This is a genomic window from Georgenia halophila, from assembly GCF_039541595.1.
Genome location: NZ_BAABGN010000008.1, coordinates 1 through 228,665, shown reverse-complemented (window position 1 = coordinate 228,665; position 228,665 = coordinate 1). Strand labels below are relative to the sequence as shown.

The 228,665-nt window shown below is 72.3% G+C and carries 213 protein-coding genes, 2 tRNA genes and 1 riboswitch (1 of these 216 running past the window's edge); of the genes, 66 read left to right on the top strand and 149 right to left on the bottom strand.

The genetic code is table 11. The features are described from left to right. On the bottom strand, positions 1–1,195 hold the 5' portion of the coding sequence (locus ABD907_RS10075; RefSeq protein WP_345216117.1) for an HNH endonuclease. It extends 179 nt beyond the left edge of the window; the window shows 1,195 of its 1,374 coding nt (coding positions 1–1,195); it begins with the start codon at positions 1,193–1,195; its stop codon lies off the left edge, out of view. A gap of 165 nt (positions 1,196–1,360) precedes the next feature. Between ABD907_RS10075 and ABD907_RS10070 the strand changes: the two genes are divergently transcribed. Together ABD907_RS10070 and ABD907_RS10065 are read left to right on the top strand one after the other, a co-directional pair. Further along, a complete protein-coding gene (locus ABD907_RS10070) occupies positions 1,361–1,588 on the top strand; it encodes an RNA-binding S4 domain-containing protein (RefSeq protein ID WP_345216116.1) in 228 nt (75 codons plus the stop codon). Positions 1,589–1,605: 17 nt separating this feature from the next. Continuing rightward, on the top strand, positions 1,606–2,322 hold the full coding sequence (locus ABD907_RS10065) for an MBL fold metallo-hydrolase (RefSeq protein WP_345216115.1): 717 nt from the start codon (positions 1,606–1,608) through the stop codon (positions 2,320–2,322). Between the two features lie 21 nt (positions 2,323–2,343). Here ABD907_RS10065 and dnaE read toward each other — a convergent pair whose 3' ends face one another. The 23 genes from dnaE to dinB all read right to left on the bottom strand — a co-directional run bounded on the left by dnaE (position 2,344) and on the right by dinB (position 28,531). Then, on the bottom strand, positions 2,344–5,892 hold the full coding sequence (gene dnaE / locus ABD907_RS10060; protein ID WP_345216114.1) for a DNA polymerase III subunit alpha: 3,549 nt from the start codon (positions 5,890–5,892) through the stop codon (positions 2,344–2,346). A 99-nt stretch (positions 5,893–5,991) separates the two neighbouring features. After that, a complete protein-coding gene (locus ABD907_RS10055; RefSeq protein ID WP_345216113.1) occupies positions 5,992–6,522 on the bottom strand; it encodes a GNAT family N-acetyltransferase in 531 nt (176 codons plus the stop codon). Then, the gene (locus ABD907_RS10050) at positions 6,519–7,433 is read right to left on the bottom strand and encodes an RluA family pseudouridine synthase (protein WP_345216112.1); all 915 of its coding nucleotides are present in this window, start codon (positions 7,431–7,433) and stop codon (positions 6,519–6,521) included. The genes ABD907_RS10055 and ABD907_RS10050 overlap by 4 nt, the downstream gene beginning before the upstream one ends. Before the next feature lie 10 nt (positions 7,434–7,443). Then, positions 7,444–8,217, bottom strand: a complete 774-nt coding sequence (locus ABD907_RS10045) for a signal peptidase II (protein ID WP_345216111.1) — start codon at positions 8,215–8,217, stop codon at positions 7,444–7,446. 73 nt (positions 8,218–8,290) lie between these two features. Further along, on the bottom strand, positions 8,291–8,956 hold the full coding sequence (locus tag ABD907_RS10040) for a DivIVA domain-containing protein (protein WP_345216110.1): 666 nt from the start codon (positions 8,954–8,956) through the stop codon (positions 8,291–8,293). Between the two features lie 153 nt (positions 8,957–9,109). Further along, positions 9,110–9,415, bottom strand: coding sequence for a YggT family protein (locus tag ABD907_RS10035; RefSeq protein WP_345216109.1), 306 nt, complete (start codon positions 9,413–9,415; stop codon positions 9,110–9,112). A 5-nt stretch (positions 9,416–9,420) separates the two neighbouring features. Continuing rightward, a complete protein-coding gene (locus ABD907_RS10030) occupies positions 9,421–9,903 on the bottom strand; it encodes a cell division protein SepF (RefSeq protein WP_345216108.1) in 483 nt (160 codons plus the stop codon). Positions 9,904–10,018: 115 nt separating this feature from the next. Next, entirely contained in the window at positions 10,019–10,798 is a 780-nt protein-coding gene (locus tag ABD907_RS10025; protein ID WP_345216107.1) for a purine nucleoside phosphorylase YfiH/LACC1 family protein, read from the bottom strand. A gap of 33 nt (positions 10,799–10,831) precedes the next feature. Further along, positions 10,832–12,100: a cell division protein FtsZ gene (gene ftsZ / locus ABD907_RS10020; RefSeq protein WP_345216106.1), complete on the bottom strand. Its 1,269-nt coding sequence runs from the start codon at positions 12,098–12,100 to the stop codon at positions 10,832–10,834. A 170-nt stretch (positions 12,101–12,270) separates the two neighbouring features. Beyond that, positions 12,271–13,140, bottom strand: a complete 870-nt coding sequence (locus tag ABD907_RS10015; RefSeq protein WP_345216105.1) for a cell division protein FtsQ/DivIB — start codon at positions 13,138–13,140, stop codon at positions 12,271–12,273. Beyond that, a complete protein-coding gene (gene murC / locus ABD907_RS10010; RefSeq protein ID WP_486334073.1) occupies positions 13,137–14,495 on the bottom strand; it encodes a UDP-N-acetylmuramate--L-alanine ligase in 1,359 nt (452 codons plus the stop codon). The genes ABD907_RS10015 and murC overlap by 4 nt, the downstream gene beginning before the upstream one ends. Positions 14,496–14,529: 34 nt before the next feature. Further along, positions 14,530–15,717 carry an undecaprenyldiphospho-muramoylpentapeptide beta-N-acetylglucosaminyltransferase gene (gene murG / locus ABD907_RS10005; protein ID WP_345216103.1) on the bottom strand — a complete coding sequence of 396 codons (1,188 nt, stop codon included), beginning with the start codon at positions 15,715–15,717 and terminating at the stop codon, positions 14,530–14,532. Beyond that, entirely contained in the window at positions 15,710–17,047 is a 1,338-nt protein-coding gene (locus ABD907_RS10000) for an FtsW/RodA/SpoVE family cell cycle protein (protein ID WP_345216102.1), read from the bottom strand. Before ABD907_RS10000 ends, murG begins: the two co-directional genes overlap by 8 nt. After that, entirely contained in the window at positions 17,044–18,537 is a 1,494-nt protein-coding gene (gene murD / locus ABD907_RS09995) for a UDP-N-acetylmuramoyl-L-alanine--D-glutamate ligase (protein ID WP_345216101.1), read from the bottom strand. The genes ABD907_RS10000 and murD overlap by 4 nt, the downstream gene beginning before the upstream one ends. Next, on the bottom strand, positions 18,534–19,625 hold the full coding sequence (mraY, locus tag ABD907_RS09990) for a phospho-N-acetylmuramoyl-pentapeptide-transferase (RefSeq protein WP_345216100.1): 1,092 nt from the start codon (positions 19,623–19,625) through the stop codon (positions 18,534–18,536). Before mraY ends, murD begins: the two co-directional genes overlap by 4 nt. Then, on the bottom strand, positions 19,622–21,043 hold the full coding sequence (locus ABD907_RS09985; protein ID WP_345216099.1) for a UDP-N-acetylmuramoyl-tripeptide--D-alanyl-D-alanine ligase: 1,422 nt from the start codon (positions 21,041–21,043) through the stop codon (positions 19,622–19,624). Before ABD907_RS09985 ends, mraY begins: the two co-directional genes overlap by 4 nt. Beyond that, positions 21,040–22,593, bottom strand: coding sequence for a UDP-N-acetylmuramoyl-L-alanyl-D-glutamate--2,6-diaminopimelate ligase (locus ABD907_RS09980; protein ID WP_345216098.1), 1,554 nt, complete (start codon positions 22,591–22,593; stop codon positions 21,040–21,042). Before ABD907_RS09980 ends, ABD907_RS09985 begins: the two co-directional genes overlap by 4 nt. A gap of 44 nt (positions 22,594–22,637) precedes the next feature. After that, complete coding sequence (locus ABD907_RS09975; RefSeq protein ID WP_345216097.1) at positions 22,638–24,410, bottom strand: peptidoglycan D,D-transpeptidase FtsI family protein; 1,773 nt, start codon at positions 24,408–24,410, stop codon at positions 22,638–22,640. Next, entirely contained in the window at positions 24,407–24,802 is a 396-nt protein-coding gene (ftsL, locus tag ABD907_RS09970; protein WP_345216096.1) for a cell division protein FtsL, read from the bottom strand. The genes ABD907_RS09975 and ftsL overlap by 4 nt, the downstream gene beginning before the upstream one ends. Beyond that, positions 24,799–25,803 (bottom strand): 16S rRNA (cytosine(1402)-N(4))-methyltransferase RsmH, encoded by a 1,005-nt coding sequence (rsmH, locus tag ABD907_RS09965; protein ID WP_345216095.1) that lies wholly within the window; start codon positions 25,801–25,803, stop codon positions 24,799–24,801. Before rsmH ends, ftsL begins: the two co-directional genes overlap by 4 nt. Before the next feature lie 173 nt (positions 25,804–25,976). After that, positions 25,977–26,408: a division/cell wall cluster transcriptional repressor MraZ gene (gene mraZ / locus ABD907_RS09960; RefSeq protein ID WP_345216094.1), complete on the bottom strand. Its 432-nt coding sequence runs from the start codon at positions 26,406–26,408 to the stop codon at positions 25,977–25,979. Between the two features lie 451 nt (positions 26,409–26,859). Next, a complete protein-coding gene (locus tag ABD907_RS09955; protein ID WP_345216093.1) occupies positions 26,860–27,231 on the bottom strand; it encodes a DUF3040 domain-containing protein in 372 nt (123 codons plus the stop codon). A 49-nt stretch (positions 27,232–27,280) separates the two neighbouring features. Then, positions 27,281–28,531 carry a DNA polymerase IV gene (dinB, locus tag ABD907_RS09950; RefSeq protein ID WP_345216092.1) on the bottom strand — a complete coding sequence of 417 codons (1,251 nt, stop codon included), beginning with the start codon at positions 28,529–28,531 and terminating at the stop codon, positions 27,281–27,283. A gap of 82 nt (positions 28,532–28,613) precedes the next feature. Here dinB and ABD907_RS09945 point away from each other — a divergent pair, with 82 nt between their 5' ends. Continuing rightward, entirely contained in the window at positions 28,614–29,468 is an 855-nt protein-coding gene (locus tag ABD907_RS09945; RefSeq protein WP_345216091.1) for a spermidine synthase, read from the top strand. Positions 29,469–29,563: 95 nt separating this feature from the next. Here ABD907_RS09945 and ABD907_RS09940 read toward each other — a convergent pair whose 3' ends face one another. From ABD907_RS09940 to ABD907_RS09930, 3 genes are all read right to left on the bottom strand, one after another. Then, a complete protein-coding gene (locus tag ABD907_RS09940) occupies positions 29,564–29,770 on the bottom strand; it encodes a cold-shock protein (RefSeq protein ID WP_345216090.1) in 207 nt (68 codons plus the stop codon). Between the two features lie 211 nt (positions 29,771–29,981). Continuing rightward, positions 29,982–31,301: an MFS transporter gene (locus ABD907_RS09935; protein WP_345216089.1), complete on the bottom strand. Its 1,320-nt coding sequence runs from the start codon at positions 31,299–31,301 to the stop codon at positions 29,982–29,984. Between the two features lie 46 nt (positions 31,302–31,347). Further along, on the bottom strand, positions 31,348–32,280 hold the full coding sequence (locus ABD907_RS09930) for a proteasome assembly chaperone family protein (RefSeq protein ID WP_345216088.1): 933 nt from the start codon (positions 32,278–32,280) through the stop codon (positions 31,348–31,350). A 248-nt stretch (positions 32,281–32,528) separates the two neighbouring features. On the opposite strand from ABD907_RS09930, the gene ABD907_RS09925 reads away from it, so the two are divergent. The 3 genes from ABD907_RS09925 (at position 32,529) to mgrA (ending at position 37,179) form a co-directional block, all read left to right on the top strand. Beyond that, positions 32,529–34,829, top strand: coding sequence for a HelD family protein (locus tag ABD907_RS09925; RefSeq protein WP_345216087.1), 2,301 nt, complete (start codon positions 32,529–32,531; stop codon positions 34,827–34,829). A gap of 76 nt (positions 34,830–34,905) precedes the next feature. Beyond that, a complete protein-coding gene (gene serA / locus ABD907_RS09920) occupies positions 34,906–36,141 on the top strand; it encodes a phosphoglycerate dehydrogenase (protein ID WP_345216086.1) in 1,236 nt (411 codons plus the stop codon). 3 nt (positions 36,142–36,144) lie between these two features. Next, positions 36,145–37,179, top strand: coding sequence for an L-glyceraldehyde 3-phosphate reductase (mgrA, locus tag ABD907_RS09915; RefSeq protein WP_345216085.1), 1,035 nt, complete (start codon positions 36,145–36,147; stop codon positions 37,177–37,179). Positions 37,180–37,236: 57 nt separating this feature from the next. On the opposite strand, the gene nrdR is transcribed toward mgrA, so the two are convergent. Both nrdR and ABD907_RS09905 read right to left on the bottom strand, forming a co-directional pair. Continuing rightward, positions 37,237–37,791, bottom strand: coding sequence for a transcriptional regulator NrdR (nrdR, locus tag ABD907_RS09910; protein WP_345216084.1), 555 nt, complete (start codon positions 37,789–37,791; stop codon positions 37,237–37,239). Between the two features lie 119 nt (positions 37,792–37,910). Beyond that, on the bottom strand, positions 37,911–38,378 hold the full coding sequence (locus ABD907_RS09905) for a LysM peptidoglycan-binding domain-containing protein (RefSeq protein WP_345216083.1): 468 nt from the start codon (positions 38,376–38,378) through the stop codon (positions 37,911–37,913). A gap of 233 nt (positions 38,379–38,611) precedes the next feature. Here ABD907_RS09905 and lexA point away from each other — a divergent pair, with 233 nt between their 5' ends. After that, positions 38,612–39,310 (top strand): transcriptional repressor LexA, encoded by a 699-nt coding sequence (lexA, locus tag ABD907_RS09900; protein WP_345216082.1) that lies wholly within the window; start codon positions 38,612–38,614, stop codon positions 39,308–39,310. 12 nt (positions 39,311–39,322) lie between these two features. On the opposite strand, the gene ABD907_RS09895 is transcribed toward lexA, so the two are convergent. Genes ABD907_RS09895 through hflX form a run of 3 tightly spaced genes read right to left on the bottom strand, consistent with a single transcriptional unit; the run spans position 39,323 to position 43,997 of the window. Next, entirely contained in the window at positions 39,323–40,330 is a 1,008-nt protein-coding gene (locus ABD907_RS09895) for an L-lactate dehydrogenase (RefSeq protein WP_345216081.1), read from the bottom strand. 48 nt (positions 40,331–40,378) lie between these two features. Then, positions 40,379–42,436, bottom strand: coding sequence for an ATP-dependent DNA helicase (locus ABD907_RS09890; protein WP_345216080.1), 2,058 nt, complete (start codon positions 42,434–42,436; stop codon positions 40,379–40,381). A gap of 4 nt (positions 42,437–42,440) precedes the next feature. Further along, positions 42,441–43,997, bottom strand: coding sequence for a GTPase HflX (gene hflX / locus ABD907_RS09885; RefSeq protein ID WP_345216079.1), 1,557 nt, complete (start codon positions 43,995–43,997; stop codon positions 42,441–42,443). A gap of 144 nt (positions 43,998–44,141) precedes the next feature. Here hflX and ABD907_RS09880 point away from each other — a divergent pair, with 144 nt between their 5' ends. Continuing rightward, positions 44,142–44,768, top strand: coding sequence for a class I SAM-dependent methyltransferase (locus ABD907_RS09880; RefSeq protein WP_345216078.1), 627 nt, complete (start codon positions 44,142–44,144; stop codon positions 44,766–44,768). Between the two features lie 11 nt (positions 44,769–44,779). Here ABD907_RS09880 and dapF read toward each other — a convergent pair whose 3' ends face one another. Next, a complete protein-coding gene (gene dapF / locus ABD907_RS09875) occupies positions 44,780–45,703 on the bottom strand; it encodes a diaminopimelate epimerase (protein ID WP_345216077.1) in 924 nt (307 codons plus the stop codon). Beyond that, a complete protein-coding gene (miaA, locus tag ABD907_RS09870; RefSeq protein ID WP_345216076.1) occupies positions 45,700–46,635 on the bottom strand; it encodes a tRNA (adenosine(37)-N6)-dimethylallyltransferase MiaA in 936 nt (311 codons plus the stop codon). Before miaA ends, dapF begins: the two co-directional genes overlap by 4 nt. A 70-nt stretch (positions 46,636–46,705) precedes the next feature. Here miaA and ABD907_RS09865 point away from each other — a divergent pair, with 70 nt between their 5' ends. Together ABD907_RS09865 and ABD907_RS09860 are read left to right on the top strand one after the other, a co-directional pair. After that, complete coding sequence (locus ABD907_RS09865) at positions 46,706–47,230, top strand: type III secretion system chaperone family protein (RefSeq protein WP_345216075.1); 525 nt, start codon at positions 46,706–46,708, stop codon at positions 47,228–47,230. Next, the gene (locus tag ABD907_RS09860; protein WP_345216074.1) at positions 47,227–47,820 is read left to right on the top strand and encodes a type III secretion system chaperone family protein; all 594 of its coding nucleotides are present in this window, start codon (positions 47,227–47,229) and stop codon (positions 47,818–47,820) included. Before ABD907_RS09865 ends, ABD907_RS09860 begins: the two co-directional genes overlap by 4 nt. 104 nt (positions 47,821–47,924) lie before the next feature. Here the strand turns inward: ABD907_RS09860 and miaB are convergent, their stop codons facing one another. Continuing rightward, on the bottom strand, positions 47,925–49,502 hold the full coding sequence (gene miaB / locus ABD907_RS09855; RefSeq protein ID WP_345216073.1) for a tRNA (N6-isopentenyl adenosine(37)-C2)-methylthiotransferase MiaB: 1,578 nt from the start codon (positions 49,500–49,502) through the stop codon (positions 47,925–47,927). Positions 49,503–49,665: 163 nt separating this feature from the next. Between miaB and ABD907_RS09850 the strand changes: the two genes are divergently transcribed. The 4 genes from ABD907_RS09850 (at position 49,666) to ABD907_RS09835 (ending at position 53,078) form a co-directional block, all read left to right on the top strand. Next, on the top strand, positions 49,666–50,472 hold the full coding sequence (locus tag ABD907_RS09850) for an amino acid ABC transporter ATP-binding protein (protein WP_345216072.1): 807 nt from the start codon (positions 49,666–49,668) through the stop codon (positions 50,470–50,472). A 46-nt stretch (positions 50,473–50,518) separates the two neighbouring features. Next, entirely contained in the window at positions 50,519–51,391 is an 873-nt protein-coding gene (locus tag ABD907_RS09845) for a glutamate ABC transporter substrate-binding protein (protein WP_345216071.1), read from the top strand. 140 nt (positions 51,392–51,531) lie between these two features. Further along, positions 51,532–52,215 (top strand): amino acid ABC transporter permease, encoded by a 684-nt coding sequence (locus tag ABD907_RS09840; protein WP_345216184.1) that lies wholly within the window; start codon positions 51,532–51,534, stop codon positions 52,213–52,215. Beyond that, positions 52,212–53,078, top strand: coding sequence for an amino acid ABC transporter permease (locus ABD907_RS09835; protein ID WP_345216070.1), 867 nt, complete (start codon positions 52,212–52,214; stop codon positions 53,076–53,078). The genes ABD907_RS09840 and ABD907_RS09835 overlap by 4 nt, the downstream gene beginning before the upstream one ends. Positions 53,079–53,099: 21 nt before the next feature. On the opposite strand, the gene ABD907_RS09830 is transcribed toward ABD907_RS09835, so the two are convergent. From ABD907_RS09830 to ABD907_RS09820, 3 genes are all read right to left on the bottom strand, one after another. Then, the gene (locus ABD907_RS09830; RefSeq protein ID WP_345216069.1) at positions 53,100–53,702 is read right to left on the bottom strand and encodes a regulatory protein RecX; all 603 of its coding nucleotides are present in this window, start codon (positions 53,700–53,702) and stop codon (positions 53,100–53,102) included. 1 nt (position 53,703) lies between these two features. Continuing rightward, positions 53,704–54,765: a recombinase RecA gene (gene recA / locus ABD907_RS09825; RefSeq protein ID WP_345216068.1), complete on the bottom strand. Its 1,062-nt coding sequence runs from the start codon at positions 54,763–54,765 to the stop codon at positions 53,704–53,706. Positions 54,766–55,021: 256 nt separating this feature from the next. Further along, positions 55,022–55,264, bottom strand: a complete 243-nt coding sequence (locus ABD907_RS09820) for a DUF3046 domain-containing protein (RefSeq protein WP_345216067.1) — start codon at positions 55,262–55,264, stop codon at positions 55,022–55,024. Between the two features lie 96 nt (positions 55,265–55,360). Between ABD907_RS09820 and ABD907_RS09815 the strand changes: the two genes are divergently transcribed. Next, complete coding sequence (locus ABD907_RS09815) at positions 55,361–60,208, top strand: ATP-dependent helicase (RefSeq protein WP_345216183.1); 4,848 nt, start codon at positions 55,361–55,363, stop codon at positions 60,206–60,208. After that, the gene (locus ABD907_RS09810; protein WP_345216066.1) at positions 60,205–60,864 is read left to right on the top strand and encodes a cyclase family protein; all 660 of its coding nucleotides are present in this window, start codon (positions 60,205–60,207) and stop codon (positions 60,862–60,864) included. The genes ABD907_RS09815 and ABD907_RS09810 overlap by 4 nt, the downstream gene beginning before the upstream one ends. A 3-nt stretch (positions 60,865–60,867) precedes the next feature. Here the strand turns inward: ABD907_RS09810 and ABD907_RS09805 are convergent, their stop codons facing one another. After that, positions 60,868–61,272: a VOC family protein gene (locus ABD907_RS09805; protein WP_345216065.1), complete on the bottom strand. Its 405-nt coding sequence runs from the start codon at positions 61,270–61,272 to the stop codon at positions 60,868–60,870. 126 nt (positions 61,273–61,398) lie between these two features. Between ABD907_RS09805 and aroD the strand changes: the two genes are divergently transcribed. Next, complete coding sequence (gene aroD, locus ABD907_RS09800; RefSeq protein ID WP_345216064.1) at positions 61,399–62,199, top strand: type I 3-dehydroquinate dehydratase; 801 nt, start codon at positions 61,399–61,401, stop codon at positions 62,197–62,199. A 1-nt stretch (position 62,200) separates the two neighbouring features. Continuing rightward, entirely contained in the window at positions 62,201–62,995 is a 795-nt protein-coding gene (locus ABD907_RS09795; RefSeq protein ID WP_345216063.1) for a DNA-formamidopyrimidine glycosylase family protein, read from the top strand. A 57-nt stretch (positions 62,996–63,052) separates the two neighbouring features. On the opposite strand, the gene ABD907_RS09790 is transcribed toward ABD907_RS09795, so the two are convergent. The 3 genes from ABD907_RS09790 to pgsA all read right to left on the bottom strand — a co-directional run bounded on the left by ABD907_RS09790 (position 63,053) and on the right by pgsA (position 64,679). Then, positions 63,053–63,361 (bottom strand): helix-turn-helix domain-containing protein, encoded by a 309-nt coding sequence (locus ABD907_RS09790; RefSeq protein ID WP_345216062.1) that lies wholly within the window; start codon positions 63,359–63,361, stop codon positions 63,053–63,055. 161 nt (positions 63,362–63,522) lie between these two features. After that, complete coding sequence (locus tag ABD907_RS09785; protein WP_345216061.1) at positions 63,523–64,032, bottom strand: CinA family protein; 510 nt, start codon at positions 64,030–64,032, stop codon at positions 63,523–63,525. Continuing rightward, positions 64,029–64,679, bottom strand: coding sequence for a CDP-diacylglycerol--glycerol-3-phosphate 3-phosphatidyltransferase (gene pgsA / locus ABD907_RS09780; RefSeq protein ID WP_345216060.1), 651 nt, complete (start codon positions 64,677–64,679; stop codon positions 64,029–64,031). Before pgsA ends, ABD907_RS09785 begins: the two co-directional genes overlap by 4 nt. Positions 64,680–64,792: 113 nt before the next feature. Between pgsA and ABD907_RS09775 the strand changes: the two genes are divergently transcribed. Further along, positions 64,793–66,115: a CapA family protein gene (locus ABD907_RS09775; protein ID WP_345216059.1), complete on the top strand. Its 1,323-nt coding sequence runs from the start codon at positions 64,793–64,795 to the stop codon at positions 66,113–66,115. 37 nt (positions 66,116–66,152) lie between these two features. Here the strand turns inward: ABD907_RS09775 and ABD907_RS09770 are convergent, their stop codons facing one another. Further along, on the bottom strand, positions 66,153–68,708 hold the full coding sequence (locus ABD907_RS09770) for a DNA translocase FtsK (protein ID WP_345216058.1): 2,556 nt from the start codon (positions 68,706–68,708) through the stop codon (positions 66,153–66,155). Between the two features lie 297 nt (positions 68,709–69,005). Continuing rightward, a complete protein-coding gene (locus tag ABD907_RS09765; protein ID WP_345216057.1) occupies positions 69,006–69,416 on the bottom strand; it encodes a hypothetical protein in 411 nt (136 codons plus the stop codon). A 105-nt stretch (positions 69,417–69,521) separates the two neighbouring features. Between ABD907_RS09765 and ABD907_RS09760 the strand changes: the two genes are divergently transcribed. Beyond that, complete coding sequence (locus tag ABD907_RS09760; RefSeq protein ID WP_345216056.1) at positions 69,522–70,100, top strand: TetR/AcrR family transcriptional regulator; 579 nt, start codon at positions 69,522–69,524, stop codon at positions 70,098–70,100. Between the two features lie 3 nt (positions 70,101–70,103). On the opposite strand, the gene ABD907_RS09755 is transcribed toward ABD907_RS09760, so the two are convergent. Together ABD907_RS09755 and dapA are read right to left on the bottom strand one after the other, a co-directional pair. Next, the gene (locus ABD907_RS09755) at positions 70,104–71,789 is read right to left on the bottom strand and encodes a ribonuclease J (RefSeq protein ID WP_345216055.1); all 1,686 of its coding nucleotides are present in this window, start codon (positions 71,787–71,789) and stop codon (positions 70,104–70,106) included. 63 nt (positions 71,790–71,852) lie between these two features. Further along, positions 71,853–72,791 carry a 4-hydroxy-tetrahydrodipicolinate synthase gene (dapA, locus tag ABD907_RS09750; protein ID WP_345216054.1) on the bottom strand — a complete coding sequence of 313 codons (939 nt, stop codon included), beginning with the start codon at positions 72,789–72,791 and terminating at the stop codon, positions 71,853–71,855. Between the two features lie 84 nt (positions 72,792–72,875). Here dapA and ABD907_RS09745 point away from each other — a divergent pair, with 84 nt between their 5' ends. Next, positions 72,876–73,520, top strand: a complete 645-nt coding sequence (locus ABD907_RS09745) for a GNAT family N-acetyltransferase (protein WP_345216053.1) — start codon at positions 72,876–72,878, stop codon at positions 73,518–73,520. A gap of 27 nt (positions 73,521–73,547) precedes the next feature. Here ABD907_RS09745 and ABD907_RS09740 read toward each other — a convergent pair whose 3' ends face one another. From ABD907_RS09740 to dapB, 3 genes are all read right to left on the bottom strand, one after another. Further along, positions 73,548–73,952, bottom strand: coding sequence for an HNH endonuclease (locus ABD907_RS09740; protein WP_345216052.1), 405 nt, complete (start codon positions 73,950–73,952; stop codon positions 73,548–73,550). Next, positions 73,895–74,203: a hypothetical protein gene (locus ABD907_RS09735; protein WP_345216051.1), complete on the bottom strand. Its 309-nt coding sequence runs from the start codon at positions 74,201–74,203 to the stop codon at positions 73,895–73,897. Before ABD907_RS09735 ends, ABD907_RS09740 begins: the two co-directional genes overlap by 58 nt. Positions 74,204–74,427: 224 nt before the next feature. Then, positions 74,428–75,204: a 4-hydroxy-tetrahydrodipicolinate reductase gene (dapB, locus tag ABD907_RS09730; RefSeq protein WP_345216050.1), complete on the bottom strand. Its 777-nt coding sequence runs from the start codon at positions 75,202–75,204 to the stop codon at positions 74,428–74,430. Between the two features lie 40 nt (positions 75,205–75,244). Here dapB and ABD907_RS09725 point away from each other — a divergent pair, with 40 nt between their 5' ends. Together ABD907_RS09725 and ABD907_RS09720 are read left to right on the top strand one after the other, a co-directional pair. Then, positions 75,245–75,874, top strand: coding sequence for an alpha/beta hydrolase family protein (locus ABD907_RS09725; RefSeq protein ID WP_345216049.1), 630 nt, complete (start codon positions 75,245–75,247; stop codon positions 75,872–75,874). A gap of 133 nt (positions 75,875–76,007) precedes the next feature. Beyond that, positions 76,008–77,423: a GntP family permease gene (locus ABD907_RS09720; protein ID WP_345216048.1), complete on the top strand. Its 1,416-nt coding sequence runs from the start codon at positions 76,008–76,010 to the stop codon at positions 77,421–77,423. A gap of 31 nt (positions 77,424–77,454) precedes the next feature. Here the strand turns inward: ABD907_RS09720 and ABD907_RS09715 are convergent, their stop codons facing one another. The 10 genes from ABD907_RS09715 to ABD907_RS09670 form a co-directional block, all read right to left on the bottom strand. Continuing rightward, positions 77,455–78,867, bottom strand: coding sequence for a M16 family metallopeptidase (locus ABD907_RS09715; protein WP_345216047.1), 1,413 nt, complete (start codon positions 78,865–78,867; stop codon positions 77,455–77,457). Positions 78,868–78,869: 2 nt separating this feature from the next. After that, positions 78,870–81,209, bottom strand: a complete 2,340-nt coding sequence (locus ABD907_RS09710; protein ID WP_345216046.1) for a polyribonucleotide nucleotidyltransferase — start codon at positions 81,207–81,209, stop codon at positions 78,870–78,872. Positions 81,210–81,428: 219 nt separating this feature from the next. Continuing rightward, the gene (gene rpsO, locus ABD907_RS09705; RefSeq protein WP_345216045.1) at positions 81,429–81,698 is read right to left on the bottom strand and encodes a 30S ribosomal protein S15; all 270 of its coding nucleotides are present in this window, start codon (positions 81,696–81,698) and stop codon (positions 81,429–81,431) included. A gap of 156 nt (positions 81,699–81,854) precedes the next feature. After that, positions 81,855–82,859, bottom strand: a complete 1,005-nt coding sequence (locus ABD907_RS09700) for a bifunctional riboflavin kinase/FAD synthetase (RefSeq protein ID WP_345216044.1) — start codon at positions 82,857–82,859, stop codon at positions 81,855–81,857. A gap of 43 nt (positions 82,860–82,902) precedes the next feature. Continuing rightward, positions 82,903–83,877 (bottom strand): tRNA pseudouridine(55) synthase TruB, encoded by a 975-nt coding sequence (gene truB, locus ABD907_RS09695; protein WP_345216043.1) that lies wholly within the window; start codon positions 83,875–83,877, stop codon positions 82,903–82,905. Further along, the gene (rbfA, locus tag ABD907_RS09690) at positions 83,874–84,329 is read right to left on the bottom strand and encodes a 30S ribosome-binding factor RbfA (RefSeq protein ID WP_345216042.1); all 456 of its coding nucleotides are present in this window, start codon (positions 84,327–84,329) and stop codon (positions 83,874–83,876) included. The genes truB and rbfA overlap by 4 nt, the downstream gene beginning before the upstream one ends. A gap of 129 nt (positions 84,330–84,458) precedes the next feature. Beyond that, positions 84,459–87,275, bottom strand: coding sequence for a translation initiation factor IF-2 (infB, locus tag ABD907_RS09685; RefSeq protein ID WP_345216041.1), 2,817 nt, complete (start codon positions 87,273–87,275; stop codon positions 84,459–84,461). A 70-nt stretch (positions 87,276–87,345) separates the two neighbouring features. Beyond that, the gene (locus tag ABD907_RS09680) at positions 87,346–87,666 is read right to left on the bottom strand and encodes a YlxR family protein (protein ID WP_345216040.1); all 321 of its coding nucleotides are present in this window, start codon (positions 87,664–87,666) and stop codon (positions 87,346–87,348) included. Between the two features lie 68 nt (positions 87,667–87,734). Further along, positions 87,735–88,802: a transcription termination factor NusA gene (nusA, locus tag ABD907_RS09675; protein WP_345216039.1), complete on the bottom strand. Its 1,068-nt coding sequence runs from the start codon at positions 88,800–88,802 to the stop codon at positions 87,735–87,737. Positions 88,803–88,808: 6 nt separating this feature from the next. Continuing rightward, a complete protein-coding gene (locus ABD907_RS09670; RefSeq protein ID WP_345216038.1) occupies positions 88,809–89,294 on the bottom strand; it encodes a ribosome maturation factor RimP in 486 nt (161 codons plus the stop codon). Between the two features lie 104 nt (positions 89,295–89,398). Here ABD907_RS09670 and ABD907_RS09665 point away from each other — a divergent pair, with 104 nt between their 5' ends. Further along, a complete protein-coding gene (locus ABD907_RS09665) occupies positions 89,399–90,382 on the top strand; it encodes a DUF4439 domain-containing protein (RefSeq protein ID WP_345216037.1) in 984 nt (327 codons plus the stop codon). 44 nt (positions 90,383–90,426) lie between these two features. On the opposite strand, the gene ABD907_RS09660 is transcribed toward ABD907_RS09665, so the two are convergent. The 3 genes from ABD907_RS09660 to ABD907_RS09650 are packed head-to-tail and all read right to left on the bottom strand — an operon-like array spanning position 90,427 to position 93,648. Then, on the bottom strand, positions 90,427–92,202 hold the full coding sequence (locus tag ABD907_RS09660; protein ID WP_345216036.1) for a proline--tRNA ligase: 1,776 nt from the start codon (positions 92,200–92,202) through the stop codon (positions 90,427–90,429). A 43-nt stretch (positions 92,203–92,245) separates the two neighbouring features. Next, positions 92,246–93,493, bottom strand: coding sequence for an OmpA family protein (locus ABD907_RS09655; protein ID WP_345216035.1), 1,248 nt, complete (start codon positions 93,491–93,493; stop codon positions 92,246–92,248). Continuing rightward, positions 93,493–93,648, bottom strand: coding sequence for a hypothetical protein (locus ABD907_RS09650; RefSeq protein WP_345216034.1), 156 nt, complete (start codon positions 93,646–93,648; stop codon positions 93,493–93,495). The genes ABD907_RS09655 and ABD907_RS09650 overlap by 1 nt, the downstream gene beginning before the upstream one ends. A 262-nt stretch (positions 93,649–93,910) precedes the next feature. Here ABD907_RS09650 and ABD907_RS09645 point away from each other — a divergent pair, with 262 nt between their 5' ends. The 6 genes from ABD907_RS09645 to ABD907_RS09620 all read left to right on the top strand — a co-directional run bounded on the left by ABD907_RS09645 (position 93,911) and on the right by ABD907_RS09620 (position 101,584). Next, a complete protein-coding gene (locus ABD907_RS09645) occupies positions 93,911–95,569 on the top strand; it encodes an ABC transporter substrate-binding protein (RefSeq protein WP_345216033.1) in 1,659 nt (552 codons plus the stop codon). Then, positions 95,547–96,545, top strand: a complete 999-nt coding sequence (locus tag ABD907_RS09640; RefSeq protein ID WP_345216032.1) for an ABC transporter permease — start codon at positions 95,547–95,549, stop codon at positions 96,543–96,545. The genes ABD907_RS09645 and ABD907_RS09640 overlap by 23 nt, the downstream gene beginning before the upstream one ends. After that, positions 96,542–97,420 carry an ABC transporter permease gene (locus ABD907_RS09635; protein ID WP_345216031.1) on the top strand — a complete coding sequence of 293 codons (879 nt, stop codon included), beginning with the start codon at positions 96,542–96,544 and terminating at the stop codon, positions 97,418–97,420. Before ABD907_RS09640 ends, ABD907_RS09635 begins: the two co-directional genes overlap by 4 nt. Next, the gene (locus tag ABD907_RS09630) at positions 97,417–99,165 is read left to right on the top strand and encodes a dipeptide ABC transporter ATP-binding protein (protein ID WP_345216030.1); all 1,749 of its coding nucleotides are present in this window, start codon (positions 97,417–97,419) and stop codon (positions 99,163–99,165) included. Before ABD907_RS09635 ends, ABD907_RS09630 begins: the two co-directional genes overlap by 4 nt. Next, on the top strand, positions 99,162–100,586 hold the full coding sequence (locus tag ABD907_RS09625; RefSeq protein WP_345216029.1) for an NtaA/DmoA family FMN-dependent monooxygenase: 1,425 nt from the start codon (positions 99,162–99,164) through the stop codon (positions 100,584–100,586). The genes ABD907_RS09630 and ABD907_RS09625 overlap by 4 nt, the downstream gene beginning before the upstream one ends. 128 nt (positions 100,587–100,714) lie before the next feature. After that, the gene (locus ABD907_RS09620) at positions 100,715–101,584 is read left to right on the top strand and encodes an Fpg/Nei family DNA glycosylase (RefSeq protein WP_345216028.1); all 870 of its coding nucleotides are present in this window, start codon (positions 100,715–100,717) and stop codon (positions 101,582–101,584) included. Positions 101,585–101,600: 16 nt separating this feature from the next. On the opposite strand, the gene ABD907_RS09615 is transcribed toward ABD907_RS09620, so the two are convergent. The 10 genes from ABD907_RS09615 to rpsB form a co-directional block, all read right to left on the bottom strand. After that, the gene (locus ABD907_RS09615; RefSeq protein ID WP_345216027.1) at positions 101,601–102,464 is read right to left on the bottom strand and encodes a GNAT family N-acetyltransferase; all 864 of its coding nucleotides are present in this window, start codon (positions 102,462–102,464) and stop codon (positions 101,601–101,603) included. 9 nt (positions 102,465–102,473) lie between these two features. Further along, on the bottom strand, positions 102,474–103,631 hold the full coding sequence (ispG, locus tag ABD907_RS09610) for a flavodoxin-dependent (E)-4-hydroxy-3-methylbut-2-enyl-diphosphate synthase (protein WP_345216182.1): 1,158 nt from the start codon (positions 103,629–103,631) through the stop codon (positions 102,474–102,476). Positions 103,632–103,784: 153 nt separating this feature from the next. After that, the gene (locus tag ABD907_RS09605; protein WP_345216026.1) at positions 103,785–105,101 is read right to left on the bottom strand and encodes a M50 family metallopeptidase; all 1,317 of its coding nucleotides are present in this window, start codon (positions 105,099–105,101) and stop codon (positions 103,785–103,787) included. Positions 105,102–105,213: 112 nt separating this feature from the next. Then, on the bottom strand, positions 105,214–106,431 hold the full coding sequence (dxr, locus tag ABD907_RS09600; RefSeq protein WP_345216025.1) for a 1-deoxy-D-xylulose-5-phosphate reductoisomerase: 1,218 nt from the start codon (positions 106,429–106,431) through the stop codon (positions 105,214–105,216). Then, positions 106,428–107,000 (bottom strand): DivIVA domain-containing protein, encoded by a 573-nt coding sequence (locus tag ABD907_RS09595; protein WP_345216024.1) that lies wholly within the window; start codon positions 106,998–107,000, stop codon positions 106,428–106,430. The genes dxr and ABD907_RS09595 overlap by 4 nt, the downstream gene beginning before the upstream one ends. Positions 107,001–107,095: 95 nt before the next feature. Then, positions 107,096–108,022 carry a phosphatidate cytidylyltransferase gene (locus ABD907_RS09590; RefSeq protein ID WP_345216023.1) on the bottom strand — a complete coding sequence of 309 codons (927 nt, stop codon included), beginning with the start codon at positions 108,020–108,022 and terminating at the stop codon, positions 107,096–107,098. Positions 108,023–108,035: 13 nt separating this feature from the next. Continuing rightward, positions 108,036–108,593, bottom strand: a complete 558-nt coding sequence (gene frr, locus ABD907_RS09585; protein WP_345216022.1) for a ribosome recycling factor — start codon at positions 108,591–108,593, stop codon at positions 108,036–108,038. Positions 108,594–108,597: 4 nt separating this feature from the next. Then, positions 108,598–109,341 carry a UMP kinase gene (gene pyrH / locus ABD907_RS09580; protein WP_345216021.1) on the bottom strand — a complete coding sequence of 248 codons (744 nt, stop codon included), beginning with the start codon at positions 109,339–109,341 and terminating at the stop codon, positions 108,598–108,600. A gap of 110 nt (positions 109,342–109,451) precedes the next feature. Beyond that, the gene (tsf, locus tag ABD907_RS09575) at positions 109,452–110,291 is read right to left on the bottom strand and encodes a translation elongation factor Ts (protein WP_345216020.1); all 840 of its coding nucleotides are present in this window, start codon (positions 110,289–110,291) and stop codon (positions 109,452–109,454) included. 31 nt (positions 110,292–110,322) lie between these two features. After that, the gene (gene rpsB, locus ABD907_RS09570; protein ID WP_345216019.1) at positions 110,323–111,366 is read right to left on the bottom strand and encodes a 30S ribosomal protein S2; all 1,044 of its coding nucleotides are present in this window, start codon (positions 111,364–111,366) and stop codon (positions 110,323–110,325) included. Between the two features lie 438 nt (positions 111,367–111,804). On the opposite strand from rpsB, the gene ABD907_RS09565 reads away from it, so the two are divergent. Both ABD907_RS09565 and ABD907_RS09560 read left to right on the top strand, forming a co-directional pair. After that, positions 111,805–112,419, top strand: coding sequence for a M23 family metallopeptidase (locus ABD907_RS09565; protein WP_345216018.1), 615 nt, complete (start codon positions 111,805–111,807; stop codon positions 112,417–112,419). Between the two features lie 38 nt (positions 112,420–112,457). Further along, positions 112,458–113,120: a YdeI/OmpD-associated family protein gene (locus ABD907_RS09560; RefSeq protein WP_345216017.1), complete on the top strand. Its 663-nt coding sequence runs from the start codon at positions 112,458–112,460 to the stop codon at positions 113,118–113,120. A 3-nt stretch (positions 113,121–113,123) separates the two neighbouring features. On the opposite strand, the gene ABD907_RS09555 is transcribed toward ABD907_RS09560, so the two are convergent. The 34 genes from ABD907_RS09555 to ileS all read right to left on the bottom strand — a co-directional run bounded on the left by ABD907_RS09555 (position 113,124) and on the right by ileS (position 147,221). Further along, complete coding sequence (locus tag ABD907_RS09555; RefSeq protein WP_486334071.1) at positions 113,124–114,071, bottom strand: tyrosine recombinase XerC; 948 nt, start codon at positions 114,069–114,071, stop codon at positions 113,124–113,126. Next, positions 114,068–115,225, bottom strand: coding sequence for a DNA-processing protein DprA (gene dprA / locus ABD907_RS09550; protein WP_345216015.1), 1,158 nt, complete (start codon positions 115,223–115,225; stop codon positions 114,068–114,070). Before dprA ends, ABD907_RS09555 begins: the two co-directional genes overlap by 4 nt. After that, positions 115,218–116,759: a YifB family Mg chelatase-like AAA ATPase gene (locus ABD907_RS09545; protein WP_345216014.1), complete on the bottom strand. Its 1,542-nt coding sequence runs from the start codon at positions 116,757–116,759 to the stop codon at positions 115,218–115,220. The genes dprA and ABD907_RS09545 overlap by 8 nt, the downstream gene beginning before the upstream one ends. Further along, the gene (locus ABD907_RS09540) at positions 116,759–117,121 is read right to left on the bottom strand and encodes a YraN family protein (protein WP_345216013.1); all 363 of its coding nucleotides are present in this window, start codon (positions 117,119–117,121) and stop codon (positions 116,759–116,761) included. The genes ABD907_RS09545 and ABD907_RS09540 overlap by 1 nt, the downstream gene beginning before the upstream one ends. Before the next feature lie 102 nt (positions 117,122–117,223). After that, positions 117,224–117,526 carry a DUF2469 domain-containing protein gene (locus ABD907_RS09535; protein ID WP_345216012.1) on the bottom strand — a complete coding sequence of 101 codons (303 nt, stop codon included), beginning with the start codon at positions 117,524–117,526 and terminating at the stop codon, positions 117,224–117,226. Between the two features lie 62 nt (positions 117,527–117,588). Continuing rightward, positions 117,589–117,933: a hypothetical protein gene (locus tag ABD907_RS09530; RefSeq protein WP_345216011.1), complete on the bottom strand. Its 345-nt coding sequence runs from the start codon at positions 117,931–117,933 to the stop codon at positions 117,589–117,591. Between the two features lie 6 nt (positions 117,934–117,939). Further along, complete coding sequence (locus tag ABD907_RS09525) at positions 117,940–118,239, bottom strand: hypothetical protein (protein ID WP_345216010.1); 300 nt, start codon at positions 118,237–118,239, stop codon at positions 117,940–117,942. 120 nt (positions 118,240–118,359) lie between these two features. Then, the gene (locus ABD907_RS09520) at positions 118,360–119,259 is read right to left on the bottom strand and encodes a ribonuclease HII (RefSeq protein ID WP_345216009.1); all 900 of its coding nucleotides are present in this window, start codon (positions 119,257–119,259) and stop codon (positions 118,360–118,362) included. Beyond that, positions 119,256–120,053, bottom strand: a complete 798-nt coding sequence (gene lepB / locus ABD907_RS09515) for a signal peptidase I (protein ID WP_345216008.1) — start codon at positions 120,051–120,053, stop codon at positions 119,256–119,258. The genes ABD907_RS09520 and lepB overlap by 4 nt, the downstream gene beginning before the upstream one ends. A gap of 177 nt (positions 120,054–120,230) precedes the next feature. Continuing rightward, the gene (gene rplS / locus ABD907_RS09510; protein ID WP_345216007.1) at positions 120,231–120,587 is read right to left on the bottom strand and encodes a 50S ribosomal protein L19; all 357 of its coding nucleotides are present in this window, start codon (positions 120,585–120,587) and stop codon (positions 120,231–120,233) included. 215 nt (positions 120,588–120,802) lie between these two features. Then, on the bottom strand, positions 120,803–122,179 hold the full coding sequence (gene trmD, locus ABD907_RS21245) for a tRNA (guanosine(37)-N1)-methyltransferase TrmD (protein WP_486334070.1): 1,377 nt from the start codon (positions 122,177–122,179) through the stop codon (positions 120,803–120,805). Then, the gene (gene rimM, locus ABD907_RS09495; protein WP_345216006.1) at positions 122,179–122,736 is read right to left on the bottom strand and encodes a ribosome maturation factor RimM; all 558 of its coding nucleotides are present in this window, start codon (positions 122,734–122,736) and stop codon (positions 122,179–122,181) included. The genes trmD and rimM overlap by 1 nt, the downstream gene beginning before the upstream one ends. Before the next feature lies 1 nt (position 122,737). Continuing rightward, on the bottom strand, positions 122,738–122,977 hold the full coding sequence (locus ABD907_RS09490; protein WP_345216005.1) for an RNA-binding protein: 240 nt from the start codon (positions 122,975–122,977) through the stop codon (positions 122,738–122,740). Between the two features lies 1 nt (position 122,978). Continuing rightward, positions 122,979–123,440: a 30S ribosomal protein S16 gene (gene rpsP, locus ABD907_RS09485; RefSeq protein ID WP_345216004.1), complete on the bottom strand. Its 462-nt coding sequence runs from the start codon at positions 123,438–123,440 to the stop codon at positions 122,979–122,981. Positions 123,441–123,652: 212 nt separating this feature from the next. Then, the gene (locus ABD907_RS09480) at positions 123,653–124,465 is read right to left on the bottom strand and encodes an ABC transporter permease (protein ID WP_345216003.1); all 813 of its coding nucleotides are present in this window, start codon (positions 124,463–124,465) and stop codon (positions 123,653–123,655) included. Next, on the bottom strand, positions 124,462–125,406 hold the full coding sequence (locus ABD907_RS09475; RefSeq protein WP_345216002.1) for an ABC transporter ATP-binding protein: 945 nt from the start codon (positions 125,404–125,406) through the stop codon (positions 124,462–124,464). Before ABD907_RS09475 ends, ABD907_RS09480 begins: the two co-directional genes overlap by 4 nt. A 2-nt stretch (positions 125,407–125,408) precedes the next feature. Beyond that, on the bottom strand, positions 125,409–126,212 hold the full coding sequence (locus ABD907_RS09470; protein ID WP_345216001.1) for a hypothetical protein: 804 nt from the start codon (positions 126,210–126,212) through the stop codon (positions 125,409–125,411). Continuing rightward, on the bottom strand, positions 126,209–127,126 hold the full coding sequence (locus tag ABD907_RS09465) for an ABC transporter ATP-binding protein (RefSeq protein ID WP_345216000.1): 918 nt from the start codon (positions 127,124–127,126) through the stop codon (positions 126,209–126,211). The genes ABD907_RS09470 and ABD907_RS09465 overlap by 4 nt, the downstream gene beginning before the upstream one ends. Beyond that, positions 127,123–127,482: a GntR family transcriptional regulator gene (locus ABD907_RS09460; protein ID WP_345215999.1), complete on the bottom strand. Its 360-nt coding sequence runs from the start codon at positions 127,480–127,482 to the stop codon at positions 127,123–127,125. Before ABD907_RS09460 ends, ABD907_RS09465 begins: the two co-directional genes overlap by 4 nt. Before the next feature lie 93 nt (positions 127,483–127,575). Beyond that, the gene (locus ABD907_RS09455) at positions 127,576–128,673 is read right to left on the bottom strand and encodes an amidohydrolase family protein (protein ID WP_486334069.1); all 1,098 of its coding nucleotides are present in this window, start codon (positions 128,671–128,673) and stop codon (positions 127,576–127,578) included. Between the two features lie 126 nt (positions 128,674–128,799). Then, the gene (ffh, locus tag ABD907_RS09450) at positions 128,800–130,368 is read right to left on the bottom strand and encodes a signal recognition particle protein (protein ID WP_345215998.1); all 1,569 of its coding nucleotides are present in this window, start codon (positions 130,366–130,368) and stop codon (positions 128,800–128,802) included. Between the two features lie 43 nt (positions 130,369–130,411). Further along, a complete protein-coding gene (locus ABD907_RS09445) occupies positions 130,412–132,166 on the bottom strand; it encodes a [protein-PII] uridylyltransferase family protein (protein ID WP_345215997.1) in 1,755 nt (584 codons plus the stop codon). A gap of 2 nt (positions 132,167–132,168) precedes the next feature. Beyond that, a complete protein-coding gene (locus tag ABD907_RS09440; protein ID WP_345215996.1) occupies positions 132,169–132,507 on the bottom strand; it encodes a P-II family nitrogen regulator in 339 nt (112 codons plus the stop codon). Beyond that, a complete protein-coding gene (locus tag ABD907_RS09435; RefSeq protein ID WP_345215995.1) occupies positions 132,504–133,814 on the bottom strand; it encodes an ammonium transporter in 1,311 nt (436 codons plus the stop codon). Before ABD907_RS09435 ends, ABD907_RS09440 begins: the two co-directional genes overlap by 4 nt. A 170-nt stretch (positions 133,815–133,984) precedes the next feature. Further along, complete coding sequence (gene ftsY, locus ABD907_RS09430; protein ID WP_425555748.1) at positions 133,985–135,118, bottom strand: signal recognition particle-docking protein FtsY; 1,134 nt, start codon at positions 135,116–135,118, stop codon at positions 133,985–133,987. Positions 135,119–135,173: 55 nt separating this feature from the next. Then, complete coding sequence (locus ABD907_RS09425) at positions 135,174–135,479, bottom strand: hypothetical protein (RefSeq protein WP_345215993.1); 306 nt, start codon at positions 135,477–135,479, stop codon at positions 135,174–135,176. A gap of 115 nt (positions 135,480–135,594) precedes the next feature. Then, complete coding sequence (smc, locus tag ABD907_RS09420) at positions 135,595–139,155, bottom strand: chromosome segregation protein SMC (protein ID WP_345215992.1); 3,561 nt, start codon at positions 139,153–139,155, stop codon at positions 135,595–135,597. A gap of 70 nt (positions 139,156–139,225) precedes the next feature. Beyond that, positions 139,226–139,657, bottom strand: coding sequence for a nucleoside-diphosphate kinase (gene ndk, locus ABD907_RS09415; RefSeq protein ID WP_345215991.1), 432 nt, complete (start codon positions 139,655–139,657; stop codon positions 139,226–139,228). Positions 139,658–139,668: 11 nt separating this feature from the next. Further along, positions 139,669–140,085: a DUF4233 domain-containing protein gene (locus tag ABD907_RS09410; protein WP_345215990.1), complete on the bottom strand. Its 417-nt coding sequence runs from the start codon at positions 140,083–140,085 to the stop codon at positions 139,669–139,671. After that, positions 140,082–140,786, bottom strand: a complete 705-nt coding sequence (gene dhaM, locus ABD907_RS09405) for a dihydroxyacetone kinase phosphoryl donor subunit DhaM (RefSeq protein ID WP_345215989.1) — start codon at positions 140,784–140,786, stop codon at positions 140,082–140,084. Before dhaM ends, ABD907_RS09410 begins: the two co-directional genes overlap by 4 nt. After that, positions 140,783–141,433 carry a dihydroxyacetone kinase subunit DhaL gene (gene dhaL / locus ABD907_RS09400; RefSeq protein WP_345215988.1) on the bottom strand — a complete coding sequence of 217 codons (651 nt, stop codon included), beginning with the start codon at positions 141,431–141,433 and terminating at the stop codon, positions 140,783–140,785. The genes dhaM and dhaL overlap by 4 nt, the downstream gene beginning before the upstream one ends. A gap of 42 nt (positions 141,434–141,475) precedes the next feature. Further along, positions 141,476–142,477, bottom strand: a complete 1,002-nt coding sequence (gene dhaK / locus ABD907_RS09395) for a dihydroxyacetone kinase subunit DhaK (protein WP_345215987.1) — start codon at positions 142,475–142,477, stop codon at positions 141,476–141,478. A gap of 56 nt (positions 142,478–142,533) precedes the next feature. Then, positions 142,534–143,913, bottom strand: a complete 1,380-nt coding sequence (locus tag ABD907_RS09390; RefSeq protein ID WP_345215986.1) for a bifunctional folylpolyglutamate synthase/dihydrofolate synthase — start codon at positions 143,911–143,913, stop codon at positions 142,534–142,536. Beyond that, positions 143,910–147,221, bottom strand: coding sequence for an isoleucine--tRNA ligase (gene ileS / locus ABD907_RS09385; protein WP_345215985.1), 3,312 nt, complete (start codon positions 147,219–147,221; stop codon positions 143,910–143,912). The genes ABD907_RS09390 and ileS overlap by 4 nt, the downstream gene beginning before the upstream one ends. Positions 147,222–147,576: 355 nt before the next feature. Here ileS and ABD907_RS09380 point away from each other — a divergent pair, with 355 nt between their 5' ends. Together ABD907_RS09380 and ABD907_RS09375 are read left to right on the top strand one after the other, a co-directional pair. Further along, positions 147,577–147,720, top strand: coding sequence for a hypothetical protein (locus tag ABD907_RS09380; protein WP_345215984.1), 144 nt, complete (start codon positions 147,577–147,579; stop codon positions 147,718–147,720). Further along, positions 147,717–148,685 carry an AEC family transporter gene (locus ABD907_RS09375; RefSeq protein WP_345215983.1) on the top strand — a complete coding sequence of 323 codons (969 nt, stop codon included), beginning with the start codon at positions 147,717–147,719 and terminating at the stop codon, positions 148,683–148,685. The genes ABD907_RS09380 and ABD907_RS09375 overlap by 4 nt, the downstream gene beginning before the upstream one ends. A 3-nt stretch (positions 148,686–148,688) precedes the next feature. Here the strand turns inward: ABD907_RS09375 and ABD907_RS09370 are convergent, their stop codons facing one another. Continuing rightward, positions 148,689–149,444 (bottom strand): SDR family oxidoreductase, encoded by a 756-nt coding sequence (locus tag ABD907_RS09370; RefSeq protein ID WP_345215982.1) that lies wholly within the window; start codon positions 149,442–149,444, stop codon positions 148,689–148,691. Positions 149,445–149,492: 48 nt separating this feature from the next. Between ABD907_RS09370 and proC the strand changes: the two genes are divergently transcribed. From proC to ABD907_RS09345, 5 genes are all read left to right on the top strand, one after another. Then, on the top strand, positions 149,493–150,302 hold the full coding sequence (gene proC / locus ABD907_RS09365) for a pyrroline-5-carboxylate reductase (RefSeq protein WP_345215981.1): 810 nt from the start codon (positions 149,493–149,495) through the stop codon (positions 150,300–150,302). Between the two features lie 66 nt (positions 150,303–150,368). Then, entirely contained in the window at positions 150,369–151,622 is a 1,254-nt protein-coding gene (locus tag ABD907_RS09360) for an endonuclease/exonuclease/phosphatase family protein (protein WP_345215980.1), read from the top strand. Positions 151,623–151,754: 132 nt separating this feature from the next. Further along, positions 151,755–152,798: a putative F420-0 ABC transporter substrate-binding protein gene (locus tag ABD907_RS09355; protein WP_345215979.1), complete on the top strand. Its 1,044-nt coding sequence runs from the start codon at positions 151,755–151,757 to the stop codon at positions 152,796–152,798. A 29-nt stretch (positions 152,799–152,827) separates the two neighbouring features. Next, entirely contained in the window at positions 152,828–153,835 is a 1,008-nt protein-coding gene (locus ABD907_RS09350) for a putative F420-0 ABC transporter permease subunit (protein ID WP_345215978.1), read from the top strand. Then, the gene (locus tag ABD907_RS09345) at positions 153,832–154,698 is read left to right on the top strand and encodes an ABC transporter ATP-binding protein (RefSeq protein WP_345215977.1); all 867 of its coding nucleotides are present in this window, start codon (positions 153,832–153,834) and stop codon (positions 154,696–154,698) included. Before ABD907_RS09350 ends, ABD907_RS09345 begins: the two co-directional genes overlap by 4 nt. On the opposite strand, the gene ABD907_RS09340 is transcribed toward ABD907_RS09345, so the two are convergent. After that, positions 154,659–155,522, bottom strand: coding sequence for an SDR family NAD(P)-dependent oxidoreductase (locus ABD907_RS09340; RefSeq protein ID WP_345215976.1), 864 nt, complete (start codon positions 155,520–155,522; stop codon positions 154,659–154,661). The two genes, ABD907_RS09345 and ABD907_RS09340, sit on opposite strands and share 40 nt — an antisense overlap. 445 nt (positions 155,523–155,967) lie before the next feature. Between ABD907_RS09340 and ABD907_RS09335 the strand changes: the two genes are divergently transcribed. Beyond that, positions 155,968–158,709, top strand: coding sequence for an HNH endonuclease signature motif containing protein (locus ABD907_RS09335; RefSeq protein ID WP_345215975.1), 2,742 nt, complete (start codon positions 155,968–155,970; stop codon positions 158,707–158,709). Here the strand turns inward: ABD907_RS09335 and ABD907_RS09330 are convergent. Beyond that, positions 158,622–159,722 (bottom strand): DUF418 domain-containing protein, encoded by a 1,101-nt coding sequence (locus tag ABD907_RS09330; RefSeq protein WP_345215974.1) that lies wholly within the window; start codon positions 159,720–159,722, stop codon positions 158,622–158,624. The genes ABD907_RS09335 and ABD907_RS09330 overlap by 88 nt on opposite strands. Before the next feature lie 128 nt (positions 159,723–159,850). On the opposite strand from ABD907_RS09330, the gene ABD907_RS09325 reads away from it, so the two are divergent. Next, on the top strand, positions 159,851–161,020 hold the full coding sequence (locus ABD907_RS09325; protein WP_345215973.1) for a sensor histidine kinase: 1,170 nt from the start codon (positions 159,851–159,853) through the stop codon (positions 161,018–161,020). Next, the gene (locus ABD907_RS09320; RefSeq protein WP_345215972.1) at positions 161,017–161,673 is read left to right on the top strand and encodes a response regulator; all 657 of its coding nucleotides are present in this window, start codon (positions 161,017–161,019) and stop codon (positions 161,671–161,673) included. The genes ABD907_RS09325 and ABD907_RS09320 overlap by 4 nt, the downstream gene beginning before the upstream one ends. Positions 161,674–161,677: 4 nt before the next feature. Here ABD907_RS09320 and cofE read toward each other — a convergent pair whose 3' ends face one another. The 4 genes from cofE to ABD907_RS09300 form a co-directional block, all read right to left on the bottom strand. Beyond that, positions 161,678–162,457 carry a coenzyme F420-0:L-glutamate ligase gene (cofE, locus tag ABD907_RS09315; protein WP_486334068.1) on the bottom strand — a complete coding sequence of 260 codons (780 nt, stop codon included), beginning with the start codon at positions 162,455–162,457 and terminating at the stop codon, positions 161,678–161,680. Then, entirely contained in the window at positions 162,454–163,452 is a 999-nt protein-coding gene (locus tag ABD907_RS09310; RefSeq protein ID WP_345215971.1) for a TIGR03557 family F420-dependent LLM class oxidoreductase, read from the bottom strand. The genes cofE and ABD907_RS09310 overlap by 4 nt, the downstream gene beginning before the upstream one ends. A 78-nt stretch (positions 163,453–163,530) precedes the next feature. Then, on the bottom strand, positions 163,531–163,923 hold the full coding sequence (locus tag ABD907_RS09305; RefSeq protein WP_345215970.1) for a cupin domain-containing protein: 393 nt from the start codon (positions 163,921–163,923) through the stop codon (positions 163,531–163,533). An 80-nt stretch (positions 163,924–164,003) separates the two neighbouring features. Continuing rightward, complete coding sequence (locus tag ABD907_RS09300; protein WP_486334067.1) at positions 164,004–165,338, bottom strand: family 4 glycosyl hydrolase; 1,335 nt, start codon at positions 165,336–165,338, stop codon at positions 164,004–164,006. 40 nt (positions 165,339–165,378) lie between these two features. Here ABD907_RS09300 and ABD907_RS09295 point away from each other — a divergent pair, with 40 nt between their 5' ends. Both ABD907_RS09295 and valS read left to right on the top strand, forming a co-directional pair. After that, positions 165,379–166,497 (top strand): carbohydrate kinase family protein, encoded by a 1,119-nt coding sequence (locus ABD907_RS09295; RefSeq protein ID WP_345215969.1) that lies wholly within the window; start codon positions 165,379–165,381, stop codon positions 166,495–166,497. A gap of 48 nt (positions 166,498–166,545) precedes the next feature. After that, the gene (gene valS, locus ABD907_RS09290) at positions 166,546–169,245 is read left to right on the top strand and encodes a valine--tRNA ligase (RefSeq protein WP_345215968.1); all 2,700 of its coding nucleotides are present in this window, start codon (positions 166,546–166,548) and stop codon (positions 169,243–169,245) included. Between the two features lie 11 nt (positions 169,246–169,256). Here valS and ABD907_RS09285 read toward each other — a convergent pair whose 3' ends face one another. Both ABD907_RS09285 and nirD read right to left on the bottom strand, forming a co-directional pair. Further along, the gene (locus ABD907_RS09285; RefSeq protein WP_345215967.1) at positions 169,257–169,586 is read right to left on the bottom strand and encodes a chorismate mutase; all 330 of its coding nucleotides are present in this window, start codon (positions 169,584–169,586) and stop codon (positions 169,257–169,259) included. Between the two features lie 25 nt (positions 169,587–169,611). Next, positions 169,612–170,670: a nitrite reductase small subunit NirD gene (gene nirD, locus ABD907_RS21240; RefSeq protein ID WP_486334066.1), complete on the bottom strand. Its 1,059-nt coding sequence runs from the start codon at positions 170,668–170,670 to the stop codon at positions 169,612–169,614. A gap of 162 nt (positions 170,671–170,832) precedes the next feature. Between nirD and nirB the strand changes: the two genes are divergently transcribed. Genes nirB through ABD907_RS09245 form a run of 6 tightly spaced genes read left to right on the top strand, consistent with a single transcriptional unit; the run spans position 170,833 to position 180,606 of the window. After that, positions 170,833–173,499 (top strand): nitrite reductase large subunit NirB, encoded by a 2,667-nt coding sequence (nirB, locus tag ABD907_RS09270; RefSeq protein ID WP_345215966.1) that lies wholly within the window; start codon positions 170,833–170,835, stop codon positions 173,497–173,499. Between the two features lie 2 nt (positions 173,500–173,501). Further along, positions 173,502–174,521, top strand: coding sequence for a uroporphyrinogen-III C-methyltransferase (gene cobA, locus ABD907_RS09265; RefSeq protein ID WP_345215965.1), 1,020 nt, complete (start codon positions 173,502–173,504; stop codon positions 174,519–174,521). Then, a complete protein-coding gene (locus ABD907_RS09260) occupies positions 174,518–175,639 on the top strand; it encodes a uroporphyrinogen-III synthase (RefSeq protein WP_345215964.1) in 1,122 nt (373 codons plus the stop codon). Before cobA ends, ABD907_RS09260 begins: the two co-directional genes overlap by 4 nt. A 1-nt stretch (position 175,640) precedes the next feature. Beyond that, positions 175,641–176,990: an MFS transporter gene (locus tag ABD907_RS09255; protein ID WP_345215963.1), complete on the top strand. Its 1,350-nt coding sequence runs from the start codon at positions 175,641–175,643 to the stop codon at positions 176,988–176,990. Next, on the top strand, positions 176,990–179,065 hold the full coding sequence (locus ABD907_RS09250) for a molybdopterin oxidoreductase family protein (RefSeq protein WP_345215962.1): 2,076 nt from the start codon (positions 176,990–176,992) through the stop codon (positions 179,063–179,065). Before ABD907_RS09255 ends, ABD907_RS09250 begins: the two co-directional genes overlap by 1 nt. After that, complete coding sequence (locus tag ABD907_RS09245) at positions 179,062–180,606, top strand: FAD-dependent oxidoreductase (RefSeq protein WP_345215961.1); 1,545 nt, start codon at positions 179,062–179,064, stop codon at positions 180,604–180,606. The genes ABD907_RS09250 and ABD907_RS09245 overlap by 4 nt, the downstream gene beginning before the upstream one ends. A gap of 8 nt (positions 180,607–180,614) precedes the next feature. Here ABD907_RS09245 and ABD907_RS09240 read toward each other — a convergent pair whose 3' ends face one another. The 14 genes from ABD907_RS09240 to rpmF all read right to left on the bottom strand — a co-directional run bounded on the left by ABD907_RS09240 (position 180,615) and on the right by rpmF (position 193,741). Next, on the bottom strand, positions 180,615–181,838 hold the full coding sequence (locus tag ABD907_RS09240) for a baeRF2 domain-containing protein (protein WP_345215960.1): 1,224 nt from the start codon (positions 181,836–181,838) through the stop codon (positions 180,615–180,617). A gap of 91 nt (positions 181,839–181,929) precedes the next feature. Beyond that, positions 181,930–183,204 carry an ATP-dependent Clp protease ATP-binding subunit ClpX gene (gene clpX, locus ABD907_RS09235; RefSeq protein WP_345215959.1) on the bottom strand — a complete coding sequence of 425 codons (1,275 nt, stop codon included), beginning with the start codon at positions 183,202–183,204 and terminating at the stop codon, positions 181,930–181,932. 111 nt (positions 183,205–183,315) lie between these two features. Then, positions 183,316–184,005, bottom strand: coding sequence for an ATP-dependent Clp protease proteolytic subunit (locus tag ABD907_RS09230; protein WP_425555745.1), 690 nt, complete (start codon positions 184,003–184,005; stop codon positions 183,316–183,318). A 41-nt stretch (positions 184,006–184,046) separates the two neighbouring features. After that, complete coding sequence (locus ABD907_RS09225) at positions 184,047–184,679, bottom strand: ATP-dependent Clp protease proteolytic subunit (protein WP_345215958.1); 633 nt, start codon at positions 184,677–184,679, stop codon at positions 184,047–184,049. Between the two features lie 502 nt (positions 184,680–185,181). After that, a complete protein-coding gene (gene tig, locus ABD907_RS09220) occupies positions 185,182–186,672 on the bottom strand; it encodes a trigger factor (protein ID WP_345215957.1) in 1,491 nt (496 codons plus the stop codon). 152 nt (positions 186,673–186,824) lie between these two features. Further along, on the bottom strand, positions 186,825–187,829 hold the full coding sequence (locus ABD907_RS09215; protein WP_345215956.1) for a LacI family DNA-binding transcriptional regulator: 1,005 nt from the start codon (positions 187,827–187,829) through the stop codon (positions 186,825–186,827). Positions 187,830–187,907: 78 nt separating this feature from the next. Beyond that, entirely contained in the window at positions 187,908–189,416 is a 1,509-nt protein-coding gene (gene arfA, locus ABD907_RS09210; RefSeq protein ID WP_345215955.1) for an arabinosylfuranosidase ArfA, read from the bottom strand. Positions 189,417–189,458: 42 nt separating this feature from the next. Further along, a complete protein-coding gene (locus ABD907_RS09205) occupies positions 189,459–190,361 on the bottom strand; it encodes a carbohydrate ABC transporter permease (protein WP_345215954.1) in 903 nt (300 codons plus the stop codon). Then, positions 190,358–191,299 carry a carbohydrate ABC transporter permease gene (locus tag ABD907_RS09200; protein WP_345215953.1) on the bottom strand — a complete coding sequence of 314 codons (942 nt, stop codon included), beginning with the start codon at positions 191,297–191,299 and terminating at the stop codon, positions 190,358–190,360. The genes ABD907_RS09205 and ABD907_RS09200 overlap by 4 nt, the downstream gene beginning before the upstream one ends. 16 nt (positions 191,300–191,315) lie before the next feature. Beyond that, complete coding sequence (locus tag ABD907_RS09195; RefSeq protein WP_345215952.1) at positions 191,316–192,671, bottom strand: extracellular solute-binding protein; 1,356 nt, start codon at positions 192,669–192,671, stop codon at positions 191,316–191,318. A 158-nt stretch (positions 192,672–192,829) separates the two neighbouring features. Next, entirely contained in the window at positions 192,830–193,180 is a 351-nt protein-coding gene (locus ABD907_RS09190; RefSeq protein WP_345215951.1) for a protein-tyrosine phosphatase family protein, read from the bottom strand. A gap of 46 nt (positions 193,181–193,226) precedes the next feature. Beyond that, a tRNA-Pro gene (locus tag ABD907_RS09185) sits at positions 193,227–193,300 on the bottom strand. Between the two features lie 98 nt (positions 193,301–193,398). Then, a tRNA-Gly gene (locus tag ABD907_RS09180) sits at positions 193,399–193,469 on the bottom strand. Positions 193,470–193,573: 104 nt separating this feature from the next. Next, entirely contained in the window at positions 193,574–193,741 is a 168-nt protein-coding gene (gene rpmF / locus ABD907_RS09175) for a 50S ribosomal protein L32 (protein WP_345215950.1), read from the bottom strand. A gap of 123 nt (positions 193,742–193,864) precedes the next feature. Between rpmF and ABD907_RS09170 the strand changes: the two genes are divergently transcribed. Next, complete coding sequence (locus ABD907_RS09170) at positions 193,865–194,518, top strand: IMPACT family protein (RefSeq protein ID WP_345215949.1); 654 nt, start codon at positions 193,865–193,867, stop codon at positions 194,516–194,518. Here the strand turns inward: ABD907_RS09170 and ABD907_RS09165 are convergent. Then, complete coding sequence (locus tag ABD907_RS09165) at positions 194,496–194,816, bottom strand: DMT family transporter (protein WP_345215948.1); 321 nt, start codon at positions 194,814–194,816, stop codon at positions 194,496–194,498. The genes ABD907_RS09170 and ABD907_RS09165 overlap by 23 nt on opposite strands. Positions 194,817–194,827: 11 nt before the next feature. After that, positions 194,828–194,892: riboswitch (guanidine-III (ykkC-III) riboswitch) on the bottom strand. A gap of 138 nt (positions 194,893–195,030) precedes the next feature. Between ABD907_RS09165 and ABD907_RS09160 the strand changes: the two genes are divergently transcribed. The 4 genes from ABD907_RS09160 to epsC all read left to right on the top strand — a co-directional run bounded on the left by ABD907_RS09160 (position 195,031) and on the right by epsC (position 198,034). Continuing rightward, on the top strand, positions 195,031–195,396 hold the full coding sequence (locus ABD907_RS09160; protein ID WP_345215947.1) for a GntR family transcriptional regulator: 366 nt from the start codon (positions 195,031–195,033) through the stop codon (positions 195,394–195,396). Next, entirely contained in the window at positions 195,393–196,412 is a 1,020-nt protein-coding gene (locus tag ABD907_RS09155; protein ID WP_345215946.1) for an SdpI family protein, read from the top strand. Before ABD907_RS09160 ends, ABD907_RS09155 begins: the two co-directional genes overlap by 4 nt. Positions 196,413–196,532: 120 nt before the next feature. Continuing rightward, positions 196,533–197,465 (top strand): cysteine synthase A, encoded by a 933-nt coding sequence (gene cysK / locus ABD907_RS09150; RefSeq protein WP_345215945.1) that lies wholly within the window; start codon positions 196,533–196,535, stop codon positions 197,463–197,465. Further along, complete coding sequence (gene epsC / locus ABD907_RS09145) at positions 197,465–198,034, top strand: serine O-acetyltransferase EpsC (protein ID WP_345215944.1); 570 nt, start codon at positions 197,465–197,467, stop codon at positions 198,032–198,034. The genes cysK and epsC overlap by 1 nt, the downstream gene beginning before the upstream one ends. Here the strand turns inward: epsC and ABD907_RS09140 are convergent. Together ABD907_RS09140 and ABD907_RS09135 are read right to left on the bottom strand one after the other, a co-directional pair. Then, positions 198,031–198,969 (bottom strand): Fpg/Nei family DNA glycosylase, encoded by a 939-nt coding sequence (locus ABD907_RS09140; RefSeq protein WP_345215943.1) that lies wholly within the window; start codon positions 198,967–198,969, stop codon positions 198,031–198,033. The two genes, epsC and ABD907_RS09140, sit on opposite strands and share 4 nt — an antisense overlap. Further along, positions 198,962–199,318 carry an MGMT family protein gene (locus ABD907_RS09135; protein WP_345215942.1) on the bottom strand — a complete coding sequence of 119 codons (357 nt, stop codon included), beginning with the start codon at positions 199,316–199,318 and terminating at the stop codon, positions 198,962–198,964. Before ABD907_RS09135 ends, ABD907_RS09140 begins: the two co-directional genes overlap by 8 nt. A 54-nt stretch (positions 199,319–199,372) precedes the next feature. Here ABD907_RS09135 and ABD907_RS09130 point away from each other — a divergent pair, with 54 nt between their 5' ends. Then, the gene (locus ABD907_RS09130) at positions 199,373–200,083 is read left to right on the top strand and encodes a hypothetical protein (RefSeq protein WP_345215941.1); all 711 of its coding nucleotides are present in this window, start codon (positions 199,373–199,375) and stop codon (positions 200,081–200,083) included. A gap of 45 nt (positions 200,084–200,128) precedes the next feature. Beyond that, on the top strand, positions 200,129–201,493 hold the full coding sequence (locus ABD907_RS09125) for a GNAT family N-acetyltransferase (RefSeq protein WP_345215940.1): 1,365 nt from the start codon (positions 200,129–200,131) through the stop codon (positions 201,491–201,493). Between the two features lie 22 nt (positions 201,494–201,515). Here the strand turns inward: ABD907_RS09125 and ABD907_RS09120 are convergent, their stop codons facing one another. Beyond that, positions 201,516–201,962 (bottom strand): ribose-5-phosphate isomerase, encoded by a 447-nt coding sequence (locus tag ABD907_RS09120; protein WP_345215939.1) that lies wholly within the window; start codon positions 201,960–201,962, stop codon positions 201,516–201,518. A gap of 49 nt (positions 201,963–202,011) precedes the next feature. Here ABD907_RS09120 and ABD907_RS09115 point away from each other — a divergent pair, with 49 nt between their 5' ends. After that, entirely contained in the window at positions 202,012–204,048 is a 2,037-nt protein-coding gene (locus tag ABD907_RS09115; protein ID WP_345215938.1) for a M13 family metallopeptidase, read from the top strand. A 19-nt stretch (positions 204,049–204,067) separates the two neighbouring features. Here the strand turns inward: ABD907_RS09115 and ABD907_RS09110 are convergent, their stop codons facing one another. From ABD907_RS09110 to ABD907_RS09100, 3 genes are all read right to left on the bottom strand, one after another. Then, positions 204,068–204,634 (bottom strand): hypothetical protein, encoded by a 567-nt coding sequence (locus tag ABD907_RS09110; RefSeq protein WP_345215937.1) that lies wholly within the window; start codon positions 204,632–204,634, stop codon positions 204,068–204,070. A 108-nt stretch (positions 204,635–204,742) separates the two neighbouring features. Then, positions 204,743–205,369: a mycothiol-dependent nitroreductase Rv2466c family protein gene (locus tag ABD907_RS09105; protein ID WP_345215936.1), complete on the bottom strand. Its 627-nt coding sequence runs from the start codon at positions 205,367–205,369 to the stop codon at positions 204,743–204,745. Between the two features lie 57 nt (positions 205,370–205,426). Beyond that, positions 205,427–205,657, bottom strand: coding sequence for a hypothetical protein (locus tag ABD907_RS09100; RefSeq protein WP_345215935.1), 231 nt, complete (start codon positions 205,655–205,657; stop codon positions 205,427–205,429). A gap of 165 nt (positions 205,658–205,822) precedes the next feature. Here ABD907_RS09100 and pepN point away from each other — a divergent pair, with 165 nt between their 5' ends. Both pepN and ABD907_RS09090 read left to right on the top strand, forming a co-directional pair. Next, a complete protein-coding gene (pepN, locus tag ABD907_RS09095; RefSeq protein ID WP_345215934.1) occupies positions 205,823–208,429 on the top strand; it encodes an aminopeptidase N in 2,607 nt (868 codons plus the stop codon). Positions 208,430–208,530: 101 nt separating this feature from the next. Beyond that, positions 208,531–209,070 (top strand): GNAT family N-acetyltransferase, encoded by a 540-nt coding sequence (locus ABD907_RS09090; RefSeq protein WP_345215933.1) that lies wholly within the window; start codon positions 208,531–208,533, stop codon positions 209,068–209,070. A 424-nt stretch (positions 209,071–209,494) separates the two neighbouring features. Here the strand turns inward: ABD907_RS09090 and ABD907_RS09085 are convergent, their stop codons facing one another. Both ABD907_RS09085 and rlmN read right to left on the bottom strand, forming a co-directional pair. Beyond that, positions 209,495–209,665 (bottom strand): transposase, encoded by a 171-nt coding sequence (locus ABD907_RS09085; protein ID WP_345215932.1) that lies wholly within the window; start codon positions 209,663–209,665, stop codon positions 209,495–209,497. Positions 209,666–209,792: 127 nt separating this feature from the next. Further along, positions 209,793–211,004, bottom strand: coding sequence for a dual-specificity RNA methyltransferase RlmN (gene rlmN, locus ABD907_RS09080; protein ID WP_345215931.1), 1,212 nt, complete (start codon positions 211,002–211,004; stop codon positions 209,793–209,795). Positions 211,005–211,129: 125 nt separating this feature from the next. Here rlmN and ABD907_RS09075 point away from each other — a divergent pair, with 125 nt between their 5' ends. After that, positions 211,130–211,471, top strand: coding sequence for a PadR family transcriptional regulator (locus ABD907_RS09075; RefSeq protein WP_345215930.1), 342 nt, complete (start codon positions 211,130–211,132; stop codon positions 211,469–211,471). Then, positions 211,468–212,103 carry a DUF1700 domain-containing protein gene (locus ABD907_RS09070; RefSeq protein ID WP_345215929.1) on the top strand — a complete coding sequence of 212 codons (636 nt, stop codon included), beginning with the start codon at positions 211,468–211,470 and terminating at the stop codon, positions 212,101–212,103. The genes ABD907_RS09075 and ABD907_RS09070 overlap by 4 nt, the downstream gene beginning before the upstream one ends. Before the next feature lie 12 nt (positions 212,104–212,115). On the opposite strand, the gene ABD907_RS09065 is transcribed toward ABD907_RS09070, so the two are convergent. The 5 genes from ABD907_RS09065 to ABD907_RS09045 form a co-directional block, all read right to left on the bottom strand. Beyond that, the gene (locus tag ABD907_RS09065; RefSeq protein WP_345215928.1) at positions 212,116–212,808 is read right to left on the bottom strand and encodes an HAD family hydrolase; all 693 of its coding nucleotides are present in this window, start codon (positions 212,806–212,808) and stop codon (positions 212,116–212,118) included. Further along, complete coding sequence (locus ABD907_RS09060; protein WP_345215927.1) at positions 212,805–213,263, bottom strand: PTS sugar transporter subunit IIA; 459 nt, start codon at positions 213,261–213,263, stop codon at positions 212,805–212,807. Before ABD907_RS09060 ends, ABD907_RS09065 begins: the two co-directional genes overlap by 4 nt. Further along, positions 213,260–213,490, bottom strand: coding sequence for a PTS sugar transporter subunit IIB (locus ABD907_RS09055; RefSeq protein WP_345215926.1), 231 nt, complete (start codon positions 213,488–213,490; stop codon positions 213,260–213,262). The genes ABD907_RS09060 and ABD907_RS09055 overlap by 4 nt, the downstream gene beginning before the upstream one ends. Positions 213,491–213,675: 185 nt before the next feature. Further along, on the bottom strand, positions 213,676–215,850 hold the full coding sequence (gene malQ, locus ABD907_RS09050) for a 4-alpha-glucanotransferase (protein ID WP_345215925.1): 2,175 nt from the start codon (positions 215,848–215,850) through the stop codon (positions 213,676–213,678). Between the two features lie 13 nt (positions 215,851–215,863). Further along, positions 215,864–216,094 carry a PTS sugar transporter subunit IIB gene (locus ABD907_RS09045; protein ID WP_345215924.1) on the bottom strand — a complete coding sequence of 77 codons (231 nt, stop codon included), beginning with the start codon at positions 216,092–216,094 and terminating at the stop codon, positions 215,864–215,866. A gap of 199 nt (positions 216,095–216,293) precedes the next feature. On the opposite strand from ABD907_RS09045, the gene ptsP reads away from it, so the two are divergent. From ptsP to ABD907_RS09030, 3 genes are read left to right on the top strand one after another with little or no spacing between them, the layout of a single operon-like run. Further along, positions 216,294–217,991 carry a phosphoenolpyruvate--protein phosphotransferase gene (gene ptsP, locus ABD907_RS09040; RefSeq protein WP_345215923.1) on the top strand — a complete coding sequence of 566 codons (1,698 nt, stop codon included), beginning with the start codon at positions 216,294–216,296 and terminating at the stop codon, positions 217,989–217,991. A 14-nt stretch (positions 217,992–218,005) separates the two neighbouring features. After that, the gene (locus tag ABD907_RS09035; protein WP_345215922.1) at positions 218,006–218,446 is read left to right on the top strand and encodes a globin; all 441 of its coding nucleotides are present in this window, start codon (positions 218,006–218,008) and stop codon (positions 218,444–218,446) included. 56 nt (positions 218,447–218,502) lie between these two features. Then, positions 218,503–219,486 carry an acyl-CoA thioesterase gene (locus ABD907_RS09030; protein ID WP_345215921.1) on the top strand — a complete coding sequence of 328 codons (984 nt, stop codon included), beginning with the start codon at positions 218,503–218,505 and terminating at the stop codon, positions 219,484–219,486. A gap of 110 nt (positions 219,487–219,596) precedes the next feature. On the opposite strand, the gene ABD907_RS09025 is transcribed toward ABD907_RS09030, so the two are convergent. The 5 genes from ABD907_RS09025 to ABD907_RS09005 all read right to left on the bottom strand — a co-directional run bounded on the left by ABD907_RS09025 (position 219,597) and on the right by ABD907_RS09005 (position 225,463). Continuing rightward, positions 219,597–220,298, bottom strand: a complete 702-nt coding sequence (locus ABD907_RS09025) for a DUF4282 domain-containing protein (protein WP_345215920.1) — start codon at positions 220,296–220,298, stop codon at positions 219,597–219,599. Positions 220,299–220,370: 72 nt separating this feature from the next. Beyond that, the gene (locus ABD907_RS09020) at positions 220,371–221,978 is read right to left on the bottom strand and encodes a family 10 glycosylhydrolase (RefSeq protein ID WP_345215919.1); all 1,608 of its coding nucleotides are present in this window, start codon (positions 221,976–221,978) and stop codon (positions 220,371–220,373) included. Further along, positions 221,975–222,895: a MurR/RpiR family transcriptional regulator gene (locus tag ABD907_RS09015; RefSeq protein ID WP_345215918.1), complete on the bottom strand. Its 921-nt coding sequence runs from the start codon at positions 222,893–222,895 to the stop codon at positions 221,975–221,977. The genes ABD907_RS09020 and ABD907_RS09015 overlap by 4 nt, the downstream gene beginning before the upstream one ends. Then, positions 222,892–223,848, bottom strand: a complete 957-nt coding sequence (locus ABD907_RS09010) for an N-acetylmuramic acid 6-phosphate etherase (protein ID WP_345215917.1) — start codon at positions 223,846–223,848, stop codon at positions 222,892–222,894. Before ABD907_RS09010 ends, ABD907_RS09015 begins: the two co-directional genes overlap by 4 nt. Positions 223,849–223,921: 73 nt before the next feature. Continuing rightward, positions 223,922–225,463, bottom strand: coding sequence for a glycoside hydrolase family 3 N-terminal domain-containing protein (locus ABD907_RS09005; protein ID WP_345215916.1), 1,542 nt, complete (start codon positions 225,461–225,463; stop codon positions 223,922–223,924). A 275-nt stretch (positions 225,464–225,738) separates the two neighbouring features. On the opposite strand from ABD907_RS09005, the gene ABD907_RS09000 reads away from it, so the two are divergent. Further along, positions 225,739–227,472, top strand: coding sequence for a GNAT family N-acetyltransferase (locus tag ABD907_RS09000; protein ID WP_345215915.1), 1,734 nt, complete (start codon positions 225,739–225,741; stop codon positions 227,470–227,472). Positions 227,473–227,694: 222 nt separating this feature from the next. On the opposite strand, the gene ABD907_RS08995 is transcribed toward ABD907_RS09000, so the two are convergent. Further along, positions 227,695–228,665, bottom strand: a 971-nt coding sequence (locus ABD907_RS08995) for an HNH endonuclease signature motif containing protein (RefSeq protein WP_345215914.1), incomplete at its 5' end; no start/stop codon positions are given.

Below are 228,665 nucleotides of genomic sequence, written 5' to 3'. Positions count from 1 at the left end.
ACAGACCCTGGCCGCTGTCCGCCTGGGTCCGGCCGCCGTCCGCGGCCGCAGTGACGTGATCGATGTGCCGGACAGGGGCGTCGCAGTAGGGCGTGCGGCAGATTCCCTGGTCCCGCAGGGCGAGGAAGTCGGCCAGCCCGGCCGGAAAGTAGCGACTCTTGGAGGTCATGGCGACCAGCCGGCCGGCGGGGTCCGCGTACAGGAGCCGGATCCATGCTTTCGTCTCGGCGGAGAGAGTCCCGGCGTTCAGGGTCTCGGAGACGAGACGGCGGGCGATCTCCGCCGGGATGATCTGTGCCGGCACACCTCTCGCCGTGATCGTGGCGGCCTCCCTCCCGCCGCCGAGCAGTGCGACGTCGGAGATGGTCATGTTGACGGTGAGCGGCACCGCGGGCGGCGAGACCGAGATCTCACCGCTCGCCTCGACCTCGGCAGCGGGTAGCTCGGTCCCGGTGAGCCGGGCGTGCAGCAGGTCGGCCATCAGCTGACCCTTCCCGCGCGGATCGCCCTCGATGTTGTGCAGGTGCTCGGCGTCCTTGGTCAGGCTCGCGTACGCCGCGACGCCCTGAACAGTGGGCACCAGCGCGGTGAGGTAGCACATGGCGTCGGGCGCCGGACGAACACTCACCCGACGTTCGGACTCCGCCCGGCGCGCACGCTCGACAACAGCGCCCGGATCGCGCTGCGCGGCAGCCTTCCTCAGCATCGCGACCAGCGCCTGGGTACCCAGCCCGTCCAGTCTCGCGGCGTCCCCGCAGACCTCCTCATCGATGGCACGCCGGTCACCGACATCGAGGCAGGCGGTCTCGCGCGCCACGAGGATCGCCCGCCACTCGGACAGCTCACCGTCGTGGAAGCGGGCCGCCGTGTGCGCCAGCTCGGACCTCAACGTCTTGGCGAACGCCAGCAGCTGCTGGCCACGGTGCGGGGACTCACGGCGAGCCAGGGCGATCTCGGAGGCCACACCCTGGCCGCGGCGGGCGGCGGGTACGCCCCGCTCCGCCCGTTCGGCCCGACGCGCCCGGTCGACCTCGACGGCAGCCTCGGCCTGTCGTGCGCACGCACTCGCCTTCAACGCCTCGAGCTCAGCGATCAACTCCACCAGGTCGGCCGGCTCGGCCGGCAACGGCTGCTCCGCGACACGGGCGCGGAAGGCCCGCACCTGCATCACCGTCACCACCGCCGTCTCCGCCATGAATCGAACACTAGTACGAGCCACCGACATCACTCGAAGCGGCCACGCCGGACGTGGACCGGCCGGCATCCGCGCACCACTTGTGGATACCACGGCGGCACGCAAGCCGACCTCGAGCAGTCCTGGTGCAAGCCGACCTCGGCCAGTTCCTGGGAGGATCGGTCCATGAGCGACCACGTGCCCACCATCCCGACCGAGGGCACCATCCGCCTCGGCCAGTTCCTCAAGCTCGCCGACCTGGCCGAGTCCGGTGCGCAGGCACGTGAGCTGATCGCCGACGGCGAGGTCACCGTGGACGGTGAGGTGGAGACCCGGCGCGGGCGCCAGCTCGGCACGGGGATGCTGGTGGAGGTCGAGACGCCCGCCGGCCGGCGATCGGCGCGCGTCGGCTAGCGCCCTAGGGTCGCTGCATGGACACCCGAACGGGCCGCTGGGTCGAGCTCGCCGCGGGTGTGCTCGCGCGCCGGTACGAGGAGCTCGACCAGACCCTTGGCGTGGTGGTGGGCTCCCGCTCCTGCCTGGTGGTCGACACGGGAGGCGACGAGCTCATCGGCGCGGAGCTCGCAGCCGCGGTCCGGGAGGTCACCGCGCTGCCGTGGAGCGTCGTGCTCACGCACGCGCACTTCGACCACCACTTCGGCACGGCGGCGTTCGCACCGTGCCCGGTCTGGGCCCACGAGCGGTGCCGGGAGGCACTCGTCCGCGACGCGGAGCGTGATCGTGCGGCATGGGTGGCGCACTACCGGGAGGCGGGCGACACCGCGACGGCCGAAGCGCTCCAGGCGGCCCGGGGCGTCCTTCCCGATCGCCTGCTCAGCTCGTCCGTCGAGATGGATCTCGGCGATCGCATGGCGGTGCTGTCGCACCCCGGTCCCGGGCACACGGACCACGACGTCGTGGTCCACGTCCCGGACGCCGGCGTGCTGTTCGTCGGCGACCTGGTCGAGCAGGGGGCGCCGCCGTCGATCGGGCCCGACTCCGACCCGGCCCGCTGGCCGCACGCGCTCGACACCCTGCTAGCCATGCGGCCACGCACCGTCGTTCCCGGCCACGGGGACCCGGTTGACGCGGCGTTCGTGGCGGCCCAGCGCGACGAGCTGGCCGCCCGCGCCCCGGACCGCGGCTGAGCGGGTCGGCCGGCGCGGCACTCAGCTCACGAGGCAGTTCGGCCCGAGCAGGGCCTTGAGGTCGCCGTACAGCGCCGACGTCGGCTGAACACGGAGCGTGTCGGCGAGCCGCATCACCGTGGCGCGACCGGGTTTGGTCAGCTGCAGGCGCACCTCGGCCGGACCGGGGTGGTTGGCGAGGATGCCGCGCAGCTGCTCCACCACCGGGCCCGTACAACGGTTCTCTGGCAGCGTCACACTGACCGGGCCGTTCTCGGCCTCCGAGACGTCCGGCAGGGTCATCTCCTGCGCGTAGATCGTCGGCACGTCGTCACGGCGGTTGAGCCGGCCGCGCACAGTGACGATCGTGTCCTCGGCCAGCGCCGTGGAGACCGTGGTGTACGTCTGCGGGAAGAACAGCACCTCGAGGGAGCCCGTCAGGTCCTCCACCGTGGCGATGGCCCACGGGTTGCCGTTCTTCGTCATCTTGCGTTGCAGGGAGGTGATCAGTCCCGCCACGTGCACGTTGGCGCCGTCGGGCGTGGTGCTGTCCTCGAGCAGGGTCGCGATCTGGGTGTCGGCGACGCGGTCGAGGACGTGCTCGATGCCCGCGAGGGGGTGGTCCGAGACGTATAGGCCGAGCATCTGCCGCTCGAACGCGAGCTTCTGCTTCTTGTCCCACTCGGGGATGTCCGGGATCTCGACGGCGAACCCGCCCGGCGCGCCGTCCTCACCGTCGAGGCCCGCGAAGAGGTCGAACTGCCCCACGGCCTCGTTGCGCTTGACGTCCACGACGGCGTCGATCGCCTCCTCGTGGCGGGACACCAGCGCCCTGCGGTTGTGCCCGAGCGAGTCGAAGGCACCCGCCTTGATCAGGGACTCGATCGTCCGCTTGTTGCACACGACCGCCGGCACCTTGTCGAGGAAGTCCGTGAACGAGGTGAACTCGCCCTTGTCCTCGCGGGCCTGGATGATCGCCTGGACCACGTGGGCGCCGACGTTGCGGATGGCGGCAAGACCGAACCGGATGTCCGTGCCCACGGGGGTGAAATCCGCCGCCGAGGTGTTGACGTCCGGCGGCAGGACCGTGATGTCCATGTGCCGGCACTCGCCGAGGTAGAGCCCGAGCCGGTCCTTGTTGTCCTGGGTGGAGGTGAGCAGGGCGGCCATGTACTCGGTCGGGTGGTTCGCCTTGAGGTAGGCCGTCCAGTACGCGACGAGGCCGTAGGCCGCCGAGTGCGCCTTGTTGAAGGCGTAGTCGGAGAACGGCAGCAGGATGTCCCAGAGGGTCTTCACGGCGTCCTTGGAGTAGCCGTTCTCCAGCATGCCCGCCTCGAAGCCGACGTACTGCTTGTCCAACTCCGCCTTCTTCTTCTTGCCCATGGCGCGGCGCAGCAAGTCGGCCTGTCCGAGCGTGAACCCGGCGACCCGTTGCGCGATGGCCATGACCTGCTCCTGATAGATGATCAGGCCGTAGGTCGTGCCGAGAATCTCCTCGAGCGGCTCGGCGAGCTCGGGATGGATCGGCGTGATCTCCTGCCGACCGATCTTGCGCAGCGCGTAGTTCGTGTGCGAGTCCGCACCCATCGGCCCCGGTCGGTACAGCGCGATGAGCGCCGAGATGTCCTCGAAGTTGTCCGGCCGCATGAGACGCATGAGCGTCCGCATGCCGCTCCCGTCCAGCTGGAACACGCCGAGGCTGTCACCGCGGGCGAGCAGCTCGTAGGACGGGCGGTCCTCCAGGTCGAGCTTCTCGAGGTCGACCTGCTCCTTGCCGTTGCGCTCCATGTTGCGCAGCGCGTCCCCGATGACGGTGAGGTTGCGCAGGCCGAGGAAGTCCATCTTCAGCAGCCCGAGGCCCTCGGCGGTCGGGTAGTCGAACTGCGTGATGACGGCACCGTCCTGCGGGCGGCGCATGATCGGGATGATGTCGATCAGCGGGGCGGAGGACATGATGACCGCGCAGGCGTGGACCCCCCACTGCCGCTTCAGCCCTTCGAGGCCCTGGGCCAGGTCCACGACCTTCTGTGCGTCGGGGTCCGTGCCGTGCAGCTGCCGGAACTCCTCCGCCTCGGCGTAGCGGCCGTCCTTCGGGTCGAACATCCCCTTGACGGTGACGTCCTTGCCCATCACCGTCGGCGGCATCGCCTTGGACAGCTTCTCGCCCATCGCGAAGGGATAGCCGAGCACGCGCGAGGAATCCTTCAGCGCCTGCTTCGCCTTGATCGTGCCGTAGGTGACGACCTGGGCGACGCGGTCGTCGCCGTACTTCTTCGTCACGTAGTCGAGGACCTCGCCGCGCCGGCGCTCGTCGAAGTCGACGTCGAAGTCCGGCATCGAGACACGGTCCGGGTTGAGGAACCGCTCGAAGATCAGCCCGTGCTGGAGGGGGTTGAGGTCGGTGATGCGCATGGCGTAGGCGACCATCGAGCCCGGGCCCGAGCCGCGCCCGGGCCCCACCCGGATGCCCTGCTCCTTGGCCCAGGTGATGAAGTCGGCGACCACGAGGAAGTAGCCGGGGAAACCCATCTGGGTGATGACGCCGACCTCGTACTCGGCCTGCTGGCGGACCTCGTCCGGGACGCCCTCCGGGAACCGGTAGTGCAGCCCCCTCTCGACCTCCTTGACGAACCAGGAGTGCTCGTCCTCGCCCTGCGGCACGCTGAACTGCGGCATGTAGTTCGCGCCGTCGGCGGCGGTGTGGAACTGGACGTCGCACTGCTCGGCCACCAGCAGCGTGTTGTCGCAGGCCTCGGGGTGGTCGCGCCACAGGTCGCGCATCTCGGCCGCGGAGCGCACGTAGTAGGTGTCACCGGTGAGCTTGAACCGGTTCGGGTCGGCCAGCGTGGAGCCGGAGTTGATGCACAGCAGCGCGTCGTGGGTGTGCCGGTCCTCGGCGGTGACGTAGTGCGAGTCGTTCGTGGCGAGCAGCGGCGCCCCGATGTGCTCCGCGAGCTTGATCAGCTGCGGGACGGTGCGCTGCTCCAGATCGAGCCCGTGGTTCATCAGCTCGACGTAGAAGTTCTCCTTGCCGAAGATGTCCTGGAACTCTCCGGCGGCGCGCACGGCCTCGTCCCACTGGCCTAGCCGCAGCCGTGTCTGGACCTCGCCGGAGGGGCAGCCCGTGGTGGCGATGAGCCCCTTGCCGTAGGTGTTGAGCAGCTCGCGGTCCATCCGCGGAGCCTTGCCCATCTGTCCGTCGAGGGAGGCGAGCGAGGCCATCCGGAACAGGTTGTGCATGCCCTCGGTGGACTTCGCCAGCAGGGTCATGTGGGTGTAGCTGCCGCGGGCCGAGACGTCGTCGTTCGCCTGCGACTCGTCGCCCCAGCGCACGCGGGTCTTGTCGGCGCGCGCGGTGCCCGGCGTGAGGTAGGCCTCGACACCGATGATCGGCTTGACGCCCGCGCTGCGCGCGGTGCTCCAGAAGTCGTAGGCGCCGAACATGTACCCGTGGTCGGTCATGGCGATGGCCTTCTGGCCGAGCCGGTTCACCTCGTCGAACAACGGGTCGAGCTTCGCGGCACCGTCGAGCATCGAGTACTCGGTGTGGACGTGAAGATGGACGAAGTCGTCAGATCCACCGGCAGCCATGCGGGCGATTCTAGGCGTCGGCTCCGACGTCTCCGGGCACCGCTCGAGGCGTGGCGCGAGGGCTCGGCGTGTCGCCGGCGGACACGCCGTCGCGGAGCGTCAGGCGGTGACCGTGCGGGCCATCTCCTGGTGCCAGATGCCGGCGTCGAGGTAGCGCTCGCCGGAGACGACCTCGTAGCCGAGGCGCCGGTAGAACGCCAGGGCGTACTCCTGCGCGGAGAGCACCACCCGGACCTGCAGCGGGCCCTCGGCGACGCCGGCACCGTGCTGGGCGAGCGCCAAGGCCTCGATGGCGACGACGAGACGTGCCCCGGTCCCGCGGCCCCGCTCCGCCGCACGCACCGCGAGGCGGCCGAGGTGCACCTCGCCGGGGTGCTCCGGGTCGTTGAGCAGCCGACCCGTGCCGACGGCCCGACCCGCAGCGTCCAGGGCGAGGACGTGCGTCGTCGTGGGAGCGGTGTCGAGCTCGTCGACCTCCTCCTCGACGGGCACGCCCTGCTCGGCGACGAAGACCTCGGTGCGGACCGCCCAGGCCTGCTCGAGCTGCTCGCGGTCCTCCACGCGGACGACGGTGACGGCCCCCGCGGACACCTCGCCTGCCGACGCGTCGCCACCGGCCCGGGCCGTCATCGTGCCCCCTCGCGCATGATGTCGAGCGCGTGGGCCAGGTCGTCCGGGTACTCGCTGCTCAGCAGCAGCCACCTGCCCGTCACCGGGTGCTCGAACCCGAGGCGCACGGCGTGCAGCCACTGGCGGGCCAGCCCGAGCCGTTCCGCCAGCCGCGGGTCACCGCCGTAGGTGAGGTCGCCGACACAGCTGTGCCGGACGGCGGCCATGTGCACGCGGATCTGGTGCGTCCGGCCGGTCTCGAGCTGGATCTCCAGCAGGGAAGCACCGGCCATCGCCTCCAGGGTCTCGTAGTGGGTGACCGAGTCCTTGCCGCCGGCGACGACGGCCATCTTGTACGACGCCGTCGGATGGCGTCCGATCGGTGCGTCGACGGTCCCGGCCGACGGGTCGGGGTGGCCCTGGACCAGCGCGTGGTACGTCTTCTCGACGGTCCGGCCCTTGAAGGCGCGCTTGAGCACCGAGTAGGCCACCTCGGACTTGGCGACGACCATGAGCCCGGACGTGCCGACGTCCAGGCGGTGCACGATTCCCTGACGTTCCGCCGGGCCGGAGGTGGCGACCTGGTGCCCGACCGCGGCGAGCGCCCCGACGACGGTCGGACCGTCCCAGCCCGGCGACGGGTGGGCGGCCACGCCCACCGGCTTGTCGACCACGACGACGTCGTCGTCGGCGTAGACGACGCTCATGCCCGCCACGGCGACGGGTTCGGCGGCCGCCGGGGTCGCCGACTCGGGCAGGCTGACCTCGAGCCAACCGTCGGCGCTGAGCCGGTCGGACTTGCCCACGGTGCGCCCGTCGACGGCGACGCCTCCGGACTCGGCGAGCTCGGCGGCGCGGGTGCGGGAGAAGCCCAGCAGCCGCGCGAGCGCGGCGTCCACCCGCTCGCCGACCAGGCCGTCCGGAACGGGCATGGCCCGAACATCAGCCACGGTCGTCGGGCTCCTCCCCGGGCTCGTCCCGGGCCTCGGCCCGGTCCCGCGGCTCGGGGCGCTCGATGGAGCCGTCGATCTCGCGGCCCCGCAGGGCGAGGACGATGATGAGACCCGCCGCACCGACGATGGCGATGTCGGCGACGTTGCCGACGAACCAGCCGTTGTAGTTGATGAAGTCGACGACGTGGCCGCGTGCGAAGTCGGGCTCGCGGAAGAGCCGGTCGTAGAGGTTGCCCAGGCAGCCACCGAGCAGCATCCCGAGCGCCACGGCCCAGCCGACCGAGCCGAGCTTCCGGGAGACACGGAGCACGGCGACCGCGACGACGACCATCACGATCGTGAACACCCAGGTCATGCCCGTGGCGATGGAGAAGGCGGCACCGGCGTTGTGCACGAGCTGGAGACCGAGCAGGTCCCCGATCAGCGGGACGACCTCGCCGTCCTCGAGCCGGGCCTCGGCGATGTACTTCGTGAGCTGGTCCGTCCCGGCCAGGACCACGGTCAGGCTCAGCAGCAGGGCCAGCAGACGCCGCCGGCGGGCGGGATCGACCGGCACGGGGGAGTCGGCGGCGTCCTCCGTGTCCTCGGCCGCCGTCACCTCGGTCGGCGTCACGCTCGCCGTCCCGGAGGACGAGTACTGCCCGTTCGGCTCCCCCGGCTCACCGGCGGCCGGCACGTCGGTCCGCGGCGCGTCATCCGGCGGCGCGCCGCGACGCCGGAGGTCGCGCCGTCGCAGCGGCGGCGGGGAGGGCTGACTGTCCATCGCGGTAGATTCTCGCACGACGACGGACGGCGACCGCCCTCGTGGGGCCGCCGCCGTCCGCCGGGGTACGGGCTCAGATGCCCTCGGCCTTGGGGGCTCCGGACTCGACGTTGGCGAGCAGAGACTCGAGGTAGCTCTTCAGGCGAGTGCGGTAGTCGCGCTCGAAGGTCCGCAGCTCGTCGATCTTGCGCTCGAGGAGCGAACGCTCCTGCTCGAGCTGCGTGAGCGTCCGGTTGTGCTGGTCCTCGGCCTCCTTGACGATCCGCGCGCCCTCGGCCTCGGCCTCCGCGACGAGACGCTCGCTCTCGGCCTTGCCGTTGCTGACGTACTCGTCATGCAGCCGCTGCGCCAGGGCAAGCATCCCGGCCGCGGACTCGGGACCGGGACCGCCGGCGTCCTCATCCTCGGCCTGCGGCATGGCCGGTGCCGGCGCAGAGGTGACCATGGACGCCTCCGGCTGCTCGACCGGCTGCGGCGTGGGTTCCTCGGCGACGCGCTCCTGGACGGGCTCGGCGGCCACGTCCGGCGAGGCCGGGGCGGCGCCGCCGTTGAGGGCAGCGATGCGCTCCTCGGCAGCGGCGAGCTTGGCCTTGAGCTCCTCGTTCTCACCGGTCACCACACGGAGGGTGTTGACGACCTCGTCAAGAAAGTCGTCGACCTCGTCCTGGTCGTAACCCTCACGGAACTTGGTCGGCTGGAACTTCTTGTTGAGAACGTCGTCTGCAGTGAGCAGCGCCATCTCGTTCACCTCTGGAGTCGTTCGGTCAAAAGTCCATGAGCCGCGTCGGCCGCTGCTCACCCGGGTGCAACCGTAGCGGACAGCCACCTTGGTGCCTGACAGTAGCCCGCCGTGCGCGGCGGTGGAAACGCGGCGCGCACAAGTCGTGGCGGCTCAGGCGACCAACGCGCTGAAGATCAGCGGCAGCACGAGTCCCCGCAGCAGGCTGACCGCGAGGAACAGCACCAGGAAGCTCAGGTCGAGCTGGATCTGACCGAGCGAAAGCGGCTTGATGTAGCGGCGCAGGAACCGCAGCGGGGGGTCCGTGAGTCCGTATATGCCGTTGGCGATGACGAGCAGGAACCCGCGGGGCCGCCAGTCGCGCGCGAAGACCTGGATCCAGTCGAAGACCAGGCGGGCGAGCAGGACGAAGATGTACAGCAGCAGCAGCAGCTGGAGCAGCTGGTAGACGAGCAACAACGACGTCAGCTCGGTGAGAAGAACCGGCCGGGCACTGCGTCGCCGGCGGAGCCACCGTTGACCTCGACCGTGGCGGGCGAGAGCAGGAAGACGCGGTTGGTGACCCGCTCCATGCTCCCGTGGAGCCCGAACACGAGACCGGCGGAGAAGTCCACCATGCGCTTGGCGTCCGGTTCGCTCATCCCGGTGAGGTTCATGATCACGGGCGTGCCGTCACGGAACGCCTCGCCGATCACGCGGGCCTCGTTGTAGCTCGAGGGGTGGACGGTGACGATGCGGCGCAGGTCCTCGGCGGAGGCGGACTCCTCCACGTGCATGGCGGCGGCGCGTGAGATCGGCGTCACCTCGGCCCGATGCTCGGGGTCGTCCCGGTCGCGACGCTCAGGGGCTCGGTCCTCGTACGCATCAGGAGCCACCTCCTCGTAGTACTCGTCCTCAGGCTCGGCGAGCGAGAGGTACTCCATCATCTTGCGCATCGTGCTGGCCATACCTGCTCCTGTTCCTCACGGCCTGGCAGCCACGGTCCGCGTCCGGCCGGGGCTGCTGCGACCTGCCTGCTGCCTTGACCGACGCTAGACCAGCAGCGGGGTGCGCGGCGGGTTCTCAGTCGGCGTGTCGGCCGGCGGGTCGTACGACACCGGCGAAGCGGCCGGTCACCGGTCCGCCGCCGGACCTGCCCGAGCGTCGGTAGGAGTAGTAGCGCTCGTCCTCGAGCGTGCACACCCCGGTGTCGTGGACACCGTCGACGCCGAGGGCGACGAGTCGGGCCCGCACCCCGGCCGGGAGGTCGAGCGCGGCCGTCCCCCAGGACGTCGCCGAGGCGGTCCCCGGCACCCGGGCGGCGACGTCGGCCTGCATCTCGGCCGGCACCTCGTAGCAGCGGCCACAGATGCTCGGGCCGACGACGGCCCGCATCCGGCCGGGCTCCGCGCCCAGGTCGGCCATGGCGGCGAGGGCGGACTCCAGGACGCCGGCGACCAGGCCGCTCCGGCCGACGTGCGCGACCCCGACGACGCCGATGGGGTCGGCGATCAGGACCGGCACACAATCGGCGACCAGGACGCCGAGCGCCACCCCGGAGCCGGCGGGCGCCACGAGCGCGTCACACTCCCTGGCCCGGGTCGCGCCGTCGGGGCCGTCGATCACCTCGACGGCGGCCCCGTGGACCTGACTCATCCACGCCACCGGCGAGCCCAGCGCTTGCTCGAGCCGTGCGCGGTTGGCCCGCACGGCCTCGTCGTCGTCGCCGACGTGCGGGCCGAGGTTGAGGCCGCCGGTGCCGCCCGGACCGCCGTAGGGCCCCGTGGAGACCCCGCCGGCACGCGCGGTGAAACCACCGCGCGCGCCGGGGCCGAGGTCGGCAGTCAGGAAGCCGGGGATCACCGCAGCGTCACCCGGTCCGCGTGCCGGGCCCGATCACTTGAGGAAGTCGGGGATGTCCAGGTCCTCGTCGCGACGCGACCGTGGAGTCTCTTCCTCGAAGACGTGCGGGACCTCGTAGGACCGGCGGTTCTGCCCGTCCTCGGACAGGTGCGCGGGCGACCCGTTGCGGCTGCCCACGGGCACCGGCTCCGGCCTGGGGGCCGCCGGCGCGGGCGCCTCGGGGGCGGGCGCGGGGTCGACCGACTCGGGCGAGGGTGCCGAGACGACGGCCGGGGTCGCACCCTGGGCCGGACGGGCCTGGGCGGCCTGGGCGGCGGCACGGCTACGGAGGGTGCTCTCGGCCCCGCCGGGACCTTCGCCTTCGTCGAAACCGGCCGCGATGACGGTGACCCGGACCTCGTCGCCGAGCGCGTCGTCGATGACCGCACCGAAGATGATGTTCGCCTCCGGGTGGGCGGCCTCCTGGACCAGCCGGGCGGCCTCGTGGATCTCGAAGAGCCCGAGGTCGGAGCCGCCCTGGATGGACAGCAGCACACCGTGGGCGCCGTCGATGCTGGCCTCCAGCAGCGGCGAGGAGATCGCCAGCTCCGAGGCCTGGACCGCGCGGTCCTCACCGCGAGCCGACCCGATGCCCATCAGGGCGCTGCCGGCGCCCTGCATGACGGACTTGACGTCCGCGAAGTCGAGGTTGATCAACCCTGGGGTGGTGATGAGGTCGGTGATGCCCTGGACACCGGAGAGCAGGACCTGGTCGGCCGACTTGAACGCGTCGAGGACCGACACGGCACGGTCGGAGATCGACAAGAGCCGGTCGTTCGGGATGACGATGAGGGTGTCGACCTCATTGCGCAGCGACTCGATGCCGGACTCCGCCTGCACGCCGCGCCGGCGCCCCTCGAACGTGAAGGGCCGGGTCACGACGCCGATGGTCAGGGCGCCGAGCGACCGGGCGATGCGCGCGACGACGGGCGCGCCGCCGGTACCGGTGCCGCCGCCCTCACCGGCGGTCACGAAGACCATGTCGGCGCCGCGGATGACCTCCTCGATCTCTTCCGCGTGGTCCTCGGCGGCCTTCTTGCCGACCTCCGGGTCCGCGCCCGCGCCGAGCCCGCGCGTTAGGTCCCGCCCGACGTCGAGCTTGACGTCGGCGTCGCTCATGAGCAGGGCCTGTGCGTCGGTGTTGATGGCGATGAACTCCACGCCCTTCAACCCGACCTCGATCATCCGGTTGACGGCGTTCACGCCGCCGCCACCGATCCCGACCACCTTGATGACCGCCAGGTAGTTCTGCGGTGCCGCCACGTCGGTCCCTCTCGTCGTCCTGCGGAGCCAACCCTCAACCTCTACTTCAGGGTTAGACTTATGTCATTTTCTGCCACCTGTGACGCTAGGTCGACAGGGGTACCGGGGCAACGACCTGTCAGGGTGTGTCGCGTCGCTGGGAGAGATCCGTGTCGCCGACGACCCCGCCGCTACTCCGACGTGGTCGGCGCCCGCGGCACGCTGACGTCGTAGACGCTCGCCGGCTGCTGTCGCAGCACCATGAGCACCTCGGCCTTGAGCTCGCTCTCCTCGGCACTCCCCCACTCGACGGTCGCGCCGTCGGCGAGCTCCAGGGTGACCCGCTCGCCGGAGGTGGCTCCCGCGCTGTCGATCTGCTCGAGGAGCTGCTCGGGTACGGCACCCAGCACCGTGAGCACCGCCTCGAGCGCGGGGGCAGTCTTGCCGCTGTCGTCCAGCGGCACGGTCACCTGCGGCAGCTCCGCCGGCGCCTCGGACCTGGTGCCCAGCTGCACGCCGTCGCGGTCGAGCAGCATCCAGCCCTCGTCGTCCGCGGGAGCTGCGGCGACGGGCACGCGAGGGACGACGGAGACGCTGAGCCCGTCCGGCCACGTCCGCGAGACCTGGACGTCGTCGACGCCCTTCAGCACCCGGACGCGGTCCGCCGCGGCGGCCGTGTCGACCCGCAGCAGCGGCGTGCCGACCTCGGGCTCGACCGCGGCACGCACGGCGCCGGCATCGACGACATCCGTGACACCGGTGACCTCGATGCCGTCCTCCTCGACCGCGAGCAGCGGAGAGACCAGCAGGACCCAGGCGACGGCTGCGAGCACCGCCAGCGTGGCGACAGCGATCCCGGTGCGTCGGACCAGCAGACGGCGGGCCGCGGCGCTGCGCTCGTCCAGCCGGGCGGCGAGTCCCGTGGTGACCGTCGGCGGGACGGCCGGTGCGACCACCACCTCGTCGTGCTGCTCGACCAATTCCCGATCGGGTCGGCGCCGGACCGTCGCGACACGGCTCTCGTCGCGCGGGCGGCGGCGGGGCGCGGCCGGCGGCCTCACTGCGCCTCCCTCGCCCGGAGCCGGTCGAGGATCACCTGGCCGAGCTCGGTGACGTCGCCGGCTCCGACGGTCACGAGGACGTCGCCGTCCCGGGCGAGGTCGGCCACCGCGCCCGCGGCCGCGGCTTTGTCTGCCACGTACCGGGCGCGGCCGCCCGAGGCGAGGCCGGGCATCGCGGTGGTGATGAGGGAGCCGTCCACCCCGGGCACCGGCTCCTCGCGTGCGGGGTAGACGTCGGTGACGACGACCTCGTCGGCCGCGGCGAGGGCCTCGCCGAACTTCTCGGCGAACGCCTGCGTGCGTGAGTACAGGTGCGGCTGGAACAGCACGAGCACGCGCCCGTCCCCGGCCTGCTCGCGGGCGGTGGCGACGGCGGCGGCCACCTTGGTGGGGTTGTGCGCGTAGTCGTCGACCACGCGGACCCCGGCCGCGCTGCCGCGGTCCTCGAAGCGGCGGCCCGTGCCCGTGAACGTCCCGAGCCCGTCGGCCATGTCCTGCGGTCCGACGCCGAGCTCGAGACCGGCCGCCCAGGCGGCGGCCGCGTTGAGGAGCATGTGGGCGCCCGGGACGCGCAGCACCAGCTCGGCCTCGTCACGACCGTCCGCGCGCACCCGTCGCAGGTGTGCGCCCCGCTCTCGGGTCGCGACCTCGACGTGCGCCTCGGCCCCGTCCGGCCCGGCGGGGGCGCGGCCGTAGGTGACGACCCGGGTGCCGGCGGCGAGGACATGGCCCGCCAGGTCGAGGGAGCCGGCGTCGTCGGCGCAGGCGACGAGCAGGCCGCCCGGCCGGATCCGCGCGGCGAACTCCTCGAAGGCGCGCCGGTACGCCTCCGCGGAGCCGTACTGGTCGAGGTGGTCCGGCTCGACGTTGGTGACGACGGCGATCCGGGGCGTGTAGTTGAGGAAGGACCGGTCCGACTCGTCGGCCTCGGCGACGAAGGCACGGCCGGAACCGAGGTGTGCACCGGTTCCGTAGGCCAGGACGGTGCCGCCGATGGCGTAGGACGGGTCTCGACCGGCCGCTGCCAGGGCGACGGCGAGCGCCGCCGAGGTGGAGGTCTTGCCGTGCGCCCCGGCGACCGCGACGAGGTCCAGACCGGTGGCCGCCCGGGCCAGGGCCTCCGACCTGTGCAGGACGGGCAGGCCGCGTTCGCGCGCCGCCGCCAGCTCGGGGTTCGACTCGCGCACCGCGGTGGAGATCACGACGGACGCGCCGTCCGGGACGTGGCCGGGGTCGTGGCCGATCCAGGTGCGCACACCGACGCTGCGCAGGTGTGCCAGGAGCGCCGAGTCCTTCTGGTCGGAGCCGGAGACCTCGTGCCCCCGGGCGGCCAGCAGCTCGGCGACGGCGGACATGCCTGCCCCGCCCACGCCGACGAGGTGGAACCGCTCAGCCACGCCCGCCCTCCTCGCTGCGGTCCCCCGGCGCGCTCGTGCCGGCGGCCTCGCGCACGAGGGCGACCAGATGTGCCGCGGCGTCCGTGGAGCCGGCGTTCGCGGCGGCGGCGCCGCGGCGTCGCAGCTCGTCGGGGTCGGCGAGCAGTGCGGCGACCTCGCGGGAGACGTAGGCGGCGTCCAGGTCCGCGTCGTCGACGAGGACGCCCCCGCCGGCGTCGAGGACGTCGGCGGCGTTGAGCCGCTGCTCGCCGTTGCCGATGGGCAGCGGGACGTAGACCGCCGGCAGGCCCAGGGCCGTGAGCTCGGCGACCGTGCCGGCGCCGGAGCGGCAGAGGACGAGATCGGTGCACGCGTAGGCGTGCTCCATGGCGCCGAGATACTCGCGGACGTGGTAGTGCTCGCCGACCGCGGGGAGCTCGCGTGCGGCGGCCTCGACCATGGCGCGGACGGGTCCGTCCTTGCCGCGGCCCGTCAGGTGCAGCACCTGCGCCCCGGCGCGCACGAGGTCGGCGGCTGCCGCCGAGGTGGCGTCGTTGAGTCGCTGGGCGCCGAGGGAGCCACCGGTGACGAGCAGGGTCGTCCGGTGGGGCTCGAGCCCCAGCTCGGCGGCGCCCGCGGCGCGGCGGGCGGCGGCACCTTCCGCCGTCGCCCGGTCCGCGGCCAGCTCGGCGACGGAGGCGCGCAGCGGCAGGCCGGTGACCTCGGTGCGGCCCCTCCCGGCCCGCAGGGGCGTGGAGGCGAATGTGAGCGCCACGACGGCGGCCCGCCGGGCTCCGACGCGGTTGGCCAGGCCGGGACGGGCGTTCTGCTCGTGGACGACCACGGGGACGTTGCGCCGTCGGGCGGCCAGGTACGCGGGGGTGGCGACGTAGCCGCCGAACCCGACGACGACCTGGGCACCGGTCTCGGCGATCGCGCGGTCGGCGGCGGACACGGCGCCGCGCAGCCGGCCGGGCAGGCGCAGGAGGTCCAGGGACGGCCGGCGCGGCAGCGGCACGCGGTCGATGAGCTCCAGCGGGAAGCCGGCCTCGGGGACAAGGGTGTGCTCGAGGCCCTCGGCGGTGCCCAGGACGCTCACCTCGGCACCGGAGTCCCGCAGGGCGGCGGCGGTCGCCAGCAGCGGGTTGACGTGGCCGGCGGTGCCGCCGCCGGCGAGCAGGGCGCGCAGCGGCTCAGCCACGGCGGGAAGCAGCTCGGCGAGACTGGCGGCCGACGACGGCCAAAGACTTGCTCACCACGGCCCTGCGGGTGGCGAGCGCCTTCGCGGCCCCGGGTTCGGTGCGCGCGAAGGCGAGCACGACCCCGAGCGCGATCAGCGTGGAGATCATCGCGGAGCCTCCCGCGGAGACGAGCGGCAGCGGGACACCGATGACGGGCAGCAGGCCGATGACGACGCCGATGTTGATGAGCGCCTGCGCCAGGAGCCACGTCGCGATGGTGGCGGTGGCGATCTGCACGAACGGGTCGCGGTGGCGGCGCACGATCCGGAACATCCCGACTGCGAGCCCGCCGAAGAGGGCCAGGACGAGGAGCGTGCCGAGCAGGCCCAGCTCCTCGCCGATGATCGCGAAGATGAAGTCGTTGTGCGCCGCCGGCAGGTAGGACCACTTCTCGCGGGAGGCGCCGAGACCGACGCCGCTGACGCCGCCGGTGCCCAGCGCCCACTGGCCGTGCTGGGACTGGAAGCCCGTGCCGGAGGGATCGGCCTCGGCGAGTCCGAGGAAGGACTGCACGCGGGTCATGCGGGACTCGGACTGGACGACGAAGAACGCGGCGGCGCCGGCACCGAGGACCCCGGTGGCGGCGAACCAGCGCATCGGCAGCCCGGCGATGAAGTACGCCCCGCAGACGAGGGCGACCATGACCAGCACGGTGCCCATGTCGTGCCCGGCGAGCACGAGCGCGATCGCCACGACGGACCCGATACCGCCGGGGATCAGCACATGCTTCCAGTCGTTGAGCAGCCTGCCCTTGCGCGACAGGACGGCACCGAGCCAGAGCGCGAGGCCGAGCTTGAGGAACTCCGACGGCTGCAGGGTCTGCCCCAGCCCGGGGATGTAGATCCAGTTCGTGTTGCCGCCCTCGCCACGCGCCAGCGGGGAGAAGATCAGGAGCTGCATGGCCAGGCCGCCGAAGAACGCCGGCCAGGCGAGCCGCCGGTACCACTCCGCCTTGATGCGGCTGGCGAGGAAGGCGAGCGGGAGGCCGATGATCACGTACCGGGCCTGGACCAGGAAGGCCGCGTACGGATTGCCGTCGCTCGTCTCGATGGACTCGATCATCGACGCGGAGAAGACCATGACGACGCCGAGCACGAGCAGCAGCGCCGCGGAGCCGGCCACCAGGTAGTAGCTCAGCGCGGCGTTCTCGCCGTCCGCCGAGCCGGCGCGCGAAGACGTCTTGCGTGCGCCTCGGGTCTGCCGCGTCGTGTTGCGCGGCACCGCGGGCGTCGTGGTGGCCGCGGAACGCCGGGTCGCCGGCCGGCGCCGGATGGTGTCGAGGGTGCTCATCGGGTCCCTCCCGGCAGGGCGCGTGCGGCACGGGCGAAGGCTTCGCCGCGCTCGGCGTAGTCGCGGAACTGGTCCATCGAGGCGCTGGCGGGCGCCATGAGCACGGTGTCGCCCGGCCGGGCGAGCCGCGCCGCCTCGGCGACCGCCCGCGTCATCACGGGCCCATCCTCGCCAGGGACGACCTCGAGGACCGGGACGTCGGCCGCGTGTCGCGCCAGCGCGCCGCGCAGCGGCTCCCGGTCGACCCCGATGAGCACCACGGCGCGGAGCCTGTCCCGGTGGGCCTCGACGAGGTCGTCGAAGTCGGCTCCCTTGGCCAGACCGCCCGCGATCCACACGACCGTGCCCGGCGCCAGCGCGCCGAGGGAGGCGGCGGCCGCGTGCGCGTTCGTGGCCTTGGAGTCGTTCACGTAGGCGACGCCGTCGATCTCGGCGACGACCTCGATGCGATGGGTACCCGACCGGTAGTCGCGCAGGCCCTGGCGGACGTGCCGCGGGTCGACGCCGTGCGCCCGGGCGAGCGCCGCGGCGGCGAGGGCGTTCGCGAGCACGTGCCCGGGCACCTGGCCGCCCGGCGCGAGGTGGGTGAGGTCGGCGGTGGTGGCGAGCTCGACCGCCGTCGTGCGCCGCTGCGCGAGGCTCTGCCCGAACGCACGGTCGACCAGGTACTCCTCGACGATGCCGAGCTGGCCGACCGCCGGGGTGCCCGTGGTCGTGCCGACGGCGCGGCAGCCCTCGACGACGTCGGCCTGCTCGACCATGGCGCGCGTGAGCGGGGCGTCCTCGTTGTAGACGCAGGCCGTCCGGGTTCGGTCGTAGACGCGAGCCTTGTCGGCCCGGTAGGCCTCGAACGACCCGTGCCAGTCGAGGTGGTCGGGGGCGATGTTGAGGCACGCGCTGGCCTCGGGGCTCACCGACAAGGTGGCATGCAGCTGGAAGCTGGAGAGCTCGACGGCGAGCACGTCCGCCTCACCTCCGGCGGCCACCCGCACGATCGGCGTGCCGACGTTACCGACCGCCGGGGCGTGCTCGCCGGCGGCCGTCAGCATGGCGGAGAGCATCGCGACGGTGGTGGTCTTGCCGTTGGTGCCGGTGAGGGTGAGCCAGGGCGCGCGGGTGCCGTCCGGGCGGCGCGCCTGGACCTGCCACGCGAGCTCCACCTCGCTCCACAGGGTCACGCCGGCCGCGGCTGCGCGGGCGTGCAGGGGGGAGGTGGCCGGCACCCCGGGAGAGACGACGACGACGTCCGGCGAGCCGCCGAGGACCCGGTCCGCCAGCTCGCCGGGGTCGGCGACGGCGGCCAGCGCCGTCCCGGACGGCACCTCGCCGCCCTCTCGGGCGGCGTCGACGGCTGCCTCGGCGGCGTCGTAGCCCGCAAGTGCGGTCGCGCCCGTGGTGCCGAGGACCTCCAGGGCCGCACGTCCCGAGGTGCCCAGCCCGACGACGGCGACCCGGGCGCCGTCGAGCGTCTCGCCGGATCCCTGCCTCACGCCGGTGCCACCGAGACCCACTCGCCGTAGAACAGGCCGATCCCGACGGCCACGCACAGGGCGGCGATGATCCAGAACCGGACCACGATCGTGACCTCGTTCCACCCCTTGAGCTCGAAGTGGTGGTGCAGGGGCGCCATGCGGAACACCCGTTTCCCGGTCATCTTGAAGAACCCGATCTGGATGACGTCGCTCATCACGATGACGACGAAGAGCCCGCCCAGGATCACGGCGAGGAACTCCGTGCGGGTCAGGATCGACAGCCCGGCGATGGCGCCGCCCAGCGCGAGGGAGCCGGTGTCTCCCATGAAGATCTGCGCCGGCGAGGTGTTCCACCACAGGAAGCCGAAGCAGGCCCCGACGATCGCCGCGGTGATGATCGCGAGGTCGCGGGGGTCGCGGACCTCGTAGCATCCCGGCCCGGGCTCGGCGAGGTACTGGCACGACTGGTTGGACTGCCAGATGGTGATGACCGTGTAGGCACCGAAGGCGAGCATCGAGGCCCCGGTCGCGAGCCCGTCGAGACCGTCGGTGAGGTTGACCGCGTTGGACCAGGCGGTGATGAGGAAGTTGGCCCACAGCACGAACAGCACCAGGCCGAGGGCCGCACCGGCGAAGGCCAGGTCGATACCGGTGTCCCGGATGAACGAGATGCGGGTGGAGGCCGGCGTGCGGTAGTTCTCGTTCGAGAACTGCAGGGCCAGCACCGCGAAGGTGACGCCCACGAACGCCTGGCCGACGATCTTGCTGCGCTCGTCGAGGCCGAGCGAGCGCTGCCGGGAGATCTTGATGTAGTCGTCGAGGAACCCGATGAACCCCATGCCGACCATCAGGAAGAGCAGCAGCAGGCCGGAGACGTTGGGCAGCCGGGCGCTGGAGATGTTCGCGACCGTGTAGCCGATCAGGGTGGCGCCGATGATGACGACGCCGCCCATGGTCGGCGTGCCGCGCTTGGTGTAGTGCGCCGTCGGGCCGTCCTGGCGGATGAACTGGCCGTAGTTCTTCGCGACGAGGAGACGGATGAACAGCGGCGTGCCGGCCATGGCGACCACGAGGGCGACCGCGCCGGAGATCAGGACGGACATCATGAGGGGGCGTCCCCCTCGCCGGCCGGTCGCAACAGATGGTCGGCGACGCGCCAGATCCCCGCCCCGTTGGACCCCTTGAGCAGCACCACGTCGCCGGGACGCAGCTGGGCGTCCAGCAGCTCGCGGGCGGTGGCGGCGTCGGTCGCGTCGAGCACCTCGACGCCGGCCTCGCGTGCGGCGCGTCCCAGCGGCGCCGTCCCTGGACCGACGGCGACGAGGAGGTCGATACCGGCGGTCTCCGCGCCGACGGAGGCGTGCTCGGCGGCGCTGTCCTCGCCCAGCTCGAGCATCTCGCCGAGGACGGCGACGCGGCGGCGCCCGGCCGAGAGTCCGGCGAGGGTCCGCAGGGCGGCCCGCACGGAGTCCGGGTTGGCGTTGTAGGAGTCGTCGACGATCCGGATGCCGTCGCCGCGGTCCCGGACGTCCATGCGGTGCGGGCTGGCGGCACCGGCCGTGGCCAGGGCCTCCGCGATCGCGTCGAGGCCGACGCCGAGGTGAAGAGCGACGGCGGCGGCCGCGAGGGCATTGGTGACATGGTGCTCGCCGACCAGGGCGAGGCGCACGTCGGCCGCCCCGGTCGGGGCGAGGAGGCGGAATCCGGCGTGACCCGCGCCGTCGAGCCGGACGTCCTCGGCCCGCAGGTCGGCGTCGGCGGAGCGCCCGAAGGTCAGCACCTGTGCTTCCGCGGCGGCGGCCGCACCCTCGGCCATGGCGGCCACCCGCGGGTCGTCGGCGTTGAGCACGGCCGTGCCTCCGGGTACCAGCCCCGCGACGAGCTCGGCCTTGGCGCGCGCGACGTTCTCGATCCCGCCGAACTCCCCGAGGTGCGCCCGGCCGACGGCGAGGACGACGGCGACGTCCGGGGGGGCGATCGAGGTGAGGTAGGCGAGGTTCCCGACGCGGTCGGCGCCCATCTCGAGCACCAGGGTCGAGGTGGTGTCGGTGGTGCGCAGGACGGTGAGGGGAAGCCCGATCTCGTTGTTGAACGAACCGGGTGGCGCGATGGTCTCCCCCAGCGGCGCGAGCAGCCGGGCGAGCAGATCCTTGGTCGTGGTCTTGCCGTAGGAGCCGGTGACCGCCACGACGCGCACGGGATCGGCGTCCGTGCGGCGGGCGCGCACCACGGCGAGGACGTGCCGGGCGAGACGCCCCAGGGCGGCGGCGACGTCGTCCACGAGGACCGTGGGTCCGGTTCCCGGCACGGTGCGGGTGACGAAGGCGGCGGCGGCGCCGGCGTCGAGCGCGGCGCCGACGAAGTCGTGACCGTCGACGTGGGCGCCCTCGAAGGCGGCGAACAGTGTGCCCGGGCCGGCGGCGCGGGAGTCGGCCACCACGTCACCGGTGACGAGGGTCTCGCCCCCGGACGTGAGCGTGCCTCCGGTCACCGAGGCGACCTCGGTCAGGGTCATGTCGATCATCGCGCTGATCCTCCGGCACGGCCGGGGCGCAGCGCGAGTGCGGCTCGCACCTCCTCCCGGTCGTCGAGGTGGTGGTCGACGCCGGCGACCTCCTGGATCTTCTCGTGTCCCCGGCCTGCGACCAGCACGGTGTCCTCCTCGGCGGCCTCGAGGACGGCGGTGCGGATGGCCTCGGCCCTGTTACCGATCTCACGTACCTGCGACCCGGGCCGGTGCGCGTCTGCGGCGGCGAGCAGCTCGGCGCGTATCTGGTCCGGGGACTCGTCGTGCGGGTCGTCGTCGGCGATGACGACGGCGTCCGCGCCGTCGACGGCGACCTGTGCCATCTGGGGCCGCTTGCCCCGGTCCCGCGAGCCCGTGGCACCGAAGACCAGGACGAGACGGCCCGCGGTGGTCGCGCGGAGCGCGTCGACGGCCTGCTGGAGGGCGCCCGGGTTGTGCGCGAAGTCGACGATCACGCGCGGGAAGTCCGCGAGCTGCTCCATGCGGCCCGGGATCACCGGAGTCAGGCCACCGGCGGCGGCGAGCGACGCCTCGAGCCGGTCCGGCTCGACGCCGGACGTCAGCACCATGGCGGCCGCGAGGGCGGCGTTCGTCACGTTGAAGCCGCCGGGCAGGCCGGTCCCCGTGCGCAGGCGGCGCCCGTCACGGTGGATGAGGGTGAAGGTGTGCCCCTGACCCTCGCCGGTGATCTCGGTGACCCGCCAGTCGGCGTCGTGGCCCTGGACGGACAGCGACGCCACCGCGCCGGGGCGCTCGGCGGCGGCCGTCTCGGCGAGGCGTCGGCCCCAGGAATCGTCGACGACGACGACGCCACGCCGAGACCGTGCTGGTGCGAAGAGGGACGCCTTGGCGGCGAAGTACTGCTCGAGCGTGCCGTGGTAGTCCAGGTGGTCCTGGCTGAGGTTGGTGAATCCGGCGACGTCGAAGACCACGGGGTCGACGCGGCGCAGCCCGAGAGCGTGCGAGGAGACCTCCATGGACATGTCGGTCACGCCGGTGGCGACCATGTCGGCCAGGAGCGCCTGGAGGTCGGCGGGCTGCGGCGTCGTCAGGACCGCCGGCTCGGAGCGGCCGGCGACGCGCACCTCGACGGTCCCGATGAGGCCGGTGGTGCGGCCGAGGGAGCGCAGTGCGTGGTCGAGCATGTACACGGTGCTGGTCTTGCCGTTGGTACCCGTGACGGCGAAGGTGCCGAGCGCCTCGGCCGGCCGGCCGTACACCGCGGCGGCGAGCTCGCCGAGCAGGGCGGGCACGTCCTCGGCCACGAGGACGGGAACGCCGAGCGAGCCTTCTCGCGCCAGCAGCTCGGCGCCGGCGGGATCGGTGAGCACGGCGGTGGCTCCGGCACCGACGGCGTCGCGGGCGTAGCGGGCCCCGTGCACGTGCGCGCCACCGTGTCCCGCGAACAGCTCTCCGCCGCCGACCCGCCGGTTGTCGGACCGGACCCCGTGGACGGTGAGGTCTTCCCAGCCGGGCGGGTTGTCCGGCACGGGCGTGAGCGGAAGGGCGGCGACGAGGTCACCGAGACGGCTGGAGGCTGCGGTCACCGGCCTATTGTGGCTGCTCGCCGTAGGGACGCCATCCAGCACGCTCACCCCTGGGTCTCGAGCGGCAGGTCGGGCACCGGTTCCGTCGAGGGCGGGACGCCCATGTCGCGCAGCGCGAAGCCCATGACCTCGCTGAAGGTGGGCGCGGCGACGGTCCCGCCGTAGGACGGTCCGGAGCCGCGGTAGACGACGACGCCGACCGCGACCTTGGGGTCCTCCGCCGGCGCGACGCCCACATAGGAGCCGAGGCGCCCGCTGAGCCCGCCGGCGGCGTCGGGGATCTCCGCGGTGCCGGTCTTGGCGGCGACCCGGTAGCCGGGGACGGCGCCCTGGGGGCCGGTGCCGCCCTCCTGAACCACCGTCTCCATCATCTGCAGGAGCGTGTCGGCGGCGTCCTCGTCGAGCACCTGCTTCCCGCTCTGCGGCTCCGTGGGTGTGTAGGCGCCCTCGCCGTCGGTCGTGCCGTCGATGATGCGCGGGTCGATGCGCACGCCCTGGTTGCCGATGGTGGCCACCATGTTGGTGTTCTGCAGCAGGCTCACGGACAGGCCCTGGCCGAACATCGTCGCGTAACGGGTGCGGCCGTCCCAGTCCTTGTAGGGGTGCACGACGCCGGGGGTCTCGCCGGGCAGCCGGATGCCGGTGCGCTCTCCGAACCCGAACTCTCGCAGCAGGTGATAGCGGTCGGAGTCCTCGACCATGTCCCCGATCTGGACCGTGGCGGTGTTGGACGACATCTGCAGCGCGCCGGCGACGGTGAGGTCGAGCGTCTCGTGCGGGCTGTTGTCGTGGAAGACCTGCCCGTTGGGCATCTCGATGGTGTCCGGAGCCGTGATGGGCGTGGCCGGCTCGACGACCCCCTGCTCCAGCGCGATCGCGAAGGTCGGGAGCTTGCCCGTCGAGCCCGGCTCGTACGGGCTGGACACGGCGCGGGAGCCGCGGTCCTCGGGGGCCCAGGCCTGGTAGTTGCCGGGGTCTACCGAGTTCGAGTCGGCGAGGGCCAGCACGCGACCGGTGTCGATCTCCTGGACGACGACGGCACCCCACGGCGCGCTGAACTGCTCGACCGCGGCGTCGATGCTCTCCTGGGCGACGTACTGCAGGTCGCGGTCGATCGAGGTGTGCACGGTGTGCCCCGGCCGGGCCGGCACCTCCTCGCGATGACCGGTGGGGATCACCTCGCCGGTGCCGCCGATCTCGACGGTGATCGACCCGTCCTCGCCGGTGAGGACCTCGTCCATGCTCAGCTCGAGCCCGCCGAGACCATGCCGGTCCCGGCCGACGTATCCGACGATGTTTCCGGCCGTCGTGCCGTTCGGGTAGATCCGCTCGGTGGTCCGCTCCGGTTCGACGCCCGGGATGCCGAGCTCGTTGATCTCGCGCCACTCCTCGGGGGTGAGGCCGGTGGCGATGTAGACGAAGGTGGAGTCCCCCACCATCTTGGCGCCGAGCTCGGCCTTGTCCCGGCCGAGCAGCGGGGCCAGCACCTCCGCCGCCGCGGCGGCACCGGTGGCGAGGACCTGCCCGGTGTCCGGGTCGGTGCGCTCGTAGGTCCGCACGAGCTGCTGGTTGACGCCCACGTTGTACCGCTCGACGGACGTGGCCAGGATCTCGCCGTCGGCGTCCACGATGTCGCCGCGGGGCGCATCGACGGTCACGGTGCGGGTGCGGTCCTCCCGCGCCTCTCGCGCCAGGGTCGCTCCCTGGACCGCCTGCACCCACACGAGGCGCCCGCCGAAGACGAAGAGCATGGTCAGCACGAGGATCAGGACGATGCGGCGGCGGACCTGGTGGGCGAGGGCGCCGGCGACGCTCATCCCTGGCCCTCCGCGGGCGGTTCGCCGAGGATGGTGCCTTCCTCGATGTGGACGAACCGCACGTCCTCGGCCGGCACCATGCCGAGTCGCTTCGCCTCCCGCTCGAGGACGGCAGGGGCACCGGCATGCTCGACGCGGGCCACGAGCGAGGCCTGCTTCTCGTCGAGCAGGTTGAGGGCGATCTGCTGGTCGTGGATGCGGTAGGACGTCGCCGCCATCTGGGTGTTGAGGAGCAGGACGGCCAGCAGCGCGCCGCCGAGGATCGAGGCGCACAGCGCGAGGAACGGCACCACGCTTCGCGCCGGCGTCGGGCTCGCCACCACCTCCAGGCGGGGGCGCCACGACGGGCGTGGTGCCCCGGGTGCTGCACGGGCGGTTGCTGCGCTGCTCATGCGGCATTCCTCCTGCGGTGGGTCGACAGGTGGTCGGGAGTGGGGCGGACGCGACGCGCGGCGCGCAGGCGGACCGAGACGGCGCGCGGGTTGCGGGCCCGTTCCTCGTCGTCGGCCACCTCGGCGCCACGGGTGAGGAGCTCGAGGTACGGACGGTGGCTCTCCGGCTCGACCGGGAGGCCCTGCGGAGCGGAGCTCTGGGCGCCGCGGGCGAGCACGTTCTTCACGGCTCGGTCCTCGAGCGAGTGGTAGGCCTCGACGACGATCCGGCCGTCGACGGCGAGGGCCTCCACGGCCTTGGGCAGGGCGCTCTCGACGAGGTCCAGCTCGCCGTTGACCGCGATCCGGAGGGCCTGGAAGGTCCGCTTGGCCGGGTTGCCACCCGTGCGGCGCGCGGCCTGCGGGATCGAGTCGCGGATGATGTCGACGAGCTCGGACGTGCGGCGCAGGGGTGCCGTGGCCCGCCGGCGCACGACGGCCTTCGCGATGCGACCGGCGAAGCGTTCCTCGCCGTACACGCGCAGGATGCGGCGCAGCTCCGCCTCGTCCGCCGTCTCGAGGAGCTCCGCGGCGGTGGCCCCGGAGGTCTGGTCCATGCGCATGTCCAGCGGCGCGTCCTGGGCGTACGCGAATCCGCGAGTGACGTCGTCGAGCTGCAACGAGGAGACCCCGAGATCCATCAGGACGCCCTGGACCTTGCCGCCGCCGCCGTGCTCCCGGGCTACCTCGTCGATGTGGTCGTAGGTGGTTCGTACGGCCGTGAAGCGCTCGGAGAAGGCCGAGAGCCGGTCGCCCGCCATGGCGAGGGCCTGGGGGTCGCGATCGATGCCCACCACTCGCAGCTGCGGGAACCGGCGCAGCGCGGCCTCGCTGTGTCCACCCATGCCGAGCGTGGCGTCGATGAGTACGGCGCCGGCGCCGTCGACGGCCGGGGCGAGCAGGTCGAGGCAACGCTCGACGAGCACGGGGACGTGCACCGCGTCCTCGTCCGCCTCGTTCATCTGTGCTCCTGGTCCGGCTGTCTCGGCGTGCTGGTAGGTGGTCGGGTGGCCCTCCACCGCCCGACCAGGACTCCCTCCGCCTGTCCTCTGGCACCGGGGAAGTGCGCCAGAGTCGCGGTGGGAGACCTCGTCGTACGGGGGTCGGGATGCGGGAGCGGGGTGCGGGAGCGGCGTCAGAAGAGTCCGGGGACCACCTCTTCCGCCGTCTCCGCGAAGGCCTGCTCCTGCTCGGCCAGGTAGGACTCCCAGGCACCGGCGTCCCAGATCTCGATGCGTGTGCCGGCTCCGATGACCGCGAGCTCGCGCTCGAGGCCGGCGTACTGCCGCAGCTGCAGGGGGATCGTGATGCGGCCCTGCTTGTCGGGCAGGTCGTCCGCGGCACCGGAGAGAAAGACGCGGAGGTAGTCGCGGGCCTGCTTGCTCGTGACGGGGGCCTGGCGCAGCCGGGCGTGCATCTCCTCGAACTCCCGCATGGGGAAGGCGTAGAGGCAACGCTCCTGGCCGCGGGTGAGGACGATCCCGGCCGCCAGCTGCTCACGAAACTTGGCAGGGAGGATCAGCCGGCCCTTGTCGTCCAGCCGGGGTGCGTGGGTTCCCAGGAACACGGCGCCACCTCCCCTCATGTGCACACGGCTCCGACGCGCCCCACATTACTCCACATCTCTCCCCTGCGCACGGGTCGAGCCGAAATCGTGCGCCAGATACCGGCGAAGGCGCAGGTCAGGGCCGCTGGAGCACGGTGGAGGGATTTTGGCGGACGGCGGCGTGGCGGGGCGGGTGGCGTCGCCGGCACGGACCGCTGTCGACGGGTCTGCCGCTGTTCCGGCTGAGCAAGAGCCGCGGAATCCTGCGGATGCTCGTGGCCGCCCCGGCCGGTGTGGCGGACACCCGCTCTGCGCGCGTCGGTCGAGGGACCTCACGTGGAGCGAAGTGGGGAGACGCTCCCCCGGTCCGAAGGGAGGAGCGACGTGGGGAGCGAGCTGGGAGACCGCAGGCAGCACGAAGCCCGTGACCGCTCAGCGGCCACGGGCTCCGTGTGGTGGTTCGATCAGACGGTCAGCGCCCGCGTTCCTCGTTGCGCCGCTGCCACTTGTCCTCCTGGCGCTGCATGAAGCCGCCGGAGGAGGGGGACGCGCCGCCGCCCGGACGGCGGACGCCGTCAGGACGAGCCTTGCGCGGCCCGGTGATGGCGAGCATGACGCCGCCCAGCATCGCGAGGAACCCGAGCACCCCCAGCCAGACGAACTCGGTGGCCACCCCACCGACCAGGGCGCCGAGGCCCACGAGGAACAGCAGAACCCCGATGCTCAGCCGCCGGACGGAAGGACGAGGCTTGTCGGCCAACGTGTTCGCGAGCTTTGGGTCGTCTGAGCTCAGCTGCTGCTCCATCTGCTGGAGCATGCGCTGCTCGTACTCGGAGAGAGGCATCGGACCTCCAGTCTCGCGCCAGGTCCGCCGATCGTCGGCGGTGTAAGGATCAGGATATGTCCCCCGCCCGAGTCGCGGTAGTCGAGCGACGATCTCGATCGAGCAGCGAAGCCGGTTGTAGCACTGTCGGACCAAATCTAGCGCGTACTCCGTCCATCGCTCGCTCTGCGAGCGCCTGGTGCGGGTCCTCGTCCAGAGCCATCTGGACGCCCTCGCCGCCGCCGATGAGACGTTCCGCACGAAGGCCGAGGAGCCTGATGCCCGCGGCGGGGATCGCCACGCCGGCGAGGAGGTCGCGCGAGGCGGTGTAGACCTCGTGGGCGAGGTCGGTCGGTGCGGCGAGGGTGTGCGACCGGGACAGGGTCGTGAAGTCGGCGTGGCGGACCTTGATCGCCACGCGTGCGGTGAGCACCTGGCCGGCACGTAGACGCGCGGCGCACTCGTGCGCCTGGCGGAGCAGGATCCGTTCGAGGGTGCCCCGGTCGGTGATGTCCTGCGCGAAGGTCGACTCGGTTCCCACCGACTTCTCGGCCCGGCGGGTCTGGACCTGGCGCGGGTCCTGGCCCCACGCGAGCTCGTGCAGCCGCTGACCGGCGGCGGTGCCGAGCATGCGGTGCAGGGTCGCCAGCGGCGTCGCGGCGAGCTCGGCGACGGTGTCGATGCCGCGGCGCTCGAGCACCTCGCGCGACTTCTCCCCCACGCCCCACAGCGCACCCACCGGGAGGGAGTGCAGGAACGCGACCGTGGCATCCAGCGGCACGAGGAGCATGCCGTCCGGCTTCGCGTGCGTGGAGGCGAGCTTCGCGACGTGCTTGCTGCCGGCCACCCCGACAGAGGCGGGCACACCGGTGCGGGCCTGGACCTCGCGCCGGATCCAGCGGCCGATCTCTGTCGGGCTGCCCATGCGCCGCACCGCGCCGGCCACGTCGAGGAACGCCTCGTCGATGCTCACCTGCTCGAGCTCGGGCGTGACCTCGCTCAGGATCGCCATGACCTCGCGCGAGACCTCCGTGTAGCGCTCGTGGCGGCCGCGCAGGACGACGGCCTGCGGGCACAGCGCACGTGCTCGACCGGCCGGCATGGCGCTGTGGACCCCGTAGGCGCGGGCTTCGTAGCTGGCGGCCGCGACGACGCCACGCAGCTCACCACCGACGATCACCGGCCGGCCGCGCAGCTCCGGGTGGTCGAGGAGCTCGACCGACACGAAGAAGGCATCCATGTCGACGTGCAGGATGGTGCAACCCGTGTCGTCCTGGCCCCAGGAGCGGCGGGCAGCCGCACTTCGTGGGGACCTGCTCATGCCTGCTCCCCTCCTGCCGGTCGTTGCGCTGACGGCCGCCGGACCCCGGCTGGTCGAGCTGTGGCCAGGCTAACGTGGACCGGTGAGCCGTCGCCGTCGACCGTCCCAGGACGCACCCACATCCGACCTGCCGACCGAGCCCGTCCCGACGTCGCTCGGCATGGCAGAGCTCGTACGCGAGCCGGGCGCGCCGCACCGGGTGACACTCTTCCTCGACGGCTTCGAGAGCTCCCACGTCGACCTGGCGGACCCGACGCAGCTCGAGTTCGAGTACATGCAGCAGATGTGCGTCCTGTTGGACGCCACCCGTCCGGCCGGCCCGGTCCGTGCCCTGCACCTGGGTGGGGCGGCGTGCGCGCTGGCCAGAGCCGTGGAGGCCGAGCGGCCGGGTTCGTCCCAGCTGGCGGTCGAGATCGACGAGGCGCTGGCGGCCCTGGTGCGGAGATGGTTCAAGCTCCCCCGCTCGCCGCGCCTGCGCATCCGGACCGGGGATGCGAGGGAGGTCACCGAGGCTCTACGGCCGCAGTCGTGGGAGGTCGCGGTGCGGGACGTCTTCGCGGATGCGCGGGTCCCCCGGCACGTCCGCACGCTGGAGGCGACTGCCGCGGTGCACCGCGCCCTCGTCCCGGGCGGGCTCTACCTGGTGAACCTCACCGACCGACCGCCGCTGCACCAGACACGTGTGGAGGTCGCCACGCTGCAGCAGACCTTTGCACACGTGATCCTCGTGACCGACCCGGCCATCCTGCGCGGCCGGCGCTACGGCAACGTCGTGCTGGCGGCCTCCGACCAACCCTTCCCGCTGACAGAGGTCGAACGCGGTCTGCGGCGGCTGCCGCTGCCCGTCCGGCTCCTGGCCGGGCCCGAGCTGGACCGCTTCCGCGGGACGAACGTCCCGGTCCGCGACGTCGTCCCGGCCTCTGGTGAGAGCACCTGAGCGGGGCTCTGAGACGCCCGGGGTAGACGAAAGGCCCGCACCCCCGAAGGGGTGCGGGCCTCTCTACGGCCGTCAGTCAATCACGACCTGAGGTCTCAGAGCGGGCGAACGTTCTCCGCCTGCGGGCCCTTGGGGCCCTGGGTGATCTCGAACTCGACGCGCTGGGCGTCCTCGAGCGAACGGTAGCCGTCCGCCTGGATCGCGCTGTAGTGCACGAACACGTCGGGGGCGTTGCCACCGTCCTGCTCGATGAAGCCGTAGCCCTTTTCAGAGTTGAACCACTTAACGGTTCCCTGTGCCATTGTGCTGTGTCCTTCCGGGACGTCGGTCGGACAGACCGAATGCCTGTCCTATCTCGCCGCACTACCTCGTCCCACTTCCTTGCCCGGGCACCGGCCACCGAGGTGGTCGGCATCCGTGGGGCCGACGAAGCCCCGTACAGCACGTCAGGGAAACGCAGATGCAACACCCTTAGCATGGCAGACATCTCCCGAAAGTTGCTAGAGAGTTCGCTCACTGCGGAGCGTCGCGCCTGCGAGACCGCCGCCGCGCAAGCGCCTGACGCACCGGTGGGACGACCACACCGGTCCGTTCGGCCATCCGACGGCGGGCCGCGCGGCGGAACACCAGCACCCCGGTCAGCCCCATCACCCACAGCAGAACCTGCGACGACAGCGCCAACCGATAGTCGGCCAGCGTGTGCGGCCCCCCGACGAGGTCGAGGATCGCTCCCACGAGGAAAATCGAGATCAGCGAGGCACTGAAGCCGCCGACGTTGACCAGCCCGGTGGCGGTGCCGAAGCGTGCCGGCGGCACGAAGGTGCGCGCGAAGTCGAAGCCGATCCCGGCCGCGGACATCATTGCGCCGAGGGTGACGGCGAGGAGGGCGAGCTGCCAGAGCGGCCGGGGCGTGGCCGGCAGGAGAACGCTCGCCCAGGCGACCAGGCACGCCGCCACGGAACCGAGAACCAGCCACGAGCGCCGCAACGGGTGACGTCCGGTCAGCACGCCGGTGACCGGGCCTGTGACGACGCCGGTGAGGGCCGTGAGACTCAGCAGCAGGCTCGCCGCCTCCGCGCTGACGCCCTGCCCGGCGGTCAGGAACGGCACGCCCCACAAAAGCAGGAAGGTGTTGGCCGGGAACAGGCAGACGAAGTGGGTGGACAGACCGAGCCACGCGCCCGGCTCGTGGAGCACCGCACGCAGGGGCACGTCCCGCTGCTGGTTCCGCGCCGGTGCGGGGGCGTCCCTGGGGCGGTTGCGCACCAGCAGCAGCGTCGTGACGATCGTCACGACGCCGAGGCACGACAGCGCGGCGAACGCCGTCGTCCATCCCCGTGCGACGACGAGGCCGAGGAACGGGACGGCGGAGATGATCTGCCCGGCCTGTCCGACCAGGCTGGTGACCTGCGTCAGGACCGGGACGCGTCCAGCGGGGAACCAGGCGGGCAGCAGCCGGATCACCGGTACGAACGTGGCGGCGTCCCCGAGTCCGACGAGGACCCGTGCCGCCAGAGCGGCCGGGAAGGTCTCGGCGAACGCGAGCAGGAGGTGCGCGAGGGCGAGCACGACGCCGCCGCCGAGCAGCATGGTCCGGCTGCCGACCCGGTCCAGCAGGGCACCGACCGGCACCTGGGCGCCGGCGTACACCGCCAGCTGGAGGACCGAGAACAGCGACAGGGCCGTGGCGGAGACGTCGAACCGCTCCGCCGCTTGCAGGCCGACCACGCCGAAGGAGGTGCGACCGGCGACGGCGGCCACGTAGGCCGCGAGCGCCGCTCCCCAGACGGTCAGGGCCGCCCGGCGCGGGGCGGGGGCCTTGAACGGGGACACGGCGCGCAGTGTCTCAGGTCAGCGGCGCGGTCGACGTCCCGGACGCTCAGCCCTCCTGCGGCGGGGGGTCCTCCTCGTCCAGCCCGGCGAGGAACTGCTCGAGCTCGGCACCGATCTCGTCGGCGCTGGGCAGCGCCGGCTCCGCGAGGAGGGTGGTGTGGTTCGGCTGGGCAGCGGCCTCCATGAAGGCGTCGTACTGCTTCTCCAGCGCGTGGACCACTGCCCCGACCTCCTCCGAGGCGGAGACCTGCTCGTCGATCTCGCGCGCGGTCGCGGCCGCGGCCGACTCGAGCTCCTCGGTGGGCAGGCTCAGGCCGGTGCTCGCGGCGATCTGCCGCACGAGCGCCGCGGCGGCCTGCGGGTACTCGGACTGTGCCAGGTAGTGGGGCACGTTCGCGGCGAAACCGAGCGCGTCGTGACCGGCGCGGCCGAGCCGCAGCTCGAGGAGGCCCGCGACGTTCCCGGGCACCTGCAGCCGGCCCATGACGTGACGCTGGGGGTCGATGAGCTCGTCGCGGGTCGCGTGCGCGGTGACGCTGATCGGCCGGGTGTGCGGCACGGCCATCGGGATCCCGTGGACACCGATGGTGCGCTGGACGCCGAGCTGCTCGATCAGTCCGATCACGGCGGTGGTGAAACGGTCCCACTGCAGGTCCGGCTCGGGACCGTGGAGCAGCAGGAGCTCGTCGCCGTCCGCGTCGCGCAGGAGGTCGAGGGCCACCACGGGCTCGTCGTAGTCGGTGTACCGCCAGTCCTCGAAGGTCATGGCCGGTCGCCGCGACCGGTAGTCGATGAGTTCGTCGGCCTCGAAGGTCGCCACGCGCTGCGACGGCATCGAGCCGAGCAGGTGCCGGGCGACCATCTCGCCGGCGTGGCCGGCGTCGAGCGATCCGCGGAGGGCATGCACGAACACCGGCACGGGGTTGCTGTCGTCCAGAGCCCCGTGGCTCACGGTGTACAGGTCCTGAGGGTCACGCACGTGCGCCTCTCCTTCCGTCCGGTCGTCAGTGTCCGGCCGAGATCCGGCCGGGCTGGCTACACAAGTGGGAACACCCTGCCCTGCAGGATCATTCCACCGATGCGCGCACGTGCCGTGGCGGCCCGGGAGACCAGTGCCACACCGCACTCGGCACGATCGAGACGGTGAGGACGCGACGCGACCGGCCCCGGTGACAGATAATGGTTGGCCGTGTGCCGGCAGCACACCATCAGGACTGAGGAGCCCGCGTGCCAGGAGAGGCTTTCACGCCGCAGCAACACGCCTCGCCGGCGGCCACCGTCGAGGCCGCCGTCGCCCAGGAGCAGCAGTACCTGGAGGTGGTCTACACCCGTCTCGACGAGCTTCGGGCCGCGTACCGCGAACGCCTCGTGGAGGTCCGGCGCATCGGCGCCGTCGGCACGCACCAGAACCGCTCGGAGCGGGACGCCTTCGCCGCCCACTACGAGGACACCCTCGCCCGCCTCGAGATGGTGGAGAACCGTCTCGTCTTCGGCCGCATCGACCTGCGCGACGACGACGATCCGCGCTACGTCGGACGCATCGGCATGTCCGACGCCGAGCACAGCCAGCTCCTGGTGGACTGGCGGGCCCCCAGCGCCCAGCCCTTCTACCAGGCCACCGCGGCGCACCCCGCCGGCGTGGTCCGTCGCCGTCACCTCATGACGCGGGGGCGTTCCGTCGTGGGCGTGGAGGACGAGCTGCTCGATGCCGACGAGGTCGACCGGGTCGGTGACAGCCTGACCGGCGAGGGCGCGCTCTTCGCTGCCATGTCGGCCGCCCGCGAGGGCCGCATGGGCGACATCGTCGCGACCATCCAGGCGGAGCAGGATGCCGTCATCCGCTCTCCCCTGGACGGCGTGCTGGTCGTGCAGGGCGGCCCGGGCACGGGCAAGACCGCGGTCGCGCTGCACCGGGCCGCGTACCTGCTCTACGCGCACCGCGAACGTCTCGCGCGCTCCGGCGTGCTGCTGGTGGGTCCGTCCAAGGTGTTCCTGCGCTACATCGAGCAGGTGCTGCCCTCCCTCGGTGAGACCGACGTCGTCGCCACCACCATGGCGGACCTCCTGCCGGGCACGACGGCGACCGCCACCGAGGCGGCCGAGGTCGCAGAGGTCAAGGGCCGGACCGTCATGGCCCAGGTTCTCGGCCGTGCCGTCCGGGGCCTGCAGCGGGTGCCCGACTCCGTCCAGGAGCTGAACGTCGAGGGCGTCACGCTGCACCTGCACCCCGACGACGTGCGCGCCGCGGTGAGCCGCGCACGCCGCACCGGGCTCGCCCACAACCAGGCGCGCGAGACGTTCGCCCTGGCCGTCCTGGACGGCCTGGTCAAGGAGTACACGGTCGCGCGCGGCGGGGAGCGTGACGACGACGAGCGCGGCTGGCTCCGGGAGGACGTGCGCACCGCCCGCGACGTGCGTCGCGCCGTCAACCTCTGCTGGATGCCCACCACGGCGCAAGGACTCCTCGAGCGCCTGTACGCACGCCCCGACCTGCTCGCCCGCCACGCGCGAGGGCTGGCACCGGCGGACCGGGCGCTCCTCGAGCGTGCGAAGGGCTCGCCGTGGACGGTCGCGGACGTCCCCCTCCTCGACGAGCTCGCGGAGCTGCTCGGCCCGCACGAGCAGGCCGAGCAGGCCCGCGCCGCGGCGGAGGACCGGCGCCGCCAGGCCGAGGAGATCCGGTTCGCCGCCGAGGCGATCGAGAACCAGGAGCTCGGTGACGGTCTGGTGACCGCCGAGATGCTCGCCGACCGGTTCTCGGCCGGCGGGCCGCGGCTGACCACGGCGGAGCGCGCCGCGGAGGACCGGTCCTGGACGTACGGCCACGTGGTGGTCGACGAGGCGCAGGAGCTCTCCCCCATGGCTTGGCGCGCGCTGCTGCGCCGCTGCCCCTCCAGGTCCGTGACGGTGGTCGGCGACCTTGCCCAGCGCAGCGGGCACCGGCCGGCGAGCTCCTGGGCGGAGGTCCTCGGCGGGGCAGCGGACGAGCACGTGCGCGAGGCCGTCCTCACGGTCAGCTACCGCACGCCGGCGGCGGTCATGGACACCGCCACCGAGGTGATGACCCTGATGGGCGCCGAGCCCGCCTTCCCGGTCCGCGCGGCCCGCGACCTCCCGGACGCCCTGGTGACGTCCGCGACGTCGGAGGCGGACGTCCTCGGCGAGACGGCCGGCGTCGTCGAGCGCGAGCTCGCCGGGCTGGACGCCGAGGTCGGTCCCGGGTCGGGACGCCTCGCGGTCATCGTGCCGGCCGGGTGGCAGCGGGCGGTGACGGACGCTCTCGAGGCTCGCAGGGTGACGAGCGAGGCGCTGGCCCCCGGGGGCGCGGACCCGCTGGACGCACGCGTCGCCGTCGTCTCCGCCGTCGAGGCGAAGGGCCTGGAGTACGACGTCGTCGTGCTCACCGAGCCCGACGGGATCCTCTCCGGCGGCACCGGAGACCTCTACGTGGCGATGACCCGCCCGACCCGTCGCCTGCACGTCGTGCACGCCGGGCCGCTGCCCGCCGGTTTCGAGGCGCGGTCGTGAGGCCCGCGGTGCGGCGACATGACCGCCTGCTGGACCAACTTGCCGCTCGTGGTGCAGGAGGCTGAGCATGGGGCCCGTGGCACGCGCACTCCTCCTTGAGAATCCGCACCCGGACGCCGATCCCATCCTCTCCCGGGCGGGTTTCGAGGTCGTGCGCCACCCCGGTGCGCTCGGCGAGGACGACCTGATCGAGGCCCTCGCGGGCGTCGACCTCCTCGGCATCCGTTCGGGCACGCAGGTCACCGAGCGGGTCCTCGACGCCCATCCGGGTCTCACCGCGATCGGCGCCTTCTGCATCGGCACGAACCAGATCGACCTGCGGGCGGCCGCCCGTCGCGGCATCGCGGTCTTCAACGCGCCGTTCTCGAACACCCGGTCCGTCGTCGAGCTCGCCGTCGCGGAGATCATCGCGCTGACCCGCCGCCTGACCGTGCGCGACAAGGCGATGCACGCGGGCACCTGGGACAAGACGTCGTCCGGCTCCCACGAGGTGCGCGGACGCACTCTCGGCATCGTCGGCTACGGGAACATCGGTACCCAGCTGTCCGTGGTGGCCGAGGCGCTCGGCCTGCGGGTGGTCTTCTACGACACGGCGGAGAAGCTCGCGCTGGGCAACGCGCACCGGACGGGTTCGCTCGCCGAGCTGCTGGCCGTCTCCGACATCGTCACGCTGCACGTCGACGGGCGGCCCGGCAACGCCGGGATGTTCGACCGGCGCCAGTTCGAGCAGATGAAGCACGGCGCCGCGTTCCTCAACCTCTCCCGCGGATTCCTGGTCGACTACGCCACCCTTCGGGAGAAGATCCTGGACGGGTCCATCTCCGGTGCCGCGGTCGACGTCTTCCCGAACGAGCCGAGGGGCAACGGCGACCCCTTCGAGTCCGAGCTGCGCAACCTGCCCAACGTGATCCTCACCCCACACGTCGGCGGCTCCACCCAGGAGGCACAGGAGAACATCGGTCACTTCGTGGCCGGGAAGATCGCCAAGTACGCGAACGCCGGCTCGACCGACCTCGCGGTGAACCTGCCGCGCCTGAGCCTGCCGGCCTCCGACTCGGCGCGGTACCGCATCGCGTTCGTGCATCGGAACACCCCGGGCGTCCTCGCCCTGGTCAACCAGACGTTCGCCGAGCACGGCGCCAACATCGAGGGCCAGATCCTCGGCACGCTCGGCGAGATCGGCTACGTGGTCACCGACATCAGCTCCGAGCTCCCCCGGGAGGCGGTCGCCGCCGTCAGCGAGATGGAGGACACGCTGCGCCTGCGCGTGCTGGCCCGGCCCGGATCGAGCGACGCCGACGAGGACGAGTAGCCGATGTTCACCCCCGCCGACGACCGCTACGACACGATGACCTACCGCCGGTGCGGACGCAGCGGTCTGGACCTGCCGGCGATCGCCCTCGGCCTCTGGCAGAACTTCGGCGAGACGACGCCTTACGAGCGCCAGCGCGAGATCGTGCTGCGGGCCGTCGACCTCGGCATCACGCACATCGATCTGGCCAACAACTACGGCCCGCCGCCCGGCGCCGCGGAGCGGAACTTCGGCCGCATGCTGGCGGAGGATCTGCGGGATCTGCGCGACGAGCTCGTCGTCTCGACGAAGGCCGGCTATCTCCAGTGGCCGGGACCGTACGGCGACGGTGGGTCGCGCAAGTACCTCCTGGCGTCCCTCGACCAGTCGCTCGACCGCCTCGGCCTGGACTACGTCGACATCTTCTACAGCCACCGCTTCGACCCGACGACGCCGCTGCGCGAGACCCTTGGCGCTCTCAAGACCGCGGTCGACTCCCGGCGCGCGCTCTACGCCGGCATCTCCTCGTACTCCGCCGAACGGACCCAGGAGGCGCTGGCGGTCGCGCAGGAGATCGGGCTGGAAGTCCTCGTCCACCAGCCCTCGTACTCGCTGCTGAACCGGTGGGTCGAGGAGGGCGACCCGAACGTGCTGGACGTGCTCGGCGAGTCCGGCACGGGCGCCGTCGTCTTCTCGCCGCTGGCGCAGGGCATGCTCACCGACAAGTACCTCGACGGTGTCCCGCAGGACTCGCGGGCCGCCCAGGGCGGCCCCCTCAAGGAGGAGTTCCTCGCTCCGGAGACGCTCGAGCGGGTGCGCGCCCTCAACCAGATCGCCGCGGGTCGCGGCCAGAGCCTCGCGCAGATGGCGATCGCGTGGGTGCTGCGCGACCCTCGGGTGACGACCGCGCTGGTCGGCGCCTCGAGCGTGCGACAGCTGGAGGACTCGGTCGCGGCGTTGGACAAGCTCGCGTTCACCGACGCGGAGCTCGACGCCATCGAGGAGCACTCGGTGAACGCCGGCATCAACATCTGGGCGCCGCGCTCGTCGGACCTGTAGCGGCCACGAGCTGGCCGTCGGCGGAGACGGCTTCCCCTCCGCCTCCGCCGACGGCGGTCAGTGTGCCGAGGCCTCCTCGGCCGGCTCGGCTTCGCCCAGCGTAGCGGACTGGTCCGTCGTCCGTCCGGGGCCGGCGCCCGCGTCCGCCGCCTCTTCCGGGGCCGTGGCGCGGTCGGCGCGAAGGGTGTCGATGGCGTTCTCGAAGTCCTCCAGGCTGGTGAAGGACGAGTACACGCTGGCGAAGCGCAGGAAGGCGACCTCGTCCAGGCGACGCAGCGGTCCGAGGATGGCGCGGCCGATCTCGTCGGCGTCCACCTGTGCCGCACCGGTGGCGCGGACGGACTCCTCGACCTGCTGGGCGAGCAGCGCGAGGTCGTCGTCGGAGACCGGCCTGCCCTGGCAGGCCTTTCGCACGCCGGCGATGACCTTGTCGCGGCTGAAGGGCTCCTTGGCGCCGGAGCGCTTGACCACCGTCAGGCTCGCCGTCTCCACCGTGCTGAACCGCCGCCCGCACTCGGGACACTGCCTGCGTCGCCGGATCGCGGAGCCGTCCTCGGCCGTGCGCGAGTCCACGACGCGCGTGTCGACGCGCCGACAGAACGGGCAGTGCACCGTCGAGCTCCTCCCTGCGGCCGTCGTTCGTCCAGGGCTCCCGACCCGTGCCGGCCGGTCCCCGGCCGTGCGGACACCTGAGGCACCGTAGGTCGGCGCCGGGTACGGGCGCAACTGCGTCAGCCTCGCGGCACCTGAAGCTGCTGCCCCACGTGCAGCTCGGTCGACTCGAGGCCGTTGATGGCCACGATCTGCTCGACGAGCTCGCGCACGTCGGTCCCCGGACCGGCGTTGGCGTCGGCCACCGCCCAGAGGGTCTGACCGGGGGCGACCGTGACGGTCTCCGCAGCCGCGGGAGCGGGCTCCGCTACGGCCGATCCCGCCCAGCCGCCGACGGCGACCGACATCGCCGTCGCGGCGACCAGGCCCAGCGTCGCCAGGACGCGGCGGCCGCGGACGGTCAGCCGCATCGGCGGGGCGGCGGCCCCCGGGGCCGCGGCCGGCGCGGCGCTGGCGGGTGCCTGCGCCATCCGGGCCGGCGCTGCCGGCTGTCCGACGAACCCGGGACGGACGAGCTCCAGGTGTCGGCGGGCTCGTGCCCGGGACGGGCCGGGCACCACCGCGGGGTGGGCGGTCAGTGCGCTCATCTGGCTCAGCTCCGATCGTGGGTCGAACTGTTGTTCGTCGAACGTCTGTACGTAGACTAGGAGGGTCCGGCGACATCTGTCGACCCCAACCGCCCGACACGCCATGTCGAACAATTGTTTGATCTGGTGGCCCAGGCCTTCTACGCTGACGTTCGACAGCACACCACCGACCACTGACATCGACGCCGGAGCGCGGATGCTCCGGCTGGACCCGTCAACGAAGGGAAGCCGCCGTGACCACCGTCGAGAAGCCGAGCGACAGCGGCGGGGCGGACCACGCCTCGGGCCTCACAGACCGGCAGCGGCTGATCCTCGACACGATCCAGCGGGCCGTGGTCAGTCGCGGCTACCCGCCGAGCATGCGAGAGATCGGTGAGTCCGTGGGGCTGACCAGCCCGTCGTCGGTCAAGCACCAGCTCGGCGCGCTCGAGCGCAAGGGCTACGTCCGCCGCGACCCGAACCGTCCCCGGGCGATCGAGGTGGTCCACCCCACGGCCGGACCGCTCGGCACCGTCGACGACGAGGGCCTGACCGGGCTCGACGTCTCCGACGCGCCGGCACCCACGTTCGTCCCCGTCGTCGGGCGTATCGCCGCCGGTGGTCCGATCCTCGCCGAGCAGGCCGTCGAGGACGTCTTCGCGCTCCCGCGCCAGCTGGTCGGCGAGGGCGAGCTCTTCCTGCTCAAGGTCGTGGGCGAGTCGATGATCGATGCCGCCATCTGCGACGGCGACTGGGTCGTCGTGCGCCGCCAGCAGGTGGCGGAGAACGGCGAGATCGTCGCCGCGATGATCGACGGCGAGGCCACCGTGAAGACCTTCCAGCACAAGGACGGCCATGTGTGGCTGCTGCCGCAGAACCCGGCGTTCTCCCCCATCCCGGGTGATGACGCGCAGGTGCTCGGACGTGTCGTCACCGTCCTGCGGAGCCTGTGACCGTCGCGGAGATCAGAACCCGAACTGGCGGGTGATGGAGCGCACCTCCTCGGCGCTGCTCTGCAGCCCGCTCAGCTCATGGTCGCTGACGACCGGCACGAGCTGCCTGTTGACCCCCGACTTGCCGACGATGGAGGGCACGGACAGGCACGTGTCCGAGATGCCCAGATAGTCGTCCAGGCGACTGGACACCGAGAGCACGAGGTGCTCGTCGCGCAGGACGGCCTCGATGATGCGCACCACCGCCAGCCCGATGGCGTAGTTGGTGGCACCCTTGCCGGCGATTATCCGGTAGGCGGAGGTGACGACCTCGTCCGCGATCCGGTTGCGCGTCGCCTCGTCCAACGCCCCGCCGCCGGACCTGGCGCCCCACTCGAGCAGCGGGACCGCACCGATCATCGCCGAGGTCCACAGGGGCAGCTCGGAGTCGCCGTGCTCGCCGGCGATGTAGGCGTGCACGTTCTGCACGGCTACACCGCACTCCTGCGCGACCAAGTACCGCAGCCGAGAGCTGTCGAGCACGGTCCCCGACCCGAAGAACCGGCTCTCCGGAAGGCCGGAGATCGCCAGCGAGGCGTAGGTGACCGCGTCGACCGGGTTGGCCACCATGATGTAGGTCGCGTCCGGCGCGACAGCCGTCAGCCGCGGGATCAGCTCCCGCATGATGCCGATCGTGGCGCCCGCCAGCTCGCGCCGGGACTGGCCGGGCTTCTGCTTCGCGCCCGCGGTGACGACCACGACGTCGGCATCGGTGCAGATGGCGATGTCGTCCGAGCCGTCCACCGTGCCCATCGGCGTGAAGGCGATGCCGTGGGCGATGTCGAGAGCCTGCGCCTCCACCTTCTCCGGGTTCCGGTCGAAAAGCACCACCTCCCGCGACGCACCACGAAGGAGGCACGCGTACGCGAGCGTGGAGCCGACCGCGCCCGCGCCGACGATCGCGACCTTGCTGCGCCGCCGCTCCCCGGCCGGTCCTTGCGGTGGCTGGGCTGCGGTCCTGACGTCGGCAGGCTCGCTCACGGGCTTCTCCCTCTGCTCCACGACCGGCGCTGCCGGCGTCGTCACAGGCTAGGCCCGGACCACTCCGGCGGGCGAGGGCTCGGCGGTGCTCGGGGAGCCGGCACCGGCAGCCAGGCGGCGCAGCGCGGATCGGGTCACCTCGCCGTCGTGGGTGCGCCACAGCGGCGGCATCGACCGCGTGAGGAAGGTGCCGTACCGGGCGGTGGCGAGCCGCGGGTCGAGGACGGCGACCACTCCCCGGTCCTCGGTCCCGCGCACGAGCCGTCCCGATCCCTGCGCGAGCAGGAGCGCCGCATGGGTCGCCGCGACGCTCATGAAGCCGTTGCCGCCGGCGGCGTTGACCACCTCCGAACGTGCCGAGCGGACCGGATCGTCCGGCCGCGGGAAGGGGATGCGGTCGATGACGACGAGGCGGCACGTGGGCCCGGGGACGTCGACGCCCTGCCAGAGCGAGAGCGTGCCCATGAGGCTGGTGGCCTGGTCGCCGGCGAAGGACCGGACCAGCGAGGGCAGCTGGTCGTCGCCCTGGCACAGCACCGGGGTGTCCAGCTCGTCGCGCAGCCGCTCGCTGGCGATCTCGGCGGCCCGACGAGAGGAGAAGAGGCCGAGGGTGGCGCCGCCGGCCGCCCTGACGAGCTCGACCAGCTCGCTCAGCGCGGCCTCGGACGGCCCGTCCCGCCCGGGCGGAGGAAGGTGCCGGGCGATGTAGAGGATGCCCTGGCGCGGGTAGTCGAACGGCGAGCCGACGTCGAGACCTTCCCAGCCGCCGTCGTCGTCGAGGGTCAGCCCGAGGCTGCGGGCCATCGGCTCGAACGTGCCGCCGAGCGAGAGCGTGGCCGAGGTGAGGACGGCGGCCCGGCCGGCCAGCAGCTGCGTGGCGACCGGCCCGGCGATGTCCAGCGGGGCGATCCGCAGCCGCGCCTGCTCGATCCCGCCGCGCGGGCGCTCGCACCACAGCACGTCGCGGCGCTGCGCCACGCTGTCGCCGAGCAGCCGTTCCGCGACCTCGTGCAGCGCCAGCACGGCCGAACGGGCGGTCGCGACCGCGCCGGCCTCCTCGCCGCCGGAACCTGGCTGCGGCTTCATGGCGCTGAGCGCGTTGCGGGTCCCGGACTCGAGCAGGACGACGGCGTCCCGGACGTCGGCGGGCAGACCGTCCGGGAGGCGCCCGTCGGGGACGACCTCGAGCCGGCCCCGCAGTGACGATGCGGCGGCACCGAGGGTCTCGAGGGCGGCGGGGTCGGCGCCGGAGAGGTGGCTTCGGGCAAGCCGCGTGGTGCGCTCGACCACTCCGGCGCTGAGCTCGCCAGTGGCCTGGGCCGTGACCCGCTCGGCGAGCTCGTGGGCCTCGTCGACGACGAGCACCTCGTGCTCGGGCAGCACGTTCGGAGAGCCGGAGGCGGCGATGCCGAGCATGGCGTGGTTCGTGACGACGACGTCCGCCTCGTGGGCCGAGCGGCGGGCGGCCTCGGGGAAGCACTCGTCGAGCATCGGGCACCTGCCGCCCAGGCACTCCAGCTTGGTCACCGAGACCTGCCGCCAGGCGCGTTCGCTCACGCCGGGGACCAGGTCGTCACGGTCGCCGGTGTCCGTCTCGCCGGCCCATTCGCGCAGCCGCGTGACCTGCTCGCCGAGGCTGCCGCGCTGGCCGCCCGCGGCGGGGTCGCCGCTGCCGACGTCGGTTCCGGTGGCCGCGGAGACCTCGAAGAGCCCGGGTTCCTCCTCCGCCGGGTAGCCGCCCGCGACCTTGTGCTTGCACAGGTAGTTGTTCCAGCCCTTGAGCAGGGCCACGTCGGGCCGGGTGCCGGTCCGGGCGCGCACGGCCTCGGCGACCAGCGGCGCGTCGTGGGTGAGCACCTGTCGCTGCAGGGCCAGCGTGGCGGTCGAGACCACCGCCCGTCGGCCGCTCTTGGCCGCGTCGGCGAGCACCGGGACGAGGTAGGCGAGCGACTTGCCCGTGCCGGTACCGGCCTGCACGAGCAGGTGCTTGCCGCCGTCGAGCGCCTCGCCGACCGCACGGGCCATCCGCTGCTGCCCCTCCCGCGGCGAGCCGCCGACAGCCTCGACGGCGTCGCCGAGGAGATCCTCGTCTTCGGAGCTGCTCATCCGGTCAGGACGCGGACCGCGCGGCGGTTCCCGCGGTGCCGGCGTCCTGCAGCGCCGCGGCAAGCTCCGGGTCGACGAGCGCCCGGAGATGAGTGCCGTCGTCGACGAACTGCTCGGAGAGCACCTCACCGGCCGAGTGCGCGCGGGAGACGAGGTCGCCCCTGGAGTACGGCACGACGACGTCGACCTCCTCCGTGGGGTGCGGCAGCATCTCGGCGACCAGCTGGGACAGCTCCGAGATGCCCGCGCCGGTCCGGGCGGAGACGGTCACGGAGCTCGGGTGCCGGGTACGCAGCGCGACCAGGTCGTCCGGGGAGGCCAGGTCGGCCTTGTTGAGGACGACGAGCTCGGCCACGTCGTCCCCGCCGGGCAGGTCCGCGATGACCGAGCGGACCGCGCGGACCTGGCCGTCGGGGTCCGGGTGCGCGGCGTCGACGACGTGCAGCAGCAGGTCGGACTGGGCCGCCTCCTCGAGGGTCGAGCGGAACGCCTCCACGAGCTCGGTGGGCAGGTGCCGCACGAAGCCCACCGTGTCGGTCAGCGTGTAGACGCGCCCGTCCGGGGTGGTGGCCCGCCGGACGGTCGGGTCGAGGGTGGCGAACAGCGCGTCCTCGACCAGGACCCCGGCGCCGGTCAGCCGGTTCAGCAGGGACGACTTGCCGGCGTTGGTGTAACCGACGATCGCCACCGAGGGTATCCGGCGGCTGCGGCGGGACCCCCGCTTGGTCTCGCGAGCGGGTTCCATCTCCTTGATCTGACGACGCAGGCGGCCCATCCGGCTCCGGATGCGGCGCCGGTCGAGCTCGATCTTGGTCTCACCGGGACCACGCGAGCCGATGCCGGCGCCGCCGGCGACCCGACCGCCTGCCTGGCGGGACATCGACTCGCCCCAGCCGCGCAGCCGCGGGAGCAGGTACTCGAGCTGGGCGAGCTCGACCTGGGCCTTGCCCTCCCGGGACTTCGCGTGCTGGGCGAAGATGTCCAGGATGAGCGCGGTCCGGTCGATGACCTTGACCTTGACGATGTCCTCCAGGGCGCGACGCTGGGACGGGCTGAGGTCCCCGTCGACGACCACCGTGTCCGCGCCGGCGCTGCTGACGAGATCCGCCAGCTCCTGAGCCTTGCCCGAGCCGACGTAGGTCCCGGGGTCCGGCGTGGCGCGGCGCTGGAGCAGGCCGTCGAGGACCTCAGAGCCGGCCGTCTCGGCCAGCGCCGCCAGCTCCCGGAGCGAGACCTCGGCCCCCGCGGCGGTGCCGGAGGACCAGATGCCCACCAGGACGACGCGCTCGAGGCGCAGCTTGCGGTACTCGACCTCGGTGACGTCCTCGAGCTCGGTGGACAGCCCGGAGACCCGGCGCAGCGCGGCACGCTCCTCACGGTCGAGCTGCTCACCGTCGACGTCCGAGTCGGCGGTGTAGCGGCCCTGCAGCGCGGTGCCCTCGGCGGAGCTGATCGAGCTGGAGCGCGCGAGGATCCGCGCGACCACGTCCTCCGCCGCCTGCTCGTCGGCGGGTGAGACGCCGCCGCGCTCGCTGGGGAGAGGGTGGTCGGTGCCTGCCATGGTGTCCTTTCGTCGGGTCTTCCAGGATCCCACGCCGCGACCGCCGCTGCCATCCCTTTCCACAGCCGTGATCCTGGCGGACAGCAGCCCCGGGCGGTGCGCGGCGGAACCGGTCGGGCACCGGGCCCGGGTAGCGTGACGCCGGTGAGCACGCCGGACCACTACTTCTCCCGCGAACCGGCCTCGGCCGCCGAGTCGCGTGCCCTCCACGTGCGCCTGCGCGGCCGTGAGGTGACGGTCCAGGTCGCCGCCGGGGTGTTCTCCGGCGAACGCCTCGACCTCGGGACACGCGTGCTGCTGGACGCGGTCGACGACCCGCCGCAGACCGGCACGCTCGTCGACGTCGGCTGCGGCTGGGGGCCGCTGACCCTCGCGATGGCACTGGCGTCGCCGGAGGCGACAGTCCTCGGCGTCGACGTCAACCCGCGCGCCCGGGATCTCACGGCGCGCAACGCCGCGGCGCTCGGTCTGCGAAACGTCACAGCCCTCTCCCCCGACGACGCGCTGAAGGATCTGACCGGGACGGGCGACGGCGTCGGGGTCGTCGACGAGATCTGGTCCAACCCACCCATCCGGATCGGCAAGGGGCCGCTGCACGAGCTGTTGCGCACGTGGCTGGAGGTGCTGTCCCCGACGGGTCGGGCGCACCTGGTGGTCCAGCGCAACCTCGGGGCCGACTCCCTGCACCGCTGGCTCGAGGGCGAGGGGCACGACGTCGTCCGCACCGCCAGCGCCAAGGGGTACCGCGTCCTGACCGTCACGCACCCCTGACGAGCGTCGCCTCAGTCACGCAGGACGACGTCGGCGGTCAGCTCCGCCGAGCCGGTCAGCAGCACGCGGTCGCCGTCGACCCGGACCCGGACCTCTCCGCCGGGCACGAGGACGCGCCAGGTGTCGGGCGAGCCGGCACCGCCCCAGGTCCGGACGGCGAGCGCGGCCGCGCAGGTGCCCGTCCCGCAGGACCGGGTCTCCCCCACTCCCCGCTCGAGGACGCGCATCCGCACCGCGCCGACGACGGACCCGTCGTCGACGTTCTCGCCGAGCGGGACGACGAGCTCGAGGTTGGTGCCCTCGGGCGGCACGGGTTCGTAGGTCGGCTGCGACGCGCCGTCGAGAATGAGGTGCGCGGCGGCCAGCGAGGCCTCGTCAGGCAGCGCGACCACGACGTGGGGGTTCGGGACGGCGATCCGTAGCCCTCCGCGCGGTCCGTCCAGGCCGGGGATGTCCACGACGACGTCGTGCCCCTGCGCGGCGGCCTGCTCCGCACCGGGCAGCCACCAGCGCCCCATGTCCGCCGTGTACTGCTCACCCTCGCGGGTGACCCGCCGCGCGCCGCCGCGCGTGCCGACCACGACGGATCCACCGTCGTCGAGGTCGATCAGGCCGGCGGTGCGCAGGTAGTGCACGAAGACGCGGACGCCGTTGCCGCACATCTCGGCGTAGGACCCGTCGGCGTTGCGGTAGTCCATGAACCACTCCGCGTCGGGATGCTCGGCGAGCAGGTCGGCGCCGGCGGTCAGGGCGCCCGAGCGGACGACACGGATGAGGCCGTCACCGCCGACACCGGCGTGGCGGTCGCAGACCGCCGCAACCTCGGAAGGGGTGATGGTGAGCTCGCCGTCCGGGTCCGGCACGAGGACGAAGTCGTTCTCGGTGCCGTGACCGGTGACGAGGGTGCGTCCGGCCAGGACGCCGAAGGAAGTCATGCCCGCAGGGTACGCACAGCGGCGTCGAGCGTGTCGACGCGCTCGACACCGTCCCCGGCGGGCAGCCAGTGGACACGTGGGTCGCGACGGAACCACTTCTCCTGACGCCTGGCCAGCTGCCGGGTGGCCCGGGCGATGGCCTCGACCGCCTGCTCAGTGCTCAGGCGCCCGGCGAGGACGTCCCGGGCCTGCGCGTAGCCGACGGCACGCGACGCGGTGGCGCCGTGCTCCAGGCCGGCGGCGAGGAGCCGTTCGGTCTCCTCGAGCAGGCCGCCTTCCAGCATCTGCGCCGCCCGGGCGGCGATGCGGGCGTCGAGCTGCTCGCGGGGCACGTCGAGGGCGAGCTGGACGGCCGGTATCGCGTACGTGTGCTCGGGCATCGAGGCTGAGAACGGCCGGCCGGTGACGGTGATGACCTCGAGCGCCCGGACGACGCGGCGGACGTTGCGCGGGTCGATCCGGGCGGCCGCGTCCGGGTCGCGGGAGGCGAGCTCGTCGTGCAGGGGGTGGGTGCCGTGCCGCTCGGCCCGCTGCTCGAGCTCCGCGCGCACGTCGGGGTCGGTGCCGGGGAACTCGAGGCGGTCCAGCACGGCGCGCACGTAGAGCCCGGAGCCCCCGACGAGCACGGGGAGGCGGCCGCGAGAGCGGATGGCCTCGAGTTCCGCACGCGCCTCGCGCTGGTAGGCGGCGACGGAGGCGTCCTCGGTGACGTCGAGGACGTCGAGCTGGTGGTGGGCGATGCCGCGCCGTTCGTGCTGGGCCAGCTTGGCGGTGCCGATGTCCATGCCGCGGTAGAGCTGCATCGCGTCGGCGTTGACGACCTCGACGGCGTCCGGCCCGCCGAGCGCCTCGGCGAGGTCGAGGGCGAGCGCCGACTTGCCGGTGGCGGTCATCCCGACGACCGCGACGACCCGCTCCTGACCCGCTCGCACGCCCGCCAACCTACCTGCCCGCCGGTCGGTTCCTGCGGTCGGGACGGCTCGGACCGCTACGCTCGTAGGCATGGCACGGCCCGGCTCGTTCGACGACGGGCGGGGACAGGTGCGTCCGGCGGAGACGAATGTCGGCGCCTCTGCCCTCGACACCGTCTCCCCGCTGACCCGTGAGCGGGTCACCGCGGCGCTGCTCGAGCTCGACTACCCGCAGTTCCAGGACGGCAACGGAGACCTCGGGGTGCTGTGGTCCCAGGCGGCCTTCCACATCTATCTGCTCAGCGAGGACGAGTCCGTGCTGCAGGTGCGCGGCGCCTGGCACCGCCGCCTCGCCCTGGAACGCCTGGGCGAGGTGCTCGCGCTGCTCGACAGCTGGAACCGTGAGTACCTGGGGCCGAAGTGCTACGTCCGGGTCCTCGACGACGGCTTCCTCTCCATCGTGGCCGAGACCTCGACGCCGCTGTCCTCCGGGGTCAGCGACCGGCAGCTGCTGCGCCTGATCGAGCGCGGCATCGGCCACGGGCTGCGCGTCATGCGAGCGCTGGAGGAGCGCTACCCGGATCCCGCCGCGCAGGCGCCGCGAGGCATGCTGTGAGCTGGTTGCCCCGGCTGCGTGGCCTGCGTGGCCTGGGCGGTCTGGGCAGCCTGGGCGGCCTGCGGCGGGTGCGGCTGCCGTCGCTGGGGTCCGGTCGTGCGGCCCAGCCGCCCGCTGCGGGGGAGGTCGCACCGCGCCCGACGGCCCTGCTCCGCCGTCGTGCGGAGAACGCCTCGCCCGTCACGCCGCGTCGGCTGCGGGAGGTCGTCACGGCCCGCGGGTACCACGTCCGGGTCGAGCCGGACTCCTCGTTGAGCGGGCTGTGGGACGGGTACCCGTTCCGGCTCCGCCTGGCCGGCGAGGAGCTGCACAACCTCAGCGTGCTCGGCACGTGGGGCCGCACCGTGCCGGACGAGCTGCGCGGCGCCGTCGCGCAGGCGGTGAACGACTGGAACCGGGACAAGATCTGGCCGACCGTCTTCACCGTCACCGAGCCGTCGGGCACGACGGTGCGCACGGAGGTCCACGCGGACCTGGGCGCCGGCGCGACCGACCGTCAGCTGCTGGAGCTGGTCGAGGCCGGCCTGACCGCGGGAGTCCAGTTCTTCCAGGCCCTCGGCGGCTCCATGCCGCCCATCGAAGAGCCCTGACCAGCGCAGCGGAGGTCGGGCCCGCCGAGAGCAGTCGTTCGCACCGGAAGCGGTCGTTCAAGCAGCAGCTCTTGGTACAACCGGCTGCTCTCGGCGCGGGCTGGTCAGCGGCGGAGCGTCGGTAGTCCTAGCGGCACGGGACCGGCCGGCCCGGGCTCGGCCGGACCACCGTGTGCGTGCGCATCCTCGGCCAGGCCCTGCTTGACGGCCCACGCGTCGCCGGCCCGGGTACGGCGCAGCGCGTAGGTGCCGCCGGACGCCGCCGAGTCGGCGACGAGGTGGTACGGCGCTCCGTGCGTGACCTCGACGGTCACCATGTCCCCCGGCCTCGGACGCTCGTCCTCGGGGAGGTCGGGCGGCAGGGCCGCGTGCACCAGGCGGTTGTCGGCGGCGCGCCCGGTGACGCGGTGCGTGGCCCGGTCCTTGCGCCCCTCCGCCTCCGCGACGAGCACGTCGACGGTGCGGCCGACCTGGGCCTCGTTCTCCTCGGTGGCGATGCGCTTCTGCAGGTCGTTCAGCCGCTGGTAGCGCTCCTTGACGACCTCGGCCGGGACCTGAGGCAGATCGGCCGCCGGGGTGCCCGGTCGCGGCGAGTACTGGAACGTGAAGGCCGACGAGAAGCGGGACGCCTCGACCACCTCGAGGGTTTGGACGAAGTCCTCCTCCGTCTCACCCGGGAAGCCGACGATGATGTCGGTCGTCAGGGCGGCGTCGGGGATGGCGGCACGGACGCGGTCGATGATGCCGAGGAACTTCTTGCGGCGGTACGAGCGGCGCATGGCCCGCAGGACGGCGTCGGAACCCGACTGCAGCGGCATGTGCAGGCTGGGCATGACGTTCTCGGTCTCGGCCATGGCCTCGATGACGTCGTCGGTGAAGGCCGCCGGGTGCGGGGAGGTGAAGCGCACCCTCTCGAGCCCGTCGATCTCGCCGCAGGCCCGCAGCAGCTTCGCGAAGGCGCCGCGGTCGCCGAACCCGACGCCGTAGCTGTTGACGTTCTGCCCGAGGAGCGTGACCTCGACGGCTCCCTGAGCCACGACCGCCTCGACCTCGGCGAGCACGTCGCCCGGCCGGCGGTCACGCTCCTTGCCGCGCAGGTGCGGGACGATGCAGAAGGTGCAGGTGTTGTTGCAGCCGACCGAGATGGAGACCCACGCCGCGTAGGCCGACTCCCGTCGGCTCGGGAGCGTGGACGGGAAGACCTTGAGAGACTCCTCGATCTCGACCTGCGCCGTCTCGTTGTGCCGTGAGCGCTCGAGCAGCGCGGGGAGGACGTCGAGGTTGTGGGTGCCGAGGACGACGTCGACCCAGGGCGCCTTCTCGACGATGCCCTGGCGCATCTGCTGGGCCAGGCAGCCGCCGACGGCGATCTGCATCCCGGGCCGCTCACGCTTGACGGGCGCGAGCTGGCCGAGGTTGCCGAAGAGCCGGGTGGCGGCGTTCTCCCGGACCGAGCAGGTGTTGATGATGACGACGTCGGCACCGGCGTCCCCGGCGTCGGTAGCCCGGGCGGCCGCCTCGGGCACCTCGGTCACGGGCCGGTAGCCGCGCTCCTCGAGCAGTCCGGCGAGGCGCTCGGAGTCGTGGACGTTCATCTGGCAACCGAGCGTGCGCACGTGGTACGTGCGGGGAGCGTCGACGGTGCGGCCGGAGCGTGCCGCGGCCGGGGCTGTGGTGGGCATCGCCCTGAATTCTACGGTGCGCCTCCTGCCGGACGGTCCCCACGGCGCCGCCTGGCTGAGCGCTTCTGTGCAAGACCTCCCGGGCAGGTCGCGGGGTCGTTTGTATCCACTCTGTTACCGGGAGGGCTCTACGAGGAAATGCGGACACGTTAGGTTGACTCTCATGACCGATGGGGACGAGACGGCAGTCCCGGCGCAGACGCCGGGCGCGGCCACGACAGACACGCCCCCGGGCGAGCCCTTGGTGGTGCTCGAGGGTGTCAACAAGTACTTCGGCAACCTGCACGTGCTCCAGGACATCGACCTGACGGTCACGAGGGGCGAGGTCGTCGTCGTCATCGGACCGTCCGGGTCGGGCAAGTCGACACTGTGCCGGGCGATCAACCGACTGGAGCCGATCGACTCGGGCACGATCACCATCGACGGCCAGGTGATGCCCGAGGAGGGCGCGGCGCTCGCGAAGCTGCGGGCCGACGTCGGGATGGTGTTCCAGCAGTTCAACCTCTTCGCGCACAAGACCATCCTCGAGAACGTCACGCTCGGCCCGACCAAGGTCAAGGGTGTGAAGTCGGACAAGGCCAAGAGGCAGTGCATGGAGCTGCTCGAACGGGTGGGTGTGGCCAACCAGTCGGACAAGTACCCCGCCCAGCTCTCCGGCGGGCAGCAGCAGCGTGTCGCGATCGCACGTGCGCTGGCGATGCAGCCGAAGGTCATGCTCTTCGACGAACCGACGTCCGCGCTGGACCCGGAGATGATCAACGAGGTTCTCGACGTCATGACCGGGCTGGCCCGCGAGGGCATGACGATGATCGTCGTGACCCACGAGATGGGTTTCGCGCGGCGCGCCGCGCACCGGGTGGTGTTCATGGACTTCGGCCAGATCGTCGAGGAGAGCACCCCGGAGGAGTTCTTCACGAATCCGCGGTCCTCGCGCGCGCAGGACTTCCTGTCGAAGCTGCTCACGCACTGACAGGATCCGGACCGACCAATCCCGCAGACACTTCGAAGGAGATGACATGCGAGGCAAACGCACTGCAGGGGCTGCCCTGACGTTGGCGGCCGCCCTGGCGCTCACCGCTTGCAGCACCGGCCAGCCGGGGCAGGACGAGGACGGCGGCGGTGGTGAGGAGACCGCCGAGGGCGGTGGCGGTAGCGGTGGCGAGGGCCTCACCGTCGGCATCAAGGTCGATCAGCCCGGCGTCGGCATGCAGGAGGGCGCCGACTACACCGGCATGGATGTCGAGGTCGCTGAGTACGTCGCCGAGCAGCTCGGCTACTCCGCCGACCAGATCGAGTACCGGGAGGCGGTGTCCGCCCAGCGCGAGACCCTGCTGCAGAACGAGCAGGTCGACATGATCGTCGCCAGCTACTCGATCACACCCGAGCGCGACGAGGTCGTCGACTTCGCCGGCCCGTACTTCGTCGCCGGCCAGGACCTGCTGGTGGCCGCCGACAACAACGACATCACCGGTCCGGAGACGTTGGACGGCAAGGTCCTCTGCTCGGTCGAGGGCTCGACATCGGCCCAGCGCATCCGCGACGAGTACTCCGAGGGCGTCGAGCTGTACCCCGCCACCGGGTACTCCGAGTGCGTCGAGCTGCTCGCCGCCGGCACGGTCGACGCCGTGACGACCGACGACGCGATCCTCGCCGGCTACGCCGCGCAGGACGCCTACGAGGGTCAGTTCAAGCTCGTCGGCAACCCCTTCTCCGAGGAGCGCTACGGCATCGGGCTGCCTCCCGGGTCGGACATGTGCGAGGACGTGACCGCCGCGATCGAATCCATGATCGACGACGGCACCTGGGAGCAGATCGTCGCCGATAACTTCGGCGAGAACTACACGCCCAACCCCGACCTCAACCCGCCGACACCGGAGCCCTGCGGCTGACCATGCCGGTCGCCCGGGGCCCGATGCGGGGTCCCGGGCGCTCCCCGGCCGTGACGGGGCGCCAGGCGTCCCGCAGCCCCGCAGCACCGCAGCACCGCAGCACCGCAACGAAGGAGACCTGAGTGGCGATCGTCTCGGACATGGCCGAGCTGCTCGGCCAGTTCGATGTGCTGGGCGCGTTCTGGATCAACATGAAGCTCGCCTTCTGGGCGGCCGTCGTCGCGTTCGTCCTCGGCACGATCCTGGCAATCATGCGGGTGTCGCCGGCGCCCAGCCTGCGGTGGGCCGGCACGGCGTACGTGACGCTGGTGCGCAACACGCCGCTGACGCTGATCATCCTCGCCTGCGCACAGGGGCTGTGGGGTCAGCTCGGCATCGTCCTGGCGACCAACGAGTCCGGCCGTGTCTCCGTGGCCGAGAACGGGGTCCGCCTCGCCATCCTGGGGCTCGGCGCCTACACCGCCGCGTTCGTCTGCGAGGCGCTGAGGTCGGGCGTGAACACCGTCCCGGTGGGCCAGGCAGAAGCGGCCCGCGCCATCGGTCTGGGCTTCGGGCAGTCGATGCGGCTGATCGTCCTGCCGCAGGCCTTCCGCGGCGCCATCGCCCCGCTCGGCAACACGTTCATCGCGCTGGCGAAGAACACCACGGTGGCGCAGGCCGCCGGCGTGACGCAGGCGGCCGGCGTCATGCTCACGATGATCGAGTTCCGACCTGACCTGCGCCTCGCGATCTTTCTCGTCATCTCACTCGGCTGGGTGCTCATCGTGCTGCCGATCGGCCTGCTCTCGACACATCTCTCGCGCCGGCTGGGGGTCGCCCGATGAGCTCCGTCCTGTTCGACGCCCCGGGTCCGCGGACCCGCCGCCGCATCCGGCTCGTCAACCTCGCCGGCGCGCTGGTCCTGCTCGCCGTGCTCACCTGGGTGGTGTGGGGACTGGCCCGGCAGGGACAGTTCGAGCCGGCCAAGTGGACCCCGTTCGTGGGCTCCTCGATGTGGAACCACTACCTGCTCGTCGGCCTGGCGAACACGGTTCGCGCCGCGGCCATCGCGATCGTCACGTCCTTGGCGTTCGGGATCGTCTTCGGGCTCGGCCGGCTCGCACACCTGGCACCGATCCGCTGGGTGTGCACGGTGATCGTGGAGTTCTTCCGCGCCATCCCGGTGCTGATCATGATGATCTTCTTCTTGTCGTTGTTCTCCGCGTTCGACGCCGTCCCGTCCGGTGACGCGCCCCTCGTCGCCGTCGTCGTCGCCCTCACCCTCTACAACGGATCGGTCATCGCGGAGCTCGTCCGGTCCGGGGTGCACAACCTGCCGGCGGGACAGCGCGAGGCGGCGATGGCGATCGGGCTGACCGCGGGCCGGAGCCGACGGATCATCGAGCTGCCCCAGGCGCTCATCGCGATGATGCCGTCGCTGGTCAGCCAGCTCGTCGTCATCCTGAAGGACACCGCGCTGGGTTCGATCATCACCTATCCGGAGCTGCTGCGCTCGGCCGAGCGCGCCGCCACCAACTGGTCCAACTTCATCCCCGCGATGATCGTCACGGCGGCCGTCTTCATCGTCATCAACTACTCGCTGACCCGGGTGGCGGCGCTGGTCAACCGTCGGCTCGACCGCCGGACCGCGACCTCGCCGGAGGCCGGTGCGGAGGTCGAACGGGTGCGCGCCGCCGACCCCGCCTGACGAGGCCACCGATTCGCACCCTCAGTCGAGCAGGTCCCAGTCCCCCGGCTCCGCCGTCGGGTCGACACCCTCCTCGGCGAGCACCTCGTCGACGACGCGCATGGACACTCCGGCCCCGAAACCCTTGCGTCCGAGCATCGCCGCCATGCGGCGCCGCCTGACCTGCGGGTCGAGGCCGGCGGTGGACCGCGCCTTCTTCTCCACCAGGTGGCGGGCCGCGGCGCGCTCGTCATCGCCGTCGACCTGCTCGAGCGCCACCTCGGCGACCTCGGGATCGATGCCCTTGCGGCGCAGCTCCTCCGCGAGCGCCCGCCGGGCGAGCCCTCGCTCGGAGTGACGGGTACGCACGAGCATCTCGGCGTAGGCGACGTCGTCGATCAGGCCCACCTCGGTGAACCGGTCGAGCACCTTCACCGCGACGGCCTCGGGCACGTCCCGCTTCGCCAGCGCGGCCTCCAGCTGGGCGCGGCTCCGCGGTGCCGCGTTCAGCTGATTCAGCGCGATGGTGCGCGCCACCTCTTCGGCGTCCGGCTCGGCATCCTCCGCCGCGGCACCCTCGGTCGGTGGTTCGAGCTCCGGCCGCCGGCGCCCCCCGCGCCGCCGACCGGTTCCCTGCATCGTCATGTCAGAACTCGACCGGGACCTCGGCGGGTGCGGCCTCCTCGACCTTGTCCACCTCGGCGGGGTCCTGAAGGATGCCGAGGCGCGTGAGAATCTTCTTCTCGATCTCCTCGGCGAGCTCCGGATTGTCCTTGAGGAACTGCCGGGCCTTCTCCTTGCCCTGACCGAGCTGGTCGCCCTCGTAGGTGTACCACGCTCCGGACTTGCGCACGATGCCGTTCTCCACCCCCAGGTCGATGAGGCCGCCCTCGCGGGAGATGCCCTGGCCGTAGAGGATGTCGAACTCGGCCTGCTTGAACGGCGGGGCCATCTTGTTCTTGGCGACCTTGACGCGCGTACGGTTGCCGACGGAGTCCGCGCCCTCCTTGAGGGTCTCGATCCGGCGCACGTCGAGGCGGACGGAGGCGTAGAACTTCAGCGCCTTGCCGCCGCTGGTGATCTCCGGAGAACCGAAGAAGACGCCGACCTTCTCACGCAGCTGGTTGATGAAGATCGCCGTGGTGCCGGCCGAGGACAGCGCACCGGTGATCTTGCGCAGGGCCTGCGACATCAGCCTGGCCTGCAGGCCGACGTGCGAGTCACCCATCTCGCCCTCGATCTCCGCCTTGGGCACCAGGGCGGCGACCGAGTCGATGACGACGATGTCGAGGGCACCGGACCGGACCAGCATGTCCATGATCTCGAGCGCCTGCTCACCGGTGTCGGGCTGGGAGACGAGGAGGGCGTCGATGTCGACGCCGAGCTTCTGGGCGTACTCGGGGTCGAGCGCGTGCTCCGCGTCGATGAACGCCGCGATGCCCCCGGCCTTCTGCGCGTTGGCGACCGCGTGCAGGGCCACCGTGGTCTTGCCGGAGGACTCCGGGCCGTAGACCTCGACGACGCGGCCGCGCGGGAATCCGCCCATGCCGAGGGCGACGTCCAGGGCGACGGAGCCGGTGGGGATCACCTGGACCTTGGGGCGGGTGTCGTCACCCAGGCGCATGATCGAGCCCTTGCCGAACTGGCGGTCGATCTGGGTGAGTGCGGCCTCGAGGGCCTTGCTGCGGTCTGCGACAGGAACTGACATGTGATCACCTTTCGGCTGGGCCACGACGGCGACCCTCTTGGACGGACAGGGCTGGTCTCTCGGCAGGGGCCCGCCCTCGCCGGACGGCTACCTGCTGGTGACGCTATGCCCGACCACAGACATCCGCCGGAACTGCCTCCACCCCTGTGGGCGGAGCGGCACCGACGTCGTCACCTGTGGACGACACTACGACGAACGCTTGTTCGACCAAACCGACACGCCGGTGTCCCCGGCAAGATCCGGACCGGCCGCAAGGTCAGCGACGACTGCGGCGCACGGGATCGTCGGGATCGATGCGGTGGAGCCAACGCGTCGACTCGTCGAGCTGCATCTCGTCGCACACGGCGTCCCAGACCTGCCGAGGGGGCACACCCTCGGCGAGCGCCGCCGCGGCCGTCCTGCCACCGGCGCCGGGAAGCACGAGGTCCTCGGCGACCGACCGGCCGTACCCCGGACCGAACGTCTCGTCGAGGACCTGCCAGAACTCCGAGTGCTTCACCCGACCAGCGTGCCACGGTTGCGGCGCACGAGGTGGTCGACGGCTGCCCGCGCCGAGGCGTCCCCGCCCCATGTCGGCGCCTGGCGGCACAATGGCCTGGTGCTGCCGTTCTCCGATGCGACCCGGGCGTGGTTCTCCGACGCCTTCGCCGAGGCGACGCCGGCACAGGCAGGTGCGTGGGACGCGGTCGCGTCCGGGGAGCACGCCCTCGTCGTCGCGCCCACCGGCTCCGGCAAGACCCTCGCGGCGTTCCTGTGGGCCGTCGACCAGATGCTCACCGGCGATGTCCCCGAGCCCGCCGAGCGCTGCCGCGTCCTCTACGTCTCCCCGCTCAAGGCCCTGGCCGCCGACGTCGAGCGGAACCTGCGCTCCCCGCTCGTCGGGATCTCCCACGCCGCCGCACGGCTGGGCGTACAGGTCAACGACGTCCGCGTGGGCGTGCGGACCGGGGACACCCCCGCCAACGAGCGGCGCCGGATGGCGACGCACCCGCCGGACATCCTCATCACCACGCCGGAGTCCCTGTACCTCGTCCTGACCTCCGCCGCGCGAGAGGGGCTGCGCGGCAACACGACCGTCATCGTCGACGAGGTGCACGCCGTCGCCGGGACCAAGCGCGGCGCGCACCTGGCCGTGAGTCTCGAGCGGCTCGACGAGATGCTGCCCGCGCCGGCCCAGCGCGTCGGCCTGTCCGCCACTGTCCGGCCGGTGCCCACGGTCGCGAGCTTCCTCGCCGGGCACCGCACGCCGGCCGACGGCGGACGGCACGTCCGCGTCGTCCAGCCGGGTTCCAGCAAGGAGCTCCGCGTCGACGTCGTCGTCCCGGTCGAGGACCTCTCCGACCCGTCGGCGACGCCCCTGCGCTCGGCGGCCCGCGTGCCGCCCGACGACGGGCCCGACCTCTCGGGTGACGCCGCCGGGCCGCTGCCGGAGCAGCGGCAGCCGTCCGTGTGGCCGCACCTGACCGAGCGGCTCGTCGACCTCGTCGCTGCGCACCGCTCGACGATCGTGTTCACCAACGGCCGCCGGACCGCCGAGCGGCTCACGGCCCGCGTCAACGAGGAGTGGCAGGCCCGCATCGAGGACGCCGAGGACGCCGAGGGCGCCGCCACCGACGGGACCCCTCGGCCCGACGCCGGCGCCACCTGGGCGGCGGACGTGCCGGGCCAGTCCGGCACCGCCCTGGCCGTCGACGAGGCGGTCGTGCGGGCGCACCACGGCTCGATGAGCCGTGAGGAACGCGTGCGGACGGAGTCGGCGCTCAAGAGCGGTGGGCTGCGTGCCGTCGTCGCCACCTCGTCCCTCGAGCTGGGCATCGACATGGGGGCCGTCGACCTCGTGGTGCAGGTGGGCGCCCCGCCGTCGGTGGCCGCGGCGCTGCAGCGGATCGGTCGGGCCGGGCACCAGGTGGGCGCCGTCTCGCACGGCGTCGTGCTGCCCACCCATCGGGGTGACCTGCTGCCCTCCGCCGTCGCCGCCACCCGGGCGCGCGACGGGCTCATCGAGGAGCTGCAGGTTCCGGCGAACCCCCTCGACGTGCTCGCCCAGCAGGTGGTCGCGATGCTCGCCGTCGAGGATCTGCACGTCGACGAGGTCGCCGCGCGGGTGCGCCGCGCCGCTCCCTACGTCTCCCTCGGGGAACGGTCGCTGACCGCGGTGCTCGACATGCTCGCCGGCCGCTACCCCAGCGAGGACTTCGCCGAGCTGCGCCCCCGGATCGTGTGGGACCGCTCGACCGGCACCCTCAGCGCCCGCCCGGGCGCGCTGCGGCTCGCGACGACGTCCGGCGGGACCATCCCGGACCGAGGCATGTACGGGGTTTTCCTCGCCGGAGGTTCCGTCACGGACGGTGGTGACGCAGACGCCACGGCCTCGGCCGCCGCGCGGACCGGGGCCGTCATCGCTGCCGGGCGGACTCGCGGCGGCCGGCGGGTGGGTGAGCTCGACGAGGAGATGGTCTACGAGTCCCGGGTGGGTGACACGTTCACCCTCGGCACGAGCACGTGGCGGATCGAGGAGATCACCCCGGACAGGGTCCTCGTCAGTCCCGCGCCGGGTCAGCCGGGTCGGCTGCCGTTCTGGAAGGGCGACTCCCCCGGCCGGCCCGCCGAGCTCGGTCGGGCGCTCGGTGCCACCACCCGTGAGCTGGTCGCCGGCCTGGACTCCGGCGGCGACGCGGGGGCACGGCTGCGCGACGCCGGCCTGGACGAGTGGGCCGCCGACAACCTGCTCGGCTACCTCGACGCGCAGCGGGAGGCCACCGGCCGGTTGCCGGACGACCGCACGATCGTGCTCGAGCGTTTCCGCGACGAGCTCGGTGACTGGCGGGTGGTGCTCCACTCCCCGTTCGGCGCGCCCGTGCACGCCCCGTGGGCGATGGTGCTGGCCACCCGGCTGCGCGAGGCCACCGGCATGGACGTCCAGGCGGCGCCCAGCGACGACGGCATCGTGCTGCGCCTGCCGGACACCGGTGCCGACGGCGGACCGCTCGACCCTCAAGATCTGGTCCTCGAGCCGGCCGAGGTGTCCGGTCTGGTCGTCGAGGCGCTGTCCGGGTCCGCACACTTCGCGGCCAGGTTCCGGGAGGCGGCGGCCCGCTCCCTCCTGCTGCCCCGCCGTCGGCCGGACCGCCGCCAGCCGCTGTGGCAGCAGCGCCACCGCAGCGCCCAGCTGCTGTCGGTCGCGTCCGCGCACCCGGACTTCCCCGTGGTGCTCGAGGCGGTCCGCGAGTGCCTGCAGGACGACTTCGACGTCCCGGCACTGACCGAGCTGATGGCCGCGATCGGTCGGCGAGAGATCCGCCTCGTCGAGGTCACCACCGCCTCGCCGTCCCCGTACGCGCGCTCGCTGCTCATGGGCTACGTGGCCCAGTTCCTGTACGAGGACGACGCTCCCCTCGCCGAGCGGCGCGCCGCGGCCCTGGCGCTGGACCCGGCGCTCCTGGCCGAGCTCGTCGGCTCCGACCTCGGCGATCTCGCCGACCTGCTCGATCCCGAGGCGGTGGCCGAGGTAGCCGCCAGCGTCGGTCTGCGCACCGACGCGTCCCGGGTCCGGGACGCCGAAGCGCTGTTCGACCTCGTGCGCCGCCTCGGCCCGATCACGACGGCGGAGCTGGCCGAGCGCTGCACGGCGCCCGAACACGTGTCCGGCTGGCTCGACGACCTCGCGGTCCGGCGGCGGGTGCTGCCCGTCCGCGTGGCCGGCGAGGAGCAGTGGGCGGTGCTCGAGGACGCCGCCCGGCTGCGGGACGCGCTCGGGACAGCGTTGCCGGTCGGGCTCCCGGAGGCCGTGCTCGAGCCGGTCCCCGACCCGCTCGGCGACCTGCTGCGCCGCCACGCCCGTACGCACGGTCCCTTCACTGCGCACCAGGTGGCCGACCGGTTCGGGATGGCGGTCGGCGCCGTGCATGCCGGCCTCGCCGAGCTGGTCCGTACCGGACTGCTCGTCGAGGGCCGCCTCGACCCGGCCGGCTCCGCCGACACGGTGGAGTACTGCGACGCGGAAGTGATGCGCCGGATCCGCCGCCGCTCGCTCTCCCGGTTGCGCAGCGAGGTCGAGCCCGTGCCGCCGCACACGCTCGGCGTCTTCGCGCCGCGGTGGCAGAACGTGGCGACCGCGGGCAGCGCACCGGAGCTGCGCGGCACCGACGGGCTGCTCACGGTGATCGACCAGCTCGCCGGCGCGCTCGTGCCCGCCTCGGCGCTCGAGTCGCTGGTGCTGCCGGTGCGGGTGCGGGACTACCACCCCGGGATGCTCGACGAGCTGACGGCCGCAGGTGAGGTCGTGTGGGTCGGTGGCGGATCCTTGCCGGGGGTCGACGGACTCGTGGCCCTGCTGCCGGCGGACGCCGTCCCCGATCTCGCGCCACCGGCCGGAGCGCCGCCGGAGAGCCCGCTGCACGCCCACCTGCTCGATGCCTTGGCCTCCGGCGGCGGTCGGTTCTTCCGTGACCTCGTGCCCCCGGACTCCGCCGACGCCGACGGTCGCCCGGTGCGGACGGCGAACGAGGATGTGCTCGAGTCGCTGTGGGACCTCGTCTGGGCCGGCCTGGTCACCAACGACACCCTCGCCCCGGTCCGCTCCCGGCTGGCCGGGGGCAAGCCCGCGCACGCCTCGCGCGCGCCCTCGGCCCGCCCGCGCGCGGTCCGGTCCGGCCTGCGCCGCGGCGCACTGAGCCGGGCGGGACTGGCGGCCGCGAGCCGCGGATCGTCGTCGGTGAGCCTGCCCGCCGCCGCCGGACGGTGGTCCCTGCTCCCACGCACCGGTGCAGAGCCGGGCGACGACACGAGCGGCCGAACCGCACGGGTCGCGGCCGCCACGGCCTCGCTGCTGGAGCGGCACGGCGTGCTGGTCCGCGGCGCTGCCGGGCTGGACGACGTCGGTTTCGGCGCCGCCTATCAGGTGCTCCGGCGCCTGGAGGACTCCGGCCAGGTTCGCCGCGGATACCTGGTCGAGGGTCTCGGCGCCGCCCAGTTCGCGCTGCCGGAGGTCGTCGACCGCCTGCGGGCGGACGCCGCGGACCTCGCGGCACGTCGCGAGGGCTCGGGCACCCGGCGGGTCCACCTGCTGGCCGCGACCGACCCGGCGAACCCGTACGGCGCCGCGCTGGCGTGGCCTCCGGGACCGGAGGGTGAGGGGCACCGCCCGGGACGCAAGGCCGGCTCCGTCGTCGTCCTGGTTGACGGCGCCCTGGTGCTCTACGTCGAGCGCGGCGGGCGGACCATGCTGTCCTTCGACGACGACCGTGCCGCGTTGGCCGCCGCGACCTCGGCGCTCGCCGAGCGGGCCGCCACCGGGGCGCTCGGTCCGCTGACCCTGCGGCGGATCGACGGGACACCCGCGCTGCAGCAGGTCGGCCCGGTCGTCGAGGCCCTGCGCAGCGCCGGGTTCGGTGTCACGCCACAAGGCCTGCGCCTGCGCGCGGCCCAGGCGGTTCGCCGATGAGGTTCATCGACCTCAGCCACCCGATCACGAACGGGATGGTCACCTACCCGGGACTGCCGGAACCCACGATCAGCGAGCACCTCTCGCGCGAGGCCTCCCGCACCGCCTACGCCGAAGGCACCGAGTTCCTCATCGGCCGCGTCACGATGGTGGGCAACACCGGCACCTACCTCGACGCCCCCTTCCACCGGTACGCCGACGGCGCGGACGTCGCCGGCCTCCCGCTCGACCGCCTGGCGGACCTCGACGCCGTCGTCGTCGTCCCACCCGGCGGCTCCGTCGACGCGTCGGCCTTCCACGACGTCGACGTGTCCGGCCGCGCCGTGCTCGTGCGGACCGGGCGCGACCGCCTCTGGGCGACCGATGCCTACACGATGGACGCGCCGCACCTCACCCAGGACGCCGCGACCTGGCTCGTCGAGCACGGCGCCGCCCTGGTCGGGATCGACGCCGCCAATATCGACGACACCTCCGAGGCCTCCGGCGGCGAGCGTCCGGTGCACACCACGCTGCTGGGCACCGGAGTACCGATCGTCGAGCACTTGACCGGGCTCGACCGGCTCCCGCCGGAGGATTTCCGGTTCACCGCGGTGCCGGCGCCGGTGGTCGGGATGGCCAGCTTCCCGGTCCGCGCGTTCGCCGTGGTCGAGCCCTGACATCTAGGCGGCGGGCGGCGGGTTGCCGCTGCACAGCCCGACCCACCGCCCGTCCGGGTCGGCGATCTCGGCCCACCAGCCCATGCCCTCGCCGATCTCGGTACGCGGCACGCTGACCCGCCCACCGGCGGAGACGGCGGCGTCCAGCGTGGCCTCCAGGTCCGCGACGTTGACGTAGACCCGCACCGACGGCGCAGTCGGGGTGCCGGTCTCGGCGCGGTACAGACCACCGACCAGCACGTCACCGCTCAGAATTCCCGCGTAGTTGGCGTCATCGCCGAAGCTCGTGTAGGTCCAGCCGAACACGGCGCTGTAGAAGTCCCTGCCGGCGACGATCTCGTTCACCGGGATCTCCCACCAGGTGACGGTGTTCAGCGGCGCGGCGGGCACGTCGGACGTCTCGGACATGGCTGCTCCCTCGCGATCACCCCGGGACGGGCGTGCCCGGGTACCCGAGCATCCTGCTCCCGGCACGCAACCGGCGCCAGACCCGCGGCCGCGGACGATGTGCGCCCGAGCGTCTACCCTTCCCGGGTGAGCGCGATCCGCAGCGTCAAGCTGCCCGACCTGGTCCTCGGCGAGCCCTCGGCGCGGCCGACCGTCATCGTGCCCGTGCTCGGCGCGACGGCAGAGGAGATCGCCTCGCAGGTGGCTGACTTCGCGGGCCGGGACGTCGACCTCGTCGAGTGGCGGGTCGACCACCTGGCCGCTTCCGCGGACGCCGGCGCGGTCCTCGACGCTGCCACCGCGGTGGCGACCCGTCTCGGCGGGAGACCGCTCCTGGCCACCGTGCGCACGGCCGCGGAGGGCGGGGCGGCCGACCTCTCGGACAGGGAGTACGCGCGGCTCGTCCAGGCGCTCGCGGGCTCGGGCGTCGTCGACATGGTCGATGTCGAGCACGGCCGCGAGTCGGCGGTCGAGGCGATCGCGGCCGCCCGGGGCGCCGGCGTCCCCGTCGTCGTGTCCGCGCACGACGTCGTCACGACGCCGCCGGTCGAGGAGATGGTCGACCGGCTCCGCGCCATGCAGGACTCGGGCGCCGACGTGGTCAAGCTTGCCGTGACGCCGCACAGCCAGGCCGACGTCCTGGCGTTGCTGGAGGCGACGTCGACGATGCACACCGAGCACGCGCGGGTGCCGGTCATCACGATGGCGATGGGACCGCTCGGGATGGTCACGCGCCTGGTCGGGCACCTCTTCGGGTCGGCCGCGACCTTCGCCTCGGCCGGCCGGGCGTCGGCCCCGGGCCAGCCGGGGCTGGCGGACCTGCAGTCCGTGCTGGACGCCGTCGCGCGGGTGACCGCTCCCGCGCAGGCGCGTCCTGCCGGAAGCTGACGTGCCCGAGGGCGACATCGTGCTGCGGACGGCCCGCCGCCTCGACGCGGCGCTGGCCGGCCAGGTGCTCGTGCGCGGGGAGCTGCGCTGGCCGGACCTGGGCGGGACCGACCTGGCGGGGGTCGCCGTCGTGGTCAACGCCACCTACGGCAAGCACCTGCTGACGCGCCTCGCGGACGGGCGGACGCTGCACACGCACCTGCGCATGGAGGGCCGATGGCGGCTCGTGCGCACACGTGACCTGATGGAGGGTCGCAGCCGTGCCGACCGCTCGCCCCAGGTGCGTTCCGTCCTGGCGAGCGACGCGTGGACGGCGCTCGGCATCGACCTCGGGATGATGGACCTGCTGCCGACCGCTGAGGAACGCCGTGTCCTCGGCCACCTCGGCCCGGACGTTCTCGCGGACGACCTCGACGTCCGCGCCGCAGGGGAACGGATCCTCGCCCAGGGAGACCGCGTCGTCGCCGAGGTGCTGCTGGACCAGACCGTCGTCGCGGGGCTCGGGACCATCTACACGGCCGAGGCGCTCTGGACCCATCGAATCTCACCCTGGGCGCCCTCGTCGAGCGTCGAGGACTCGGCGGAGGAGCTGGTGCGGACAGCCCGGCGCCTCATGCTGCGCTCCGCCGATTCCCGCACCCCGACGGCGACCGGCGACAGCCGCCGCAGCAACGTCCACGGACGTGAACGGCGGCCGTGCCCCCGCTGCGGGACACCGGTCGGCCGGGGCGTCGCGGGATCCGGGCCCCAGGCACGGCAGATCTTCTACTGCCCTACCTGCCAGTCCCGCACATAGACCACGAGCCCCGGATCGGCTCCGGGGCTCGTGGTGAGAACTCTTCCAGTGCGGACGTCAGGCGACCGGCGAGAGCAGGTCCTGCTCGCGGTGCACCAGCTCGTCCGGGACGGTGTCGGGGACGTGCACGCCTTCGGCGACGGCGACCCGTTCGGACACGGCGCGAAGCACGAAGCTCAGGGGCACGTTGAGCGCCTCGCAGATGGAGGCAAGCAGCTCGGAGGACGCTTCCTTCTGGCCGCGCTCGACCTCGCTGAGGTAGCCGAGCGAGACACGGGCAGCGGACGAGACCTCGCGCAGGGTTCGCCCCTGTCGCTGGCGCGCCTCGCGAAGCACGTCGCCGATCTCACTGCGAAGCAGGATCATCGTGCTGCCCTCCTCCCCTGCCCGGCTGGGCGATGTCGTCCTACCGTACCCCGGGCGGGGGGCGGGACGCGCTACGAACCGGCCCGCGGGTCGGCCCTGGGGGCGACGGAGGCTGAGCTCCTCGCCGCTGTGGATGTACCTGGTTGTCATCATCACTGTGGTCAACGCGTGCGGTACCGGCGTTGTTCCCGACCCGCGAACGTGACTTCGCCGAGCAGCGCCACGGCGACGCCCACCGTAGCGGCACTGACTTCCCTGCGCCCACCGGCCAGGTGCAGCGACCGGACCGCCACCGTGCCCGACGGGCCGCCGGGTCCGAGGGCGGCGACGTGCACGGTGCCCGCCGCGTGACCGTCCGCGGGGCCCGGGCCGGCGACGCCGGTCGTGGCCAGCGCGTGGTCCGCGCCGAGCAGCCGGGCGGCACCGGCGGCCATCTGTCGCGCCACCTCCGGGTGGACGGCGCCGCGACGCTGCAGAAGATCCGCATCGACGCCGAGCACGCCGGACTTGAGGTCCTTCGCGTAGGCGACGACGCCGCCGCGGAGCACGACGCTCACCCCCGGCACACTGACGAACAGGGCGGTCAGCGTCCCGCCGGTGAGCGACTCGGCGACCGCGAGCGTCCCGCCCCGAGCAGCCAGGCCTTCGACGACCTCGCGGACGTGGGTCATCCGCCCTCGAAGGACTGCCGGTCGTCCGCGTCCGCCCTTCGTCCCGAGGAGGCGATCTGCACGGCCTTGACGACGTAGTCGACGCCGGTCAGCACGGTGACCGCTAGGGCGAGCAGCACGACGACGAGGGCCACCAGCAGGATCACGTCCACCAGGGCACCGGTGAGGAACCCGTCCCACGGCACCAGGAGCATGAGGATGAACGCGATCTGCAGGACCGTCTTGGTCTTCCCGCCCTTGCTGGCCGCCATCACTGCGCGGCGCATCATGACGAAGCGCAGCAGGGTGATGCCGAGCTCGCGGACGATGATGACGATCGTCACCCACCACCACAGCAGCCCGTCCATGGACAGCAGCACGAGCGCCGAGATGACCAGTGCCTTGTCGGCGATGGGGTCGGCGAGCTTGCCGAAGTTCGTGACCAAGCCGTGGCGGCGCGCCAACGTGCCGTCGAGCTTGTCGGTGGCCGCGGCGGCGGCGAAGACCAGCGTCGCCGCGACCTGGGCGCCCGTGGTGCCCTGCAGGAACAGGACGATGAAGACGGGCACCATCAGGATGCGCACCATCGTCAGCACGTTGGCGATGTTCCACAGCGGAACCGGGGCGGGGCTCCCGGAGGCGGGGTTCGTCGCGGGGTCGGTCGTCACGGCACCACCCTAGAGCCCCCCACATCGACCAGCAGCCGCGACGGCCGCAGCCGACGGTCGGCGTGAGGCATGCCGCATCCGGGCCAGGATCTCGACGCCGTAGGCTGCCCCGTATGCCAGGTGGGACCCGTCGTCACGCGCGCGTCGAGCGGCCGGTACGCCGGTTGGTGGTACCCGTCGTCGCGGGACTGCTCGTCGTCGCCGCGGCCGTGGCGGGGCTGACCGTCGGTGCCGGACCTTTCGATGGGGGCATGCCACCACCCGACGGCGGAAGCACGGCCGGACCCTCGACGCCGGCCTCGCCGTCGCCGCCCGCCAGCCCGTCGCCGAGCCCGACGCCGACCGCCGAGGTAGCGACGTTAACGATCATGTCGGCGGGCGACATCCTGCCGCACACCTCGGTCAACGAGGCCGCCGAGGTGCCGGGCGGCGGATGGAACTTCGTGCCGCTGATGTCCGCCGTCGAGGAGTGGACCTCCGGTGCCGACCTGGCGCTGTGCAACCTCGAGGTCCCGCTCGCCCCGCCCGACGAGGAGGTCACCGCGTACCCGGTGTTCGGAGCTCCGGAGGAGCTCGTGCCCAACCTGGCTGAGCTCGGTTGGGACGGCTGCACGTTGGCGACGAACCACTCGATGGACCGTGGGATCGAGGGCCTCGAGCACACGCTCGACGTCTTCGACGAGCACGGCATGGGACACGTCGGCACCGCGCGGACCCAGCAGGAGGCCCAGCAGCCGCAGCTGTACCGGCTCGAGCGCGGCGGGCAGGAGATCGTCGTCGCCCACCTGGCCGCGACCACCCTCGACAACGGGCTCTCGGCCCCGGCGGACAAGCCGTGGGCGGTCACGAAGGTGGACACCGACACCCTGACCGAGCAGGCCCGCGCTGCCCGGGAGGCGGGCGCGGACCTCGTGGTCGCCTCGATCCACTGGGGCACGGAGTACGTCCACGAGCCCATCGAGGAGCAGCTCGAGATCGCCGACGCGCTGGCGGCGGGCGGCCAGATCGACCTGATCTTCGGCAACCACTCGCACACGCCGCAGCCGCTCGAGGAGCTGCCGGGCGGCCCCCGCGGGGACGGCATGTGGGTGGCCTGGTCGATGGGCAACTTCATCTCCAACCAGGACGACCGGTGCTGCACGATGGAGACCGGCACCGGCGTCATGGTCACCGCCACCGTCGAGGCGCCGGTGGACGCTCCGGCACGGGTGAGCGGCCTGGAGTGGACCCCCGTGACCGTCGACCGGGTGGGCGGCCAGAAGATCTACCCCCTCGAGGACCTGGTCGCCGGTGATCGGCCGGCGGGGCTGGCCCTCGACGACGCCACGCTGGCCCGGCGGGACGCTCGGGTCACCGAGGTGATGGGCACCGAGCGGGAGCGGCTGGAGGCGCCGGAGCCGACCGGCCCGGAGCCCGAGGTCGTGCCGCGCGAGTGACCCGGCGCACCCAGGTCGATCCGACGAACGGTCTGACTCAGCGACCGGTCAGACCCCAGGCGTCCTCGCTCTCCTCGCTCTCGGCCTCGTCGTCGTACGCGACCGCCTCCGGTGGCAGGTGCCCCCGGACGCCGTCGGCGTAGCGGTCCTCGGCCGCCTCGGGCACGCTCGCCGGCGGCTCGTGGTCGCCGTCGTCGCCGTCATCGACATCCGCGGCCGGCTCGTCGCCCCGGATGCGGGCCAGCGTGTCGGGCAGGTCGTCGGGCTGGACGAGCACGTCGCGGGCCTTCGACCCCTCGGACGGCCCGACGATCTCGCGCGACTCGAGCAGGTCCATCAGGCGACCGGCCTTGGCGAAGCCGACGCGGAGCTTGCGCTGCAGCATCGAGGTCGAGCCGAACTGCGTGGTGACGACGAGCTCCGCCGCCTGGAGCAGCAGATCGAGGTCGTCACCGATGTCCTCGTCGATCTGCTTCTTCTTCGCGGGGACGACGACGTCCTCGCGGTAGCTGGGCTGCAGCTGTTCCTTGACGTGGGTCACCACCGCGTGGATCTCCGACTCGGTGACCCAGGCGCCCTGCACACGCATCGGCTTGGCGGACCCCATCGGCAGGAACAGCGCGTCACCCTGACCGATGAGTTTCTCGGCGCCGGCCTGGTCGAGGACCACGCGGGAGTCGGCGAGCGAGGAGGTCGCGAACGCCAGCCGCGAGGGCACGTTCGCCTTGATCAGACCGGTAACGACGTCGACGGAGGGGCGCTGCGTGGCCAGCACCAGGTGGATGCCGGCCGCCCGCGCCAGCTGGGTGATGCGCTGGATGGAGGCCTCGACGTCGCGCGGCGCCACCATCATGAGGTCGGCGAGCTCGTCAACGATGACCAGCAGGTACGGGTAGCTCGAGATCGTCCGCTCGCTGCCGGCCGGCGGCTTGAGCCTGCCGGCACGTGCGGCGGCGTTGAAGTCGTCGATGTGCTTGAACCCGAAGGTCGAGAGGTCGTCGTAGCGGGCGTCCATCTCCCGCACCACCCACTCGAGTGCCTCGGCGGCCTTCTTCGGGTTGGTGATGATCGGGGTGATCAGGTGCGGGATGCCCTCGTAGATGGACAGCTCCACCCGTTTCGGGTCGACCAGCACCATGCGCACCTCTTCCGGGGTGGCCCGCATCATGACGGAGGTGATCATCGAGTTCACGAAGCTCGACTTACCGGCGCCCGTGGCACCCGCGACCAGCAGGTGGGGCATCTTCGAGAGGTTGGCGATGACGTAGCCGCCCTCGACGTCCTTGCCGACGCCGACCACGAGCGGGTGCTCGGTGCGCCGCGCGACGGAGGAGCGCAGGACGTCACCCAGGACGACGGTCTCGCGGTCGGTGTTGGGGATCTCGACGCCGATCGCCGACTTGCCCGGGATCGGCGAAAGGATCCGTACGTCGGCGCTGGCGACGGCGTAGGCGATGTTCTTGCTCAGCGCGGTGATCCGCTCGACCTTCACACCGGCGCCGAGCTCGACCTCGTAGCGGGTGACGGTCGGGCCACGGGAGAACCCGGTGATCGAGGCGTTGACCGAGAAGTCGGTCAGAACCTTGGTGAGGGCGTCCACCACCCGGTCGTTGGCGGCCGATCGGGCCTTGTGCGGGGCTCCCTTCACCAGCGTCTCGTCCGACGGCAGGGTGTAGACGACGTCGGGCGCGAGCTCGAGCTGCTCGGCCCGGGCAGGCAGCGGCTTGTTGGGCGGGGCCGTGAGCTCCGCCTCGGACTTGTCCCCACCGGCCGAGTCGGCGGTCGCCGCGGTCGTGGGCTTGTCGCGCTTGCGGCCCGGCTTGGCGGGAGCGTCGCCGTCGGCCGGTGCCCGCTCGGCGGCGCGGGCGAAGGCCTCGTCCGCGGCGTACTCCCCCGGCACGACCGGCTCGCCGCCCTCGTCCTTCGCCGCCCTGCCGGACTTCTTCTTGCGACGCCGCGGCGTCGGCGGACGCGCGGTGCCGTCGGAGGAGACGAGCTCGGTGGTCGCGTCCTCGGCGTCGGCCGGGGAGCGGCCGAGGATCCAGTCCAGGCCGGCGCGCAGCCGCTGCGGGACGGCGGCGACCGGCGTCGCGGTCAGGACGAGGACGCCGAACAGGCCGATGAGCACGAGGATCGGGACGGCGCCCCACTCGCTCAGCAGGATCGTCAGGGGCGTGCCGAACAGCCACCCCAGCAGACCGCCGGCGCGCTCGACGGCCGGGAAGTCGGCCGTCGGGTCCGGCAGGTCGGAGCTGATGTGCACGAGTCCGCAGACCGCGGCGATGAGTTCGGTGCCACCGATGGCGACACGCACGTCCGCACGAACCTGGTCCGGGTGGCGCATCGTTCGCACCGCCATGACGACGAGCACGACCGGCAGCAGCACCCCGAGCACGCCGACGACACCGGCCGCAGCGTGGTGGATGACGGCGCCGGCCATGCCGGAGAGCCCGAACCACTCACGCAGCGCGATGACGATGGCGAGCCCGAGCAGCAGGAACGCGAACCCGTCGCGGCGCAGCGCCGGGTCGATGTCCTTCGCGCCCGAGCCGACGCGGCGTGCGGTGCCACCCACCAGGTGCGCTCCTGTCATCCAGATGCCTTTGACCATACGCACCGGCAGCGGGCTGCGCTTCGGGCGCGACGATGCCGCCGACCGCCCGCCGCCACGGGTCCGGAGACTGCTCCGTGACTTGCTGCGGGAGCTGTTCCGGGACGCTCGTGTCGTCGAGGCCGACCGTCCGGGGGAAGTCGTACGGGTAGCCATGTCACGTCCCAACCTAACGGTGACACGCCGAACAGCTCGTCATCGGCGCGCCGGACCGCCCGATCCGGCGCTCGACGCGACTTTCTCGGCACGAGACGCATGATGAAGTCCGCGCCGCGGCCGTCAGGCCGTGAGGAGGCCGACGCCGAGGGCGGCGAGCCCCGCGACGAGGAACCCGGCACCGACCCCCAGCAGCACGATCAGCCCGTTCGGCGCCGTCCGCCCGCGCCCGACGGCAGACAGGAAGAACCCGGCGGGCATGACGATGGCCGCGACGAGCACGCCGGTGCGGGCCAGCCACTCCCACCCGCCCGAGAGGGCAGTGGCCTCGGTCAGCAGGAGGCAGACGAGACCGAGGATGATCAGGACGCCGGCGTGGGCGTGGCCGGCGCGGAAGAACGACATCTGGAAGTCGGTGGCCGGCACCTTTCCTCGCACGACGCGCGTGAGGAAGTAGCCGCCGCTGGCGACGGTGATGGCGGCGAGGATCACGATGCCCGCCGTGGTGCGGGCCGCCTCGGAGAGCTCGAGCATGGATCTTCTCCTGTCGGACGGACGGGCGGCCGCGTGACCGCAAGTTTGCTAACACCGTTATTTAACAGTGTTACGGAACTGGCGGCAAGGACTTACGATGCCGACATGGCCCGCCCCCGCACGCACGACGACGCGCTGCGCCGCCGGTTGCTCGAGGCCGCGTCCACCGCGGTGGCCGACGGCGGACCGGCGTCGCTGTCGCTGCGGTCGGTGGCGGCCGCGGCCGGCACCACCACGGCGGCGGTCTACTCGCTCTTCGGCGGGCGCACGGCCCTCGTCGACGCCGTTGTCGCCGAAGGTTTCCGCCGCTTCGCCACGCACCTGGACGCTGTGCCACGCACCGACGACCCGCTCGCCGACCTGCTCGCCCTCGGCGTCGCCTATCGAGCCAACGCCCTCGAGAACCCGCACTTCTACCGGGTGATGTTCGAGACCGTGGGCGCCGAGGGGCGGGACGGCGACCGTGGCGCCGCGGCCCCGACGTTCGCCGTCCTGCGCGAGGCCGTCGCACGAGCCTTCGGTACGGGGCAGGACGAGTCCGAGGCGGTGGCGGTGCGGCTGTGGGCGCTCGCCCACGGACTGGTGAGCCTCGAGCTGGCCGGCCTGCTGCCCGGAGGGACGCAGGAGCGTGCCGAGCGCTACGTCGCCGCGCTGCGCGGGGACGGGCCTACGGCCAGGACGTGATGGTCAGGCCTCCACGACCGTGGGGATGATCATCGGGCTGCGCCGCAGGCGCTTGGCGGCCCAGCGGCCCACGACCCGGCGCATCGCCTGCTGCATCTGCTGCGTGTCGGCGTTCCCCCGGCCCACCACCGCGTTCAGGGCCTCGGTGACGTCGGGGAGGATCGCGTCGAACACCGAGTCGTCCTCGGCCATGCCGCGGGCCTGGATGTGCGGTCCGGTGATGACCTTGCCGGTGGAGGCGTCGACGGCGGCGAAGATGGCGATGAAGCCCTCCTCGCCGAGGATGCGGCGGTCCTTGAGCTCCGCGTCGGTGATCTCGCCGACCGAGGAGCCGTCGACGTAGACGTACCCGCACGGCACGGCGCCGGCGATCCTCGCCCTGCCGTCCACCAGGTCGACGACGACGCCGTCCTCGGCGAGCACGACCCGCTCGGCCGGCACCCCGGTCTGGACCGCGAGCGCCCCGTTGGCGACGAGGTGGCGGATCTCGCCGTGCACCGGCATCACGTTCTTCGGCCGGACGATGTTGTAGCAGTAGAGCAGCTCGCCGGCGCTGGCGTGGCCGGAGACGTGCACGCGCGCGTTGCCCTGGTGGACCACCTTGGCGCCGAGCCGCATGAGCCCGTTGATGACGCGGAAGACGGAGTTCTCGTTGCCCGGGATCATCGAGCTCGCGAAGATCACCGTGTCGCCGGGACCCACCGCGACCCGGTGATCACGGTTGGCGATCCGGCTCAGGGCCGCCATCGGCTCGCCCTGGGATCCCGTCGCCATGAGGACGGTCTGCGACGGCGGGAAGTCGGCGATCGCCTTGACGTCGATCAGCGTGCCGGGCGGGACGTTGAGGTAGCCGAGGTCGGACGCGATGCCCATGTTCCGGATCATCGAGCGACCCACCAGAGCCACCTTGCGCTCGTGGAGCACGGCGGCGTCGAGGACCTGCTGGACGCGGTGGACGTGCGACGCGAAGGACGCCACGACCACCTGGCCGTCGGCCTCGGCGAACACACTGTCCAGGACCGGCCCGATGTCTCGCTCATGAGCCGTGAAGCCGGGCACCTCGGCGTTGGTGGAGTCGACCATGAACAGGTCCACCCCTTCCTCTCCGAGGCGGGCGAACCCACGCAGGTCGGTGATGCGACGGTCGAGCGGGAGCTGGTCCATCTTGAAGTCGCCGGTGTGCAGCACGTTCCCCGCGCCGGTACGGATCATGACCGCGAGTGCGTCCGGGATCGAGTGGTTGACCGCGACGAACTCGAGACCGAACGGGCCGAGCTGCTCGGTCTGGCCCTCGCGGACGGCCAGGGTCACGGGAGTGATGCGGTGCTCCTTGAGCTTGGCCTCGATGAACGCGAGCGTCAGCTGCGAACCGAGCAGCGGGATGTCCGGACGGCGCCGCAGCAGGTACGGGACGCCCCCGATGTGGTCCTCGTGGCCGTGCGTGAGCACGACCGCCTCGATGTCGTCGATCCGGTCCTCGATGTAGTCGAAGTCCGGCAGGATCAGATCGACGCCGGGCTGGTGGTCCTCCGGGAACAGCACGCCGCAGTCGACGACGAGCAGCCGGCCGGCGTGCTCGAAGACGGTCATGTTTCGGCCGACCTCACCGAGACCCCCCAGCGCGACGATCCGCAGGCCGCCCTGCGGGATGGGACCGGGTTCGGACAGCTCAGGATGGGGATGGCTCACGGGACCATCTTGCCAGGTGCCCGCCGCCCGAAATCCTGTCGAAGACGTCGCTGCGGGGCGCCGTCAAGGGCTGACGCCGAGCGATGACCTCTCCGACTCGAGCAGCCCGTGCTCGCGCAGCACGGCGGCGAGGTTGTCGATGTCGTCGTCGGGCGCCGCGACCAGCGGCAGCCGGACGGTGGCGCTCGGGATGACGCCCTGGAGGTGGAGAGCGTGCTTGGACATGACGGCGCCCTGGCCGTTGCCCATGAGCGCGGCGACGACGGGACGCATCCGGGCCGCCACCTCGCGGGCCCCCGGCAGGTCGCCGGCGTCGACCTCGCGAACCATCTCGGCGTACCTGCCGGTCGCGACGTGCCCGACGACGGAGACGACGCCGGACGCGCCGTGGGCGAGCCAGTCGAAGTTGAGGGCGTCGTCGCCGGAGTAGTACTCGAGGCCGGTCCTGGCCATGCGCTCGAAACCGGCCGGGACGTTGCCGGTGGCGTCCTTGACCGCGAGGATGCGCGGGTGCTGGGCGAGCCGGTCGAGGGTCTCGTCGGCGAACGCGACGCCCGTGCGGCCGGGGATGTCGTACAGCATGACGGGTAGGTCGACCGAGTCGGCGACGGCGACGACGTGCTGGTAGACGCCTTCCTGGGAGGGCCGGTTGTAGTACGGGGACACGACGAGCAGCCCCTGGGCGCCGCAGCGCTGCGCGCCCTGCGCGATCCGCACGGCGTGGGCCGTGTCGTTGGACCCGGCGCCGCCGATGATCATGGCCCGCTCGCCCACGGCGTCGACGACGGCCCGCATGAGCTCGTCCTTCTCCGGCTGGTGTGTGGTCGACGACTCACCGGTGGTGCCGTGGACGACGACGGCGTCGCAGCCGTCGTCGACGAGCTTGGTCGCGACGGCGACACCGGCGTCGACGTCGATGGAGCCGTCCTCGTGGAAGGGGGTCACCATGGCGACGGCGACCGAGCCGAAGGAGCGCGAAGGGAGGCGCGGGCTGGAACTCATGGCCAGACGGTAGCCCTCCACAGGGGCGGTCCGCACCGCAGATCAGCGGACCGGTACGCCGTCGCCGGTCGTTAGCCTGGAGGGATGAGCTCCTCGGAGGCCGAGCACGGCCATGCCCACCCGCCGACCGCCGACGTCTCGGTGCGGCCGGCACTGGCCGAGGATGCCGAGATCCTGGGCGACGTGCACGCCCGTACGCTGCGCGCCACCCTCGCCGCCGGGGTCGGCCACGACCTCGGCCCCGAGGTGGTCGGAGCCATCGATCCGGGCGGCCTGGCGGAGTCCTGGTCGGCGGCGATCACGTCGCCGCCCTCGCCCCGCCACCGGGTGCTGGCGGCGCTCGACGGCGCACGCGTGGTGGGGTTCGCGGCGTTCGCCCCGGCCGAGGTGCCGGTGGAGACCAGACCGGCCGAGGCGGGCGAGCCTGCCGAGACGCAGGAGACCCGTGAGGAGGAACCCGGCGCCGCCGAGGGCGCGGTCGCCGAGATCCTGGCGCTGGAGGTTCCCGCGGCGGAGAGCCGCAAGGGTCACGGCTCACGCCTGCTGGCCGCCTGCGCGGACCTGCTGCGTCAGCAGGGCGCTCAGCGGCTGCAGGCCTGGGTGGTCCAGGACGACGAGTCCCGGACGCGGTTCTTCGCCCAGGCGGGTTTCGCCCCGGCGGGCGTGCGCCGCACGCTCGACGTCGCCGGCGAGGACGTCACCGAGATCTGCTGGTACGCCGAGCTGTGACGTGTGGCGCGGCGACCGCGCGGGAGCTCAGGCCGCGCGATCGTCGGCAGTGGGATCTCGTCCGCCCGGCGCGGGTAGGGGTGGTGCGGTCGAGCGGTAGGTGTGCCCGGACGGGCCGCGGGTCCTGACCGTGTGGTTCCTGCCCGGTGGCTGGTCGAGGACGTCCTCGCGCCAGCCCGGGGACTGCTTGGCGTAGTTGCATGCCGCGCAGACGCCCTTGCCGTTCTCGCCCGTGGTTGCTCCGCCCGCGTGGACCGGAGTGACGTGGTCGAGATGACGGATCGGGGCATCGCAGTAGGGCGTGCGGCAGGTGCCCGCATCGCGCAGCGCGAGGTAGTCGGCCAGCCCGTCGGGGAAGAATCGCTGTTTCGACGTCAACGCGACCAGTGCGCCGCCGGGTCCGGCGTACAGCCGTCGGACCCATGCGGCCACGTCAGCGCCAACGTGCCTGCGATCAGAAGGCGGGCGATCTCGGCCGGGACGACTTGCGGCACCGCCGGCGGTGGCGCAGCCACGGGCTGTCCCGGCTTCTCTGCGTCGTCCGTCCCGATGAGCGGCTCCGGCAGGTCGAGACCCGCGGCACGGCAGGTGAGCAGGTCGGCCATCAGCTGGCCCTTCCCGCGCGGATCGCCCGTCAGCCGCATCGCATCGGCGTCCTTCGTCAGTGCGGCATAGACGGCCACGCCCTGTCCCACCGGGAGCAGAGCGGTGAGGTAGCACATGGTGTCCGGTGCCGGCCGGATGCTCACCCGTCGCTCGCTCTCCGCCCGCTTCATGGCCGGCGTGATCGGCGACCTGCGGGCTCCGAACGGTAAGACCACCCTCTCCGGCTGAGGTGCTCGTACTAGGGCGTCGAGGCGCGCCGGGCCGTCGACCCGTCGACCAGAGCCGCGTCCGCCCGCAACAGCTAGAGGTCGAGCACGTTCTCCAGTCCCAGGGTCAGCCCCGGCCGGCGGACCACCTCGCGCACGGCGAGCAGCACTCCCGGCATGAAGCTCGCCCGGTCGAAGGAGTCGGTGCGGATGGTGAGCTGCTCGCCGGCGTTGCCGAGCAGGATCTCCTCGTGGGCGACGAGCCCGCGCAGCCGCACGGCGTGGACGTGGACGCCGTCGACCACGGCGCCGCGAGCGCCGTCGACCTGGGTCTCGGTCGCGTCGGGCATCGGTCCGAGTCCTGCCTCGCCGCGGGCGCCGGCGATGTGCCGCGCCGTCGTCAACGCGGTGCCGGAGGGGGCATCGACCTTGTTCGGATGGTGCAGCTCGACCACCTCGGCCGACTCGAAGAACCGTGCGGCCTGGGCGGCGAAGTGCATCGCGAGCACCGCCGAGAGGGCGAAGTTCGGGGCGATCAGCACACCGAGTCCGCCATTCCCGTCCCGGTCGGCGTTGACCTGCTCGAGGTGCTCGCGGACCCGGCCGAGCGAATCCTCGGTCCAGCCCGTCGTCCCGACGACGGCGTGCAGCCCGGCGTCGAGCAGCGCGTGCACGTTCTCCTCGGTCACGGACGGGACGGTGAAGTCGATGCCGACGCTCGCGACCGTGGACGCCAGGCCGGTGATGTCGTCGCCGGCGTCCAACCGGGCAGCCAGCTCGAGGTCCTCGGCGCCCTCGACCGCCTCGCACACCGTCCGGCCCATGCGCCCCTGGGCGCCGACCACTGCCACGCCGATCTGGTTCGTGTCCACGTCCGGCAGCGTAGCTTCTGGGCCGCGATAGCCTCGCGTCGTGACTGCAGAGGGTGCGGAGATCGCGACGCCGCATGGGCCGGCCCGCGTGCACCTCACCGTGCCCGGGAAGCCGGTCGGCGCCGTCATCCTCGGCCACGGCGCGGGCGGCGGTGTGGGTGCCAAGGACCTCCGGGCGGCAGCCGAGGTCGCCGGTGGGCTCGGCCTCGCCGTCGCGCTGGTGGAGCAGCCCTACAGGGTGGCCGGACGCCGCTCCCCCGCCCCCGCGAAGCAGCTGGACACCGCTTGGACCGCCGTCCTCGAGCACCTGCGCTGCGGACCGCTGGAAGGCTTGCGGCTGGTGACGGGCGGCCGCTCGTCCGGCGCCAGGGTGGCGTGCCGCACGGCGCTCGACGTCGGTGCCGCCGCCGTGCTGTGCCTGGCGTTCCCGCTGCGACCGCCCGGACAGACGAAGGGCGGCGATCCGAAGCCGTCGCGGCTGCCCGAGCTTGCGGGTGCCGGTGTGCCGGTCCTCGTCGTGCAGGGCGACAAGGACCCGTTCGGCATGCCGCCGGAGGGCCGCGACCGTCAGGTCGTGGTTCTCCGCGGCAACCATTCCCTCGCCTCGGACATGCCCGGCCTGCGCACGGCCGTCGAGTCCTGGCTGCCGACGGTCCTGGCTGCTCGCTGACGGCAGTCGCCGTCGATCCCGAGCCGTGTGCGGCGCCGCGTCCGGGGTTGCCACGCGCCGTGCATCACGGCATGGTGACGGGTCACGAGCCGGCACGAACCCGAGCCGGCACGACCGCGAGGAGGGGGCACTCATGGAGGCGATCGACCCGCAGTACGGCGCCGGCGTGCTGCTGTTGATAGCCGCGGCAGCGGTGACGCTCCTGCTCGTGCTCATCATCGTGGTGAAGCTGCACGCGTTCATCTCGCTCGTGCTGGTCAGCGTGGTCACCGCGCTCGCCGTCGGCTTCCCGCTCGGGGACGTACCGGACGTGCTGATGTTCGGGTTCGCCGACACGCTCGGTGCCGTCGCCCTGCTCGTCGCCTTCGGCGTGATGCTGGGGCGGTTGCTGGAGATCAGCGGCGGTGCCCAGGTCCTCGCCGACACGCTGATCGGCCGGTTCGGCGACAAACGGGCGCCCCTGGCGCTCGGCGTCGCCGCGCTGCTGTTCGGGTTCCCGATCTTCTTCGACGCCGGCCTCGTGGTCTTCCTGCCGATCATCCTCACGGTGGCACGTCGGTTCGGCGGCTCATTGATTCTCTACGCGCTGCCCGCGGCGGGTGCGTTCGCTGCGATGCATGCGATCGTCCCGCCCCACCCGGGTCCGGTCGCGGCGACCACGATCCTGGGCGGCAGCATCGGGATGACGCTGCTCATCGGCATCCCGGTCGCGGTCGTGGCCTGGTACGTCGGCGTCTACCTGGTCTCGCGCTTCCTCGGGCGGCGCATCGACGTGGCACTGCCCGACGCGGTGCTGGGAGCGGTCCGCGGCCGGGACGGCGAGACCGACGGCGACGGGAGCGGCACGGCTCCGGTCGCCACGCGAGCCCCGTCGTTCCTGACCGTGCTCGGTCTGCTCCTGGTGCCGTTCGTGCTGATCTCGTTCGACACCGTGCTGGCCACCCTGGTCTCGGCCGGCGTGCTCGACGAGGGTCTCGGCTGGGTGGGGTTCCTCTCCCTGCTCGGTTACACGCCTGTCGCGCTGCTCATCACCGTGCTGGTGGCCATCCTGGTGCTGCGCCGCCCGAGCAGCTCGCTGGGTCAGATCACCGGCATCCTGGACGACGCCCTCGGCCCGATCTGCACGATCATCCTGATCACCGGCGCGGGCGGCATGTTCGGTGGCGTGCTGGAGCTCAGCGGCATCGGTGCCGCGCTCAGCGAGAGTCTCTCTGGACTCGGCATGTCACTCGTCGTCCAGGCGTTCGTGATCGCCACGCTGCTGCGGGTGGCGCAGGGCTCCGCGACGGTCGCGCTCACCACGGCCGGAGGGCTGATCGCCCCGGCCGTGGAGAATGCCGGCCTGGGGAACTTCGAGGTGGCCCTCCTCGTCATCGCGATCGCGGCCGGTGCCACCGTGCTGTCCCACGTCAACGACTCGGGGTTCTGGCTGGTCAGCCGCTTCTTCGGGATGGACGTGAAGACCACGCTGATGACCTGGACCGTCATGGAGACCACCCTCGGCCTGGCGGCGTTCGTGCTCGCCGCCGGGCTCTGGGCGATCGTCTAGTCGCCCAGCAGGTAGTCAGCCCAATAGGTAGTCAGCCCAGCAGGCGCGCGGCGATGTCGTCCTCGAAGGGGCCGACGATGACGATCGAGCGCGGCGCAGCCGCGAGCTCGGCGGCCAGGTCACGCACCTGCGCGGCGGTGACCGCGGAGATGCGGGCGATCAGCTCGTCGAGGTCGACCAGCTCACCGTGGACGATCTCGGCGCGGCCGAGGCGGGACATCCGCGAGCCGTTGTCCTCGAGGCCGAGGACCATGTTGCCACGCAGCTGACCGATGCCGCGGCGCAGCTCCTCCTCGCTGATGCCCTCGTCGGCGAGTCGCTGCCACTCGGCACCCAGGAGCTCGGTGACCTCCTCGACGTTGCCGGGCGCGCAGCCGGCGTACAGCCCGAAGGTGCCCGCCTCGGCGTAGGCGGACGCGAAGGCGTAGGTCGCGTAGGCGAGGCCCCGCTTCTCGCGGACCTCCTGGAAGAGCCGCGAGCTCATGCCGCCACCGAGCACGGTGGTCAGCACGGAGAGGATGTAGCGGCGGTCGTCGCCGGCGGGGATGCCGGGGCCACCGAGCAGCACGTTCGCCTGCTCGGTCGGGCGGTGCACCGTGGTCGCCGAGCCGGTGGTCGGCAGCCGGACGGACTCCGGTCCCGGCAGGACGACGGCGCCCGAGCCGGGGACGTCGACGCCCCGGGCACGGGCGTCGGCGACGCCGAGGCGACGGGCAGCGGGAGCGGCCTGTGGGTCGAGGTCCCAGCCGCCGCGGCGCACGGCGTCGAGGACCTGCTCGCACAGGGCGTCGTGATCGACGCTCCCGGCGGCGGTCACGACCAGCTCGGACGGCACGTAGGTGCGGCGGTAGTGCTCGACCACCGCCTCGCGCGGGACGGCGCGGATGCTCTCCGCCGTGCCGCCGATGGGCCTGCCGAGCGGGTGGTCGCCGAGGACCGCCAGGGAGAAGCGCTCGTGCGCGACGTCGATCGGGTCGTCGTCGTTCATGGCGAGCTCTTCGAGAATGACCCCCCGCTCTGTCTCGAGCTCGGCCGGGTCCAGGAGGCAGGACGTCACCATGTCGAGGATGACGTCGGTCGCCATCGGCAGGTCGACGTCGAGGATCCGCGCGTAGTACGCGGTGTGCTCCTTGCCGGTGGCCGCGTTCGCCTCGCCGCCGACGGCGTCGAAGGCCTCGGCGATGTCGAGAGCGGAGCGGGCCGGGGTGCCCTTGAAGAGCAGGTGCTCGAGGAAGTGGGTGGAGCCGTGGTGACCGTCGGTCTCGTCACGCGAGCCGACCGCCACCCACGCCGCGACGGCGGTCGAGCGCTGGGCGGGCATGGCCTCGGTCAGCACCCGGATGCCGCCGGGCAGGACGGAGCGCCGGATGACGCTGCCGTCCTGCTCGGCGCGGATCTCGGTGCCCGGCGCGCCGGCCGGGCCCAGGTTCAGCGGCTGCGGCATCCTCAGGCGTCGGCCGCCGGTGCGTCACCCTCGCCGCCACGGCGGGTGCGGGTGCGCTGGCGGCGACGGCCACCCTCACGCTGCGGCTGCTCGCCGTCCGTCTCGGCGGCCTCGGTACCGGCGTCGGCCGTTCCCTCGGCCGCGGGGGCGTCGGTCTCCTCGCCCTCGACCACGGCGTGCAGCGACAGCTTGCCGCGCTGGTCGACCTCGGCGAGCTCGACCTGGACCTTGTCGCCCACGTTGAGCACGTCCTCGACCGAGTCCACGCGCTTGCCGCCCACCAGGCGACGGATCTGCGAGATGTGCAGCAGGCCGTCCTTGCCCGGGCTCAACGAGACGAAGGCACCGAAGGACGTCGTCTTGACGACCGTGCCGACGAACCGCTCACCCACCTCGGGCATCTGCGGGTTCGCGATGGCGTTGACGGCCTGCCGCGCGGCCTCGGCGGACGGGCCGTCGGTGGCGCCGATGAACACGGTGCCGTCGTCCTCGATCGAGATGTCGGCGCCGGTGTCCTCCTGGATCTGGTTGATCATCTTGCCCTTGGGGCCGATGACCTCGCCGATCTTGTCGACGGGGACCTGGACCCGGATGACCCGCGGTGCGGTCGGGGCCATCTCGTCCGGGGCGTCGATCGCCTCGTGCATGACGTCGAGGATGTACAGGCGGGCGTCACGGGCCTGGCTCAGCGCGCCGACCAGGACCGAGGCGGGGATGCCGTCGAGCTTGGTGTCGAGCTGGATGGCCGTGACGAACTCGCGGGTGCCGGCGACCTTGAAGTCCATGTCGCCGAACGCGTCCTCGGCGCCGAGGATGTCGGTGAGCGCCGCGTAGCGGGTCTCACCATCGACCTCGTCGCTCATCAGGCCCATCGCGATGCCGGCGACCGGGGCGCGCAGCGGCACACCGGCGTTGAGCAGCGACAGGGTGGAGGCGCACACGGAGCCCATCGAGGTGGAGCCGTTGGAGCTCAACGCCTCGGAGACCTGACGGATCGCGTACGGGAAGTCGTCCCGGGCGGGCAGCACGGGCGTGAGTGCCCGCTCGGCCAGCGCGCCGTGGCCGATCTCGCGGCGCTTCGGCGAACCGACGCGGCCGGTCTCGCCGGTGCTGTAGGGCGGGAAGTTGTAGTTGTGCATGTAGCGCTTGCGCGTGACCGGGCTGAGGGTGTCGAGCTGCTGCTCCATGCGGAGCATGTTCAGCGTGGTCACGCCGAGGATCTGGGTCTCGCCGCGCTCGAACAGGGCCGAGCCGTGGACCCGCGGAAGCACCTCGACCTCGGCGGAGAGGGTGCGGATGTCCTTGAGACCACGCCCGTCCATGCGGACGCCGTCCTTGAGGACGCGCTGGCGCACGGCCTGCTTGGTGGCGGAGCGGTAGGCGGCGGAGAGCTCCTTGTCCCGCTCCGGGAAGCGCCCGGTGAGCGCCTCGAGCATCGCGTGGCGGATCTCCTCGAGCCGGCTCTCGCGCTGCTTCTTGTCGGCGATCGTGATCGCCTCGGCGAGGTCGCCGCGCACGTGCTCCTCGACGGCGGTGTAGACGTCGTCCTCGTAGTCGAGGAAGCGCGGGAACTCCTGGGTCGGCTTGGCGGTGGCGGCGGCCAGCTCGGACTGCGCCTGGCACAGCGCGCGGATGAACGGCTTCGCGGCCTCGAGTCCCTCGGCCACGACCTCCTCGGTGGGGGCGGTGGCGCCCTGCTCCTTGACGAGCGTCCAGGCGTTGTCGGTCGCCTCCGCCTCGACCATCATGATCGCGACGTCGTCACCGACCACGCGGCCGGCGACGACCATGGAGAAGACGGCCTTCTCGAGCTCGCTGTAGCGCGGGAACGCCACCCACTGGCCGTCGATCAGAGCGACGCGGGTGCCACCGATCGGGCCGGAGAACGGCAAGCCGGAGATCTGGGTCGAGATCGACGCGGCGTTGATGGCGAGGACGTCGTAGGAGTCGTCGGGGTGGATCGACAGGATCGTCTCGACGACCTGGACCTCGTTGCGCAGCCCCTTGACGAACGAGGGACGCAGGGGCCGGTCGATGAGTCGGCAGGCCAGGATCGCCTCGGTGGACGGACGGCCCTCGCGGCGGAAGAACGAGCCGGGGATCTTGCCGGCGGCGTACTGGCGCTCCTCGACGTCGACGGTCAGCGGGAAGAAGTCGAAGCCCTCCCGGGGGTGCTTGCCCGCCGAGGTGGCGGACAGCACCATCGTCTCCTCGTCGAGGTAGGCGACGGCGGAGCCGGCGGCCTGGCGTGCCAGGCGGCCGGTCTCGAATCGGACGGTGCGGGTGCCGAAGCGACCGTTGTCGATAACGGCTTCGGCGGACGTGATCTCGGGACCCTCCACGGGTGCCCTCCTTACGTAGTCGTCCGCCCGCCGGCCGACGGCCTTCGATCGAGGCCCACGGACACCAGCTGACGCGGTTCCGGAGGCCACTACCGAGGACCGGACGCACCGGGGCGGAGATGGACAGTGTTGTGTTGTGGATCTTCCGTGCGGTCCGGGCCGAGTGCCCGGCGCCCGCACGCACGACCGGCCCGGACACGTGTCCGGGCCGGTCCGTGGTCAGCGGCGCAGGCCGAGCCGCGCGATGAGGCTGCGGTAGCGCTCGATGTCCTCGTCGGCGAGGTGCGCGAGCAGACGCTTGCGCTGGCCGATGAGCAGCATCAGACCGCGACGCGAGTGGTGGTCCTGCTTGTGCGTCTTGAAGTGCTCGGTGAGGTCCGTGATGCGCTGCGTGAGCAGGGCCACCTGGACCTCCGGCGAACCGGTGTCACCCTCGTGGGTGGCGTACTCAGTGATGATGGACTGCTTGACGTCGGCAGCGAGGGCCATGTGGTTCTCCTGAGAGGTCGTTGCACGGTGCGCCGGGGCATATTCTCCCGGGCATGACTCAACCGTGGCCGGCTTGAACGGCAACCGCCAGCCTATCAGGCAGGCAGGTACGCCAGCGATACGTGGGGCGCTGTCACCGGAGCGGCATGCGCCACATCACTGGGCGTGCGACTCCTCCGGCGCGGGAGGTCGGACCGGCGCGGGCACGTCCAGCGCGTGCGCGACCTCGGCGACGTCGTCGGCCATCTGGTCCAGCAGCGCGTCGATGCCGACGAACGTGACCTGCGGACGCAACCGCTCGGTCAGCTCGACCACGACCTCCTCGCCGTACAGGTCGAGATCGGTGCGGCCGAGGACGTACGCCTCGACGGTGCGCTCGACGCCGTGGAAGGTCGGGTTGGTCCCCACCGAGACGGCGGCGGGGAGGCGTTTGGAGGTGCCGTCGTCGGGCGAGTGGTCCGGACGGATGAGCCAGCCGGCGTAGACGCCGTCCGCCGGGACGACGCCGAGGTCGTCGGCACGCAGGTTCGCGGTCGGGTAGCCGAGCGCCCGGCCGCGTTTGGCGCCGTGGACGACGATGCCGCGCACGCGGTGCGCGCGCCCCAAAACCCGCGCGGCCGCGGCCACGTCACCGGCCGCGAGCAGCTCGCGCACCCAGGTGGAGGACCAGCGCCGGCCCGTCTCGGGGTCGGCGATGTCGGCGATGATCTCGACGCCGAGGCCGAAGGCGCGGCCGAGCTCGACCATCGTGTCGCGGTCCCCGCTGTTGTCCCGGCCGAACCGGACGTCGTCACCCACCACCACGATGCGGGCGTGCAGCAGCTCGACGAGGTAGGCGCGGACGAACTCCTCCGGGGTCGCCCGCGCGAAGTCCAGCGTGTAGGGCACGACCAGGACGCCGTCCAGGCCGGTGCCGGTCAGCCGCTCGAGCCGGTCGGGCAAGGAGGCGATGAGCGAGAAGTCCTCGTCCGGGCGGTGGACGGTCGCCGGGTGCGGGTCGAAGGTGACGGCCACGGACGACAGGCCGGCGCTCTCCGCCTCGGAGACGGTGGCCGCGAGCACCACCTGGTGGCCGCGATGCACGCCGTCGAAGATGCCGAGCGTCGCCACGGTCGGGCCGAGGTCCGCCGGAACTTCCGCGGCACCGTGCCACACCTGCACTTTGACGTCCTCCTCCTGCCGGGCCGGTCGAGCCTATCGCCGCTCAGGCCGGATCGAGCACGACGACGGGGCGTGCGCGACCACGGTCGTCGCCGAGCAGGGCGACGACGTGGCCGTCGGGAGCGAACGCGGCGGTCACCCCGGCGGCGTACCCGCTCGGGCTCAGCGGCTTGCCGACGCGGACAGCAGCGGTCTCGGCCTCGTCGAGCCCGCGCGCCGGAAAGGCCGCGCGGGCCGCCGAGGTGAGGGTCGTCACGGGCAGGCCGCGGGGACCCTCGGTGGCGGCGTCGGCCGCGACGGCGGCGGCGAGCTCCTCGATCGTGCGGGCGTCGTCCAGGCCGAACGGCCCGACCCTGCTGCGGCGCAGCGCGGTGAGGTGGCCGCCGCTGCGGAGGGACTCCCCGAGATCGCGGGCGAGCGCCCGGACGTACGTCCCGGAGGAGCACGCGACCAGGACGTCGACGTCGACGACGGTGGTGCCGTCGAGGTCGTGGACGACGGGGGCGCCGACGGTCTCGAGCCGGTGGACGGTGACGGGACGGGACTCGAGGGCGACGTCCTCCCCCGCCCGGACGCGGGCGTAGGAGCGTCGGCCGCCGACCTTGATCGCGGAGACGGAGCTCGGAACCTGCCGGATCGGGCCGCGGAGCGGCGCCAGGGCCTCCTCGACCGTGGCGACGTCGACGCTGCCGTCCTCGGTCAGCAGCGCGGCGGCGCCGGGCGCCGCGGAGATCTCGCCCTCGGCGTCGTCGGTCACGGTCCGCTGACCGAGCCGGACCGTGGCCCGGTACTCCTTGTCGGAGCCGACGAGGTAGGTCAGCATCCGCGTGGCACGACCGACGCCGAGCACCAGCACGCCGGTGGCCAACGGGTCGAGGGTGCCCGCGTGCCCCACCTTCTTCGTGGCGGCGAGGCGGCGGGTCCGGGCGACGACGTCGTGGCTGGTCCAGCCCTGCGGCTTGTCGACGACGACGAGGCCGTCGGCGGCGGTGACCGCACCCCGCGGGATGTCGATCACCGGTTCTCGGTCGCCTCGTCGTCGCCGTCGTCGGGCTCGTCGCGTCTGTACGGGTCGGCCTCGCCGGCGGGGGTGGCCGACGCCGCCAGTGCGGCGACCTCGGCGTCGCGGGCCGCCGCCTCACGGAGGGTCTCCTCGAGGCTGGCCGCGGTCTCCGGGAGTGCGTCGGGGACGAACTCCAGCGTCGGGGTGAGCCGGATGCCGGTCTGGCGGCCGACCTCGGAGCGGATGACGCCCTTGGCGGACTCCAGCGCGGCGCCCGAAGCCGCCCGCTCCTCGTCGCTGCCGAGCACGGTGTAGAAGACCGTGGCGTGCTGCAGGTCACCGGTCACCCGCACGTCGGTGACGGTGACGAACCCGAGACGGGGGTCCTTGATCCGCGTGTCCAGCATGCGCGCGACCACCTGCTGGATCCGCTCGGCCACGCGCCGAGCCCGAGGTGCATCAACCATCGGTCTCTCCAAAGTCAGTGATGTAGCAATGAGGCCCGCCGCCGGCTTCGAGCGTGACGGTGGGCGACGCCCGACGGGGGCCGCGACCCCACCCGGCCACGAGGGCCGGGTGAGGTCGCGGACATCCGATCAGTCGCGCGGCTTCTCCCGCATCTCGAACGTCTCGATCGTGTCACCCTCCTGGATGTCCCGGTGGCCGCCGAGGCCGATACCGCACTCGAAGCCCTCGCGGACCTCGGTGACATCGTCCTTCTCCCGGCGCAACGAGTCGATCTTGAGGTTGTCCGCCACCACGACGCCGTCCCGCACGAGGCGTGCGCTGGCGTTGCGGCGGATGAGTCCCGACCGCACGATCGAACCGGCGATGTTGCCGACCTTGGAGGACCGGAACACCTGGCGGATCTCCGCGGAGCCCAGCTGGATCTCTTCGTACTCCGGCTTGAGCATGCCCTTGAGCGCGCTCTCCACGTCGTCGATCGCGTCGTAGATGACGGAGTAGAACTTCAGCTCGACGCCCTCGCGGTCGGCCAACTCGGTGACCCGCTCGGCGGGACGCACGTTGAAGCCGATGATGATCGCGTTGTCGACGGTGGCGAGGTTGACGTCGTTCTGCGTGATCGCACCGACTCCGCGGTGGATGATCCGCAGCGCGACCTCGGCGCCCACGTCGATCTTGAGCAGGGCGTCCTCCAGCGCCTCGACGGCACCGGAGACGTCACCCTTGAGGATGAGGTTGAGGTTCTCGACCTTCCCCTCCTCCAGGGCCTTGGTGAAGTCCTCGAGGCTGACGCGCTTGCGGCGCTTCGCCAGCGTGGCGGCACGCTCGGCGGCCTCACGCTTGTCGGCGATCTGCCGGGCCGTGCGGTCGTCGGGCGCGACGAGGAACGTGTCGCCGGCGCGCGGCACCGACTGCAGACCCAGAACCAGCACGGGACGTGCGGGTCCGGCCTCCTTCACGGTCTCCCCGTGCTCGTCGAACATGGCGCGCACCCGGCCGTGGGCGGTGCCCGCCACGATCGAGTCCCCGACCTTGAGCGTGCCGGACTGGACCAGCACGGTCGCTACGGCGCCGCGGCCCTTGTCGAGGTTGGCCTCGATGGCCACGCCACGGGCGTCCTTGTCGGGGTTCGCCTTCAGGTCCAGCGCCGCGTCCGCGGTGAGGAGGACGGCCTCGAGGAGCTCGTCCATGCCCATGCGCTGCAGCGCGGAGACGTCGACGAACATCGTCTCGCCGCCGTACTCCTCGGCCACCAGGTTGTACTCGGTCAGCTGCTGGCGGATCTTGGCGGGGTTGGCCCCCTCCTTGTCCACCTTGTTGACCGCCACGACGATCGGCACGTTGGCCGCCTGGGCGTGGTTGAGCGCCTCGACGGTCTGCGGCATGACGCCGTCGTCCGCGGCGACGACCAGGATCGCGATGTCCGTGACGTCGGCACCACGAGCACGCATGGCGGTGAACGCTTCGTGACCCGGGGTGTCGATGAACGTCAGCGAACGCTCCTGGCCCTCGTGCTGGGCATGGACCTGGTAGGCACCGATGTGCTGGGTGATGCCGCCGTGCTCCTGGGCGACGACGTCCGTGGACCGGACGGCGTCGAGGAGCTTGGTCTTTCCGTGGTCGACGTGACCCATGACCGTGACGACCGGTGAACGGTGCTGGAGGTCCTCCTCGGACTCCCCCGCCTCCTCGGCCGCGAGGTCGATGTCGAAGGTCCCGAGCAGCTCGCGGTCCTCATCCTCGGGGGAGACGACCTCGACGACGTACCCGAGCTCGGAACCGAGAGACTTGAACGTGTCCTCGTCCAGCGACTGGGTGGCCGTGGCCATCTCACCGAGGTGGAACAGCACGGTCACCAGGGACGCCGGGTTGGCGTCGATCCGGTCCGCGAAGTCCGCCAGAGAGGCGCCGGCCCGGATGCGCACGACCGTGCTGCCGTCGCCGCGGGGGACCGAGACGCCGCCGGGCGACGGCGCGGACTGCTGCTCGAACTCTTGGCGCTTGGCCCGCTTCGACTTCCGCCCGCGGACCGGACGGCCGCCGGCGCGCCCGAAAGCACCCTGCGTACCGCCGCGGCCACCGCGACCGCCGGGGCGGCCACCGCCGCCGGGACGGCCGGCGAAGCCGCCGGGACCACCCGGTCCGCCGGGCCCGCCGCCGGGGCGACCACCCCGGCCGCCGCCGCGTGCGGGGGCGGCACCGGGACGGCCGACCGCGCTCTGACCGGGCATCATGCCCGGGTTCGGGCGCTGACCGCCCGGACGCGGAGCCGCGGCTGCGGTGCGCTGACCGCCGCCACCCTCGGACCGGGCTCCCTCCGAGCCGCCGCCACCGGGACGTGGCATGCCCTGCGAGGTCGCGTACGGGTTGTTGCCCGGCCGCGGCGGACCGCCGCCGGGACGTCCGCCGCCGGAGCGACCGCCGCGCGGCATGCCCTGCGAGGTCGCGTACGGGTTGTTGCCCGGCCGCGGCGAACCGCCCCCGGGACGGCCGGTGCCGGGCTTCGGCGCCGGCTTGGGCGCGGGCTTCGGGGTCGGACGCGCACCCGGCTTCGGAGCCGCGGACGCCGCCGGGGCGGCGGGCTCCGCCGGGGTGGCCGGCTCCGCGGGGGCGGCTGCCGGGGCCTCGGCCGGAGGTTCCGGCGCCGACTCGGGCTGCGTCGGCTCTGCCGACTTGTCCGCGCTCTCGGTCGCGGCAGCCGTCTCTGGCTCCGGCTTCGCTGTCTTCGGGGCAGCCGGCTTCGCGGCCGGCTTGCGGGCATCGCCCGACTTCTTGTCGTCCTGCGCTGGGGCGGCGGGGAACGTCTCCCGCAGCCGGCGGATGACGGGTGCTTCGATGGTCGACGATGCCGACTTCACGAACTCGCCCTGCTCACGCAGGGTGGCGAGCACCGTCTTGCTGTCGACACCGAGCTCTTTCGCGAGCTCGTGGACGCGGACCTTTGCCACAACTCTCCTGTCTCGGCCCATCCCGAAACAGGAAAGGCCGTGCTAGTGCTGGCAGCTCATCGCTGGGTACTCATCGGGTGCCCATCGGCTTCCAACCCGCCTTCTTCGTCGATGACTCGTCGACGGGCGCATCTGACGCCCGAAGTTCTTGCTGGTCGAACCACGCCACGACGGCGTCGGTGGAGACCGGTCCTGCGGCTCGCAGGGCCCGGCCGATCGCCCGACGGCGCAGGGCGAGATCCAGGCACTCCCGGCTCGGGTGGAGCCAGGCGCCACGACCGGGCGCGCACCGTGCCTGATCGACCTCCACGCGGGACGTGGAGTCGTCCAGGACCAGGCGGGCCAGGTCGGACCTCAGGGCCCGCTTCCGGCATCCGGTGCAGGTCCGCACCGGCCCGGTAGGCGTAGGTGTGTCGCTGCGTCGAGTCATGGATTCCGGGCGCGTGCCCACCGGACACTCTACCCCGGTGCGCCAGCCGTGCGCTCACCCGGGTCGGGACCGTGGCCTGTGACGTGTGACGCGTCCGGGTCGGACGGGTCGGCCGCCACCTCGACCGCCGAGTCCTCGGTGTCGGCGTGGATGTCGATTCGCCATCCCGTCAGACGCGCCGCCAACCGGGCGTTCTGGCCCTCCTTGCCGATCGCGAGCGAGAGCTGGAAGTCGGGCACCACCACGCGCGCGGCGCGGGCGTCCAGGTCGACGACCTCGACGCTGGAGACCTTCGCGGGCGAGAGCGAGTTCGCGACGAACGTGGCCGGGTCCTCGGAGTAGTCGATGATGTCGATCTTCTCCCCCGCGAGCTCGGACATGACGGCACGGACCCGCTGACCCATCGGGCCGATGCAGGCGCCCTTGGCGTTCAGACCCGGGATGGTGGCTCGCACGGCCATCTTGGTGCGGTGCCCGGCCTCGCGGGCGAGCGCGATGATCTCGACGTGGCCCTCGGCGACCTCGGGGACCTCGAGGGCGAAGAGCTTCTTGACGAGGTTCGGGTGCGTACGCGAGAGCGTCACCGACGGGCCCTTGGCACCGCGGCTGACCTCGACCACGAAGGCACGCAGCCGGTCGCCGTGCACGTAGTTCTCGGTCGGGACCTGCTCGTGAGCGGGCAGCACGGCCTCCATGTCGCCGATGTCGACGAGCACCGTGCGCGGGTCGCGGCCCTGCTGGACGATGCCGGAGATGATCTCACCCGACTTGTCGCGGTAGTTGCCCATCACCTGGTCGTCCTCGGCGTCGCGCAGCCGCTGGACGATCACCGAGCGGGCGGTCGAGGTGGCGATGCGGCCGAAACCGGACGGCGTGTCGTCGAACTCGCCGATGCGGTTGCCCTCCTCGTCCACCTCCGCCGCGAGCACGGTGACGCGGCCGGTACGCCGGTCGAGCTCCACCCGGGCGTCCTGCACGGCGCCGGGCGTGCGGTGGTACGCCAGCAGCAGCGCCTCCTCGATGGCGCGGACCAGCACGTCGAGGCTGATGCCGCGCTCACTCTCGATGAGGCGGAGGGCCGTCATGTCGATGTCCACGGGTCCTCAGGCCTCCTCGGGTCGGTTGAGCTCGATCTCGACGCGGGCCTTGCCGACCCGCTCGTAGGGAACGTCCTGCGCCGTGCCGTCGACGTCGATGACGATGCCACGCTCGTCGGCGTCGCGCAGGCGCCCGGTCAGCTCGCGGCCCTCCGCGGTGCTCACCCGGAGCTTTCGACCGACGGCGCGGCGGAAGTGCCGCGGCTCGCGCAACGGGCGGTCGGCGCCGGGGGTGGAGACCTCCAAGGTGTGGGCACCCTCGATGAGGTCCGCGTCGTCGAGGACGGCCGAGATGGCGCGCGAGACGTCGGCGAGGCGGTCCGACTCCACCCCGCCCGGCCCGTCCGGCAGGTCCACGACCACACGCACGGTCTTGCGGTGTCCGGCCGCGGCGACGGTGACGTCCTCGAGAAGCAGCCCGGCGGCGTCGACGACCGGGCCGACGGCGCCGCGCAGACGGTCGGGAAGGTCGGTGGGACGGGCGCGGCTCATGGTGGTGTCACTCCTTAGCGTGGTCAGGGGCTGACTCTACCGACCCGCGCGGCGGACCTTGGTACGCCCGCCACCCGGCCGGCGACGTGGCAGGATCGGCGGCGATGTCAACCGCACCCCCGGGACCGCCGGGCGTCCGCCGTCCGAGCCGGGGGCGCCACGCCTGCACGGCCGTCGTCGCCTTGCTGGTTGCCCTGTCGTCGGCCGGTTGCGGGCTGCGGCTGGACACCGCCCCGCCGGAGGCACCGAACCCCGACCCCGCCGAGGAGCTGCGTCAGGAGGCCGCCGCCCGCACCGCCACCCTGGCGGCGACCGTGGGAGGTGTCACGGACCCCGAGGACGGCGCCGCGGTCCTGGAGCGGGTGGCGGTCCATGCCGACGTGCACCTCGACGCGCTCGGCGGGGTCTGGGTCGCGTGGCCCGGCGGCGCTCCCGAGGGCGCCACGCCACCTCCGCCGCCCCCGACGGCGCCGGTGGACGACCCGAGCGCCGCGGACGTCGTGGAGCTGCTGGCCACCGGGGCGTCCGAGGCCCGCGAGGCCGCCGTCGCGGCACCGACCGAGGACCTGGCGGTGCTGCTGGCCTCGGTCTCGCTGTCACGTTCGCGGGGGGCCGCCGACCTGGCGACGGCGGTCGGGGCGCCGCCCGTCGAGCCGGCGGCGGCGCCGATGAACAGGGACACGCTCCTCGCCCGCGGCGTCGACGGACCGACGGTGCAGGTGCTGGACCAGGCGCGCTACGCCTACGAGGCCGTAGCCGCACGGACGTCCGAGGTCTCTCGGGAGAGCGCCAAGGCGCGCGCCGACCATCTCCAGCTGCTGGTGGACGTGGCGATCGAGGCGGGCGCCCCGGACGCGCGCCTGGGCGTCTACAGCCTGCCCGGCGCGGACGAGGAGGCCGGTCTGAACGCAGAGCAGGCTGCCGCCGTCCGGGCCGAGACGCTGCTGCTGGAGCACTGGCTGTTCAGCCTGGGCCGGGCAGACGCTGACCTGCGGCCCGCGCTGCTGGATGCCGCCGCCGCCGCTGCAGCCCGCATCCTGGAGTGGGGCGGCACGCTGCCGGCGCTACCGGGCCTGCCGCGGGACTGACCCGCCAGGTCTCATTCCTCGCCCCGCCCTGCGCTACACCTTCGTCAGCCCTCCAGCGCGGAATCGACCAGCTCGCGGATCCGGGCCACGGCGAGGTCGGGCGCCACCTGCTCCTGCTCCCCGGTGCGCCGCTGCCGGATCTCGACGACGCCGTCGGCCAGACCCCGGCCGACGACGAGCCCGAGCGGGACACCGATGAGCTCCGAGTCGGCGAACTTCACGCCGGCGCTGACCTTGGGCCGGTCGTCGAGGAGGACCTCGACGCCGGCGGCCTCGAGCTCGCGGGAGAGACGTTCGGCGGTCTCCAGAATCTCCGGGCCCTTGCCGGTGGCGAGCACGTGGACGTGGGCGGGCGCGACCTGCATGGGCCACACCAGGCCCAAGCCGTCGTTGTTGGCCTCGGCGATGGCGGCGACCGCACGGGTGACGCCGATGCCGTAGGACCCCATGGTGACGACGACCGACTTGCCGTTCTCGTCCAGCACCCGCAGGTCGAGGGCCTCGGCGTACTTACGACCGAGGGCGAAGACGTGCCCCATCTCGATGCCGCGGGCGGTCTCCAGGATCCCGTCGCCGTTGGGGCAGGGGTCACCGGGCCAGACCTCGGCGACCTCGATCGTGCCGTCGGGGGTGAAGTCGCGCCCTGCGACGAGGTCGAGCACGTGCTTGCCGTGCTCGTCGGCGCCGGTGACCCAGCGGGTGCCCTCGACGACGCGCGGGTCGGCGACGAACCTGATCCTGCTCGGCGAGTCCTCCCCCAGCGCGCCAGGGCCGATGTACCCCTTGGCCAGGGCCGGGTGGGCGGCGAAGTCCTCGTCGGCGAAGGGCGCGAAGGTCGACGGGTAAAACGCCGCCTCCATGCGCTTGGCGTCGATCTCCCGGTCTCCGGGGACGCCGATCGCAACCGGCTCGCGCGTGCCGTCCGGGTGGGTCAGGACGAAGAGGACGTTCTTGAGGGTGTCGCCGGCCTCCCAGGAGCGGTCCTTGCGGGGGAAGCGTGCGTTGAGGTGCTCGACGAGCGTCTCGATCGTGGGCGTTCCCGGGGTGTCCTCGGCGTGCGCGGCGGGTGCGTCGTCGTACGGGAGCGGCGGTGGCACGGGAACCGTGGCGGCCTCGACGTTCGCGGTGTACCCGCAGGTCTTGCACTCGACGTAGGTGTCCTCGCCGATGTCGGCCTTGGCGAGGAACTCCTCGGACCTGGACCCGCCCATGGCACCGGAGTGCGCGGAGACGACGACGTACTCGAAGCCGAGGCGGTCGAAGATCTTCACGTACGCCTCGCGGTGCTTGGCGTAGCTGGCGTCGAGACCGGCATCGTCGATGTCGAAGGAGTACGAGTCCTTCATGATGAACTCGCGTCCGCGCAGCAGCCCCGCGCGTGGACGTGCCTCGTCCCGGTACTTGTTCTGGACCTGGTACAGCGAGAGCGGCAGGTCCTTGTAGGAGGAGCACAGGTCCTTCACGAGCAGGGTGAACATCTCCTCGTGCGTGGGCGCGAGGAGGTAGTCCGCCTGCTTGCGATCCTTCAGGCGGAACAGGTTCTCGCCGTACTCGGTCCACCGACCGCTCGCCTCGTAGGGCTCCCTGGGCAGCAGCGCCGGAAAGTGCACCTCCTGCGCGCCGATGGCGTCCATCTCCTCACGAACGACCCGCTCGACCTTGCCGAGCACACGTAGCCCGAGCGGCAGCCACGAGTAGATACCCGGGGCAGCGCGGCGGATGTAGCTCCCGCGGACCAGCAGCCGGTGGCTGGCGACCTCGGCGTCGACGGGATCCTCGCGGAGGGTGCGGGCGAACAGGGAGGACATCTTCAGCAGCACGCGTGCCAGCCTACTTGCCCGCGTGGCCCCTGCCCGCGACGGTTCAGTCCGCGGTGACGGTGATGACGACGCGCCGGTTCTGCGCCCGGCCCTCCTCGGTGCTGTTGTCCGTCCGCGGGTACGCGAAGCCGTGCCCCTCGGTCGTGACGGCCGACCGAGCGATGTCGGCGTGCTCGACCAGCCAGTCGGCCACCGCTTCGGCGCGCCGCCGCGACAGGTCGAGGTTGTGCTCCTCGGAGCGCACGTTGTCCGTGTGGCCCTCGACGAGAACGCTCAGGTCCTCGCCCTGCTCGACGATGTCGGCCGCGATCGCCTCCAGCTCCGACTCGGCGTCGGGGCGGATGGTCGCGTCGTCGACGTCGAACAGCACATCGCCCTCGGTCGTGTAGTAGGTCTCCCCCTCCTTCTCGGCGATCTCGGTGTCCTCGGAACCGTCGAGGACGTACCCGTCGAGGACGGCTCCGTCGACGACGACCCCGTCGACAACCACACCGTCGACGACCACACCGTCGATGAGGACTCCGTCGACGACCGTCGTGCCGTCGAGGGCGGCGTCTCCCACGGCCTCGGTGGGCCGTGCTGCCGCCTTCTGCGCGGCGGCGGGCTGGCCGATCGCGCGACGCGAGATCGCCGGACGCGACACCGCGCTGACGGCTTCGCCCGCCTCGACGTCGTCGGTGACCTGGCAGACCTCCTCGGCGCGGGTGCCCTCGACCGTGACCTCCTCACGACCCTCGGCCGGCAGGACGACCTCGTCCAGCACCGTCCCGTCCGGAAGGGTCACCTCCGGCAGTACCCGCTCCGGGATCGTGTACGGCGGGATCCGCGCCCCGCTGATCTCGACGGCACCGAGGCAGCCGCCGGGCGCCTCATACTCCACGATGCAGCCGGCCTCGGCGATCCGCTCGGGGAGGACGGCCGCGTCGACACCGGGGATCTCGACGGTCTCGCCGTCGATGTCGACCGTCTGCTCCGGGACCGCGGGGATCTCCTGCTCGGGGATCACGACGTCGTCGAGCATCGTGACGGTCTTACCCTCGCCCGGTTCGCAGATCTCGATGCCGGGCGCGTCCCCCTGTGCGTCGGAGCCGCGCGCGTCCCGTCGTGCCTCGGAGGTCGGGTCGCCGGTGGCCTCGCCGCTCGGTTCCGCCTCGGCCCCGGTGGTCTCGGCCTGCTGGGTCGGTGTGGCGCCGCCGCCCTCGAGCCCGGCGGGCTCGTCGCCGCCGCAGCCGGCCAGGGCGAGCGCACCGGCGAGCACGGCGGGAACCAGCGCGCGGGTGGCGGTCGTCATCACTCCTCCTGGTGTCCGACGATCTCGAACGTCAGGTCCGGACGGTTCTGTCGCATGGCGTCGTCGGCCAGGACCGCAGCCGCCCGGTCGTCGAGCCGGTCCCCGTGGGTCCCTTCAGCATTCGTCGTCTCGAGCGCACCGGTCGTCGAGACCACCGATATTAGCGTCCCGAGCGCCGGTGGTCCGGCCGATCGGCCCCTCGTCACGCGACAGCCGGCCGCGGCGCTCGATCAGGCGTCGACAGCCGGCGTCCATCACGTAGACGCTTCCGACACCAGGCGGAACAGAAATCTCACATGGCAAGAGGACGCCAGCGGGCCGGTCTCCCCTTCGACGGGCATCCCTAGCGTCCGGCACACCGCAACGACCGATCGCCGGCGCACACCCGCGCCCCCCACGACCTCGAAGGGCCGCCACATGCTGCGACGCACCATCACCCGCCTGGCCGCATCCGCCGGGGCGCTGTCGATGATGGCGGCGATCGGCGCGTGCGCGGGAGGTGCCGCACCGGCCGGCGGCGGCGTCGCGGCCGGCGACACCGGCGAGCCGCTGGACGGCGGCACGATCGTCTACGGCCACCAGCAGGAGCCCGAGTGCGTCTTCGGGGGCTGGATCGAGCAGGGCTACCTCTCGTACCAGGTCCTCGACAACCTCGTCTCCCTGAACGAGGACCACGAGCCCGTACCGTGGCTCGCCCAGGCGTGGGAGGTCTCCGACGACGGGCTCACGTGGACCTTCACGCTCATGGACGGCGTGACCTTCACGGACGGCACCGACCTCACCGCCGAGGCCGTGGCGTACAACTTCGATCACTGGATCGACGGCGGCAACAGCACCGCACGCGCTTGGCTCCAGCCCTACTTCGACGCCGCGGAGGCGGTCGACGAGCGCACCTTGCGCATCCACCTGAGCGCCCCGTACCCCCGGCTGAGCGCGAACCTCGCCCAGCCGTACTTCGGGATCCAGTCCGCGCACGCGCTCCAGACCCGCAGCGACGAGGAGAACTGCGCCGCGCCGATCGGGTCCGGCGCGTTCGTCGTCGAGGAGTGGAACAGAGGCCAGAACATTCTCCTGGTCCGCAACGAGGAGTACACCTCCTGGCCGGCCAACGCCCGGCACGGGGGCCCGGCCATCGTCGAGCGGGTCGACTGGCAGTTCGTCCCCGACCCCACCACGCGCACCGCCTCGCTGCGCAGCGGGGAGACCGACGCCGTCTACGACGTGCCGGCCATCGAGTGGGAGCCGCTCGGCGACGCGGGCTTCGAACGACTGAAGTTCGTCACGCCCGGGCGTCCCCAGCAGATCTCCTTCACGACCACCCAGGGCCCGTTCGCGGACCAGGGGGTCCGCCAGGCGTTCGCCTACAGCCTCGACCGGGAGCAGATCGTCGAGACGATCGGCCAAGGCCTTATTCCCTACGAGGGCAACGGCGCAGTCAGCCAGGCCACCCCCGGCTACAGCCAGGAGGCGGCCGACGCCTACTCGTACGACCCCGCCCGGGCGAACACGCTCCTGGACGAGGCCGGCTGGTCCGAGCGCGACGATGCCGGGTACCGGGCCCGGGACGGGCAGCGGCTGCACGTGGTCATCCCCTACGGGGCCGGGTCGATCGTCAACGCCGACGGCGCAGCGATCCTCCAGGGCGTGCAGCAGCAGGCCAAGGCGGTCGGCTTCGACGTCGAGCTCGTTCCGGTCCCCCGGGCCGCCTCGCTGGCCGGCGCGTACAGCACGGCGGAGGAGCGCGACGCCTCCGTCGGGTACTGGACCTCCGTGAACGCGGGAATCCTCTGGATCAACTGGCGGCCCTCCACCGAGGAGCGGCCGAACGGGTCCAACTCGGCCTTCTACAACGACCCCGAGCTCGCGCAGCTCATCCTCGAGGCCAACTCCGAGGCGAATCGCGAGCGCCAGCACGCGCTGTACCGCGAGGCGCAGCAGTACATCGCCGATCGGGCGCTGTCCATCGGTCTCTATCCGCGGCTGTCCACCCTCGCCGTCGCTCCGGATCTGCGCGACGTCTGGCAGGAGCACTCGCAGGGAGGGCCGGTCTTCCATGACGCGTACTTCGTCGGTTGAGCACCCGGCCGCCACAGGCACCCGCCGCGGCCCGGTGCTCGCCCGGGCGGTCGGCACCCGGCTCGGGTCGGCGCTGCTGGCCCTCCTCGGTGCCGCGACCGTGACGTTCCTCGCGCAGGTCGGCATGCCGGGCGACCGCGCCACCGCCATCCTCAACGTCCGAACCGGGGTTGCCGAGGCCCGCACCGCGCAGGAGCTCGCCCCGATCGTGGCCGAGTACGGCCTCGACCGGCCGTTGCTCCTGCAGTACCTGGACCACGTCGGCGGGCTGCTGGTCGGCGACCTGGGCGTCTCCTATCAGCAGCACCGGCCGGTCGTCGACATCATCGGCGAGCAGCTCGCCCCCACGATGGTGCTGGCCCTGACGGCGATCGCGGTGTCGTGGTTGCTCATGATCGGCTGGATCCTGCTCACCGCGGGCCGGAGCCGCCGCGTGACCGGTGCCGGTTCCCTGGTCGAGGTGGTCGCCGCCGGCCTGCCGGCCTACTGGCTCGGGATCATCCTGCTCGTCGCCTTCGCGCTGCGGCTGGGGTGGTTCCCGGTGATCGGCGGCACGGGGATCGCCGGGCTCCTGCTGCCTGCCCTGACCCTGGCGATCCCGCTGGCGGGCTTCCTCGGCCAGGCCACCCGGACCGAGTACGAGCGCGCGCTGGACCAGCCGTTCGTCGTCTCGGCCCGCACGCGGGGCATGGGCGAGACGGCGGTGCGGCTGCGGCACGTGCTCCGGCACGCCGTCCTGCCGCCCATCACGCTGACCGGCTGGGCGCTCGGCGCGACGCTGTCCGGCGCCGTCGTGGTCGAGCAGGTCTTCACCCGGCCGGGCATCGGGCAGCTGCTCGTGGAGGCCGTCGGGGCGCAGGACCTGCCGGTGGTCGTCGGCGTCGTCGTCCTTGTCGCCGCGTTCTACGTCGTCGCCAACCTGCTCGTCGACCTGGCCTACGTGCTCGTCGACCCACGGATCCGGAGGACCGCATGAGCACCACGATCACCGGGCCGGCGCCGGTGGCGCCCGGCGGGCTGCCGCCCGCTCCGCCTCGCCGGACCCGCGTGCCGGCCGGCCTGGCCGTCGCCGTCGCCGTCCTCGTCCTCTTCGTCCTCGCGGCGCTCGCCCCGGGCCTGCTCGCGACGCACGACCCGCTCGCCCTGGACTATCCCGCCGCGCTGCAGCCGCCGTCGGCCGCCCACTGGTTCGGCACCGACGAGTCCGGGCGAGACCTGTACAGCCGCGTCGTCCACGGCACGAGCCATTCCCTGGCGATCGGTCTCGGCGCCGCGTTCGTGAGCCTGACGGCGGCCGTCGTCCTGGGCACGCTCGCGGCGCTCGGCCCCAGGCCCGTGACCGGCGTCGTCGGCTGGCTCGTCGAGGTCCTGTTCGCATTCCCGTCCCTGCTGCTGGCGCTGCTGCTCATCGCGGTCGTCGGCCCGTCCGCGCTGACGCAGATCCTCGCCGTGGGGATCGGCACCGCGCCCGGCTACGCCCGCATGGTCCGCGGACAGGTCCTCCAGGCGAAGGCGTCGCCCTACGTCGAGGCGGCGAAGGAGCTGGGCCACGGACGGTGGCGGATCCTGCACGTCCACGTGCTGCCGAACGCCCTGCGCCCGCTCGTCGCGATCTTCGCGCTCTGCGTCGGCCAGTCGATCGTCTGGGCGTCCGGGCTGTCCTTCATCGGGCTCGGCGTGGCGCCGCCGTCGTCGGAGTGGGGCGCGCTGCTGGACGCCGGCCGCACCTACATCACCCACGCGGGATGGCTGACGCTCATCCCCGGGCTCGTGATCGTGGTTCTCGCGCTGGCCGCGACGACCCTCGGGCGGCACCTGCAGACCGCCCTCGAGAAGGGAGAACGCCCGTGACCGCACCATCGCGCACCGCCCCGCCATCCCCCGTCCGTCACCGCGACCCAGCAGCACCCGAGAGCTCCGAGCCACAGCGGGAAGGCCGGCCGCCGGGCCGGACACGGCTCGCCGTCTCCGGCCTCCACGTCGCGTTCGACACCACCCGCGGACGACGTGCGGTGGTGCGCGACATCGCCTTCGAGCTGGCCGCCGGCGAGTGCGTCGCCATCGTCGGGGAGTCGGGCTCGGGCAAGTCCGTGACCGCCCGCGCCCTCGTCGGGCTCGCCGGGCGAGGCTCCGTCGTCCGGGCCGACCGGCTGGAGGTCCACGGCCAGGACCTGCGAGACGCGACCGAGCGCCGGTGGCGTCCCGTGCGCGGCGCTGAGGTCGGGTTCGTCCTGCAGGACGCGCTCGTCTCGCTGGACCCGCTGCGCCCGGTCGGCCGGGAGATCGCCGAGGCGCTCGCGCTGCACGGCGTCCGGGGGCGCGCCGAGCGCCACCGCCGTGCCGTCGAGCTGCTGGGCCGCGTCGGCGTGCCGCTTCCACGGCAGCGGGCGCGGCAACGCCCGCACGAGCTCTCCGGCGGCCTGCGCCAGCGCGCCCTCATCGCCTCGGCGCTCGCCCTCGAGCCCGACATCATCGTCGCGGACGAGCCCACCACCGCTCTGGACGTCACCGTGCAGGCTCAGGTGCTGGACCTGCTGCACCGCACCAAGGAGCGGGGCGCCTCGCTCCTGCTCATCAGTCACGACCTGTCCGTCGTCGCGGAGCTCGCGGACCGCATTCTCGTGATGAAGGACGGCCGCATCGTCGAGGAGGGAACGACGGACGCCGTGCTCGGCGCGCCGCAGGAGGCGTACACGCGGGCACTGGTCGCGGCCGTCCCGGGGCGAGGAACGCGTGGGCGAGCGCTGGTGCCGGGGTCGCCGCCCCTGCCGGCGCGGCGTGCGGTCGCCCCCGATGCAGCGGTCATCGAGGCGGTCGGTCTCACCCGGCGGTTCTCGGCGCCGGCCGGCCGGACCACCCTCGCCGTCGACAACGTCTCCTTCACCCTCGGGCGCGGCGAGACCCTCGGCCTCGTCGGCGAGTCGGGCTCCGGGAAGAGTACGACGGCACGTCTGGTGCTCGCTCTCGAGCAGGCCGACGCCGGCGAGGTGCGCCTGGGCGGCGAGCCGTGGTCGACGCTCTCCGAGCGGCGACGCCGGCCGCTGCGGCGGCGCCTCGCCGTCGTCTCCCAGGACCCGTTGTCCAGCTTCGACCCGCGGTGGACCACCGAGCGGATCCTGCTCGACGCCGTGCCGTCGCAGGACTACCCGACGAGGGCCGCGCACCGCGCCCGGGTGGCCGAGCTCGTCTCGCTCGTCGGGCTCGACGAGGCGGTGCTACCGCAGTTCCCGCTGCGGATGTCCGGGGGCCAGCGCCAGCGCGTCGCGATCGCGCGGGCGCTCGCCGGCGCACCCGACGTGGTCGTCCTCGACGAGGCCGTCTCGGCGCTCGACGTGACGATCCAGGCCCAGGTTCTCGACCTGCTCGCGCGTCTGCAGCTGGAGACCGGCGTCAGCTACCTGTTCATCTCCCACGACCTCGGCGTCGTGACGCACGTCGCCGACCGGGTCCTGGTGATGAAGGACGGCCGGGTGGTCGAGTCCGGCACCCCGGACACGCTCCTCGACAATGCCGAGCACCCCTACACCCGTGAGCTCCTCGCGTCCGTACCGGCGCTGGAGCTCAGCCCGAACCAGCCAGGAAGAGACCACCGATGACCACCAGCACGGAACCGAAGAAGCTCATCCTCAACCTCTTCGAGATGGCCTGCATCAGCCACATCACCCACGGCCTGTGGCCGCTGCCGGAGAACAACCGGCACCGGTTCGCGGACCTGGACTACTGGACCGAGCTGGCCCAGATCCTCGAGGACGGCGGCTTCGACGGCATCTTCCTCGCCGACGTCGTCGGTGCCTACGACGTCTTCCGCGACGGGCCGGAGACCGCGTTGCGCGAAGGACTGCAGAGCCCCAACCTCGATCCGCTGCTGATCGTGCCCGCGATGGCGGCCGCGACACGCCGTCTCGGGTTCGGCGTCACGTTCTCGACGACCTACGAGCCGCCGTTCGCGTTCGCCCGCCGCATGTCCACGCTCGACCACCTGACGAAGGGCCGCATCGGCTGGAACATCGTCACGTCCTACCTGCCCAACGCCGCCCGCAACTTCGGGCTGGAGGGCGAGATCCCGCACGACCGGCGCTACGAGCTCGCCGACGAGTACCTCGACGTCCTCTACAAGCTCTGGGAGGGCTCGTGGGACGACGGCGCGGTGCGCTACGACCGGCAGGCCGGGGTGGCCACGGATCCGTCGAAGGTCCGCTACATCCACCACGCCGGCGACGGCCATCGGGTCGCCGGCCCGCACCTCGTGCACCCGTCGCCGCAACGCACACCCGTGCTGTACCAGGCGACCGGATCGGCCGCCGGTACCGAGTTCGCCGGCCGGCACGCCGAGCTGGTCTTCACCGGCGGGCGCACCACTGAGCAGTTCCACGCCAACAAGCGGGCGATGCAGGAGGCGGCGGTCCGCCAGGGCCGCACGCCGGACTCGGTGAAGTTCATCGTGCAGGCCGGCGTGATCGTCGGGCGCACGGAGGAGGAGGCGGCCGACAAGTGGCGCACCTTCCGCGAGCACACGAGCCTCGACGGCATCCTCGCCCACTCGAGCCTGCCGGTGGACCTGACGACGCAGCCGCGGGACATCACGGTCACCGAGGCGATCGCCCGCTCGGGCAAGGAGCTCGGCCGGGTGCCCATGCTGCCGCTGGAGCGCACCGTGGGCGAGGTGCTCGACGGGCTGCTGGCGGGCAAGCAGGAACGGTTCTTCGTGGTCGGGACGCCCACCGTGGTGGCCGACGAGATCGAGCGGTGGCTCGACGAGGACGGCATCGACGGCATCAACCTGCGCCAGTACCACTCGTTCGGCACGGTTCAGGACTTCGCCGAGCTGGTGGTGCCCGAGCTCCGGCGGCGCGGGCGGCTCGCCGAGCCCGACGACGCCGACGGCATCACCCTCCGCGAGCGGCTGTTCGGCCCCGGCCGCGCCCGCCTGCCGGAGGAGCACGTGGCGAGCCGGTACCGCGGCGGCGGCAACCTCGACGTGCCGGTCGAGCCGCTGTTCGCCCCCGCGACGGTCTGATCCAGCGCCCGGCCGCCCGACCGAAGCCATCGAGAGGGAGGATCTGGTTGCCCCCAGCGACCAGATCCTCCCTCTCACCACCTCACGGACCCGTCACGCGCGAGTGTGGGCCGTGGCAGCATAGGCGCGTGCCAGAGATGCCGGAGGTCGAGGGCCTCGCCCAGTTCCTGCGCGAGCGCGCCGTCGGGCGTGCGATCACGGGGGTCGAGGTGGGCGCGATCAGTGCGCTGAAGACGTTCTCCCCTGCCCCGACGGAGCTGGCCGGGGCGACCGTGACCGACGTCGTCCGGCACGGCAAGTGGCTCGACCTCGCCACCGGCGGCGAGGCGGCAGGCGATCCCCACCTGGTGTTTCACCTCGCCAAGGCCGGCTGGTTGCGCTGGTACGACGCGGTTCCCACGTCGATGCTGCGCCCGGGGAAGAGCCCGATCGCGCTACGCGTCCGGCTCGACGATGGCGCGGGGTTCGACCTGACGGAGGCGGGGACCCGGAAACGGCTCGCGGTGCACATCGTGGAGCGTCCCGAGGACGTGCCGGCGATCGCAACGCTCGGCGTCGAACCGGCCGCGCTGACCCTGGAGGCGCTGCAGGAGCTGCTCGCCGCGAAGAACCAGCAGGTCAAGGGCCTGCTGCGGGCGCAGTCGGTCATCGCCGGCATCGGCAACGCCTACTCGGACGAGATCCTCCACGCCGCCCGGACGAGTCCCTTCGCCCTGACGAAGACCTTCGACGAGCAGGATGCGGCGCGACTGCTCACCGCGATCCACGAGGTGCTGGCCTCCGCCGTCGAGCAGGCGGCGGGCCGGCCGGCGGCCGAGCTGAAGGACAGCAAGCGGCGCAGCATGAAGGTGCACGGCCGCACCGGTGCGGCGTGCCCCGTGTGCGGTGACACGGTCCGTGAGGTGTCCTTCGCCGACTCGTCCCTGCAGTACTGCCCCACCTGCCAGACGGAGGGAAAGATCCTCGCCGACCGGCGCATGTCCAAGCTCCTGCGCTGAGCAGCGCCGCCACGTCTCAGAACAGGATCGTCGCGTACGTCCCGACGCGGCGGAAGCCGACGCGGTCGTAGGTCGCCAGAGCCGCCGCGTTGAAGCTGTTGACGTACAGCGACACCGTCGGGGCCAGCCGGGCGCGCACGTCCTCGATGACGGTGGCCATCCCGCGGGTGCCCAGGCCTCGACCGCGGTGCTCGGGGTGCACCCAGACCCCTTGGATCTGGGCGACGCCGAGCGCAAGAGCTCCGACGTCGGCCTTGAAGATCACCTCTGGACCGTCGCCGGTGTCCTCGATGCGGACATAGGTGCGCCCGTTCAGGGCGAGCTCCGCCACCCGGGCCGCGTACGCACCACCCACCGTCGTCGGGTCGTAGCCGACCTCCTCGGTGAACATGGCCACCGAGGCCGGCACGATCGCCTCGACATCCTCGAGGGTGGCCAGCCGCACCGCCGGGTCGCTCACCGTCACGGGTGCGTGATCGATGACCATCGAGGGCTGGTCGGGACGGATCTCCCGCGGCCGGGACCACACCGGGGACAGTCGCTCCCACAGCGGCAGCACCTCCTCCGCCGGCCCGACGACGGAGGAGCAGCGGCGGCCGCGCCGCCGCACGTGCTCGACGAGGTCGTCCAGGTGCGACTCGCGCACCTGCACGGGGACCAGGTTCGCCCCGGCCCAGCACAACGCCTCCGGCCGATACGGGTCGGCGCCGAAGATGCCGAGCATCTCGGTACCGGACGGTCCGCGCTCACCGAGCCGTTCGGCCTGGACGGCGGCCACGACGGATCCCACAGGGTCGATCGAGCACACGGCGAGGGCCTTGTCCCGGTCGCGCCCGTCGAGCGCTCGGACCGCCGCCGGGGACCGGCGCCACAGCGGCACGCCGCGCTCTCAGCCGACGGTGACGACGGGGGACGGCCCGGTGCCCGCAGCCGCCGCCTCGTCTTCCAGGTCCAGCTCGGCCGCGATCCGGTTGGCCTCCTCGATGAGGGTCTCGACGATCTGATCCTCCGGCACGGTCTTGATGACCTCGCCCTTGACGAAGATCTGTCCCTTGCCGTTGCCGGACGCGACGCCGAGGTCGGCCTCACGGGCCTCGCCCGGACCGTTGACGACGCAGCCCATGACGGCCACCCGCAGCGGCACGGTCATGCCCTCCAGGCCGGCGGTCACGGAGTCGGCGAGCTCGTAGACGTCGACCTGGGCGCGGCCGCAGGACGGGCAGGAGACGATCTCCAGCTTGCGCGGCCGCAGATTCAGCGACTCGAGGATCTGGGTACCGACCTTGACCTCCTCCGCCGGTGGCGCCGAGAGGGAGACGCGGATCGTGTCACCGATGCCCTGGCTGAGCAGCGCCCCGAACGCCGTGGCGGACTTGATGGTGCCCTGGAACGCCGGCCCGGCCTCGGTGACACCGAGGTGCAGCGGCCAGTCGCCGCGCTCGCTGAGCATCTCGTAGGCCCGCACCATGACGACCGGGTCGTTGTGCTTGACGGAGATCTTGAAGTCGTGGAAGTCGTGCTCCTCGAAGAGCGACGCCTCCCAGACGGCGGACTCGACCAGGGCCTCCGCGGTGGCCTTGCCGTGCTTCTCGAGCAGCCGCTTGTCGAGGGAGCCGGCGTTGACGCCGATCCGCAGCGAGACGCCGGCGTCCGAGGCCGCCTGGGCGATCTCCTTGACGCGGTCGTCGAACTTCCGGATGTTGCCGGGGTTGACCCGGACGGCGCCGCATCCGGCGTCGATGGCCGCGAAGACGTACTTCGGCTGGAAGTGGATGTCGGCGATCACCGGGATCTGCGACTTCTTCGCGATGATCGGGAGCGCCTCGGCGTCCTTGTCCGTGGGGCACGCCACGCGGACGATGTCGCACCCGGAGGCGGTCAGCTCGGCGATCTGCTGCAGGGTCGCGTTGATGTCGTGAGTCTTGGTGGTGGTCATCGACTGCACCGAGACGGGCGCGTCACCACCGACCTCGACGTCGCCCACTCGGATCTTCCGGGTCTTCTTGCGCAGCGCAAGGACCGGCGGGGTCTCTTTGACGGTCGGCATGCCGAGAGAGATGGGGGTGCTCACCAGATCAGTCTAGGACGCTGACGAGCACGAAGCGCAGGTGCGGTGGCGAGGGACGGGTCACTCCGCCGGTGCGGTGACGACATCCGGTGCGGTGACGACATCCACGCGACGAGGCACACGTCCCACGTGCTATCCCCCGAGGGGCACAGGCTCGACGATGTCGGCATACGCGAGCAGTCCACCCATGGCGAGGATGAGCGCACCCACCACATAGATGGCAGGTACGAGCTTCGCGGTGTCCACCGGGCCCGGGTCGGGTGCCGAACGCCACGCCGCGACCCGCCGGCGTGCGCCTTCCCAGAGGGCGCCGGCGATGTGTCCGCCGTCGAGCGGGACCAGCGGGATGAGGTTGAAGACGAAGAGCGCCATGTTGAGCGAGACCAGCAGTCCCGTCATGTCCGCCGTGCGCTCGCCCAGCCCGTAGCCGGCTCCCTCGACGGAGGCGATCTCACCGGCGAAGCGGCCCACCCCGATGAGGCCGACGACGCCCGGGTCACGTTCCTCAGTGCCGAAGGCCGCCTGTGCGATGGCGCCGAGCCGCTCGGGCAGCGTGACCACGACCTCGACCGTGCGTGCAAAGAGGTCCCAGACCATTCCGGGCACCGCCGTGACGGGCTGCCGGACCAGCTCGAACGTCGGCCCGATGCCCACGAACGGGCGCATCTCGGTGACCGGATCACCGGAGGCGTCCCTCCGCGGCTGCCCGTCCTCGCCGACGACCGGCCGCTCCGCCGGGGTCGGTGTCACCGTCAGGGTGACCCGCTCGCCGTCGCGCAGGACCTCGACCTGTGTCGGGGCCGTGCCGCCCTCGGCGATGACGGTGGAGATCTCCTCCCAGCTGTCCGTGGGGACACCGCCCCAGGAGAGCACCTCGTCGCCGGGCCGCAGGCCGGCCTCCGCGGCGGGCGCGACCGGGTCGTTCGCGGCGCAGCTGGTGGCCTGCGAGTCCTCCGGCACGCACTGCTGCACGTTGCCGAGCGTCGTCGTGTACTGCCCGACGCCGATCCCGACGGCCAGCACCCCGAGCAGGACCGTCGCGATGAGGAGGTTCATGATGGGGCCGCCGAGCATCACGACGAGCTTCTTCGGAGCGCTCAGCCGGTAGAAGGCACGGTGCTCCTCCCCCGGCCCGAGCTCCTCGAGCGCGGCGGCCCGCGCCTCCTCGACCATGGAGGGGCGCCCGTCCTTGCGGGTACGGACCTTCGCGCCCTGGCGCGCCGGCGGGAACATGCCCACGAGGCGGACGAACCCGCCCAGCGGCAGCGCCTTGATCCCGTACTCGGTCCCCCGCACGGTCTTCGACCACAGGGTCGGGCCGAACCCGACCATGTACTGCGGGACCTTGACGCCGAACCGCTTGGCGGGAAGGAGGTGGCCGATCTCGTGCAGGGCGATCGACAGGATCAGCCCGACGACGAGGATGAGGACGCCTACGACGTAGTCCATCCGTCATCCTCCTGAAAGGCTCGTGCTTCGTGTCGCCCGCCGGTTCCTGCTGGGCTCGTTTCCATCATGCCTCCCGGTGAACCACAACGTGGTACCGGCTCCACCGGTTCCCTCAGGCGCTGTGCCGGCCGAGGAGGTCGTCGGCCCGGCGGCGTGCCCAGGACTCCGCGGCGAGCAGGTCCTCGAGGGCCGGCGCCGCCTCGCCGTCGTGCTCTCCGAGCACTTCAGCGACGACGTCGACGATGCCGAGATACGGCAGGCGGCCGGCGAGGAAGGCGCCGACGCACTGCTCGTTGGCGGCGTTGAGGACCGCCGGGTGGGTCGCCGAGGCGGCGGCGGCCGCCCGGGCCAGAGCGACGGCTGGGAAAACGGTCTCGTCGACCGGCTCGAACGTCCAGGCCGAGGGCTCGTCCCAGCGGCACGGTACGGCGACGTCGGTCAGGCGCTCGGGCCAGCTGAGCCCGAGGGCGATGGGTAGCCGCATGTCGGGCGGCGAGGCCTGCGCGAGGGTGGAGCCGTCGTGGAACTCGACCATCGAGTGGATGATCGACTGCGGGTGGACCACCACGACGATGTCCTCGGCGGGCACGTCGAAGAGCAGGTGAGCCTCGATCAGCTCGAGCCCCTTGTTGACCAACGTCGAGGAGTTGATGGTCACCATCGGACCCATCGCCCATGTCGGGTGGGCCAGGGCCTGCTCGGGCGTGACGGCCGCGAGGTCCCCGCGCTGCTTGCCGCGGAAGGGTCCGCCGGAGGCGGTCAGCACGAGTCGCCGGACCTCGCTGCGGCCGGTGACCACGGGGCTCGCCATGCCCTTCTCGTGGCGGCCCGAACGCAGGGCCTGGGCCATCGCGCTGTGCTCGGAGTCGACCGGCACGACCTGACCGGGGCGCCTCTGTGCGGCCCGGACCAGCGCGCCGCCGACCACGAGCGACTCCTTGTTCGCCAGCGCCAGCGTGGCGCCGGAGCTAAGGGCCGACAGCGTGGGCGCGAGACCGACCGAACCGGTGACACCGTTGAGGACGACGCCGTCGGCGTCGAGCATGCCCGCCACCTCGGCCTGACCCTGCGGCCCGGCGAGCACCTCCGGGCGTCGCGCTCCGCCGCCGCGGGCGTCGAGGGCCTCGCGCAGGGGCCGCGCCGCCGTGGGATCGGCGACGGCGACCACCTCGGCGTCGTGGGCGAGGGCCTGCTCGGCAAGGAGACCGGGGTTGCCGCCGGCGGCGGCGAGCGCACGGACGCGATACCGGTCGCGATGTGCGGCGACGACGTCGAGGGCCTGGGTGCCGACGGACCCGGTGGAGCCGAGGACGACGAGGTCTGTGCTCACTCGACGGCGACCAGGACCTCGACCGCGCGGGCGAGGTAGGCGTCCACGGTGCCCTCGTGGTAGGCGCGGCGGGCCGGGACGGACGGGAACGTGGTGGAGCGCAGCTCGGAGGACGTCATCTCACCGCCCTCGTCGAAATAGGCGACGAGTCGGTCCATCAGGGCGTCGACGGCCTCGCGGTCGTAGCCGCGGCCCTTCTCGGGCGCGCGGAACCGCTTGCCGTGCGGGCGCAGGAGCCGCGGGTAGAGCGTCGTCGCGAGGTCGGCGGTGCGATCCATCCAGGCGCCCTCACCCCGCTCGGCGATGAAGGCGGACCGGCGGCGCTGGACGAACGCCGCCTCCAGGCGGTCGAGGGCGGCGTCGACCGGTGCGGTGGCGTACCCGTCGCGCACCAGGTCGAAGGCGGCCGAACGGACGTCCTGCTCGTCGATCGAGTCCGCGGCGGCCGTGTCGCTCCTGGGCGGTTCGCCGTCCTCGTACGCGGCGCGGGCGCGGGTGAAGAACTCCTCGACCTGCTCGCGGTCGTAACCCGTGCGCCAGCGTCCCGCCGTCGGGAACATCGCCGTCATCCCAGCTCCTTCCTCTCCGTCGCTGCCGCGAGTATGGCGCACCGCGGTGCGGCTCTCGCTCATCTTCTCACCGTCACGCCGGCCTCAGCGCCGGCTCAGAGGACCAGGCGCAGGACGCCGTAGCACACGGGGGCGCAGATGAGGATGGAGTCGAGGCGGTCCATGACCCCGCCGTGGCCGGGCAGCAGCGAACCCATGTCCTTCAGCCCGAGGTCGCGCTTGAGCAGCGACTCGGCCAGGTCGCCCATGGTCGCGGCGACGACGGCGGCCACCCCGAGCACCGGCCCGCCCCACCAGGGGCCGCCCAACGGCAGCATGATCATCGCCGTCGCGACGCCCGAGGTGATCAGGAGGGAGCCCGCGGCACCCTCCCACGACTTCTTCGGGCTGATCGTCGGTGCCATCGGGGTGCGCCCGAAGAGCACGCCGGCGAAGTAGCCGCCGACGTCGTTGGCGACAGCGACCAGCAGCACCGTGAGGACCAGCCAGGCGCCGTCGTCCAGGCGCAGGAGCAGGATGGTGAATCCGCCGAGGAACGGGACGTAGGCGGCGGCGAAGATCCCGGCCGCGGCATCACGGACGGCCTCCAGCCCCCCGCCGTCGAGCACGCGCCAGACGAAGACGCCCCCGGCGGTGAGGGTGAAGGCCATCAGCATGGCCTCCTCGCCGGCCATCCATGCGGAGACGAGGATGCCGACGGCGCCGACCCACAGCGGCAGGACCGGGATCCGGATGTGCCGCTGGGAGACCGCGCCCGCCAGCTCCCACAGCGCCAGGCAGACCGCCACGGTCGCGAGCACCACGAAGGCCTCGCGCCGGATGAACAGGCTCAGGCCCACGACGGCGAGCATCCCGAGGCCGACACCGATGGCGGCCGGGAGGTTCCGGCCGGCACGGCCGCTGGGCGGCAACGGGCCGGGGCGTGGCGGTGCGGGCTCGACCAGTGCCGTCGTGGCGCGCCGGCGCGCGTCGTTCAGCCGCCGGACGGCTCCGGTGAAGGGGTCGGTGGGGGTGTCGTCCATCGATCCGGTCCGCTCAGACCTCGAGCAGCTCCTTCTCCTTGCCCTCGAGGACGCCGTCGACGAGGTCGACATGCTTCTTGGTGACGCTCTCGAGCTCCCGCTCCGCGCGCTCGACCTCGTCCTGACCGGCCTCGCCGTCCTTCTTGATCCGGTCCAGCTCTTCCTTCGCCTTGCGGCGGATGGCGCGGATCGAGATGCGGGCGTCCTCGCCCTTGGCACGGGCGAGCTTGACGTAGTCGCGGCGGCGCTCCTCCGTCAGGGAGGGCAGCACGACGCGGATGACGTTGCCGTCGTCGGTGGGGTTGACACCGAGGTCCGACTCGCGGATGGCCTTGATGATCGCGTTGGACGCGGCGCGGTCGTACGGGCTGATGAGAACGGTGCGGGCCTCGGGGATGCTGATGGAGCCGAGCTGCTGCAGCGGCGTGGGCGCGCCGTAGTAGTCGACGGGGATCTGGGCGAACATGCCGGAGTTCGCGCGACCGGACCGGATGTGGCTCAGCTCCTCGCGGGCCACGTCCACCGCCTTGTCCATCTTCTCCTCGGCCTCGAGCAGGGCGTCGTCGATCACGGCGTCACTCCTTGGTGTTGTGGTTGGCGGTCACGAGTGTTCCGATCCTCTCACCGCGCAGGGCCCTGGTGACGTTTCCGTCGGGACCCATGCCGAAGACGCGCATGGTGAGCTCGTTCTCCATGCAGAGGCTGAAGGCGGCGGCATCGACCACGCGCAGTCCGCCGCGGAGGGCGTCGGTGTAGGTGACGTGATCGAGCTTGGTGGCCGTCGGGTCGGTGCGCGGGTCGGCCGTGTAGACGCCGTCGACACCGTTCTTGCCGACGAGGACCTCGTCGCAGTGCGTCTCGAGCGCCCGCTGCGCGGCGACTGTGTCGGTGGAGAAGAACGGCATGCCGGCGCCGGCGCCGAAGACGACGACGCGTCCCTTCTCCATGTGCCGGATGGCACGCAACGGGATGTACGGCTCGGCGACCTGTCCCATGGTGATGGCAGTCTGCACCCGGGTGCGCACGTCCGCCTGCTCGAGGAAGTCCTGCAGCGCGAGGGCGTTCATGACGGTGCCGAGCATGCCCATGTAGTCGGCGCGCGAGCGGTCGATGCCGCGCCGGGACAGTTCCGCGCCCCGGAAGAAGTTGCCGCCGCCGACGACGACGGCGACCTGGACGCCGTCCGCGGCGGCCGCGGCGATCTGTCGGGCGACGTCACCGACGACGTCGGGATCGAGGCCGACCTTGCCGCCCCCGAAGACCTCTCCGGAGAGCTTCAGCAGCACGCGTCGGGAGCGGTCGGTCGGCTGGTCGATCATCTTCTGCCTCCTGGACTGCTGCGCCGTCGCGGCGCCGCGGAAGTGCCCGTCGTCAAGCTGCCTGTGCGTCGAACCGCCCCGGCCCGTTGCCGGGCCGGGGCGGTGCTGGGTCAGGAACCGACGCGGAACCGGACGAAGCCGGTGAGGGTGCCGCCGGCCTCCTCGACGACCGAGCCGACCGTCTTCTTCGGGTCCTTCGCGAACGCCTGGTCCAGCAGGACGTTCTCCTTGAAGTAGCCGTTCATGCGGCCCTGGATGATCTTCGGCAGCGCCTGCTCCGGCTTGCCCTCGTTGCGGGCGGTCTCCTCGGCGATGCGCTGCTCGTTCTCCACGAGGTCCGCGGGGACCTCGTCGCGCGACAGGTACGTCGGGGAGAACGCGGCCACGTGCATGGCCACGTCCCGTGCGACGGCGGCACCGGCGGAGTCGGACGCCACCAGGACACCGACCGACGGCGGGAGGTCCTTGGCCGTGCGGTGCAGGTACATCGCGACGTGCTCACCGCTGACGCGGCCGACGCGGCGCACGACGATCTTCTCGCCCAGCGTCGCGGCGATGCCGTCGACCTTGCTGGCGACCGTCTCACCGTCGACCTCGGCGGCCATCAGCGACTCGACGTCGCTCGCCCCGGAGGAGACGGCGGCGGCGAGCACGGTGTTCGCGAAGTCGATGAAGGACTGGTTCTTCGCGACGAAGTCGGTCTCCGAGTTCACCTCGACGATGACGCCGGTCTCACCGGTGCCGGCGCTGAAGACCTCGGCGGCGACGAGACCCTCGGCCACGGTGCGCCCCTCGCGCTTGGCAACGCCCTTGAGGCCCTTGACCCGGATGACCTCCAGCGCCTTGTCCTGGTCGCCGTCGGCCTCGTCGAGAGCCTTCTTGACGTCGAGCATGCCCGCGCCCGTCTTCTCGCGCAGGGCCTTGATGTCGGCGGCGGTGTAGTTCGCCATTAACGATCCTCTCCAGATCAGCGGTGGTGAGTCAGGACTGCTTCTCGGTGTCCGCGGTGTCCGCCGCGTCCTGGGCGTCCTGGGCGGCCGGGGCGTTGTCGGCGACCTGGGTGACGTCGGCACCCGCGGTGGCGGCCTCGGTGGTGCTGGCCGCACCCGGGGTCTCCTCCGCAGCCTCGGCGGCCTCGGCGACCTCCGCGGCGTCGTGGGTCGTGCCCGCGGTCTGCTCGGCCGCCTGGGCGGCCTCGGCGGTGGTGTCGACCGCCTCGTCGGCGACGGCGGGCGCCGTCGTGGTCTGCTGCTGCTCGCCCTGGGACTCGAGAAGCTCACGCTCCCACTCGGCCAGCGGCTCGGCGTCGGTCTCGGCCTCGCCTCCACCGCCGCCGTGGCGCGTCACGAGCCCGTCGGCGGCCGCGTCGGCGATCACGCGCGTCAGCAGGGAGACGGCGCGGATGGCGTCGTCGTTGCCCGGGATGCGGTAGTCGACCTCGTCCGGGTCGCAGTTCGTGTCGAGGATCGCCACGATCGGGATGTCCAGCTTGCGCGCCTCGGCGACGGCCAGGTGCTCCTTCTTGGTGTCCACGATCCAGATGGCGGACGGCACCTTGGCCATGTCGCGGATACCGCCGAGCGTGCGCTCCAGCTTGTCCTTCTCCCGGCGCTGCATGAGCAGCTCCTTCTTGGTGTACCCGGAAGCCGCGACGTCGTCGAAGTCGACCTGCTCGAGCTCCTTGAGGCGCTGCAGGCGCTTGTGCACGGTGCCGAAGTTGGTGAGCATGCCGCCGAGCCAACGCTGGTTGACGTAGGGCATGCCGACGCGCAGCGCCTGCTCGGCGATCGACTCCTGCGCCTGCTTCTTGGTTCCGACGAAGAGGATGGTGCCTCCGTGGGCGACCGTCTCCTTGACGAACTCGTACGCGCGGTCGATGTCCTTCAGCGACTGCTGGAGGTCGATGATGTAGATACCGTTGCGCTCGGTGAAGATGAACCTCTTCATCTTCGGGTTCCAGCGTCGGGTCTGGTGCCCGAAGTGCACGCCGCTCTCGAGGAGCTGGCGCATGGTGACGACGGCCATGGGACGTCCTTTCCGGCGCGGCGTCGCCGCGCAGAGGGGGCCGCGTCGGCGCCGACGTCTTCCGCCCGCACCCCGTGGCCCGTTGTTTCCGGTTGTCTGCTCGTATGAGCCCTGGTGCCTGCGGCGAGCGAGCACCCGCACCTGACTTCCGGCACGGGACCGCTGCTTCTCGCCTCGCCGACCGAGGCCCGCCCGCGAGGGACGAGCTGGTGCGACGACGTGCGGGCACGCGATGTCAGCCGACTGGGCCGGCTGCGGGCACCATGCTATCCGATGAGCCGGTGGGACCGGCACCGTGCCCGTGCGGCAGTCGTCACGTTCCGCCGCACCAACGAGCCGATCTGTTGAGCCGTCCACCGCGCCGCCCGGCCTCCGCCCGCTCCACAGCAGCGTCCCGGCGGACGACGTGGCGGGCGTCATCCGGTGCACGGTGCCGGCATGGACCCACGACGATCCCACCGACCGCTCCCGCGGAAGCGCCGCCGCGCACGTGCCCTGGCCGTGCTGGCCACGGGCCTCGCCGCCGCCGGCCTCGCGGCGCTCGCACCCGGCGCGGCCGCCTCGTTCCCGACGCCGGACCCCTGGTCCGGCGAGAAGAGACCGTTGGTCCTGGCGCCAGACCCGCAGGCCCCGTACCAGGCGGGGACCTCGTACCAGTGGCCCACCGGCGGGCCGGCACCGGTGCTTCGCGGCTATGACGCGCCAGCAGCGATCTGGGCCGCCGGTCACCGCGGCGTCGACCTCGAGCTCGCCCCGGGAGCCCCCGTGCTCGCCGCGGCCGACGGTGCGGTCGTCTTCGCCGGGAGCGTCGTCGACCGCCCGGTCGTCTCGATCGAGCACCGGGACGGCATCCGAACCACCTACGAGCCGGTCCGGCCCGCGGTCGAGCCCGGGCACCGGGTCGATGGCGGCGAGGTCATCGGCCACCTCGTGCCCGGGCACTGCGGTCCGCCTTCCAGCTGCCTGCACGTGGGCGCGCGGACCGGTCCGGACTCGTACGTCGACCCGCTGGAGCTGCTGGGAGCGAACGTGGTCATTCGTCTGCTGCCATGACGGGCGGCGATGTCGGTGGGCGCTGGCATGATCGGCGCATGATCGGCACACCGGGCGGGAGCGCCGAGCGACCTGCGATCTTCTTCAGCGGTCCCGAGGAGTTCCGTGCGTGGCTCGAGGAGAACCACGAGACGGCGACGGAGCTATGGATGGGGCTCAGGAAGAAGGGCGTGCTCGACCGCGGGCTCACCTGGGCGGAGGCCGTGCCGGAGGCGTTGTGCTTCGGCTGGATCGACTCCGTCGCCCAGGGCATCGACGAGACGACCCGCCGTCAGCGCTGGACCCCGCGGAAGCCGACGAGCACCTGGAGCCGCGTGAACGTCGCGATCGTGGAGCGGCTGATCACCGAGGACCGGATGCATCCGGCCGGTCTCGCGGCCTTCGAGCGTCGCCGGCCGGACCGGGAGGGGATCTACTCCTACGAGCAGGACGGCGAGGCCGCGCTGCCACCCTCCTACACCGAGCAGCTTGCGGCATCCCCGGCGGCCACGGCGTTCTGGGACGCGGCGACGCCCTCCTACCGGCGCATCTGCGTCGGCTGGGTCCTCGGCGCCAAGCAGGCGGCTACCCGGGACCGGCGGATGACCCAGCTCGTCGAGGACTCCGCGAACGGCAGGCTCGTCCCCTTCCAGCGCTACGGCAAGTCGCCGGCGTGGCTGACCCGGGCCGCGGCCGCTGCCGCAGAGGCCGGCAGACCGTAGCGGTCAGGCCCGCGGATGGGCCTGTGTGTACGCGGCCCGCAGCCGTTCCGGGGTGACGTGGGTGTAGCGCTGGGTCGTGGCCAGCGACGCGTGCCCGAGCACCTCCTGGACGGTGCGCAGGTCCGAGCCACCGGCGAGCAGATGCGTGGCGGCGGAGTGACGCAGCCCGTGCGGCGCCAGGTCGTGCACCCCGGCCTCGGCGGCGAGCCGGTGCAGCACCCCGCGCAGGGTCCGGGGATCCAGCCGTCCGCCGCGCACACCGAGGAACAGCGCCGCACCGGTGCCCGGGCGGACGAGGCGCGGACGGCTCTGCTCCAACCAGGCCGCGAGCGCCCGGCCGGCCGGCACACCGAAGGGGACCATTCGTTGCTTGTCGCCCTTGCCGGTCACCCGGAGCGTGCGTTCCCCGAGATCGGCGTCCCCGACGTCCGTGCCGACCAGCTCACCGACCCGCACACCCGTCGCGTAGAGCAGCTCCAGCGCGGCCCAGTCACGCACCTGCACGGGATCGTCGCCGTCGGCCGCCCGCTCGCGGGCGAGCTCGAGCAGGCTCGCGGCGTCGTCGACGCCGAGCACGACGGGCAGGTGCCGGTCCGGGCGCGGGCTGCGCAGCCGCGCGCCGACGTCGGAGCCCATGTGCCCGGCCCGGGCAGCCCAGGTGCAGAAGGTCCGCACCGCGGCGACCCGGCGCGCCAGGGTGGACCTGGCCATGCCGCGCCGCTGCTGGCCGACGAGCCAGGTCCGCAGCTGGTTGAGGTCCAGGTCCCGCAGTGCGACGCCGGCCTCGTGGAGCTGGTCCAGCAGCGAGGTCACGTCGCCCAGGTAGGCACGGATGGTGTGCCTGCTGAGGTTCCGCTGCAGCTCGAGGTGTCGAGCGAAGGCGTCCAGCACCTGCTCGTCGTCGGTGCTCACGCCGTCACCGTACGCCCGGCGCTCCCCGTCTAGGCTCATCCCCGCCGGGGTTCGCGCCGGCGCTGCCGGCGCCAGCTCCCTCCGACCCGCTCGGCCGTGCCGCCGAGCTCGAGGCGGCCGAGGGCCGAGCGCACCTCGCTGACGGACAGCCCCGCGGCGCGCGCCACGTTCGCGACCGGGGCCGAGCCGCGCGCGGGCAGGGCGTCGAGCACCCTGGAGGCCAGCGGGTCCAGCCCGTCGAGCAGGCCGGTCGGTGCGGACCGGTCCTCGAGAAGGTGCTCTCCGGCACCGCCGGCGAGCTCGAGCACCTCGGCGGCGTCGGTGACGCACACCGCGCCCTGCTCCCGCATCAGCCGGTGGCAGCCGGCGGACGCCATCGACGTCACGGGCCCCGGGACGGCGCCCACCGGGCGCGACAGCGCCGCCGCGTGCCCCGCTGTGCTCAGCGCACCGGACCGCCAGGCGGCCTCCACCACCACGCTGGCCGACGACAGCGCCGCGATGAGCCGGTTCCTGGCGAGGAAGCGGTTCCGGGAGGGCACCGAGCCGGGCGGCACCTCGGAGACGACGACGCCCGCCTGGGCCACGGCCTCGAGAAGGGCCGAGTTGCCCGTCGGGTACAGCCGGTCGACGCCACCGGCGAGGAACGCGGTAGTCGTCCCGTCCACGGACAGCGCACCCCGGTGCGCCGCCGCGTCGATGCCGTACGCGCCGCCCGAGACCACGCTCAGCCCGGACTCGGCGATCCCGGCGGCCATCTCGGCCGACACGTGCTGGCCGTAGGACGTCGACGCGCGCGCGCCGACGATCGCAACGCCGCGCACGGCCAGCACCGGAACTCGACCCCGGACCCACAGCGCGAACGGCTGGTTCACCCCCAGGTCGGCGAGACTCGCCGGCCAGTCCTTGTCGCTCGGGGCCACCAGCCGTCCACCCAGGGCGCGGAGGGTGTCCAGCTCGCGGCGGATGTCCAGGTTGTCCAGGCGCGGCGCCCAGCGGGCGACCGACTCCCGCCACCGCCGCTCCCCCACGCTCGAGCGCCCGCCTGCCACCGAGCACAGCCAGGCGAGCGCGTCAGCCGCGCCCAGCTCGGCGACGAGGGCGCCGGCCGCGGGATCCGGCGCCTCGACGATCCTGCTCCACGCCGCGGCGGCGAGGCGGGGGTCGGTGAGGTCGAACGGCAGATCAGGCATCGCTGCTCCCACGGGTTCGTAGCGCCAGTGCCGTGCCGACGTCGGTCACGGTGGGCCGGTCCTGACCGGCCAGGTCTGCGAGGGTCCACGACACCCTCAGCACCCGGTCGAGGCCGCGCATGCTCAGCGCTCCCCGGTCCAGGGCACGCTCGAGCGCCACACGTACCTCGGCGGGCAGACCGCCCTCGTCGCTGCGCAGCCACGCGCCGGGCACCTCGGCGTTCGTGCGCCAGCCGGTGCCCGCGAGCCGTCGGTGCTGGCGCCGCCGCGCCGACGCGACGCGGGCGGCCACCACCGCCGAAGGCTCGGGAGCGTCGGCGATCGCCAGCGAGGCACGGGTGACCGGTGGGACGTCGACCTGAAGATCGATCCGGTCCAGGAGCGGTCCACTGAGCCGCCCGAGGTAGCGCCGCCGATCCATCGGCGAGCACGAGCAGGCCAGGCCCTTGCCCGAGGCCTTGCCGCACGGGCACGGGTTCGCCGCCAGGACCAGCTGGAACCGGGCGGGATAGCGGGCCGAGCCCGTCGCCCGCTGCAGGACCAGCTCCCCGTGCTCCAGGGGCTGGCGCAGCGTCTGCAGCACGCGTGGGGCGAACTCCGGCGCCTCGTCGAGCAAGAGAACACCGCGGTGGGCCCGGCTCACCGCGCCCGGCCGGGGGAACCCGCTGCCGCCGCCGACGACTGCCGCGACCGTCGCGGTGTGGTGCGGGTCCTCGAACGGCGGACGGCGCAGCAGCCCGGTGGCGGCGTCGAGCGTGCCCGAGATGCTGTGCACGGCGGAGACCTCGACGGCATCAGACTCCGGCAGATCGGGCAGCAGGCCAGGGAGCCGAGCGGCGAGCATCGTCTTGCCGGTCCCGGGCGAGCCCTGCAGGAACAGGTGGTGCGCACCGGCCGCGGCGACCTCGAGCGCGAACCGGGCCTCTTCCTGGCCGCGCACGTCCCGCAGGTCGGGCTCGGTCACGGTCTCTGCGGGCACGGGGCGCACCAGGTCCACGGGGGCGCTGTCGGGCCGGAACGCCTCTCCGCCGTAGGCGACGACGAGCTCTGACAGGTGCTCGATCGCGTGGACCTCGGCACCCGGAACGAGGCGTGCCTCGGCGGCGCTGCCTGCCGGGACCACGACCTCGGTCCGTCCCGCCGCGACAGCGGCAGCCACGGCGGGCAGGATCCCGCGCACCGGGTGGAGCCGTCCGTCGAGCCCGAGCTCGCCCAGATGGACGGTGCGGGCGGCACGGTCCCGGGCAGGGAGGCCGCCTGCCACGAGCACCGCGATCGCGAGGGCGAGGTCCAGCCCGGTGCCGGACTTCGGCAGCGAGGCGGGCGAGAGGTTGACGGTCGTGCGCTGCGCGGGCCAGGTGATGCCACAGCTGGTCACCGCCGCTCGTACGCGTTCCCTGGCCTCGTTGACCGCGGTGTCGGGCAGCCCCACGAGCGCGAACGCCGGCAGCCCCTGGCTGATGTGCGCCTCCACCTCGACGAGGTGGCCGGTCAGTCCCAGCAGGCTGACGGCCCACGTGCGTGCGAGTCCCACTAGCCCACCGCCTCGACATGGGTGAGCTGCGCCGCGCCGGAGCGCGGGACCAGCACCGCCACGACGTCGATCCGGATCGTCTCGGCATGGACGCCGGCGTGCTCGGCCAACCAGGCGGCAGCCAGACGCCGCAAACGGGTGAGCTTCGCCCGGGTGACCGCCTCCGCCGGATGGCCGTACGCCGTCCCGCGCCGCGTCTTGACCTCGACGAACACCAGCGCGCCGCCGGGCTCTCGGGCGACGATGTCCAGCTCACCGTGCCGGCACCGCCAGTTGCGGTCCAGCACCTCCCACCCGCGCGCAGCCAGTTGCTGCGCCACCACGTTCTCGCCGTACCTGCCGACGGCGTCCTTCGCTCGCACGGGCAACCACCTCCGCGGACACCGTGCCCGCGGCGGGCATCGCGGTGCGGCGCGGCCGGCCGGTTCTGTCAGCGGACCGGCAGGAGGGGTGCGCTGTGGACGCTACGGCACCTCGAGCTCGCGCTTGGCGAGCTCCTCGACGTTGACGTCCTTGAACGTGACCACCCGGACCGATTTCACGAACCGGGCGGAGCGGTAGACGTCCCAGACCCACGCGTCGCTCAGCGTCAGCTCGAAGAAGACCTCGCCGCCGGCCGAGCGGACCTCGACGTCGACCTGGTTGGCGAGGTAGAAGCGCCGCTCCGTCTCGACCACGTACGCGAAGAGACCCACCACGTCGCGGTACTCGCGGTACAGGTCGAGCTCAAGCTCGGTCTCGTAGTTCTCCAGGTCTTCGGCACTCACGGGTCCATCATGCCCTTAGCCGGCCCGGGCATCGAACGCAGGCGGAGGAGCGACAGGGACCACTACGCCGTGCCGCCGCCATCGGTCACCTGGTCGGGCTCGAGGTGGACGAGCACGCTGATCCACCAGAGTGCCAGGACGACCAGCGCTCCCGTCCCGACCGCGACGGCGACAGCGCCAGCTCCCCGATTTCCCGCGCGGCGGCGGCGAACAGCGACGATCGCGCAAACAGCAACCACCACGAGTCCGACCGCCGTCGCCTCGATGGGCCGGAACGCCATTCCGGCCAGCATCAGCGCACCGCACAGCGCCCCGCCGGCGACCTGCGCCACCACCCGGCCAGGCCGCCGAGACACGGACTGCGCCGAGCGCTCGCCCGTGCCGTACGGCTCCCCGGTGCCCGTCATCACGCGTCAGCTCGCCCGTGCGGTGGTCGTCAGCCTCCGGTTGTGGATCACGTAGATCAGAGGGATCCCGCCGAACGCCGCCACGATCAGCAGCACCGACCAGTAGCCGATGGTGTCACCGGCCAGGCCCGCACCGAGGACTGCGAGGGCGGCCCCGCCGGCGCGCAGGCCCAGAGCCTTCCAGGGCCGTCGAGGCGGATCCTTCCACAGCGGGAAGGCCACCGTCGGGTTGGCGTGCGACATCTCGACGGCGGACCAGGTGAACAGCGCTGATCCGCACAGCACGAGGAGAATTCCGACGAGCATCTCACCAACGTACGCCCGTTCCGGTGATGGCCGCGATAGTGGCGGGACCATGGAAGGGATGGCCTGCCGAAACCGCGCCCTCCCGACGAGCCGCCTGCTGAAGCGCCGCCGGTGCGGGCCTCAGGCCCGGTCGAGGAGGGCGAGGGGCTCGTCCCTCTGCTCCGCCTGCTCGTCCGGCAGCTCGTCACCGATCGCGTCGTCGGTCTCGCCGTACGCCTCGCCGTACGCCTCGTACGTAGCATCCCCGTCTGCCTCGTCGAGAGCCTCGACCGCGTACGGGTCGCCCCCCTGCTCCGGGAGCCGCCACGACCGGCGGTGCAGCAGGCACGGCCCGTGCTCACGCAGGGCGGCCATGTGGTCCGGCGAGGCGTAGCCCTTGTTGCCGCACCACCCGAACTGCGGGTGCTCCGGGTCGAGCTCGACCATGAGGCTGTCGCGGGCGACCTTCGCCAGCACGCTGGCAGCCGCCACGACGGCGCAGGTGGCGTCGGCCTTGATCTGGGTGCGGACCGACGGGATCCGCACCTGTTCTGTCGTGCCGGGGACGCGCACCACCGGCGGCTCCGGCGAGAACAGGTCCCCCTGCATCGGCGCAGCGAGCCAGTCGTGGTTGCCGTCGAGGAGCACGAGGCCGGGTTCGATCCCCTGGCTCGCGAGCTCGGCGAGCGCCCGCTGCCCGGCGAGCCGCAGCGCCGCCATGATGCCGATGTCGTCGATCTCCGCGGGCTCCGCATGGCCGACGGCGCCGGCGACGCACCACGAGCGCACCGGACCCACGAGGTCCTCGCGCGCCTGCGGGGCGAGGAGCTTGGAGTCCGCCAGGCCGCGTGGCATGCGCCGCGAGGTACCGGCGTCGACGACGGCGACGCCGACGCTGACCGGTCCGGCCAGCGCGCCTCGGCCGACCTCGTCCATGCCGGCCAGGCACGCCCCGTCCCCGAGCTCGGCGAGCAGCGCGGTCTCGACCTTGCGGGACGGCTTGGGGCGTTTGCGGCGCCTCGTGGTGGCGGTCGTGGTCACGGCGACTCCGGCACGTCGGCGAACGTCTCCTGCGGGTTGTTCAGCAGCCTGATCCGGTCGGCCGGCCAGAGCAAGACGAACGCGCGGCCGACGATGTTGTCCATCGGCACGGTACCGCCGCCCGGGTCACCCATGTGGGCGCGTGAGTCGGCCGAGTTCGGCCGGTTGTCGCCCATGACCCAGACGCGGTCCTCAGGCACGGTGACGTCGAAGGGGACCTGGCTCGGCTTCACGCCGTCGTGGAGGTACTGCTCCTCCTCGATGGGCTCGCCGTTGACGGTGATCCGGCCGTCGTCGGTGCAGCACACGACGTGGTCACCGGGCAACCCGACGACTCGCTTGATGAGGTGGTGGCCGGCGTTCTGCGGCAGGAGCCCTACCCAGGTGAGTACCTCGGCGGCGGTGCGCTGCCACTGTGCCCGGTCGTCCTCCGGCACCTCGTCGAGCCAGCCGCCCGGATCGACGAACACGACGACGTCCCCGCGCTCGAGATCGACCGGGCCAGGAGTCAGCTTGCTGACCATGACCCGGTCCCCCAGCTCGAGGGTGTTCTCCATGGAGCCGGACGGGATGTAGAAGGCCTGGGCGAGGAAGGTCTTGATGAGGATCGACAGCACGATCGCCGAAACCATGACGGTCAGGCCCTCACGGAACCAACTGCCCTTGCGCTGCCGAGGCTCGTCCTGCCCGGCCGGTTTCTGGGGACCCGGTGGGTAGCTGGGCGGCATCGGTTCAGCAGCGTGATCACTGCCGCCGGCCGCTTGGCCGTCACGCGCGGTGCTGTCCGTGGTCAAACGATTCTGCTCCCCTCGGGCACGCGTCCTGCCAGGCGGCCCGCACGCGCGGGGTGCGACAGACGTGAGCGAACCCTAACAAGGCGATGCGCCTGCGCACGCGAGCACCGCCGACATGCCGCGTGCCCGGCACATCACCGGGCACGCCGACGGCAGTGCGTCGCCGTCCTGACCGGATCAGCGAGCGGGAGTCTCGCGCTTCTCGCGGATCTTGGCCTTCTTGCCGCGCAGCTCGCGCAGGTAGTACAGCTTCGCGCGACGGACCGCGCCGCGGCTGACCACCTCGATGGAGTCGATCGTCGGCGAGTGCACCGGGAAGGTGCGCTCGACGCCGACGCCGAAGCTGATCTTGCGGATCTTGAAGGTCTCGCGCACGCCGGCACCGGAGCGGGCGATCACCACACCCTGGAAGACCTGCACGCGGGAGCGGTTGCCCTCGACGACCTTGACGTTGACCTTCAGGGTGTCGCCGGCACGGAACTCCGGGATGTCGTCGCGCTTCGAGGCGGCGTCGACGGTGTCCAGGGTCTGCATGGTGATCTCTTCCCGCTCGTGCCACAGGTCACGCGCGATTGTCAGGGCAGCGTCCGCTGCCGGTATGTGTTCGGGTGGCGGCGTCCGCGGGCCGTGTGAACCCCCTGCGGCAGGTCCGACGGCGCGTGCCGGGACGCGGCAACGCCTCAGTCTGCCACAGGCGCCGGGCGCCCGCCTACCGCGCCCGGGCAGCCGGCCGTGTGGTCTGTGGCACGTCAGCGCCGGTTGTCGCCGGGCTCCGCGGTGAGGCCGAGCGCCATGACGACGTCCTCCATGGGTTGCTCCCCCACCTGGAAGCGGCGGGGTCCGACAGTCGTGTAGCCGTGTTTGCCGTAGCCGGCTCGGGCGCGCCGGTTGGCGGCGTTCGTGCCGAGCCACAGCACGGCGACCGGCCGGCCCTCCACGTCGATGGCTGCCACCTCGCGGCGGACGGCCTCGAGGAGCGCCCCGGCCACACCGCTGCCCTGGAACGCCGGGAGGACGTAGCACTTGCTCAGCTCGGCCGCCGGCCTGTCAGGCACGAGGGCGGCGACGTCCTCGGCGTCGGGGGGTTCCTCGGCCGTCGACGGCAGCACCACGAGCGTGTAGCCGACGAGGCCGCCGGAGGTCTCCGCGACCTGGACGCGGTACCGCGCGTCGGTGAGGTAGGAGGCGAACCGGGCGGCGCCGAGGTTCTCGGCGACGAACGCGGCGATGTCCGCCTCGCCGAGCTCCGGCGGGCAGGCGAGCGGGAAGGTGGCGGCGGCCAGCTCGGCGAGCGCGTCGGCGTCTCCGGACCGCCCGGGACGTACCCGCACCCGGACGGGCGCGCCCTCGGCGGGGAGGAACCAGCCGTGGCGGGCGAGCACCGCCCGGTCCCCGCGGTCGAGCTCGGCCGGCTCCAGGGCCTCGATCAAATCGGGACGACGGCGCACGGTGCGTTCCAGCGCCTGGTCCCGTCGCCACCGGGCGACCTTGCCGTGGTGCCCGGACAGCAGGACGTCGGGCACCGGCCGACCCGCCCACTCCGCGGGTTTGGTGTAGACCGGGTACTCCAGCAGCCCGCCCTTGGAGCCGGTGCCGTGCGACTCTTCCACGAGGGACTCGGGGTTGCCGACGACGCCCGGCAGCAGCCGGGCGACGGCCTCGACGACGACGAGCGCGGCGACCTCTCCGCCGTTGAGCACGTAGTCGCCCAGGGAGATCTCCCTGACCTCGGGCGCCTCGGCCCCGGCGTAATGATCGGCGACGCGGGCGTCGATGCCCTCGTAGCGTCCGCAGGCGATGACCAGGCGGTCGGCGGTGGCCAGGTCCTCGACCGAGCGCTGGGTCAGCCGTTCCCCCGAGGGGGTCGGCAGCACGAGCACGGTCCGGCCGGACCCGCCTTCCCCGAGCACATCGTCGAGGGCCCGCCCCCAGACGTCCGGCCGCATGACCATGCCCGCACCACCGCCGAACGGGGTGTCGTCGACGGTGCGGTGCCGGTCGGTCGTCCAGTCGCGCAGGTCGTGCACGCGCAGGTCGAGGACGCCGTCGCGGCGGGCCTTCCCGACGAGGGAGAGGTCGAGCGCGTCGAGGTAGCCGGGGAAGATCGAGACGACGTCGACGCGCATCAGGCGTCCTCGAGGTCGTCGTCCCACTCGGCCGGGTCACCGGCGAAGAGTCCTCGTGGTGGGTCGAGGGTGATGGTGCGGGCCGCCTCGTCGACGTCGGGCACCAGGTCGCTCACGAACGGCACCCGAACCTCGGTGCCGTCGGGCTCGGTGACCACGAGGACGTCCTGCGCGGGCAGGTGCTCCAGGTCGATCACCTCACCGAGGTCCCGGCCGTCGGCGTGCACCGCGCGCAGCCCGACGAGCTCGTGCGGGTACCAGCCGTCGGCGTCCTCGCCGTCCTCCGCGGCGTCCAGCTCGTCCGTCTCGACGACGAGCCGGACGCCGCGCAGCGCCTCCGCCGAGGTGCGGTCACGCGCCTCCGCGAAGACGACGAACGCGGCGCCGTCGGGCGTGGTGCGGGTGCGGTCCACGGTGAGCGGACCCGCGTCGGCGGGTTCGGTCTCCAGGGAGCTGCCGACGGCGAGGCGACGCGCCGGCTCGTCGGTGCGCACGTCCAGGCGCACCTCGCCGCGCAGCCCGTGGGGAGCGCCGACGACGGCGACGGTCAGCAGCACGTCAGCGGCGGTCGGTGTCCACGACGTCGACCCGCACGGGGCCAGAGGTCGACAGCGCGCCGATGACCGTGCGCAGGGCACGCGCGGTGCGCCCCGACCGGCCGATGACTCGGCCCAGATCGTCGGGGTGCACGCGGACCTCGAGCAGCTCGCCACGACGCAGCGACCGGTTGGTCACCTGCACGTCGTCCGGGTTGTCGACGATGCCACGGACGAGATGCTCGAGGGCGTCAGCCAGCACCTCAGGCGTCCTCGGCGGGCTTCTCGTCCGCCGACTCGGCCGCGGTCTTGTCCTCGGAGGAGGTCTTGTCCTCGGAGGAGGTCTTGGCCTCGGCCGCACGCGCCTTGCGCTGCTCGGCCTCGTCCTCGGCCGCCTTCACGGCGGCGGCGCGCGCCTCGTCGGAGACCGCGTTCTCCTTGGTGCGCAGGGTGCCCTCGGTGCCGGGCAGGCCCTTGAACTTCTGCCAGTCACCGGTGACCTTCAGCAGCGCGGCGACCTGCTCGCTGGGCTGAGCCCCGACGGAGAGCCAGTGCTGCGCGCGCTCCGAGTCGATCTCGATGAACGACGGGTCGTCGGTCGGGTGGTACTTGCCGATCTCCTCGATCGCACGGCCGTCGCGCTTCTTGCGCGAGTCCATGACGACGACGCGGTAGTACGGCGCATGGACCTTGCCGATGCGCTTCAGGCGGATCTTGACTGCCACTAGGTGGTCACTCCTGGTTTCGTTCGGGATGGACATCGTGGTCGCCGGGTGGGGCCCCGGCATCCACTGACGTCACAGGACACAGCTCCGGAAAGTGAGAGGGACCGCCCGGGCTGAGTACAGCCGCTCATTCTGCCAGATGCGCACGCCGGCCCCAACCCGCGCGACGGCGGGCGGGACGTGCCCTTCGACACGTCCCGCGACCCGTCGGCTCAGCTCCAGCGGAAGAGCTTGGCCGCCAGCGGGTAGAGCACGACGACGTAGCCCGCCATGACGAGCATCTGCAGCAGCGGGAAGCCCTGCTCGAACCAGGCGGTCGTCATCGCCTGGCTCGCCGCACCGAGCGGCGTCCAGGTGGCCACGGCCGCGACGGCGTCCGGCATGACCGGGCCCGGCGTCCACAGGCCGGCGAAGAACAGCATCGGGAAGAAGACCAGCATCCCGAACCCCTGGGCGGCGTTCCCGCGCGGTGCCACGGCCGCGATCAGCAGCCCGACGCCGAACATGGCCGCCGCACCGGCGACGCCGGTGAGCACCGCCGTGCCGAGCTGCTGCGGTCCGCCGACGTCGAAGATCAGGGCAGCGAGCCCGAGGGCGAGGAGCGACGCGACGACGAACGACGCGACACCGATGATGACGTGGACGACGAGCACGCCCTGGGGACGCATCGGGGTCGTCGAGAGCCGCTTGAGCAGGCCCTGCTCCCGGTAGCTCGCGATGGAGACCGGCAGCGTGGTGAGCGCCGGGGTCGCCATGGCCGCCGCCAGGACGGCGGGGATCATGACGAAGATCGTCGGCTCGCCCTGCCAGGGACCCGGGTCGGTGACCGGTTCGTCCATCCCCGGGATGGCGAACCCGACCCCGATGAGGACGACGGCCGGGAACGCCAGGGCGAAGAAGACCGAGCCTGGGTCGCGCAGGAACAGGCGGACCTCGCTCAGGAGCAGGGCACGCATCCCCCGCCCGGCGAGCCGGCGTGCGGGTGGACGGTCGGTGGCGTTGAGGGTGGCGGGTGCAGCGGTCATGTCAGGACCTCCGTCAGTTCGGGCCGGGCCCCGGTGACGTCGACGAAGACGTCCTCGAGGGTGCGGGAGATGGTGCGGATCTCGTCGGGGACGACGTCCTGCCGGGCGAGCGCCAGCACGACGGCGGGCAGGACCCGTGGGCCGCCGGTGACCTCGTGCTCGGCGCCGACCCGGGAGACGGTGTCGACGTCGGGCAGCTCCGAGACTCGGGTGAGGAGCTCGGCGGGCGCGCCTTCGGGAAGGCGCATCCGGAAGGTGCGCCGGTCGTCCCCGGCGGCGACGAGGTCGGCGGGCGCGCCTTCGGCGACCACTCGACCCGCGTCGATGATGGCGAGCCGGTCCGCGAGCCGCTCCGCCTCGTCCATGAAATGCGTGACGAGGACGATCGTGACGCCGCTGTCCCGGACGTGCTCGATGAGCGACCAGGTGTCCCGGCGGGCCTGCGGGTCGAGGCCGGTGGTGAGCTCGTCGAGGATGGCGATCTCCGGGTTGCCGACCAGGGCGAGCGCGATGGACAGGCGCTGCTGCTGGCCGCCCGAAAGATCCTTGAAGGCCGTTTCCGCCTTCTCCGTCAGGCCGAGCATGTCGAGCAGCTCCCCCGGGTCCTTCGGGTCCGGGTAGAAGGAGGCGTACAGCTCGAGCGCCTCCCGGGCGCGGATCTTCGGGGGCAGGCGGGACTCCTGCAGCTGGACGCCGACGCGGTGGCGCACGGCTGCGGGATCGGCCTGCGGGTCCGTGCCGAGGATCCGCACCGTTCCGCCGTCGGCCTGCCGCAGGCCGGCGAGCAGCTCGACGGTGGTGGTCTTGCCTGCCCCGTTGGGGCCGAGGATGCCGAAGATCTCGCCGCGCTGGATCGCGAGGCTGACGTCGGCGACGGCGACCTTCTCGCCGTAGGTCTTGCGCAGGTGGGTGATCTGGATGACGGGTGCGTCGGGATTCATGGTCAGCTCCAGGGCTGTGCGATGGGGACGGTCCGGGTGATCCGGTAGAAGGCTGCGGCCGCCAGCAGCGGCGCGACGAGGGTGAGCAGCGACAGGGCGGGCAGCGAGAGGCTGAGCGCGTCGCCCAGCAGGTTCGCCAGGGCGTCTTGGCTGACGAGCGCGGGCGCTACGGTCAACGGGAGCGCGAGAGTGGCGCGCAGGCCGCCGTAGCGGTAGTAGGTGATGGCGACCAGCATGCCGGCGACCGCACCGGCCGCGGTCCGGACGGCGTAGGTGAGCGCGGAGACCGCGAAGCCCTGCGTCCACGGCTCGGCCATCGGCGTGGCGTCGTCGACGGCGTTCGCGACGTGCGCGTGCGGCCAGCCGAAGCTGTCGTAGACGGCCCCCTCGATCTCGAGGCCGACTGCCATCAACAACCCGTACAGCACCGCGACGACAGCGGCGGTCACCAGCACGGCCACGGCGAACGAGCGCCGGGTCATCCCGTTCGCGACGTGCGGGGTGATCATCGCGGCGACCACGGTGATCATCAGCGCGAACGGGAACCACAGGGCCCCGTGCTGGACGAACTGGAAGTACGACAGCTGGACGCCGACGGTCCGGTCGAGCACGAAGAGCGCGGCGGCGATGACGATCACGGCGATCAGCCAGAACCAGGCCGCGAGGTAGAGCTGCATACCGAGCATCCACCGTGTCGCCCGCCGCCACTGGGGACGACTCGTGCTGATCCGGCGGCCGTGCCGCAGGGCGCCGCTGGCCATACCGGTGACGTCCCTCCCGGACATGTGCTGCTGCGAGGGGGTCATGACTTCCTCTCGGTGAGGTGGACGAACAGGTCCTGGAGCTCCACGGGCCCGAGCTCCAGCCCCGCGTCGCGGACCCGACCGGTCACGTCGGGACCGAGCCGGTCCTGCTCGCCGATGATGGTCACCTGCCTGGTGGCGCCGAGGCTCCGTTCGGACAGGACGGTGACATCGCTCAACGAGGCGACGGCCTGGTCGACGTCGGCGGCGCGGCCGGTGACGGTCGCGCCACGTCCCCGCAGTTCGTCGGCGTCGCCGGTGAGCAGGGTGCTGCCCTCGTGCAGGACGACGACGTGCTCGAGCAGCCGGTCGAGCTCGCTGATGAGATGGCTGGACAGCACGATGGTGCGCGGGTGCTCGACGTAGTCCTCGAGGAGCAGGTCGTAGAAGGCGTATCGCGACGGTGCGTCCATGCCGAGATAGACCTCGTCGAGCATGGTCAGCGGCGCCCGGGAAGCGAGGCCGAGCACGACCCCGAAGGCCGAGCGCTGGCCACGTGAGAGCTGGCGGGGACGCGAGCGCGCGCCGAGCTCGAAGACGTCGAGCAGACGGCCCGCCAGCTCGTCGTCCCAGTTCGGGCGTGCTGTCGCGAAGTATTCGATATTGGTGGAGATGCGCTCGTCCGGCAGGACGTCGCCGCTCTCGCGCACGAGGCAGATCTGCTCCATGAGCTTCTCGTTCTCGAACGGCTCCTGCCCACCGACGAGCACCCGGCCGGAGTCGGGCCGGCGCAGTGCGGCGACGGTCGAGAGCAAGGTGGTCTTGCCGGAGCCGTTACGGCCGAGCAGGCCGATGATCGACCCGGCGGGCAGCGTGAGGCTGGCGTGGTCCAGGGCCCGCCTGTCCCCGTACCGGACGCTGAGGTCCTCGACCTCGACCGCCAGTCCCGTGGTCTCGATGGTGCTCGGGGAGGTCATCGCCCGGCTCCTTTCCTGATGTAGCTGATGAGTTCGTCCTCGCCGATGCCCAGCGTCCGGGCCTCGTCGAGCACCGTGTCGAGCCGGTCGGTGAAGAAGTCGGCCTGCCGTCTCTCGCGTAGTCGCTCCCTGGCGCCTTCAGCCACGTACATGCCCAGTCCTCGCTGCTTGTAGAGCACCCCTTCGTCGACGAGCAGGTTGAAGGCCTTGGCCGTCGTCGCGGGGTTGATCCGGTAGGTGGTGGCGAACTGTGTGGTCGACATGACCTGGTCACCGGGAGCCAAGGTGCCGTCGAGGACCTGGCGGCGCAGGTGCTCGGCGATCTGCACGTAGATCGGCTCCGGACCGTCGAACACGTCGCCTCCCCGGTTCAGTGGTTCATTACTCGACTAATGAACCATAGAACCTGACAGTTGGCAAGGCCCGGTAGCTGTGCGCGTCCGGTCGGGTCAGTGCCGCGAGCCGCGCAGGACGACGGCGGACGGTTCCGCCAGGGCCGTGATGTCCCGGCGCGGATCGGTGGCGTACACGACGACGTCGGCGCTCGCCCCGGACTCGATCCCCGGCGCCCCGAGGAAGGCGCGAGCGCGCCACGACGCCGCTGCCAGCACCTGGTCGACCGGGACGCCGGCCCGGACGACCTCGGCGAGCTCGGCGGGCAGGGAGCCGTGGCCGATGGTGCCGCCGGCGTCGGAACCCATGAGCAGCGGGACGCCGGCGTCGTGCAGCTGCGCGACGTGCTCGTAGCGGCGGGCGTGCATGCGCCGCATGCGTTCGGCGTAGCGGGGGTACTTCCCCTCGGCCTGCTCGGCGATCCGGTCGAACCGCCCCACCTGGAGGAGGGTCGGGGTGACCGGGATGCCGCGGCGTGCGGCCTCGGCGACGTGGTCGGGATCCATGCCGGTGCCGTGCTCGATGCCGTCGATGCCGGCGTCGAGCAGCGGACCGATCGCCTCCCGGGAGAAGGTGTGCGCGGTGACGCGGGCCCCGGCCTCGTGCGCGGCGGCGAGGGCGTCGGCCAGCACGTCGGCGGGCCACAGCGGGGCCAGGTCGGCGTCGGCGCCGGCGGAGCGGTCGATCCAGTCGGCGACGATCTTGACCCAGCCGTCACCCGAGCGGGCCTCCTGGGCGACGGCCGCAGGGAGCTCGGCGACGTCGTCGAGCTCGCGGGCGTAGTGGCGGATGTAGCGCCTGGGTCGCGCGAGGTGGTGGCCGGCGCGGACCAGGCGAGGCATGTCCGGCCGGTCCTGCACCCACCGGTTGTCCATCGGTGAGCCGGCGTCGCGGACGAGGAGGGTGCCGGCGTCGCGGTCCGCCTTGCCCTGCAGGACGGCGTCCTCCACCGTGACGGCGCCGTCGGGGCCGAGGCCGATGTGGCAGTGCACGTCGACGAGGCCGGGCAGGACCCAGCCGCGGATCTCCTCGGCCCCGGAATCCTCGGCACCGGCCGGCGGGGACATGGCCAGCCGCCCGTCGACGACCCACACCTCGGGCAGGACGGTCTCGTCGTCGACGAGCACCGCCCCGGCCAGCCGCAGCACGCTCACCGAGGGAACGTAGCGTTTCCACCTGCGCGGAGACCATCCCGCACGGTCACGTCGACAGCCGGGAACATCCGACAGCCACAGCCTGACGGATGTTCCCGCCTACCGATGGAGGAGCCGCCGGACGCGTCACCGGAGGAACTTGGAGAGCTCCTCGAGGTCCGGGGCATCCTGCTGGTCCTGCTGCTTCCCGATCCCGAACGCGGAGCCCTGCGGCGCGGGCCGGGAGGCGCGCTCGGCGGCCTCGCGCTCCTGCTGGGCCCGCTTCGCCGGGTTGCCCGACTTGCCCTTCTTGCCCTTCTGCTTCTTGCTCTTCGGTGGCGGAGCCATACGGCCCTTCGACTTCTTGCCACCGCCGGGCATCATTCCCATCCCGGGCATGCCGCCCTTGCCGCCGGAGGTGGCCATCTGGCGCATCATCGTCTTGGCCTGCTCGAAGCGCTCCATCAGCGAGTTCACGTCGGAGACGGTCGTGCCGGAGCCGCGCGCGATGCGCTGACGGCGGGAACCATTGAGGAGCTTGGGCTGCTCGCGCTCGGCGGGGGTCATCGAGTTGACGATGGCCTCGACCCGGTCGATCTCGCGCTCGTCGAAGTTCTCGAGCTGGTCGCGCATCTGCCCCATGCCCGGCAGCATGCCGAGCATCGACTTCATCGAGCCCATCTTCTTCAGCTGGGCCAGCTGGCCGAGGAAGTCCTGGAGGGTGAAGTCGCCGTCGCCGGAGATCTTCGCCGCCATCTTCTCGGCCTCGGCGGCGTCGAAGGTGCGCTCGGCCTGCTCGATCAGGGTGAGCATGTCGCCCATGTCGAGGATGCGGGAGGCCATCCGGTCCGGGTGGAAACGCTCGAAGTCGGTGAGCTTCTCCCCCACCGAGGCGAAGAGGACGGGCTTGCCGGTGACGCCGCGCACCGAGAGGGCCGCACCGCCGCGGGCGTCACCGTCGAGCTTGGACAGGACCACTCCGCTGAAGCCGACGCCGTCGGCGAAGGACTGCGCCGTCGTCACGGCGTCCTGACCGATCATGGCGTCGAGGACGAAGAGGATCTCGTCGGGGTCGGTGGCGTCGCGGACGTCGACAGCCTGCTGCATCATCTCGGCGTCGACGCCGAGGCGGCCGGCGGTGTCGACGATGACGACGGAGTGCTGCTTGTCGTGCGCCTGCTGGACGCCGGACCGGGCGACGGTGATGGGGTCGCCGACCCCGCTGCCCGGCTCCGGGGCCCACACCGGCACCCCGGCCCGCTCGCCGACGATCTGGAGCTGGTCGACGGCGCCCGGGCGCTGGAGGTCGGCGGCCACGAGGAGCGGGGTGTGGCCCTGGTCCTTGAGCCACAGGCCGAGCTTGCCGGCCAGCGTGGTCTTACCGGATCCCTGCAGGCCGGCGAGCATGATGACGGTCGGCGGGTGCTTGGCGAAGTTCAGGTCTCGCGACTCGCCGCCGAGGATCTCGACGAGCTCGGCGTTGACGATCTTGACGACCTGCTGGCCGGGGTTGAGCGCCTGGCTGACCTCCGCGCCCTTGGCCCGCTCGCGGACGTTCGCGGCGAACTCGCGCACCACGGGGAGGGCGACGTCGGCCTCGAGCAGCGCGCGGCGGATCTCCGAGACGGTGGCGTCGATGTCGGCTTCGGAGAGCCGGCCCTTGCCGCGCAGCTGCTTGAAGGAGGCGGTGAGCCGGTCGGACAGGTTGGCGAACACGTCGGACCTCTGGGAACGGTTGGATGAGGGGTGGTATGACTCCTCAGGGTAACGCGAGCGCGGCCCTCACCCGTTCCGTGAGGGTGGACACCAGGCGGGCGCGCCAGCTGGTCCACGCCTGCGGACCGGCGGCCCTGGCGTCGGCCTCGGTCAGCCGGCGCAGCATGGTCAGCACGTCACCGCGGCGCTCGACGGCGACCGCGACCTCGTCGACGACGGCCGGGTCCTCCAGGTCCTGGGTGGTGGCGACGGCGGGGAGCAGGAGGTGATGGCGCACGAGGAGGACGACGACGTCCCGGTCGGCGGGCGGCACGCCCAGGCGGTCGAGGACCGTCCCGGCGATCTGCGCACCCGTCTCGGCGTGCCGCAGCGTGCCCGGCGTCTTCCCGATGTCGTGCAGCAGCGCGGCCAGCAGCAGCCGGTGGTCCGGCTCGCCGGTGGCCGGGACACCGGCGACGGTCTCCACCAGGTGGCGGTCCACCGTGAACCGGTGCAGCACGTTGCGCTGCGGCCGGTTCCGCACGGCGGACCACTCCGGGATCCAGGTGGTGACGACGCCCGCGAGGTCGAGTGCCTCCCAGACCGGCACCTGCGCCGGCCCCGAGGCGAGGAGCTCCAGCAGCAGCTCGAGGGCCGGCCCCGGCCACGGCTCCGGGATCGCGGCGGCCCGGGCGAGCGAGTCCAGCATGGAGGGTGACAGCGGCACGTCGCTGCGCGCAGCCGCCGCGGCGGCGCGCAGCCCGAGCAGCGGGTCGGCGGCGGGCTCGGCACCGGCGGCGAGGACGATCTCGCCCTCGTGCCGCAGCAACCCGTCGGCCACCTCCGGCAGCCGGGGCGGGAGGATGCGGCCACGAACCGTCCGGGGCCGCGGCGCCGGGGTTCGGCGCGACCGGTTGGCCTGGCTCGCCCGGCGCACGGTCTCGTCGAGGGCGGCGCTGACCACCCGCGCGGCCCCGGCCACCGAGGCCAGCAGGTCGTCGGCCGCGTCGCTGACGTCGGCCCCGGCGGGCGTCCGGTCGACCACGGCTCCCTCGCCGGCGAAACCGAGCCGCCTCGCCACCTCGTCCTGCTCGGCGAGCCGAAGGGCGTTGGTGGCCCGCCCGGTGGTGAGCGCGAGGGCGTCGCGCACGTCGAGGAGGTGGCGGTAGGCCTGGTCGAACCCGCCGCCGTGCGGCCGGTCGGTGAGCCAGGAGGCGACGAGCGCCCGGACGACGACGGCGTCCCGCAGCCCCCCGCGCGCCTCCTTGAGGTCGGGCTCGATGAGGTAGGCGGCCTCGCCGAAGCGCTCGGCCCGCTCGGTGACGGAGGCGAGCAGGTCCTCGAGCCGGCGGCGGGCGCCGGCCCGCCAGTCGGCGAGGACCGCCGTCGTGGCCCGCTCTCCCACCCGGGGGTCCCCGGCCACGGTCCGCAGATGCAGCAGCCCGACGGCGGCCGGCAGGTCCGCCGAGGCGACGCTGCGGCACTCCTCCAGCGTCCGCACCGAGTGGTCGAGCCGGATCCGGGTGTTCCAGACCGGGTACCAGAGGGCCTCGGACAGACCCGACAGATCGACGTCGGCGAGCCCGCCGTCGTGCACGAGGAGGAGGTCGAGGTCTGAGGTCGGTCCGCCGTCGCGACGTCCCAGGCTGCCGACGGCGGTCAGGGCGACGCCGGAGGTGAGGTCGAGACCGGTCGCCTCGGCGGCGTCGTCCCACAGCTCGCGGAGGGCGGCGTCGGTCAGGTCGGCGAGGCGGCGCCGGTACGCGGGCCCGCCCGCACCCGTCGGCTCAGCGAGACGGGCCCGGTGCAGGTCCCGCACGCTCACAGGGCGTCGGGGCCGCGCTCCCCGGTACGGACCCGGACGACGTCGTCGACGGGGACGGTCCAGACCTTGCCGTCACCGATGCGTCCCGAGTGGGCGGCACCGACGACGGCGTCGACGACGGCCGCCGCGTCCCGGTCGTCGACCACGATCTCGACGCGGACCTTCGGCACGAGCTCGATGGTGTACTCGGCGCCGCGGTAGACCTCGGTGTGCCCGTGCTGGCGGCCGTAGCCGTTCGCCTCGGACACGGTCATGCCGTGCACACCGGCAGCCTCCAGGGCCTTCTTGACGTCGTCGAGCCGGTGCGGCTGGACGATTGCGTTCACGAGCTTCATGCCTTTGCCTCCTCAGTGGTGGACCGGACGGCGGGGGCCGGCTCGGACGAGAACCTGCCCGCCCCGATGCCCTCGTACGCGGACTCGCCGTGCTCGGCCTGGTCGATCCCGCCGATCTCGACATCGTCGCTGACGCGCCAGCCCATCACAGCCTTGAGGACGAGTGCGATCACGGTGGTGACGACCAGGGAGATGACGACGGCGACGACGGCGATGATGGCCTGGACGGCGAGCTGGGCCGCCCCGCCGCCGTAGAACAGCCCGGTCCCGGTGGCGAGGAATCCGATGCCGATGGTGCCCCAGAGACCGGCGACGAGGTGGACGCCGACGACGTCGAGCGAGTCGTCGTAACCGAGCTTGTACTTCAGACCGACGGCCAGGGCGCAGAGCACACCGGCGACCAGGCCGAGGACGATCGCCCCGACGGGGCTCACGGCGCCGGCGGCCGGGGTGACGGCCACCAGGCCGGCGACGACGCCGGAGGCGGCGCCGAGGGAGGTGGCGCGACCGTCCCGGATCCGCTCGGCGACGAGCCAGCCGAGGATGGCCGCGGCGGTGGCGGTCGTGGTGTTGACCCAGGCGAGGCCGGCGTTGCCGTCGGAGGTGAAGGCCGAGCCGGCGTTGAAACCGAACCAGCCGAACCACAGCAGCGCCGCGCCCAGCATCGTCAGGGGAAGGCTGTGGGGCTTCATCGGCACCCTGCCGAAGCCCTTGCGCCGGCCGACGACGAGCGCGAGCACGAGGCCGGCGGCGCCGGCGTTGATGTGCACCACCGTGCCGCCCGCGAAGTCGATCGGTGCGGCGATGGCGCCGAACGGCCCGTCCGCGCTGAGCAGGCCGCCGTTCCACACCATGTGGCAGATCGGGAAGTAGGCCAGCGTCGCCCACAGCGTGGTGAAGACCAGCCAGGTGCTGAACCTGACCCGGTCGGCGACCGCGCCGGAGATCAGCGCGACGGTGATGATGGCGAACGTCGACTGGAAACCGACGCCGACGATGCCCGGCACGCCGTAGTCGTCGATGAGGTACTCACCGGCGCCGTCGTAGATGGCGCCGTCCAGGCCGAACTGCTCGAACGGGTTGCCGAACAGCCCGCCGATGCTCGTGCCTCCGTAGGACATGGACCAGCCCCACAGCACGTAGATCACTGCGACGACGGCGATGGCACCGAACGACATCATCATCATGTTCAGCACGGACTTCGACCGGGTCATGCCGCCGTAGAACAGGGCCAGCCCGGGGGTCATGAGCAGCACGAGCGATGCCGATGTCAGCATCCACGCGGTGGCTCCGTGATCGAGCTCCATGGTTCCTCCCTCGCCAGCGCGGTCGGCTGGCCGGGAACTACCGTCCTTCGTCCACGTTTCGTCGCGTGGACACCGGTGTTTCGGGCACGTGACATGTCCCGGTCAGCGGTGACGATCGTGTTGCCAGGCAGCGCAGGTCCCACCATACGAGACCTGGCCCGTCCGTCCGGTCAGGAGAGCAGGGCGTCCACGAACTCCTCGGGGACGAACGGGGCGAGATCGTCCGGCCCCTCCCCCAGGCCGACGAACTTCACGGGGACGCCGAGCTCACGCTGGACGGCCACCACGATCCCGCCCTTGGCGGTGCCGTCGAGCTTGGTGAGCACGATGCCGGTGATGTCGACGACGTCGGCGAAGACCTGGGCCTGGCGCATCCCGTTCTGCCCGGTGGTGGCGTCGAGGACGAGGAGGACCTCGCTCACCGGTGCCTCGCGGGACATGACGCGCTTGATCTTGCCGAGCTCGTCCATGAGCCCCTGCTTGTTCTGCAGCCGGCCGGCGGTGTCGACGAGCACGACGTCGGCGCTCTCCTCGCGTCCGCGCCGCACGGTGTCGAAAGCCACGGCGGCCGGGTCGGCCCCCTCGCGGTCGGACCGGACGACCTCCACGCCCACGCGAGCGCCCCAGGTGCTCAGCTGATCGGCGGCGGCGGCGCGGAAGGTGTCGGCGGCGCCGAGCACGACGCTCTTGTCCTCGGCGACGAGCACGCGGGCGAGCTTGGCGACGGTGGTGGTCTTGCCGGTGCCGTTGACCCCCACGACGAGCACCGTGGCGGGGTGCGGCCGGCCGTCGTCGCCGACGACCGGCTCGGTGGCGATGGACCGGTCGGACTCGCCGACGAGGGCGAGCAGCTCCTCGCGCAGGACGCCGCGCACCACCTCGGGGTCGGTGGTGCCGAGCACCTTGCTGCGCGTGCGAAGGGTGTCCATCAGCTCGGTGGTGGGCCCGATGCCGACGTCCGCGAGCAGGAGCGTCTCCTCGATCTCCTCCCAGTCGCTCTCGGTGAGGTCGCCACGCGAGAGGATCGACAGCAGCGTCTGCCCGACGGTGCCCGAGCGGGCCAGGCGTGCCCGCAGGCGCTGCATGCGCCCTGCGGCCGGCTCGGGCCGCTCGAGGGTCGGGGCGGGCGCCTCCTCGACCGGTGGCGCAGCCTCGTCGAGCTCCGGTTGGAGGGCCTCCGCCGTCTCCGGCGAGATCGTCGTCGTGCCGCCGCGGCGGCGCCGGGTGACGAGGGTGACTGCGCTGACGCCCACCGCCAGGAGGACGACGACGGCGATGACGAGAAGAAGGACGGTCTGATCGATCACGAGGCCCAGTCTGACCTACGCGACCGGTCCCCCGAAAAGCGGGCCGGGTTCCTCAGTGCTTGGTGAGGTGGCGGGCGCGGCCACGGACCAGGTCCCAGCGCGCCACGATCTCCTCGGGGCGGGCGTAGGCCGGGCGGTCGTCCGGGACTCCAAGGGTGAAGATGTCGTCGACGTGGGCGTCCTGGACGCCTCCCTGCGAGAGGTTCTCCCGCTTGAGGTCGTCCGAGCGCCAGGCGTCCAGGGACTCGCGGAGCCAGGCGAGGAAGCCGCTGTCCGGCCGCCGGGCGTACAGCAGCGCGACGAGGACCGCGAGTGCGCACAGCACCGCGAGAGCTCCTCCGACGATCATTCCGGTCATGACTCCAGTATCGCCGTCGCTCGGTGAACATGGCGGTCAGGGCGGGTGTCCGCGTGGCGTCGCGTGCCGTGATGTTGCTCACCAGGTGGTCCGGCGGCCGTCCGCGGTCGCCGGCTCAGACGGTTTCCGGCTCTCGCTCGAGCCGCTGGGAGATCAAGGTCGTCACGCCGTCGCCGCGCATGGTCACCCCGTACAGGGCGTCGGCGACCTCCATGGTGCGCTTCTGGTGAGTGATGACGATCAGCTGCGAGGAGTCCCGCAGCTCGGTGAAGATGGCCAGCAGCCGCCCGAGGTTGGCATCGTCGAGCGCGGCCTCGACCTCGTCGAGGACGTAGAACGGGCTGGGGCGCGCCTTGAAGATCGCCACGAGCAGCGCGACGGCCGTCAGGGAACGCTCGCCCCCGGAGAGCAGGGAGAGTCGCTTGACCTTCTTGCCGGCCGGCCGCGCCTCGATCTCGATGCCGGTGGTGAGGAGATCGTCCGGGTCGGTCAGGACGAGGCGCCCCTCGCCGCCGGGGAAGAGCCGTGAGAAGACGCCCTCGAACTCGCGGGCGGTGTCGGCGAACGCGTCGGTGAAGACGCGCTCGACGCGCTCGTCGATCTCCCGGACGATGTCCATGAGGTCCTTGCGGGACTTCTCGAGGTCGGCGAGCTGGTCGGTGAGGAACTTGTGACGCTCGGCCAGCGCAGCATGCTCCTCGAGCGCGAGCGGGTTGACGGCGCCGAGGCGGGCGAGGTCCCGCTCGGCCCGCCTGAGGCGCTTCTCCTGCTCCTCGCGGACGTAGGGGGTGGACTGGGCGTCCTCGTCCTCGGCGCCGTCCGGAGCGCCGGCGGGAATCATCTTGTCCGGCCCGTACTCCTCGGTGAGGACCTCCGGGTCGAGGCCGAGCTCGGCGACCGCGCGCTCCTCGAGCTGGCTCACGCGCAGGCGCTGCTCGGCGCGGGCGACCTCGTCGCGGTGGGCGGCGTCGGTCACCGCCGACATCTCGGCGCTGATCTCGTCGAGCCGGGTGCGTACCTCGGCGAGCTCATGCTCGCGCTCGGCGCGCTCGCTCTCGGCGCGTTCGCGCTCGTCGGCGGCCGCTGAGACGGAGGTCTCGACGACGGCGGCGGCGCGGGCGGCGCCGTCACGCACCTGGGCCGCGACCCGGGCCTGCTCGGCACGGCGGGCGGCCAGCTCGGCGGCCCGCCGGCGGGCCGCGCGCTCCTCCTGCGCGGCGGCGGTCAGCGACTGGGCCCGCCCGGCCAGGGCGCCGGCCCGCTCCTCCAGGGTCCGCAGCGCCAGCCGCGACTCCGTCTCTCGGGCACGGGCCTCCCGCGCGGCCGCGGCGGCGCCGTCGCGCGCCTCGGTGGCACCGGCGAGGTCCTCCTCCGTCTGGGCGGGCTCCCGCTGGGCGATCTCGAGGCGCTCGGCCAGGGCCTGCAGCTCGGCGGTGTGCTCGGCGATCTCGGCCTCGGCGCGCTCGATCGCCGGGCGAGCCCGCTCGGCCTCGGCCTCGGCGCCGCGCAGGGCGGAGCCGTGCCGGCCCAGCTGCTCCGCGACGGCGGCGTGCCGCGCGTCGGAGGCGTGCAGCGCGTCGAGGGCCTGCTTGAGCCGCACCCGGGCCGCCTCGACCCGCTCGCGTGCAGGACCGAGCGAGAACCGTGCCCGCTCCTGGCGCGCGACGGCGGACTCGACCTCGGCGACGGCCTCCTCGTGCGCGGCGTGCAGCTCCAGCACGCTCGGGGCGCCGGTGGCCCCGCCGCTCGCGGTGACGGCGGAGAGCAGGTCGCCCGCACGGGTCACGACGGTCAGCTCGGGATCGGCGGCCACGGCGGCGCGGGCCTCCGCGAGCCCGTCCACGACGACGACGCGGTCGAGCAGACGCACGAGCGACCCGGCGAGCGACCCGCCGGTGGCGGTGACGACGTCGAGCGCCCACCGCCCGGCGGGCGGATCGCCCCGGTCGGAGGTCTCGTCCTGCGCCGAGGGGATCATCAGGCGGACCTGGCCGGCGTCGTCGTCCCGGGCGCGGCGTACGGCGTCGACCGCGACGTCGACGGACTCGACGACGGCGGAGTCGGCGGCGCCGCCCAGGGCGGCGGCGACGGCGTTCTCCCAGCCGGACTCGACCGCGAGATGGTCGGCGACGGGACCCAGGACGCCCGCGGGAGCGGCGTCCAGCAGGGCGCCGGTGCCGTCCTTGCGGCGCAGGGACATCTCGAGGGTGTCGCGGCGGGTGGTCCAGGTGGACCTGTCGGCCTCGGCGGCCCGCTCGGCGTCGACGAGCTCGGCGACGGCCCCCTCGGCCTCCTCGAGCTCGGCGGCGGCCTCCTCGTAGGCCTCGTCGAGCCCTTCCTCGCCCTCCTCGACGCCGGCGACCTGCTGCTCGAGCGCGGTGAACTCCGCCTGCGCGGTGCGGGCGCGCTCCTCGGCGGCGGACAGGGTCTCCCGCAGGCGTCCCAGCTCGGCCTCGGCGGCCTCGAGACGGGACCGCCGGGCTCCCACCTGACCGGTCAGCCGGGCCAGCCCTTCGCGGCGGTCGGCCGCCCCGCGATGGACGGCGGCCAGGGCCCGCTCCGCCTCCTGCTCGGCCTGCTCGGCCGCCGTGCGGGCCGCGACCGCGGCCTCGAGGGCGCTGCGTGCCGCGTCGACCTCCTCACCCAGGGCCTCCTCCTGCTCACGGACGGCCGCCGCCTGCGCCTCGAGCTCCTCGGGCTCGGTGGCGCCGGCGGGCTCGGCGGGGGCGGAGCCGAGCAGGCGGACGCGTTCCGTGGCGACGTTCTCGAGGGAGCGCAGGCGCTCACGCAGGCCGGAGAGGCGGTACCAGGTGTCGGTGGCTCGGCTCAGCCGCGGGGCGGCAGCGGCGGCGGCCTGCTCGATGGACGTCAGCCGGGCGCGGGCCTCGTCCTGGGCGGCCTCGACGGCGGCGCGCCGTTGCCTCAGCGCGGTCTCGTCCGCCTCGTCCTGGGCGAGGGTGGCGGTCAGCTGGACGAGGTCGTCGGCGAGGAGTCGCGCCTTCGCGTCGCGCAGGTCGGCCTGGACCGTCTGAGCACGGCGCGCGACGTCGGCCTGCCTCGCCAGCGGGCCGAGCTGGCGCCGGATCTCGGTGGCCAGGTCGGTCACCCGCGCGACGTTGGCGGACATGGCCTCGAGCTTGCGGAGCGCCTTGTCCTTGCGGCGCCGGTGCTTGAGGACCCCGGCGGCCTCCTCGATGAAGCCGCGCCGGTCCTCCGGCGTCGCCTGCAGGACCGAGTCGAGGCGGCCCTGGCCGACGATGACGTGCATCTCGCGGCCCATGCCGGTGTCGGAGAGCAGCTCCTGGATGTCGAGGAGGCGGCACGCGTTGCCGTTGATCGCGTACTCGGACCCGCCGGAGCGGAACAGGGTGCGCGAGATCGTCACCTCGGAGTACTCGATCGGCAGCAGGCCGTCGGTGTTGTCGATCGTGAGCGCGACCTCCGCGCGGCCGAGCGGCGCGCGGGTGGAGGTGCCGGCGAAGATGACGTCCGCCATGTTGCCGCCGCGCAGCGATTTGACCCCCTGCTCGCCCATCACCCAGGACAGGGCGTCGACGACGTTGGACTTGCCCGACCCGTTGGGCCCCACCACGCAGGTGATGCCCGGCTCGAGGTGCAGCGTCGTCGCGGACGCGAAGGACTTGAATCCCCGCATCGTCAGCGTCTTCAGGTGCACCCGGCCAGGGTATGGGGTCAGTCAGCCGTTTTGTCCCACCGCCGCTGCACGCGCCGCCCGGGGCGGTCGCTCAGCCCTGCGGGAACCAGAGCGCGATCTCCCGCTCCGCGGACTCCGGGCTGTCGGAGCCGTGCACGAGGTTCTGCTGGACGGTGGTGCCCCAGTCGCGCCCCAGGTCGCCGCGGATGGTGCCGGGGGCGGCCGACGTGGGGTTCGTGGTGCCGGCGAGCGAGCGGAAGCCCTCGATGACGCCGTGGCCCTCGGCGATGGCCGCGACGACCGGCCCGGACATCATGAACTCGAGCAGCGGGGCGAAGAACGGCTTGCCCTGGTGCTCGGCGTAGTGCTCGGTCAGCAGCTCGGTGCCGACGGTGCGCTGCTCGAGGGCGACGATCGTGTAGCCCTTCGCCTCGATGCGGCGCAGCACCTCACCGGTGAGGTGGCGGGTGACGCCGTCGGGCTTGATGAGGACGAGGGTGCGCTCTGGCTGCGTAGTAGTCACGTGCAGCGAGGTTACCCGTGCCGGTGGGCCTCGCGGTCCTGCCCCTGCTCGGCCCGGTGGCGCAGCTCCGCCTCGTAGCGCGCCCGGCGCTCGACATCGATCCGCGACCCGACGCGCAGCGACACCACCCACAGGACGACGAAGATCCCACCGATCACGAGCATCGAGGGCACGAGGAACCCCGAGGCGAGGAGCAGGACCTGCACCGCGGTCCCGACGACGTAGCCGGCACGTCCCCGCCGGACCAGCCCGGTGGCGAGGAGGCACAGGACCATGACGACGCCGCCGGCGACCCAGACGGTGCCTCGGTCGGCCACGCGCAGGCCGTGCGCGACCAGGGTGGCGAACAGCACGACGAAGACCTCGGACGCGAGCACCGAGACGGCGAACATGCGTCGGGCGGACCGGGGCTCGCGCGGCTCGCTCACCGGGCGGCCCCCTCGCCGAACCCGTCGGCCACGGCACCGGCCACGCCCGCGAGCGCCTCGGTGGCCTGCTCGCCGCTGGCGGTGACCTGGATCTCGTCACCCTTCTCCAGGCCGAGCCCCATCAGGGCAAGGACGCTGGCCGCGTCGACGCCGTTGACGGTGACCTTCGCGTCGTAGCCGGCGACGAGGCGTGCCAGCACGGCCGCGGGCCGGGCGTGCAGCCCGACCTCGTTCACCAGCACGAACGTCCCGGTCTGGGCCTCGCCGTCGCCTCCGTCGGCCTCTTCGGGCACCGGTGCCGCGGTGCCCCCCGTGAAGCTCGCCCCGGCCGCCGCCACGACCCGCGCGACCTCCTCGTGCCCGGCACCGCCCTGCGCGGCGACGGCAGCCGCGACGGCGCCCTCGACGAGGGGCCCGTCGGCCAGCGTGACCCGGTCCGGGTCCTCGAGCATCTCGACGACGGACTCGGCCGTCATCGTGGCGGAGCCCAGATCGGTGAGGATGACCACGCCGGCCGCGTCGCCCAGCAGGCCGGTGACGGCGGCCTCGACGAGCGTGTAGCTGGTGCCGATGCCGCCGTCGTCCGTGCCGCCGGCCGCGCGCAGCGTCACCTCCGGCGCCATCTGCGCCGCCACCTCGACCACGCCGTCGGCCAGGCGTGCCGAGTGCGAGACGACGACCAGGGCGGTGCGGGCGGTCACTGCGCCTCGGCCGCCTCGGCGGCCGCGAGCAGCAGCAGGGAGGACGACTGCGCGCCCGGGTCGCGGTGGCCGACGGAGCGCCGGCCGAGGTAGCTGGCCCGGCCCTTGGTGGCGATCAGCGGCTCGGTGTCCACGGCGCCCTGCGCCGCCGCGTCGGCGGCGGCCCGCAGCGCCTCGACCGGCCCCCTGCCCTCGTCCGCGGCCGCGCGGGCCGCCTGTGCTGCCGGCAACCACGCGTCGACCATCGTCTTCTCGCCCTGCTCGGCCTTTCCGCGGGCCTGGATGCCCTCGACGGCGGCCTCGAGGAGGCTGGCGACGCCGGCCGCGTCGACCGTGTTGCCGAGCGCGCCGTCGCCCGCCTTGGAGGCACGCAGGAACGCGGTGCCGTACAGCGGTCCGGCGGCGCCGCCGACGGTGGACATCAGGGTCGTCGCGGCGGTCTTGAGGACCTCCGCCGCGCTCTGCGGCGCCAGCGTGGTGAGCTTGGCGGCCACGGCGGTGAAGCCGCGGTCCATGTTCTCGCCGTGGTCACCGTCGCCGATCGCCCGGTCGAGGTCGAGCAGCTCGATCCGGTTCGCCGAGACCGCTGCCCGGGCACGCTCCATCCAGTCCATCGCCCAGGCGGGCCCGAGACTGTCTGCACTCATGCGTTCTCTCCTTGTCTACGAAGCACTGCTCAGCCGGCCTGCCTAGAGCCCACGGCGCAGCGCGACGGTGTTGACCGGGGCGTCCCACAGCTCGGTGAGGGCCTCGTCGAGCCGCAGGACGGTGATCGAGGCACCCTGCATCTCCAGGGAGGTGATGTAGTTGCCCACCAGGTTGCGGGTGACCTCCACGCCGCGGGAGTCCAGCACGTCCTTCGCATGGTTGTACACGACGTACAGCTCGGACAGCGGCGTCCCGCCCATGCCGTTGACGAAGAGCAGCACCTTCTCGCCGGCGGAGACCAACAGGTCCTCGAGCACCGGGTTCAGCAGCCGTTCGGTGATCTCGTCGGCCGGAGCCGCCGGGATGCGCTCGAAACCGGGCTCGCCGTGGATGCCGATGCCCATCTCGATCTCGTCCTCGGCGAGGTCGAACGACGGCTCGCCGGCGTGCGGGACGGTGCAGGCGGTCAGCGCCACACCCATGGACCGGACGTTCTCGATCACCTGCTCGGCGACGGCGGCGACCCCGTCGAGGTCGTCACCGCGCTCCGCGGCGGCGCCGGCGATCTTCTCCACGAGCACGGTGCCACCGACGCCGCGGCGCCCGGCCGTGAAGGTGGAGTCCTCGACCGCGACGTCGTCGGCCACGACGACGGAGCGCACGGTGATGTCCTCGGCCTCGGCCAGCTCGGCCGCGGTCTCGAAGTTGAGCACGTCGCCCGTGTAGTTCTTGACGATGTGCAGCACCCCGGCGCCGCCGTCGGCGGCCTTGGTGGCCTCCAGGATCGGCTCCGGCGTCGGGGACGTGAACATGGCACCGGGCACCGCGGCGTCGAGCATGCCCTGCCCGACGTAGCCGGCGTGCAGCGGCTCGTGCCCGCTCCCGCCGCCGGAGACGAGCCCCACCTTGCCGGCCACCGCTCCCCCGGCGCGGCTGACGAACAGCGGGTCCTCGCTGACCTTGACGATGTCGGGATGCGCGAGGCCGAAGCCCCGGACCGACTCTGAGACGACGTCCTGCGGGTCGTTGATGAGCTTCTTCACCGACGTGCTCCTTCGATGGTCGGGACCAGTCCTGACGGGACCATGACCCAAGTGTGCTACGTCACGCCACGGAGCAGAGCCCGAACATCGGCGGCCAGCAGCACGGACCCCACGACGAGCACGCCCGTGGACGACGACGAAGCCATGGCTTCGTCGCCGCCGGCCTCGGACAGCGTGGCCGCGCGGTCGATGGCGTCGTCGAGCCGCTCCGCGAGGTGCACGCGGTCGTCACCGAAGACGTCCCGGGCGATCTCGGCAAGCTCACCGACGTCCATGGCGCGCTCGTTGCGTGCCCGGGTGACGACGACCTCGTCGAGCATCGGCTCGAGCTCGGAGAGGATGCCCTCGGCGTCCTTGTCCGCCATGACCCCAACCACGCCGACCAGCCGCGAGAGTGCGAACGCCTCCTCGACGGCCTCACGCAGGGCGACGACGCCCGCCGGGTTGTGCGCGGCGTCGACCAGCACCGTGGGGCTGCTGCGCACGAGCTCGAGCCGGCCGGGCGACTCCACGCCGGCGAAACCCTTCTCGACGACGTCGCCGTCCACGGCCCGGCCGCCGAAGAAGGCCTCGACGGCCGCGAGCGCGAGCAGCGCGTTGGAGGCCTGGTGCGCACCATGCAGCGGCACGAAGATCTCGGTGTAGAGGGCGGCGGGAGTGCTCAGGTCGAGCATCTGCCCGCCGACGGCCACCTGCCGGGCCGCCACGGCCATGTCCTCACCGACGCGCACCAGCTTGGCGCCGTGCTGGGCCGCCGCGGACAGCAGCACGCCGTCGACCTCCTCATGCTGGGCGTCGGAGATCACGGTGGAGCCGTCGGTGATGATGCCGGCCTTCTCCGAGGCGATCTCGCCCAGGTCGTGGCCGAGCCACCGTTCGTGGTCACGCTCCACCCGGGTGACGATCTCGACGGTGCCGTCGGCGACGTTCGTGGCGTCCCACCGACCGCCCATGCCGACCTCGACGATGGCGACGTCGACCGGGGAGTCGGCGAACGCGGCGTAGGCCATGACGGTGTAGACCTCGAAGAAGCTCAACCGCGGACCGCCGGCCGAGAGGCTGCGCTCGTCGACCATCGCGATGTACGGGGCGACGTCCTCCCAGGTCGCGACGAACTTCTCCGGGCTGATGGGCTCGCCGTCGAGGGCGATGCGCTCCCGCACCGTGTGCAGGTGCGGCGAGGTGAACCGCCCCGTGCGCAGGTTCGACTCGCGGAGCAGGCTCTCGACCATGCGGGCGACGGAGGTCTTGCCGTTGGTGCCGGTCAGGTGGATGACCGGGTAGGCCCGCTCCGGGTCCCCGAGCAGCTCGAGGACGTCGCGGACCCGGTCGAGGCTGGGCTGGACGTCGTGCTCCGGCGCGCGGGCGAGGATGTCGTCGTAGATCCGCCCGACCTCGCGCTCGACCTCGCTGCTCCCCTGGTCGTTCTCGTTCACGACGTCACCACCTTCGTCACGGCCACCATGGCCTGTCCGTCCGGGCCCTCGCGGGGTGCCACCTCGAGCTCGAGCGCCAGCGTCTCGCGGGCGATGAGGTCGCGGTGGGCCTCGACCCAGGCGACCTTCTCAGCGGGAACCGCCAGCCCGAGACGGATGCGGTCGGTCACGTACAGGCCGACCGCCTTGCGCTCGTCCTGGACCTGGCGGACCACGTCGCGGGCGTACCCCTCGGCGGCGAGCTCGTCGTCGACGGCCAGGTCCAGGACGACGAAGCCGCCACCGGGCAGGAGCGCCGCGGCCTGCTGGTCGTCCTCGGTCGAGGCGACCTCGGTCGAGAGGGCGTACTCCCCCTCCTCGAGCGCGATGCCGCCGACGACGACTCCGTCCGTCATCTCCTGCCAGTCCCCGGAGCGGGCCGCCTTGATGACCCGCTGGACGTCCTTGCCGAGCCGGGGACCGGCCGCACGGGCGTTGACGCTCAGCCGGGTGACGATGCCGTAGGCCTGGGCCGCACCGTCGTCCAGCGCCCGCAGGTCCACGTCCTTGACGTTGACCTCGGCCGCGACCAGGTCGGCGAACGGCGCGACGGCGTCGGGGTCCTCGAGGACCACGGTGAGCGTGGGCAAGGGTTGGCGCACCCGCACCTTGGCGGACTTGCGGAGCCCGTGGGTGACGGAGACGACGTCGCGGGCGGTGTCCATGGCGGTGACGAGGCCGGGGGCGGCGACCGTCCCGGGAAGCACGGGCCAGTCCGTCAGGTGCACGCTGCGCCCGCCGGTCAGGCCTCGCCAGATCTCCTCGGTGACCAGCGGGGCGAGCGGGGCCATGACCCGGCAGAGCACCTCGAGGGCGGTGCCGAGGGTGTCGAAGGCGCCGCGGTCCTCGTCCCAGAACCGATCGCGTGAGGTCCGCACGTACCAGTTGGTGAGCAGGTCGAGGTACTCGCGCACGCTCTCGCAGGCGGCGGCGATGTCGTAGGCCTCGAGCTGGCCGGCGACGGTGTCCGCGAGGTCGCGGGTGTGCGCGAGCAGGTAGCGGTCCATGACGTGCAGATCCTCTACCCAGGCGCCGTCGGCCAGGTCGACGGGGCTGTACCGGTAGCCCCGTCCGCCGTCGAGCGTGCCCGCGTAGAGCGAGAAGAAGTACCAGGTGTTCCACAACGGCAGGAGGATCTGCCGGACGGCGTCGCGGATCCCCTGCTCGGTGACCACGAGGTTGCCCCCGCGCAGGATCGAGCTGGACATGAGGAACCAGCGCATCGCGTCGGCACCGTCGCGGTCGAAGACCTCGCGCACGTCCGGGTAGTTGCGCAGCGACTTGGACATCTTCTGCCCGTCGGAGCCGAGCACGATGCCGTGGCTGACGCACGCCGAGAACGCCGGCCGGTCGAACAGCGCGGTCGCCAGGACGTGCAGCGTGTAGAACCAGCCGCGGGTCTGGCCGATGTACTCGACGATGAAGTCGCCCGGGAAGTGGTGCTCGAACCACTCCGCGTTCTCGAACGGGACGTGGTTCTGGGCGTACGACATCGACCCGGAGTCGAACCACACGTCGAGGACGTCCTCGACGCGGCGCATCGTGGACCGCTGCGGTTCGGGTCGCGGGTCGTCCGGGTTGGGACGGGTGAGGCGGTCGACGAACGGGCGGTGCAGGTCGGGGTTGCCGTCCGCGTCCCGCGGCAGCTCGCCGAAGTCGCGCTCCAGCTCGTCGAAGGAACCGTAGACGTCGATGCGTGGGTGCTCCGGGTCGTCGGACCGCCACACCGGCACGGGACTGCCCCAGAACCGGTTGCGGGTGATGGACCAGTCGCGGGCGTTCTCGAGCCACCTGCCGAACTGGCCGTCCTTGATGTGCCCGGGGACCCACTGGATCTCCTGGTTGAGCTCGACCATCCGGTCCTTGATCTTCGTCACCTCGACGAACCACGAGGAGACACCGCGGTAGATGAGCGGCTCGCGGCAGCGCCAGCAGTGCGGATAGGAGTGATCGTAGGTCTCCCGGCGCAGCAGCACGGTGCCCTCGGTGACCGAACCCACAGCGCCGGCGGCCGCTTCCCCGCGGGTGCGCGCCTTGAGGTGGTCGATGATCAGCGGGTTGGCGTCGAAGACCTGCAGGCCCTCGTAGTCGGTCACCGGGAAGGTGAACGCGCCGTCGGGGCCGACCGGCATCACGGCCGCGATGCCCTCGCGGTCGGTGGTAGCCTTGTCGTCCTCGCCGAAGGCGCCGGCGCTGTGCACGAGTCCGGTGCCGTCGGTCGTGGTGACGTAGTCGTCGGCGACGATGCGGTGCGCACCCGGGTGGTCGGTGTAGTAGCCGAACGGCGGGGTGTAGCCGTGGCCGACGAGGTCGGCGCCCTTCAGCCGTCGCACGACCTGGGACCGGAGCGCCTCGGTGTCCCCGTCGGCGAGCTCTCGGGCATAGGCGTCCAGGCGCGCCTCGGCGAGCACGTACCGCTCGGTCCGGTCCGAGTCGGCGGGTCGGGGTGCCTCGACGACGACGTAGTCGATGTCCTCGCCGACGACGACGAGCAGGTTGGACGGCAGGGTCCACGGCGTCGTGGTCCAGACGAGCAGGAGGGCGCCGTCGAGCTCGTCGGAGGACGCGATCCGCAAGCCCACCGTCACGGCCGGGTCCTGACGCATCTGATAGACGTCGTCGTCCATGCGCAGCTCGTGGTTGGACAGCGGGGTCTGGTCGTTCCAGCAGTACGGCAGGACCCGGAAGCCCTCGTAGATCAGACCCTTGTCGTGGAGCTGCTTGAACGCCCAGATCACCGACTCCATGTACTCGGGGTTGAGCGTCTTGTAGTCGTGCTCGAAGTCCACCCAGCGCGCCTGGCGGGTGACGTAGTCGCGCCACTCGTCCGTGTATTTGAGCACCGAGGCGCGGCAGGCGTCGTTGAAGGCCTCGATGCCGAGCTCGAGGATCTCGTCCTTGGTCTTGATGCCGAGCTGGCTCATGGCCTCGAGCTCGGCCGGCAGGCCGTGGGTGTCCCAGCCGAAGCGGCGCTCGACGTGCTTGCCCCGCATGGTCTGGAAGCGCGGGACCACGTCCTTGACGTAGCCGGTGAGCAGGTGGCCGTAGTGCGGCAGGCCGTTGGCGAACGGCGGGCCGTCGTAGAAGACGAACTCGTTCTCGCCGTTCTCCCCCGCGGGCCGGTTGTCGAGCGACGCCCGGAACGTGCGGTCCCGCTCCCAGTAGTCGAGCACCTCCCGCTCCAGGGCGGGCAGGCTCGGCGACGCGGGCACCTCGGTGCCGGGACGGTGCAGTGGGTAGCGCTGCGGCTGGGACGGCTGGCCGGTCAACGGTGCTCCTCGGTCGTGACGGTGCATGACACGAGGGAGACCACGAAACCCGACCGAGGTCCGTGACGGGACCTCTGGGCAACGCAACCTCGGTACCACCTCGTTTGCCACGCCCCCGCCGGGACGGCGGCGTGACCACTCGAGCGGGCTGTGACGGGCCCTGCCCGTCCGGTTCTACTGAGGGCCTGCTGGCAGACCCCGTTCTTCCGGAGGCTCGCCGGTGATGGCCGGGTCGATGCCTGTGTCGGCAGTCTAGCGGGTCCGAGTGCTCCTGGTTTGACCCTTTTCCGACGTCGGGGCAGCATCCGAGCGGCACCGGCACGCGTCGGTGCCTCACCACTGACGGAGGTCCCGGATGCGCTGCCTGGTATACGGCGCCGTGGTGGCGCACGGTCGACAGCTCGGGCTCGCCACGCCCGTCCACGAGACGATCGTCGCGTCACTGCTCCCCCGGGAGCTGGCCGCCCGCGGCGGGGCCGGAACGGGCCTGCCGGGGTGAGTGCCGCCGTCGGCGCGCTGCTGCCGTTCTTCGTGATCCTCGGCGTGGGGCTGGCGCTCGGGCGGCTCCCGCGCTTCGCCGGCGCCGAGTCCGCCCTGACGGCCTTCGTCTTCTACGTCGCGCTGCCGTGCTTCCTCTTCGACTCGCTCGCCGGCGCGGCGCCGGCCGGCTCGGGCGGCATCCCGACGGTCGTCGTCGTGGCTGCGGTGCTGGCCGCCGTGGTCGTGGCCGTCCTCGCCGCGATCCCCGGTGCGCGCGGCGGCGCCCGGGGCAGCGGGACCGAGCTGGCCCTGGCCGCCGGCTACGGCAACACGGGGTACCTCGGCATCCCCGTCACGGTGGGCCTGCTCGGTGACGACGCGGCGCTGGCGGCCGGCGTCGTGCAGCTGGCCCACAACGTCGTCTTCATGCTGGGTTACCCGATCGTGGCGGCGTCCCGCCGGGGGTCGAGCGGCAGCAATGACGGCCTGGCGACGACCGTCTGGCAGACCACGCGCAGCGCCGTCCTGCTCAACCCGGTGACGATCAGCGTGGTCGCTGGTCTGCTGGTGGCCCAGCTGGGCGTCTCGCTGCCCGCCGTGCTCGCCACGACCGTCGAGATGCTGGCCGGCGCCGCGGTGCCGGCCGCGCTGATCGCCGTGGGCCTGACGCTGGGTCCGTCGCTGCGCGCCCTGACCTCGGGCGGGGTGCATGCCCCGGCGGTCATCGTCGTCGTGGTGGCCAAGCTGCTCGCGGTACCGGTGGTGACCTGGCTCGTGCTGGAGGTGCTGGCACCGTCGCTGGAGCCCCTGTGGGCCGGGGCGCTGGTGCTGATGGCAGCGATGCCGACGTCGACGACGGCGTTCGTGCTGGCGCGCGAGTACGGCGGCGACGGCCGGCCGGCGGCCGCGACGATCGCCGCCACCACGCTCGCCTCGCTGCTGACGATCCCGGTCATGGTGGCGCTGTTCGTGCCCGGCCTGTGAGCCTCAGCCCTCCCGGTGCACGACGGTGCTCGACGCCTGGGCGCGGGGCCGCATGATGATCCGGTCGAGGTTGACGTGGGCGGGCCGCGTGAGTGCGAAGGCGATGACGTCGGCTACGTCGTCGGCGACCAGCGGCTCGGCCACGCCCGCGTAGACCTTCGCGGCGGCGTCGGCGTCGCCATGCAGCCGCTTGAGCGAGAACTCCTCCGTCTTCACCATCCCGGGTGCCACCTCGAGGATCCGCACCGGCTCGCCGACGAGCTCGAGCCGCAGCGTGTCCGGGATCATCCGTTCCGCGTGCTTGGCCGCGGTGTACCCGCCGCCGCCGGGGTAGGACTCGTGGGCCGCGGTGGAGGTCAGGACGAGCACGTCACCCCCGCCGTCGGCGCGCAGCAGCGGCAGCAGGGCCTGGGTGAGGCGGAGGGTGGAGATGACGTTGATCTCGTACATCCGCCGCCACTCGGCGATGTCTCCCTGCTCGACCGGGTCGGTACCCAGCGCGCCGCCGGCATTGTTGACCAGCGCGTGCAGCGGTCCGGTGGAGCGGATGTGCTCGGCGAGGTCCGCGACGTCAGTCTCGTCGGTGAGGTCGGCCGTCACGGTGGTGCAACCGGTCTCCTCGGCGAGGGCGGCGAGCCGGTCGGCGCGGCGGGCGGTGGCGATGACGTCCCAGCCCTCGCGGCGCAGACGGCGCACAGTTGCGGCGCCGATGCCGGTCGAGGCTCCGGTGACGAGGGCACGTTTCGTAGCAGTACTCATGGGCACGATCATGCCCGCACCCAGCGCCGTCGTGACAGGATCGTCCGCATGAAGGTCGGATTCATCGGGGCGGGGAACATGGCCGGGGCGATCGTGCGCGGCGCGGTGGCCGGTGGTGCTCTCGACGCGCAGGACGTCGCCGTCACCTCCGCGCACGGCCGCTCCGCCGAGGCGCTCGCCGCCGAGACCGGGGTGACGGCGCTGGCGGACAACACCGAGCTCGTCGAGTGGACGGGCCCGGGCGGCCTCGTGGTGGTCGCGGTCAAGCCGTACCTCTTCGCCGACGTGCTGGAGCCGCTGCGTGGCGCGCTGGCGGAGAACGGCAGTCTCGTCGTCTCCCTGGCGGCCGGGCTGACGCTGGACACGCTCGGGTCCATGCTGCCCGAGGGTCAGTCGGTCGTCCGGGTCATGCCGAACGTCAACGCCATGGTGGGCGCGGGGATGGCGGGCGTGTGCGGCAACGAGGCGACGTCCGCCGACCAGGTGAGTGCCGTCGTCGACCTGTTCGAGGCGGTCGGCGCCGCGACGGTGCTGCCCGAGCGGCTCTTCCCCGCCTACGCCGCCCTCGCCGGCTCGGCACCAGCGTGGTCCTCGCTGTACGTCGAGGCGCTCGCGCGGGCCGCCGTGAAGAACGGCATGCCGAAGGCCCAGGCGGTCTCCATCGCGTCCCAGATGCTCCTCGGGACGGCGCGCACGCTGCTGGAGCGGGAGCTGCGCCCGAGCGAGCTCATGGACATGGTCTCCTCCCCCGGCGGCACGACGATCGCGGGGATCGTGGCGCTGGAGGACGCGGGATTCTCGGCTGCGGTCGCCCGCGGGGTGCAGGCCGCCGTCGACCGGGACGGCGAGCTCGGCTGAGGACGACTTTTCGGCCGTGTGCGGCAGGCCCTTCCTGCTGTCGGAAGGCGTTGTTACCGTGGTGGCATGCGTGAGCGACGACTGACGGGCCTTCTTGCGTCCGTGACGGCTGCCCTGGTGGGCGTGATCGCCCTGGGCGCGCCCGCGGTCGCGACCCCCGTGTCGTCGCCAGAAGCGGCGTCGGCACGCGAGGCGCTGCGCGTCTCGACCTACAACGTCTCGCTCAACCGGCCGAGCGAGGGGCAGCTGGTGGCCGACCTCGAGGCCGGCGACGAGCAGGCAGCCGCCATCGCGCAGGTGCTGCAGACCACCCGTCCGGACGTGGTCCTGCTTAACGAGTTCGACTACGACGAGGCCGGCGAGGCCGTGGACCTCTTCCGCGACGAGTACCTCGAGGTGAGCCAGCACGGCGAGGACCCGATCGAGTACCGGTACGCGTACACGGCACCGGTGAACACCGGCGTCGACTCCGGCTTCGACCTCAACAACGACGGCGAGACGGGGACCGCCGACGACGCGTTCGGCTTCGGCGAGTTCGCCGGCCAGTACGGCATGGTCGTCCTGTCCCGCTACCCCATCGACACCGACGCGGTCCGCACCTTCCAGAACTTCCTCTGGCAGGACATGCCGGGCGCACTGCTCCCGGACGACCCGGCGACCGACCGTCCGGCGGACTGGTACAGCGCGGCGGAGCTGAAAGAGCTGCGGCTGTCCAGCAAGTCGCACTGGGACATCCCGATCGAGGTGGGCAACACGACGGTGCACGTCCTCGCCGCCCACCCGACACCGCCGTCGTTCGACGGTCCCGAGGACCGCAACGGCCGACGCAACCACGACGAGATCCGGTTCTGGTCGGACTACGTCGCTTCCCCTCAGCGCAGCTCCTACATCTACGACGACGAGGGCACCACCGGAGGCCTGAAGCCCGGCAGCCGATTCGTCATCGTCGGCGACTACAACGCCGACCCCGAGGACGGTGACTCGGTGAACGGCGCGGCCACGCAGCTGCTCGAGCACCCACGGGTCAACGACCCGGAACCGGTGTCCAACGGCGCTGTCGAGGCCGCCGAGGTCCAGGGCGGTGCCAACGCCTTCCACGACGGTGACCCCGCACTGGACACCGCCGACTTCGACGACACCGCCCCCGGGAACCTCCGCGTGGACTACGCGCTGCCGTCGAAGAACCTGCCCGTGCGCGACGCCGGGGTGTTCTGGCCGGCGGCCGACGAGCCCGGCTCGGAGCTGACGGGCGTCGAACCGTTCCCGACGTCGGACCACCGCTCGGTGTGGGTCGACCTCTGGGTGCCCGGCTTGCACTGAGCCTGCTCTGGGTAGGATGAGGGTCGGCCCCGGACGTTCGTCCGGAGCGTGGGTCCCGATCTGGACCTGCCGGCCGGGCTGCAGCGCAGTGACTGTGGCGACAACCTCCCGCTGTCCTGACCGGAGCTTGCCGTGCCCTTCACTCGCCCGTCCCGCCGTGCCCTCGTGCGCGGCGCCGCCCTCCTCGGCGCTGTCAGCCTCGCCGGCTGCACCGCCGACGCCGCCGTGGACGGGCCCGGCTCGGCCCCGCCGTCCAGCCGCGCCGAGACCGGCCCGACGGCGGAGCGGTCCTCCGGCTTCCCGATGACCGTGTCCTCGTGCGGCGTCGAGGCGACGCTCGAGGCCCCGCCCGAGCGCATCGTGACGATCAAGTCCTCCGCCACCGAGATGGTGCTCTCGCTCGACGCCGGCGACCGCCTGGTCGGAACGGCCTTCTCCGACGGCGAGCTGCCGGACGACCTCGCGGACCAGGCGGCCGACGTACCGGTGCTGGCCGAGGAGAACCCGTCCTCCGAGGCGGTCCTCGACCTCGGGCCCGACCTGGTCTACGCGGGCTGGGAGTCGAACCTCAGCGCGGACGGCGCGGGCGAGCGGTCGATGTACGGCGACCTGGGCGTGGCCACGTACGTCTCGCCGTCGGCCTGCCGTGGCGCGGAGCACCAGCCGGACCAGCTCACGTTCGACCTCGTGTTCGAGGAGATCACGGAGGTCGGGCGCATGCTCGACGAGGAGCAGGCCGCCGCGGACCTCGTCGACGAGCAGCGGGCCGCGCTGGAGGCCGTGCAGCCGACCGGTGAGGGCCTGAGCGCGCTGTGGTACTCGTCCGGCAACGACGTCCCCTACGTCGGCGCCGGGATCGGTGCGCCGCAGATGATCATGGACGCGGTCGGGCTGGAGAACATCGCGGGCGACGTCGAGGACACCTGGACCTCGATGGGCTGGGAGGCCATCGCCGACGCCGACCCGGACGTCATCGTCCTGGTGAACTCCGCGTGGAACACCGCCGATCACAAGATCGAGATGCTGGAGTCCAACCCCGTCACGTCCACGCTGACGGCCGTGCGGGAGAGCCGGTACCTGGTGGTGCCGTTCCCGGCCACGGAGGCCGGCGTGCGGAACGTGCCGGCCGCGGTGGACCTCGCCGAGCAGCTCGCCGAGCTCGAGGTGCCGCGCTGACCAGCCCACGTCCTCGAGCGGCCACCGGCGTGACGCTGGTGGCGCTCGTCGTCGTGCTCGTCATCGTCGCGGGCTGGGCGCTGACGCTCGGTCAGGCCGGCATCTCGACGGGGCAGGTGTGGACGTCGGCGTGGCACCACGTCTGCTCGTCCGTGGCGCAAGGTTGCGCGGAGAACCCGCTGGACCGGATCGCCAACGCGATCATCTGGGACGGCCGAGCGCCACGGGTGGTGGCCGCGGCCGCCGTCGGCGCAGGTCTGGCGCTGTGCGGCGCCGTCATGCAGGCGCTGACGCGCAATCCGCTGGCCGACCCGTACCTGCTCGGTGTGTCCTCGGGGGCATCGGTCGGTGCGGTGCTGGTGCTCGTGCTCGGTCTGGGGACCGCCCTGCCGGTGGCCGCGTTCCTCGGCGGCCTCGGCGCGCTGGTGCTGACGCTCGCGCTGGCGACCGGACGCGGCGGCGGGCTGAGCCCGGTCCGGACCGTGCTGGCCGGTGTGGCGGTGGCGCAGGGCGCGTCCGCCGTCGTGAGCTTTGTGCTGTTCTGGTCCTCGACCGGGGACTCGTACCGGGAGATCCTCGTCTGGCTCATGGGCTCGTTCGGCGGGGCGACGTGGTCCGAGGCGTACGTGGCGCTCGGCGCGACGGCGGTGGCCGGGACGTTCCTGGCGCTGCAGGCCCGGGGCCTCGACGCGTTCACCTTCGGTGACATCTCGGCGGCGTCGCTCGGGGTCTCGGTGACGCGGACGCGGTGGCTGCTGCTCAGCGTGGCGGCGCTCCTGACCGGGATCCTGGTGTCCGTCTCGGGCGCGATCGGGTTCGTCGGTCTGGTGGTGCCGCACGCGGTGCGGCTGCTGGTCGGTGAACGCCACCACCGCGTGCTGCCCGTGGGGGCGCTGGCGGGCGCGACGTTCCTGCTGCTGGCGGACACGGGCGCACGGAGCCTGTTCGAGCCCCGCGAGCTGCCGGTCGGGATCGTGACGGCGGCGGTGGGTGCGCCGGTGTTCGCCGTGCTGCTGCGAAGGAGGGCCTCGACATGACTGGGACGCAGATGACCAACGGCACGGCACTGCAGTCTGGCCTAGACCGGCGCGGGGAACGATCGGGCGGTGCTGGACCGTCGGGCGGTGCCGGCCTACAGCTGACCGGTCTGAGGGTCGTCCAGGGTGAGACGACGATCCTCGACGGGTTGGACGCGCACGTGCCGGCTGGGGCCGTCACCGCGCTGGTCGGTCCCAACGGCGCCGGCAAGTCGACGTTGCTGCGCGTGCTCGCCGGCGCTCTGCCCGCGTCGGGAAAGGCGCTCGTCGACGAGGTGGAGCTCGGCCGGATGTCGCGGCGCGATCGGGCACGGAAGATCGCCATGGTGGAGCAGGACAGCGCGACGGAGGTCTCGCGGGGCGTCCTGGAGGTGGTGCTGCTCGGCCGCACGCCCCATAGGCCGCGCTGGGGTGCGGACTCGACGACGGACCTCGCGGTGGCGCAGGCCGCGCTGGAGCAGGCAGGGGCCGCCGAGCTGCGGGACCGCGACTTCGCGACGCTCTCGGGCGGTGAGCGGCAACGGGTCCACCTCGCGCGTGCGCTGGCGCAGGAGCCGCAGCTGCTGATGCTCGACGAGCCGACGAACCACCTCGACGTCGCCGCCCAGCTGGACGTGCTGGCGCTCGCGCGAGAGCTGCGCGACGTCGGCGTGACGGTGCTCGCAGCGTTGCACGACCTCAATCACGCCCTGCGGTACGCCGACCACGTCGTGGTCATGTCCGGCGGTCGCGCCGTGGCAGCCGGGCCGGCGCTGGAGGTGCTGACGGGCGAGCTGGTCAGCGAGGTGTATAGGGTCCGGGCGACCCGCGTGAGCGCCGCCGGTCACGACCTGCTGGTGATGGACCGGCCCGGCAGCTGGTAGGCGCGGCGCAGCAGGTAGTCGGTCAGACGCTGCGGCACGGCGGCCTTGACGATCGGGATCCGCCGGGCCTCACGGCCCACGCCGTAACGTGACCGGGGCTGACCGGTCCTCGCGACGGCCGCGATGAGGTCGGCGACATCGTTCGGGTCGCCGCCGTGCCGCAGGCTCTTCTCGAGCGTCCGCCGGGCGAGCTCACGGGGCCCGTCGTAGTCGCTGATGTGGCCGGTGTGGTCGGCGTGACCGGCATGGTCGTCGTGGCCGGAGGCCGCGCCGAGGACGCCCGTGGTGAAAGCGCCGGGCTCGACCAGACTGACAGAGATGCCCAGGTGCCAGACCTCGTGCCGGAGCGCTTCCGAGTAGCGGGCGAGCGCAGCCTTGGATGCGGCGTACATGGTCTCCCCGGGCTCGCCGATCCACGCGGCGAGCGATCCCACGTTGATCACCCGACCGCTGCGGCGCCGGCGCATCTGTGGGAGCACCGCGTCCGTCACGCGGATCGGGCCGAAGAAGTTGGTCTCGAAGACGGCGTCGGCCTCGGCGCGACCGGTCTCCTCGGCGAATCCCTGGTGAGCGACGCCGGCGTTGTTCACCAGGATGTCGATGTGGCCCGCTGCCTCGGTGACTGCGCCGACGGCCTCCCTCACCGATTCGTCATCCCGGACGTCCATCTGCAGCATCTGCACGCCGTCGTGGTCGCCACGGCCCCGACGGCTGGTCCCGAAGACTCGGTAGCCGGCGTCGACGAGGCGCGATGCCGTCCGGGCGCCGATGCCGGTCGACGCCCCCGTGACCAGGGCCGTCCGGACTTCTGGTTCCCGTGTCATGGCGGACTCCTGTGTCAAGGCGGCCTTCGCTCTGCTGATGATGAGCGGACTCGTGAGATATGGGGCTCCTCGCTGCTCCCGACCTGACTCGGCCGGACCGAGGCAAGGGGCCTTGGACGGCGGTCTGCGGTCTGCGGTCTGTCATCCCTACCGTGGTGCGTCCAGACGAGCCGCGCCAGCGGTCGGTCGCGGGGACAGTCCACGGACTGCACGTCAGCCGGAGGTGGCGAGGAGCCGGAGGTGGCGAGGAGCCGGAGGTGGCGGCCAGAGATCCCGGCGGTCGGCGGCCAGGCGGACCGGTGGCAGCGCCTCAGGCCGGCTTCCCGACCCGCTGACGTTCGGCACCGAGTGGCCCCGAGTGTTTGCGCCGGCCGGCGGGGTCCAGCGCTAAGGGTCTGTGCACACCCACTGTGTCGATGTCAGTGGTCCGAACTAGTGTTCGAGTATGGATGTAGGGCGGGTGCTCGCGGGGGGCGGGTTCTGTTGTGCCGAGGACGGCGTGGGTGGCCGGCCGTGCGCTCATCAGCGTGCTCTGGTCCAGCAGAGGGACCTCGAGGCCCGGATCGCTGAGGCGCGGGTGGTGCGCGGGATCGGGTTGGCGGGTCTGGGTGTGCAGGCGGACGCGGGTGACCCGTGGGCGGTCCAGATGCTGGAGGTGCTGTGCGGGGCGGGTGAGGACCCGTTTCCGACGGGTGACCCGGAGAATCTGCCGGTCGATCCCTTTCCCGAGGCCGGCCCGGCGCAGCCGGTTCCTCGATCCGACGCCGACACACACGCCGATGCCCATGCCGATGGCGATGGCCATGGCGGGGCCTGCGCCGCCCGCGAGGGTGTCGAGGACGCTGCTGGTGCTGCCGCTGACCCTGCTGACGGCGATGGGGCCGGGGACGGTGAGGGTCGGTCGGTGTGGGAGGTGGAGCAGGCGAGGGTGATGGCTGCTGCCGCGGAGCAGTTGGGGGCGGGGGTCTCGGTGTTCGCGGCGATGCCGGGTGGTCCGGAGCTTGCCGCGGTACTCGCCGGGATCGATCCGGGGCAGGTGGACCGGGTCGCGGGGGTGGAGGTCCTCGCCGCTGCCAGGCGGGTCGAGTCCTGGGCCGCGGCGACGGCCGCGCGGGCGGCGGCGGCCCTGTCACGCGGGACGGAGCTGTTCGACCATCCCGAGGAGAAGCCGGCGACGTTGAATTCTCGTGCGCGGGTCGATCCCACGGCCGAGGAGGTCGCGATGCGGCTGGCTCTGACGCGTCGGGAGGCTGCCACCTTGGTGCGGGTGGGCCGCGGCCTGGGGGCTGAGTTCGAGGACACCGGGCGGGCGTTGGCGACCGGGGAGGTGGACTACCGCAAGGCGGCCACGATCGTGACCACGCTGGATTCCTCGCCCACGGCGGTGGGGTGGATGGTCGAACAAGACGTGCTCCCCGCGGCGAGCGGTCGTACGGTGCCGCAGCTGCGTGAGGATCTGCAGCAGCGGCTCCTGGAGGTCGACCCCGAAGAGGCGCAACGCCGTCATGACCGGGCCCGGTCCCGCCGCCGGGTGACCCGCCCGCGGGTCCTGGCTGACGGGATGGGCTCGATCAGCGCGGTCCTGCCCGCGGAGGACTGTGTCCAGCTCGACCAGAGCCTGACCGCGGCCGCGCAGTCGGCTCGTGCCTCGGGTGATGCCCGCACCAGTGACCAGCTCCGCGCGGACGTGCTCCTGGCGATGACCCACGCCGCGATCCTGACCGGGGACACCGGCCCCCACGCCGACCCGGCCACCATCGCCGGCCTCGAGGAGGTCTCGACCGAGGCCTGCACCGGCCCGGCCTGCCAGCCTTCCGCTCCCGACCATCCCGGGTCCAGCCGAGCCGACGAACCCGCCACCGGAGGCGGGACCGCGGACACGACAGCCCACGGCGACGGCGAGCGCCCCGCGGGCGAGCCCTCCGCCGCCGAAGCACAGGCAAGGAACGGTGCCGCTGCCGATGGTGCATGGGAAGCGGACAACGAAACGGACAGCGACGAGCCAACCGCCGGCACGGTCACCGCGCTCCATGCGTCCAGGTTGACTCACGCCGAGGCCGAGTCAACCCGCTCGACCGCCCGGGACGAGCCGGAAGGGCAGGCTGGGCCGCACGAACGCAAAGGCGACAGCCCGCCTGACGCGGACGCCAGCACCGGGGAATATGGGGCCACGACCACCGACCACGATCGCGACGCCGGTAGCGGTGACCGCAGTGAGGAGCGTCCCGGCCCGCCCGGCCGGGCGATTCCCGCCGAGCTCTACACCGGACGACGCAAGGACCGCGCCGGCCCACCCGTGCAAGGACGCTTCCCCGACCTGGACAGCGCCGTCCCCGAGGTCGCGGTCATCTCACCACTGCTGGCCGCACTCCTGCGCCGAGGCAGCGAACGACTGAGCATCACCCGACCCCAGATCCGGGTCACCGTCCCCCTCGACGTCCTCCTCACCGCCCAAGCCAGACAGGCCGCGCAGCACAACCGCGACCAGCAACCCGCTCGAGAGACCCGAGACAGCACACCCGATCCCGCGGACACGACTCTGCCCACCACCACCGGGACGACTCTGCCCACCACCGACGAGACGACCCTGCCCAGCACCGACGAGATGCAGACACCGCCGCAGGAAGATTTCGACGACACCGCCCAACCCGCCGCCGTGCTCGCCGGCTACGGCGCCATCACCGCCGACCAAGCCGTGACCCTGGCCGCCTACGGCAACCTGCGCCGCCTGGTCACCGACCCCCTGACCGGCGCTCCGGTCGATCTGGGCCGGACCCGCTACCGGCCGCCCGCCGCCCTCCAAGAACTCGTCCGCCTGCGCGACCGGACCTGCGTGCGTCCCGGCTGCACCGTCGCGGCCCAGGACTGCCAGATCGACCACACCGAGTCCTGGGCCTCCGGCGGGACGACTTCCTCGGGCAACAACGGCCCGATGTGCACCCGCGACCACCTCCTCAAGACCGTCGGCGCGTTCCACGTCACCCAGCCCGAAGACGGCATCTTCGTCTGGACCACCCCCACCGGGCACACCTACCGCCGCGACCGCGACGGCACCATCACCCTCACCAAGATCACCACCCCGCCCAGCTTCCCCGCCCGTCACAACGGCTCACCCGGCACGCCCGCCTCGCCCGCCTCGCCCGCCACGTTCCGCGCCGACGACACCGACGACCCGCCACCCTTCTGACCACGACCGACGCCGTCGACCGGACGGCCACGCCGCATCGGCACTCGCTCCCGCCAGGTCAGGCAGCGCCATCCCCACTCGGCCGGTCCGTACCGGAAGCGCGCGAGCCACAGCCAGCTCCAGATTGCCTCGACGACGACGATGCCGACCGTCAGCACCGCGACCATGGCCGTGTCGCTGAGGTCGTCGATACCCAAGACAGGCGCAAGCGTCAGCAGCAGCACGGTAGCCATCAGGTAGTTCGTCAAAGCCATCCGGCCCATCGGTGCCAGCGCCACCTGCAGCGCCGGTCCGAACGGGGTGCGCAGGAGCAGGACCATGCCGGTGGCATAGGCGAGGCCGGTGCAGACCGCCACGAGCTGCGCGGTGAGGCTAGTCCAGCCGAGGGACAGGGACGGCAGAGCGATGCCCTCGTAGGACGTCCACGCGTACATCAGCGCGACCAACGCGAAGCAGGCGAAGGCGATGCTGACTCGTCCGGCATGGCGCGCCAACCCTTCCGGTACCCGAAGCAGGGCAAGCCCGAAGCCGAGCACCAGGAGTCCGGGCATCACCCCGTACCCCGGGATGAACTGGCCGCCGATCAACATCACCACCACGCCTGAGACGCAGGCCGCGACTCCGCCGAGGAAGGACGCCGGAAGCAGGAACACGAGCCCCATGACCGCATAGACCAGCAGCACCTCGCCGGGGTGAACGATCTGGTGCACGGCGCCGACGACGCCCAGTGCCAGCAGTCGCCGGGCCAGCACGATTCGCGGGCGGTCGGTCCTTGCACCGGCACGCATCAGGAAGATCCCGAAAGAGATGCCGAAGAGGAGGGTGAAAATGGGCAAGAACCGTTCGTAGAGGCCGTAGCGCACCAAGTCGGGCATCTCTGCCAACCCGTAGCCGATCCCCTCCGGGTAGAGCTTCGGCAGGATCACCTGCTGGTAAATGTTGACCGCGTGGATGCCGCACAGGGCGAACCCCCGCACGACGTCGAGGTCCTCGATGCGCTTCATGCCTGTCATACCTCCACCCCACTCGCGGGACGGGCCCGGCCACAAGACACTCGGGCACGACCAAAGTCGGGGGTACACGGAGCGTGCCGTCGCGAGCTTGGCCTTCCTCCCGAGGCGCTTGCTGCAGGATGACGACAGTGAAGCGTTTGAGAACGGAGCAGCAGGCCCGCGACGTGATTCTCGTCGCCGCAGTCGTCGTCGCCGGCCTCTGGCGTGATCTGCTGCGCGGCGCCGCGATCGACTTCCTGCTACCCGTTCCGCCCTGGCTCGTCGTCAGCGTCCATGTGGTCTCCGCCGTCGTCCTCGTCGCCCTTCGCCGCCGTCGTCCCGCCACCTGCGCGGCCGTGCTGGCCACCCTCTCGGTAGTCGTCCCCTCGTATGCCGCCCTGGTCGCGCCGTACTGGGTCGTGCGCCACGGGCAGCGGCTCGGATCGAGCCTGGCGTGGTGCGCTCTCATGGCACTCGGCTGGACCGCCGGCGCGGATCTGTGGAGGGCCGGAGACCCGATCAGTGGCATCCTCGTGGCGGGCGCCGCCGCCCTCACCGGCTTCTACTCCCGCGGGCGAGCCCACGCGCTCGACGAACTGGCTGAGCAGAAGGAGCTCGCGGCCCGGGCACAGGAGCGACGCCGGTTGGCCGGGGAGCTGCACGACGCCGTGACCCACTGGGTCACACTCGTCGTCATGCAGTCCGGCTCGCTCTCGCTACGGACCTCGGACCCTGAGCTGCGGGCGGAGATCGAGGCAGTCCGGGGCAATGGTGTCAAGGCGATGAAGGAGCTGCAGGACATGGTGACCGCCCTGTCGGATCCCGGGACGGCCACCGACCGTCACCGCCGGGCGGGCCCAGAAGTCAGCGAGGTCGTCGACCAAGCGGTCGACGCAGGCCAGCAGGTCACGCTGCGACGGGCCGGCCCGGAGCTTCCAGCCGACGACCCGAGCCTCGAGGTTCTTGCCCGAGCGACCAAGGAATCCTTGGCCAACGCCCGCAAACATGCGCCCGGAGCCGTCGTCGGCGTCCACCTGGCCGTGCGCGACGGTTCGGTCCGTCTGCTCGTGCGCAACGACAACCCGTCCGATCCGGACAAGGCCGTCGCGCAGCACGCCTGGACCTCCGCGCAGCACGCCTGGACCTCACCGGGCGCTGGCACCGGCCTGGCTGAATTGCAGGCGGCCGTCTCCGAGCGCGGAGGCACGATGACCGCGGCCCGGACTCGGGAAGGTGGCTTCGAGGTCGACGTCGAGCTGCCACGCCCGATGCCGGAGGTTGAGCCGCGCACAGGGACTCGGACGGAGGCCCACCGATGATCCGTGTCCTGCTCGTCGACGACGACCCGGTCATCTGCCGCCATCTGGAGGCGATCCTGCTGAGCGACCCGAAGATCCGCGTCCTCGGCTGGGCGCACGACGGCCCAGAAGCCGTGCGCAACGCCGCACGACTCGAGCCTGACGTCGTGCTCCTCGACCTGCGGATGCCCGGCGGTGACGGACTGGAGGCGATCGCACCGATCACGGCCGAGGCACCGGAATGCCGGGTCGTCGTCCTCACCGCGTACGACACCGACCGCGACGTCGCGACGGCGCTGGCCCGGGGTGCCGCCGGCTACGTCCTGAAGTCCAGCGATCCGGCCGAGCTGGTGCACGTTGTCCACGTGTGTGCATCGGGCCAACAGGTCCTCTCACCACACGTGGTCCACCACCTGACCGGCCAGGCATCGAGCCAGCAGACGCTCGTGACGATGATCCGGCGCGCCCTGACCGATCGGGAGCTCGAGACGCTGCGCGGCCTCGCCGCCGGGCTCTCCAACGTCCAGGTCGCACAGGAGCTCGGGATCAGCGTGGCCACCGTCAAGGGGCACGTATCGTCGCTGGTGCGCAAGCTCGGTTGCGAGAGCCGGTTGCAGGCAGGGCTCCTTGCCCGTGATGCCCGCCTGGACCTCGACCGACTGCCAAAACGCTGACCGGTCAGGTCTCCCTGACGCCCCGGCGGAACATGTCCTCCTCGGGCGGGCGCACCAGCGACCCCGCGCCCTCGCCGTCCTCCGCGGTCACCACATGGGCCATGCCGCGCACGACGGCGACAGGGCGCCCCGAGATCTTGCCCTTGACGAGCTCGGCCGCCGCCGCGATCTCGTCGGCCACGCCGATGACGGTGGTCTCCAGCTCGCGCCCGTACTGGTCGCGGGTCCCACGCAGGTCGGAGAGCACGGTGATGCCGGCCGCGCCGATCGCCATGTCGACGACCCCGCGGCGCCACGGCCGGCCCGCCGTGTCGGAGACGATCACGCCCGGTCGCGAGCCGAGGCGTGCGTTCAGACCACGGCGGATCTGTCGCGCCGACTCGTCCGGGTCTTCCGGCAGCAGCAGAGCGGTGCCCGGAGGGACGTCCGACGTGTCGACGCCGGCCGCCGCCATCACGAGGCCGAGGCGGTTCTCCACGATCCGCAGTCGTCCGCCGTCGGGCTTAGGCCGCTCAGCGACCACGCGGACGGTCTCCCCGTCGATCGCGGACTCGCGCTCGGCGTCGTCCCGAGCGGCCACCAGACGCCCCTCGGCCTTGGAGACCACCTTCGACGAGATGACGACGACGTCGCCGTCCCCCACGCCGGCGGTCCCGTCCGGCCACACCACACCGTGCAGCACCGGCGTCAACAGAGCGGCGAGATCGTCGCTCGCGGTGACGTTGGGCACGCCCTCGGGGGCGACGGCCATCACGGCGCTGCCGCCGCTCGGCTCGGCGCTCACCGGTTGAGCTTCGGCAGGACGTCGCGACCGAAGACCTCCATCCACTCCGCCTGGTTGCGCCCGACGTTGTGCAGGTAGATCCGGTCGAACCCGAGGTCGACGTAGCGCTGGATCTCGGCACGATGCTCGTCCGGGTCCGAGGAGATCACCATCCGACCGGCGAAGTCCTCCTCACGGACCATCTTCGCCATCGCGGCGAAGTCGAACGGGGAGCGGACGTCGGCCTTCGGGAACTTCATCCCGCCGTTCGGCCACTCGGTCATCGCGTTGGCCAGCGCCTCCTCGTCCGTCGGCGCCCACGACACGTGCAGCTGCAGGGCCTTCGGCATGGAGTCGGCGTCCTTGCCGGCCTCCTTCGCCCCGGAGGCGAACTTCTCGAACAGTCCGGAGATCTTCTCCAGCGGCGCGCCGACCGTGATGAGCCCGTCGGCGTGCTTGCCGGCCCGCCGCGCGGTCACGGGGCCGCCGGTGGCGACGAAGATCGGGGGCGCCTCCTCCGGCATCGTCCACAACCGGGTCGACTCGAGCTTGTAGAACTGGCCGGAGTGCTTGGCGTCCTTGCCGGCCAGCGAGTTCGTGAAGAGCTTGCGGATGATCTCGATCGCCTCGAACATCCGGTTGATGCGCTCCGGCGCCTCCGGCCAGTACCCGGCCATGATGTGCTCGTTGAGCGCCTCTCCCGACCCGAGGCCGAGCCAGTGCCGTCCCGGGTACATCGCCGCCGCCGTCGCCGAGGCCTGCGCGACCATCGCGGGGTGCCACCGGAACGTCGGGGCGGTCACGCCGGGTCCGAAGTCCCCCTTCGTCCGCTCCCCGACGGCGGTCAGTACGTTCCACACGAACGCCGCCTGGCCCTGGGTCGGGGTCCACGGCTGGAAGTGGTCCGCCGCCATGACGCCGGAGAACCCGTGGTGCTCCGCCAGCGCCGAGAGCTCGACGGCCTCCGTCGGGTGGAACTGCTCGAGCGCGGCCGCATAACCGATCGTCAGAGTCATGACCCAATCCTGTCAGGTGGCCACCACCTCCGGGCAGGGCCTTTCACTCAGAGCGTCACCGGCGCACGGCGACCTTGCTCAGCCAGGCGGCTCGTCCTGACCGGACGCCTCGGCAGCCTCGGCGTCCTCCTTGGTCGGATGCACCGCACCATCGGCGTGGTGGGCCGGACCGTAGACGGTGTAGAGCACGAGCGGGCTGTGGCCGACGTTGATGAAGTTGTGCTGCGCGCCGGCGGGCACCGCGACGACATCGCCGGCCGCCACGAACTTCTCGTCGCCGTCGACGACCGCCTTGCCGGACCCGGAGACGAAGCTGAGGATCTGATCATTGTCGGGGTGGGTCTCCTCCCCGATGTCGTCCCCCGGCTCGATCGTCATGACGACCATCTGGCTGTGCTCTCCGGTCCACAGCACGCGCCGGTAGTCGGTCGACTCCTTCGCGTCGTCGGGCGACCAGTGGTGGATGCTCATGTGCTCCTCCTCGTCGGGACTGCGGCTCCAACCTTCTCGCAGGTCACCCACGCGCGCAGCCGGGGGCCCGCAGCCCGGGACTACAGGTAGCGCTCGACGAGCCGCCGGGCCACGGCAGCGCTGTCCACCAGCGGGTGGAACGCGAAGGCCTTCCACGCCGTCTCCTCCGAACGCGACCGCGCCGCCTCGATGACGAGCCGCTCGCAGGCCTTGACCGCCTGCACCCGCGCGAGCATCACCGGCTCCAGCGGGCTGGTCCCTGCCAGGGGGCGGACACCCGCGCCGTCGGCCCGCACCGGCACCTCGACGACGGCGTCCGCCGGCAGGCCCGCCACGATCGGCGAACCGTCCGGCGCAGCGTTGCCCACGTCGAGGATCATCCGGTGCTCCTCGCCGCCGAGCAGGGCCGCCATGAGGTCCACAGCGACCTCGTGGTATCCGCCGCCGAGGTCCTCCTCCGCCCGCTCCCCCGCGTCCTGCGACTCCCGCTCCGTGGCCATGTAGGTGGCCTCCCGCTCGGCGAGCGCCGCCCGCCAGAGCTCCAACGCACGCTCGGGCTCGGCGGCCGCCCGCTCGTAGAACGACGCCTGCTGCGCCAGCAGGAACTCCCCACGGGTGCGCTCGCTCGCCGCGATCCCGGCCACGGCCTCCCGCGTGAAGTCGTAGTAGTACAGGTACTCGTTGGGCAGCGCGCCGATCGTCCGCAACCAGTCGGGACCCATCAGCCGGGCCTCCTCCAGGCCCGCAAGCGCCGCGTCGTCCGCGAGCAGCCCCGGGAGGAGGTCCTCCCCGCCCCCCGCGGCCCGCAGGCCACGCAGCCAGCCGAGGTGGTTCAGCCCCGCGTAGTCGATCTCCACGGCACCGGTGTCGAACGCCCGCGCATCCCGGCCGACGGCCCGCAGCGCCCGCCGCACCAGTGAGATCGGGGTGTCGCAGATGCCCACCACCCGCTCCCCCAGGTGGTCGCGCATCGCCTCCGTGACGATCGAGGCGGGATTGGTGAAGCTGATCGTCCACGCCTGCGGCGCATGCTCCGCGATCGTCTCGGCGATCCGGTCGACCACCGGCACGGTGCGCATCGCGTACGCCAGGCCACCCGGCCCGACCGTCTCCTGGCCGAGCAGGCCCTCCGCGAGCGCCTCCCGTTCGTCACGCGTGCGCCCGGCCGTGCCGCCCACCCGGATCGCGGAGAAGATGACGTCGGCACCGGCGACGGCGACGGTGAGCTCGGTCGTGGCCGTCACCCGGGGCGTTCCGCCGAGCTGCGCCAGGACCTGTCTCATGACCTCCAGACGGGCCGCGTCGTCGTCGTGCAGGACCACCTCGTCCACGGCCACGCGCTCACGGGCGGCGACCACCGCCTCGTACACGAGCGGCACTCGGAACCCGCCGCCGCCCAGAATCGTCATTTTCACTGTCGCCACGCTAGTCCCGGATGGCAGGATCATGGCCATCATGACCAACGCCGAGCAGGAGCCCACCCCGGGACCACTCGACCTCCTGGTCACCGGACCCGTCTTCTTCGACCTCGTCTTCACCGGCCTGCCCCACGGACCGGTCGCGGGCACCGAGGTCTGGGCGGACGGCATGGGCACCGCCCCCGGCGGCATCGCGAACCTGGCCGTCGCCGCCTCCCGGCTCGGCACCAGAACCGGGCTCGCGGCCGCGTTCGGCGACGACGCCTACGCCGACTGGCTCTGGAACGTGCTTGGACAGCAGGAGGCCGTGGACCTCAGCGCCTCGCGCCGCTACCGGCACTGGCACACCTCCGTCACGGTCTCCCTCGCGCTCGACGGTGACCGCGCCATGATCAGCCACGGTCACGACGGACCCGAACCGGCGGGCACGCTGGTCGCCTCCGCGCGCCCGGCCCGCGCCGTCGTGGCCGAGCTGACCGGCCCCGGCTCGGACCCGTGGTGGCAGACCGTCGCCGACGCCGGCTCGCTGGTCTTCGCGGGCGCCGGCTGGGACCCCGACGAGAGCTGGGACCCCGCACGGCTCGCGATGCTCGAGGGCTGCCACGCCTTCACGCCGAACGCCGTCGAGGCCATGGGCTACACCCGCACCGACACCCCCGTCGACGCCGCCCGGGCACTGGCAGCCCATGTTCCGCTCGCCGTGGTGACGATGGGTGGCGACGGCGCCGTCGCGGTCGACGCCTCGACCGGCGAGGAGGTGCGTGTCGAACCCCTCGAGGTGCACGCGCTCGACGCCACCGGTGCCGGTGACGTCTTCGCCGCCGCCCTGGTCACCGGCACCCTGCAGGACTGGGACCTGCAGCGACGCCTGCGCTTCGCCGTGCTCTGCTCGGCGCTGGCGGTCCGGCACTTCGGCGGATCGTTGGCCGCGCCCGGCTGGGGCGATATCGCGGACTGGTGGCACGGCACCGTCGCGGCCGCCCGAACCGGCGACATGGCGGCACGCGAGACCGCCGAGCACTACGAGTTCCTCGACGACGCCCTGACCGGGCACCCGCTCGCCCGCGTCCGCCGGGCCGACGCCACCATCGCGCGGTTCTCCGACGTGGACCCGGGCGGCTCCGGCCCCGCGCCGACCGTTCGTGCGGGTGACTGACGAGACCCGGACACGTCCACCTGCGCCTGCATGGAACAATCCGGAACCATGAACGAGACACAGCTGACCACCCGTGACGACGCCGAGCACCTCCCGTCGCCGTCGGTACCGGACAAGGTCAGCACCGACGGTCTCGAGGACCGCTGGAACGAGCGGTGGACGCAGGACGCCACGTACGCCTTCGACCGCTCGGCCCCGCGCGAGCAGGTGTACTCCATCGACACCCCGCCGCCCACGGTCTCCGGCTCGCTGCACGTCGGCCACGTCTTCAGCTACACCCACACCGACGTCCTCGCCCGCTACCACCGCATGCGCGGCAAGGCGGTCTTCTACCCGATGGGCTGGGACGACAACGGCCTGCCCACCGAGCGACGCGTCCAGAACTACTTCGGGGTCCGCTGCGACCCCTCGTTGCCCTACGAGCCCGACTTCGAACCCCCGCACACCGGCGGTGAGGGCAAGTCGGTCAAGGCCGCCGACCAGATCCCGATCAGCCGCCGGAACTTCATCGAGCTGTGCGAGCGCCTGACGGTCGAGGACGAGCAGCAGTTCGAGGCGCTCTGGCGCTACCTCGGCCTCTCGGTCGACTGGCGGCACCACTACCAGACCATCGGCAAGGACGCCCAGCAGGTCGCCCAGGCGGCGTTCCTGCGCAACCTGGCGCGCGGCGAGGCCTACCAGGCCCAGGCCCCTGGGCTGTGGGACGTCACCTTCCAGACCGCCGTCGCCCAGGCCGAGCTCGAGGCACGCGACTACCCGGGCCACTTCCATGAGGTGACGTTCCATCGCAAGGACGCCGCCGGCGGTCCGTCGACCGTCGCCATCGAGACCACCCGGCCCGAGCTGCTGCCGGCCTGCGTCGCCCTGATCGCCCACCCGGACGACGAGCGGTACCAGCCGCTGTTCGGTACCACGGTCACCTCACCCGTTTTCGGTGTCGAGCTGCCCGTCCTGGCCCACCCGGCCGCCGAGATGGACAAGGGCGCAGGCATCGCCATGTGCTGCACGTTCGGCGACCTCACCGACGTCCAGTGGTGGCGCGAGCTCGATCTGCCCACTCGCCCGATCGTCGGCAAGAACGGCCGCCTCGTGCGCGAGACGCCCGAGTGGATCACCACCGAGGCGGGCCGCGACGCCTACGCCGAGATGGCCGGGAAGACGACGTTCTCCGCCCGCGGGGTCGCCGTCGAGGCGCTGCAGGCCTCCGGCGACCTGATCGGCGAACCCAAGCCGGTCCAGCGCAAGGCGAACTTCTTCGAGAAGGGCGACAAGCCGCTCGAGATCGTGACCTCCCGCCAGTGGTACATCCGCAACGGTGGTCGCCCCTACACCGAGGGCAACGGCACGGATATCCGCGAGAACCTCATCGCCCGGGGCAGGGAGCTGGACTTCCACCCCGACTTCATGCGCGTCCGCTACGACAACTGGGTGGGCGGCCTCAACACCGACTGGCTCGTCTCCCGGCAGCGGTTCTTCGGCGTCCCCATCCCCCTCTGGTACGGGGTCGGGGACGACGGCGAGGTGGACCACGACGCCGTCCTCAGCCCCGGCGAGGACTCCCTGCCGATCGACCCCAGCATCGACGTCCCCGCCGGCTACACCGAGGACCAGCGCGGCAAGCCCGGCGGCTTCGTCGGCGAGGTCGACATCATGGACACCTGGGCGACCTCGTCGCTCTCCCCGCAGATCGCCGGCGGCTGGCTGCGCGACACCGACCTGTTCGAGCGGGTCTACCCGATGGACCTGCGACCCCAGGGCCAGGACATCATCCGCACCTGGCTGTTCTCGACGGTGGTCCGCGCGCACCTGGAGTTCGGTGCGCTGCCGTGGAAGCACGCCGCCATCTCCGGGTGGATCCTCGATCCCGATCGCAAGAAGATGTCGAAGTCCAAGGGCAACGTCGTCACTCCGATGACGCTCCTCGAGGAGCACGGTTCGGACGCCGTCCGGTACTGGGCGGCCTCGGCCCGCCTCGGGACGGACGCCGCGTTCGAGGTCGGCCAGATGAAGATCGGCCGTCGCCTGGCCATCAAGATCCTCAACGCCTCGAAGTTCGCACTCACCATGGGTGGGGACGCCGACCTGGTGCTGGACCCGGGGGTCGTCACGGCCCCGATCGACCGGGCCATGCTCGCCGGGCTCGCGGACGTGGTCGAGACCGCCACGGCAGCGTTCGAGAACTACGACCACACCCGTGCGCTGGAGGCGACCGAGACCTACTTCTGGACGTTCTGCGACGACTATCTCGAGCTGGTCAAGGACCGCGCCTACAACCGCGACGGCGTCCTGCCGGGCTCCGAGGCTGCCTCGGCACGCGCCGCGCTGGCGATCGCCGTCGACACATTCCTGCGGCTCTTCGCCCCGGTCCTGCCGTTCGCCACCGAGGAGGTCTGGAGCTGGTACCGCACCGGATCCGTCCACCGCGCCGGCTGGCCGACCGCGGGTTCCCTGCGCGCCGCGGCGAGCTCGCACGACACGGCCGGCGACGCTCGCCTTGTCCAGGTCAGCGGCGCCGCCCTGGCGGCCCTGCGCAAGGTCAAGTCCGAGGCCAAGGTCTCCCAGCGCACGACGTTCGCGCGGGTTCGCCTCCAGCTGCCCGCCGAGGCGATCGAGATGGTCCACTCCGCGCTCGGCGACCTGCGCGCGGCGGGTCGGGTGCGCGGCGACCTTGAGGTCCTGGGCGGGCCGGACGGCGCGGCCGCGACCGTGGTCGAGAGCGAGCTGGACGACCCGCCGCCGAAACGCTAGTCCCTCCGGGGCTAGTCCCCGCGCGTGGCCGCGATGTCCTCGTGGTGCCGGATGACCTCTTCGACGATGAACCCGAGAAACTTCTCGGCGAAGACCGGGTCCAGGCCGGCCTCCTCGGCCAGCGCGCGCAGCCTCGCCACCTGACGGCGCTCCCGCTCGGGGTCGGAGGACGGCAGCCCGAGGTCGGCCTTGATGACTCCGACCTGCTTGGTGCAGCGGAACCGCTCGGCCAGCATGTGCACCAGCGCGGCGTCGATGTTGTCGATCGTGCGCCGGGCGGTGCGCAGCGCCTCCGGCACGTCGGCGGGCTCGTCGCTGCGGTGGGCGGTCAGGCTCGTCATGGGCCCATGATGTCAGGGCCGATGGTCAGGCGCCGAAACGCTCCAGGACCAGCTCGATCAGCTCGGCGGGCGGCTCGCCCTCCGCGGTGAGCAGTGGCTCGGTCACCACGTCGGCGCCGCACCCGGCGGCCAGGTCGGCGAAGTAGCCCGGCGCGAGGAGGTACGTCGCCACCACGACGCGTGCGTCGTCGGCGGTCTCGGTGCGGGCCTGGGCGACCGCGTCCGCCAGCCTGGGGCTCGCCGCCGAGATGTATCCGCAGCTCACCGGCCGGCCCAGCAGGGCCGCCAGCAGACGGGCCGTCTCCTCGCAGTCCTCGACGGCGCGGCCGTCCGAGGACCCGGCGCACCCGAGCACCACCCGGTCGCCACGCCGCAGGCCGGAATCGGCGAGACGCCTGGCGAGGACGGCGGCGAGGCGCATGTCCGGCCCGAGCGCCGCCGTCACCTCGGCGGCGGGCGCCTCGCGGGCCGCCCGGGCGAGGTCGACGTGCACGTGGTAGCCGGCCGAGAGGAGCAGCGGCACCACCCGCACGTCCCGCTCCCCCAGGCCGGCGAGCGAGGTGGGCACGTCGGGCTCCTGGACGTCGACGAACGAGGCCTCGACGCGGACGTCGGGGCGACGCTCGCTCACCGCCGCGACGAGCCGGGAGATCGCCGCCCGCCCGGCCGGCGAGGAGGTGCCGTGCGAGCAGGCCAGCATTGCCGGCGCCGTCACCAGGCCGAGCTCGACGATCCCGTCGACCACCCGCACCGGATAGGTCTCCAGGCTCAGCTCCTCGGTGGTGTAGCACGCGCCGGTGGCCAGGTCGTAGACCTGCTTGTGCAGAGGTGAGGCCAGCGTCGGCCGGTCCTCGCCGTCGACGACCCGGGAACCGACGATGCCGCGCGCCATCACCTGGGCGCCGGTGTCCGGGTCGCGGTGGGCGACGGCGCGCACGGTCCGGTCCCCGAGCCGGACGAGCGCGACCTGACGGCCGGCCACCACCGCCGCCTCGCCCCAGGCCGGCTCGAGGTCGTCGAGGCGGCAGACCTGGTGCCAGGTCTGCACGGTCGGTACATGGACATCCACGAGCGTGTCAGTCATGGCGGCGACGCTAGGTTCGCCATGTTTCACCACCGAACGAGGCCTGTTGCGGGTCCGTAAACTTCTCCTCACACCTCTTGCGCCGACCCGTGAAGCCGATGTCACGGCCGGTTTACACCGCGGAGACGGCGGCGAAACGGCGCCCGCCTACGGTCGGGCAGCATGCCGACCTTCACCAGCCAGTCCCAGCGCCACGTCGTCGTCGTGGGCGGCGGCCCGGCCGCCAACCGGTTCGTCGAGGCGATGTGTGCTCGTGGCCTGGACGCGCCGATCCCGACCCGGCTGACCGTCCTCACCGAGGAGCCGTGGCTGCCCTACGACCGCGTCGCCCTGTCGAGGGCGCTCACCGGTACCGACTCGGAGCCCGTCGACCTCACCCTGGACCGGCAGCTGTGGGACAGCCCCGCCGTCGAGCTGCGCACCGGCACCCGCGCGACGGCGATCGACACCGCCCGCAGCACGGTCCGGACCACCGGCCCCGACGGCGAGCAGAGGCTCGCCTACGACGACCTCGTGCTCGCCACCGGGTCGAAGGCGGCCACCCTGCCCGTGCCGGGCGCGGAGGCGGCCCACGTCTACCGCACGCTCGAGGATGTCGCGATCATCGCGGCCGAGGTGCAGCGACTGCGTGTCGAGCTGGGCCGGCCGCCGCGCGTCGTCGTCGCCGGCGGCGGCCTGCTGGGTCTGGAGGCGGCCGGCGGGCTCGCCGACCTCGGTGCCGATCCGACGGTGGTCAACGTGGCGGGCTGGCTCATGAACGCCCAGATCGACGAGGGCGGCGGCCAGGCCCTCGGCCGCCTCATCGACTCCGCCGGCCTCAGGGTCCGCTGCGGCGTCATGCCCACCGACGTGCTCGTCGACGAGTCGGGCGCCGTGATCGGCGTGGCCCTGAAGGACGACGACCCGATCGAGGCCGAGATGGTCGTCGTCGCCATCGGGGTGCGGCCCCGCGACGAGCTGGCGCGCGAGGCCGAGCTCGAGATCGGGCCCCGCGGCGGCGCCGTCATCGACGAGACCACCGCCACGTCCGTCCCGGGCGTGTGGGCGATCGGCGAGGTCGCCTGCTACGACGGCACGTGCGTCGGCCTGGTCGCCCCCGCCAACACGATGGCCGAGGTGTGCGCCGACCGGCTGGCCGGCGGGTCCGCCACCTACCCGGGCCCCGACACCGCCACCAAGCTCAAGCTCGCCGGGGTCGACGTCGCCAGCTTCGGCGACGCGTTCGCCACGGCGGAGCGTGCGCTCGAGATCGTCTACGCCGACCCGGCGCGTGGCCTGTACCAGAAGATCGTCACCACCGACGACGCCAAGACCTTGCTGGGCGGCATCTTCGTCGGCGACGCCACGCCCTACACGTCGCTGCGCCCGCTGCTCGGCCGCGAGCTGGGCGGCGAACCCGGCGCCTACCTCTCGGCGGGCGGCGGTGAGGCGCCGGACACCGAGCTGCCGGACGACGCACCGCTCTGTTCCTGCAACAACGTCTCCGTCGGGACCGTGCGCGCCGCCATCGCCGGCGAGGGCCCGGGGGTGGAGGCACCGTGCCACGACATCGCCGCGCTGAAGTCGTGCACGCGGGCCGGCACACAGTGCGGCTCGTGCCTACCGGTGCTCAAGAAGACCCTCGACTCCGAGCTGACCAAGGCCGGCGTCGAGGTCTCGAACGCCATGTGCGAGCACTTCCCGATGTCGCGGGCCGAGCTGTTCGAGTCGGTCCGAGCCGTCGGGCTGGGCTCCTTCGAGGAGATCCTCGCCCGGTTCGGGACCGGACGGGGCTGCGACGTGTGCAAGCCGACCGTCGCCTCGATCCTCGCCTCGCAGCACACCGAGTACGTGCTCGACGCCGGACGCGGCGCCCTGCAGGACACCAACGACCGCGCCCTGGCCAACATGCAGAAGGACGGTACCTACTCGGTGGTGCCCCGGGTGCCGGGCGGCGAGATCACGCCGGCCAAGCTCGCCGTCATCGCCCGCGTCGCCGAGACGTACGGCCTGTACACCAAGATCACCGGCGCGCTGCGGATCGACATGTTCGGCGCCCGCCTGGAGCAGCTCCCCGACATCTGGAAGGAGCTCGTCGACGCCGGCTTCGAGTCCGGCCACGCCTACGGCAAGGCACTGCGGAACGTGAAGTCCTGCGTCGGCTCCATCTGGTGCCGCTACGGCGTGCAGGACTCGGTGTCCATGGCCATCCAGCTGGAGCTGCGCTATCGCGGCCTGCGCTCGCCGCACAAGCTCAAGATGGGCGTCTCCGGCTGCGCCCGCGAGTGCGCCGAGGCCCGCGCCAAGGACGTCGGCGTCATCGCCACCTCCGACGGCTGGAACCTCTACGTCGGGGGCAACGGCGGCGCGAACCCCGCGCACGGCCAGCTGCTCGCCAGGGACCTCGGCGACGACGCTCTCATCACGTACATCGACCGCTACCTCATGTACTACGTGCGCACCGCCGACCGCCTGCAGCGCACCGCGCACTGGATGGCCGACCTCGACGGCGGCATCGACCACGTCCACCAGGTCGTCGTCGAGGACTCGCTCGGCATCGGCGCGGACCTCGAGGCGGCCATGGCCCGCCACGTGGAGAACTACGAGGACGAGTGGGCCGCGACCCTGAAGGACCCGGACCGGCTGCGCCGTTTCCGCTCCTTCGTCAACGCCCCCACCGAGCCCGACGACACCACCGTCTACGTCCGCGAGCGCGACCAGCGACGCCCGGCCACCGAGGCCGAGCGCGACGGGGTCCTCGAGCCCGGCGTGGAGCCGGACCCCACCGCCCCGCAGGCACCGGTGCTCGTCGCCGGCCTGCACATCCCCGTCCGCGACCAGGAGGGCTGAGCGTGCTGCTCGACGCCGACCTCACCGGTCACACCGTTCTCGTCCTCGGCGAGGCGCACGCCTCCCGCCGGGCGCTGCGCCGCTACGCCGCCGCGGGCGCCACCGTCCGGGCCGCGACCTCGCCCGCTGAGGCGGCCGGCGTCGACCTCGACGGCGTCTCGCTCGCCGTCGCCGTGGCCGACGGCGACCCCGCCTGGAGGCCGCACGTCACCGACCTGGGCCGCCGCCGTGTCGTCGTGACGGAGCAGGCCGCCGCTCCGGGCGGGCAGATCGTGCTGGTCGGCGGCGGCCCCGGCACCCCCGAGCTCCTCACCGTCGCCGCCCGCACCGCGCTGCGCGAGGCCGACGTCGTCCTGCACGATCGGCTGTCGCCCTGGCGGGAGCTGCGCGAGCTGACCGGCGGTGCGGAGCTCGTCGACGTCGGCAAGCGGCCCGGCCACCACGCCGTCCCGCAGGCGCAGATCGAGGAGATGCTGATCGCGCACGCCCGTGCCGGCAAGACGGTCGTCCGTCTCAAGGGCGGCGACCCGTTCGTCTTCGGTCGTGGACGCGAGGAACTGGGCGCCGCCCTGGACGCCGGCATCCCGGTGTCCGTGGTCCCCGGCGTCACGAGCGCGATCGCGGTGCCCGCCTCCGCCGACATCCCGGTCACCCACCGCGACGTCACCCACACCTTCACGGTCGTCTCCGGGCACGCCCCGCTGACCGACGCCGAGCACGCCCACCTCGCCGGGCTCGGCGGCACGATCGTCGTCCTCATGGGCATCGGCACCCTGAACCACCTCCTCGCGGGTCTGCGCCGGGCCGGTCTGCGGGATACCACCCCGGTCGCCGTGGTGGAGCGCGGCTACCGCATGGACCAGGCGACGACGTACGCGACGCTCGGGGAGGCCGCGCGCGGGGCGGTGGCCGGCTGCGCCTCGCCCGCCGTCGTGGTCATCGGCGAGGTGGTCCGGCTCGGCCGCGGCTGTCCCGCCGAGCTGGCCGGCGCCGTCGACACCCTCGCCGGGGCGAGCGCGTGACCGCCCCCGCGGCGGCCGTGGACACCGGGCCGGAGCTCGCCGGTTTCCGGGTGGGAGTGACCTCCGACCGGCGCTCCGCCGACCTCATCGCCGCCTTCGAGCGGCGCGGCGCGGACGTCCTGCACGCGCCGGCGCTGCAGATCGCGCCGGTGGCCGAGGACGTCCAGCTGGTCGCCGACACCCGTGCGCTGGTCGAGGCCCGTCCGGACGTCACCGTCGTCACCACCGCGTACGGGATGCGTCGCTGGATGGAGGCCGCGGACGCGGCCGGTGTCGGCGAGGACTTCGTCGCGCGCCTCGAGGACTCGCGGGTCTTCGTCCGCGGGCCCAAGGCCCGCGGTGCCGTGCGCGCCGCCGGTCTCAACGACACCGGCATCGCCTCCGACGAGCGGACCTCCTCCGTCGTCGACATGCTCCTTGCCGAGGGCGTGGCAGGCACGACGGTCGCGGTCCAGCTGCACGGGTACACGGACAGCGAGCAGCTGGACCGGCTTCGCGACGCCGGCGCGACCGTCCTCACCGTCGAGCCCTACCGTTGGGTCGAGCCTGAAGGGGTGGACAAGCTCCCACGACTCGTCGACGCGGTGCGCTCGCGCCAGATCGACGTCGCCACGTTCACCTCGGCACCGGCCGTGGACGCGTTCCTCGGACGTGCCGCCGCGCTCGGGCACCTTGATGGGCTTCTCGAGGCCTTTCGGACCGACGTCGTCGCGGCCGCCGTCGGCCCCGTGACGGCCGGTCCGCTGCTGGCGGCCGGCGTCGAGCCGATCATCCCGGAGCGGTATCGCATGGGGGCGCTCATCCGCCTCGTGTGCGAGCACCTGGCCGAGCACCACGTCACCGAGGTCGACACCGGCCTCGGGCCGGTGCAGCTGCGCGGCCGCTCCGTCGTGCTCGACGGCGCCCAAGGCACCCTCGCCCCGGCACCGCTGGCGATCTTCCGTGCCCTGGTCGCCGCCCACGGGGGAATCCTCAGCCGCGCCGAGCTCATCAAGCACCTGCCGGAGGGCGGGAACGAGCACGCGCTCGACATGGCGATGACCCGGCTGCGCCAGTCGCTGCCCGACCCACGGCTGGTGGCCACGGTCGTCAAGCGCGGGTACCGACTGGAGGCCTGACATGACAGCTCAGCAGATGTACGGCTCGACCGTCCGGGGGCTCCGTGAGCGGCCCGGACGCTGGCTCGACGGGTGGGACCCGGAGGACGCGGCACAGTGGGCCGGTCCGGGCCGCCTCATCGCCGGCGTGAACCTCCGCTGGTCGGTCTTCTGCGAGTTCCTCGGCTTCGTCGTCTGGCAGCTGTGGTCGATCGTCGCCGTACAGCTGCCGGCGGCAGGGTTCGACCTGTCCTCCTCGCAGGTGTTCTGGCTCATCTCCATGCCGAGCCTCGTCGGGGCGACGCTGCGCATCCCGTACACGTTCATGGTGCCGCTGCTCGGCGGCCGGAACTGGACGACGATCTCGGCGCTGCTGCTGCTCGTGCCGGCGGTGGGCCTCGCGGTCGTCGTCGCCGACCCCTCGACCTCCTTCGGTGTCTTGCTGCTCCTCGCGGCGCTGGCCGGGTTCGGCGGCGGCAACTTCGCCTCCTCGATGGCCAACATCACCTACTTCTACCCGCGCCGCGAGAAGGGCTGGGCGCTCGGGCTCAACGCCGCGGGCGGCAACGTCGGCGCCGCCGTCGCCCAGCTCGTGGTGCCGATCGTCATCAGTGCCGGCGCGGTCGCGACGCTCCGCCTGCCCCTCGCCGGCCTGGTGTGGGTGCCGCTGATCCTCGTCGCCGCCTGGGGCGCACGTCGCCACATGCACAACCTCTCGGACGCGCACGGCGACGTCGCCGGCTCGCTGGCGGCCCTGCGCGAGCCGCACCTGTGGGTCATGTCGTTCCTCTACATCGGCACGTTCGGCTCCTTCATCGGCTTCTCCGCCGTGTTCCCGAAGCTCATCGCCGACGTCTTCCCCGACTTCTCCACCTTCGCCGTCGGCGGGGCGGCACTCTCGCTGTCGTTCCTCGGCCCGCTGGTCGGCTCGCTCACCCGGCCCTGGGGCGGGCGGGTCGCGGACCGGTACGGCGGGGCACGCATGGCAGCCGCGGCGTTCCTCGCCATGGCGATCCTGGCGACGGCGGTGGTGCTGACCCTGCCGCTGGCGAACTTCTGGCTGTTCCTGGCCCTGTTCCTCGTGCTGTTCACCGCGAGCGGGTTCGGCAACGGCGCCACCTACAAGATGATCCCGACAATCTTCGCCGTCCGGGGCCGCGAACGGGCCGGTTCGGCGGCGCTCGGGCTGATCTCGGCGATCGGGGCCTACGGCGGTTTTGTCGTCCCCCAGGTCCTCGGCCTGTCGGTGACGTCCACCGGCAGCTACGACGCCGCGTTCCACGGCTTCGTCGCCGCCTACGTCGTCATGACCGCCGTCGTCGCCGTCTGCTACCTGCGGCCCGGCTCGCCCTTCGCCAAGGCAGGAGTCTGATGGCCGCCTCGACCGAGACCCATTGCCCGTACTGCGCGCTGCAGTGCGCGATGGCCCTCACCCCGGACGAGCACCGGCTCCAGGTCACGGGCCGCGACTTTCCGACCAACCGCGGTGGCCTGTGCCGCAAGGGTTGGTCCTCCGCCGAGCTGCTCACGTCGGCCCACCGCCTCACCGCGCCCCTGCTGCGCGGCGACGACGGCGAGCTCCACCCGGTCGGCTGGGACGAGGCCCTGGACGCGGCCGCCGACGCGATCCGCCGGACCCGCGCCTCGTACGGCGCGGACGCCGTCGGGGTGTTCGGCAGCGGCGGGCTGACCAACGAGAAGGCCTACCAGCTGGGCAAGTTCGCCCGCGTCGGTGTCGGTACGTCCCGCATCGACTACAACGGCCGGTTCTGCATGTCCTCGGCCGCGGCGGCCTCCCGGCGCTCGCTCGGGACCGACCGCGGCCTGCCGTTCCCCGTCGCGGACCTCGACGACGCCCAGACGGTCATGCTGCTGGGCAGCAACGTCGCCGACACCATGCCTCCGTTCGTCCAGCACCTCGCCGGCGCCCGGGCGCGCGGGGGGCTGGTCGTCGTCGACCCGCGACGCTCGGCGACGGCGGCCCTGACGGCGGACGGCTCCGGTCTGCACGTGCAGCCCGCGCCGGGCACCGACCTCGCGCTGCTGCTCGGGCTGTGCCACGTCATCGTCAACGAGGGGCTGGTCGACACCGGGTTCGTCGAGTCCCGCACCACCGGGTACGAAGCGCTCGTGCGCAGCCTCACCACCTGGTGGCCCCAGCGGGTCGCGGGGATCACCGGGGTGCCGGCCGAGACCATCCGCACCACCGCGCACCGGCTCGCGGGCGGTGGTGCCTACGTCCTGACCGGGCGCGGCGTCGAGCAGCACGTCAACGGCACCGACACCGCCACCGCCGCGATCAACCTGGCGCTGCTGCTCGGGCTGCCCGGCCGCGCCGGCTCCGGCTACGGGACCCTCACCGGCCAGGGCAACGGCCAGGGCGGGCGCGAGCACGGCCAGAAGTGCGACCAGCTGCCCGGCTACCGCTCCATCACCGACCCCGCGGCCCGGGCCCACGTCGCCGGGGTGTGGGGCGTGCCCGAGGAGTCCCTGCCCGGCCCGGGGTTGCCCGCGGTCGAGATGCTGCGCTCCCTCGGCCGGCCCGACGGCGTGCGCTGCCTGCTCGTGCACGGCTCCAACCCGGCGGTGTCCGCACCGGACGCCGGCGCCGTCACCGACGCCCTGCGGCGCCTGGACTTCCTCGTCGTGGCCGATTTCGTCCTCTCGGAGACCGCCGCGGAGGCGGACCTGGTCCTGCCGGTGCCGCAGTGGGCCGAGGAGGAGGGCACCATGACGACTCTGGAGGGTCGGGTGGTCCGCCGCCGGCGCGCCGCCGCGGTGCCCGACGGCGCCCGTGACGAGCTGTGGATCCTCGCCGAGCTGGCCCGCCGGCTCGACGCACCGACCACCTTCGACGCCGCCGCCGAGCGGGTCTTCGACGAGCTGGCCCGGGCCTCGGCCGGCGGACCGGCCGACTACTCCGGCATCGGCTACGCGCTCCTGGAGTCGGGCGACGGCGTGCACTGGCCGTGCCCGGCAGGCTCGGTCGGGACCCCGCGGCTGTTCCTCGAGGACTTCGGTCACCCGGACGGCCGGGCGCGGCTCGTACCGGTCACCCCGGCCGGGGACGCCGGTCCGGGGGCGCTGACCCTGGTCACCGGACGGCTGCTCGAGCACTACCAGTCCGGGGCCCAGACCCGCCTGGTGCCCGAGCTGGACCGGGCCCAGCCGGAGGCACGGCTCGAGCTGCACCCGGCGACGGCGGACCGGCTCGGTCTCGTCGACGGCCAGTGGGCCCGGGTCGCGAGCGGGACCGGGACCGCGCGGGCACGGGTGCTGCTCACCGACGGCGTCCGCCCCGACACCGCGTTCCTGCCGTTCCACTTCCCCGGCGCGCAGCGGGCCAACCTCGTCACCCGCGACGCCACCGATCCGGTCTCGGGGATGCCGGAGTTCAAGACCACCGCGGTACGCGTCACCCCCGAGGAGGAGGTTCCCACCGTATGAGCGTCGTCGAGGCACCCGAACGCGTGGTCGTCGTCGGGTTCGGACCCGTCGCGGCCCGGCTGGTCGAGGAGCTGCGTCCCGCCGTCCGGGCCGGCCACATCGAGCTGCTCGTGCTCGGCGAGGAGTCCGTCCCGGCGTACAACCGCGTCCTCGTCGGGGACGTCGCCGTCGGCCGCACCACGGAGGCCGCCATCGCGATGGCCGGATTGCGGGAGCTGTGGGCGGACGGCGTGCAGGTCATGCTGGACACCCCGGCCACCGCCATCGACCGGCACACCCGTCAGGTGGTCCTCGCCGACGGGCGGACCGCCCGGTACGACCGGCTCGTGCTGGCCACCGGTGCCCACGCCGCCATCCCGCCGCTCGCGGGCCTGGACCCGACCCACCGCCGCCTGCCCGAGGGCGTGACGACCCTGCGCGACCTCGGTGACGCAAGACGCGTACGGGCCGCGGTCGGCGCCGGGCAGCGGCTTGTGGTGCTCGGCGCCGGCGCGCTCGGTCTCGAGGCCGCGCTGGCCGCGGCCGAGGAGGGAGCGGACGTGACCGTCGCGTTCGCCGGCCGGGTGCCGCTCGACCGCAACATCGACCTCGGCGGCGGACGCGTCCTCGTCCGCGAGCTGCGCCGACTGGGCGTCGGGGTCGTCGGCGGTGCCGTCTCCACGGGCGTCGAGCTGGACCGCGACGGGCGGTTCCGTGCCCTCGTGCTCGACGACGACACGGAGGTCACGGGCGACCTGCTGCTGCTCTCTGTCGGTGTGCGGGCCCGGGTCGGGCTGGCCCGCACGTGCGCGCTCGGTGTGGGCAAGGGCATCCTCGTCGACCACGGACTGCGCGCCGACCCGGACGGGACCGTCTTCGCCATCGGTGACTGCGCCGAGGTGCTGTGCGGCGACGCCGACTGCTCCGACTGCGCCGGCCGGGAGGGACGCGGCCCGGCCGGCCTCGTCGGTCCCGGTTGGCGGCAGGCCTCCTGGTTGGCCGCCCACCTGACCGGGGCCGGACCCGAGCCGCTCGGCCCGGAGCCGCGCGACCTCATCCTGCTCAAGGCCCGTTCCGTGGACCTGGTGGCCGCCGGCGACACCACCCCCGAGCCGTGGGACGAGGAGCGCGGCGGCAGCCTGGCCGTGGCGCAGTGGGCGGACCCGCAGCACGGCCGCTACGTCAAGATGGTCACCCGCGACGGCGGGCTCACCGGCGTGGTCTGCGTCGGCATGCCCCGCACGGCCGCCGAGCTGGTGCTGCTCTTCGAGCGCGCCGGCGAGCTGCCGGCCGACCGGACGACCCTGTTCCGGCTCGACGCCGCCGGGCAGGAGGCCGCCGGCACACCCCCGGGGCCGGAGAGCACGGTGTGCCGCTGCACGGGGGCGACGCTCGGCAGCATCGAGGACGCGATCGGGTCGGGCTGCTCGAGCGTCGTCGAGGTGGGCCGGGCCACCCGGGCCGGCACCGGCTGCGGCGGCTGCCACGAGACGATCCGCGAACGGCTCGCCGCCCGGGCGGCGTCGAGCGCCGTGCCGAGCGGCACCGGGACCGGGCCCTGACGAACTCCCTACCGCCGTGGCGTGTCGATGTCCTGGGTCCGGCCCACGCGGCTGCGGCCCTCCCGGTGCGGGTCGCCGCTCAGCGCGAACGCGTGCTCGTCCGGGGTGGCGGCGTCGTTCCACCGCAGCAGCGCCCCGATCCCGTCGGGCTGCTCGAACGCAGCGTCGTCGACCACCGTGATCCCGGCGCCCTGCGCCAGCGCGGCTCGTCCCAGGGCCAGGTCGGCACGGACCTCGTGCGGCGCCGAGGCACCCATCTCCACGACGTCGACGTGCGCACCGATCTGAAGCGGCTCGTCCCCGGCCCACAGCGTGCTGTCGCGCAGCGCCGAGGGCGGCCCGGCCACCGACTCGGTGATGATCAGCTCCGCCACCTGACCGCGCCGCAGCACGTCGAGAACGCCGTCGCGGCCGGTGACCACGGCGCCGTCCTGGCCGCGCACCTCGCGGAAGGTGTCGAGGACCCGCTCACGGCGGCGCAGTCGGAACTGCTGGAGGATCTCGGCGAGGTGCGCCTGGAAGGCCTCCGGCTTCGCGCCGGCCGAGCGTGAGCCGCCCTCCACGGGGATGAGGAGCTCCTTGGACGCGTGACCGAGCTCTTCGGCCACCAGCGAGCGGGCACGCACGTCACCGGTAAGGACGAGCAGCTCGGGCCGGTGCTCGGCGACGAGCCGGTCGAGCTCGCCGGCGACGGCCTCGGCGTTGCGTTCCCAGGAGTCCTCGGCCCGCGCCGCGTAGCGCCGGTGCGACCAGCCGCCCGTATTGACCTTGCTGAGCTCGTCGTGGCCGCCCTCGTACGACTCCCCGCCGTCACCCGCGGTCGAGGCGGTGGCGGAGATGTGGAACGTGACGTCGGTGCCGGACCGGTCCACGGCGGCCAGGAGGTAACGCACGTGCTCATCCGCGGTCCGGGCCAGCGCGAAGGCGTTGAGCCCGACGACGGCCTCGTCGGCGGCCGGTGGCGCGCCCAGGACGCAGTCGAGGAGCACCTCGCCGCGTGCCCCGACGAGCACGCGGCCGTGCTTGCCCGCCGCGTTGGAGATCGTGCGGACCCGTTCGCCGAGGGCCTCGAGGGTGGTGTCGTCGATCTGCCCGTCCAGCGTCCGCCGGAGGTCCTTCCAGCGAGTGAGCACCGCCTGGTTCCCCGTCTCGGACTCCCGGGTGGCGTCCATGACGACGGTGACGAGGGGAACGTCGGCGGGCAGGTCGGATGTGATCCGGTCCAGATGCATCAGACACCTCTATCGGTCGGACTGCGTCGTCCGTCCAGGGTGCCCTGCCGGGCGGCGGTCCGCCACGTCGGGCGGGCCGCCGCCTCAGCGGCTAGGCCGACTTCTCGCGAGGAGTGCGCCGCTTGCTGGCCTTCTCCCGCGGCACCAGGGTCGGGTTGACGTTCTCGAGGACGACCTCGCGGTTGACGACCACACGTGCGACGTCGTCGCGCGACGGCACGTCGAACATCACCTCGCGCAGGACCTCCTCCATGATGGCGCGCAGGCCGCGGGCACCGGTCCCCCGCAGCAGCGCCTGGTCGGCGATGGCCTCGAGGGCGTCGTCGGTGAACTCGAGCTCGACACCGTCGATCTCGAACATCCGCTGGTACTGCTTGACCAGGGCGTTGCGCGGCTCGGTCAGGATCCGGACCAGCGCGTCCTGGTCGAGCGTGGACACCGTGGCCACGACGGGCAGCCGGCCGACGAACTCGGGGATGAGGCCGAACTTGTGCAGATCCTCGGGCCGGACCTCCGAGAACAGGTCCGTGTCGGCGTCGGCGGAGCGCAGCGGCGCACCGAAGCCGATGCCGCGGCGTCCGGAGCGGGCGGAGATGATCTCCTCCAGGCCGGCGAACGCACCCGCGACGATGAACAGCACGTTCGAGGTGTCGATCTGCAGGAACTCCTGGTGCGGGTGCTTGCGTCCGCCCTGGGGCGGCACCGACGCCTGCGTGCCCTCGATGATCTTCAGCAGCGCCTGCTGGACGCCCTCGCCGGAGACGTCACGCGTGATCGACGGGTTTTCGCTCTTGCGGGCCACCTTGTCGATCTCGTCGATGTAGATGATGCCCTTCTCGGCCTTCTTGACGTCGAAATCGGCGGCCTGGATGAGCTTGAGGAGGATGTTCTCCACGTCCTCGCCGACGTAGCCGGCCTCGGTCAGGGCCGTCGCGTCGGCGATCGCGAAGGGCACGTTCAGCATCCGCGCCAGCGTCTGAGCCAGGTACGTCTTGCCGGTACCCGTCGGCCCCAGCATCAGGATGTTCGACTTCGCGATCTCGACGCCGGTCTCGTCCTGTCCGCCGGACTCCCGGGCCTGGACGCGCTTGTAGTGGTTGTACACGGCGACGGCGAGGGATCGCTTCGCCGGGACCTGGCCGACGATGTACTCCTCGAGGAAGTCGTAGATCTCGCGGGGTTTGGGCAGGTCGACGAGACCGAGCTCGCTGGCCTCGGCCAGCTCCTCGTCGATGATCTCGTTGCACAGGTCGATGCACTCGTCGCAGATGTACACCCCCGGCCCTGCGATGAGCTTCTTGACCTGCTTCTGGCTCTTTCCGCAGAACGAGCACTTGAGCAGGTCCGCTCCCTCACTTCGCGCCACCGAGCTCCACCACCGTCTCGCATCTCACATTCGGCCCGACGGAAGTTCCGACGGACGATCCCCATTCCACACCAAGAGGCGTGGTCCTGTCCTGCTTCTCAGCTCGGCGAGTCAGGCCTCGGTGAGTACCGGGGTCTTGCGGGACTCCAGCACCTGGTCCACGAGCCCGTAGTCACGGGCCTGCTCGGCCGTCAGCATCTTGTCGCGCTCGATGTCCTCACGAACCTGATCCACCGGCGTGTCGGAGTGGCGGGCGAGCGTCTCCTCCAGCCAGGTACGCATCCGCAGCACCTCGTCCGCGTAGATCTCGATGTCCGAGGCCTGCGCGTAGCCGCCGCCCTCGAGCGACGGCTGGTGGATCATCACCCGGGCGTTCGGCAGCGCGAGCCGCTTGCCGGGCGAGCCGGCGGCGAGCAGCACGGCGGCCGCCGAGGCGGCCTGGCCGAGGCACACCGTCTGGATCTGCGGCTTGATGTAGCTCATCGTGTCGTAGATCGCGGTCATGGCCGTGAACGAGCCGCCGGGCGAGTTGATGTACATCGTGATGAGGCCGTCCGGGTCATTGCTCTCCAGGACCAGCAGCTGCGCCATGATGTCGTCCGCGGAGGCGTCGTCCACCTGCACGCCGAGGAAGATGATGCGGTCCTCGAACAGCTTGGTGTACGGGTCCTGGCGCTTGTACCCGTAGGCGGTGCGCTCCTCGAACTGCGGCAGGACGTAGCGGGACGAGGGCGCCGCGGGCGCGGTTCCGCCGGGGCGCATCTGGCTGCCGGCACCGGCCTGGGGGTAGTCGAAGTTCATCTGTGGCTCTCCTGTGGGGTGGTGGTCGCGGCCAGGCCGGGTCACTGCTGGTCCTCGTTGGTGCCGGCGCCACCGGGCACCGACGCGGCGTGCTCGACGACGCGGTCGACGAAGCCGTACTCAAGGGCCTCGGCTGCGGTGAACCAACGGTCGCGGTCGGCGTCCTTGTTGATCTGCTCCACGGTCTTGCCGGTCTGCTCGGCCGTCAGCTCCGCCAGCACACGCTTCATGTGCAGGATGAGGTCGGCGTGGATGCGGATGTCCGTGGCGGTGCCACCGATCCCGCCGGAGGGCTGGTGCATCATGACCCGGGCGTGCGGCGTGGCGTAGCGCTTGCCCGGGGCCCCGGACGAGAGCAGGAACTGGCCCATCGACGCGGCCATGCCCATGGCCACCGTCGCGACGTCCGGCTGGACGAACTGCATCGTGTCGTAGATCGCCATGCCCGCGGTGATCGAACCGCCCGGGGAGTTGACGTACAGGAAGATGTCCTTGTCCGGGTCCTCGGCGGCGAGGAGCATCATCTGGGCGCAGATCGCGTTGGCGTTGTCGTCACGCACCTCGGAGCCCAGCCAGATGATCCGCTCGCGCAGGAGCCGGTTGTAGATGTTGTCGGTCAGGTTCATGCCGGCGATGTCGGTCTTCGCCTGCGGCATCTGATCGCTCACGTGCATGCTCCTTCTGCCGGGCCCCGGGGCCACGGTCTTGCGGCCGGTGATCGTGCGTCTGGGTGATCGTGCGTCCCGCCGACACTAACGCTGTGGCGCGGGCGACCTTCCCCCGAGCGGGTTCTTTTCGCTCACGGCGCACGAGGAGGGACCCCTTGCCCGACCCTGATCCGAGTCCCCGCAGGGTCCGGTCCCGGCACCGCGGGGAGGACGCCCTCGTGAGTCACGCCGTGCGGCTCGCGAGCGTCGACGAGCGTTCACCCAAGCCGGCGGCGGGACAACTGAAGGGATCTCCTGCCAAAGGCCCACCGCTACCCCGGCACGGCTGCCAGAATCCCGCCAGCGACCGGCACGACCGGCGACTGCCTCGTGAGCGTCCAGGCCGCGGCCGCTGACAGGGTCATCGCCTGCCCGGATCATCGCCGGCGAGCACCGACGCGTGTTTGCGCTGGCACGCGCGAGAGCCCGGCACCGAGGCAGGTGCCGGGCCCTCGTCGTGACGGTCGTGCTACTTGGTGCTCTCGTCCTTGCCGGCCTCGTCGGCACTGGCGGCCGACTCGGCGCTGTCGGCCGACTCGGGGCTGTCCGGGCTCTCGGGGCTGTCCGGACTGTCGGCGCTCTCGGGACTGTCGTCGGAGTCGGGCCGGGCCTCGTCCACCGCGGCGGCCGCCTGCGCGGCCTGGGCCGCCGCCGCCTCCTGCGCGGCCGCCTCGTCCTCCTCGTCCGAGCCGATGTACTCCTTCAGGTCCAGCGTGTTGCCGGCCTCGTCGGTGACCTCGACCTGGCGCAGCGCGACGGCGAGCGCCTTGTTCCGGGCGATCTCACCCATGAACGCCTGGATCTGATTGGCCTGGGACGCCGCCTGGATGAACTGGTTCGGCTCCATCCCGTACTGCTGCGCGCTCTGCACGAGGTACTCGAGCAACTCGTTCTGCGTCACCTGGACGGACAACTTCTCGACGAGCGTGTCGAGCAGCATCTGGTCACGGACCAGGCCCGTGACCTCCTCGCGGATCTCCTCGCCGTGGGGATCGCCCGCCTCTTTGCCCTCGGACTCGAGGTGCCGGTTGATCTCGGCCTCCACGACGCCGGAGGGCACGGGGATCTCGACGTCGCCGCGCAGCTTCACCAGCAGCGCGTCACGGGCCTGCACGGCCTGCTCGGACTCCTTGTCGCTCGCGGCCTGCGTACGCAGATCGGCGCGAAGCTCGTCGATGGTGTCGAACTCGGACGCCATCTGAGCGAAGTCGTCGTCCGCCTCCGGGAGGTCGCGCACCTTCACGGCCGACGGGGTGATGGTGATCTCCGCCTCCTCGCCGGAATGCTCGCCGCCGGCGAGCGGACCGGTGAAGGTGTTGGTCTCCCCGGCGTTCATCCCGGTGAGAGCGTCGTCGAGCCCGTCGATCATGGTCCCCGCACCCACCTGGTACGAGATGCCGGAGACGGAGTCGACCTCTTCCTCGCCGATCTTGGCGGAGAGGTCCATGACGACGAAGTCGCCCTCCTGCGCCGGGCGGTCCACGCCGGTGAGGGTGCCGAAACGCTCGCGCAGCTCGTCGAGCTTCGCGTCGACGTCGGCGTCGGTCACCTCGGCGCCGTCCACCGAGAGCTCGAGGCCCGACAGATCCGGCACCTCGATCTCCGGGCGGACATCGACCTCGGCCTCGAACACCAGCTGGCCACCGGCGGCACCGGTGAGGTTGGGCACCTCGGTGACGTTGATGCTGGGCTGGCCCATCGGCCGCACCGACGACTCGACCAGGGCCTGGTTGTACAGGTCCGGCACGGCCTCGTTCACGGCGTGTTCGATGATGGCGGCGCGGCCGACACGCTGCTCGAGCACGCGGGGCGGCACCTTTCCCTTACGGAAGCCGGGGACGTTCACCTGCTGGCCGATGTGGGAGTAGGCATGGTCGAGGCTCGGCTTGAGCTCGTCGTACTCCACCTCCACGGTCAGCTTGACCCGGGTCGGCTCAAGGTTCTCGACGGCGCTCTTCACTGCGGTGCACTCCAGGGTTCAGGGGGCGCGGCGACGTCAGACGACGCGCAGAGACCGACCAATTCTAGGGCACGGCGTCCGCCCGCGGCACACCGGAAGACTCGGTGGGCCCCGCGATGTTCCTCACCGTACCGGCACCCGCCGTCTGGCACTCAGCCCGTGGAGCCGCGCTCGACGATCCGGAACTCGGTCGCGACGCGTCGCGGCTCTGGTGGGACGCGTGCCGCGAACCGGGCCTCGAGCAGCTGCAGGGCCGTGCGGGCCACCTCGTCCCGGTCGAAGTGGGCGGAGGACAGCGTCGGCGTGGAGTACTGCGCCTCCTCGATGTCGTCGAAGCCGATGACCGCCACATCCTCGGGCACCCGCAGACCCCTGACCTGCATCTCGTGCATGGCGCCGAGGGCGAGGGTGTCGTTGAGGCCGAAGACCGCGTCGGGCACGGTTCCGGCGTCGAGCATCGTCCCGATCGCCTGCGCACCATTGGCGCGGCCCCACGGACCGACCGCACCGTACAGTGCCGGGTCACGCTCGATCCCCGCCTCGGCAAGCGCCTCCTCGTACCCCTGGAGCCGCAGCCCGGCCGAGCCGACGACCTCCCCGGGGTGCACACCGACGACGGCGATCCGCCGTCGGCCGATCCCGAGGAGGTACTCGGTGGCGGCCTTGGCCGCCTCGACGTTTCGCATGGTGACGTGGTCGACGCGGTCGGAGAAGATCCGCTCGCCGAGGAGCACGAGGGGCGACGAGGTGGGCAGCAGCTCCTCGTCCTCCGCGCCGAGGGCGAGCGGGGAGTAGATGAGCCCGTCGGTCATCGCGCGGCGCGCCCCGTGCAGCGCGTCGAGTTCACGACGGCGGTCGGAGCCGGTCTGCTCGATGATGACCACCAGGCCCCGCTCCTCGGCCGCCGTGATGACCGACTCGGCGAGCTCGGCGAAATACGGCAGCGACAGCATCGGCAGCGCCAGGCCGATCATTCCGGTGCGGCCGCGGCGCAGGTTCCGCGCGGAGGCGTTGATCTGGTAGCCGAGATCCGCGATCGCCGACATCACCCGCTCGCGGGTCTCGGTGCGCACGTACGGGTAGTCGTTGACGACGTTCGAGACCGTCTTCACCGAGACGCCCGCGAGCTGTGCGACGTCCTGCATCGTGGCGGCCACGGGCGCTCGTCTCCTCAGCGGGGCCCCGGTTCCTGATCGGTCGGCGGCGCCCTGCCCCCTCGGACGCCCGACAAGCGATCAGGATGACAGCCGCACCATCGACCAGGAAACCGGCGGAAGCTCCACGCTCAGCGCGCCGTCGGACAAGGTGGCGGACTCGTTCGTGCGCGGCAGCACGGACGTGGCGTCGTCGGCGTCGGCCTGCCAGGTGTGGTCGGGGTTGCTCAGCGTGGTGGCCTCGAGCACCCGCTCGGAGCCGAGCGAGCGCACGTCGACGCTCAGGTCGATCGGCTCGGACACCGACCGGTTCACCACGAAGAGCGCCGCCTCGCCGGTCTCCTCGTCGCGGGTGGCTACGAGGTCGACGGCAGGCACATCCCCGAACCTGGTCGTCTCCACCCGCGGCGCGGACACGGCCGGGCGCAGCACCTCGCCCTTCGCGTGCCTGGCGGTCAGTGCGAAGGGATGGAACGTCGTCTGGCGCCACGCCCGACCGCCCGGCTCCGTCATGATCGGGGCGATGACGTTGACCAGCTGGGCCAGGCTGGCGGCGTGCACCCGGTCGGTGTGCCGCAGCAGCGAGATCAGCAGGTTCCCGACCACGACGGCGTCGGCCACGTTGTACTTGTCCTCCAGCAGCACCGGGGCGACCGGCCAGTCGTCTCCCGACGGCGGACGGGACTCGGCGCGGCCCTGGTACCAGACGTTCCACTCGTCGAAGGAGATGTGGATCCGCTTTGACTGCTTCCGAGCGGCCCGGACGTAGTCCGCGGTGGCCGCGACGGAGTCGACGAAGTAGTCCATGTCCGTGGCGCTGGCAAGGAAGCTCGAAAGGTCGCCGTCGTCCTCGTAGTAGTAGGCGTGGGCACTGATGAGGTCGACGTGCTCGTAGGTCTCCTGCAGCACGGTCGCCTCCCACTCGCCGAAGGTGGGCATCCGGGAGTTGGAGGACCCGCACGCGACGAGCTCGAGGTCCGGGTCGATCATCCGCATCGCCCGTGCGGCCTCGGCGGCCACCCGGCCGTACTCCTCGGCCGTCTTGTGACCGATCTGCCAGGGGCCGTCCATCTCGTTGCCGAGGCACCACATCTTGATCCGGTACGGGTCCGCGGACCCGTTGGAGCGGCGCAGGTCGGCGTGGTACGAGCCGCCGGGGACGTTGCAGTACTCGAGCAGGTCGATGGCCTCCTGGACCCCGCGCGTGCCGAGGTTGATCGCCATCATCGGCTCCACACCGGCCTTCGCCGCCCAGGCCATGAACTCGTCGACACCGAAGGTGTTCGGGTCGGTCGAGTGCCATGCCAGGTCGAGCCGTGCCGGCCGTTGCTCGACCGGTCCGACGCCGTCCTCCCAGCGGTAGCCCGAGACGAAGTTACCGCCCGGGTACCGCACGGTGGTCGTGCCCAACTCGCGCACCAGGTCGAGCACGTCCGTGCGCAGCCCGTCCTCGTCCGCGGCCGGGTGGTCCGGCTCGTAGATCCCGGTGTAGACGGACCGGCCCAGGTGCTCGACGAACGTGCCGAACGTGCGCGGACGCACCGGCCCCACCACGAACGCGCGGTCGAGGACGACTGAGGCTGTGAGCATGTTTCTCCTTCGTGGTGGGGTCAGTGCGTTCGGTGGTGCAGCTCAGGTGCCGGTGATGCCGGACGTGGCGATGCCCTTGATGATCTGCCGCTGGAAGAAGATGAACGCGACGATCAGCGGGAGGGCGGCGAGCACGGCCTGCGCCATGACCTGGGCGTACTGGATGCCGTAGGCCGAGATGACCGTCTGCAGCCCGACCGGCAGGGTCATGATCTCCGGGTCGGTGATGGCGATGAACGGCCAGAGGAAGTTGTTCCACGTCTGGATGAACACGAAGATCGCGACCGCCGCCAGGATCGGGCGGGAGAGCGGCAGGATGATCTGCAGGAAGATGCGCATCCTGCTCGCTCCGTCGATCATCGCCGCCTCCTCCAGGTCGCGCGGGATGGCGTCGAAGAACCTCTTGAGGATGAACACCATCGGCGCGGCCACCACCTGCGGGAGGATGATCGCCCAGTACGTGTCGAGCATGTTGAAGTCGACCATCTGCTCGAACAGCGGGACGATGATGATCTGCGCCGGGATGAGGATCGAGGCGACGATCACGCCCAGGGACACGTTCTTACCTGGGAAGTTCATCCGGGACAGGGCGTAGCCGGCCAGCGAGCTGACCACCAGCGTGATGAACGTCGTCGCCGAGGCGGTCAGCAGGCTGTTGAACGCCCAGCGCGGCACGAGGCCGGCCGCGAGCACGTCCTCGAACGCCCCGGTGGTGAACCCGCTCTCCGGAACGATCGTGACGGGCAGGCCGGCCGCCTCCGTCTCGGGCTTGAACGCGGTGAGCGTGGCCCAGAGCACCGGCATCAGCCAGGTGATCGCGATGATGGAGAGCAGCACGTACGCCACGACGGTGGCCGGCCGCACCTTCCTCTTGTTCTGTGCCGGGCCGGCGATCGCGACGCGCTCGGCCGGCGTGGACGTTACTGGAGCGGCGGCGGTACTCATTGACGGGCTCCTCTACGGTTGTTCACGAACACGTACACGAGCGACAGCGCGATGATGAGTGCGAAGAACAGGTAGGAGATCGCTGCCGCGTAGCCGAGCCGGTAGCCGGTGAAGCCCGCCTCGTAGACGTACTGCAGGATCGGCCGGGTGGTGCCCGCCGGCCCGCCGCCGGTCATCTGATAGAACTGGTCGAAGACCTTGAGCGAGGCCAGGATCTGCAGGATCAGCACCAGCACGGTCGTGGGCCCAAGCTGCGGGACGGTGATGGACCAGAACTTGCGCCAGATCCCAGCGCCGTCCAGCGACGCCGCCTCGTAGAGCTGATCGGGGATGGCCTGCAGCGCCGAGAGGTACAGCAGGAAGTTGAACCCGATGGTCCACCACACCGTCGTGATGACCACCGAGAGCATGGCGGTGTCCGGGTCCTGCAGCCACGGGATCGCGTCGAGCCCGAGGATCCGGACGGCCTCGTTCACCAGGCCGAGCTGCGGGTTGTACAGCCACACCCAGATCTGTGACACGACCGTGGAGGCCAGGAGGTACGGCATGAAGATCGAGAGCCGCCACAGCCACTGACCCTTGACGCCGCTGTTGACGATCACGGCAAAGAGGAGCGCCACGATCACGAGCGGGATCGTGCTCAGCACGGTGAACTCGACGGTGTTCCAGAACGAGCTCCACACCTGCGGGTCCGCGAGTGCCTCGGCGTAGTTGTCGAGCCCGATGAACCCGTCGTTGGCGCCGGTCAGGCTCTGTCCCGTGAAGCTCATCCAGAGCCCCGAGACGGTCGGCCAGACCAGGAAGAGGCCGAAGACGATCACGAAGGGGGCCATGTAGAGCCACCCGCGGACGGCGTCCGGGTTGCGGCGGCGACGGGCCTGCGTGCCCTCGTCCAGGTCGGCGGGCAGGGGCCCGCGCGGTTCGGTGGTGGTAGTCATCGAAGTCCCTTCCGCCTCAGAGCGGGCTCGGCTTGGCGAGCAGCTGGTTGATCTGGTCGATGAACCCCTGCAGGCCGCGCTCGGGCGGGACCGCACCGGTGTAGACGCCCTGGAGGTTCTCGCCGAAGTAGTTGTGGAAGTCCGCTCCGGAGCCGGTGAAGTAGGCCTCCGGGTCGTACACCGCGTAGTTGGCGGCCTCGGCGTAGTTCGACTGGGGCTCCAGCTCCGCGTACTCGTCGCTCTCCAGCACCGGAAGGTAGACCGGGATGTGGCCGGCCTCGGCCCACTGCAGGGAGCGCTGCAGGAGGCCGGCGATCAGCTCGTGGACGGCGCGCCGCTGCTCCGGGTCGGGGGTGCTCTGGTGCGGCAGCACGAAGGAGTGCGAGTCGCAGTACGCGACCGGATCGCCGAAGAGTGCCGGGATCATCTGCATGCTGAAGGGCAGGCCCTGGTCGCGGTAGCTGGCGATCTCCCAGACGCCACCCATGAACATCCCCGCATCACCCGTGGCGAACTCCGCGATGGCCGTCCCGCCGTCGTTGCTGGAGGAGGCGATCTCGTCGTCGAGGAGGGAGACGATCCACTCGAGCGTCCGGAGGGCCGCGTCCTTGTCGATGACCATCGGCCCGCCCTCGGGCAGCTCGATCGCCGGCGCCATCTGCCGGTACCAGGTGTAGAACATCCGCCACATGTTGCTGGGGTCGTTCAGGAACCCGTACGCCAGGCCGTGCCGGCCGGTGACCTCCGCCATGGCCCGGGCGGTCTCCTTGAATCCCTCCGGGGTGTCGATGCCCGTCAGCATGTTGTCCTCGCCGAGCTGACCGATCTGCTCGGCGACCTCGGTGTTGAAGTAGAGGACGAACGGGTGCATGTCGAGGTTGACGGCCTTGAGTTCGCCGCTGTACAAGCCCTTGTCCCAAACACGCTCGGGAAACTGGTCCGCCCCGACGCCGAGCTCTTCGAGCAGGTCGAGATCCCAGGTGTCCAGCAGACCGCCCGGCGCGTACCCGTACAGCCGGGTCACGTGCATGACCGCGAGGTCCGGCGCGCGGCCGCCGACGGAGGCCATGGCGAGCTTGGTGTAGTACGGCGCTCCCCACTCCAGTGCCGTCTGGTCCACGGCGATGTTCGGGTTCTCGGACATGAACTGCTGGAGCATGGTGGTCAGGATCTGGCCGTCTGGTCCGGTGAGCAGGTGCCAGAAGGCCACGTCCGTCTGCTCGGAGGCGCCCGCGAGCGGGGTGCCGCAGCTCGTGAGCCCCAGCGCGGCGGCGCTGCCCATGGCGCCCACACCGAGCAGGAAGTTGCGTCTCGATACCCCTGGCGCGGCACGTGCGCCGGAGGTGACGAGCCGAGATTCGCGTGCATCCATGGCGACCCCTTCGTCAGCTTGAAACCGCTCCGCTGCGGTCTTGGCCGGGAATCTACATCGATGTAGACACCGGGTCAACGGCGTCCGGCCGGCAGCTCGGCGATCCAGCGCCGCTGGCGCCGCGTCTCCACGGCCCTGGGGTGGTAGCGGACCCGGACCTAGTCGACCGCATTGTCACGCGACACCCCGCCGAGCACGGCGAGCGCGGCGATGGCGGTACCGGTCCGGCCGACCCCGCCTCCGCAGGCGACCTCCACCCGCTCGACGGCGGCGCGCGCGTATGCCTCCGCCAGGGCGGCGAGCGCGTCATCCGTCGAGGCCGGCACGGAGAAGTCCCGCCAACGCACCCAGCGGTACGACCACGCCCGGGGTCCGGGATCGCGGGCGAGCAGGTAGACGGCGTGGTCGGGCGAGGTGGCACCACCGCGCGGTCTCCGGATCCCGTTCCCGCGGACGCGGCGTCCGTCGGGAAGCTCGACCACGCCCGGCCCGTCCACCCAGGTGCTCACGCGGTCACGGTAGTTCGGTCTCGCGGTCGCACGACCGACGAGCCGGTCGGGATGGCGGGATTCGAACCCACGACCTTCCGCTCCCAAAGCGGACGCGCTACCAAGCTGCGCCACATCCCGGCGCGCCGGACCTACCGGCGCCAGTCGACGATTCTACGGCCCCGCGAGGCAGGGCCGGACACACGAACGCCCCGTCCGAGGACGGGGCGTTCGGCCGGAGCGGGTGACGGGAATCGAACCCGCACCATCTGCTTGGAAGGCAGAGGCTCTACCATTGAGCTACACCCGCGGGGCAGCGCCGCGACGATTCTAGCGGTACTCGAACCACCGGCCCTGCGATGCAAGTGGCCCCTCACCGGCCGGTGAGGGGCCCTCGCGAAGGGACGACGTCGCTCAGTCGGCGACGACGAAGCCCCTCTGGTAAGCCTTGGCGAGCCGCCGCGGCACCTTCACCTCGCGGCCCTGGACGCGGACGGTGACGAGCTCGGTGAGCTCGGCCTTCCACTGGGACCGGCGAGAGCGGGTGTTGCTGCGGGACATCTTGCGCTTCGGAACTGCCATGCCCTGCCGCTCCTTTCGTTGATTGGTCGATCTGAGCCGACGTACACCTTCCCACGAGGGACGGTCGCGTGGCCAACCTGTGCAGTGTACTCGGGGTGTGACATTGGCCGCGATACTGACCTGGTGAGCGACCTGCGACCGGCGCCCGGCCTGCCGACCCGCGCACAGACCGAGGTGCGTCGGTCCCGGTTCATCACGCTCCTCGCCCGGGCGGGCAGCGAGGACGAGGCCCGCGACGTCGTGGCGGCGGCGCGCGCCGAGTTCCCCGACGCACGCCATCACTGCTCGGCGTTCCTCGTCGCCGTGCCCGGCGCGAACCTCCTCGAGCGGTCCTCGGACGACGGCGAGCCCGCCGGCACCGCGGGCACCCCGATGCTGGAGGTGCTGCGCGGTTCTGGGCTCACCGATGTGGTCGCCGTCGTCGTCCGGTACTTCGGCGGCACGAAACTGGGCACCGGCGGCCTGGTGCGTGCGTACTCGGCGGCGGTCCAGGCGGTCCTCGAACGGGTGCCGCGGGTCCGTGCGGTGCGCCTGGGGCTGTGGACGCTCGACCTGCCGCACGCCGACGCCGGTCGCGTGGAGGCGGAGCTGCGGTCCCGCGGGATCGACGTCGCCACGCCCACATACTCGGCTGCCGGCGTCCGGCTGACACTGGCGACCAAGGACGAGGCCGAGCTGCGCGGCGCGGTCTCTCTGGTCACCTCCGGGACGGCCGACCCGGAGCCCGCCGGCGAGACGGTCGTCGAGCTGCCCGTCAGCTCGGCTCCAGCACCTTGAGACCGATCACGCAGGCGACGATCCCGAGCACCAGCAGCACCTTGATCAGCGAGGCCGACTCGGCGCCGGTGACCATGGCGTAGCCCACGGTGAGCGCGGCCCCGATGCCCACCCAGACGGCGTAGCACGTACCGGTGGGCAGCTCCCGCATCGCGTACGCCAGCCCGCCCATGCTCAGCGTGAGCGCGACGGCGAACACCACGGTCGGTATGAGGCGACTGAAGCCCTCCGACCTGCCGAGCGCTGTCGCCCAGACGGCCTCGAGGGCACCGGAGACGATCAGAACGAACCAAGACATGGCGGCATCCTCCTGCGCCGTCTTGTCGCACTACCGGGTACGGCGCCCTCGTCCGGGGACCGGGGAGGTCCTGCCGCCGAGGCTAGCCAACCGTCGTCGGGGAGACCGGTGAGGTTCCCCACCGAGGCGCTCGTGGCTCACTGGACTGGCGGTGGCACACCGACTCAGTCCGCACGGATTGTTCTAGTTGCGATAGAGCAATTACGCTGTGGGCGTGCTGCTCCGACTCGATCCCGCTTCGGCGCGGCCGCTCTTCGAGCAGCTGGCCGCCCAGGTGCGGCTGGCAGTGATCTCGGGCGAGCTGCGCCGCGGCGAGCGGCTCCCCTCCGCACGGGAGCTCGCCGAGTCGCTGCAGGTCAACCAGCACACGGTGCTGCACGCCTACCAGCTGCTGCGCGACGAGGGCCTGCTCGAGCTGCGTCGCGGCCGGGGCGCCGTCGTCACCGCGCACGCCGCCGAGCGCTACGAGCACCTGGGCCGGGTCCTGGAGGAGCTCCGGCGCGAGGCGCGGCACCTCGACCTGCCCCTGTCCGCCGTCGCCACGATGATCGACCGACCCGAGGGAAACCGAGACCGATGAGCCCGACCAGCACCTCCGGCGGCCGGAACAGGCTGCCCCACCGCCGTCGTGCCGTGCTCTTCGGTGTGGTCCTGCCGGTCCTGGTCACGACGGTTGCCTGGATATTGATCTCCCGGTGGATCCCGCAGCTGCCCGAGCAGGTGGCCGTGCACTGGGGCCCGGACGGCGTCGACCGTGTCGGCTCGGCCTCTGCACTCCTGGTCCCCCTCGCCGTATCGAGCGGGCTGAGCCTGCTGATCTTCGCCGTGCTGTCGCTGACCGTCGGGCGCACGTCGTTCAACCGGCGCATGGTGCTGGGTCTGGCCAGCGGCATGGCCGTGTTCTGGGCCGGCATGGCGCTGAGCATGGTCTCGGTCCAGCGCGGCCCCGCCGTCGAGGCCGCCGCGGACGTGCCGGTCCCGGACGTCCCGCTCAGCCTCACCGTGGTTGCGGCGATCGCGCTCGGCGCCGCCGCCGGTGCCCTCGCCGGTTCGGACCCGGCACTGCCGGCACGGGACGCGGTCTCGGGCACGACGGCGACGCTCGCCAAGGACGAGCGCGCGGTGTGGATCCGTACGGTCGGGCCCTCGAGGGCGCTGCAGCGGTGGGGAGGGATCGGCGCCGTGCTCTACGTCGGGTTCAGCGCCTGGCTGGCACTGACGACCGGCAGCTGGTTCGTGGGCATCCTGATGGTGATCTGGCTACCGCTGCCGCTGACCATGCTCGTGTGGACCGTCCAGGTCGATTCCGGCGGCCTGACCGCGAAGGGCACGTTCGGCCGGCCGCGACAGCACGTGCCGGCCGCGGAGGTCCTGAGCGCCACGACCACGCAGGTCAGGCCCCTCCCCGAGTGGGGCGGCTGGGGCCTGCGCTCCTCACCCTCCCTCGACGGCGGCGTCGGCGTCGTCGTCCGCGCGGGCGAGGGCATCGACGTCGCGCGCACCGGCGGGCGCAGGCTCGTCGTCACGGTCGACGACGCCGCCACCGGCGCCGCCCTGCTCAACACCTTCGCCGAACGGGCGCGGCGCCAGGACTGACCGCGGGACCAGGGGTTGGGACTGGCCGCGGGCACCGTGCGCTGAGAGGCTGTCCCGCGATAGGCTCAGACTGTTTGTTGAGGCTTCAACGAAAAGACCGGTCACCGAGGAAGAGGACACATGGCGATCTACGACGACGTCACCCAGCTCATCGGACGCACTCCCCTGGTGCGCCTGAACAGGATCACCGACGGTGCGGGCGCGACCGTTCTCGCCAAGCTCGAGTTCTACAACCCGGCTAGCTCGGTGAAGGATCGCATCGGCGTCTCCATCGTCGACGCGGCCGAGGCCTCCGGAGAGCTGCCGCCGGGCGGCACCATCGTCGAGGCGACCTCCGGCAACACGGGCATCGCGCTGGCGATGGTCGGCGCGGCACGCGGGTACACCGTCGTGCTGACGATGCCCTCCTCGATGTCCAAGGAGCGGCGGGCGCTGCTGCGCGCCTTCGGGGCCGAGCTCGTCCTGACCGACCCGCCGCTGGGCATGAAGGGCGCCGTCGACAAGGCCGAGGAGATCGCCGCCGAGCGCCAGGGCGCCGTCCTGGCCCGCCAGTTCGCGAACGAGGCGAACCCGGCGATCCACCGCACGACCACGGCCGAGGAGATCTGGGCCGACACCGAGGGCGGCGTCGACGCCGTCGTCTCAGGCATCGGCACCGGCGGCACCATCACCGGGGTGGGCCAGGTGCTCAGGGAGCGCAAGCCGGACGTGAAGATGTTCGCCGTCGAGCCGGCCGAGTCTCCGATCCTCAGCGGCGGGGAGGCCGGTCCGCACAAGATCCAGGGCATCGGCGCCAACTTCGTCCCGGAGATCCTCGACACGAGCATCTACGACGAGGTGCTCGACGTCGACCTCGAGACGTCCGTGCAGTGGGCGCGCCGCGCGGCCATGGAGGAGGGCCTGCTGGTGGGCCTGTCCTCGGGCGCGGCACTGGCGGCCGCGGTCAACGTCGCCCAGCGCGAGGAGATGGCGGGCAAGACGATCGTGGTGATCATCCCGTCGTTCGGCGAGCGCTACCTGTCCACGCCGCTCTTCGAGGGTCTCATCGACTGATGCCCACGCTGCGCACCCTGCTGGTCGAGGACCTGCGCACGGCGCAGCACCGCGACCCGGCCGCACGCAGCCTGGTGGAGATCGCACTCGCCTACCCGGGCGTACACGCCGTCTGGGCCCACCGGCTGACCCACGGGATGTGGCGGGCGAACCCGTTGCTGCGGCTGCCCGCACGGCTGCTCTCCCAGGCCGCCCGCGCCCTGACGGGGATCGAGATCCACCCGGGCGCCGTGCTCGGCAGGCGCCTGTTCATCGACCACGGCATGGGTGTGGTCATCGGCGAGACGGCCGAGGTGGGTGAGGACGTCGTCCTCTTCCACGGCACCACGCTCGGCGGGGTGTCGTCCAGCAAGGGCAAGCGGCACCCCACCGTCGGTGACCGGGTGGTCATCGGGGCCGGCGCGAAGATCCTCGGCCCCGTGGCGATCGGTGCCGACGTCACGATCGGGGCGAACGCCGTCGTCGTCAAGGACGTGCCGGCCGGCTCCGTCGCGGTGGGCGTGCCGGCCAAGCCACGGCGTGCGCCCGCCAGCGCCGACGGCTGGGCGGACCCGGCGGTCTACATCTAGGTCCGGCTGCGGGGCGCGCGCTGGCAGCGCGGGCACCAGAACACCCGGCGGGTCTGCATGGTCGCCTCGGCGACCTTCGTCCCGCAGACCAGACACGGCAGCCCCGAGCGGCGGTAGACATACCGCTGCTCGCCGTCGAGCCTGTCCGGGTCCGGGCCGCCGTGCTCCGGACGGGTGGTGACGATCCGGCCCGTGGCGACGCCGTCCGTCATCAGCTCCGCCAGGTCCGCCCAGATGGCACGCAGGCGGGCCGCCGGTATGTCGCGACCGAGGCGCCGCGGGTGCACCCGAGCCCGGTAGAGGGCCTCTGCGCGGTAGACGTTGCCGACGCCGGAGATCACCTCCTGGTCCATGAGCAGCTCTCCCACGGCGCGTCGGCGTGCCCTGACCCGCCGGACGAAGGTCTCGGGATCACCGTCGGGACGCAGCGGGTCCGGGCCCAGGCGGGCCTGCACGGCCGCCTTCTCCTGCGAGGTCACCACTTCGCAGGCGATGGGCCCGGTGAGGTCGGCGACGCCGTGCTCGCCGAGGATGCGCACGCGGACGGCTCCGCGCGGGTCCGGCGGGTCCCACTCGCCCACGGCGACGCCGCTACCGTCGTCTCCGGCCAGCGGGGTCTCCTCCTCGGCGACGCGACGACGCGGGGCGCCGATGGCGTGCGGCGCGGAGAACGACTCGTCGCCCGCGAACGTCCACGACCCGTACAGCCCGAGGTGCACGCGCAGCCAGCGCAGGTCGTCATCGTCGCCGCCGGCCGAGCCGAAGCCGAGGAACAGGTGCTTGCCGTGCGCCTCGGTCACGGCGAGGCTCAGGCCGTCCAGGAGGGCCGCGCCGTCGGCGAACCGCCCCTGGGGCGAGCTGACGGCCAACGGCCGGCCACCGAAGAGCTCACGGAACGCGTACGCGAGGCGGTGGACCGTGTGCCCCTCAGGCACAAGGACCCACCGTCGGCACGCGCCACTCGGTCGGTGCGTCCCAGAGCGCCCGCTCCAGATCCACGCGCACGGGCACGAACGGGGACAGCGGCGTCCCCTCGGCGCGGTAGTTCTCGAGGGCACGCGCACGCAGCTGGCGGGGCAGCGTCCCGTCGGCGCGCACCACCCGCCACCACGGCACCTCGGCCCCATAGACGGCCATGACCGTCCCGACGTGCCGCGGGTGCCCGTGCCCGGAGGCGGCGCGCACCGCCTCCGCGACGAGCCCGTAGGTGGTCACCCGGCCGGGTGGCACCTGGTCGGCGACGTCGAGCACGAGCTCCGCGAGCTCCGTCCGCTCCTGGCTCATCGGTCGATCTTCACTGGTCGTGGCCCTCCTTCACCCGCCTATGATCGCAGGACGATGAGCACGAGCCCCACCCCCACGCGGGATTCCGCCACGCCACCGCGTCCGCACGGCTTCGCCTGCGAGCACTGCGACGACTCCGTCCCGCACGAACACCTCGACGTCCGCGCGCTGGTGGAGACCTCCCGGGCGGCGGCCCGCCGTCGCGCGCTCACCATGGCCGCGGTCGCGGGCGTCCTGCTCGCCGCCGCGCTCGGCACCGCGTTCCTGGCCGACGGCGCAGCCACTGCCCTGACGGCGCTCGGCGCCACCACGGCGGGCTGGGTCGTCGTCACGGGCGTTGCCCTCCTGGTCACCACGCGGACCCGGCTCGCGCCCGCCAAGGCGGTGGTCGCCGGTGCGCTGACGGGCGCCGGCCTGACGCCCCTCGCGGCGCTCGCCGTCGCGCTGCTCGCCGGCGGCTGGGTGAGCGGCCTCGTCGCCGGGGCCACGTGGCTCGCCGCCGGGGCCGCGACTTCCGCCGTCCAGGCACGCAGCTGGCGCGGTCTGCTGCTCACCCCGGGCGACGCGGGGGAGCACGCCCGTGCGCAGGCGGTGGACCGTCGCGGCGCCGCGGTCGTCGGTGAGGTGCCGCGCTGGCTGGTGCAGGGAGGCCTCGTCGGCGCCGGCGTGGTGCTGCTGGCGGCCGTCCCCGCGGCCGTGGTCGTCCTCGTGCCGCTCGCCGTGCTGCTCGCCGCCAGGGCCGGTTCCGGGCGGCTCTCCCGCTGAGGTCAGGGGTCGCCACGGCAACCGTGGCACTGCCAGGCTTGCGCCATGACGACAGCAGCTCGCCCGGACACCCGCCCTGAGAAGACCGGCCGCGGCGACGGCGGCTCGGCCGTCGCCGTCGCTCCTCCGCCACCCGGTTACCGGGTCGCCCAGCTGGACGACTCCGACGACCGGGCGGCGGTCCGGGAGCTCCGTGAGTGGGGGTTCGTGTTCGAGTCCGCCCCCGAGGACGTCGACCACGAGATCTGGACGCTCGAGCCCGGTCGCAGCGTCGGCGTGTGGGACGAGCGCGGCAGTGGCCGCCCGCGCCTGGCCGCCGTCCACTCCTCGCACCAGTTCCGTATGCCGGTCCCCGGTGGCACGCGCCTGCCGACCGCGGGTCTCGCCTCCGTCGTCGTGCACCCGAGCCACCGCCGCCGCGGGCTCGCCCGCACCATGATCACCACCCATCTCGCCCGCTCCCTCGACAGGGGTGAGGTGCTGTCCGCGCTGCACGCCGCGGAGACCGGCATCTACGGTCGCTACGGCTACGGCGTCGCCACCCAGCCCGTCACCCTGCGGCTCGGACGCCGCGCCGAGCTGCGCGGCGTCGACGGCGTCGACGGCACAGGCAGGACCGAGGGCGCCGACGTCTTCGTCGCGCTCGAGACCCTCGACCCGTCACGCCACGTCGCCGAGATCGAACGCGTGCACACCGCCGTCGAGCGACCGGGCTGGATCGCCCGGGACACCGAGGCGCTCAGGACGGCCAACGTCGCCGACCCGCCGAGCGCCCGCCGCGGGCACGAGCGGATGCGCATCGCCGTCGTCCGGACGCACGACGGCGAGCCGCGCGGCTACGCGACCTTCCGCCGTCAGGGCAGCTGGTCGGAGACGGGTGTCCCGGAGGGCGTGGTCCGGGTGCGCGAGGCCGTCACGCTCGACGCCGCGGCGGCGCGGGCGCTGTGGACGACGCTGACGGACATCGACCTGATGGCCTCCGTGGAGACCGGCGACCTGGCCGCCGACGACCCGCTGGTCCACCTGCTGACCGATCTGCGCCGGACCAATCTTCGCGTGCACGACGGCCTGTGGCTTCGCCTGCTCGACGTGCCCGCCGCGCTGGCGGCGCGGGAGTACTCGGGGCCCGTCGACGTGGTGCTCGAGGTCAGCGACGAGCTGGTCCCGGCGAACGCCGGCCGGTGGCACCTGCGCAGCGACGGCATGGCAGAGGTGGAGGTGACGCGCACGGAGGAGGCCGGGCACCTCGCGCTCGACGTCGCCGAGCTCGCCTCGGTCTATCTCGGGACGACGTCGCTGGCGGCCCTGGCCGGCGCCGGCCGCGTGCGCGAGCTCGTGCCCGGGCGCCTGGCCACGGCGGCGACGGCGTTCGGCTGGCCGATCGCGCCCGCGAACAGCTGGGGCTTCTGACCGAGGAGCGTCCGCGACGCTCTCAGCGGCTCTCGTACTCAGCGACCTCGTCGATCCGGCGCTGGTGGCGCGGGTCGCCGGAGAACGACTCCGCCAGGAAGGCGTCCACCAGAGCGGTCGCCTCCTCGGTGGAGTGCTGCCGCGCGCCGATGGCCACGACGTTGGCGTCGTTGTGCTGACGGGCGAGCGTCGCTGTCACCTCGGACCAGGCGAGTGCCGCGCGGACGCCGTGGACCTTGTTGGCGGCAATCTGCTCACCGTTGCCGGAGCCGCCGATGACGACACCCAGCGAGCCGCGGTCGGCGACCACGGCCTCGGCCGCGGCGATGCACATCGTCGGGTAGTCGTCGTGCGGGTCGAAGATGTCGGCGCCGTGGTCGACGACATCGTGGCCGGAGTCCTCCAGGTGCGGCACGAGGGCGGTCTTGAGTTCGAAGCCGGCGTGGTCGGCGGCGATGTGGATGCGCATGCGCCAATTGTGCCAACGCGAGGTCTCAGGACTGCCGTAGGGTCGGATGATGACCACGACGAACGTGCGCGAGAACGCCCCGATGACCGACCGGATGACGGACGCAGCGGCGATGGACCTTGGCATCCGCGCCCAGGACGACCTCTACCGCCACGTCAACGGGACGTGGCTGGACCGCCACGTCATCCCTGCCGACCGCTCCCGCGACGGCTCCTTCTACCTCCTGCGCGACCTCAGCGAGCAGCGGGTCCGGGAGATCATCGAGGACGCCGCCGAGCGCGGCACCGCTGAGGGTGCCGAGGACGACACCAGCACCGAGAACGCCAAGAGGATCGGCGACCTGTACTCCTCGTTCATGGCCACCGAGCGGATCGAGGCCCTGGGCACCGCACCGCTGCGCACCGACCTCGATCTGCTCACGGGGGCGCTCGACAAGGGCGCCCTGGTCCGGGCCATGGGCGCCCTCCAGCCGACCGGCGTCACGGGCGGCGTCGGCTACGGCGTCGACACCGACCTCAACGACCCCGAGAAGTACGTCGTCTTCTTCTGGCAGTCCGGGCTCGGCCTGCCGGACGAGTCCTACTACCGCGAGGACACGCACGAGAAGACCCGCAACGCCTACGTCGGCCACGTGGCCGCGATGCTCGCGTTGACCGGCCTCGTCACCGAGGAGGACGCCATGGGCGCCGCCGAGCGGGTCATGCAGGTCGAGACCACCCTCGCCCGCGGGCACTGGGACAAGGTCCGCACCCGCGAGGCCGACCAGATCAACAACCCGATGAGCTGGGAGGAGGCGACGGCGTCGGCCCCCGGTTTCGACTGGGACCTGTGGCGCTCCGCCCTCGGGGTGCCCGAGGGCGCGTTCGACCGGCTCATCGTCGCCATGCCGTCCTACCTCACGGACTTCGCCGCCGCCTGGTCCTCCCTGGACACCGACTCGTTGCGGATGTGGTTGACCTGGCACGTCGTGCACGCCCGCGCCAAGTATCTGCCGGCCGCGTTCGTCGAGGAGAACTTCGAGTTCTACGGACGCACGCTGACCGGCGCCCAGGAGCTGCGCGAGCGGTGGAAGCGGGGCGTCGAGCTCGTCGAGGGCGCCCTGGGAGAGGCCGTGGGCGAGCTGTACGTGGCCCGCCACTTCCCGCCGGAGCACAAGGCCGCCATGCAGGGACTCGTCGACAACCTGGTCGCGGCGTACCGGGAGTCGATCGGCTCCCTGGACTGGATGGGCGAGGACACCCGTGAGCGCGCCCTGGCCAAGCTCGAGTCGTTCACCCCGAAGATCGGCTACCCGGACTCCTGGCGCGACTACTCGGCGCTGGTGATCGACGAGGTGGACCTGCTCGGCAACGTGCGCGCCGCCAGCCTCTTCGAGGAGCACCGCGACCTCGACAAGCTCGGCCGGCCGATGGACCGCGGCGAGTGGTTCATGCCGCCGCAGACCGTCAACGCCTACTACAACCCGACGTGGAACGAGATCGTGTTCCCGGCGGCGATCCTGCAGCCCCCGTTCTTCGACCCCGAGGCCGACGACGCCTGGAACTACGGCGGGATCGGCGCGGTGATCGGGCACGAGATCGGCCACGGCTTCGACGACCAGGGCTCGAAGTACGACGGCACCGGCCGGCTCGCCGACTGGTGGACCGAGGAGGACCGCGCCGAGTTCGACCGCCGCACAGCGGCGCTCATCGACCAGTACGACGCGTACTCCCCCGCCCAGCTCGAGGGCAGCCACCACGTCAACGGGGCGCTGACCGTCGGTGAGAACATCGGCGACCTCGGCGGCCTGACCATCGCGATCAAGGCGTACGACATCGCCCTGCGCGAGCAGGGCGGCATCGACGCGGCCCCGGTCGTGGACGGCCTGACCGGGCTGCAGCGAGTGTTCTACAGCTGGGGACGCATCTGGCGGCAGAAGTCGCGGGACCCGGAGGCCATCCGGATGCTGACGATCGACCCGCACTCCCCGGCCGAGTTCCGCTGCAACGGGGTGCTGCGCAACATGGACGCCTTCCACGAGGCGTTCGACGTCGGACCGGACGACGGGCTGTACCTGCCCCCGGAGGAGCGCGTGCGGATCTGGTGAGGACCGGTCAGGAACAGGCTCAGGACAGGTCGTAGCCCGCCCGGGCGACGGAGAAGGAGTAACCGCTCTCGTCGTGCCGGCACGTCATGCCCGTCTCGTCGGACAGGCATGTGAAACCCTCGTCCTCGGCCTGCTCGCCGTAGGGCAGCACGGGGAGGCTGCCGGCGTCGAACGCCGTCGCCTCGCCGGAGGTGTCGCACACCAGTGAGGCGCCCTCGGCGCCCACCTGGAGCACGTGACCGACCGTGCCCTCGCACGCCTCTTTCTCGGCGGCCGGCACCCCGTCGGCGTACTCCATGCTCGCGATGGCGCACAGCGCGCGGTCACCGTCGATGTCGCAGGCGATGTTGCCGCTCGGGCTGGCGAAGTCCCACGCGACGGCGGAAAGGTCCTGCGGCGGCGCCGGCGTGGCGGTGGGGGTCTCGGTCTCCGCCGCGGTGGTCGGCTCGGCCGCCGTCCCGTCGGGCTGCGACATCCCGGCCAGCCGCAGGGCCAGCATGACTGCGAAGACGGCGACGAGCGCCACCGAGACCACGACGACCGTGCGTTCGACCCGGCTCAGCCGGCGGCCGGCAGACTGCACCATCCTTGCTCCTCACGCTGGCACCCGAGCGTTCCTGCTTGCCGCACGGGCGCCGACACGCTACGTCATGACAACGGCGTCACGCGGGCGAGTCCGCGGCCAACCGCTGTCTCAGTTGAAGAGCGGACCCGTGGTGCGGGTGCGCTTGATCTCGTAGAAGCCGGGCGTGGAGGCGACGAGGACCGCGCCGTCCCACAGCTTGCCGGCCTGCTCCCCCTTCGGCGCCGGCGTGACGACGGGTCCGAAGAAGGCTGCCCCGTCGACCGCGACGACCGGTGTGCCGACGTCCTCGCCGACGAGGTCCATGGCGCGCTGGTGAGAGGCGCGGAGCGAGTCGTCGAGCTCGTCCGTGCCGGCGAAGCGCGCCAGGTCCGCCGGCAGACCGGCCTCGGCCAGTGCCTCGTCGATGACGGCGGGCAGCTCGCGGCGTCGCCCGCCGGGGTGGATCCGGGTCCCGAGGGCGTCGTACAGCGGCTTGATCGCCTCCTCGCCATGCAGCTCCCGGGCGGCGTTGACGACCCGGGCCGGCTGCCACGCGCTCTTCATCGACTCGGCGTAGTCCGCGGGCAGGTCTCGGCCCTCGTTGAGGACCGACAGGCTCATGATGTGCCACTGCACCTTCACGTCGCGGACCTTCTCGACCTCGGTCATCCAGCGGGACGTCATCCAGGCCCACGGGCACACCGGGTCGAACCAGAAGTCGGCGGACGTGGTTGTCGTCGTCTCAGTAGCAGTCATACGACCATCCAATCGCGATACGGCCATGCACCCAACCCGGCCGACGGGTGACGCCCCTCACGGCATGGGGGCGCCCGGGTCGGTCAGCTCCTCGCCGTCCTCGTCCGCGTTGTCGATGTTCAGGCGCTCCTCGTGGTCGGGCGCGTGCTCGGTGGCCTCGACGTCGGCGCCCGCCATGTCCTCGTCGTCGGGCCGCGTGTGGTCCACGTGCTCCGCCGCGTCCTCGGCCAGCTGCTTGGCCTCGTCGGCGAGCTCGCTCGCGCTGTTGCTGCCGGTGCTCTCGGTCACGACCACTCCTCACCTCGGGTCCCACCAGCGTTTCGCCCGACGCGCAGACGTGCAAACGGTACGAACCATTTGCGTTCGTGCGCGCCGCCGCGCGAGTGGCAGGATCGGTCCGGTGCCGCAACGCCGGCACCCGTCGTCTCGACGCCCCGCCCCTCGAGGAGAGCCATGCCCGGAGAGAACCTCACCCGCGCCGAGGCGCGGGAACGCGCCGCCGTCGTCTCGACGTCGTCCTACGACGTGGTCCTCGACCTCACGCGCGACGAGAAGGTCTTCGGCTCGACGACCACGATCCGCTTCTCCGCCCGCGGCGACGGCGGCGCAACTCATCTCGACCTGCTCGCCGAGTCGGTCGAGCGCATCGTCCTCAACGGTCGCGACATCCCCACCGGCGCGTTCGACGGTACCCACATCGCGCTGACGGACCTGGACGCCCAGAACGAGCTGCGCGTCGAGGCCACGTGCCGGTACATGAACACCGGTGAGGGGCTGCACCGGTTCGTCGACCCGGTCGACGACGAGGTGTACCTGTACTCACAGTTCGAGGTCGCCGACTCACGCCGGGTCTTCGCAGTCTTCGAGCAGCCCGACCTCAAGGCGTCGTTCACCTTCACCGTCACCGCGCCGGAGCACTGGACGGTCGTGTCGAACTCGCCGGTCGAGGAGCGGACGGAGCCGAGCGGGGACGGACGTGGCTCACGGACCTGGCGGTTCGCCCCTACCGAGGTCATCTCGTCCTACCTGACGGCGATCGTCGCCGGTCCCTACCACGGGGTCACCGGCGAGCTGACCTCTCGGGACGGCCGGACGATCCCGCTGGGCGTGTACTGCCGCGCCTCGCTCGCCGAGTTCCTCGACGCGGAGGAGATCATGGCGATCACCCGCGCGGGCTTCGCGTTCTACGAGGAGGCGTTCGACCGCCCGTACCCGTTCACCAAGTACGACCAGCTCTTCGTGCCCGAGTTCAACGCGGGCGCCATGGAGAACGCGGGCGCCGTGACCTTCCTCGAGAACTACGTCTTTCGCTCCAAGGTGCCCGAGGCCACGGTCGAGCGGCGCGCCGTGACGATTCTGCACGAGCTGGCGCACATGTGGTTCGGCGACCTGGTGACCATGCGGTGGTGGAACGACCTGTGGCTCAACGAGTCCTTCGCCGAGTACGTCTCGCACCTGGCGGTCGCGGAGGCCACCCGCTGGACCACCGCGTGGACGACGTTCTCCTCGCTGGAGAAGAGCTGGGCCTACAAGCAGGACCAGCTGCCCTCCACCCACCCCGTGGTCGCCCCGATCAACGACCTCGAGGACGTCGAGGTCAACTTCGACGGCATCACCTACGCCAAGGGCGCCTCGGTCCTCAAGCAGCTCGTCGCGTGGGTGGGCCGGGAGTCGTTCGAGACGGGCGTGCAGCGATACTTCACCAAGCACGCGTACGGCAACACCGAGCTGTCGGACCTGCTCGTCGAGCTCGAGGCGACGTCGGGCCGGGACCTGGCCGCGTGGTCGTCGCTGTGGCTGGAGGAGGCCGGGGTCACGCTGCTGCGTCCGCAGGTCGAGATCGCCGACGACGGCACGATCGCCTCGTTCACCATCCTTCAGGAGGCGCCGGTGGAGCACCCGACCCTGCGTCCGCACCGGCTCGTCGTCGGGGGCTACGACGTGGTCGGGGAGGGGACCGACGCCCGGCTGGAGCGGACCGTGCGGGTCGAGCTCGACGTCCGGGAGACCGGCGAGCGCACGGAGGTCCCCGAGCTGTCCGGGCGGAAGCGTCCCGACCTGATCCTGCTCAACGACGAGGATCTCGCCTACGCGAAGATCCGCCTGGACGAGGCCTCCCTGGCGACGGCGACCGCCCACCTCGGTGGGTTCGCCGAGTCCCTGCCCCGAGCCCTCGTCCTCGCCGCGGCCTGGGACATGACCCGCGACGGCGAGTGGTCCGCGCGCCAGTTCCTGGACCTCGCGCTGCGTGCCGTGGCGACGGAGACCGACTCGACCGTGGTGATGGTGCTGCTGCGGCAGGTGGCCACCGCGCTCGGCTCGTACGTGGCACCGGAGGCGCGCGCGAGTGTCGGCAGCGAGGTGGTCGGGAGGCTGCACCAGCTGGCGGCGGCCGCCGAGCCGGGCTCGGACACCCAGCTGCAGCTCGTCCGCACGCTCGCCGGCCACGCCACCGCGGACGAGCACCTCGAGGTGCTCGAGCAGCTGCTGACCGGCTCCGCGGAGCGTGCCGGGCTGCCCGGGCTGGCGGTCGACACCGACCTGCGCTGGACGCTGCTGCAGGGCCTCGTCGCCGGCGGCCGCGCCGGCGAGGCGCGGATCGCCGCCGAGCTCGAGCGCGACAGCACCGCGACCGGGCAGCAGCAGGCCGCGCGGGCGCGGGCCATGGTGCCGACGCCGGCGAACAAGCAGCAGGCCTGGTCCGACGTCGTCGAGTGCGACAACCTGCCGAACGCCGTGCAGTCCAACGTCATCGCCGGGTTCGGGCACGTCCACGACCGGACGCTGCTCGCGCCGTTCGTCGGACGCTACTTCGACGTGCTGGAGCCGATCTGGGAGGAGCGGACCAACGAGATGGCGCAGAACGTCGTCATCGGGCTCTACCCGGACCGGCTGGCCGGCCTTGCGGACGAGGTGGGGGTCGACGTCGTCGCCGCCACGCGGGCATGGCTGGACGAGCACGCGGACGCGCCGGCCTCCCTACGGCGTCTCGTCGTGGAGAACCTCGACGCCGCCGAGCGTGCCGTGCGGGCGCAGGAGGCCGACCGCTCCCGCGGCTAGTGGTGGGCCCGCGGCTAGCGGCGGGCCCGCGGCTACTAGGGCGTGTTGCTAGAAGGCTGAGTGGCTGGGGTTCGCCCGGTCGCTGAGGCAGGATTGGTTGAGTGAGTGTCGTGCTTCGCCCCTGGGCCAGTCGGGATGCTTCAGCTCTGATAGCTGCGGCTCAGAGTGCACCTGATCTGGCGGCTCAGTTCGGCAGTGCCGACATGTCGAGCCGGCGAGCCGCGGAAGTGTTCATCGAGCAGTCATTGCGATTCGACGAGCAGGTGAAGAACTGGGCTGTCGTCGAGGACGATGTTGCGGTCGGCAACGTCGGCGCGTCCGCTATCGAGTTTCGGCACGAGACCGCGTGGCTGTACTACTGGCTCTCGTCCGCTGCCCGCGGAAAGGGATATGCGACGGGCGCGCTCGTCTCGGTGTGCGACTGGGCCTTCGAGAACGGGCTGTATCGGCTCGAGCTGGGACACCGGGTGAACAACCCTGCCTCATGCCGGGTGGCGACCGCCGCGGGTTTCCAGGCTGAGGGTATCGAGCGGGAAAAGCTCCGCTACGGCAGCGCCCGTTACGACGTCGAGACGCACGCTCGGCTGGTCACCGATCCCGCTCCTGCGGCTACCGTTCCCGTGATGTCCCTGTCGGATTGAGGTGCAAGGCCGCCTCTGATGAGCCAGGGCGAAGTCGCGGCGAGGCAAGCACCCGATACGGCCGGGACCGCGGCCTGCCGCGCGGGCCGGGCACCCGGATCTCGCTGAGCGTCGCGGTCAGCATGCTGGTGTCCGCCGCCTGCCCCGGAGTGAGGATGAATGCGAGAGCACGAACCTTCCCGTCGCAGACGAGATGGCTCTTGGTAGTCAGGCCGCCGCGCGAAGCGGCCGACCGCGTGGTCAGGCGGCTCCAGCCCGAACTTCTTGTGGTTCGACAGAGCCCCCGTGCCGCGCGGGAGCGTCGCCCCGTGCCGATGCACACGCACGATCGTGGAGTCAATCGACGCGACCCAGTCCAGGTCCCGGACCGCTGCACGAGGAATTGCACGTGCTGCAACAGCCTCGCCTAGGCGCCCTGCTCGGCTCACCGGTTGAAGTTCTTGTAGGTCGTGTTCCAGTTCCCGAACCGCTCCGGCACGTCCCGCCACGGAGCGCCCGTCCGGAACCGCCACGCCGTCGCCTCGACCACCGCGGCGGTCCACGGGGTCGGCCCGTCGTCTGCACCTTCGGAAACAGCGGAGCGATCACGGACCACGCCTCATCCGAGATCACGTCACGCGACAAAACTCCGAGACTCGCCCGCGAGCCCTCGGAAAGGGTCTAGCAACACGCCCTCGCAGCGGCGCTCCTCGAGGCTCCGCTCCCGGAGGCTTCGGGGTGGTTCAGTCCTCGTCCGCGGCCGCCAGCTGGCCGCAGGCGCCGTCGATCTCCTTGCCGCGGGTGTCCCGCAGGGTGGTCGGGACGCCGGCGGCGTTGAGCCGGCGCACGAACTCGTCCTGGACGTGCGGCTCCGAGGCCGTCCAGATGGAGCCGGGCGTCGGATTGAGCGGGATGGGGTTGACGTGCACCCAGCCGCGGCCGCGCGCGTTGAGCTTTTCGGCGAGAAGGTCGGCGCGCCAGGCGTGGTCGTTCATGTCCTTGATGAGGGCGTACTCGATCGAGACCCGGCGGCCGGTGACCTCGAAGTAGTTGCGGGCGGCGTCGAGCGCGTCGTCGACCTTCCACCGCGAGTTGACCGGGATGAGCTCGTCGCGCAGCTCGTCGTCCGGTGCGTGCAGCGACAGCGCGAACGTCACCGGCAGCTGCTCGGCCGCCAGCTTGTCGATCGCGGGCACCAGGCCCACGGTCGAGACGGTCACTCCGCGGGCCCGCATGCCGAGGCCGTCGGGCTGAGGGGTCACCATGGTGCGGACCGCATCGACGACGCGACGGTAGTTCGCGAGCGGCTCCCCCATGCCCATGAAGACGATGTTGCTGACGCGCTCCGGCGTCGTCTCGTCCGCGTCCTTGCCGCCGAGCTCGCCGCGGGCCAGGGCGCGGTTGGCGGCAACGACCTGGTCGACGATCTCCGCGCTGGACATGTTGCGGGTGAGACCGTTCTGGCCGGTGGCGCAGAACGGGCAGTTCATGCCGCAGCCGGCCTGCGAGGAGACGCAGAGCGTCACGCGGCCGGGGTAGCGCATGAGGACGGACTCGACGAGGGCGCCGTCGAAGAGACGCCACAGGAACTTGATGGTGTCGCCGTTGTCGGTGGTCAGTCGCCGCACCTCGGTCAGCAGCGGCGGCAGCATCGCACCGACGAGCTCGTCACGCCGCGCCGCCGGGAGGTCGGTCATCTCGGCCGGGTCGGCGGTGTAGTGCGTGAAGTAGTGGGTGGAGAGCTGCCTGGCACGGAACGCCGGCAGCGCGAGCGCCGCGACCTTGGCGACGCGGTCCTCGACACTCAGGTCGGCCCAGTGCACCGGTGGCTTGCCGCGCCGGGGCGAGGCGAACTGGAGCAGCGGGCGGCCGTCCTCGCCCACCTTCTGCTGCCAGCCCTCGGTGGCAGGGCGGACCTGCGGCCGGGCGTCGGTCGCTTCAGGCGTGGGAGGCATCCTGCCATCGTAGGCGCGCGTGCCCGGCGGCAGCAGGGGCTGCCGGTGCGTCATTCGCCACTCAGCATCGGTTCGTCCGTGGCCACTCAGCATCGGTTCGTCCGTGACCAGGTACCTTGTGTCACATGGCACCTGCGCCGGCCACGATCATGGCCAACCTGCGCCGGGGCGTCGTCGAGTACTGCGTGCTCGCGACGCTGCGCCGCGGACCCGCGTACGGCCGGGACCTGGCCGTCCGGCTGACCGACGAAGGTGTCCTCACCGGCGGCGAGGGCACCCTGTACCCGTTGCTGTCCCGGCTGCGGCGATCCGGCCTCGTGGAGACCAGCTGGCAGGAGTCGCCGGCGGGACCACCCCGGCGCTACTACATCCTCACGCCCGGCGGTGAGCACGCGCTCGCGGGCTTCGTGGAGGCGTGGAAGCCGTTCTGCACCGCTGTCGACCGCACCCTGGGAGCTCCGTCATGACCGCCGTCCACGCGCGCGCCGACCGGTACCTCGACGACCTCGGGCGGATGCTCGCCGGCATCGATCCCACCGAGCGTGCCGAGGTGCTCGGCGCGGTCCGCGAGCACCTCGACGACGCCGTCGCCGCCCTGGGCCACGAACCGTCGGGCACCGAGATGACCGCCGTGCTGGCCGAGCTCGGTCCGCCTTCCGAGGTCGCCGCCGAGGCCATGGCGGGGCGGTCAGCCGGCGGCCAGGGTGCGCAGGCGCAGCCGCAGGTGACGCGGTCGGCGCTGAGCCGCTCCTGGGTCCCCCCCGTCGCGGTGCTGGCCGTGGCCCTCGGTGCGCTCCTCTGGCCGCTGATGGTTCCCATTCTCGTGCTCGCCGGCGGGATCATCCTGCTCTGCGCCTCCCCACTCTGGACACCGGCCGAGAAGGCGCTCGGGTCGATCGTCCTGCCGCTCGGGCTCGCGCCTGTGGCGCTGTCCGTCGCCTTCTTCGCCCTAGTGTCGTACGAGGGCGCGGCCGGCGGCGCGCCGACCGTCTGGGCCGTCGCCATCCCGGCCATGGCGCTGCTCGGGCTGATCCTCGCGGTCTGGCTGCTCGTCGTCGGCGTGCCCAGGGCAGGCGTGCGTGACCGCGAGGAGGCCTGAGGGCCCGGCCGGTCACGACGTGCGGGATGCACCCTGCACGACGTCGATGAGGGACGTGAGGTCCGGCAGCGTGGCGTCGGCTCCCGCCGCGCGCAGGACCTCGTCGCTCTGCGAGGTCCGCACCCCGATGACCAGCCCCACGCCGGCGCCGACAGCGGCCGTCAGGCCGGCGGTGGTGTCCTCGAAGGCGATGCAGGCCGCCGGATCGGCGCCGAGCAGCTCCGCGCCACGGCGGTAGGGCTCCGGGTCGGGCTTGCCCGCGCCGACCATCTCCGACGTCACCATGGACAGCCCGAGGTCCGCCACGCCCAGCAGCTCCAGCGCCGCCGTCGCCCACTCCCGGTGCGAGGAGGTGACGAGCGCGATGGGGTGACCGGCGCGCCGCCAACGGGCGATGGTCGCGCCGGCGCCGGGCACGGGCACCGGAGGGATGGCGTCGTGGTCGACGCAGGCGACGATCTCCGCGGCCAGCGCCACGGGATCCTCGCCCGTCCACGGACCCTCGATCTCGGCGAAGACCTCGCTGCCGCGCCGGCCCGCGAAGGGCAGCAGGATCTCCTCCGAGACCTCCCAGCCGCGGCGATTGAAGTAGGTGTAGAAGGCGGCGCGGTGCGTGGGCTCCGAGTCCACCAGCGTGCCGTCCAGGTCCAGCAACAGACTCGCCCCTGGCACCTGCAGGGCCTCGGTGATCCGGTGCGCGGTCACGTCCAGGAGAACAGCTCCTCCCCCGCCATGATGTCCTCGCCCACCTCCGCCGCGAGCGCGAGCGCGTCGGCCGACGCGTCGAGCGCCAAGATCGGCACCACCGCGGAACGTCCGCCGCCGATGACCGCGTTGGGCGAGAACGTCACGATGAGCTGCCCGGCGGTCACGGTGTCCTTCTCTTCCGCGTGCAGGGCGAAGCCCTCGCCGCCGAGCTCCACCGTGTCGATGCCGACGTGGACGAGGACGCCCTTGCCGTCCTCGGTGACGATGGCGAACGCGTGCGGATACAGCTTGGCGATCGTGCCGGCGACCGGTGCGCGCACCTCGGCCCTGTCCGAGGGATCCGGGTCGACGGCGACGCCCGGCCCGACCATGGCCTCGGAGAAGACGGCGTCGGGCACGTCCTCGAGCGCGAGCACCGTGCCGGCGACCGGGGCGAGGACGGTCAGCGTCACCTGAGCTTCCCGATGTCCTCGGCGATGGTGTCGGTCTGCGGCCCGAGGACCACCTGGACACGAGAGCCGGACAGCACGACGCCGAACGCGCCGGCGGCACGCAACGCCGCCTCGTCGACCTTGTCCGGATCGTCGACCTCGACCCGCAGCCTGGTGATGCAGGGCTCGAGCTCTCGGACGTTGGCGTCTCCGCCGAGGCCGGCGAGGATCTGCTCCGCCTGGTTCATGTGTGCTCCCGTCCCTCCGGGCGCGGCCGGTGCGGCCCGAGATCCCGATCAGACCTTGCGCGAGACGGGGTGTCAAGCCGGCCCAGGGCCGCGAACGGCCGGAGCGAAGGCTACTCTCCGCACCGCGGGCCACTGTTGTGCCAGTAGCCTCCGGTGCTACGAGTAGCCCTCGCGGGCGCAGGGGTTCACGCGAGCCGGTCGTCCTCGCCGAACGCGTCCCGCACGGCATCCACCAGCGAGACCAGCCGGGCCGAGCCGGGCAGGTCCTCGACCATGACGACCCGCTCGGCACCGTCGGCCAGCGGCAGCTTCCAGTTCGGGTACTCGGTGTCCGTGCCCGGCTGGTTCTGGGCCCGCCGCTCCCCCACCGCATCGGTCAGCGAGACGCCCACGAGCACCGCAGGCGTCCGGACCACGTACACGTGCAGGGCCTCGACGAGCTCGCGCTCCGTCGGGTCCTCCGTCAGGATCCCGTCCTCGCGCAGCCGCGCCACCATGCGCTCACGCTCCTGGCGGGCCTCCGCGCGCACCTCCTCGACCGGCTGGGTCAGCAGACCCAGCCGGCGGCGCAGGTCGACGTGCTCCTCCGCCAGGTAGCCGGCGACGGGCGGGAGGTCGTGCGTGTTGACGGTGGCGAGCACGCCGCGGCGGTACTGCTCGGGCCGCAGCGGCTGACCGTCGTCGTCCTTCTCGAACCACAGCACGGAGGTGCCGAGCACGCCCCGGTCCTCGAGATAGCCACGCACCCACGGCTCCACGGTGCCGAGGTCCTCACCGATGACCGTGGCGCCGGCCAGGGCCGCCTCCAGCAGGACCACGCCCACCATGGCGTCGTGGTCGTAGCGGACGTAGGTGCCCTCATCGGCGCCCATGCCCTCCGGGATCCACCACAGCCGGAACAGGCCCATGACGTGGTCGATGCGGATCGCGCCGGCGTGGCGCAGCACCGTGCGGACCATCTGGCGCAGCGGCGCGTAGGCCGTTCGGACCAGGGAGTCCGGTCGCCACGGCGGCTGACTCCAGTTCTGCCCCTGCTGGTTGTACATGTCGGGCGGCGCCCCGACGCCGATGCCGTGCGCGAAGGCGTCCGGGTCGGTCCAGGTGTCGGCGCCGTCGGGGTGCACGCCGACCGCGAGGTCCTGCATGATGCCGAGCCCCATGCCGGCGGTGCGGGCCTCGCGGTTCGCCGCCGCGAGCTGCTCGTCGGCCACCCACTGCAGCCAGACGTAGAAGTCGATCCGGTCGGCCAGCTGCCGGCGGGTGTTGGCGACGAACGGGGAGCCGACGTCCCGCAGCTCGGCCGGCCAGCTGCTGTCCGCGTACTTCTCGTGCAGGGCGCACCACAGCGCGAAGTCCTCGAGCCCCTGGCCCTCCTCGGCGCGGAACCGCTCGAGGGCCCGCTGCCGGGAGCGGCTGCGAGGAGCGGCGTGGATGACGCCGAGCGCCTCGCGCTTCGCGGACCAGACGGCGTCCCGGTCGATGGGCGAGTTCACCGTGTTGGCGGTGCGCACCTCCTCGGCGGCCCAGTCGACGAGCGCGCGCTGCGGCCCGGTGAGATACGCCGCCTCACGGATCTCCTCCGGGCGCACGTAGACCGGGTTGACGAACCGGCGGGTCACCGGCAGGTACGGCGACGGCGTCATATGACCGGTCGGCTCGGCGGCATGGAGAGGGTTGACGAGCAGGAAGTCCGCACCGAGGTCGCCGAACAGGCTGGTCAGCTCGGCGAGATCGGCGAAGTCGCCGATCCCCCAGGAGGTCGCCGAGCGCACCGAGTACAGCTGGGCCATGACGCCCCAGCCCCGCGTGGTGGCCAGCGCGGGCTCCGGCAGCCGTTCCGGGGTGACGGCGAGCGGGACACGAGCGGCCTCGGTGCCGTCGACCCGCGCGACGAGCTCGTGCCACCCGACCGGCAGGTCGGGCGGCAGCACGAAGGTCGCCCGGCCGGTGCGGACACCGTCGACGTAGCGTGGGGCGGCGTCGTCCTCACGCTGGCCGAGCTCGCGCACGTCGTCGCCGTCGAGCACGACGGCGACGGTGACGGCCGAGCCGTCGGGGACGTGGGCCCGCACCTCGGGCTCGCGCCCCTCGGGCGTGATGACCGACGGCGGCAGCACCTCGCGCCAGGGCGCGAGCTCGAGGTCCTCGAGCGCGCGGGCGATCTCGTCGTCGGTGTCGGCGGCGATCCCGAGCGCGGCCAGGACGCCGCGGATGGTGGCGGCGGAGGCCTCCCGGCGTACTCCGGTGTAGTCCCAGAACTCTGTGGCGATCCCGAGGGAGTCCGCCAGGTGGCGCAGCTCGTCGGGGAGCTCGCTGGTCTGCGCTGGCATCGTCGACTGGCGACCGAGGCTCGACGTCATGTTGCTCCTAGCCCTACAGGAGGGTCGTCATCTCCCCGGCGAGATCGTCCGCCTCGGGGCCGACGACGATCTGCACGACGCGGCCGGTCTGGACGACCCCGAAGGCGCCGTTGGCCTTCAGGTCGCTCTCCCCGACGGCGGTCGGGTCCTTGACCTCCACGCGAAGTCGGGTGATGCACGGCTCGACGACGACGACGTTCGGTGCACCTCCCAGGGCGGCCAGGATGTTTTCGGCCTTGCTCATGTGAACCCTCCAACAGGAATCCAACCGGAATCCGACAGAACCAGACGGCAGCAGCGTGGGCAGGACGCGCCACGACGTTCCACGAGCCTACCCGCGGCGACCTGCACAGACACGTCAGCACGCGGTGCACCGCGGGGGTGTGTACGGATCGCGTCGGCACGGCATGATGTCCGCAGTCCCGCGGAGCTCAGGAGCACAGATGACCAACCCGCTGTCCACGCCCGCCGGCGAAGCCCTGCACGGCGTCGGAGTCAGCCCCGGCCGCGCGGCCGGCCAGGTCGCACACGTGCGCCCGCCGGCCGGCGAGCCCGCCGCCGCTCCGGCGGTGCCGCCCGAGCGTGCCGAGGAGGAGGCCGCCCGCATCGGTCCGGCGGCCGAGGCGGTCGCCCGGGCGCTCGAGGAGTCGGCCGCGCTGGTCGAGGGCGAGCGGCGCGAGCTGCTCGAGACGACGGCGCAGATGGCGGCGGACCCGACCCTGGTCGGCGGCGCCGCCGACCTGGTGCGCACCGAGCACCTCCCGGCCCCCCGAGCGGTGTGGCAGACGGCCGGGTCGGTCGCCGAGCAGCTGACCGCGCTCGGCGGGTACATGGCCGAACGTGCGCGGGACGTCGCGGACGTGCGCGACCGGATCATCGCGGAGCTCACCGGCGCACCCGTGCCCGGGGTGCCGCAGCGCGCCGAGCCTTACGTGCTCGTCGCCGTCGATCTGGCGCCGGCGGACGCCGCGCTGCTCGACCCCGCCAGGGTGCTCGCCATCGTCACCGCCGAGGGGGGCCCGACCTCGCACACCGCCATCCTGGCGCGCTCGCTCGGCATCCCGGCCGTCGTCGGCGTCGCCGGCGTCACGGACGCCATCGCCGAGGGCGCGACGGTCCTGGTCGACGGCGGAGCGGGCGCGGTGGACCTCGAGCCCGACGACGAGGCGCTCGCCCGGGCGGCGGAACCCAACGTGGTCCGCGACTTCGACGGCCACGGCCGCACGGCGGACGGGCACGAGGTCGACCTGATGGCCAACGTGGGGGACCTGGCGAGCGCCGAGACGGCCGCCCGGGCAGGCGCGCAGGGCGTGGGCCTGTTCCGCACCGAGTTCTGCTTCCTGGGTCGCCGGCAGGAGCCGGACGTCGAGGAGCAGGCGAACGCCTACCGCGCGGTGCTCGAGCAGTTCCCGGGCCAGAAAGTCGTGGTGCGCACGCTGGACGCCGGGGCCGACAAGCCCCTGCCGTTCGTGACCGACGCCGAGGAGGCGAACCCGGCGCTCGGCGTCCGCGGCCTGCGCACCGCGCGCAAGGCGCCGGAGGTGCTGGAGAACCAGCTGGCCGCGATCGCGCGCGCCGCGGAGGGCACCACGGCCGAGGTGTGGGTGATGGCGCCGATGGTCGCCACCGTCCGGGAGACCGAGGACTTCGTCACCGCCTGCGAGCGGCACGGCCTGACGACCGCCGGCGTCATGGTGGAGGTCCCGAGCGCCGCCCTGCTCGCCGGACCGATCCTCGCCCGCTCGGCGTTCGCGTCCGTCGGCACCAACGACCTCACCCAGTACGCCATGGCCGCCGACCGGCTGCTCGGTTCACTCACCGAGCTGTCGGACCCGTGGCAGCCGGCCGTTCTCCGCCTCGTGGACGCGACCTGCACGGGTGGTGCGCAGCAGTCTCGACCCGTGGGCGTGTGCGGTGAGGCGGCCGCGGACCCGGCCCTCGCCGTCGTCCTCGTCGGCCTCGGCGTCTCCTCGCTGTCGATGACGCCGCGGGCGCTGGGCGACGTGGCCGCCGTCCTGGGGGCGACGGACCTGGCGACCTGTCGCGGCGTGGCCAGGCTGGCCGTCGACGCCGAGTCGGCCGAGGACGCCCGTGCCAAGGCGCGTGACGCGCTCCCGGTCCTCGGCGAGCTCGGGCTGTGAGTCATGATGGTGTGATGAGCACGAGCCACGGCCCCGCAGAGCCCACCGGCCAGGACGACCGGGCCACCCTGTTCGAGGCCATGGGCGGCCACGCGGCGTTCTCGCGGCTGGTCCACCGCTTCTACCAGGGGGTGCGCCAGGACGAGGTCCTCGCGCCGATGTACCCGCAGGACGACTGGGAGGGCGCCGAGGAACGCCTGACGATGTTCCTCGAGCAGTACTGGGGTGGCCCGACGACGTACTCCGAGCGGCGGGGACACCCGATGCTGCGGCGCCGGCACCTGCCGTTCGAGGTCACCACCGAGGCCCGTGACCGCTGGCTGACCCACATGCGTGCCGGCGTCGAGGAGCTCGAGCTGCCGCAGGATCTCGAGAATGTCCTGTGGGACTACCTCGAGCGGGCCGCGCACGCCATGGTCAACACCGCCGACAGCGGCCGGCGCTCGCTCCTGTGAACTCTCCGACCCGAGCCCGATCCCCCCACCCGAACGCCAGGAGCGAGGAGAGCCCGATGAGCGACGAAGGTGTCGAGACGGCCGCGGACGCCCGCGTCGCGGGTGCGGACGGGACGGGACCGTCGCAGGTGCTCGACGTGCCGACAACCACCGACGAGCCGCTCGCGAGCGTGCTCCGGGCGCTGCGCCTGACGCGCCTGGGCCCGGACGAGTTCTCCGGCACGTCGCTGCCGCAGCTGACCGGGAGGATCTACGGCGGCCAGGTGCTCGCCCAGTCGCTCCTGGCCGCCGCCGACACCCTTCCGGACGACGGCGGGAACCCCGCCTCCCGCCAGCTGCACTCGACGCACGGCTACTTCCTGCGTCCCGGCCGGGTCGAGGAGCCGATCACCTTCGCCGTCGAGCGGCTGCACGACGGCCGGTCGTTCTCCTCGCGCCGGACCCATGCCATCCAGCGGGGCAAGCCAATCCTCTCGCTCATCAGCTCGTACCAGGAGCAGCAGCCGGGCCGCGACCACGCGTCGGTCATGCCGCAGACCCCGGACCCGGAGACGCTGCCCAGCGCGCTCGAGATGTTCGGTGCGATGGACCACCCGGTGGCGAAGTTCCTGTCCTCGACGGCGGCGTTCGACCTCCGGCACGTCGGGCAGGACATCTACCTACGGCCGGCCGAGGAACCCACCGACCGGCAGATGCTGTGGATGCGGGCGCGGTCCCCGCTGCCGGACGGGATCACGCAGCTGCAGCACCGAGCGCTGTTGGCGTACGCCTGCGACCAGGTGCTGCTCGAGCCGATCCTGCGCAGGCACTCACTCAGCTGGCGCACCGAGGGGCTCTCCATGGCGAGCCTGGACCACGCGATGTGGTGGCACCGGCCGGTCGACGCCGGGACCTGGCTGCTCTACGTCGAGGAGTCCCCCAGCGCCCACGGCGGCCGCGGCCTCACGTTCGCGAGGGTCTTCGACACCGGAGGCAGCCACGTCGCCACCATCGCCCAGGAGGGCATGGTCCGGGTGCCTCTGGACGCGCGCGACGGCTAGGTGCACCGACGGCCAGGGCGTCGGCCTCGCCCGCAAGGGCGAGAACGGCGACGCCCCCCGCTCCGCCGGTTCGGCGGGCGGGGGGCGCCACGGGGCGGGACGGGTGCGGGCTACCTGCGCTCGAGCCGCTCCACGAGCCTCCTGTTCTGCTCCACGAGCTCACTGGTGTTCTGCGCGGTCCTGATCAGGGCCACGGCGAACTCCAGGGCGACGCGGTAGAAGACGATCATGAGGAACGCCGGGATCCAACCGAACAGCAGGGCGAGGATCCCGCCGACCGCCGAGCCGTCCCCGCCCATCGCGTCGGCCGCGGACCCGGCGCTGAAGCCGGCAATGATCCAGCCGAGCCACATCAGCACGGCGACGATGATCAGGATGATGTAGATGACCTTCGCGAAGGTCAGCGTGATGTACCGGCTGAATGAGAAGTCGAACAGCGACTTGAAGAAGCCGCCCGCGGACTCCTGCGGGGCCTGACCGTACGGCTGACCGTGGAACGGACCCTGCTGACCCGGTCCGCCGGGGCCACCGGGTCCGCCGGGGCCACCCGGACGGCCGGGGCCTCCGCCCCATCCGGGAGGGCCGTATCCCGGGGGAGGCTGCTGCCCCGGGGGTGGCTGCTGGCCCGGGGGTGGCTGCTGGCCCGGGGGTGGCTGCTGGCCCGGAGGCGGCTGCTGGCCCGGGGGTGGCTGCAGGCCCGGAGGCGGCTGCTGGCCGCCAGGTCGCTGCTGACCCGGCTCGTGCTGACCCTGCGGCTGCCACGGCGGCGTGCCGCCGTCGGGCCGAGGAGGGACGGGAGGTTGACTGGACACGATGGGTCTCCAATTCTCGCTGCGACAGGCGTTTCGGCCCGAGACTAGTGGACTGCTCTGTGAACGAGCAGGTCAGGCGAGAGCCTTGGCGGCGACGGCCGTCTCGGCGACGCCTCCGGCCGTCACGGTGACGAAGCGGGAGGCAGTGCCGGCCGCACCCTCCTCCACCACCTGGACGCGATAGCGACCGGGGGCGAGATCGACGGCTCCGAACCACCCGGAACCGTCGGTGCGGACCAGGACCGCCTCGCCGGGCGTGCCGGCGACGGGCTCGAGGACGACGTCGACCTGGTCGGCGACCTCACCCGTACCGATGGTCACGGACCCCGAGACGTTCCCCGTGCTCGCCTCCGTCTTCCAGGTCATCTCCGGAACCACGACCTCGTCCGCGAGGGGCCCGTTGCGCAGCGCCTGGGTGAGAGCTGCCCGCTCGGCGTCCTTGACCGCCGGGTCCGACGAGCCGGTGGCGTCCTGGGTGGGGTTCGCGTAGGAGTACCCCATCCACCCGTCAAAGCCCATCTCCACCGTCTGCTCGGCCTGGGCGACGATGCTGTCGATGTCGTTGAGGTAGAGCGCCGGGCCGTTGACCACGTGGCGATCGGCTCGGTAGTCCATGAGCGCCTCGCTCCACTCGTCGAACATCCGCGCCTGGTCCGGCATCCACTCGCGCTTGTAGTTCATCGCCGTGACGGTGTCGACGATTCCCTCGTCCAGCCAGGCACGCCAGTCCTGCATGACGTTGGCGTACGGGCGGGTCCCCTCCCAACCGCCGTAGCTCTGCGGACCGTAGGAGTAGGTGACGGCGTCGACGCTGAGCCTGTCGCTCGGATCGATCTCGTACATGTTGACGTAGATCTTGCGAACGAGGTTCGAGACCTGGTCGCGGCGCCAGTCGGAGAACTCCTCGTCGTCCGGCTCGGGCACGTCCGTGCGGCCCGTCTCGGCCGCGAAGCGTGCGAGGGAGACCTCGGAGTAGCCCCAGTCGTTGACGAACGCGCCGCTGTTGTAGTCGGGGTAGCGGATGTAGTCGAGGTTGATCCCGTCGACGTCGTAGTTCTCGGTGATGGAGGTGACAGCGTCGACGACGTAGTCCACAGCGTCCGGGTTGGCCGGGTCGATGTAGGTGTTGTTCCCGATCCGCTCGCTGCCGTCGACCCGCTGGTTGAGCCACCGGTCCTGCCCCTCGGCGTCGAAGCCGTGGGCGTTGTAGGCGTGCTCGGGCGAGGTGGGCGGGGTAGCGGAGTTCCAGAGGGTGGTGGCGTTGACCCAGGCGTGGACCTCGATGCCGGCGGCGTGGGCCTGCTCGATCACCTCGGCGAGCGGGTCGTAGGGCGCGGGCGCGATCCAGGCGTCGGTGCGGGGGTAGATCGCGTCGTTGCAGAAGCAGTCGAAGCGGCGACCTACCTGGACGACGAGGGCGTTGGCGCCCAACGCCTCCGCCTCGTCGACGAGCTCGGTGACCTGTCCGGCGTCGTAGATTCCCTCGTTGAAGGCGTCGACCCAGTACCCGCGCCACTGCTCGGCCGGCGCGTCCCCGGTCGCCTCGTTGCCGGCGGCCGCGGGAGCGACAGTCGTGGCGGCACCCGCGGGCGCGGCAGTCGTGGCGGCACCCGCGGGTGCGGCAAGAGCGAGCGTGGGCAGCAGTGCACACGCGGCGGCGAACGTCGTCGTTCGTCTCATGTGTTCTCTCCTCCGTACTTGTCGTTGCGTACCCGCTGGTCGGTGCGGGACCTGCTCACCAGCCGCCGGTCGCCCACGGCCGCACGAGTGACCTCGAGGGCGTGGCGGCTGGAGTCATAGGTGCGCTGCGCGACGCCGACGAAGATGCAGTCGACGACGGTGAGCTGCGCGAGGCGGGAGGCGGTGGCTCCCGAGCGGAACGTGGTCTCGCGGGCCGCGGTGAGGAGCACGTGGTCGGCCTCGGCGGCGATGGCGGAACGGGGCGCGTCGGTGACCGCGACGGTGGTGGCCCCGGCCCGGCGTGCGGTGGCGAGGGCGTCGACGGTGTCGGCCGTCATGCCGCTGTGCGACAGGCCGACGGCGACGTCCCCCGGCCTGAGGAGCGCGGCCGAGGTGATGGCGAGGTGGGCGTCGGTGTGGGCGGCAGCGACCAGGCCGATGCGGCGCAGCTTCTGCTCGAGGTCCGCGGCGACGATCCCGGACGCGCCCACCCCGTACACGTCGGTGCGGGGCGCGGCGACCACGGCCTCGACCACGGACTCGAGATCGGGGACGGACAGGGTCTGGGCGGTCTCCTGCACGGCCCGGGCGTCGGTGAACGCAATCTTGGCGACGACGGCGGCGAGGTCGTCGCTCGGGGCGATGTCCTCCGTGCGCTCGTCGGCGCTCGCCTCGGCGTCCCGGCGGCCGACGTCCGCGGCGAGGGTGAGGCGGAACTGTCGGTAGCCGTCGAGACCGGCCTCCTGGCAGAGCCGCACGATGGTGGCCTGTGACGTGCCGGTGACCTCGGCCAGCCGGGTGATCGTCATGCCGGCGGCCCGGCGCGGGTCGGCGAGCACGTACTCGGCGACGCGCCTGGTGGACGGCCGCAGGTTGTCGAGTATGCCGCGGAGCCGTACCGGCAGCGGCGCGCTCATCCGCCCGACCGCAGCGCGGCGACGGCGGTGCGCACTCCGGCCGGGTCGTCGATGCGTGCCGGGTCCGGTGGGAAGTCGGCGAGTGCCCGCTCGGCGGCCTCGGCCGTCTGCCCGGACATGAGAGCGACGAGGGCGGTGCGGACATGCCCGCCGGCGGCCGTGAGGACCTCGGCGCAGCGGCCGGCGTCCTGTCCGGTGGCCTGCACCAGCATCCGCACCGTGCGGGCCTGCAGCTTCTTGTTGGTGGCCCGGACCTCGATCATCAGGTTGGAGAAGGTCTTGCCCATCCGGACCATCACTGCGGTGGAGAAGGTGTTGAGCGCGATCTTCTGGGCGGTGGCGGCCCGCATCCTGGTAGAGCCGGTGATCACCTCGGGCCCGGTGTCTAGCAGGATGGCGATGTCGGTGTCGTCGGCGAGCGGCGCGTCCGGGTTGGTGGAGATCAGGGCCGTCGCCGCGCCGTTCTCGTGTCCGGCCCGTAGTGCGCCGGCCACGAACGGCGTGCGACCGCTTGCGGTGAGGCCGACCACGAGGTCCTGCGGCGCGAAGTGCCTCCCCAGGCGATGGCCTGCTGCGTCGTCGTCCTCGGCGCCCTCGGCGCTGTTGACCATGGCGTCGGGGCCGCCAGCGAGGTACGCCCGGACAGATTCCTCGCCGACGTCGTAGGTCGGCCGCAGCTCGGCGGCATCGAGCACCGCGAGCCGGCCGGAGGTGCCCGAGCCGACGTAGTGGATGCGGCCACCCTCGACCAGCGCGCCGACCGCGCGGTCCACGAGCCGGCCGAGCGGTCCGGCGGCGGCCTCGACGGCGGCGACGACACCGCGGTCCTCCGACAGGACCAGGTTCACCACATCGGTGGCGGGCAGCTGGTCGATACCTGTGGTGCGCGGGTTGCGGTCCTCGGTGGGTGAGCGGAGGCCGAGAACCTCACGCCAGTCGTTCTCGTCGTTCATCGGGCGTTCTCGCTGGTCATCGGGGTTCCTTCGTGGTCGGGTGGCCGTCGCCGTGTCGCAGGCGGCGAGGGTTCTATGGCGCCCTGTCGTCGGACTCGCCGAACACGATGTCCAGGGCTGCCTCGGCGTTGGCGGGGCCGATCCCGTGGGCGAGCACGACCGCGCGGGCCGGCGGTGCGCCGCCCGCCGTCCCGCCGTGGACGACGACGGCGTCGGGGCGGGCTGCCAGCACGGCTTCCAGGTCCGAGCGCTCGTCAGCGTCCGCAAGCGGCTCCCGGGTGAGCACGAGGACCGGTGTGGCGACATCGATGGCCGCGAGGCTGTCGGCAAGCGGCTCGGCGCCGGGCTGGGCCGGGAGAAGGATGTGAGCGCCGGGTCGTCGGCGGGTGAGGGCGTGGGCCAGCGCGGGGAAGGTCGGCCCGGCGGCCTGGTTGACGCGGCGCCGGAGGTCGAGCAGCACGGGCGTGCCTTCCCGTCGGACTCGGCCGTGCCCACGGACGGCCCTGCGCGCGACCTCCGCGCCGATATCGGCCATCGTCCGCTCAGCGTGCACGGCGCCTTGCTGGGGGTCGGCGGTGGCCCGCGCCGTCCCCTCCCGGTAGGCGATGCGCTGCTCGGCGCCATGCCGGTGAGCGCGCACGCCGGCGCGCAACCCGTCGGTGCGGGCGACGCTGCGCCAGAGGGCGGCGGGGTCGAGCCGGCCGGACCGGACGGCGTCGCTGATGGCGGCGACCGCCGTGCGGAAGGGACCTTCGTCGTCGCGGTCGACGGTCGTGCCGAGGCAGAGCAGGTCCGCGCCGGCCTCGAGGGCGCGGACGCAGGCCTCCCCGAAGCCGTCGGAGGCGACGGCACCCATGTCGAGGGCGTCGGTGACGACGACCCGTTCCTCGCCGCCCACGAGGCTCCGGGCGAGCGCGGTGACGGCGGGTTCCAGGCTCGCCGGTGCCGGGCCGAGAGCCGGGACGCTCACGTGAGCGGTCATGACGGCGTCCAGACCCGCTGCGGCGGCGGCCTCGAACGGTGGGAGGTCGCGTGCCCGGAGCACGGCGGTGTCCACGTCGATCTCCGGCAGCACGAGGTGGGAGTCCGCCGTGGTGGCCCCGTGGCCGGGGAAGTGCTTGCCGCAGGCCGCGACCCCGCCGTCGTGCAGGCCTGTGACGAACGCGGCCCCGTGCCGAGCGACGAGGGAGGTGCCGGACCCGAAGGACCGGACGCCGATCACGGGGTTGCGCGGCTCCGAGGCGACATCGAGCACCGGCGCGAGGTTGAGGTCGATCCCCGCTGCGGTGAGCAGCCCTCCGAGCGCGGCGCCGGTGCGACGGGTGAGATCGACGTCGTCCACCGCGCCGAGCGCAGCGGCGCCGGGCAGAGCCGACCCGGCAGCGAGCTGCAGACGTGAGACGTCTCCGCTCTCCTCGTCGATGGCGACCAGCAGGGGCCCGGCACCGTGCAGCGAGTCGGTCAGGGCGCGGGTGGTCGCGACGTCCGGCGTGTTGGGTGCGAACAGCACCACGCCGGCGAGGCCGTCACGCGCGGCGTCCAGCAGCCAGGTCGGCGCTGTCGTGCCCGTGAATCCGGGCAGGAGCACGCCGAGGACCAGTGATCGTAGATCCATGTCAGCTGGTCACCGCCGGCAAACGCGTCGTCAGTCGTGCCATCCCCACACCCGCTCTGTCACCTAGACCGTTCTGCTGCCTGCTAGCTGCTCCCGTGCGGCGGGTGGAGGGGACCTCGGCACGGGCGGCGTACTGGTTGGATATGACCAGAACCGCCGTCGGAAACAACTTTCCCAAGTAGTCTCAAGTCTGGAAGTTACCACCACACCGGGAAGCCGGAGGCATATTCAGCGTGGACGTTCTCTCTCCTGCACGTGTTGTCGTCGGCCTCGACGTGGGAGGTACGTCCTCGACGGCGGGCGTGCTCACCGAGGACGGCGACGTCCTGGCCGTCGTGGCTGGCCCGGGCGCGAACGTGCGCTCCTCCCCCGGTGCGTTGGCGGACCAGCTGACCGAGGTGGTGGCGACAGCGGCCCGGCGGGCACGAGACCGAGTCTCCGGCGCCGAGCTCGAGACCCTCGCCTGCGTCGCCGGGGTCTCCGGCGCCGGGGCAGCCGGGCGCGGCTACGCCGTCGACCTGATCGAACGATCAGTCTCGCGCGCCGGACTCCGGCCGCCCTCCGTCGAGGTTGTCACCGACCCGGTCGTGGCGTTCGCCGCCGGTTCGCCCGAGCCTCGCGGCAGTCTGCTGCTGTCCGGCACCGGCGCGGTCGCGTGCCGGTTCGAGGAACTCGCCGAGGTCGAGCGTTGCGACGGACTCGGCTGGATCCTGGGCGACACCGGATCCGGTGTGTGGATGGCACTCGAAGGGCTCCGGGCGGCTGCGGCGGATCTGGACCGCCGTGGCCCGAAGACCGCCCTGACGGCCGCGGCCGCCGGCATGACGGCGGCGCTGGGGCCCGGCACGGGCGACTCGCGCCAGGATCTCGTGCGACTCGTGGACGTCCGCTCCCCCGCCGAGCTCGGTGAGTTCGCGCCGGTCGTGTCGGGGTGTGCCGCGGCGGGTGACGAGGTGGCGCTCGACATCGTGGAGCGAGCCGTGGACGCACTGCTCGCAACCCTCGCGGTCGTGGACGACGGCGGCGCGTCCGTCGTCGTCGCAGGGTCCGTGCTCACGGAGGGCCCTGTCCGCGACGGGGTGCTGCAAGCTCTCCGAGACCGGGCCCGCGATGCTGCCCGGCCGGTGGTCGGGGCGCTGCGGCTGGCGGCTGCGAAGGCCGGTTGGCCGCTGCCCGAGCTCGATCGTGTCGCGCCGGCGGTGGCGGCAGAGCCGATCCTCACCGTGGGAGCGTGGAGTCGCGATACCGCCACTGCGGGTGGTTCGGCTTCAGCGGGTTCGGTTGGTGGCGGCCCTACCGCGGGTGGCTCGGGTGGGCGCCACTCCGCCGGTGGTGACTGGGCTCGGGTCGCCTCCGCCAGGGGTGCCTCGGCGGGTGGCGCACCGGCCGGTCGAGGCGGCGGTCCGGCGGTCGACCGGTACCTGCCGGAGGATCGTGAGGCGCTCTACCGCATCTGCCTGCTCACCGGCGACTCGGGGTCGGACGCGACATCGAAGTATCGCGACGGTGACCTCCTCGGGCACATCTATCTGGGTCCGTATCTGGAGCTCGAGCCGAGTCACGCCCGCGTTCTACGTCGCTCGGACGGCACTCCGCTGGGGTACGTCGTCACGGCGCCGAACACATCGGCATTCGAGGAGGAGTGCGAGCGGAGCTGGTGGCCACGGCTGCGTGAGCGTTACCCGGAGCCGCCTCGCGAGGACACGTCACCTGATGCCGGCCTGATCCGCACGATCCATCATCCACCGCGGGCCACCGGCCCGTGGCTGGACGAACACCCAGCTCACCTTCACATCGACATCCTCCCGGAGGGCCAGGGCGACGGGAACGGCCGTCGCCTGATCGAGGCGGCGCTCGATGACCTGACCGCAGCAGGAGTACCCGGCATGCACCTCGGTGTCGGCGCGCAGAATCTCGCCGCCATCGGCTTCTACGAGCACATCGGGCTGCGCGTGCTCGAGCACAAGCCGTCAGCGCTGATCATGGGGACACGCCTGCCTCGTAGCTGATGCGCGACAAGAGGCCTCGGCCGGCTGTCGGTGTTCGCGCCTGCTCTGGGCAGTGCGGTTCGTGACTGTCCTGCTTCGCTGAAAATGCGGTCCGGAGCGGAAGACTGGACCTTGGCTGGGGTGGCCGGTCAACGCCCTGCCGGTGGAGCGGGTCAGAAGGGCGGTTCGTCGTCGTTGGAGTCGCTCGAACCAGCGGGATCGCCGGGATCTGGCTTGTTGTCGTCACCGGGCTTGTGTCCGTGGACGGGATGTTCGCCGTGTTCGCCGTGTTCGCCGTGCGCGCTGGGGTCCGGTGCGGTCGGGTCGGTGCTGGCCGGCTCGGGCTGGTGTTGTGCTGGGGGGTTTCGGTGGTGGTGGGGTGCTGCGTCCGTGGTGGGTGGTGGTGCCGTTGGCTTCTCGGCGGTAGGTGTGTCCGGTTTTGGAGATCCAGTCGAAGACGCCGCCGGGGTGCTGGATGACGCGGTAGTCGCCGAGGGTCTTGTGCCGGTGATCGGGGATGCATAGGGCGTCGAGGTTGATCAGTGCGGTGATCCCGCCGTGGGCGAAGGGGGTGGTGTGGTCGAGGTCGCAGGCGGTGGCGCGGGTGTTGCAGCCGGGTCGTACGCAGGTGCGGTCGCGTTCTCGGACCAGGCGGGCCAGGTCGGCCGGTGGTTTGTAGCGGGTGCGTCCGATGTCGATGACGGTCCCGGTCATGGGGTCGGTGACCAGGCGTTGCCAGGTGGGGGCCTGCATGGCCAGGGCGCGGGCTTTGAGGGCGTCGATGGGTCCGGCGCCGTCGAGGTCGCCGGGTTCGTTCCCGCCGAGCAGGGTCGATAGCGGGACGGTGACGCGGAGCTGGACCGCTGCCCCACCGACCGACCCGACCCGATACCCACCACCGGCCTCGCCGGCGCCGGTGGCGGCGGCGGCGCCGGCAGATCCAGAAACCGAAGTAGAAGCAGACGCGGGAGCAGCGGCAGTAGGAGATTCGTCGGTCTCGCCCTCACCGTCGCTGCTGCTGCTTTCGCTGCTGCTGGTGCTGGTGGTGGGTTCGTTCTCGGGTAGGGGGAGCTGGCCTGGCGGGGGGCCGATCCAGCCGTGGCGCAGGGCGCTGGCGCCGACGCTGGTGAGGATGTCGGCGCGGAGCTGGTCGGTGGTGCGGGCGTCGCCGTCGGCGCGGGCGGTCTTGGCGGCCCCGTCCAGGGCGAGGTCCA

Bases quoted from the DNA above. Each gene is read 5' to 3' on its own strand.
- ABD907_RS10070 (WP_345216116.1), top strand. From the start codon at position 1,361: ATGAGCGACCACGTGCCCACCATCCCGACCGAGGGCACCATCCGCCTC.
- ABD907_RS10065 (WP_345216115.1), top strand. From the start codon at position 1,606: ATGGACACCCGAACGGGCCGCTGGGTCGAGCTCGCCGCGGGTGTGCTC.
- dnaE (WP_345216114.1), bottom strand. From the start codon at position 5,892: ATGGCTGCCGGTGGATCTGACGACTTCGTCCATCTTCACGTCCACACC.
- ABD907_RS10055 (WP_345216113.1), bottom strand. From the start codon at position 6,522: ATGACGGCCCGGGCCGGTGGCGACGCGTCGGCAGGCGAGGTGTCCGCG.
- ABD907_RS10050 (WP_345216112.1), bottom strand. From the start codon at position 7,433: ATGCCCGTTCCGGACGGCCTGGTCGGCGAGCGGGTGGACGCCGCGCTC.
- ABD907_RS10045 (WP_345216111.1), bottom strand. From the start codon at position 8,217: ATGGACAGTCAGCCCTCCCCGCCGCCGCTGCGACGGCGCGACCTCCGG.
- ABD907_RS10040 (WP_345216110.1), bottom strand. From the start codon at position 8,956: ATGGCGCTGCTCACTGCAGACGACGTTCTCAACAAGAAGTTCCAGCCG.
- ABD907_RS10030 (WP_345216108.1), bottom strand. From the start codon at position 9,903: ATGGCCAGCACGATGCGCAAGATGATGGAGTACCTCTCGCTCGCCGAG.
- murC (WP_486334073.1), bottom strand. From the start codon at position 14,495: ATGTCCGCCGTCGCCGAGCTGCTGGCCGCCCGGGGGCACGAGGTCTCC.
- ABD907_RS10000 (WP_345216102.1), bottom strand. From the start codon at position 17,047: ATGAGCACCCTCGACACCATCCGGCGCCGGCCGGCGACCCGGCGTTCC.
- mraY (WP_345216100.1), bottom strand. From the start codon at position 19,625: ATGATGTCCGTCCTGATCTCCGGCGCGGTCGCCCTCGTGGTCGCCATG.
- ABD907_RS09985 (WP_345216099.1), bottom strand. From the start codon at position 21,043: ATGATCGACATGACCCTGACCGAGGTCGCCTCGGTGACCGGAGGCACG.
- ABD907_RS09975 (WP_345216097.1), bottom strand. From the start codon at position 24,410: ATGAGCGTCGCCGGCGCCCTCGCCCACCAGGTCCGCCGCCGCATCGTC.
- ftsL (WP_345216096.1), bottom strand. From the start codon at position 24,802: ATGAGCAGCGCAGCAACCGCCCGTGCAGCACCCGGGGCACCACGCCCG.
- rsmH (WP_345216095.1), bottom strand. From the start codon at position 25,803: ATGAACGAGGCGGACGAGGACGCGGTGCACGTCCCCGTGCTCGTCGAG.
- ABD907_RS09955 (WP_345216093.1), bottom strand. From the start codon at position 27,231: ATGCCTCTCTCCGAGTACGAGCAGCGCATGCTCCAGCAGATGGAGCAG.
- dinB (WP_345216092.1), bottom strand. From the start codon at position 28,531: ATGAGCAGGTCCCCACGAAGTGCGGCTGCCCGCCGCTCCTGGGGCCAG.
- ABD907_RS09940 (WP_345216090.1), bottom strand. From the start codon at position 29,770: ATGGCACAGGGAACCGTTAAGTGGTTCAACTCTGAAAAGGGCTACGGC.
- mgrA (WP_345216085.1), top strand. From the start codon at position 36,145: ATGTTCACCCCCGCCGACGACCGCTACGACACGATGACCTACCGCCGG.
- ABD907_RS09905 (WP_345216083.1), bottom strand. From the start codon at position 38,378: ATGAGCGCACTGACCGCCCACCCCGCGGTGGTGCCCGGCCCGTCCCGG.
- ABD907_RS09890 (WP_345216080.1), bottom strand. From the start codon at position 42,436: ATGAGCAGCTCCGAAGACGAGGATCTCCTCGGCGACGCCGTCGAGGCT.
- hflX (WP_345216079.1), bottom strand. From the start codon at position 43,997: ATGGCAGGCACCGACCACCCTCTCCCCAGCGAGCGCGGCGGCGTCTCA.
- dapF (WP_345216077.1), bottom strand. From the start codon at position 45,703: ATGACTTCCTTCGGCGTCCTGGCCGGACGCACCCTCGTCACCGGTCAC.
- ABD907_RS09865 (WP_345216075.1), top strand. From the start codon at position 46,706: ATGGCACGGCCCGGCTCGTTCGACGACGGGCGGGGACAGGTGCGTCCG.
- miaB (WP_345216073.1), bottom strand. From the start codon at position 49,502: ATGCCCACCACAGCCCCGGCCGCGGCACGCTCCGGCCGCACCGTCGAC.
- ABD907_RS09850 (WP_345216072.1), top strand. From the start codon at position 49,666: ATGACCGATGGGGACGAGACGGCAGTCCCGGCGCAGACGCCGGGCGCG.
- ABD907_RS09845 (WP_345216071.1), top strand. From the start codon at position 50,519: ATGCGAGGCAAACGCACTGCAGGGGCTGCCCTGACGTTGGCGGCCGCC.
- ABD907_RS09840 (WP_345216184.1), top strand. From the start codon at position 51,532: ATGGCCGAGCTGCTCGGCCAGTTCGATGTGCTGGGCGCGTTCTGGATC.
- ABD907_RS09835 (WP_345216070.1), top strand. From the start codon at position 52,212: ATGAGCTCCGTCCTGTTCGACGCCCCGGGTCCGCGGACCCGCCGCCGC.
- ABD907_RS09830 (WP_345216069.1), bottom strand. From the start codon at position 53,702: ATGACGATGCAGGGAACCGGTCGGCGGCGCGGGGGGCGCCGGCGGCCG.
- recA (WP_345216068.1), bottom strand. From the start codon at position 54,765: ATGTCAGTTCCTGTCGCAGACCGCAGCAAGGCCCTCGAGGCCGCACTC.
- ABD907_RS09810 (WP_345216066.1), top strand. From the start codon at position 60,205: ATGAGGTTCATCGACCTCAGCCACCCGATCACGAACGGGATGGTCACC.
- ABD907_RS09805 (WP_345216065.1), bottom strand. From the start codon at position 61,272: ATGTCCGAGACGTCCGACGTGCCCGCCGCGCCGCTGAACACCGTCACC.
- ABD907_RS09790 (WP_345216062.1), bottom strand. From the start codon at position 63,361: ATGATCCTGCTTCGCAGTGAGATCGGCGACGTGCTTCGCGAGGCGCGC.
- ABD907_RS09785 (WP_345216061.1), bottom strand. From the start codon at position 64,032: ATGACCCACGTCCGCGAGGTCGTCGAAGGCCTGGCTGCTCGGGGCGGG.
- ABD907_RS09775 (WP_345216059.1), top strand. From the start codon at position 64,793: ATGCCAGGTGGGACCCGTCGTCACGCGCGCGTCGAGCGGCCGGTACGC.
- ABD907_RS09770 (WP_345216058.1), bottom strand. From the start codon at position 68,708: ATGACAGGAGCGCACCTGGTGGGTGGCACCGCACGCCGCGTCGGCTCG.
- ABD907_RS09765 (WP_345216057.1), bottom strand. From the start codon at position 69,416: ATGCTCGAGCTCTCCGAGGCGGCCCGCACCACGGCGGGCATCGTGATC.
- ABD907_RS09760 (WP_345216056.1), top strand. From the start codon at position 69,522: ATGGCCCGCCCCCGCACGCACGACGACGCGCTGCGCCGCCGGTTGCTC.
- dapA (WP_345216054.1), bottom strand. From the start codon at position 72,791: ATGAGTTCCAGCCCGCGCCTCCCTTCGCGCTCCTTCGGCTCGGTCGCC.
- ABD907_RS09745 (WP_345216053.1), top strand. From the start codon at position 72,876: ATGAGCTCCTCGGAGGCCGAGCACGGCCATGCCCACCCGCCGACCGCC.
- ABD907_RS09720 (WP_345216048.1), top strand. From the start codon at position 76,008: ATGGAGGCGATCGACCCGCAGTACGGCGCCGGCGTGCTGCTGTTGATA.
- ABD907_RS09715 (WP_345216047.1), bottom strand. From the start codon at position 78,867: ATGCCGCAGCCGCTGAACCTGGGCCCGGCCGGCGCGCCGGGCACCGAG.
- rpsO (WP_345216045.1), bottom strand. From the start codon at position 81,698: ATGGCCCTCGCTGCCGACGTCAAGCAGTCCATCATCACTGAGTACGCC.
- rbfA (WP_345216042.1), bottom strand. From the start codon at position 84,329: ATGGTTGATGCACCTCGGGCTCGGCGCGTGGCCGAGCGGATCCAGCAG.
- ABD907_RS09670 (WP_345216038.1), bottom strand. From the start codon at position 89,294: ATGAGCCGCGCCCGTCCCACCGACCTTCCCGACCGTCTGCGCGGCGCC.
- ABD907_RS09665 (WP_345216037.1), top strand. From the start codon at position 89,399: ATGTCAACCGCACCCCCGGGACCGCCGGGCGTCCGCCGTCCGAGCCGG.
- ABD907_RS09655 (WP_345216035.1), bottom strand. From the start codon at position 93,493: ATGACGACCGCCACCCGCGCGCTGGTTCCCGCCGTGCTCGCCGGTGCG.
- ABD907_RS09645 (WP_345216033.1), top strand. From the start codon at position 93,911: ATGCTGCGACGCACCATCACCCGCCTGGCCGCATCCGCCGGGGCGCTG.
- ABD907_RS09640 (WP_345216032.1), top strand. From the start codon at position 95,547: ATGACGCGTACTTCGTCGGTTGAGCACCCGGCCGCCACAGGCACCCGC.
- ABD907_RS09635 (WP_345216031.1), top strand. From the start codon at position 96,542: ATGAGCACCACGATCACCGGGCCGGCGCCGGTGGCGCCCGGCGGGCTG.
- ABD907_RS09625 (WP_345216029.1), top strand. From the start codon at position 99,162: ATGACCACCAGCACGGAACCGAAGAAGCTCATCCTCAACCTCTTCGAG.
- ispG (WP_345216182.1), bottom strand. From the start codon at position 103,631: ATGCCGACCGTCAAAGAGACCCCGCCGGTCCTTGCGCTGCGCAAGAAG.
- ABD907_RS09605 (WP_345216026.1), bottom strand. From the start codon at position 105,101: ATGGACTACGTCGTAGGCGTCCTCATCCTCGTCGTCGGGCTGATCCTG.
- ABD907_RS09595 (WP_345216024.1), bottom strand. From the start codon at position 107,000: ATGACGGCGATGTTCCCGACGGCGGGACGCTGGCGCACGGGTTACGAC.
- ABD907_RS09590 (WP_345216023.1), bottom strand. From the start codon at position 108,022: ATGGACGACACCCCCACCGACCCCTTCACCGGAGCCGTCCGGCGGCTG.
- pyrH (WP_345216021.1), bottom strand. From the start codon at position 109,341: ATGATCGACCAGCCGACCGACCGCTCCCGACGCGTGCTGCTGAAGCTC.
- tsf (WP_345216020.1), bottom strand. From the start codon at position 110,291: ATGGCGAACTACACCGCCGCCGACATCAAGGCCCTGCGCGAGAAGACG.
- rpsB (WP_345216019.1), bottom strand. From the start codon at position 111,366: ATGGCCGTCGTCACCATGCGCCAGCTCCTCGAGAGCGGCGTGCACTTC.
- ABD907_RS09565 (WP_345216018.1), top strand. From the start codon at position 111,805: ATGGACCCACGACGATCCCACCGACCGCTCCCGCGGAAGCGCCGCCGC.
- ABD907_RS09560 (WP_345216017.1), top strand. From the start codon at position 112,458: ATGATCGGCACACCGGGCGGGAGCGCCGAGCGACCTGCGATCTTCTTC.
- ABD907_RS09555 (WP_486334071.1), bottom strand. From the start codon at position 114,071: ATGAGCCTAGACGGGGAGCGCCGGGCGTACGGTGACGGCGTGAGCACC.
- dprA (WP_345216015.1), bottom strand. From the start codon at position 115,225: ATGCCTGATCTGCCGTTCGACCTCACCGACCCCCGCCTCGCCGCCGCG.
- ABD907_RS09530 (WP_345216011.1), bottom strand. From the start codon at position 117,933: ATGACGGGCACCGGGGAGCCGTACGGCACGGGCGAGCGCTCGGCGCAG.
- ABD907_RS09525 (WP_345216010.1), bottom strand. From the start codon at position 118,239: ATGCTCGTCGGAATTCTCCTCGTGCTGTGCGGATCAGCGCTGTTCACC.
- rplS (WP_345216007.1), bottom strand. From the start codon at position 120,587: ATGCAGACCCTGGACACCGTCGACGCCGCCTCGAAGCGCGACGACATC.
- trmD (WP_486334070.1), bottom strand. From the start codon at position 122,179: ATGCGCGTCGACGTCGTCTCGATCTTCCCCGGCTACCTCGACGCGCTC.
- ABD907_RS09480 (WP_345216003.1), bottom strand. From the start codon at position 124,465: ATGACCGCTGCACCCGCCACCCTCAACGCCACCGACCGTCCACCCGCA.
- ABD907_RS09475 (WP_345216002.1), bottom strand. From the start codon at position 125,406: ATGAATCCCGACGCACCCGTCATCCAGATCACCCACCTGCGCAAGACC.
- ABD907_RS09470 (WP_345216001.1), bottom strand. From the start codon at position 126,212: ATGACCCCCTCGCAGCAGCACATGTCCGGGAGGGACGTCACCGGTATG.
- ABD907_RS09465 (WP_345216000.1), bottom strand. From the start codon at position 127,126: ATGACCTCCCCGAGCACCATCGAGACCACGGGACTGGCGGTCGAGGTC.
- ABD907_RS09440 (WP_345215996.1), bottom strand. From the start codon at position 132,507: ATGAAGCTCGTGAACGCAATCGTCCAGCCGCACCGGCTCGACGACGTC.
- ABD907_RS09435 (WP_345215995.1), bottom strand. From the start codon at position 133,814: ATGGAGCTCGATCACGGAGCCACCGCGTGGATGCTGACATCGGCATCG.
- ABD907_RS09425 (WP_345215993.1), bottom strand. From the start codon at position 135,479: ATGACCGGAATGATCGTCGGAGGAGCTCTCGCGGTGCTGTGCGCACTC.
- dhaL (WP_345215988.1), bottom strand. From the start codon at position 141,433: ATGAGTGCAGACAGTCTCGGGCCCGCCTGGGCGATGGACTGGATGGAG.
- ABD907_RS09380 (WP_345215984.1), top strand. From the start codon at position 147,577: ATGCGCTGCCTGGTATACGGCGCCGTGGTGGCGCACGGTCGACAGCTC.
- ABD907_RS09370 (WP_345215982.1), bottom strand. From the start codon at position 149,444: ATGAGTACTGCTACGAAACGTGCCCTCGTCACCGGAGCCTCGACCGGC.
- proC (WP_345215981.1), top strand. From the start codon at position 149,493: ATGAAGGTCGGATTCATCGGGGCGGGGAACATGGCCGGGGCGATCGTG.
- ABD907_RS09360 (WP_345215980.1), top strand. From the start codon at position 150,369: ATGCGTGAGCGACGACTGACGGGCCTTCTTGCGTCCGTGACGGCTGCC.
- ABD907_RS09345 (WP_345215977.1), top strand. From the start codon at position 153,832: ATGACTGGGACGCAGATGACCAACGGCACGGCACTGCAGTCTGGCCTA.
- ABD907_RS09340 (WP_345215976.1), bottom strand. From the start codon at position 155,522: ATGACACGGGAACCAGAAGTCCGGACGGCCCTGGTCACGGGGGCGTCG.
- ABD907_RS09335 (WP_345215975.1), top strand. From the start codon at position 155,968: ATGGATGTAGGGCGGGTGCTCGCGGGGGGCGGGTTCTGTTGTGCCGAG.
- ABD907_RS09330 (WP_345215974.1), bottom strand. From the start codon at position 159,722: ATGACAGGCATGAAGCGCATCGAGGACCTCGACGTCGTGCGGGGGTTC.
- ABD907_RS09320 (WP_345215972.1), top strand. From the start codon at position 161,017: ATGATCCGTGTCCTGCTCGTCGACGACGACCCGGTCATCTGCCGCCAT.
- ABD907_RS09310 (WP_345215971.1), bottom strand. From the start codon at position 163,452: ATGACTCTGACGATCGGTTATGCGGCCGCGCTCGAGCAGTTCCACCCG.
- ABD907_RS09305 (WP_345215970.1), bottom strand. From the start codon at position 163,923: ATGAGCATCCACCACTGGTCGCCCGACGACGCGAAGGAGTCGACCGAC.
- ABD907_RS09295 (WP_345215969.1), top strand. From the start codon at position 165,379: ATGACCAACGCCGAGCAGGAGCCCACCCCGGGACCACTCGACCTCCTG.
- valS (WP_345215968.1), top strand. From the start codon at position 166,546: ATGAACGAGACACAGCTGACCACCCGTGACGACGCCGAGCACCTCCCG.
- ABD907_RS09285 (WP_345215967.1), bottom strand. From the start codon at position 169,586: ATGACGAGCCTGACCGCCCACCGCAGCGACGAGCCCGCCGACGTGCCG.
- nirD (WP_486334066.1), bottom strand. From the start codon at position 170,670: ATGACTGACACGCTCGTGGATGTCCATGTACCGACCGTGCAGACCTGG.
- nirB (WP_345215966.1), top strand. From the start codon at position 170,833: ATGCCGACCTTCACCAGCCAGTCCCAGCGCCACGTCGTCGTCGTGGGC.
- ABD907_RS09255 (WP_345215963.1), top strand. From the start codon at position 175,641: ATGACAGCTCAGCAGATGTACGGCTCGACCGTCCGGGGGCTCCGTGAG.
- ABD907_RS09250 (WP_345215962.1), top strand. From the start codon at position 176,990: ATGGCCGCCTCGACCGAGACCCATTGCCCGTACTGCGCGCTGCAGTGC.
- ABD907_RS09245 (WP_345215961.1), top strand. From the start codon at position 179,062: ATGAGCGTCGTCGAGGCACCCGAACGCGTGGTCGTCGTCGGGTTCGGA.
- ABD907_RS09240 (WP_345215960.1), bottom strand. From the start codon at position 181,838: ATGCATCTGGACCGGATCACATCCGACCTGCCCGCCGACGTTCCCCTC.
- ABD907_RS09230 (WP_425555745.1), bottom strand. From the start codon at position 184,005: ATGAACTTCGACTACCCCCAGGCCGGTGCCGGCAGCCAGATGCGCCCC.
- ABD907_RS09225 (WP_345215958.1), bottom strand. From the start codon at position 184,679: ATGCACGTGAGCGATCAGATGCCGCAGGCGAAGACCGACATCGCCGGC.
- arfA (WP_345215955.1), bottom strand. From the start codon at position 189,416: ATGCTCACAGCCTCAGTCGTCCTCGACCGCGCGTTCGTGGTGGGGCCG.
- ABD907_RS09205 (WP_345215954.1), bottom strand. From the start codon at position 190,361: ATGAGTACCGCCGCCGCTCCAGTAACGTCCACGCCGGCCGAGCGCGTC.
- ABD907_RS09200 (WP_345215953.1), bottom strand. From the start codon at position 191,299: ATGACTACCACCACCGAACCGCGCGGGCCCCTGCCCGCCGACCTGGAC.
- ABD907_RS09195 (WP_345215952.1), bottom strand. From the start codon at position 192,671: ATGGATGCACGCGAATCTCGGCTCGTCACCTCCGGCGCACGTGCCGCG.
- rpmF (WP_345215950.1), bottom strand. From the start codon at position 193,741: ATGGCAGTTCCGAAGCGCAAGATGTCCCGCAGCAACACCCGCTCTCGC.
- ABD907_RS09165 (WP_345215948.1), bottom strand. From the start codon at position 194,816: ATGTCTTGGTTCGTTCTGATCGTCTCCGGTGCCCTCGAGGCCGTCTGG.
- ABD907_RS09155 (WP_345215946.1), top strand. From the start codon at position 195,393: ATGAGCCCGACCAGCACCTCCGGCGGCCGGAACAGGCTGCCCCACCGC.
- cysK (WP_345215945.1), top strand. From the start codon at position 196,533: ATGGCGATCTACGACGACGTCACCCAGCTCATCGGACGCACTCCCCTG.
- epsC (WP_345215944.1), top strand. From the start codon at position 197,465: ATGCCCACGCTGCGCACCCTGCTGGTCGAGGACCTGCGCACGGCGCAG.
- ABD907_RS09135 (WP_345215942.1), bottom strand. From the start codon at position 199,318: ATGAGCCAGGAGCGGACGGAGCTCGCGGAGCTCGTGCTCGACGTCGCC.
- ABD907_RS09130 (WP_345215941.1), top strand. From the start codon at position 199,373: ATGAGCACGAGCCCCACCCCCACGCGGGATTCCGCCACGCCACCGCGT.
- ABD907_RS09125 (WP_345215940.1), top strand. From the start codon at position 200,129: ATGACGACAGCAGCTCGCCCGGACACCCGCCCTGAGAAGACCGGCCGC.
- ABD907_RS09120 (WP_345215939.1), bottom strand. From the start codon at position 201,962: ATGCGCATCCACATCGCCGCCGACCACGCCGGCTTCGAACTCAAGACC.
- ABD907_RS09115 (WP_345215938.1), top strand. From the start codon at position 202,012: ATGACCACGACGAACGTGCGCGAGAACGCCCCGATGACCGACCGGATG.
- ABD907_RS09110 (WP_345215937.1), bottom strand. From the start codon at position 204,634: ATGGTGCAGTCTGCCGGCCGCCGGCTGAGCCGGGTCGAACGCACGGTC.
- ABD907_RS09105 (WP_345215936.1), bottom strand. From the start codon at position 205,369: ATGACTGCTACTGAGACGACGACAACCACGTCCGCCGACTTCTGGTTC.
- pepN (WP_345215934.1), top strand. From the start codon at position 205,823: ATGCCCGGAGAGAACCTCACCCGCGCCGAGGCGCGGGAACGCGCCGCC.
- rlmN (WP_345215931.1), bottom strand. From the start codon at position 211,004: ATGCCTCCCACGCCTGAAGCGACCGACGCCCGGCCGCAGGTCCGCCCT.
- ABD907_RS09075 (WP_345215930.1), top strand. From the start codon at position 211,130: ATGGCACCTGCGCCGGCCACGATCATGGCCAACCTGCGCCGGGGCGTC.
- ABD907_RS09070 (WP_345215929.1), top strand. From the start codon at position 211,468: ATGACCGCCGTCCACGCGCGCGCCGACCGGTACCTCGACGACCTCGGG.
- ABD907_RS09055 (WP_345215926.1), bottom strand. From the start codon at position 213,490: ATGAACCAGGCGGAGCAGATCCTCGCCGGCCTCGGCGGAGACGCCAAC.
- malQ (WP_345215925.1), bottom strand. From the start codon at position 215,850: ATGACGTCGAGCCTCGGTCGCCAGTCGACGATGCCAGCGCAGACCAGC.
- ABD907_RS09045 (WP_345215924.1), bottom strand. From the start codon at position 216,094: ATGAGCAAGGCCGAAAACATCCTGGCCGCCCTGGGAGGTGCACCGAAC.
- ptsP (WP_345215923.1), top strand. From the start codon at position 216,294: ATGACCAACCCGCTGTCCACGCCCGCCGGCGAAGCCCTGCACGGCGTC.
- ABD907_RS09035 (WP_345215922.1), top strand. From the start codon at position 218,006: ATGAGCACGAGCCACGGCCCCGCAGAGCCCACCGGCCAGGACGACCGG.
- ABD907_RS09030 (WP_345215921.1), top strand. From the start codon at position 218,503: ATGAGCGACGAAGGTGTCGAGACGGCCGCGGACGCCCGCGTCGCGGGT.
- ABD907_RS09020 (WP_345215919.1), bottom strand. From the start codon at position 221,978: ATGAGACGAACGACGACGTTCGCCGCCGCGTGTGCACTGCTGCCCACG.
- ABD907_RS09015 (WP_345215918.1), bottom strand. From the start codon at position 222,895: ATGAGCGCGCCGCTGCCGGTACGGCTCCGCGGCATACTCGACAACCTG.
- ABD907_RS09010 (WP_345215917.1), bottom strand. From the start codon at position 223,848: ATGAACGACGAGAACGACTGGCGTGAGGTTCTCGGCCTCCGCTCACCC.
- ABD907_RS09005 (WP_345215916.1), bottom strand. From the start codon at position 225,463: ATGGATCTACGATCACTGGTCCTCGGCGTGCTCCTGCCCGGATTCACG.